Source organism: Microbacterium faecale (assembly GCF_014640975.1).
Lineage (GTDB): Bacteria > Actinomycetota > Actinomycetes > Actinomycetales > Microbacteriaceae > Microbacterium > Microbacterium faecale.
In genome coordinates this window covers 1,900,204-2,127,594 of the sequence record NZ_BMHO01000001.1, presented here as the reverse complement: position 1 = coordinate 2,127,594, position 227,391 = coordinate 1,900,204, and the positions used below count along the sequence as shown (strand labels likewise).

Below are 227,391 nucleotides of genomic sequence, written 5' to 3'. Positions count from 1 at the left end.
ACATCGAGGTCTTCATCGTGCCGCGTCGAGGGAGAGTGAAGCTCGACGAACTCGAGAAACTGCGCTCGGACATCGTCGCGCTCGACTGGCGGGCACAGGATGTCGTTGTCACCCCCGTCGCGGATCTGCCCGACGAGGCTCGCGGAGATGACGCCTGACTGCCCTACCCACGCGCGACCGCCGATACAACCCCCTCGACCACATCGGGCGCGCGATTTACGGTGAACTTCCCGACGAAAGGAGCGTGACATGTCCGACACGGTTCTCTCCGCGACGGAGGAATTCGTTCGCCTGCAGCTGCAGCACGCGCTGACGATGGAGGACGACTCTCTTGCCTCGCTCGAACGGCTTGAGCAGGCCTCACGTTCGCCCGAGGTCGGGGAGCTGTTTCGCCACCACCAGGAGGAGACGAAACAGCAGATCGAGAATCTCCATCGTGTGTTCGGTGAACTCGGGTTGCCGATGCTGGCGTCCCCGTCGCCGGCGACGAAGGGCATCGTGCAACAGGCCGAGACGCTCCTGGCACAGGCGGGGCCGACGCGGCAAGACGAAGCCGCGCTGACCGCGGCGCTCGGCAGCGAACATTACGAGGTCGCGGTCTACACCGCGTTGCTCGCCTCTCTCACCGATGGGGAACCAGAGGTCGCGTACCTCCTGCACAGCAATCTCGATCAAGAGCACCACACAAGCAACGAGCTTGCGGTGTGCCTCCGGAAGCGGGCGCACTGAGACGTGTGCACCACGCGAGCCGTATTCGCGGGCGGACGACGGGAAGTTGTCGCCCGAATCGGCGCATGAAAGCAGAGATGACATGACGGACCCGAAGAAGACGCGCGGAAGACCGCTCCTGATGACGCCCGCGCCGTCGATGGCCATCTGCTCCTCCCTCGACGATCTCGCTCGACTGTTGAACGCGCTCGGCCCGCTCTACGTGCGCTACAGCCGGGGCCCCGATGTCGACGCAAGTGAACAGAGTAAGGACGGCGAGAGCGGACTGCCCCTTCCCGGCCTGTCTGTGAACCCGCTTTCGCCAGAGCGCTGGTGGACCCGCCCACTGCAGCACTGGCTCGCGCGCCAACTCATGCAGTACCGGCACCTGGAGGCCAGAGACAGCGGCGAGTTCGCCTGGGTCCTGGCCGGCGACGAGGTGGCGCGTGGTCCCGATTGCGAGCCGCTGTTGGCCGGCGTCGTCCCAATCGCCGATGTGACCGAGCAACTTCTGAACGAGGCTGATCAGGTGTACGCGGCCGTTTTCGACCGCGGTGCCCTTCCCGCTTCTGGCAAGGGAGACGCCGAAAGCTGACGACCCGATGCCGCGTCGCGATCCGTGTCAGGGACGTCTCGCCGGGCTCACCGTTATCGACTTGTGACCGTCGGAGAATACTGACAGGGTGAAGCTGTGCCGCGAAGCTCGCGGCACGCGGAGCCCCCGGCACCGCCACAACTGACGGTGGAGCGTACACATGGGCAAATTCATCTACGACGGATCGACGAAGGTCGATATCGAAGACCGCGCGCTCGCGCACGTACAGGTCGTCATCGGGACAAAGCTGAGACGAGGCGAGGCCTTCTACTTCACGTGGCGTGAGGAGGCCAGCGTGGGGGACGGACGCACGAGCGTCTGGCTCCACGAGTCGATTCCTCTCGTCTATCGTTTCTCAGGGAGTCGGCGCCCCGAACTGAACCCCGCGTGGCTCGACGCACTGGCTTATACGGCAAACTCGTCTTTGGGGCTCCACGTCGTGCCGGAGCCCGCAGAAGGATCGACGCCGCCCGCCGGCGCGATGTCGGAATAAGAGCGCCGATCGTCGGCACCGCACGGAACGAGAGGATCCCGTCATGGGCCAGCTGATCTATGGAAGTCCCGGGCGAGCAATCGAGATCGACGACGACGCGCTCGCGCACCTCAAGCTCGTCGCGACGACGAAGCTCCGGCGCGGCGAGAGCTTCACGTTCTCGTGGGTCAATCCCGCCGGGGAGGGCCCGGGCCGGAGCACGATCTGGCTGCATCCCGCGATTCCGCTCACCTTCGAATTCGACGACGCGCAGCCCGCCGAGCTCAGCACTCGGTGGCTGGAGGAGCTGGCGCAGTCGTCGCATTCGACGGGTGGGATCCGCATGGACTTGTCACAGCCCGTGCCCCGCGAGTAGCGCCTTCAGGCGCGCCCGTCAGAGGTGCTTTCCGCCGGTGACGCCGAGAACGATCCCCGAGACGTAAGACGCATCCTCGGACGCAAGATAGACGTACGCGCCCGCGAGTTCGGCGGGTTGCCCCGCGCGACCGAGCGGCGTGTCTTGCCCGAACTTCGGGAGTTTGTCGGGCCAGCCGGTCGCCGGGATGAGGGGCGTCCAGATCGGCCCGGGAGCAACGCCGTTGACACGGATCCCGTTCGCGCCCTGCTGCTCGGCGAGGGCCTGAACGAAGGCGACGAGTGCCGCCTTCGTCATCGCGTAGTCGAGGAGACCTGGCGACGGCGAGAATCCCTGGATCGACGTGGTGACGATGACGGAACTGCCAGCGGGCAGGAGCGGGAGCGCCTCCCGCGTCATCCAGAACGGCGCATAGAGATTCGTGCGCATCACTCGGTCGAACTCGTCGGTGGGGATGTCCGCGTCGTCATCGCGTTGCTTCTGATACGCCGCATTCAGGACGAGAAGGTCGAGCCCGCCGAGCTGTTCACGGGCGTCGATAACGGCGCTCCGAGCAACCTTCTCGTCGCTGACGTCGCCGGGGAGCAGCACGCAGCGTCGCCCAGCCGCCTCGACCTGGCTGGCCGTGATCTCGGCATCATCCTGCTCTTCCGGCAGATAGCCGATCGCCACATCGGCACCTTCGCGGGCGAACGCGATCGCCACCGCTCGTCCGATACCCGAGTCGCCGCCGGTGACGAGGGCACGCCGATCGGTGAGGCGTCCAGCGCCGCGATAGGAGTCCTCGCCGTGGTCGGGCGTAGGCGTCGTCTCCTCGATTCGGCCGGGCTGCGTGCCGTCGTCTTCCGGAAACGCCTCGGGGCGGTACTTGGTCCTGGGATCGGAGAGATGTGCGCTCATGCGGGCAGGCTACGGTCGATCCGGGGTGGTGGGAGGGGCCTTGACATCCGGACGCCTTCCATGCCCGTGAGACGCTGCCGCGGGATCCGGCGGCGAAGGGCTCCTCGTCGCTTGACGCCCTCGGACGGCGTCGTCATACTGGTGCGCCACGTCGCAGACGGTGCGACGTTGATGGAAGGAAGACGATGTCAGCTGAGATCCACACCTGGTGGCCGCGACTGTCGGTCGAGGCGAAGCACGCGCTCCGCGAGCATCCCGGCGCGGTGATTCCCGCCGAGGTCCGCGTCGAGATCGGGGAGATCACCGGCGGCACGGTGGAGGAGGGCGCGCGCCTGAGTGACGATGAGGTGCAGTTCATCGAGACGCAGCGGGAACAGGTCGACTGATACGCGGCGACCTCGCGAAACGACTCGTGGCTCGGTGCCGCGCGTGATCGCGGCCGCCGACAGCGCCGCGCGGGCTAGCAGGGCCCGGCGCGCGCCGCCACCCCCTTCCGCAGCCCGCCGGGAGAGGAGCACGGTAGGCGGATGAACACCGGACACGGACCTCGACGCGACCCGACGAAGGTCACGAACCAGCCCGCGCTCCGGAGGTCGTCAGGAACGATCTGGCTGGTGATGGTCGGGCTGCTTCTGATCGCAGGCGTGGCGATGCTCGCGCTGATCATCGCGCGCGGCGGCGCGGCCGTGCCGGTCGCGATCGTGAGCGCCGCTCTGGTGCTCGGGCTCTACGCCGTGCTCGTGATCGCGCGGTTCACGGTGGCTGGCCGCATGACGCGCCTGCGAGTCATGGCGGGAGCGATGCTCGGCATGGCACTCGTCGCGGTCGTCGGTACGATCGCGAGCGCCTGGATCACGTGGCAGAGCTCGCGCTGAGGGCCCAGGGCGCGGGTGGTCAGGCGCCCGTCGCGAACGGCCATCCGGTGTAGGCCTCCGCGAGGTAGGTACGGCCCGCCTCCGACTCGACGACGGTGCGCAGCTCGCCGACCTGGCGGCGGCGGTCGAAATCGCTCGCGCCCGGTGCAATGTGCAGCATGCTCGTCATCCACCACGAGAAGTGCTGTGCTTTCCAGATACGGCGCATCGCGAGCTCGGCATAGGCGTCGATCGGACCCTCATCACGGCGCACGAGGAGCGACTCGAGTGCCGAGGAAAGGAGCACGACGTCGGCGATCGCGAGGTTCATGCCCTTTGCCCCGGTCGGTGGCACGGTGTGCGCGGCGTCGCCGACGAGGGCGGCCCGGCCGTGACGCAGCTCGCGGGCGACGAAGCTGCGGAAGCGCAGGACGTCGCGCTGGAAGATCCGCCCCTCGTTCAGGGTCGTTCCCGGTACGCGCGCCTGAAGCGTGTCCCAGATCTCCGCCTCGCTCATCTCGTTCGGGTCGGCGTCGGGATCGCACTGGAAGTACATGCGCTGAACTTCAGGCGAGCGCTGGCTGATGAGTGCGAAGCCGTTGTCCGAGTTGCTGTAGATCAGCTCCTCCGAGCTCGGCGGAGCCTCGCACAGGATCCCGAACCAGGCGAACGGGTACTCGCGGAAGTAGCCCTCGGACGACCGCCCGGCGACCTGGTGGCGCACGACGGAGTGTGAGCCGTCGGCGCCGACGACGAAATCGGCCTCGATGATGAGCTCGCCGCCGTCGCGGTCCGCGGCGATGACGCGCGGCCGGTTCGAGTCGATGTCGTCGACGCGGCTCGCCGTCACCTCGAAGCGCAGATCCTGTCCCCGAGAGAGGCGCAGCGCGAGAAGGTCCGTGAGTACCTCATGCTGCGGGTAGAGCCATACGCCGCGGCCGGTGAGCCCCGCGAAGTCGATGCGATGGCGTTCGCCGTCGAATCCGAGCTCGATGCCGTCGTGCCGGTCGCCGACCGAGTGCACGCGTGAGTCGGGGTCGATTCGCGCGAGCAGGTCGACCGTCCCCTGCTCGAGGATCCCTGCGCGGATCGTCGTCTCGATCTGGGCGCGGGAGCGGGAGTCGAGCACGATCGAGTCGATGCCCGCCTCGGCGAGGAGGTGCGAGAGGACGAGGCCGGCGGGGCCCGCGCCGACGATGGCGACCTGGGTGCGGAGCGAGGTGGTCATGTCGTCTCCTTCGACGTGGCGTTGATGGGTGAGGGCGATGTCGCCCTGAAGGAAAGTGTGCACCGGGAGGTTACGACGGGGCGAGCGAATCCCGTTCAACGGGATTGAACGAGGTCCGCCTCGACGGCGGTCGCGGCACGCACGAGCGCGTCGACGGCACGACCGGGATCGGTGCCACGGGGCAAGACGGCCGACAGGGCGGCGACGACCTCGCCCCGATCGCGTATCGGGGCGGCGACTCCCGTGGACACGCTCTCGACTGTGCCGGGGGCGACGACGTAGCCGTCACGGCGGATCCGAGCGAGCAGGCGCCGCAGCCCGTCGGGATCGGTGGGCGTCTCCGCGGACACCGGACTCAGCGGCGAGGACAGCACTCGTTCGCGTACGAGGGGATCCGCGTGGGCGAGGAGCACGAGGCCTGACGATGACGCGTGCAGCGGCAGCCGCCCGGCGACGCGGGTGATGTTCGCGCCGGCCGCGGGATGAGACAGCCGCTCCAGGAAGAGCGCTTCACCCTGCTCGAGGACCGCGAGTTGGGTGTGCTCGCGAATGACCGTCTGGACGCGCTCCATGTGGGGGAGCGCGGCCTGACGCAGTCGCAGGGCCGTGGACCCGCGCAGCGCCAACTCCCACAGCCGCATGCCGAGCCGGATCCGGCGCCCGTCATCGCGCTCAAGGAGTCCCTCCCGAACGAGCTCATCGACGATGCGGTGCGTCGTGCTGGTCGGGAGCCCCGCACGGCGCGCGATATCGGTCATCGATTGAACGGTGCGCTCCGAGCTGAATGTGTCGAGAACGCGGACGAGGCGGGTCGTCATCGAGTCGCCCGACCGAGAGTTCGCCATGCCGTCAGCTTCCCATGGCGCGGCCGCCGCGCTACAATCGTTGGGCCCCCAACTAATGCGGCTCAGTCGCCGCAGACGATCGAAGGAGATCCGATGCAGTTCTACCGCGATGGCTATCAGTCGGGCGACCCGGACATCCGCCCCGTTGCTCGCGAGACGCTCGAACGCGAGGCGAGCGCGCGACCCGGCGAGCTCCCCGACACGGTTGATGTGCTCATCGTCGGTACGGGGCCTGCGGGGACGGTGCTCGCCGCGCAGCTCGCCCAGTTCCCCGAGATTCACACGCGGATCGTCGAGCGGCGCGCGGAGCCACTGAAAGTCGGGCACGCCGATGGCGTGGCGTGCCGCACGGTTGAGATGTTTCAGGCGTTCGACCTCGCGCAGCCACTCATCCGCGAGGCGTACTGGGTGAACGAGGTGCGATTCTGGGGTCCATCGGAGTCCGATCGCAGCAGGATCACGCGAACCGGGTGGGTCGAGGACACCCCGGAGGGCCTCAGTGAGTTCCCTCACGTGATCGTGAACCAGGCGCGCATGCAGCAGTTCCTTCTTGAGCACGCGGCAAACTCGCCGAGCCGACTCGAGGCGGATTACGGCATCGCGTTCGTCGACTACGAGATCGTCGGCGGCGAGTACCCCGTGCAGGTCACGCTGCGGCGCACCGCCGGGACGAACGAGGGTGAGGAGCTCACTGTCCGCGCGAAGTACGTCGCCGGGTGCGACGGCGCGCGCAGTGCGGTCAGAGACGCGCTCGGCATCGAACTGAAGGGCGACGCGGCGAATCACGCGTGGGGCGTGATGGATGTTCTCGCGACGACCGACTTCCCCGACTGGCGCACGAAGAACGTGGTCCAATCGGCAGGGAAGGGCAGCCTGCTGATGATCCCTCGCGAGGGCGGCAACATGGTGCGCTGCTACGTGGATCTCGGCGAGGTGACGGAGCGCGACGGCGCGATCCGCAAGAAGACCGCCGCGGAGATCGCCGAGGTGGCGGGCGCGATCCTCCACCCGTTCTCCATCGACATCAAGGAAGTCGCCTGGTCGAGCGTCTACGAGGTCGGGCAGCGTCTCGCCGATCGCTTCGACGATCTGGAAGACGACGCTCCAGCGGACGCCGTGCCGCGAGTGTTCGTCGCGGGCGATGCCTGCCACACGCACAGCGCGAAGGCCGGCCAGGGCATGAACGTCTCGATGCAGGATGCCTTCAACCTGGGATGGAAGCTCGCCGCGGTCCTCCGCGGACAGTCCGACGGCACGCTGCTGCGGACCTACTCCGAGGAACGCCGTGCGATCGCCGCGGACCTGATTGCGTTCGACCGATTCTGGTCGGCGTTCATCGCGCAGCCGGCGCTGGATCCAGATCACCCCGAGCGCGGCGGCGTGTCTCCGGAGGACATGCGTGCCGAGTTCGCGCGGCAGGGACGCTATACGGCGGGCTTCGGCACGGTGTACGAGCCGTCACGGCTCACGGGCAGATCCACGCACCAGCACCTGGCGACGGGCTTTGAGATCGGAACGCGCTTCCACTCCGCACCCGTGCGGCGGATCGCGGACGGCCGGCGGATGGAGATCGGGCATACGCACCGAGCCGACGGCCGTTGGCGTCTCTACGCGTTCGGCGACGCCGGGGGAGGGCGATTGAACGAGTTCGCGACCTGGCTGACCGAGGCGGCAGACGCTCCTGTGGGGGCCTTCACCCCTGCTGGCGACGACCTCGACAGCGTGTTCGACGTCCATGGCATCGTCCGTGGATCCCATCACGACATCGACGTGACCGCGCTGCCGTCGATCCTCCTGCCCACGTCGGGGCCGCTCGGTCTGCAGGACTGGGAGAAGGCGTGGGCGACCGACCCGGTCGACGACATCTTCGCGCGGCGTGGCATCGCCTCCGCCGGTGCGCTCGTCGTCGTGCGTCCGGATCAGTATGTCGCCCACGTGCTGCCCCTGGACGCCCGGGAGGAGCTCACTGACTTCTTCTCGGGCGTGTTCCGAGAAGCGTGATCGGCAGCGGGACGGGGATCGACATGGACGCCAGCAGCCTGCCTGAGCCGCAGCGACACATCGGCAATCTCATCCGGCGTGCGCAGCAGCTGCACGTGATGACCTGGGCGCGCATCGTGTCGAGCGAGATCACGAGTGCGCAGTACAGCGTGCTCGTCGTGCTCGACCGGCGCGGGGAGGCGAGTCAGCGTGAGCTGTGCGACGAGGTCGATCTCGATCGCTCCACGGTTGCGGGCCTGGTGCGCCGCCTGGAGCGGGATGGCCTCATCGTCCGCCACCGCGCGGACGGCGACGCGCGGCGGAACGTCGTCACGCTGACACCGGCCGGCGCGACGGAGCGCCAGCGGCTCGCGCCGCATGTCGCCCAGGTGCAGCGTGAGTTGACGGCCGGGCTGGGGGAGGACGAGGCGCAGATGCTCTTTCGGGGACTGTGGCGGATGCTGCAGCGTACCTGACCGCGCTGACAGGGCGGATCGCCGTCAGCGAGCGTCGACCCGCGCGAACTGCTCGAGCGTCTCGATGACGCTTCCGACGTGCGCCGCCATGGCCGACCGTGACGCTTCGACGTCGCCCGCGCAGACCGCGTCGATGATCGCGAGGTGCTCCGGCAGGGACGTGCTCGGACGCCCCGGCACGAGAAACAGGCGGAACTGATGCCGCACCATCTGGCCGTGGAGCTGCGACAACATCCGCTCGGCCGCACCGTGTTGCGCGATCTCACGTAGCAAGCTGTGGAGCGTAACGTTCAGGTCGGAGTACCCCATGAGCTCGTTACCCTCGACGGCCGCGCGCATGTCCCGACCGATGCCGCGGAGGGTCTCGACCTGCTCGGGCGTCGCCCGCTGGGCAGCCCGCGCCGCGACCAGCGCCTCGATCGACTGGCGGATCTCGGTGATCTCGATGGCCTCCTGGACCGTGATCTCTCGTACGCGCGCCCCACGGTTCGGCTGCAGCTCGACCAGGCCTTCGGCCTCGAGCTGGATCAGCGCGTTGCGCAAGGCGAAGCGACTCGCCCCATACTGCTTCGCCAGGTCGGCCTCGATCAGGCGCTGGCGCGGCGCATAGTCGCCACGCAGAATGTCGTCGCGCAGCCGGCGGCGGATGTCGTTGTTCTCTGCCACGGGAGCCCTCCCACGCGCGGGCGCATGACGCCCGGTGCGCACATGTCATTGGTCACCAAGATTGTTGACAATCTAGCGGGCGGGACCGTAGATTGGCCAGTGCGCGGCCGAGATTCGCCGTCATTCACCCCGTCACCAGGTCAGAGAGGACCTTCCATGGCCGTTGAAGAGAACTTCGACCTCGCCCACCTCGGGGCGATCGAGCTCTACACTCCGCGATTCGAAGAGAGTCTCCATTTCTTCCGTGACATCTGCGCGATGAGAGAAGTCGAGCGGATCGGCGACTCGGCTTATCTCCGCTGCTGGGACGAGTACCAGCGATACTCGCTGAAGCTCACGGCCTCTGACACGAACGGGGTCGGACGCACCCTCCTGCGCACGACCTCCGAAGACGCGCTGTCGCGACGTGTCGCGGCCATCGAGCGGACGGGGCTCGGCCACGGGTGGCGCGATCCCGAGGTCGGTGTCGGGCGCTCCTACGAGTTCGAGGATCCCGACGGCCACCTGATGGCCCTCTACTACGACACCGAGCACTACGTGCCGGACGACACGGACCGCCCGGCGCTGAAGAACCAGGCATCGGCGTTCCCGGGCAGCGGCATCAATGCGCGCCGAATCGACCACATCAACTATCTCGCTTCTGACGTGACGGCGGCGGGTGAGTTCTGGAGCGACGTGATGATGTCGCGCGAGTCGGAGCGCGTGCGACTCGACGAGGGCGGTTACGCGGCGCGGTGGTTCCGATTCCACCAGAAGTCATACGACGTGGTCTACTCCGGCGACTGGACGGGGGAGCGCGGCCGCTTCCACCACTTCGCGTTCTCGCCGGACTCTCGCGAAGACATCCTGCGCGCCGCCGACATCTGCCTCGAGAACGACATCTTCATCGAGTACGGACCGTACAAGCACGCGATCAACCAGACGTTCTTCCTCTACGTGTGGGAGCCGGGCGGCAACCGGATCGAATTCGCGAACGCGCAGGCACGACTGTTGCTCGACCCCGACTGGCCGGTCGTGGAATGGTCCGAGGCCGAGCGTGCAAAGGGCCAGGCCTGGGGCATGAAGACCGTACCGACGTTCCATACCCACGGCACGCCGTACGTCGAGAACCAGGAAGAGATCGACCGCGCCGCGATGGAGGGGCGTCACTGACGACCCCGATCCGTCTTACGCAGGACGGAAGGCGTGACGTCGCTTCGCCGGTTCGGCGTCGACGGCGGCCAACGCGGCGAGGATCCGGCGCGCTGCGGCCGGATCCTTCGCCGTCGTCGTCACGGCACCGGAGAAGGTCGTCTCGATCGCGCAGTCGCCCGGGAGAACCCCGAGGATCTGCACCCCCGGTTCGCCGACGAGCTCGCTGAGCTGCTGGAACCCGAGATCCGCCTCGCCCGCGGCAACGAGGCGCGCGACCGGAATCCCCGGGGGAGCCTGTCGCAGGCGATCTCCCAGTTCGTCTGCGAGACCCCACTGCTCGACCATGCGCACGAGTGCACTCCCGCTGGGGCCCGTGGAGTAGCCGACGGACGCCGCCGACCGCAGCGCATCGCGCACGCCCTGCGCATCGGAGAATGCCGCGCCAGCGGGTCGCACGGCCGGCTCGTCGGATCCGGACGGCACTGCGACCGCCACCTCAGAGCGCACCAGCGGCGTGATCGTCTCGGCATCGATCGCGCCGCTGGCCGAGAGACGCGTCAGAGCCGCCGACGAGAGAAAGACCAGGTCGACGGCCTCACCGCCGGAGACGCGCTGCTCGGCGTCGACGCCGCCGGTCGCGGTCAGCTCGACCGCGTGATCCGCGAGCAGCTCCTCGAGCAGATGGCGCGTCGCCATCGAGGTCAGAGCTTTCATCGTGCGCCTCCGTGGATCGGCGCGGCGACCGGCCAGGCCCCTTCCGCGCGTGCGAATTCCGGTTTCGTCATGACGACGCCTCCTCCGGCCAGTACAGCCGGCGCGGATTGTCGACGAGGAGCCGTTGCCGCAACGTCGCGGTGGGGGCGATCTGCGGGATGAGATCGACCAGCGCGCCGTCGTCCGGCATGTGGGAGATCAGGTTCGGGTGCGGCCAGTCCGTTCCCCACAGCACGCGGTCACTGAACGCCTCGACCACGCGCCGCGCGAACGGGATCACGTCGGCGTACGGCGCGCTCTCGCCATCGCGTGCGGGCGGGCCGGTGATGGTGAGGCGTTCGGGGCAGGACACCTTCGTCCAGACGTGCGGATTGTCGCTCAGAAAGCGCAAGAACGCCGAGAACTCCTCGCCGTCCGGATCTTTCGACACGTCGGGCCGGCCCATGTGATCGATGATGACCGGCACGTCGAGGCCTGCGAGGTAACCGGTCAGCGCCGGCAGGTCTCGAGCTTCGAGGTAGACGACGATATGCCAGCCGAGCGGTCGGATCCTCCGGATGATGCGGTCGACGTCCTCGGTGCGTGCCGGGGATCCGAGCCGCGAGAGGAAGGTGAAGCGCACGCCGCGCACGCCCGCCGCGTGCAGTGCCGCGAGTTCGGCGTCCGTGACATCGGACCGCACGGTCGCGACGCCGCGCGCCCGTCCACCGCTGCGGCCGAGGGCGTCCACGAGCGCACGATTGTCGGCGCCGTGGCATGTTGCCTGCACGATGACGTTCCGTTCGAAACCGAGGTGGTCACGGAGCGCGAAGAGTTCGTCCGCTGATGCGTCGCACGGGGTGTACGTGCGTTCCGGCGCGAAGGGGAACGCCTCGCCGGGCCCGAACACGTGACTGTGCGCATCGACCGCACCCGCGGGCGGGCGGTACGAGGGGCTGGACGGCGACGCGAGCCAGTCGAGCCACCCCGGCGTCTTTTCGTACCCGCCGGACGTGTCGCCGTGCGCCACTGTCATTCCTCCACGTACTCGAGGCCGGCCTTCTCGAGTGGCTCGCGCATCCCGTACAGATCGAGCCCGAGCACGCCGTCGCGGAACTGCTGACGCTTCGATGCTTCGTTCGCCTCACGGTCACGGGCCGCATCCGCGACGGCGCCGACGATCGCGCGCGGCACGACGACCACGCCATCGACGTCCGCGACGACGACGTCGCCCGGCGTCACGAGCGCGTTCGCCGCGACGACGGGGATGTTCACGGATCCGAGCGTCGCCTTGACGGTGCCCTTCGAGTTGATCGCGCGAGAGAACGTGGGGAAGTCCATCTGCTCCAGGTCGGCGACGTCGCGTACGCCGCCGTCGATCACGAGGCCGGCGCAGCCGCGCGCCTGGAGCGAGGTCGCGAGCAGATCACCGAAGAACCCGTCCTCGCTCTCGGTGGTGCAGGCCGCGACGAGCACATCGCCCGACTGCACCTGTTCGGCGGCGACGTGCATCATCCAGTTGTCGCCCGGCTGGAGGAGGACCGTCACGGCCGGACCGCAGAGCGCCGCCCCCGAGTACGCCGGACGGATGTAGGGGCGCATGAGGCCCACCCGGCCCATCGCCTCGTGGATGGTCGCGACACCGAATTGCGACAGCCGTTCGACGTCGTCGGGATGGGGTCGTGAGATGTTCGTGCGGACGATGCCGAGGTCGTTGAGGCGCATGGATCGTTCCTTTCAGAGGCCGCGAGCGGCGAGAGCACGGTCGAGGCGGGGCGCGATGCGGCGGGCGTTCGTTTCGAAGACCTGCCGGCGCTCCTCGGCGGTGAGGTTCGGGGTGGCATCGATGTAGCGCTTCGTGTCATCGAAGGAGTGACCGGTGCGCGGGTCGATGTCGCGGACGGCGCCGATCATCTCGCTGGCGAAGAGGACGTTGCTGACGGGGACCACGTCGGTCAGCAGGTCGATCCCCGGCTGGTGGTAGACGCACGTGTCGAAGAACACGTTGTCGAGCAGGTGCTCTTCGAGGTCGGGACGGCCGAGCGCCATCGCGAGGCCGCGGAAGCGCCCCCAGTGGTACGGCACGGCGCCGCCGCCGTGCGGGATGATGATCTTCAGCTCGGGGAAGTCGCGGAAGAGGTCGCCCTTGATGAGCTGCATGAACGCCGTCGTGTCGGCGCCCAGGTAGTGATCGCCCGTGGTGTGCATGACGTCTGGGAGACAGGTGGTGCTCACGTGCACCATCGCGGGGATCTCATACTCGACGAGCTTTTCGTAGATCGGGTACCACGAGCGGTCCGTGATCGGCGGGGCGCTCCACCGGCCGCCGGAGGGATCCGGGTTGAGGTTCACGCTCACGGCGCCGAGTTCCTCGACGGCGCGGGTGAGCTCGTCGACTGTGGTGCGCGGATCCTCGCCCGGCGACTGCGGCAGCATCGCCCCCATGAGGAAACGGTCGGGGAACAGGCCGCTCACGCGCGCGACGAGGTCATTGCAGATCCGCGCCCACGTGCGGCTGACCTCGAGGTCGCCGATGTGGTGCGCCATGAACGAGGCGCGCGGGCTGAAGACGGTGACGTCGCTGCCGCGCTCGTTCATCAATCGCAGCTGGTTCGCTTCGATGGACTCGCGGATCTCGTCGTCGCTGATCGCCAACGCGGCGGGGTCCGGCGCGGCGGCCTCCCCGCGCGTGAAGGCGATCTGCTGGTCGCGCCAGGCGCCGAGCGGGGGCGGTGCGGTGGTGTAGTGGCCGTGAATGTCGATGATCAACGCGTGTCGTCCTTGTCACTGGGTTCGCCCTGCGGGCGTCGTCGGTCTTCGGTGATCCGAGCCTAGGACGCCTCGCCAGTGTGGTCCAATAGATGTGCAAGGCGTTGATCATAGAAGGAATCGATAGATGGCGCTCCCGGATCTCAACCAGCTTCGGACGTTCGTCGTGCTGTACGAACTGCGCAGCGTCACCGCGGCGGCCGACCGACTGCACGTCACTCAGCCGACCGTCAGCTACACCCTGCGGCGCCTGCGCGAACGATTCGGCGATGAGCTCTTTCGGCGTGAGGGGCACGACATGGTGCCCACTGCGAAGGCGACGGCGCTGTTCGGTCCGCTCCACGAGGCGCTCGCGCAGATCGACGCCACCGTGAGTGCGCCCGAGGCGTTCGAGCCCGCGGACTTCAGTGGCGAACTCACGCTCGGACTGACCTCGGTGGGGGAGCAGACGTTTCTGCCGCCGATCGTGGCGCAGCTCGCGCGCGAGGCGGCACACCCTCACCTGCACGTCCAGCGACTCGATGCGGACGAAGTCGAGGACGCGCTCGTGCGCGGATCGATTGACCTCGCGATGGCGGTGGCGATGATCGGCAGCCCCCGACTGTGGCGCACCCATGTGCGCGCCGTCGAGTACGTCGCGCTCACCTCGGATCGGCACCCGTTGCCCGCGGTCGCTCCGGACATGTTCGACGGACGGCGGTTCGTGCGCGTGTCGGCACGCGGCGGGCACGTCTTCCCGCTCCAGGCACTGACCGAGCACGGGCTGATGTCGCAGGTATCGCTGACAGTCGAGGAGTACTCGACCGTGCCGGCGGTGCTCCAGGCGACGGATCTCGTCGTCCTCGTGCCGCGTCACGTGGCGGAGGTGTTCGCGGGCTGGTTTACGGGGCTGCGCATCTCCGACGTGCCGTGGCCGGCACAGAGCACACCGGTCTCTCTCTACACGCGGCGTGAGGCGAACTTGTCACCCGCACAGCGCTGGTTCCGATCCGTCGTGCGCGACGCTGTCAGCTGACGCCAACGACGGCCCTCTCGAGGCTCAGCGCTTCGAGCCCTCGAGCGTCCCTTCGACCTCGACGAGCGAGGCGCCCTCGTCGTCGGACGCCTCGTACACGAGGCACTGGATCTTGTCGTCGCCCTGCTCCCACGAGGTTTCGGTGGGGGAGTAGTAGCTGTACCAGAGCGCCGCGGACTCGTTGAAGGGAACGCCGACGAAGGTCTCGAACTCCTCTGCGCACGTCGCCTGCGCGTCGGCTTCGATGTCGGCCTTGCCCGGCCAGCTGGCGCCGAGGTCGAGCGCATAGTCGTGGTAGACCTCATAGTCGTGGAGGTCTGCACAGGGCACGATCTCGACGTCATAGATCTCGCCGTCCGAAGCCTCCGGCTCGTTCAGGCAGTCGCCCACCGCGAGGTCGAAGACGCTCGCGGTATCGCCGTCCGTGCCGCTGCCGCCGCGGCCACCGTTACCCGATCCGTCGAGCATCGAGGAGATCGCCCCGCACCCGGTTGCGAGCGCGGCCAGGAGAAGCGCGGATCCGGAAGCGAGCGCGAGACGCGTGCGGAACGAGGTGCGAGACATGACGGCCATCCTGTGCTGAGTGGGTGCGTGTGCACCCCAGGCTACGCGGTGACGGCGAATGGAGCGGTCAGGCGTCGACGTCGTCGACCCCGGGTAGCCAGCTGTGGCCGGGCACTCCCCACCGACGCTTCTTGGCGATCTTGTGGGCGATCTTCGCGTGCTCGGGTGCGAGACGATCGACATAGATCACGCCGTCGAGGTGGTCGAACTCGTGCTGCAGGATCCGCGCTCGCCAGCCATCCACGTCGATGCGCACGGCCGCCCCATCGAGAGTCGTGCCCGTGACGACCGCGCGCTCGGACCGTCGCAGGGGGAAGCGTTCGCCGGGAAACGACAGGCAGCCCTCGGACTCGTCGTCCTCGTCCGGGGCGCCGGGGACGAGCGGGACCATCCAGAGCTCGGGGTTGAGGATCTCTCCGCGCCACGGCCGACCGTCGTCGTCCTCGTAGGCATAGGTGAAGACGCGCAACGCGACGCCGACCTGCGGCGCCGCGAGACCGACGCCCGGCGCGGCGTCCATCGTGTCGTACATGTCGGCGACGAGAGATCGGATCTCATCGGTGACGCTGCCGACGGGCGCGGCGGGTGCGTGCAGGGCGGGGTCTCCCCAGATACGGATCGGCAATACGGCCATCCTCAAAGGCTACTGAGGATGTCTGGGTGTCGGCGGCGACGCCGGGGCGCTCGCCCACTAGTCTCGAGTGTGTGACGTGGGGAGAGGGCTTAGTCGTCGGCGCAGAGATCACGCCGGACGACTTCGTCGGGCTGTTCGATAACCCGGGGCTCTTGCTCGGCATACCGCTCGCGATTGCGGGCGCGGTCTTCATGTCGCTGGGCGCGCAGTATCAGAGCCGCGGCGTTCGCAAAGTCGAACGACTGGCCGGCTCGACCGGGCGGGGCGGCCTCAAGGGCACCCACCTCGCGAGCCTGCTGCGGCGGCCGTCGTGGGTCGCGGGAACACTGCTCCTTGCGGCCGCGATCTTCTGTCAACTCTCTGCCCTCGCGATCGCGCCGCTCATCGTCGTGCAACCGCTCGGCGCGATCTCGCTCGTGATCACGACACTCCTGAACGCACAGATCACCGGCCACACGCCGACGAAGGCCTCGCTGTCGGCCATCGGTCTCTGTGTGGGTGGGATCTTCCTCTTCGTCGTGTTCGCAGCTCTCTACGCGGTCGAACGCCCGCTGGAGCCGACGCGACTCCTCGTCCTCCTCGCGATCCTCCTGGTCGTGCTGATCTTCGTCGGCGCGGCATGGCTCGTCTTCCGCAAGCGCGCGGGCGCCCTGTTCTACATCACGGCGGCGGGCGTGCTCTACGGTTTCGTCGCGACCCTCGCGAAGGTCGTGATCAAGCGCTTCCAGGCGGGCGACGTCGATCTCGTGACCATCGCGTGCCTGATCGCGCTCATTGCGGCTGGTGTCGCAGGCGCGTACTTCGTTCAGACGGCCTACTCGTCCGGCCCGCCCGACCTCGTGATCGCGGGGCTGACGGTCATCGACCCGATCGTCGCCGTTGTGATCGGCGCGTGGCTGCTCGGAGAGGCGGCGCTGACGCCGATCTGGACGATGATCATCTGGACGCTCGCGGGATCGGCGGCAGCCATCGGGGTCGTCGTGCTGGCACGACGCCATCCGCAGGTCGTGAGCGAGAGCCAGGAGCTTCCGATCCGCCGCGGCAGCACGAAACCCGAGGACGCCGACGACGAACGGTAGGCTCGATATTCGCGGGGCCGTAGCCAAGATGGTCAAGGCAGCGAGCTCATAACTCGACGATCCGTGGGTTCAAGTCCCACCGGCCCCACCACACGAATCACACGGATGTTGTTTTTCGCGGCCGCATGGGTGAGAATGTGAGCACAGACGAATACAGAGATCGCCGATGACGATCGCCGTTCAGGTACGGAGGGGAAGCCGCACCTGACGAAACGGAGAGATCATGGCGACACCACGTGCGCGCGGAGTGGTCTTCATCCACTCGGCGCCAAAGGCGTTATGCCCGCACCTCGAGTGGGCGGTCGGCCGCTCGATCGGGCGCGCCGTCAACTTCCGCTGGCACGATCAGCCCGCACTCACGGGCGCGCGCCGTGCCGAATTCGTCTGGGATGCCCCGGCGGGCACGGGCGCGGCCATCGCGACCGCCATCCGCGGCTGGGAGCATCTGCGCTTCGAGGTGACGGAGGAACCGACCGCGCGTTCGCTCGGCGGACGCTGGATGCACACGCCGGATCTGGGCGTGCACTACTCGCAGATGGACGCCGCCGGCAGCATCGCTGTTCCGGAGGAGCGGATCCGGGCGGCGATGGAGAACCTCGACCCGCTCGAGATGCGTCGCGAGCTGGACATCGCGCTCGGCACGGCATGGGATGACGAGCTTGAGGTCTTCCGTACCGCGGGCGACGACGCACCGGTCGTCTGGTTGCACAAGGTCGGTTGACCTCCGCGCCGCCCGCAGTGTGCGGCAGCGTGCCTCGACCGCGCGAATCATGCGACGGTCACGCAAAACCAACGTGGGCCCAGGAGAGTACTCCGGGGCCCACGTTCATGTGTCCATCAGCTGTCGTACGTGGCGAATGCCGCGACGGCGTTGTGTCCGCCGAACCCGAATGAGTTGCTGATCGCGAGGTGAGGACCGTCGCCGAGCGGCTGCGTCTCACGTGAAGCACGGAAGCCGATCTCCGGGTCCTGCTCGAAGAGGTTGATGGTCGGAGGGGCAATGCGGTCCTGGATCGCCTTGACGGCGAAGACGGACTCAATCGCGCCGGTACCACCCAGCAGGTGACCGGTCGACGACTTCGTCGCACTTGCGGGGATCTCGCGGACGCGATCTCCGAAGACCGTCTCGAGGGCGGCGAACTCGGCAGGATCGCCGACGGGCGTCGACGTCGCGTGGGCGTTGATGTGCGTCACCTCGTCGGGGGAGCGCCCCGCGGCGTCGAGCGCGGCGCGAACGGCGCGCGCGGCGCCCTGCCCGGTCGGATCATTCGCCGTGATGTGGTGGGAGTCAGCCGTGACGCCCGTGCCGGCGAGCTCCGCGTAGATCCGGGCTCCACGCGCGAGCGCGTGCTCCTCGGTCTCGAGCACGAGCACTGCGGCACCCTCGCCCATGACGAACCCGTCACGATCCGCGTCCCAGGGGCGCGAAGCCGTCTCGGGCTCGTCGTTGCGACGCGAGAGAGCCTGCATCGAGGCGAAGGACGCGACCGTGATGGGATGGATCGCCGACTCGGCGCCGCCCGCGATGACGACGTCGGCGTCGCCCGACATGAGGTGCTCGTAGGCGCTGTCGAGCGATTCGACGCTCGATGCACACGCCGAGGCGACGGTGCGGGCGAACGCGCGCGCACCGAAGTGAAGTGAGAGGAAGCCGGCGGCCGAGTTGGGCATCAGCATCGGCACCGTCATCGGCATCACGCGGCGCGGGCCCTTCTCGCGCAGGGTGTCCCAGGCGTTGAGCAGCGTCCACACACCACCGATGCCGGTCGCGAAGTCGACGCCGAGACGCTCCGGGTCGACCTCGGGCTCGCCGGCGTCGAGCCAGGCTTCCATGGCGGCGACGAGGCCGAACTGCGTGGAGATGTCGAGGCGCTTCGTGGTCGGGCGGTCGAGCACGGTGTCCGGCCGGACGGTCGCCTCGGCCGCGATCGACACGGGGAGGTTGTACTCCTCGACCCAGTCATGCTCGAGCCGGCGGGTGCCAGAGACACCGGCGTTGAGGTTCTTCCAGTTCTCGGCGACCGTGCCGCCGAGGGCGGACGTGGCGCCGAGACCGGTGACGACGATTCGCTTGGTCATGCGGGGTTTCCTTGCTCCGGGGGTGGGAACGACCGGGGCGTCGCAGGAGAGGCCTGCGACGCCCCGGACACGCTCAGGAGTTCGACGTGATGAAGTCGACGGCATCCTTGACGGTCTTGAGGTTCTTGACCTCGTCGTCAGGGATCGTGACGCCGAACTTCTCTTCGGCGTTGACGACGATCGTCATCATCGAGATCGAGTCGATGTCGAGGTCGTCCGTGAAGGACTTCTCGAGGGCGACCTCGCCGGCGTCGATTCCGGTCTCGTCCGTGATGAGTTCCGCCAGGCCAGCGAGGACCTCGTCGTTGTTCAGTGCCATGGATTCTCTCCTTGATCGTGGTTCGTAGAAGGGGTGGATCGGGAAACCGTCACTCAGTCTATGGGTGACGGCGTGTTTCTCACGGGAGGACGACGACCTGTGCGGCATAAACGAGACCGGCGCCGAAGCCGATCTGCAGCGACAGGCCGCCGGACAGTTCTGGGCGCTCTTCGAGCAGTCGGTGCGTCGCCAGCGGGATGGACGCGGCAGAGGTGTTGCCGGTCGTTTCGATGTCCCGCGCGATCGCGACCGATTCCGGCAGTCCGAGCTGCTTGGCGAACTCGTCGATGATGCGCCCGTTGGCCTGGTGCGGAACGAAGGCGGCGAGGTCGGCGACGTCAACGCCCGCCTCGTCGAGCGCCTTCTTCGCGACCTTCACCATGTCCCAGACGGCCCAGCGAAACACGCTGGGACCCTCCTGGCGCAGGGTCGGCCACTCCGACGCGCCGTCGCGGAACTCCGTGAGGGTGTGGTTCATGCCGACGAGGCTCGCCTTCGACCCATCGGAGCCCCACTGTGACACCGAGACGCCGGGCGTATCGCTGGGGCCGAGGACAGCGGCCCCAGCGCCGTCGCCGAGCAGGAACGAGATCGAGCGATCGGTGGGATCCACGATGTCGCTGAGCTTCTCGGCGCCGATCACGACCGCGTACTTCGCCGCACCGGCGCGGATCAGCGCGTCGGCCTGCGCGATGCCGTAGCAGTACCCGGCGCACGCAGCATTCTGGTCGTAGGCTGCCGCGGGCGTCGCCCCGATGGCATCCGCGACGATGGCGGCGACCGATGGCGACTGGCGCGGGTTGCTGATCGTCGCGACGATCACGAGACCGATCTCGGCCGGGTCGATGCCCGCCTTCGCAACGGCTTCGCGCGCGGCGTCTGTCGCCATCTCGATCGCGGTCGTGCCGTGGTTCGCGCGTGTCCGCGTGACGATGCCCGTGCGCTGGCGGATCCATTCGTCACTCGAGTCAATCGGTCCGACGAGGTCGTCATTCGGCACAGCGTTCTCGCCGCGGGACGCGCCCATCGCGAGGATTCGCGTGTACGCGTGAACGGGAGCTTGTTTGAGGGCGGCAGTCATGTCTTCTCTTTCCGAGCCGTCGGTCAGTCGCGTGTCGCCGCGAGCTGGTCGCGTGCGGTCGCGAGGTCGTCGGGCGTCTTGAGGGCGACGGCGGGGACGCCGCGCAGGCCGCGCTTCGCGAGGCCGGTGAGCGCGCCCGCGGGCGTGAACTCGACAAGCGCCGCGATGCCACGCTCGGCGAAGTCCGTCATGCAGAGGTCCCAGCGCACAGGGTTCTGCACCTGGTGGACGATGAGTTCGAGGGCGCGCTGGCCGCTCGAGACGACGGATCCGTCGCTGTTCGTCCAGAGAGGAAGCTGCGGATCCGACACGGACGAGATCGCGTCGACGGCGGTCTGCAGAGAGGCTGCGGCGGGGGCCATGTACGGCGTGTGGAATGCACCGGCGACCTGCAGGGCGATCACGCGGGCGCCGCGCGGCGCGTTTTCGGCGAGTGCTGCGAGCCCGGCGGAGGCACCGGCGGCGACGATCTGGCCGCCGCCGTTGTGGTTTGCGGGGGAGAGGCCCGCAGCCTCGATCGCGTCGAGCACGTCTGGTTCGCGCCCACCGATGACGGCAGACATTCCCGTCTGCTCGAGCGCCGCGGCGTCGGCCATGGCGCGCCCGCGAGCTCCGACCAGCCGCATCCCGTCGATGTCGCTGATCACGCCGGCGGCGACGAGCGCGGCGATCTCGCCCACCGAGTGGCCGGCGACACCGGCGAACGATGCGCGTTCGGTGGGGGAGAGCGCATGCCATGCCACGAGGCTGGCGGCGACGATCAGCGGCTGCGCGACGGCCGTGTCGCGGATGCGGTCGGCGTCCCACTCGGTGCCTGCGGCGACGAGATCAAGCTCGGCTGCCTCGGCGTATCGTTCGAGGCGCGCGGCGGCGCCGTCGAGTTCAAGCCAGGGAGCGAGGAAGCCGGGGGTCTGAGAGCCCTGTCCGGGGAATGCGGCGACAATCACCCGATCCATTCTTCCCGCCCGGGCCACGCGTCGGCTGGCGACACCCTTACAAGAATCACTCCGGACATTGTGTGAAGGTCACGAACGGGCGCGGCGCGCGGCCTGCCGCTTCTTGACGAAGTCGGAGGATCCGATGGACCCGAGTATGAGAGCGGTCTGCAAGATGAGCGCTTCTCGCGGACCCGTCGCGTCCCACCCGATCACGTCGCTCACTCGCTTGAGGCGATAGCGCACGGTGTTGGGGTGCACGAACAGCTCCCGAGCCGTCGCCTCGAGGGAACGACCGTTGTCGAGGTAGCTCCACAGCGTCGTCACGAGGTCGGTCGAGTGCCCCTCGAGCGGACGATAGATGCGCTCGATGAGGGTGTGCTTGGCGACCGTGTCACCCGCCAACGCCCGCTCGGGGAGGAGGTCGTCGGCTTCCACCGGGCGCGGCGCGCTGCGCCACGAGGCAGCGACGGCGAAGCCCGCGAGGGCCGCGCGGGCGCTGCGGCTCGCGTCGACCAGCGCGTCCATCGTCGGCCCGAGCACCAGGTGCCCCGTTCCGAAGAACGGCTCGAGCGCCCCCGCGATGTCGAGGAACGACATCTGCTCGTCATCCGAGGGCTTGTCCTGTCCCGGGTCCTCGGCGCGGCCGAGCACGAGCACGAGTCGGGATCCCTGCACTCCGATAAGCACGTCGACGCCGAGCTTTCGTGCGCGGCGCCGCACCTGGTCCACGTCGAACGACGGCGGGGTGGTGCCCACGAGCACGCTCACCTGTCCGTGCCCGTGCCAGCCGAGGGCGGCGATGCGGCTCGGCAGTTCCTCGTCGGTCTCACCGGTGAGGATCGTGTCGACCACGAGGGCCTCGAGGCGGGCATCCCACAGGCCGCGAGACTCGGCCGCGCGGGCATACACGTCGGCCGCCGTGAAGGCGACTTCACGCGAGTAGAGGAGGATCGCCTCGCGCAGATGGTCACCTCGGCCGGCGATCTTCTCCTCGGTGACATCGACGGTGACGCGCACGAGCTGCAGGGTCTGCTGCAGGCTCACGCTGCGCAGCAGTTCCCGGGGCGCGGCGGCGAAGATGTCGGCGGCGATCGTGGGAGCCTCGGACGGATCCTCGTACCACTCGATGAACGAGGTGATGCCGGCCTGCGCGACGAGCCCGACGGCGGACCGACGACCGGGAGGCATCTCCGCATACCAGGGAAGCGAATCCTCAAGGCGGCGCAACGTCGCGGTCGAGATATCTCCCGCGATCCGTCGCAACCAGGCGAGAGTCTCCTGCTTGTCCATCGTGGCGCGTGTGCTGTCGGTCATATCAGGTCCTGACGAGACGATCGGGTGGGGCCGCGGCCCCACCCCGGTGATCGTCGATCGATCAGGCGTCGCCTCCTCCATTGCCGGAGGTGCCCGCCGCGACGTCGTGCAGGCGGTACTTCTCGACAGCCTCGCCGACGACGGAGCGATCGATTTTGCCCTGCTCGGCGAGCTGCTGCAGCGCGCGGACCGCCATCGAGGGACCATCGATCTTGAAGAACCGGCGGGCGGCTTGGCGGGTGTCGCTGAAGCCGAAGCCGTCGGCGCCGAGCGTCGCGTAGGGTCCCGGGATCCACGGGCGGATCTGGTCCTGGACCGCGTGCATGTAATCGCTCGTCGCGATGAACGGCTGGCCTTCCGCGTGCTGGAGCTTCTCCGCGAGGTAGGAGCGCCGGGGCTCCTCGTTCGGACGCAGGAAGTTGTGCTCGTCGGACGCGAGGCCGTCGCGGCGCAGCTCGTTCCAGCTCGTCACCGACCACACATCCGAGACGACGCCCCAGTCGTCCTTGAGCAGCGTCTGTGCCTCGAGGGCCCAGGGGACCCCGACACCCGACGCGAGCAGCTGCACGCGGTGGCCATCGCCCGAGCCTGCGCTGACGCGGTGGATTCCGCGGACGATGCCCTCGACGTCAACATCCTCGGGCTCTGCCGGCTGCTTGAACGGCTCGTTGTAGACCGTCATGTAGTACATGACGTCGGGATCGGGGTGCGATCCGCCGTACATGCGCTCGATGCCGGCCTGGACGATGTGCGCGACCTCATACCCGTACGCCGGGTCGTACGAGACGACAGCGGGGTTGGTCGACGCGAGGAGCGGCGAGTGGCCGTCCATGTGCTGCGTTCCCTCGCCCGTCAACGTGGTGCGACCAGCCGTGGCGCCGATGACGAAACCGCGTGCCATCTGGTCGCCCGCGGCCCAGAAGGCGTCGCCGGTGCGCTGGAAGCCGAACATCGAGTAGAAGATGTAGACCGGGATCAGCGTCTCACCGTGCGTCGAGTACGACGTTCCCGTCGCCGTGAGCGCTGCCGTGGCCCCCGCCTCGTTGATGCCGACGTGCATGATCTGACCCTCGGTGCTCTCCTTGTAGGCGAGCAGCAGGTCGCGGTCGACCGAGAGGTAGTTCTGTCCGGCGGGGTTGTAGATCTTCGCGGACGGGAAGTACGAGTCCATCCCGAAGGTGCGCGCCTCATCCGGGATGATCGGCACGATGCGGTTGCCGAAGCCCTTCACACGCATCAGGTCCTTGAGCATCCGCACGAACGCCATCGTCGTGGCGACCTCTTGGTTGCCCGACCCCTTCTTCGGGAGCGCGTAGTCCTTGTCCTTCGGCAGTTCGAGCGGGACGTTGGTGACGCGGCGCTCGGGGAGGAATCCACCGAGCTCATGGCGCCGATCGCGCATGTACTGGATCGTCTCGTCGTTCTCGCCCGGGTGGTAGTACGGCGGACGGTACGGGTCGTCCTCGAGCTGCTTGTCCGTGACGGGGATCTGCATCGTGTCGCGGAAGAGCTTGAGGTCGTCGAGCGTCATCTTCTTCATCTGGTGCGTCGCGTTGCGCCCCTCGAAGTGCGGGCCGAGACCGTATCCCTTGATGGTCTTGGCGAGGATGACGGTCGGCTGTCCCTTGTGCTCCATGGCCGACTTGTATGCCGCGTAGACCTTGCGGTAGTCGTGACCACCGCGCTGCAGCGCCCAGACCTGGTCGTCGGTGTAGTCCTCGACGAGCTTGAGGGCGCGCGGGTCGCGGCCGAAGAAGTGCTCGCGCACGAAGGCGCCGTCCTCCGCCTTGAAGGTCTGATAGTCGCCGTCGGGCGTCGTGTTCATGATGTTCAGCAGGGCGCCCTCGGTGTCGCGAGCGAGGAGCTCGTCCCACCCGCGGCCCCAGACGACCTTGATGACGTTCCAGCCGGCGCCGCGGAAGAAACTCTCGAGCTCCTGCATGATCTTGCCGTTGCCACGTACCGGACCGTCGAGTCGCTGCAGGTTGCAGTTGATCACGAACGTCAGGTTGTCGAGGCCCTCGTTCGCGGCGACCTGGAGCTGACCGCGCGACTCGACCTCGTCCATCTCGCCGTCGCCGAGGTAGGCCCACACGTGCGAGTCGGCGACGGGCTTGATGCCGCGCGCCTCGAGGTACTTGTTCGTCATCGCCTGATAGATGGCGTTGATCGGGCCGAGCCCCATCGACACGGTGGGGAACTGCCAGAAGTCCTGCATCATGCGCGGGTGCGGATACGAGGGCAGGCCGTGCGGAGCCGCCGACTTCTCCTGACGGAAGCCGTCGAGCTGCGTCTCGGTCAGGCGACCCTCAAGGAACGAACGCGCGTACATACCGGGGGAGGCGTGTCCCTGGTAGAAGATCTGGTCGCCGCCGACCTTGTCGTCGAGGCCGCGGAAGAAGTGGTTGTGGCCCACCTCGTAGAGCGCGGCGGCCGACGCGTAGGACGAGATGTGGCCGCCGACGCCGATGCCGGGACGCTGCGCGCGGTGCACGGTGATCGCGGCGTTCCACCGGATCCACCGGCGGTAGCGGCGCTCGAGGTCCTCGTCGCCCGGGAAGTCGGGCTCGTCCTCGGCGGAGATGGTGTTGACGTAGTCCGTGGTCGGAACCATCGGCACGTTCAGGTGGTGCTCCTTCGATCGCGAGAGGAGGCTCAGCATGATCTCGCGACCGCGCTGCGATCCCTTCGCATCGACGAGCTGGTCGAGAGACTCCTGCCATTCGGCGGTCTCATCGGGGTCGCTGTCGACGGCACCCTGCGAGTACGGATCCTGATCGTGAACTGCCACGAGGTGACCTTTCGTCGTGCGGGCAGATCGTGCCCGGTAATGCGGATCTGGGTGCGGGGGCGGCGAGCGGTGGTCGCGCTCCGGCACACGTATGCCCCCAGCCTATCGATAGTGACAGGTGCCCCGCGCCATCGTCCGACGACGGATCCGCGTAGACTTGCCGCACGGGTCTTTAGCTCAGCTGGTAGAGCACCTGGTTTACACCCAGGTTGTCGTCGGTTCGATCCCGGCAGGACCCACGTGAAAGCGACCCCGTCTGACCAACTGCTCGTGCTCGACCTCGTCGCTCTGGATCGCGCGCTCGAGCGCGCGGAAGCGGCACGTTCCCATCCTCCGCAGGCCGCACGCGTGAAGGAGCTCGTCGCGCTGCGCAACGAGCAGGGTCGAGCGCTCGTCGAGAAGACCAACCTGCGCGACGACGTGCGTGTCGAACTGAAGCGCGTCGAGAGCGATATCGAGGTGGCGAGGGCGCGACAGCAGCGCGACCGCGATCGTCTCGGCACAACGGCGATCGCTCGCGACGCGCGCGCACTCGAGACCGAGATCGCGTCGCTCGCCGCACGGATCGACAAGCTCGAGACGCGGGAGCTCGAGCTCATGGAGGACCTCCAGGTCGCCGAGGCGGATCTCGCTGACCAGCAGCGTCAGCTCGAGGAGACGACCGACGAGGGGCGTCGTCTCAGCGCGGAGGGCAAGACCGCGGTCGAATCGGCGGCGACGGAGGTCGCGAGCCTGTCGAGCGATCGCGCCGAGATCACGGCGAAGATCCCCGAGGCTCTGCTGACGGACTACCAGCGGATCGCGAAGCGCACAGCGGGAGCGGGCCTCCTTCACCGCGGCACCTGCGGCGGCTGCACGATGACGCTCTCCCCGAACGACCTCGCGCAGATCGCGCGCACAGCCGACGACGAGATCGTGCACTGCCCCGAGTGCTCCTGCATCCTCGTCCGCACCGCGGAATCCGGACTCTGACGCGCCCCGTACACTGGACCACAGCGAATGGGTCGGCCGGGCGGTCGCGTCGCGCGTGAGCGCGCCGAGGAACGTCCGGGCTCCACAGGGCAGGGCGGTGGGTAACACCCACCCGGAGAAATCCGCGAGAAAGTGCAACAGAAAGCAGACCGCCGGCCGCAAGGCCGGTAAGGGTGAAACGGTGGTGTAAGAGACCACCAGGGGCCGCGGCGACGCGGCTCGCTGGGTAAACCTCGCCCGGAGCAAGACCAACAGGGGATGACAAGGCGGCCCGCCGAGTCCCCGGGTAGGTTGCTGGAGCGGCACGGCAACGTGTCGCCGAGATAGATGGCCGTCCAGGGGTGGCGACACCCCAGACAGAACCCGGCGTACAGGCCGGCCCATTCGCGCCGCAGGACGCGCCTCGCTGCGTTGTCGTCGGTCAGCGCACGCCCGGTGCGCTTCCCTCCTGCCGCCTGGCGAGGCACGCCCTGCACGAGAATGGCTTCGCTGCGTTGTCGCCGGTCAGCGCGCGCCCGGCGCAGCCCAGCGCCGCCGGTCAGGTCAGGACGAGGCTGGCGGCGCCGATGATGCCCGAGTTGTTGCGGTGCACGGCCGTTACGATCGGCGCGCGCGTCTCGATGCCCGGCAAGAACTTCTCGGGGTTCTTCGATACGCCGCCGCCGACGACGATCAGGTCCGGAGAGAAGAGGAACTCGACGTGTGCGAAGAACTTCTGCAGGCGCGCGCTCCACTCATCCCACGGGATGTCGCCGCGTTCGCGAGCGGAGGCCGAGGCGTATCGCTCGATGCTCTCGCCGTCCCACTGCAGGTGGCCGAGCTCGGTGTTGGGCACGAGCACGCCGTTGTAGAGGAACGCCGAGCCGATGCCGGTTCCGAGCGTCGTCATGATCGTCAGGCCCGCCTGGTCTCTGGCGGCGCCGAACTTCGCCTCCGCGAGGCCCGCGGCATCGGCGTCGTTCACGAAGTGAATGTCGCGTCCGAGCGCCTTGCCGAAGAGGTCGTCGGCGTCGAGCCCGATCCACTCGACCGACACGTTCGCGGCCGACAGCGTGATGCCGTCCTTCACGATCGCCGGGAAGCACACCCCGATCGGCAGGTCGCGCGCGTCGTCGCCGAGCAGTTCGACGAGTTGCCGTGCCGTCTCGAGGACGTCGCGCGGCAGGGCGCCCTCGGGTGTCGGGATCCGGACGCGGTCGCCGACCAACGCCCCCTCAGCAAGATCGACGACCCCGGCCTTCATGCCGGTGCCGCCGATATCAATCCCAATGGCGCGCGCAGGTGCATTCGTCATGCGCACCAGTTTACGGGGAGTTACGCACTCCTCTTGTCACGCGCGTCCTTGGTCGGGTCGTCGCCCTCACCACGTCGCTCGCGGATGTACTCGAGACGCTCGGACAGAAGCTGCTCGAGCTCCTCCTCGGAGCGTCGCTCCAGAAGCATGTCCCAGTGCGTACGTGCCGCCTTCTCACCGGAGCGGTCGACCTCCGCGGCGCCCTTCGGCGTCTGCAGGATGGCCTCTCCGCCGCAGGTACGGCACTCCCAGGAAGCGGGGGCCTCAGCGTCGGCGGCGAATGTCAACACGGTCTCTCGGCCGCACAAGCTGCAGAGGTAGGTGTGGTCTTCGCGCTCCATGAACACGACGCCCTCTTCGCTCTGCAGGCTCTGGGCTCCGAGTCTGATTCCGCGCAGGCTGCGATCTGCCATGTTCGTGTCCTCTCTTCGTCTCTAGGTCTAACGAACGGCGCTGGGCGGATCATCCGAAACGGCGCGAAGCGCCTCGCCTTCCCAGCAGATGCTCAGTCCATCGAGCGATCGAACGACACCTCCTTCCGCGAAACGTAGCGTGCCCGTCGAGTGGGGTCAACGGGGGAGGTGCGGCCGGTCAGTCGCCGCGCACGTCGAGCGCGAGGTCGGCCCGATCGGTGACGATACCGTCGACGCCGAGATCAATGAGGCGGCGCATGTCATCCGGGTCGTTGACGGTCCACACGTGGACCTCCGCGCCCGCGGCATGTACGGCGTCGATGAAGCGGGGGGTGAGCACGCGGATCCGCCCGTGATTCTCGGGGACCTGGACGGCGTCGATGCCGCGCAGCGCGCGCCGGATCACGGCGGCCGGCGCCGGTCCGCGCGTGAGGGCGACGAGCATGCTGATCGTCGCGCGGCCGGGGGAGGTCGCGGGAGCTCCACCCGCGTTGCGCGCAGACCGCAGAGCGGCGCGACGTCGCGGGTCGGAGAAGCTCGTGAGGAGAACGCGGTGCGCTTCGGGGCCCACGATCCGCCCGGCCCGTTCGGCGGCCTCGTCCACCTTCACGTCGATGTTGAAGCGCGCGTCGGGGAAGGCATCGAGCGCCTGCTCGAGGGTCGCGAGGCCGCCGCGCGACGCCATCACCGTCTCCAGCTGCGCGAGCGACATCTCGGCGACGGCGCGCGGATCCCCGGCGACTCGCGAGAGGTCGTCGTCGTGACAGAGGACGACGACGTCGTCGGCGGTGATGCGGCAGTCGGACTCGATGTAGGCCGCGCCGGCGGCGTCGGCGGCCGCGAAAGCGGCGATCGTGTTCTCGGCGATACCGTCACGATGCATCTCGTCGGTGACGAGCCCGCGGTGGGCGAGGATCCGGGGGTGGGCGGTGCGTGCGAAGTACGGGTGGGGTGCGTTCGCCATGGTCCGGAACGTATCACCGGCTCCCCGCATGAACGCTCGGCTTCGCCGCGGGACCGGCGCGTTATAGGCTCGAACGGCCCCTTCCGCACGACCACAGGAGTACCACGTGTCGACCCCGATTCCCGCCGGATCCCTCGAAGGCAAGACCGCGCTCGTGACCGGTTCCTCCCGCGGTGTCGGCGCCGACACTGCGCGCTTCCTCGCTGCGGCCGGCGCGAACGTCGTGATCAACTACCGCAGCAAGGCGCCGCGCGCGGAGAAGCTCGCGGCCCAGCTTCACGAGGAGTTCGGCACAAGCACGCTCGTGGTGGGTGCCGACCTCACGGACGGCGACTCGGTGGACTCGATGATGGGCGCCGTCAAGGACGTGTTCGGCGGAATCGACTTGCTTTTTCTCAACGCCTCGGGCGGCATGGAGCAGAACATGGGCGAGGACTACGCGATGCGTCTCAATCGCGACGCACAGGTCTCGACGCTCGAGAAGGCGATTCCGCTGATGCCCGCCGGCTCGCGCGTCGTGTTCGTCACGAGCCACCAGGCTCACTTCATCCGCACGACGCCGACGATGCCCGAGTACGAGCCGGTTGCGTTGTCGAAGCGCGCGGGCGAAGACGCACTGCGCGAGCGGATCCCGTCGCTCGCCGATCAGGACATCGAGTTCGTCGTCGTCTCGGCCGACATGATCGAGGGCACGATCACCGCGACACTGCTGAACCGTCTGAACCCGGGAGCGATCGACCAGCGCCGCGAGGAGGCCGGCTCGCTGCTGAACGTCGCCGAGTTCGCTGCCGAGATCGTCAAGGCCGCGGTGGAGGAGGTCCCGCCGCACAACGAGCGCATCTGCGGCGACGTGTCGAGCTTCGCACCGATCGAGTGAGCTTCGGCTGACACGGCGCTCATCTGCGGCGACGTGTCAGGGTCCACTGCGACCGACTGACGCCGTTCAGGACCCCTCGGGAGCACCGCGCCCGGACAATCCCTCCACAGGGTGATGCGCACGACACCGGAGAGTGGCACGATCACGACATGCCTCGTTCCGCCGTTCCCTCGCGCACCGGTTCCGCACCCGCGGGTGCCAATCGGAGCCGACGCTCGCGGGTACGTTCGTGGCTCACGGAGCACCCGACGACGGCCTGGTACGTGGGCAGCTCGATCGTAGCCGTCGTGCTGTACGCAGTCGCGGCACCGGTGCAGGCGGTCGCTTATGGCCTTCCTCTGATCGGCGCGCTCCTCCTCCCCGCCCTGCAGTCGGCGGCACTCGTCGCCCTGGCGCGGTTTCCCTGGCCGTCGATCATCGTGTTCGCCGCTGCGGGAGCCGTGACGGCGCTGCTCATTCCGGCACTGTGGCTGCCGTGGCCATGGCACGTGACCGGCATGATCGCGTTCGTCGTGCTCGTCGTCGGAGCGTGGGCGATCCACGGCTGGAAGCAGGGGCTCGCGGCCTACCTGGTGCCGGCGATTGCGATCTCCGTGCCAGCGGTTTCCGAAATATCCTCGCGGTCGCTCGCGACCTGGATCGTCGCGGTGTCGCTCGGCGCGATCGCGGCTGGTGTCGGTGCGTTGCTGTCCGACCGCATTCGGATCGCCGGGCAGCTGACGCGGGAACGCGCGGTCACCGAGGCTGAGACGGAGCGGAGGCTCGTCGCCGAGGAGCGTCAACGTATCGCTCGAGAGCTCCACGACGTCGTGGCGCATGGCCTATCCCTCATCCAGGTCCAGGCGACCTCCGCGCCCTACCGCGTGCCGGACCTCGGCGACCGCGCGACGGAGGAGTTCGCCGATATCGCGCGGGCCGCGCGCACATCGCTGCAGGAGATGCGTAGTCTGCTCAGCGCCCTTCGCGGTGATGACGAATCGGCGGAACGCGCCCCCCAGCCCACTCTCGCGGACATCACGCGAATCGTCGCCGAGACCGAACGGGCCGGAGCGCGGATCCGGCTCGACATGCCCGAGCCACCACCCGCGCCGACGACGGTCGCGATCGCCGCGTTCCGCATCGTGCAGGAGGCGATCAGCAACGCCGTGCGGCACGCACCGGGCGCCGCGATCCAGGTCTCTGTCGGTGCGATCGACGGCGCGCTGCTGGTCGAAATCCAGAACGATGCGGCGACCAGGGATCCGTCGTCACGCGCGGGAGAGACCGGGCACGGCCTCGTCGGGATGCGCGAACGTGCCAGCCTTCTGGGAGGATCCTTTCAGGCCGGTCCGACTCCGGCTGGCGGCTTCCGCGTCTCGGCGAGCCTCCCGCTTTCCGCAACGACCCCCGAACAGGAGCCCCGCCGATGACCGCGGACAGCATCACCGTCATGATCGCCGACGACCAGGCCATGGTCCGCGCGGGATTCGCGGCGCTGCTGGACGCCCAGGGCGACATCCGCGTGATCGGTCAGGCCGAGAACGGCAGCGAGGCGGTCCGCCTCGCCCGCGAATTGCGCCCCGACGTCGTCCTCATGGACGTGCGAATGCCGGAGCTCGACGGCATCGGCGCTACGCAGCAGATCCTGCAGCCAGAGCGGCCCCTTCCGCACGTCCCGCGCGTGCTCATGCTCACGACCTTCGACATCGACGAATACGTCCACGAGGCGCTCCAGGCTGGCGCGAGCGGGTTCCTCCTCAAGGACGCGCTGCCCGACGAGCTGGCGCACGCTGTCCGTGTCATCGCCGCGGGGGAGGCGCTCCTCGCCCCGAGCGTCACGCGTCGTCTCATCGAGCGCTTCGCGACGTCTCGAGACGACTCACCCTCGCGCGCGGCGCTGCACCTGAACGCGCTCACGGAGCGCGAACGCGAGGTGCTGACGGAGGTGGGGCGCGGTCTGTCCAACTCCGAGATCGCCGCCGAGCTGTTCATCGGCGAGCAGACGGTGAAGACGCACGTCAGCAGGCTGCTGCAGAAACTGCCGGCGCGCGACCGCGTACAACTCGTGATCACGGCGTACGACGCGGGCCTCGTTGCTCCGGCCTGACGCGCATCGCAGTATCACCCCGCCGTAGGGGGTCGAATCACCCCGGCGGGGGACGCCAAGGGATGAACCGTCGACATATCTTTTCGGTGTTCGCTCACCGGAAGGACCACCATGACCGCCCCCGCACCCGCTCGCGACACCAGCATCGACCTGCTGCGCGCCGTCTGCACGATCGTCGTCGTCGCCCTCCATGCGACGATGGCGGGCGTCGTCGTCTCCGGCGGCGAGGTCGCCCTGGTCAACGCGCTCGAGCAGCCCTGGTTCTGGCCGGCCTCGTGGCTCGTCCAGATCATGCCGCTGTTCTTCATCGCCGGGGGAGTGACCGGTGCCGTCGCGTTCCGTCGCTGGCGTAGCACCGGTGGGACCGCGGCCGGATTCGCGGCGAGTCGCGTCCGCCGTCTCCTGCCGCCCGGCATCGTCGCCGTCGCGGTTACCGCGCTCGGTCTCGCTTCCCTGCGCGCGCTCGGTGTGCCGTCGGAGCTCCTGGTCGAGGCGGGGTTCCGTATCTCGCAGCCCCTGTGGTTCCTCGGTGTTTTCCTGCTGGTGCAGACTCTTGTGCCTGCCCTTCTCGCCGCGCACGAGCGGCGCCCGGGGCTGACGATCATCGCACTCTCGGCCGGGGTGCTCGCAGTCGACATCACCCGTCTCAGCACCGGCATCGAGGCGGTCGGATACGCGAACCTCGCGCTCGTGTGGCTCGTGATCCAGCAGCTCGGATTCTTCCTCGCCGACGGCCGGTTCGCACGGGCAACGGCTCGCGCACGCGTCACCGTGGCGGGCGCCGCACTCATGACAACCGGAATCCTGGCGGCCGTCGGCGTGTTCTCTCCCGACATGTACGTCAACCTCAACCCGCCGACGATCGCGCTCGTTCTGCTCGGTGTCGCGCAGGTGAGCCTGTTCTCCCTCGCGCAGCCGGCGCTGCGGCGGATCGCCTCGCACGGCGCACCGGCCGCCGTGACCGAGGCGGTGGGGCGTCGGGCCATGGGCATCTACCTCTGGCACATGCCCGCGATCGTGCTTCTTGCGGGCGGTCTCGTCGCGTTCGCCCTCGTCGCGGACGTTGATCTGATTCCGCTGTATGACCCCGCGTGGTGGGCCACGAGGCCAGCCTGGTTCGTCGCCGTCGGCGCGCTCGCGCTCGTCCTCTGCGCTCTCGCGCCTCGCCTCGGGGTCGGCGCCTCCGGATCCGTCACCGCTGTTCGCGCGGCCATCGGATCCGCCCTTGCGGTAGCGAGCATCGCGGTGCTGTTCGTTCTGGGTCTCGACGTCGGATCCGCTGTCATCTCGGTTGCGCTCGGCCTCGGAGCGCTCCGCATCATCCGCGCGCCCGCCCGCGAGCGGGGGAAAACCCCCGCGCAGCCCGTTGGCCACCCGGATCCCGCCCTCGCCGCGTAATCGGAAGGATTGTTCTTGTGGATGTCATCTTGGACGCAGCCCTGGCGCTTGCAGCGTCCCCATGGATCTATGCGATCGTGTTCGCGTTCGCGACGCTCGACGGCGTGTTTCCCCCGGTTCCCAGCGAAACCGTCATCGTGGGCGCCGCCGCACTCAGCGCCTCGACCGGCAGCCCCGACTGGATCCTGATCGCCTTCGCCGCGGCGGCCGGTGCCTTCACCGGCGACAACCTCACCTACCTCGTCGGGCGCGCCGCAGGTCGCCGCCAGTTCCGATGGATGCGCGGGCGCCGTGCGCAGGCCGCTCTCGCATCGGCGGCACGAGGCTTCGAACGCGGTGGTGCCTCCGCGATCTTCGTCGCGCGATACATTCCCGTCGGCCGTGTCGCGGTGAACCTCACGGCGGGTGCGGTGGGCTACCCCCGACGTCGATTCATCATGCTGTCGCTCGCGGCGGGCATCGCGTGGTCGCTCTACTCGGTCGTGGTGGGAGCCTTCGCCGGCCGCCTGTTCGGGGACAACCCGATTCTTGGGATGATCGTGGGTGTCGTCCTCGCAATCGCCATTGGTATCGCGGTCGATCGCGTCCTCAGCGTGCTGCGTCGTCGGCGCCAGCGCGCGACCTCAGGTCCCGAGCGCGAGGGCAGCGACGAACAGTACCGGGACACAGCCGACAGTCGTGAGGAAGACAGCGTCGCGACTGAGTAAGTAGCCAATTCCGTAACGCTGGGCGACGTTGAAGACGTTCTGGGCCGTGGGGAGTGCGGCGAGCACGACGACGACCAGCAGCGCATGCGGATCCAGGTCGAACAGGAACCGACCGAGGAAGTATGCCGCTAACGGCATGCCCGCGAGCTTGAGGGCCGTCGCGAAGAGCGCGTCCCGCCGGTGTCCGCGAACTGTGAGCACCCGCTGGCCATGCAGCGACATGCCGAAGCTGATGAGGATGATCGGCACAGCGGCGTTCGCCACGAGCGCGAGAGGCTCGTAGATCAACGGCGGGACCGTGAGACCCGACAGCGCCACGGCGAGCCCCAGCAGGGATCCGATGATCATCGGGTTGCGGAAGACGCGTGCGATCGCCTTCCATCCGCGCGAGGATCCGTTGGAGAGCGTATCGAGGACCGCGAGCGTGAGGGGCATGAAGACGATCTGCTGCATCAGGATGATCGGGGCGGAGTACGCCGCATTGCCGAGCAGGTAGGTGGAGATAGGGATGCCGACGTTGTTGCCATTGACCTGACCGGCCGAGAGCATGCCCACGGTCGTGTCGCCCCAACTCCGGCGCCAGACGAACTTCGCGATGAGCCCGTAGACCACCATCACCGCGAATGCCGCCGCGGCCGATGCGGGCAGGAGTGACGAGAAGAGCATCTCCACGTCGGCGTCGCTCAGCACGACGAACATGAGGAATGGATTGAGGACGAAGAACGACAACCGACCGAGGATCGCGCTGCCGTTCTCGCCCAGCAGGTCGATCCGCCCGATGACGTAGCCCGTGATGATCGCGACGGCGACGACGGCGAAGCCGGTGAGGACGTCGATCACGGGGCGCTCGCGCAATCCGTGGTCGACATGGGTTCAATCTATCGTCCGCGCGTGCCACGATCGTTTCCATGACCGACACGCAGCTGCACCCCGCCGACGCACACGACATGATCCGCGTGCGGGGTGCGCGAGAGAACAACCTCAAGGGAGTGGACCTCGATCTGCCGAAGCGGCGGCTGACGGTGTTCACGGGGGTGTCGGGATCCGGGAAGAGCTCGCTCGCGTTCGGCACGATCGCGAGCGAGTCGCAGCGGATGATCAACGAGACGTACAGTGCGTTCGCGCAGGGTTTCCTCCCGCAGCTGGCGCGCCCCGAGGTGGATGGCCTGGAGGGCCTGACGACCGCGATCCTCGTGGATCAGGAGCGACTGGGAGCGAATATCCGCTCGACGGTGGGCACGGCGAGCGATGCGAACGCTCTGCTGCGCATGCTCTTCAGCCGTACGGGCGACCCGCAGATCGGTCCGCCGAACGCGTTCTCGTTCAACACCCCGAGCGTGAAGGCATCGGGCGCGATCCTCGTTGAACGGGCCGGAAACACGAAGCGTCAACGCGCCGAGTTCAACGTCCTCGGCGGGATGTGCCCGGGGTGCGACGGAACGGGCAGGGTGAGTGACCTCGATCTCACCCAGCTCTACGACGCCACGCTGTCGATCAACGACGGCGCCATCCTCGTGCCCGGCTACAAGGTCGGCGGATGGAGTGTGCGCTTCTACGCCGAATCGGGCTTCTTCGACGCGGACAAGCCCGTGGGCGAATTCACACGACAGGAACTCGACGACTTCCTGCATCGCGACGCGACGAAGGTGAAGATCGGCGGAACGAACATGACCTACCGCGGACTCGTGCCGCAGGTGCAGCAGTCGATGCTGACGAAGGATCGCGAGCAGCTGCAGCCGCACATCCGCGCCTTCGTCGACCGCGCCGTCGCGTTCCAACCGTGCCCCGCGTGCGGCGGCACCCGGCTCGCGGAGCCGGCCCGCTCATCTCGCATCGACGGCACGAACATTGCCGACTGCTGCGCGATGCAGATCAGCGACCTGCTCACCTGGGTCCGGTCCCTCGACGAGCCAGGGGCGGCAACGCTCCTCGAGGCCCTCGACGAGCTGCTCGCCTCGTTCGTCGACATCGGTCTGGGATACCTGTCGCTCGATCGCGCGGCGAGCACCCTGTCGGGCGGTGAGGCGCAACGGCTGAAGATGATCAAGCACCTCGGTTCACCGCTGACGGACGTGACGTACATCTTCGACGAGCCGACGGCTGGCCTGCATCCGCACGACATCGAGCGCATGAATGCGTTGTTACGACAGCTGCGTGACAAGGGCAACACCGTGCTCGTCGTAGAGCACAAACCCGAGACGATCCGGATCGCGGACCACGTTGTCGACATCGGACCGGGCGCGGGCGCGGACGGCGGCACGGTCTGCTTCGAGGGCACTGTGGACGAATTGCGCTCGTCCGACACGGTCACCGGGCGGCACTTGGACGATCGAGCGCGCCTGAAGCCGGAGGTGCGGACGCCGAGCGGCACCATCGAGGTGCGCGGCGCGAGCGCGAACAACCTCCGCGACGTGGACGTCGACCTCCCGGCGGGCGTGCTTGTCGCGCTGACCGGGGTCGCGGGATCCGGGAAGAGCTCGCTCATCGCCGATCAGGTGGCAGAACGGGACGGCGTCGTCTTCGTCGACCAGACCGCCATCAAGGGATCCTCGCGCAGCAACCCCGCGACGTATACGGGGTTGCTGGAGCCGGTCCGAAAGGCGTTCGCGAAGGCGAACGACGTGAAACCGGCCCTGTTCAGCGCGAACAGCGAGGGCGCCTGCCCGACGTGCAAGGGAAACGGCACGATCACGACGGAGTTCGGCTTCATGCAGGGCGTCACGACGATGTGCGAGGACTGCGGTGGGCGGCGCTTCATGGCCGAGGTGCTCGAATACACGCTCGGCGGCAAGTCGATCGCCGACGTGTTCGACCTGTCGGCGGTGGGGGCGATGGAGTTCTTCGCCGACGGCGAGGCCAAGGTGCCGGCGGCCGCGAAGATCCTCCGCCGTCTCGTCGACGTGGGGCTGGGGTACATCACGCTCGGACAGTCGCTGAACACGCTCTCGGGTGGCGAACGCCAACGGCTGAAGCTCGCCGTGCAGATGGCCGACGGCGCGGAGGTGTACGTGCTGGACGAGCCGACAACGGGCCTGCACCTTGCCGACGTCGAACACCTGCTCGCGATGCTGGATCGTCTCGTCGATCAGGGCTCGTCGGTCATCGTGATCGAGCACCACCAGGCGGTCATGGCGCACGCCGACTGGATCGTCGACATGGGTCCGGGCGCGGGAAACGACGGCGGGAGGGTCGTGTTCGAGGGCACGCCCGCTGACCTCGTCGCGTCGCGTTCCACTGTCACCGGCGAGCACCTCGCGGAATATGTGGCCTGAGGAGCTCGACGCGAGCGGAGCGCCCGACTGTCGCTACTTCGCGCGCTTCTTCAGCCCGTCACGTCCGCCGAACGCGTCACGAGGCACCAAGACGAGCGCGAGGGCGGCGACGACTGCCGTCCCACCGCAGACCGCCCAGACCGTCATGTACCCCGAGAACGAGCCCGCCGTCCCCGTCGTGACGCCCGCGGCGAGGGCGATGCCGAACGTGCACGAGGCGATCGCGCCGCCGACGGTCTTGACCGAGTTGGTGAGCCCGGTCGCGACGCCGGTCTGCGACGGGGGAGCGGCGGCCGCGGCGACGGCGGGCAGCGCGCCGACGAGCGCACCGGATCCGAGCCCCGCGATGAGCATGTTCGTGAGGAGCTGCGCGTAAGTATCGTGCAGCGGGAGGAAGAGGAGGTAGCCAGCGCCGACGAGCGACGTCGCGATGATCAGCGCGAGCCGCGGCGTCGTCCAGCGCGCGACCCAGGAGTAGCTGAGCGCGCCGATGATCATCGCGATGAGATACAGGCCGATGATGAGCGAGGTCGCGAAGCCCGTCGTGCCGAGTCCGTAGCCAGCGACCGCGGGATCGGTCCGTGCGAAAGTCGACAGCGGTGCCTGCGCGCCGAGCACGCTGACGCCGAACAGTCCGGCGGTCAGGAAGACGGGGCCCAGCGAGCGGTCGCGGAACATGCGTACGTCGATGAGCGGATCCGGATGGCGCAGCTCCCACAGCACGAACGGGATCAGCAGAAGGACTCCGACGATGGTCACGGCCCAGGCGACGCCGTCGGATGGGCCGCCGACCCGCAGGAGGCTCAGGCCGCCGGTGAACGCGACGAGGGCAAGGGAGACGAGGACGAGTCCCGTCGTGTCGAGCCGCCCGCCGGAGATTTCCGGCGTCTCGGAGACGCCGAACAGAATCACGAAGAAGCACGCACCGACAGCGATGCCGGGGATGAGGAGCACCAGCCACAGGTCGACGGAGTCGATGAGTGCGCCGCCGGCAAGGGCGCCGGTGATCGCGCCGGCCTCGAGCGCCGCGACCAGGACGCCGGCGGCCTTCACGGTCAGCCCTGGCGGGGCGCCCTGCGCCCGGCCGCGGGAAGCGATCAGGGCGACCTCGAGTGGCAGCCAGACGACGTAGGCGCCCTGCACGGACCAACACACGAGGAACAGCCAGAACGTGTCCGCGAAGGGGAGCGCGAGGGATGATGCGGCGACGATCGCCGTGGAGATGAGCAGCATCCGACGGTGTCCGACCATGTCGCCGAGCTTCGCGAACGCGGGAACGACAAGAGCCGACAACATGAGCTGCGTGCCCTCGAACCAGTTGACGTCGGCGTCGTGAATCGCGAGGTGTCGCGCGATGTCGGTGAGCATCGGGGTGTAGTACCCCTGGAGGATGCCGCTCGTGAACTCGATTGCCGCGAGGAAGCCGATCACGGTCCACAGCGATACCCGCGGACCGCCGGCGGATCCGGTGCTCACCGCAGGCCCCGGATCAACGCGACATGGAACTCGCGCCCGCTCTCGAGTGAGGAGATCGAGACGCGTTCGTCGACGCCGTGGATCGAGGCGCGCTGTGCGGCGCTCATCTCGAGCGGTGCGAAGCGGTAGACGTGATCGCTGACGCGGTGGAAATGCCGGGCATCGCTCGCCTGCATCATGATGTAGGGCGCCGGGAGGGCGTCGGGATACGCATATGCGACGGCGTCACGGATGGCGTCGAATGCGTCGCCGTCAGCGGGCGAGAGCGGAGTGGGATCCGCACCTTCGACGACGGTCACCGATACCCGCCGGTCGCGGATACGGCGACGCACGCGCCGCGCCGCCGACGCCACCGTGTCACCAGCTATCAACCTCAGGTTCAAGGTTAGGCTTGCTGACGAGGGAATCACGTTGGCGGCGGACCCGCCCGCCTGCATGGTCGCGGCGATCGTGGTGCGCACGAGAGCGGCGGGCTCGCCCCCGATGAGCGCGAAGACGACACCGGTGAGCGCGCGACTGCGCGAGAGGACGCGCAGAAGGATCCGCGCGGCGCCGCTGCTGCTGCGGTCGACGAAGACGCCCAGCATCCGGGTGATCGCCGGGGGAGTGCGCGGCCGAAAGGTCGAGGGGGCCAGTCGCGTGGTCGCGCGTGCGAGCAGGTCGATCGCGTTCTTGCCGCGCGGTGCGGAGGCGTGCCCGGCGTCACTCGTCGCGTCGAGCCGCAGCGACAGGATCCCTTTCTCACCGACGCCGATCATGGCGGCGCGCCCGGACACGAAGGGGAGGGGCGCCTCGACGACGGCACCGCCCTCGTCGATCACGAGCCACGGCCGGATGCCCCGGTTCGCGAGCGTCGTGGCGATCTGCTGCGCGGCGTCACCGAACGTCTCTTCGTTGCCGCCGAACGAGAGGTACACATCGCGGGCGGGAACGAACTCGTTTTCGAGCAGGGCCTCGACCGCTTCGAGGATCACGATGAGGGGGCCTTTGTCGTCGAGGGCGCCGCGTCCGTGAACGTAGCCATCGACGATCTCGCCGCCGAACGGATCCGTCGACCAGTCGTCGGCGTCGACCGGGACCACGTCGTAGTGGGCCATAAGGACGACCGGCTCGGAATCGGTGCGCCCACGCCAGCGGAATAGGAGGCCGAAGTCCGTGATCCGCTCGCGCTCGAGGTGCGCGTGCACCCGTGGATACAGCTCCTCGAGGAGCGCAACGAACTCGTCGAAGGGCGCCATTCCGCGCGCGTCGAGCTCGGCGCTGACGGTCGGGAGGCGAATCATCCGCGCGAGGCGTGCGGCGATGTCGGGGATATCGCTCATGAACCCGACAGTAGCTGCCCGCGGCCAGCCTGCATCGACTCGATGAGCGTGGCCGCGCCATGTCGGCGCGCTCTCGAGTGCGTTCCGGCTCCCATTCGGGCCCAGAAGGGCGCCGCGACGGTCGCGAACGATCGGCGCGGGCGACCTCAGTACGGTAGACGAGTGACGACCTGGCACGACGGCATCCTCGACGCACGCAAGGCAGCGCGCCTCGAGGAGTGGCTCGGGGATCCCGTACTGATCGAGGACCTGTCGTGGGGGCTCGTCGACACCGCAGTTTTGCACGTGCGAGCCTCTCGCGCAGACGTGATCGTCAAGGCCGCGGGCGCAGGTAACACGCACATCGGCCGGGAGATCCGCGCGCACCGCGGCTACACGGCTCCGCTCGTCGCCCAGGCGCGCACGTCGCGAATGCTGCACGCGGACGCCGATCTCAACCTCATCGCACTCGAGTACCAATCTGGTATATTGGTTCAGGGGAGCGGGAATGACCTTGCGCCAGACGTGCACCGCCAGGCGGGTGAGACTCTGCGAATCCTTCACGACTCCACAAGGGCCATCGTCGATGACGACTACATGGCGCGCGCGATTTCGAAGGCCGTCGCATGGCTGGATGGCGAGCACCGCATCGAGCCGGCCGTCGAGCACGAGACTCGTCGGGTTCTTCGGACCGCCGCGCCGAAGCCCGTTGCCTCGGTGCCAACGCACGGCGACTGGCATACGCGGAATTGGCTGATCGACGAGGGCTTCGTGAAGGCGATCGACTTCGGGCGATTCGCCCTGCGCCCCGCAGCGACGGACCTGTGTCGGCTCGCCGTCAAGGAATGGCGTGCGGCGCCCGCGCTGGAGAATGCGTTCCTGGACGGCTACGGTGACGACCCACGCGATCCCACACTGTGGCGCGTCGACCTGCTCTGCGAAGCGATCGGCACGGCCGCTTGGGCGTACCACGTGCAGGATGACGCGTTCGAAGCGCAGGGACACCGGCAGCTCGCGGACGCTCTCTCGCTGTTCTGAGCCGAGAATGTGCTATTGCCGATAATGCACATTATGTCAGCTCGTACCACGACTCTCGTCTCCCCTGGAACAGGGCCCGTCCCGCAGGCACCGCGAATCCTCGATCTATTACTCGTTGGGGATGACGATCCAGAGCAGAACGTAGGCCCACAGCGACAATCCCGCGAACAGGACGGCGAGCACGGCCAAGACTCGCACCAGCGTCGTGCTCCAGCCGAAGCGGTTCGCAACCGCACGGCACACGCCAGCGATGACGCGGCCATTGCGTGGGCGTACGAGTGGGTCCATGCCGCCATCGTCGCGCCGGGCGGGCGGTGGCGCAAGCCCCTCATCTCGGCGCCTTCATCGCCAACGGGAAGCGCCCTCTCTCCGATCGTCAGCGCCACATGCCGTCCGGTGAGCCGCGACGACACGGGCTCAGATACAGCCGCTGCCCCACGACGAGGCGTCGTTCCCACCCGATAACGTCTACGCATGAACAACCGGACAATGGCAATGACACAGCGCACGAGCGGATTCGCGCTCGCGCTGCTCGTATCGCTGGGATTGTGCGGGTGCACTGCCGCTACCGACAGCAGCCCCTCACCGGAGCCGACCGGCGGATCCATTGGGCTTGCGGTCTCAGAGACATGCGACGAGGGATCCGAGTCGCAGTGCATTCCGGTGGGAAATGAGCACGTCATGGAGCCCTCCGTCTTCGAGGATGCCGCCGTAGAGAATGCGGTGGCGAGCGACACCACCGAGCAGAGCTCCATCGACGTCACCTTCACGGATGAGGGCGCCGACGTCCTCCATAACCTGACGACGCAGGCAAGCGACGCCGACGCCGAGTCGCGACTTCTCATCAAGGTCGACGACGAGATCCTCGCGGCCGTCGCGGTACACGAACCGCTCAGCGGCGACCACGTCGGCTTGGGGCTCTCTCCCGAAGACGACCCCGACGCCATCATCGAGCTGATCCGGGGAAGCTAGGTGGCGTGCAACCTGCCGCCGTTGCGAGGGTGGCCGCCCACTAATCCTCTCCCCCGTGCTCGGCGCAAGCGACACGCCTCCGCGAAAACTCCAGATCACGGGTGAGGTTCTCTTGTGCGCAGTTCACTCCCGTGCCAGGTTGAACACGTGGCTGAAGAACCGACACGAAAGATCGACGGCAGCGCGGGCGATGCGGACTACGGGGTGATCGGGACGACCTACAGCGACTATCGCCGACCAGATCCGCGGATCGCACAGGTCGTCTGGGACGCACTCGGCGACGCGCGAACGGTGCTGAACGTGGGAGCGGGCGCAGGGAGCTACGAACCGACCGGACGCGACGTGACGGCCGTCGAGCCTTCGGCCAGCATGCGTGCGCAGCGCCCCGAGTCACTGAGCGTCGCGATCGACGTCGTCGCCGAATCACTCCCCTTCCCGGACAAGACGTTCGACGCGGCGATGACGACGTTTTCCGTGCACCAGTGGGGCGAGCTCGACGCGGGTCTCGCGGAGATGAGGCGGGTGACGCGGGGACCCATCGTGATTCTCACGTGTGATCCGGAGCTGCTCGATCGGTTCTGGCTCAGGGAGTACGCACCGGACGTCATCTCGACGGAGGGACGTCGGTACCCGGCGATGTCGCGCCTCGCTGCGGGACTGGGCGGCGAGGTCTCCGTGGATCCGGTGCCGATTCCCTTCGACTGCACCGATGGATTCAACGAGGCGTACTACGGGCGCCCCGAAGAGTTGCTCGTTGCAGGAGCGCGCGCCGCGTGTTCCGCGTGGAGTTTCGTGGATCCGGAACAGGCGGAGACGTACACGGCGCGGCTGGCGGCCGCGATCGGATCCGGCGAGTGGGATGCGAAGTACGGCCCGCTTCGCGAGCAGCCGACTTTCGAGGGGTCACTCGTGCTCGTTCGCACGATGCCCGCGGCATAGGGGCACCGAGCACGCGGATCCGCGTGTGACAGCGGGCGCCGCCGTTCAGGACGCTTCCGCTCACCGTGCGGACGGCGGCACCCCCAGCGCGCGCTTCGCCTGCAACCGAACGCGCTCAACCGGATCCTCGAGCAATTTGGCCACGCGACCATGCGGGTCGTCGAGGTCCTAGCGCGTGACGACCTTCAACGCCATCTCACGCACACGCCACGCATCGTCGGTCAACGCGTCGATCACGATCTCGGGGTGCGCGGGCGGCCCGATGTGCAGCAGACCGCGCGCACCCCAGACGCGCGACCAGTGGTCGGGCCAGCCGATATGGCCCTTGAGCCAGGCGATATCACGGTGCGTGCATCTCCTGCGGCACCACGCGCCTCTTGCCCGGACTCATCGACGGCGAACCAGCATGCGTGGACTGCGCCGACATCCCAAAAGACTTCCGCTGCACTCGCTGCGGCCGCGAGGACGAACCGGTACGACGAGGGCTCTGCGCGCACTGCTGCCTCACCGACGATCTCAGCGGGCTCCTCGCCGGGGACGATGGCGACATCTCCCCCATCGTCCGACCACTCTTCGACGCTCTCTCAACGCAGACTCTCGCTCGAAGCGCCACGATATGGCTCACCGTCAATCCCGCTGCGAAGCAGCTCCTGCGTGACCTCGCGACCGGAGCTGCGCCGCTCACGCATGACACGTTCACGACGCACCCCTCCCCCGAAAAAGTCTTGTTCCTCCGCCAGCTCTGCATCGAACACGGACTCCTCGAACGTGTGAACTTCGACATCGAACGATTCCAAGCCTGGGTCGATCAAATGACCGCGGCTGAGCCCGCAAGCGAGGCGCGACTGATTCGACAGTTCGCCCGCTGGGTGCATCTACAACGAATGCACGCCCTCGACGCCGCAGGAAAAATGCGCAAAGGGACGTTCCTATCGGCCAAACAGAGCACGTCCACCGCGATCGGATTCCTCCGTCATCTGCGTGAACGCGGACACACGCCGTCGGAATGCGTGCAAGCAGATGTAGACGATTGGCTGACTGGAGGTCCCACCACGCGAAGTCTCGCCCGTACATTCGTGCGCTGGGGCGTCAAGAACGGTCACATCGCATCGGTCGAGTTCCCGTACCGCGTAGCGAAGACGCAGCCGATCATCACGCAGCAGCAGCGCGTGCAGCATCTTCGAACGCTCCTCAACACGCACGTCGAGTCCGAAACGGCCGAGCAAGTTGCAGGCATGCTCTTTCTCCTCTACGCGCAGCCGCTCACTCGAATCGCGCGCATGCGTCTCTCGCAAGTTGCTGATGCTGGTGACCGTCTGACGGTTGCTATCACCGCCGATGAACTCGTCGTGCCCACGCCATTCGACGAGATCGTACGAGCCCATCTGAGAGATCTGCCGAACACGAACACCTCGGCGCATCGCAACAGTCAGTGGTTGTTCCCTGGGGCCAGGCCGGGTGGACCTATGCACCAGTCGACGATGATGAACAAGCTCCGAGATCGCGGAATCGACCTGCGCGGTGCGCGTAACGCCGCCCTACGGACACTCGTTCTCGAGATGCCAGCACCGATCGTCGCCGACAGCCTCGGCTATAGCTACAACGTCACAGACCGACACCGCGCGGCCGCCGGTGCGATCCACACCGACTATGTCGGCCGTCGGGCGACGTCTCGGAAGTAGCCTCGCTTCTAGCCGCGACTCGGCGTAAAGTATCCCTCTTATGCCAAACGCGAATCGGGCCCGTCCCTACGTTGTCACCGTCCATCCCGACGGGCGGTGGTGGCACATCAGAGTTCCAGAACTCAACACCGTCTCGCAGGCGCTGACGCTGCAAGAAGTGCCGAGTCAAGCTCGCGATCTCATCAGCGTCTGGCTCGATACCCGCCCGGACACGGTGCGTTTCATCGTGAAGCGAAGGAGTGGCCTACGTCCGGGATGGGCTGCATCGTGAACCAACGCCGAACTCATGCGCGGAGTGCACGCGACGGCCCAGCCGAAAACGATCGTTTCCGGCTGTCTAGCTCCCGAAGCCGGGATTCGGTTTCCAGAAACGTGCGCCGCAACGAGCTTTCGGCAGGCGTATTCGGCGAGAGCCGGGGGATTCGACCCTCGGCGTTAGCGACCTGTCGTCTCATCGAGGGCGTCGGTCAGGTCGCTGAGCTGGGTGAGCTCGAGTAGTGGTTTCGCGGTGCCTGGACGCATGCGAGCAATCGAATGCCGTGGTCATCATCCCGGTCGCCAGTGACGCGGACGAGCCCGTATGGATTGGCGGTGCCAACGACGACGAGACGACGGCGGATATCGTCACGTGGCTCAGTGACGACACGAACCCTGTACGTCGGCCGGCGCTCGTCGACATCCGGAAGTTCTCGCCGACCCGACTAAACCGGCACGAGCTGGAAGAAGAGGTCGAGCGGGGGCGGTGACGCGTCGCATGCAGGCCGACACAGCCGGCGCGAGTACATGCGCACGAGGAATCGAACTGCTTGCGCTTCACCGGTCCGGGCACTTTCGAATCTGCCGCAACTCAGCGAACGAGGCGGGCGATCGCCTGAGACGCTTCCTGCACCTTCTCTTCGGCGATGTCGCTGCCGGCGCGAGCTGCATCTGCCACACAGTGACGCAGGTGGTCTTCGAGGAGCCCGACGGCAACGCTCCGCAAGGCGCTGGTCAGTGCGGAGATCTGAGTGAGGATGCCAATGCAGTACTTCTCGTCCTCGACCATGCGGTGGATGCCGCGTGATTGTCCTTCGATGCGCTTGAGGCGAGCAAGGTAGCGGGCTTTGTCCGTGATGTACCCGTGCTCTGCGTGGTTGCAGGATGTTGTAGGGACGGTGGTATCAGTCATCTGGATCTCCGGCGGTTGTGGTCAGCGGTTCAGGATGACGCGGGTCGTGGTGTCGGGGCGGAGGTCGAGTCGGCGCAGCAGTTGTGCGTTGAGGGCGACGACGATGGTGGATAGTGACATGAGGATCGCTCCGACCGACATCGGGAGCACGAATCCGATGGGGGCGAGGACGCCGGCGGCGAGGGGGACGGAGATGATGTTGTATCCGGCAGCCCACCAGAGATTCTGCTTCATCTTCCGGTACGAAGCCCGTGACAGTTCGATCACGGAGAGTACCGAGCGGGGGTCGTCGCTTGCGAGGATGACACCAGCCGACGCGATCGCGACATCTGTGCCCGCACCGATCGCCAGCCCAACGTCGGCCTGCGCGAGGGCAGGGGCGTCGTTGACCCCGTCGCCGACCATTGCGACCTTACGGCCCTCGTTCTGGAGTTGTTGGACCTTGGCGGCCTTGTCCTCCGGGCGTACTCCGGCGAAGACGCGGTCGATGCCGAGGTCTTGGGCGACAGCCCGAGCCACGGCATCCGCATCGCCGGTGATCATCACGACCTGCACGCCGAGCGCGTGGAGAGCGTCGACGGCTTCCCGGGACTCCGAACGCACCTCGTCGGCGAGCTTCAGGGCTCCGACGACGCGGCCGTCCTGGATGACATGGAGGATGATCGCGCCATCCGCACGCCACTGATCGGCGACCGGAAGCTCATCGGCGTTCTCCTCGGTGAGCAGGTGCGGTCCACCGACTCGGATGATCTTCCCCTCAACGGTCGCCGTAACGCCCACGGCAGGTGACGAGGTGAAGTCGACACTTCGGGGGACGGTGAGCTTCCTGTCGGCGGCCGCGCGGACGATGGCCTTCGCGAGCGGGTGCTCGCTGTCGGCCTCTGCGGCGGCCGCCAGCGCGAGCACCCGGTCAGGGTCGGCGCCATCGGCAACGGAGACCTCGGAGACGACGGGCTCGCCCTTGGTGAGGGTGCCGGTCTTGTCGAACAGCACTGTATCGACGGTTCGCATGCTCTCGAGCGCGAGCCGGTCCTTGACGAGAACGCCGCCCCGGGCGGCGCGTTCGGTGGCGATGGAGACGACCAGCGGGATGGCCAGGCCCAGCGCGTGCGGGCAGGCGATGACGAGCACCGTGATCGTGCGGATGACAGCAGCGTCGGGGAGACCGATGAGCGTCCAGACGATCGCGGTTATCGCCGCAGCACCCAGGGCGAACCAGAACAGCCATCCGGCGGCGGTGTCCGCGAGGCGCTGTGCGCGGGACGAGGAGCTTTGCGCTTGGGTGACGAGACGTTGGATGCCGGCGAGGGTCGTGTCGTCGCCGGTCGCGGTGATCTCGACGCGAAGCCCGGAATCGGTGGCAACGGTGCCGGCTGTGACGTGGTCGCCGCTGCCGCGTTCCACGGTGCGGGACTCGCCCGTGACCATGGACTCGTCCATCGAGGCCCGTCCGTCGACGATGCGCCCGTCGGCGGGGACGCTGCCACCCGGCCGTACGATGACGACGTCGCCGACGACGAGATCGGTCGGTGAGACCGTGACAACCTGGTCATTCTCGACGCGCTCTGCCTCATCCGGGAGAAGAGCGGCGAGTGAGTCCAGGGCGGAAGTCGTCTGGGCGAGGGAGCGCATCTCGATCCAGTGCCCGAGAAGCATGATGACGATGAGGAGGGCGAGCTCCCACCAGAAGTCCAGTTCGTGGTGCAGGATGCCTAGGGTTGCACCCCAGGATGCAATGAACGCGACGGTGATGGCCAGGCCGATGAGCAGCATCATGCCGGGCTGGCGCGAGCGGAGCTCGCCGACCGCTCCGACGAGGAACGGCTTTCCGCCCCAGATGTACATGACGGTGCCCAGTACAGGCGATATCCACGACAGTCCGCCGAAATCGGGGATCGTGTAGCCGAGGATCGTGGCGAACATGCCAGACAGTGCGACCGTGGGGACGGCGAGGACGAGCATGATCCAGAACAGGCGACGGAACTGCCCGACGTGGTCGCCATGGCCTGCATGACCGCCGTGTCCAGCGTGGGTGTTGTGACCGGAGGGCGCGTTGTCGCTTCCGTGGTCTCTATGACTGTGCGCGGCCGCGTCTGACTGCGGTGCATGCGCCATTGCTTGATGTCCCGCGTGCGCATCGTGGTCAGTTTCGGTCGTCACTGCGGGGGCCGACGCCGCGTGGTCGTGGTGGGCGTGGGTGTGCTCCGCGCCGTCGTTACGCGAATGGCTCATGGGCCTATCCTCCTCGGAATTGAGAACCGTGGGGCTGACTTGTGTGGCGTGCCCCGCACCGTGAAACAGTGTCAGGCAGCAGCGGTGGCGTACTTAGCCGGGTCGGCGTCGAACGCGGGCCCGCATCCGGCGCAGCAGAAGTAGTACCGGGTGCCGTCGTAATCGCGGTACAAGCCGGCAGCTTCTGCATCCGCCTTGATGACGGTGCTGCCTACCATCACAGGACATTCGGCGAGATCCTCCGCGGGCGGGGTGAGGAGATCCTTGCGTCCTTCGGCGTCGACGGAACCGTGGCTGTTGCGGCTGCAGCAGGATCCAGTGGAGTCTGACATGTTTTGTTCCTCTTTCTCTCAAACACCGGAGTGCGGCGTCGGTGTGCCTAACGATATACCCCCTGGGGGTATTCCGCACTAGGATGTACATGGCGGCGCTGAAGGATCAGGGCGGGCGGCCGCATAGATCGTGGTGTTAGCATCCTGGACGGAATGGAGGAGGCCGAGCATGCACGTCGCAGTTCGTGGCGCACGTCCGCAGTTGTCGTTGCGCGCGTTGTTGATGCTCGGCGGGGCCACGCTGATGGTTATCGTCGGCTTGCTGGCGATGCACACCTTCACCTCCGAACCTGCGGGACACGGATCCGTCGGACTCACCCACTCCGCAGCTGGGGAGGAGCACGCCACCGCAGCGGCGTCAACCGTCGCGAGCGAGTCCACCGCATGTGAGGGTGCGTGTCATGTGAGCACCGGACATGGTCAGGGTCACAACGAGATGCTGACTGCGTGCGTGCTGGCGTTGCTTGCCGGTCTGCTTCTCCTCCTCCCTCCGATATTGATTCAGCGTCACGGGCTGCCCCTTCACCGTGCTGTAAGCCTGGTGAGGTGGGAAGCGATCGGGATCCTTCCCCGGGCACCCTCGCTGACGTTCCTTTCGATAAGTCGCACCTGAGTAGTCGCCGCCGACCCTGATGGGTCGGATTCCTGGCGCCGTCTGGCGCCATCATTTGCGAACCCTCACACGACGTATCGAAGGAACAACCATGAATAAGAAGATTCCCGTTGCTGTCAGTACGGGTGTACTGACCCTTGCGCTGGTTCTCACCGGCTGCGCTGACAACAGCACGGCACCGTCCAGCGAATCCACCTCCCCGTCTCAGTCGTCGTCGACTTCGGCAGCGAACGAGGCTGACGAGATGTTCGTCACGATGATGATCCCTCATCACGAGCAGGCGATCGAGATGGCCGACATGCTGCTCGCTAAAGACGGTGCCGACGCACGCGTGGTGGAACTTGCCGAGCAGATCAAGGCGGCGCAGGGCCCCGAGATCGACAAGATGCTTGGATGGCTCGAAGACTGGGGTGTGGAGTACGACCCCGACTCCATGGGAGGCATGGATCACGGTTCGATGGGCGGTGACGACAGCATGATGTCCGAAGAGGACATGACCATGTTGGAGAGCGCGGATGCTGTCGAGGCGAACAGCCTGTTCCTGGAGCAGATGATCGTGCACCACGAAGGCGCCGTCGACATGGCGCAGACGGCGCTTGATGATGCGCAGAACCCGGACGTCCTCGAGCTCGCGCAACAGGTGATCGACGACCAGACGGCGGAGATCGCCACGATGCAGGAACTCCTCGGCCAGCTGTAGGAATCCTCCGGGCGAGCCGGTATCCGATCGTCCCGCCCGGACCTGTCATCCGTGCTGCCCCATTGCGGCAGCAGTCAGACGTCGACGTGCTCTTGCTGCGCGTCGTGAAGCCAGGCCCGCTTGAGGCCACTAACGGAAACCATCATGAAACGCTCACTCCTTCTCGCAACCGTCACCGTGACCGTCCTGGCGGCTGTCGCCACCGGATGCACCGCGACACCGCTCGGCAACCCGGACTCAGCTCCCCGCATCGACCACATCCACGGCATCGCTGAAGATCCCCGGGGCGATGATCTGCTGGTGGCCACGCACAACGGAATCTTCACTCTCACACCCGATGGGGATATCTCCGGCCCGATCGGCGGTCACGCCTTCGACGCCATGGGATTCACGGTCTCGGGAGACGCGCTGTTCGCCTCCGGGCATCCCGGCGAAAAGACCCCGGCCGAACTCGGATCGCCCAACCTCGGCATCATCCGCAGCGACGACTACGGGGACACTTGGTCGCCTATTGCTCTCAACGGAACCACCGACTTCCACATCCTCACCGCGGCCCCGGACGGCACCCTCTACGGCATCCCCTCTAGCCAAGTGAACCTGCTCACCAGCACAGACGAGGGAAACAACTGGACGGAGCGTGCATCCCTCAGCGCCGCTGATCTCGCGGTCACCGAATCCGGTTTGTACGCTGCAGCCGAAGAAGGCGTTCTTTTCAGCAGCGACGGCGGTAACACATTCACTCCAGTCGACGGAACACCTGTGCTCTACGCGCTGGAGGCTCGCACCGATGGCACTCTTCTCGGCGCCGGCACCGATGGCGTCCTGTGGACAGAGGATGAAAATGGAACCTGGCATCAGCTCGAATCGCTCCAAGGCGCCGTTCAAGCCCTCACTGTCATCGACGACCGCGTCATCCTCGTCGATGACCGGGGCATCGTTGAAGTCTCACCGGACAGCACCACTGTGCTGAGTCCCGCCCAATAACGCGGGCGCAAAGACCCGTGCCCAAGGATTCTCATGAAAGCGCCCAAGAACCCCTTTCGGAACCTCGTGTTATTCGTCATCGTGGCGACGATCGCCGTTGCCCTCCTCGCCGCTGCTAGTTTTCTCGCCATTGGAGCGATCTTCTGATGACCCCCACCGGCTCCAGATCCCCCTTCGACCCGCTGCACCATCTGACGGCCGTGCACTCGTCCTCACCCGGCGCGCCTTCGCCTCGCAGCCCCGCGGAGCGGACGCATCGAAGGCTCGTGCGTCTTGGATATATGCTCTTGATCTGCGGTCCAGCCCTCGCGCTCGCGCATCTGATCAGTGATGCCCAATCGACCGACGTCGCTTGGTGGACGTACACGATCGCCAGCTTTGACATCGCCGTAATCATGGTCATTGCCGCCCTGGCTCTGATCCTTCGAACTCCACCCAATCACGCTGCAGAAACGGAATAGTCGTCACCGCACAGTAATCGCTGCGACGATGATCTGCCGCTGAACTACCATGCCCTCCCGGGGTATTCAACGGGGTCCTCGGGAGCGAGGTGCGGTCGTAGTTTAAGACTCCACAATGACGAGAGGAGCCACTATGACTGTCGCGGCGGAAATGCTCCGCACCTACCCGAAGAACCTTGGCCCGGCTGACCGGAAGGCGCTGGTGGAGTGTATCGAGGCGTGCGTTGAGTGCGCGCAATCATGCACCGCATGCGCCGACGCGTGCCTGAGCGAGGAAATGGTTGCCGAGCTGACGAAGTGCATCCGCACGAACCTGGACTGCGCCGACCTCTGCGAAACCACCGGACGCATCCTGTCCAGGCACACCGGGTACGACGCCAACCTCACCCGCGCAACCCTCGAAGCGTGCCGCACGGCATGCGCGAGCTGCGCCGACGAGTGCGAGAAGCACACGATGCACGAACACTGCACGGTGTGTGCTGCGGCCTGCCGGCGATGCGAAGGTGCCTGCGCCGCGCTCCTCGCAACCCTCTGAATAGCCACCTCGACGGCGTCGTGCAGTTCTTCGCTACCCGCATCAATCCAGTGATGACCGTTGACCAGGCCGAAGCAGACTAGCGAGCGCTCTTACCCACACGTCGTCATCAATCGCGCTACCGCGCAACGAACCGAGACGACAGGTGAGGAATATGTCGAAGGACGCGCACGAAACAAATGAACGACAAGCAGGGGCGAAAAAGCACGGATCGCTGACGATGTACTTGCGATTCGCGGCGATGATTCTCACCGGCATGGTCGTGATGTATTGGACGATGTTCGCTGGAGTGTGGGAATGGGGGCACATACGCTTCAGCGAAAGCCGCGTCTTCATGGCGCTCACTATGGGCGGCGCCATGGGGCTGGTCATGCTGGCCTGGATGCTCAACATGTACAAGCACAGGAAAGCGAACATTGCGGTCATCATCGTCAGCGTTCTCCTCCTCGGAGGAGGCATCGCCCTCGACCGCAGCCAGATCACCGTCGACGACACCGCGTACATGCGCGCAATGATTCCGCATCACTCGCTCGCGATCACCCGATCCGAGCGAGCACAGCTGCAGGATGTCCGCGTCTGCGAACTTGCGGTTGAAATCAGTGAAGCGCAGCGCCGGGAGATCCTCGAAATGGACTGGCTCATCGCCGACATCGAAAGCAACGGACTCGCGCTGACGGCCGAGGACGCGCAAGACCGACCCGTTCCAGACTTCGAACGGGTCGCCGACCGCCAGTGCTCGGACGACGGATGACGATTGCTAGCGATAATCGGTCGATCATGGCTTGTGCTCCGAGAGCCTGCCGAAAACGATCGTTTTCGGTGGTAGCCCGGGCACGACATCAACAGCGAAGTCGAGGATGATTGAGTCGTGGACATTGAGCTGCTTTATATCGCCGGTTGCCCCAGCTGGGTTGAGGCTGGCCGTCGTGCTTCTGAGGCGCTACGAGAAACAGGCCACGACGAATCGGAGGTTCACTACCGACTCATCCGGACGGAGGAGGACGCGGGCGCAGCCTCGTTCGCGGGCTCCCCCACGATCACCCTGGATGGCAACGATCTCTTTCCGGGGTCGGGGCGAAGCAATGACCTCGCCTGCCGTATTTACAGCACCCCTGCTGGGCTGGCCGGGATGCCAACCCCCACCACAGCAGAACGGATCTCACTCGGTGCTCTCATCCCCGGTGCGGATCATGAAAACTGCTCCGGTGATCGCTGCGGCGAAGATTACGATGTCGGCGATGTTGCCGATGAACCAGTTTCCGTAGGCGAGGAAGTCTACGACGTGGCCCCGGGCGAATCCGGGGTCGCGGAAAAGGCGGTCGCCTGCGTGTGAGGCGGCAGCGCCGCCGAGCGCGCCGATGACGATCGCCCATCCCACGCGTTGCACTCGGAACGCGAACACGATCGCTGTGACCGTGGCGGCGACAGCGAGCAGCGCGAACACCCAGGTGAAGCCTTCCCCGAAGGAGAATGCCGCTCCGGGGTTATAGGCGAGCTGCAAACCCAGCATGTCACCGATCAGCGGGATGCGCTCGCGCTCGGTGAGGGTCGCTTCGGCCCACACCTTGGTTCCCTGATCGATCAGCACGACGACCACGGCGATCAAGAGCGCTCCACCAGTGAGCTGCCGCCGCCGGGTCGACGATAGTTTGCGCGCAGCGGGCGGATGAGCCTCTGCCTGGGAGGAGGTCATGCGAGCACCTCGATCAGACGGACGATGACCCCAGATTCGATCAGGATGAACAGGCCCAGGCCGATGAACACGGCCGGTACGAGCCAGTGCTCGACGCGCTCCAGCCCCTCGGTAACAGCCTTGTTGGTGCCGATCAGCCGGCCGGCCGCGCACCAGACTGCGACGAGGATCAGGAACACGACGATCATGATCGCGACGTCGCTGGGGGCACTGGTGCGGAAGATCGGCGTGTAGAGGGAGATGTTGTCGGCCCCGTTGGCGATCGTGATCCCTGCGACGCCCCATAGTCCGACCGCAGTGATCTTGGAGTCGTCATCATCGTCATCGCCGTTACGGCGCAGGCCGCGAATGAGCGTCCAGATCCCGATGCCGAGCGGGATCAGACCCAGGAAACCGACCCATTCGTCCGGAACGATGGTGAGACCGAGAGCGGCGATCACGCTGATCACGACGAGGGTGATGAACCCGAGATACTGGCCCGCGACGATCTGCCACGGCCGGGGCTTCCCTCGACTGGAAGCGAGGAACAGCACGGTGAGCACGACAATGTCGTCGATGTTGGTTGCCGAGAACAGGCCGATCGCTGAACCGATGGTGGCGAGCATCAGCTTTCCAGTCGTGGCGTGCGGGTGCGTGCGGCACGCAGGCCGTTGAGGATCACGATGACCTCCGCGACCTCATGGACCAGGACGACAGCGGCTAGCCCCAGGACCCCGAAGAGCGCGAGCGGGAGCAGTGCGGTGATGATCAGCAGCGACAGGATGATGTTCTGGTTGATGATCTGTCGACCGCGCCGGGCGTGATCGAACGCTCGCGGGATCAGGCGGAGATCATGCCCGGTGAAGGCCACGTCGGCGGACTCGATCGCTGCGTCGGATCCGGTCGCTCCCATCGCGATGCCGATGTCCGCGGACGCGAGGGCCGGGGCGTCGTTGATGCCGTCGCCGATCATCGCGACCGGTCCCGCCTTCGACAGTTCCCCGATCGCGGTCGCTTTGTCTTCAGGGCGCAGCTCTGCTCGCACGTCGCTGATCCCGGCCTGCGCCGCCAGCGCGCGAGCGGTCCGGGCGTTGTCGCCGGTGAGCATCGTCACCCCGACGCCCTGGCCGGTGAGTGTCCGGACGACCTCGGGGACTTCCGGGCGCAGTTCGTCACGGACGCCGATCGCGGCGACGGGGGTTCCGTTGCGGTGCACGATGACGACGGTCATGCCCTGCTCTTCCAACTCCGCGACCCGCTCCGCGAGGTCGCCGGCGTCCAGCCAGCGGGGACTACCGACGGTGATTCTCGATCCGTCGACGGTGCCGACAATGCCGTGCCCGGCCTGCTCGGTCACATCTGCAGCTGCGGGAGTCCCCGGCGCCGCGGCAGTGATCGCTGAGGCGAGAGGATGCGTGCTGTGCTGCTCCAACGCGGCCGCCCAGGCCAGAGCCTGAGCCTCGGTCACCCCGTTCGCAGTGAGCACGGCGGTCACGGCGGGCTCGTTGCGGGTGAGGGTGCCGGTCTTGTCGACGGCAACGTATCGGACCGTGCCGAATCGCTCGAAAACGGCGCCGGACTTGATGATCACACCGAACTTGCTCGCCGCACCGATCGCCGCGACGACCGTCAGCGGCACCGAGATCGCCAGCGCACACGGAGAAGCGGCGACCAGCACGACGAGCGCGCGAGTGATCCACACCTCCGGGTCGCCCAGCAGCGACCCGATGATCGCGACGAGCGCAGCGAGGATCAGAACGCCGGGCACCAGTGGGCGGGCGATCCTGTCCGCCAGACGAGCACGCTCGCCCTTCTCGGTCTGCGCTTTCTCGACCAGCTCCACGATCGTCGTGAGCGAGTTGTCGGTGCCCGCAGCGGTCGCCTCGACCTCCAGGGCGCCGGCGCTGTTGATCGCACCGGCCGACACCGCGTCGCCGGGCTCGACCTCGACCGGGATCGACTCCCCGGTGATCGCGGAAGTGTCCAGGCTGGAGCGGCCAGAGCGCACGACCCCGTCAGTCGCGATCCGCTCACCCGGGCGGACCACCATGACCTGGCCGACCGTCAACTCGCTCGCCGGCACCTGCGCGGAGACGCCGCCCTGCAGCACTGTCGCTGTCTCCGGCACGAGCTTCAGCAGTGCCCTCAGTCCGCCGCGGGCGCGGTCCATCGCCTTGTCCTCAAGCGCCTCCGCGATCGAGTACAAGAACGCCAGAGCTGCAGCCTCCTCCACGTACCCGAGGATGACGGCACCGATCGCGCTGATCGTCATCAGCAGCCCGATGCCGAGCTTGCCCTTGAACAGTTTCCGGAGCGCGCCGGGCGTGAACGTCGACGCGCCCAGAAGCAGTCCGACCCAGAACAGCACCAGTGCCGGGATCTCGAGCCCGGACCACTCGAAGATCAGACCGGCCAGGAACGCAACGCCGGAGAACACCGGCACCATGACCCCGCGGTCTCTCCACCAGGGCCGCTCGGCCTCTTCGATCTCTTCGCCCACCGTCGCGGCAGGCTCGTGCTCGCAGCCGCACGCCGCGCTCACGCGTCAGCCCCCGCCCCACAGCAGCCAGCCACCGTGCACGCAGAGTCCACGCACGGCGCATGCTCATCGACCGCCAGAGTCACGTCCACGAGCGCGACGAGCGCAGCCGCAAGATGCGGGTCGGCGATCTCGTAACGAGTCTGGCGACCCTCCGGCTCGGCAACGACGATCCCGCAGTCTCGCAGGCAGGTGAGATGATTCGACACGTTCGACCGTGTCAGCTCCAGCTCACGAGAGAGCACAGCCGGGTAGCTCGGTCCACCGAGCAGAGACATTAGGATTCGGGAACGCGTGGGATCGGCCATGGCCCGGCCGAGCCGGTTCATGACATCGAGGCGTGAGGCAATAGTCAGCACACACTGAACTATACAGTGATTGATGACCTATCGGAACGGCTTCACCCCAGGCCACATCTCTGGGGCGTGGGTGTAAGTACATCCGGCCCACCCCCACCGAATACGCCTACCGAAACCCGTTTACGGCGCACATTTCTGGCATTCGATCTGGTGTGCCTTCACTCGCCGCGCCGCAAACGATCGTTTCTGGCGACCAGGCCGACGAGGGCCATCAAGCGCGCGACACGCCGAAGCGTGACCCGCCGAAACCCTCCGCCGAAACCTAACCGCACCGAAACGCGTGTGGTACGTATTCGGCGGAGTGTCGGACGGGCGTTCTCGACAGCGAATACGCCGGTCACGATTACGCCGGGTCACCAGTAGAGGTTGGCATGCTATGACTTGATGCGCTCTCCCGCCCTGATTTGCGCGTGCCCTCCGATAACGGCCGCTTCCGGCGTCATCACCGTTGAGCGCCCATATATGAACATCGGTAACGTGCGCCGGGACGATGAATCGCCAGAGGCTTAAGGGCGTTGCTATGAGGTGGCTTCACCAGAGCGAGCCGCCCACTCTGCGATCGCGTCGTCAAGTATGGAGATCGTAAAATTCGACTCGCTCAGCGGCCGCCGCCAGACGAACTGCAGCATCTCGTCACTGGCCGTTGCGTGCTCGTTGACAACCTTCGCGAAGTAGACCGCACCTAGTTCGCTGCGGTTCGGGTCCGTTAGAGTGAAACGTGCGTAGCCGAGGAGATCGAGAGTGTCGATTCGGATGCCAGTTTCTTCTTCGAGCTCTCGTCGTGCCGCTTCGACGAACGACTCCCCGCGCTCAACAATGCCACCGGGAAGCTCATATTCGCGTCGCCAGGTGTTCAGGCCGAACAACACGTCTCCTGTCGCGCCGTCAACGAGCACGACGAGCGCAAGCGGGCAGCGAGTGTGCGCGGCGGCAGCATTGAGTTCTTCGGGGCTCGCCGTTTCAAGCGAGACGAGGTGATTGCCGCGGCGGTCGGTCGCGATCATTGAGCTCATCTCGCAAGGCTACTTAACCCGCCGGACGATGCGGTCGACACAGCAACGCGACGATCTGGCTGACGATCATTAGGGACACGAAACAGTTGCTCCGCGATTTCGCGACCGGTGCACGGGCGATCTCTCACAACGCGTTCATCACCCATTCATCGCGCGCGAAGGTCGCATTCCTGCATTAGTTGTTCATGGAGCATGGCGTGCTCGACAAGGTAACCCTCGACGTCGAACGATTCGAGGTTTGGGTCACCGACAAAGTCACTCCCCTCTCCCCCGCCGACGCGCTGTTGATCCAGCAACTCGCGAAATGCGTGCACCTCGCACGCATGCGCGCGCTCGACGAAGCCGGGGCGAGTCAACGCCTGGCAGATCACAGCCTCACCGACGCCTACGGGATTGCCGATGTCCATATCCAGTGATGGCGCGAGACGTACTCCGGAGTGATCCCTGACCGCTTCATGGGCGCCGATACGCTGGAGGCAAGGCGACGCATGTGGGAAACAATTCTCAGCCGAGATCCGCTCCCCGGCGCCCTCGGGAGTCTCGTCCTCGAACGTGATCGAGCCGCGGTCGCCCGGCAGGTCGACGGTCTCGCTTTCGCGGCCCCATCCGACCCCGATGCCACGAAGGGTCTCACACCAGCACGCGACCTGAATCTGTGATCGATCTACCTCCTCGCGCACGAGCACGACAGAGGCATCGGAGCAGCCTCCTGGACGCCGCCCTGGAAGATCATCCAGTGCAGCTCTGGATCCTCAGCGGCAACGATCGTGCTCGCGCGTTCTACGAACGCCATGGATTCCGGGCGGATGGCGTCGAGTTCGTCGACCCCGCGTCCGATGGAATCGTGGAAGTCAGGATGGTGCTCTCGGCGGCGCTCAAGAGCGAAGAAGCGGGTAACGGGATTACCCATCAGAAGCTGACATGGTCTCGTTAGATGCGAGTAAGCCGCTGCAGAATACGCCCTCTGAACAGTAGAAACGGCGAATTGTGCGCCGTCCTAGACTTTCGAGATGAACTTCCCTGCGGATAGTCACGTTCATAGCGAGTGGTCGTGGGACACGGGTGGCCCCGAATCAGCTGCCCGAGGGCGAATGCGCGCGACCTGTGAACACGCGGTCCGTATCGGGCTGCCTGCGGTTACTTTCACCGAACACCTCGACTTCCCTGGCACATGGCGATCAAGCTCAGATGATCTCATGCCACACCAACGCAGATTTCTCTCCGCTGATGGCGCGGTTGAGCATCCACTACTCAATGCCGAAGGCTATCTCGACAGCATCGACCGCTTCCGGCGGGCGTTCCCTGATCTTGTGATTCGATCGGGAGTTGAGCTAGGTCAGCCCCACCTTTTTGAGGAGGCTGCCGGGGATCTCATCGACCTGTCGGCGCTCGATCTTGTGCTGGGCTCGCTTCACACCCTGGACATGGGTGGCGGCCTGCGCGCCGAGCCCGTGACCCTCTACGCCGAGCATCCGGCAGCGGAGGTTATGTGGGCGTATCTAGAGGAAGTGCCGCGCATGGTCGAGGGCTCCGACAGCTTCGCCGTGTTCACGCACATCGACTATGCGGCGCGCACATGGCCGACGTGGGATCTCGGCCCGTTCGATCCCCGAGCGTTCGAGGAAGGATTTCGTCGGGCGATGCGGTCGATCGCAGAGAGGGGACGCGCGCTCGAGATGAACACCGGCCGTCTGTGGTCGTGGGTGCCCCAGTGGTGGGCCGAGGAAGGTGGCCGCGCTGTGACCTTTGGAAGCGACGCTCACACACCGGATGCGGTGGCCCGTAATTTCCCGGAAGCCGTCGCCATGCTCGAACACTACGGATTCCGAGCTGGCGCAAACACCTGGGACTACTGGGTTCGTTGACCGAGCAGATAGTGAAGGAACCGATAACCCGGTCAACCATCAGAAGCCGACATGTTCTCGTTGAATGCACTCTCCCGCCCTGATCTGCGCGAGGAACCACCGGCCCCTCAGCGCCGCGTGCGACCCGCAGGTGTTGCTACACTCACCCCGCAGTTGGCGGGACTCGGCAGACGATCTCGCCATGGAGGATAGAGATCCAGCCGTCCTCGTCGGCTGCCCACTCCTTCCACGCGTCGCTAATCTCCTGAAGTTCGGCTTGCGCGGCAAAGCCTGAGTCGATGAGCTGCCGCGCGATCGCGGAGTTCAGGATGCGGTCGGCCCACATGCTTCCCCACCAGGCGCGCTCAGTCGGGTTGGCGTAGCACCAGGTGCTCGACGTGGCGGTGGCGTCGTTGAGGCCAGCTGCGTGCGCCCAGGAGAGCAGCCGGCGCCCGGCATCCGGCTCGCCTCCGTTGGCGCGTGCTGCCGTGCGGTACAAGCTCAGCCACTTGTCCAGGGCGGGAAGTTGCGGCCACCAGCAGAAACCGGCGTGGTCGCTGTCACGCACGGCGACGATGCCGCCCGGCTTCGTGACACGCGCCATCTCCCGCATAGCCCGCACCGGGTCGGCGACGTGCTGCAGCACCTGATGTGCATGCGTGACATCGAATGTGTCGTCATCAAACGGGAGTGCATGAGTGTCGGCGGTTCGGAAGTCGATGTTCGTGCTTCCGCGTTCGGCTGCAGTCGCGCGGGTGAGCGTCAGCTCCTCCTCGCCGATCTCGGTCGCAGTGACCTCGAGAACGAGCTCGGCAAGGTCGGCCGTAATTGTGCCAGGTCCGGCACCTACGTCGAGAAGCCGGTCGGCAGGCTTCAGCAGCCGAAGAAGGTACGCGGCTGAGTTCTGCGCGGTGCGCGAGCGGTGCGAGCGCAGAACCGATTCGTGATGACCGTGGGTATATGACGTCATGGGATGACCTTCCTCGCGAGGGATGCTTCCGCCTACCCTCCCGACTCCGACCAGCAGGGCGGAAGGCCGTACTCTTCATAGGAGTCCCGGACCCACCCGAGCGGGGCAGGAAGGAACCGCAACGTGCCCAACGAACTTGGCGACTTCCTCCGCGCTCGTCGAGCGGCAGTGCCGCCCCAGCCGTCGACGAACGGCGCCGCCGGCAGGCGCCGGATAACGGGCCTGCGGCGCGAAGAGGTTGCGGCGTCAGCAGGGATCAGCGTCGACTACTACACCCGTCTCGAGCAGGGGCGCGAGAGGCACCCCAGCGATGCAGTGATCAACGCGCTGGCGGGCGTCCTGGACCTTACCGACGATGGGAAGTCCCATCTCTTTCGGTTGCGCGGGACGCCTGCCAACTCGTCGCGCGACGCGCGCGCGAGCAGCAGCGCTCTTGCCGAGCGGATGAGCGCGCTGGTTCAGGCTGTGGCGCCGAATCCCGCGTACGTTCTGGACCGATTCAGCAACATGATTGCCGCGAATCACGAAGGACTCGCGTTGTACGACGGCTTCGCTGACCTCGCGCCTGAGCAGCGCAACACATGCCGCTACCTGATGACAGACCCGCGTGCTTCTCAGATCTTCGTCGAGTGGGAAGAGCTCGCACGCGGCGCCGTCGCCCACCTCCGTGCGGCCAACGCAGACGATCTCCACGACCCTCAGCTGCAGACGCTCGTTGCGGATCTCAGCGCGCAGAGCCCGCTGTTCACGGAGTGGTGGGCCGAGCACATCGTCCAGCAGCGCCGTGCGTCGATCAAGCACATTCGCACCGCGACGGGCGAGGTGATTGCCCGACGCTACGAAGTGCTCCACATTCCCGACGAAGAACTGCGCATGACACTATGGCTACCGCAGGCCTAGAACCCCCGCAATCAAGTGCCGTGAAGGTCGACCCGAAACTCAACTCGCAACAGTTTGGCGTCGTCAGGCATAGCGGGGTAATGGCCACGCAAGCCAGCGGCATGGCCGGGATCCAAGGCGGTGAGCGTCGTCGCCTCCACAGCCGTGATCGCCCCGTCGACATGCGCGAACTGCGGATGGCCCTCAAAGACGAACGTCGCCTGACCAACAGCAAGCCACTCTTCGTCCCACCTGATGGTTGACGTCTTCTCCCCCGACATCACTTCGTCGTGGTACCTGCGATTGAAGCGCACGATTTGTCCATCAGGCGCGTCCGGATAGAAGTACGTGTCCGGAAGCAGCTTGCGGATCGGCCGCATCACCGGGTCGTTCTCGGTTGGCACCGCGACCAGGATGTCCGGGTGCTGATCGAGGAGCACCTGCCGGCAGCGTCCGCACGGCGAGATCAGTCCGCGGCCTCGGTCGCCGGCTGCGGCAATCGTCAGGAGTTGCTTCGCTCCTGACGTCGCCGCGACACCAAGTACGACGAGCTCCGCGCACGGCCCACCTGTGAAGTGATAGACATTCACCGCTTCATGGACGCGCCCATCGATATCCATGACAGCCGCAGCGACGGTGTGATTGTCGTTGTCGCCCAACCTCCGTGCAAGCGCTTCGGCTGCGTCGATGACCCTTTGATCGTCTTCGAGAGGCTCCACAGCGCGCAACGATATCAGGCACGTTTGACGCAAGCCCATCTGCGAACCCGCGCGGATCGACGGGACCAGGATCCATCGTCGGCAATCACGCGTGAGTCGTCCGTGTATCGTCTCACCATGGATCTCCCGGCACTTCGGGTGCGCCTCGCCGAACTGCACGACGCCCACGGGATCGCCGACGTTCACATCGGGTCATGGCGCGAGACCTATCCAGGTGTCATCCCGGATACCTTCATGGATGACGATGCACTGATCGCGAGGCGTCGCATGTGGGAGTCGATTCTCGGCCTCGATCCGCTTCCGGGCGCGATCGCGGTCGCTGAGCGCGGTAATCAGGTGGTCGGATTCGCTTTCGCCGGACCAGCCGATCACCCCGACGCTATCAAGGGATTCGCCCCCGCCCGCAGCCTTCACCTGTACTCGATCTACCTTCTCGCGCAGGAACACGAGATGGGCATCGGGAGCGCCCTCCTGGATGCCGTCGTGGAAGACCGACCGGCGCAGCTCTGGGTCCTCAGCGGCAACGATCGTGCTCGTGCGTTCTACGAACGCCATGGATTCCGGGCGGATGGCGTCGAGTTCGTCGACCCCGCCCTCGCCGGGATCGTAGAAGTCAGGATGGTGCGCTAGCCGGCGCGCAAGAGCGAAGAAATGGGCAACGGGATTACCCATCAGAAACCAGAAGAACCGCTCACGGGCGATCACGTCACCGTGGGGCTCACACCGGAAGATAACCCCGACGAACTCATCGAGCTGATTCAAGAAGACTAGGTTGTTGACGGCCTGGGATCGCCAGGGAACTGCTCTCCCGCCGGCGGTGCCGGCTCGCCCTCTCCCCCGCGGACGGACTCGCATCATGACTGCACCCGGGCGTCAGCTCAGGAGTCGACGTCGGTACCCTTCGGCGACGGCCGAGGCTCGGTCGCGGACCCCGAGCTTGTCGTAGATGTGCTGCAGGTGGGTCTTGATGCTGGCTTCGCCGATGAACAACGCTGCGGCTGCTGCTCGGTTCGACGCTCCGTTCGCGACCAGTTGCAGGACCTGCTTCTCGCGATCAGTCAGGGCGGCGGTTTCAGCTCGCTGCACCTGGCGCACAATGTGTTGCGTCACCGAGGGCGCAAGTGCGGACTCTCCCCGTGCGGCGGCGCGAACCGCCTGCGCGAGTTCTTCCGGGAGGGCGTCCTTGAGCAGGTATCCGGTAGCCCCGGCCTCGATCGCCGGAAGCACATCGGATTCGTTGTCGAAGGTGGTGAGGATCAGCACACGGGCGCTCGGAAATTGCTCCCGGAGCGCGGCGGTCGCGGTGACGCCATCCATTGCGGGCATTCGGAGGTCCATCAGGACGACATCCGCGGACAGCGCCTTCGCCCGTTCGATGCCCTCGGCGCCGTCTCCGGCTTCCCCGACGACCGCGATGTCGTCGACGCCGGCGAACGTGTCTCGAAGCCCACCTCGGACGATCGGATGATCGTCGACGATCACGAGCCTGATCATCGGCCTGCCTCCTCGTTCTGGTCGACGATCGCCGGCACGCGCACGCTCACCGACGTCCCCTCCCCCGGGCTGCTCTGCAGCTCGACGTGGCCACCGATGCCGCGGATCCGCTGTTGCATGCTCGTGAGTCCGAAACCCGCGCCCGCAGCCACTGCATATCCGCGTCCATCATCCCGGACGTCGAGGAGGACTTCCGAGCCGGTGTATGACAGCGTTACGCCGACCCGGGACGCGTCAGCGTGCTTTGCGACGTTGGTCAGAGACTCTTGAGCGACGCGAAACAGCGCGACCTCGATCGCGGGACTCAGCGGCTCGCGCCTGCCGGTCACCTCGACCTGCGCGGCGATCTGTTCGTCGGTCGACCACCGCTCGGTGAGGGTGCGGATCGCGTCCGGCAGGTGTGCGCTGCCGAGTTCCTGGGGCGCGAGGGCCTGAACCGACCGTCGGGCCTCGGTCAGGCCATTGCGCGCGAGGTGCAGTGCCTGCGTGATGTGTTGATCGGGTACCCGCGCGGATCCTGTCGGACGCTGCGCCGCCTGGAGCTGAGTGATGATCCCCGCGAACCCCTGCGCCAGAGTGTCGTGAATCTCCCGGGCGAGGCGCTCACGCTCGTCCTGCACCCCGGACTCGCGAGCCTGCGCGACCAGCTGCGCATGCAGGACGGCGTTCTCGTGCAGCGCCTGTTCCAATCGAGTGATGAGCTCCTCTCGCTTGCGCTCGGCGATCTCGTGTCGACGCGATATCGGAATCCCGATGCCAATCGCGGCGGTCTGCACGATGACGATCACGACGAACATCACGAGCGTCTCGGGTGTCGGATCCGGCAGGAAGATCGTCATGCCGTTGAGCGCAACCGAGGTCGCGAAGACCGCGGCCAGCCCCAGCGGCCACGGCGACAGAAGATAGGCGTGGAAGAATCCCGCGATCGTGAGGATCACGAATACTTCGGAGTACGCCATGAGGGCGATACTCAGCCCGAGCAATCCCAGAAAGTAGACCGCCGAAAGGGCCGGACGCATGTTGCGGCGGGTGATCGGCAGCGTGCTCCCCGCGAGTATCCACGCCGCGGCGGCGGCGAGGAGCCCGAGGATGGAAGCGCCCTCGGGCCAGAACTCCGCTCCGGATGCCGGGAGCGCCCACGCGAAGTAGACCACGCCCGAGATCGCCAGGAGCAGCCACGGCATGCATAGCTGCAGCAGATCCCACGAACTCAGTCGTTCGGTCTCCTGCGTGCTCATCCGGCATCGATTCCCGTCGTCGGAGGTCAGGCTACGCCCATCGGAAGAGCTTCGCGGCGATCGCGCTCGTGATCACCGCGATGCCGGCCATTATCGCGGTCTGGATCCAGAAGGGCTGCCCGACGCTGGTCAGTTCCCCCGCTGCGGGAGACCAGGCTTCGATGAAGGCCTGAAGCCCCGGAGGAACGAAGTCCCCCACCTTCTGCAGTGCCTCCGGCATCGTGTACCGCGGCAAGAACGCGCCCCCGAAGAACATCAGCGCGATGAACAGGAGCGTGCCTGTCGTGGTGGCGGCGCTGCTTGTGCGCACGATCGCGGCGACGATCATGCTGATGCCGAGCACAGCGGCGTAGCCGACGATGAAGGCGACCGCGAAGGACAGCGGCCTCTGCGGCGGAGGGATGTCGAGAACCGCCCATGCGACGGTAATCATCAGCGCGGCGCCCACGAGCACGGAGGCGAAGGACACGATCATTTGTGCGAGCAGGATCCTCCGCGGGTGCACCGGGGTGGTCGACAGTCGGCGAAGGATCCCGCGCTCGCGATACGTCGCGATCACGTTCGGAGTGTGCTGCACCGCGATCATCACGATCCCGAACACCAGCGCGGTCGGAGCCCACGCGTCGATGGCGCGGAGGCCACCGAGTTCCGGTGGTGACTCCCTGAGTGCTGGGATCGTGCTGAGGGCGAGCAGCAGACCGGTAGGAAACAGCACGCCGAAGAACACCGTCACGGGGTCGCGAAGCAGAAGCTTTGTCTCGATCTTGAGCATTGTCATCAGAGCACGCATGGGTCAGCCCTCCTGTCGATCGGGGTCAGCGGATTCTGGTGCCTGGCCGGTGAAAGCGACGAACGCGTCATCGAGGCTCGCCTGGTCGACGCGGAGGTCCTCCGCCACGACATCAGCACGGGCGAGCGCTCCGGCCACGCTGCTCAGGAGTTGTCCACTCCCGGTGACCACCCAGCTGCCCTCGGCGATCTCAACGTCGGATACCTCTGGGAGGCCGGCGAGGAGGCTTCGGTCGAATGGTCGCCTCACGCGGAATCGCACCTGTTGTGCCGCGCGGGTCCGCGCGATCAGGCCTGTCGGAGTGTCGACAGCGGCGACGCGCCCGCCGGCGATGACGGCGATCCGGTCGCTCAGGCGCTCCGCTTCGTCCATGAAGTGCGTGACCAGCACGATCGTCACGCCCTTCTCTCGTACGCGCTCGATCAGGCTCCACGTCTCACGCCGGGCCTGCGGATCCAGCCCGGTTGTCAGTTCGTCGAGGATCGCGACCTGAGGGTTCCCGACGAGGGCGCACGCTATCGAAAGTCGCTGCTTCTGCCCTCCAGAAAGGGCCTTGTACCGGGTGTGGCGTTTGTCGCCCAAGCCCAGACGATCCACCAGCTCGCGCCGATCCGCGGGATGCCGGTAGAAGGAGCTGTAGAGTTCGAGCGCCTCGTCGACGGTGATGGCGTCCGGGAAGCTGCTCTCCTGGAGCTGCACCCCGAGCCGCTCCCGTACCTGGGAGCGCTGGGTGGCGGGATCCAGTCCCAGCACGCGGATCGTGCCGGAGTCGGGTGTTCGCAGCCCCGCGATGCTTTCGACGGTGCTCGTCTTCCCTGCCCCGTTCGGGCCAATGATCCCGAAGATCTCGCCCTCCTCGACGGTGAACGAGACGTCGTCGATGGCGGTGCGCTGCCCGTAGCGTTTGTGGAGGTTGCGTACTTCTAGTGCGGTCATGCTGCGACGCTACGGAGCGGTGAGGGGCCAGCGCGTCGCCCATTGGGCTCGATCCCCGGGTGATTTTGACATCCACCGTTCGGTGGATGGCGAGAACCGATCTGCGGGGCGCCGCAGGCACTCCGGGGCATCCGTGCGGTCGTCGTCCGGGTCACGTCGTCTGCCGCCCACGGCGGCTCGCGAAGCACCGGCCGTGTTCCGCCGTTGGCTCGATCATCCTGTCGGGAACGTTGTGCGCGGCCGCGGCCCCAGCGATGGCTTCCGCTCACCGTGCGGACGGCGGCACCCCCAGCGCGCGCTTCGCCTGCAACCGAACGCGCTCAACCGGATCCTCGAGCAATTTGGCCACGCGACCATGCGGGTCGTCGAGGTCGTAGCGCGTGACGACCTTCAACGCCATCTCACGCACACGCCACGCATCGTCGGTCAACGCGTCGATCACGATCTCGGGGTGCGCGGGCGGCCCGATGTGCATCAGTCCGCGCGCACCCCAGACGCGCGACCAGTGGTCGGGCCACCCGATATGACCCTTAAGCCAGGCGATATCGGGGTATCGCGAGTCGTCATCCGGCGCGTCGCCGCGAACCAGGGCCTCGCACCACTCGACTACGAGCTCGCGGCCGAAGATCTCGACGGCCCCACGAACGTTCTCTTCCGGCGTGAGCCGACGGTCAGGCACGGGGTACATGGGATGGACGGTATCCGGTATCGAGGCCGCGCGACAGGACAGGGAGGAATGTACGCGTCAGGCGTCCGGCACAGGTCGCAGCCCTGTCCCGCACCACCTCCTCTCCCCCGTCGCGCGCCTAACCTTGACCTATGGCGTATCGACGGACGGACTCGACATCGTTCGACCTGCGCCGGCTGCTCCCCCGCTGGGCCGCGCGTGCCGTCGGGCTCCCGGGATCGCACGCCTTCACCGAGATCGATGACGGCCGACTCGCGCCGATTGCGCGCGCCACTGAAAACGCTCTCGGGTACGCCCCGTTTCCTGAGCAACTGATGGCGGCGACCGCGCTTCTCGCCGGACGGGCGGTGGAGATGGATACCGGCGAGGGCAAGACGCTCGCCGGGGCCATGGCCGCGATCGCCTTGGCGCGCGACGGGCGCCGCGTGCACGTGTTGTCTGTCAACGACTATCTCGCGCGTCGCGATGCCGAGTGGATGGGAACGATGTTCGATGCGCTCGGTGTGAGTGTCGCCTGGATCGGGCAAGGCTCGACGCCAGACGAACGCCGCGCCGCCTACCGCGCCGATGTCGTCTACGCGCCGTTCTCCGAGGTCGGATACGACGTCCTGCGCGACCGGCAGGCCGAAGACGAGGACAGTCGAACCGCGCCGCAGTTCGATGTCGGGATCGTCGACGAGGCGGACGCCGTCATGATCGACGACGCGATGACGCCACTCGTGCTCGCGGGATCCGACGAGGCCGCGGCGACCGACTTCGCGCAGGCCACCGCGCTCGTGGCGAATCTCGTGAGCGGATCCGATTACGAGGTGGACGAAGACAGCGCGAATGTCACGCTCACGGGCGTCGGCATCGACGCGGTCGAGAAGGCGGCACGGATCGAGGGCCTCTTCGACGAGCCGAACACCTCGTTCCTGACGCGCATCAACCTCGCTCTCCACGCGCGCGTGCTCGTCCTTCGCGACGTTGACTATCTCGTCACGGACGAGGGGATCCGCCTCATCAACACCGCACGCGGGCGGATCGCCCACCGGCAGCGGTGGCCCGACGGGCTGCACGCGGCAGTCGAGGCGAAGGAGGGCCTGCCGATCACGCCACCTGGCCTGGTGCTGGACCAGATCACGGTGCAGGATCTGCTGAAGAGCTACGAGACGCTGTCCGGGATGAGCGGGACGATCCTTCCCGTGGCCGATGAGCTTCAGGAGTTCTACGAGCTCGAATCAGGTCGCGTCGAACGGCACGTGAAGAATGCGCGATACGACCATCCGCTCCGCGCCTTCGCAACGCATGACGAGAAGATCGCCGCCGTCGTGGCCGAGATCGAGCGGCGCGCGGGGCGTGGGCAGCCCGTCCTCGTGGGCACGCAGAGCGTCGCCGCATCGGAAGAACTTGCCTCGGCGTTGCCAGGATCCCTTGCGCCGCGCGTCCTCAATGCGCGCCATGACGCCGATGAGGCCGCGATCATCGCGCGTGCGGGAGAGGTCGGCGCCGTGACGATCTCGACGCAGATGTCCGGCCGAGGCACCGACATTCGCCTCGGCGGCCGGGACGAGCGAGACCGAGAGCGGGTCGTCGCGGCCGGCGGACTCGCCGTCATCGCGACCGACCTGTATCCGTCGGCGCGCCTCGATCTTCAGCTGCGCGGGCGCGCAGGCCGCCAGGGCGACCCCGGCGAGACGCTCACGTTCGCGTCACTCGAGGACGAGCTCGTCCGCGCCAACCGCACGGACACCTCGGCGCGCGTCGTCGCCGCCGGATCCGTCGACGAACGCACGCGCCTGCGCATCGTGCGTGAGGCGCAGAGCATCGCCGAATCGGTGCGGCTGGACCGCCACAAGTCGGCGTGGCAGTACACACGAGCGATCACCCGGCAACGCGACAAGGTGCTGCGCGTGCGCGATGGCGCGATGCGCGAGGAGGACCCACGGCGTCGCACCGTCACGCTCTTTACGCTCGACGAGCACTGGCAGCGCCACCTCGAGGCGATGAGCGAGCTTCGCGACGGGATCCACCTCCGCCGGCTCGCCGGGCAGAACCCCGTCGACGAGTTTCATCGGACGGCGCTGCGCGAGTTCGACGGCTTCTTCGACGCGGTCGATGCAGACGTCGCGGATCGCCTCGAGCGTGCGGATAGCGGCGAGGACCTTGGCCTCCGGCGGCCGTCGGCGACCTGGACCTACATGCTGCGGGACGATCCATTTGGGGACCGGATGGGACGCGCCGCCGCGGCGCTGCGTCGCTGGATCCGGCGCGAGGCGGACGAGCGGTGACGATGGCTTCGCGCCTGCGAACCCGAGCGGACGCACTCCGAGCGGTGACGATGGCTTCGCGCCCGCGAACCCGAGCGGACGCACTCCGAGCTGTGACTATGACATCTCCCCCGCGAACCCGAGCGGAAGCACGCCGAGAAGACGGTGTCCCTCCGGAATGACGCCGGAGGTCGTCTCCTCCGCGCGATCATCGTCGAGGCCAGCGATCAGCACCGTGCCGAGGCCCTGATTCGCTGCGGTCAGGTACGCGTTCTGCGCAGCGTGGCCGGTCTCGATCCAGACGAAACGCTCCCCGTGCTCCGCGGGCTGGTCAGGGAAGCGCCGCCGTGCGGCAACGAGGTCGGCCGACAGCAGGATGAGGCCGGGGCACGTCGCAACCCACGGCGCGTCCAGGGTCGCGCCGGCGATCCAGTGCCGCACATCCGCGTCGCTGACCATCTGAAGGGCGTGACTCTCCGCGACGTACAGATACACACCCGTCGCGAGGCCGTCGACGTCTCCCGCGACAAGCGTGAGGTGCACCGGATCCGTGGCGCGCGCCGAGGGGATCAGTCGCCTCCCCGAGACCGACCCGCCGGTCGCGAACAGGACGGCCGAGATGCTCGTCAGGTCGAGCGGATCCGCGGAGAAGGTCTTCGTCGACCGTCGCGCACGAAGAACGCGGGCGACATCATCATCGCGGGACGGTTCCGGGAGCCGTGTGAAGTCTGCCATCGGTCCATGATGCCGCGTTGCCAGCGACCGTGCACCGTGCCCACAATCGTGCACACGACCGGCGCGCCCACGCTGACCTCGGGCGCTCAGATCGCGAGGCGCATCTCGTTCTCGAGGCCATATGGCGGGAGCTGGTACTCCACCGTGCGCCCCGTGTCGACGAATCCGCGGCGCGCGTAGAACGCGATCGCGCGGGGGTTGGCGGTGTGCACGTGCAGCGTTAAGGCGTCTCCGTGCGCGGCGGCCCATTCGACGATCCCGTCGAGCAGCGCGTCGGCGACGCCTTCGTGGTGGCCCCTCGAAGCCGGATCCACGAAGACACCGACGAGCATCGCTCCATCCCGTGCGTCGACGTATCCGCGCATGACTCCGAGCCAGGTCCCCACCTCATCGACCGCGGCGAGCCCGATATTCGTGCCCTCGGTGTTCCGCGCCGCACGCGCCCTCCACTCGTCATCCTCCAGCACGCGGGCGTGCGCGAGCGTCTCACCGAACGCGATCGGCGTATCGGCGAGCATGCGCAACCGGATCTCGCGAAATTCTCGTCAGTCGGCGGTTTCGATGCGGCGCACGGTGAACGTCATATCGACACGCTAGTGGACGCGCGACAGGACGATTCCAGCTGAGGTCAGCTCGGCCTCAGTGCTCCGGGATCCGCATGGCGTACGTGACGGATCCCGCGTCCGTTGGCAGGCGCGCGAACCCGAGGCGTTCGTAGAACGCGGCCGCGCCGGTGTTGAGCGGATCCACGCCGAGATGTAACCCGGGCACGCCACGGTGCGACAGTGCACCGAGGAGCATTTCGATGAGGCGGCGTCCGAGACCGGCCCCTTGCGCTTCCGGCAGGAGGTCGATGTGCAGGTGCGCGGGGTACTCACCGGCGTGGGCGATGCGTCCGGGCCCGCGCTTGTCGCCGGACGGCACCAACTCGGACTGCCGCGCGCCGGTCCTTTCGTACCGGCCCGCGTGCGTCGGCCACCATTCGTCGCGGAACCAGCGTTCGAACGCGTCGGTGTCGTCCGTGGCGACGATGTATCCGATCACGCGGCGGTCGTCGGCCTCGACGACCCACGCCAGCTCCGGGTGCCGTGCCACATACGGCAGTACGAAGAGATCACCCCAGAGGCGGTCGTCGGCAAGGATCCCCGTGGCGTCCGCCCCCGCATCGGCGGTGCGGACGCAGATCTCCGCGAGGGCGGGTTCGTCGCCGGGCTGGAATGGGCGAATGCGTGTCATCCGGTTTCTCCGGGAGCGGGGATCGGTTCCCGTGCGCGAGGTCGTGCGCGCGACCAGGAGCCGAACGCGGCGGCGACGAGCAATCCGATCGCGACGCCCGTCAGGGCGCCGCCGATGACGTCGCTCAACCAGTGCACGCTGAGCACGGTTCGCGAGAGCGCCATGACCGCGGCCCAGATCGCGCCGAGGATCAGCCCGAGGACGCGCGGCAGGATCAGCCACAGGACGACCGCAATCGTTGCGGCGTTGGCCGCGTGGCCCGAGGGGAAGGATCCGAAGTCGGAGTCGACGAGCATGCCGTCCGGGCGTTCCCGTGCAACAAGATTCTTCACGACCTGCACCGTCGTCGTGCTCAGCAGCAGCATCACGACCACGACGATCGCGGTGCGCCAGCCGCGGACGATCAGGGCGGCCACGGCGAGGAGGATCGGGCAGAGCCAGACGGCGACCCATCCCCCGCCCACGTAACTCAGCACGCGCGCGACGGTGACGGCTCCGTCCGGACGGGCCCCCTCCATCGTCTCCTGCCACCACGCGTCAATCGGAGTCGTCACGGCGGGGGTGGGCGCGACGAGGAGTGCGAGGACGACGACCGCGAGTGCACACGCGGCCCCGGTGGCCAGTGCGCGGTGCCGATTCATCCGTCCATTGTGACGGTCGGCGGAGCGATGCGCGCCACAGCGCGACCGAGCGGCGTGCGCAGTTCAGCGAGCCGCGGGACCCAGGGCGCGGCGATCGTCGCGCCGGCGACGTGAGCATCAAGTTCGTCGAGAGTCGACCACGCGGTGTCGACGACCTCGCTGGGGTCGGGGTCGAGAATCGTGTCTCGTTCGACGCGGACGACGTAGAGGTCGAACAGGGCGGAGGCCTCGACGAAGCGGCCGACGAGGACGAGATCGGCGGTCGGGACGGTGATGCCGGTCTCTTCGGCGAGCTCTCGGATCGCGGCTTCTTCGCTGGCTTCTCCCGCGAGAGCGCTCCCCGCCGGAATCTCCCAGTCCAGCGCGTGAGTCTTCGAGGCGGCGCGCTGCGTCAGGAGCATACGGCCATCGGGGCTCACCGCGGCGACGCTCGCGACGATGTGGAAGAGCCCGGGTGGCAACGGCGTCCCCCGCCGATGATGCTCACCCGTCGGGCGCCCATCTCGGTCGCACAGATCCCAGATCTCGTCGGTCACGACAACACGGTACCGGGCGGCCTGCCGCGCGCAGTACCCGGCTCCCGCGTGATGCGCTTGACTGGAGCCATGCCCACCGACGACGACGTTCGCGACGCCTATGCGCGGCGCGCGGGCGAGTACGCGGACCTGCTCGGGTCAGTCGATGCGATGTCGCCCGTCGATCGCGATCGAATCGCCGCCTGGGGCGCGTCGGTGCGCGGCCCCGTGCTGGACGTCGGATGCGGGCCCGGGCACTGGACGGCGTTCCTACATGACGCCGGCGTCGATGTGCGGGGCATCGACCCGGTACCGCGCTTCATCACCCACGCGCGCACGGCCTTCCCCGGCATCGATGTCTCTCTCGGATCCGTGCTCGATATCGAGGCCGACGACGCATCGCACGGCGGCGTGCTCGCCTGGTATTCCCTGATCCACCTCGAACCGCCGCGGCTCATGCCCGCCCTGCGGGAGATCGCGCGCGTGCTGCGGCCGCGCGGGACCGTTCTCATCGGGTTCTTCGAAGGATCCGAGCTCGCGTCGTTCGACCACGCTGTCGTGAGGGCGTTCTTCTGGCCGGTTGAGCGTCTGCGCGAGGCCATCGGATCCGCGGGGCTCGAGGTCGTCGACGTCGAGACGCGACAGGACGCCGGTGCGCGACCGCACGCCTCGATTATCGCGCGTCGGGTGTGATCCAACGGGTCGCGGTCACGCCCTGGCAGACTGATCGCGTGCCGTCGACACATGACATCGCGACCTTCTCGGACGACGAGCCGCCCGAGGGGGAATCTCCCTGGGTCGTCGCGCCAGTCGTCGAGCCAATAGAGATCGTCGAACCGGATCCGTCGTGGCCGGACGCGTTCGAAACGATCGCCTCTCGCGTGCGCTCGGCGCTCGGAGCGCGGGCACTGCTCGTGGAGCACGTGGGCTCGACCTCGGTACCGGGACTGCCAGCGAAGCCAGTCATCGACGTGGACCTCATCGTCGCGTCGTCACACGTTGAGGCGGCCTGGGCGCCCGCGCTCGAGTCCGTGGGGTTCGTGCTCACGGTGCGCGAACCGTGGTGGCACGAGCATCGGATGATGAAGCTCGCCGCGCCACGGGCTCATCTGCACGTCTTCTCCCCCGATGCGCCCGAGCCGTGGAAGCATCGCATCTTCCGCGACCACCTCACGCGCGACGCCGATGACCGCGCACGGTATGCGCGAGTGAAGCGCGAGGCTGCATCGCACGCCACCCACGGGGCCGAGACGATGATGGAGTACAACGCCCGGAAACAGGCGGTCATTCGCGAGATCTACGAGCGAGCGTTCCGCGCGGCGGGAGTCGCGCCATGAGGTCCCTCGCGCGGGCCTCCAGGCGGTACTGCTCGACCGTGACGGCGCGGCGTCGCGAGATGATCTGTGCGTGACCGCGTCTCTCGACGACCTCACGTTCGCGGCGTAAGGACGCGATCGACCCACTCCCCGAGGATCCGGTAGGCGGTCTCGCGCGCGGCGCGCTGCGAGAGGAACACATCGTGAAGCGCGCCATCGATGCGGCAGATGGTCACCACGGGGCCGAGATTCAAAGCGGCGCGCGCGATGTCGTCGACGACGAGAACGGAGTCGACCTCGGTGAGCGACTCGGACCATCGGATCGGGGCTTCCCAGCGCGCCGAAAGCAGCACGCAGATGGGCGCATCGATCGCGAGACCCTTTGCAACGAGGGCATGGCCGTCGAGCACGGCATCGAGCCAGCCGGCGTACACCGTCATCGCACGTTCGGGGCGCCAGTCGAGGTTCACCTCGACGGGATCGGCGGGGTCGGCCACCTCGTCTTGCGCGCGCGTGTAGAAGCCGAGATCGACTTGCGGCGCGCGATCCATCGGGCGATGCCGCGCCTGCAGGTCGACGAGCGGGGCGATCGCGGTGCGCCGACGCCCGTTGAGGTGGAACTCCAGCCACGGGCTGTTCAGAATAATGGCGCTCGCGACGCGGGGGTGGCGCGACGCCCACAGGCTCAGCGTGAGACCACCGGTCGAATGGCCGAAGAGAACGAGGCGCCGGTCTGTGCGCGGCGCGGACGGATCCCAGCCCATCGCGGCGAGGGCAGCCGCGATGTCCTCATCGTAGGTGTCGAGCGTCGTCACGAACCCCGGGGTCTGTCCGTCGCGCAGACTTCGGCCGTATTTGCGAAGGTCGAGGGCGTAAAAGCGGGCGCCTCGCGACGTGAAGGTGCGGGCGAGTCGTTTCTGGAAAAAGTAGTCCGACCAGCCATGCACATAGAGGACATCGACGTCCTCGAACGGATCGGGACGAGGTTCCGCTCCTGCGCCGAAAATCTCCCGCGCGCGATCCGCGAGGCGTCGCCACCAGGGCGCCGCACGCGTATTGTCGCTCGGTGCCGACCCTTCGGGCGTGCCGCGCTCCGTCGACGGCACGGCGCGCACGAGTGTCGCGACGACGACACCCTCGTCATCGGATCCGAGAGGGAGCGTCAGTTGCTCGAACTCGTCGCCCAAGACGTCGGGGACCCAGTCTGCCGAGGCTTCCATAGCGTCAGACTACGTGCGGCGTGCCCGGCTGGCGATCGTCGCACAAGGGTGAACGTGCGGAATCCGCGACGAGTGTGCGGGAGCGCGGCGACGCAGGTGCGAGAGGGCTCCGACGAGCGCGCGGGGCGGAAACACCCGCAGGACTTCGGGGCGCGGCCATCGGAACATCAGCTGCGTCCGTTCTCGCCATCCCAGTCGAATTGCCACAACGGCGGGGGCGAGCTCACTTCCGCGAGTCGGTCGGCGCGCTGTTCATCAGCGAGAGACCTTTCCTCGGCGCGACGTTCGTCGGCACGCTGACGCTCACGCCGTCGTTCGCGATGCGCGCGCCGTGCGTTCTCGCCACCACTGAGCCGCTCACTGCGCCCAGACTCGCGCGCGACCGTGTCGCGGAAGAACGCACAACTTCGCGGCTCATCACGATAGGTGTATCCCAGCGGGCTGAACCACTCGATCAGCCCGCCGCCGAGCTGCACGGGCGTCCAACCGGAGACGTGCTTGACGGTGTGGTGCGACTCGCAGAGCACGCTGAGGTTCTCGACCGCGGTCGGCCCGCCACGGGCATAGTCGTGCGAATGGTCGATGTCGCTGCGTCGCGCGGTCGTCGTGCACCCGGGAAACCGGCACGTCATATCTCGTGCGCGCAGCATGCGTCTTTGTTCCGAAGACGGTCTGTAACGATCGACCGCGACGACCTCGCCGCTTTCCGGTCGGATGAACAGGCGGTCCCAACCCGGTGCCTCGGCCGCGACCGCACGCGCCGTTTGGGGAGAGATCAGCGCTCCGTCGTCAACCCAGCTCGCGCCCGAGTCCGGATCGAGCAGCTGTTCGACAGGAATCGTGACCTGCACGTTCGCGGCCACGTTGCGCAGGGCCTCCGTCGTGTCGGATGCGTGGAGCTCATGCCCTGTCGGTGCGGCCGTCAGCACGAGGTCGCAGAGAATGTCGGCGCGCAGCTGGTCGAACGTACGAACGTCGCTCGCTCCGACATCGGCGCGCGCGAGGCCGTCAGCGAGGCCGGTCAGCTGCGTGACGGACCCCACGGAACCTCGGGTTGCCGTCGGCCCTTCGGCCTGTGCTGCATTGCCCGACGGTGAGAAATCGCCCGATAGTGAGGACCGACGGGACTCGCCGGGCGTTCCCGAGGGGCTTTCATACCCGGGGCCCGCCACCATCTCCTCCGGCGTGCGCCCGTGCTCGCGGATGAATGCGCTTCGCGCACGACGCCGATCCATCTTCACCCGCCTCGCCATCGTCGTCAGGCGGTCATACAGTGTGCGCACCTCGAATGTCGGGGCGACGACGTTGAGCTCACTCATGCCGTCGTCGAGCTCGGTGAGCGAGACTCGGCGGTCGCGCCGTGCAACCTCGTGCCGCTCGCGCGGCGATGACGTCTGGAGGTCGACCGCCTGTTTGCGCGTGATGCGGCGCAGCTCCCCTGGCGTGCGTGTCTCGGCGAACGGCACCGCGCATGCGTCGAGGGACGCGCGAGCGCCCGGCTCGAGGTTGCGCCCCGCGTCAGCGATGACGCGGGCGTGAGACAGCGAAACACACCCCTGCTCGAGGGAGCGGAGCGTCTGGGGATAGTCCTGCGTGATTCGCTCGGCGTCTTCCATCTGCGCCCGCGCCGTCTGTGGGTGCACGCGCGTCGCGGCGGCGACCTCGGCCGCCATCGCCCGGCGTGTGTACTCGGGGCCGTCGGATGTCGGCGCCTCGCGCCCTGCCTCATGCGCGATGTCAGCGAGCTCCGTCATCGCACGCAGGATCTCTGCCTCGATGCGAGCGATCTCGGTTCGTCCGCGGACGATCCGATCGACGAGACGGCGCGCCGCGTCGAGCTGTTCGGGACTGAACCCCGCCACCTCGTCCGCGTGCGTCTTCTGTGCCATGTGCTCACGCTACGGCGGACCTCTGACAAACGAAGGACGCCAACAGCCCCACCGCATACGATCGTCACGTGACCAGCGCACTCGCCCGATCGTTCGAGAACGGCGCCGACGCCTACGAGGCGTTTCGCCCGCCGTATCCTCCCGCGCTCTTCGACGACATCGCTCGCATCGCCGGCCACCCCTGGAGCGCGCGGATCCTCGATGTCGGCGCGGGCACCGGCCGCGCGACGGTCGAGCTCGCCCGACGCGGCGCGCGCGTGGATGCCGTCGAACCGTCGAACGACATGATCGCCGTGCTCACGCGTCGCCTCCAGCACGAGGGCGTCGCCTCCCGCGTCACCGTGCGGAAGGCGACGTTCGAGGACGTGGCTCCGAACGGGACCTACGAATCCGTCGTCGCCGCGCAGTCGTTCCACTGGACCGACCCCGAAACGCGATGGAGCCGCCTTGCCTCGCTGCTCGGATCCGATGGACACGCCTTCCTCTTCTGGAACGCGTGGAGCCTCGACCCGGCCCATCACGACCTCGACGCGGTGACCGCCGTGTACGGAGAGAAAGCGCCCGACCTGCCGCCGGATCTCCCGCGCGATCTCGTCTCCCGCATGTGGGCCGACGGAGAGATCGACGCGCATCCCGACGTGCACCTCGCGGACCGCCGCTCGTATGCCTGGGATCACGAGATGTCGGCCGCCGGCTATCTGCGGCTTCTCGGCACGATTTCAAGCTATGCGATCACCGATCAGAGCGTGCGCGACGAGCTGTTCTCGGCGTTGGCCCCGACGCTCGGCGACACGGTGCGGCTGAACGGGACAACGTTGCTCCTCGTCGTCGGCGCGACGTGAGCCGGATCTGCACATCCGTCTGAGCCATGATGGAAGCGTGACCTCCACTCCCCCGATCGGCCTCCTGCTCGACGTCGACGGCCCGATTTCCAGCACCCGCACTCGCACCCTGCGTCTCGACCGTCTCGCCGACGACCTCGTCGCCTTCGCCGCGGCGGGGTGTCCGGTCGTGTTGAACACGGGACGCTCCGCCGAATTCCTCGCCGATCAGATCATGCCGCGCCTCGTGCGCGCGGGCCTCGCCCCGACGGATCCGCTGTGGGGCGTCGGCGAGAAAGGCGGAACCTGGTTCTCACTCGAAGATCGGGGCGGATCCGCGTACGTCGGCGCCGTGCACGAAGATCACGACCTGTCGCCGAGCGAGGGGCTCGTCGCGGCGAGCCAGGCGATCGCGGAGGAGTTCTCGGACGTCGTCTTCTTCGACGACACGAAACGCACCATGATCTCCTTCGAGCAGCACGTCGAAGTCGCCAGTGATGCCTTTCTCGCGCGTCGTCCTGACCTCATCGCCGCCATAGAACGCCGCGTCTCAGAGTGCGGCGAGGAGAAGCGGATGTCGATCTACCCGACATTCATCGCCGTCGACATCGAGCACGTGGACAGCGGCAAGGCCCTCGGAGCGCAGCGCGCGCTGGAGCTGCTCGCGGAACGCCTGGACCCTCCGCGACGGTGGTTCACGGCGGGAGACTCCGGGCAGGACTACGACATGGCCGAGCACTTGCATGCGGCCGGTTACGAGGTCACCCACCTCGATGTCCGGCTCGACGGCGAGGTACCGGACGTCCCGTATGCGGTGATCCGCGAGCGTCCGGCGCTCGACGACGGCGTCGCCGAGGACGATCTCACCGCGCGCCACATTGCGAGGCTCCGCGCCGAGCTCGGGATCTGACGCACCGCGTTGGCGCCCACTGGGGCGTTTATTGGCGCCCTACGTGGCATACGCGAGTGCATCGGTGCCCTTTCCACGTCCTCGAACGGCGCAACCGCACTCGCCAACCGCGCGCCCGGCGAAGGGCGGCAACGCACGCACCGACGCCGACGCTGACGTCAGTTCTTGCTGTCGCGCCAGTCGAGCCAGCGCTGGATCGCGTCCAGGTCGACGTCGTCGCCCGAGACGCCCAGCGTGAACAGGCGCACGCCGGCGTCGTAGAGCGCGTCGGCCTCTTCCACGCCCTTCCCGCGGAGCTCGTTCGAGATCACCAGACGTGACGCGTCGTTGCCGTCGGTGTCTGCCCACCGCGAGATCACGTCGAGCTTGTGCGGCAGTGTGTCCGGCCCCGCGAAGCTGTGCCAGATGTCGGCGTGCCGCGCCACGAGCCGCAGTGTCTTCTTCTCGCCCGCTCCTCCGATCATGACCGGTATCCGGCGCGTCGGAGCGGGGTTCAGCACCTCCCAGCGAGCCTCGATCCGCGGCAATGCGTCGGCGAGGGCGTCGAGACGAGATCCGGCCGTGCCGAACTCGTACCCGTACTCGTCGAAATCGCGCTCAAACCACCCCGAGCCCGTCGCGAAGAGGAAGCGCCCCTCGCCGTCCCGGGCCGAGATGTGATCGATCGTGCGCGCCATGTCCGCCTGGAGGTCGGCGTTCCGGTAGGCGTTGCAGTTCACGAGCGTGCCGAGCTCGATCCGCTCGGTCTGCTCAGCCCACGCGGCAAGCACCGTCCACGCCTCGAAGTGCGTCCCGTCGGGGTCTCCCGTGAGCGGGACGAAGTGGTCCCAGTTGAAGAGGATGTCGACCCCCATGTCCTCGCATCGCTGCGCGGCGTCGCGCATCGCGGAGTAGGACGAATGGTGCTGGGGCTGGATCTGCACGCCGAGGCGCACCGGTGTGTCGAGGAGAGGCATGTCGCCATCGTAAAGCCGTCTCGCCACCATGAATACGGTGACCTCCGCCTCTTCTGTGCCGAGAGGTCGTCGGAGGGCCAGGTCCGCGCGGTTGCAGCCGTCGTCCTGCGCCGGTCGCCTGCGAGAATGAGACGGTGACCTTGCGCCCGCATCTCTTCAACCTCGGCCGGATTGGGGCGGGCCTCGTCGTGGCCGATGCGATCGCCGACCTCGAACGGGCGATCGCGACCGGGAGTGCCGTCGTCACCGCGCCTCCCGGCACAGGGAAGACCACCTTCGTCCCCCCGCTCGTCGCCAACGTCCTCGGCGGCACCGGAAGCGGGCGCGTCGTCGTCACGCAGCCCCGCCGTGTCGCGGTTCGTGCGGCGGCACGGCGAATCGCGCAGCTGGCCGGCTCCACGCTCGGCGGACCCGTCGGCTTCACCGTCCGCGGCGAACGCACTGTCTCGGCCGCTACCCGGATCGAGATCGTCACGCCCGGCGTCCTGTTGCGGCGACTCCTCGCGGATCCCGCACTCGACGGCGTCGATGCCGTCATCGTCGACGAGGTGCACGAGCGATCGCTCGACGGCGACCTCCTGTTGGGGATCCTCGCCGAGGTGCGCGCCCTGCGCGACGACTTCAGCCTCGTTGCGATGTCCGCGACGCTCGATGCTGACGCCTTCGCCGAGCTCCTCGGCGCCGCGGTCGTCCAGGTCCCCTCTGCCCTCCACCCTCTCCGCATCGACTACGCCCCGCCCGCTGGATCACGGCTGGATGCGCGCGGCGTCACGCGCGCGTTCCTCGATCACGTCGCGCGCGTCGCGGTGGAGGCTCAGGCCGCCGATCGCTGCGATGCGCTGGTCTTCGTCCCGTCCGCACGCGACGTCGACAGGGTCGTCTCTCGGATCCGCGATCTCACGTCAGCCGTGGATCCGCTGCCCCTGCACGGCCAGCTGCCCGCGCGCGAGCAGGACCGTGCGACGTCGGGGCGCGAGCCCGGATCCGGGTTGCCGCGCTTCGTCGTGAGCACGTCGCTTGCCGAGAGCTCGCTCACGGTTCCCGGGGTGCGGCTGGTGATCGACGCGGGCCTCTCGCGTGAGGTGCGGAGAGACCAGGCTCGCGACATGTCTGGGCTCGTCACCGTCAGCGCGTCACGAGCGAGCGCGGAGCAACGTGCCGGTCGCGCCGCCCGACAGGGTCCGGGACGTGTCGTGCGAACGTACGGCGAAGCGGAGTTCGCGGCATTCCGACCCGACGTCGGACCCGAGATCCAATCTGCCGACCTCACCGACGCGGCGCTGCTGCTCGCCGGGTGGGGTACGCCGGAAGCGCGCGGCCTGAGCATGCTCACTCCCCCGCCCGAGGCGTCGATGCGGCAGGCGACCGCCACGCTCGAGTCGCTGGGGCTCATCACGAACGACGGACGCATCACGCCGCTCGGGGCTCGCATCGCCCGGATGCCGATCACGGCGCGGGAGGGACGCGCGCTGCTCGCCGCCGTGGGAGCGGTGCACGCTCCCACCTCGGCGTCCGAAGACGAGAACGAGCCCGGATCCGCACGCGCGATCGACACCCGGTCCGCAGCAGAGATCGTCGCAGCGATGTCGAGCGGCGTCCGCGAGCCCGGCGGCGACCTCGCCGCCCTCGTCCGAGCGCTCCGACGCGGCGAGCCCGGGTCGGGTCGCTGGCGCATCGAGGCGAAGCGCCTCGCGCGACTGGCCGATGGGCATGGATCCGTCCCGACGCGCGAGCGCGCCGGTCCCTCGGCCGAAGGAGCGGATTCGGCAATCAACAAAGCGCCATCATCGACCGCGGAAGTCCAGGAGGGCGATGGCGCAGTTCCTCGTGGCCCTGCGCCAACCGATGATCTCTCACACGCGGCAGGAGTTGTCGCGGCCCTCGCACGGCCCGCCTGGATCGCGCGACGTGCGAGCGACGGATCTCGTGCCTACGTATTCGCGAGCGGGACGCGTGCCGCGCTCCCCGAGGGATCGTCGCTCGCAGGATCCGAGTGGATCGCCGCCTGCGAAGTGCATCGCGCCGAGGGACGGGCGGCCGACGCGACCGGCGCGGTGATCCGTCTCGCCGCGGCCATGCACGAACAGGATGCGCTACGCATCGGCGGCGTACGCGCGCTCCGGCACACGACGGTCACCGAACGACGGGTCCGCGTACGCGAGGAGCGCCGCGTCGGCGCGATCGTACTGTCCTCGACACCGGCCCGTCCTCAGCCCGACGAATGCGCCGGCGCCTTCGAGGAGCACCTGCGGGCGAACGGTCTGCGCGACCTCGCGTGGCCGGAAGCGGCGACCTCGCTTCGGCGACGTCTCGCGCTCCTTCATCGCACGCTCGGGGATCCGTGGCCCGATGTGTCAGACGGCGCCCTCGTCGCCCGGCTCGACGAGTGGCTGAGCGCCGACCTGCGGCAACCGTCACTCCACAACATCGACCTCGTCACGGCGCTGAAGCGGATCCTGCCCTGGCCAGACGCGGCGCGACTGGGCGCCCTCGCTCCCGAACACCTCGCAGTGCCGTCAGGCTCGAGCGTGCGCATCGAGTATCCCGAGGATCCCGATGCCCGCCCTGTCGTCGCCGTGAAGCTGCAGGAGGTGTTCGGGCTCGCCGAAACACCACGACTTGCGGACGGCCGCATTCCCGTGCAGTTCCACCTGCTCTCCCCGGCGCGGCGACCGCTTGCCGTCACGGACGACCTGGCGTCCTTCTGGAACGGCCCGTATCAGGACGTCCGCAAAGACATGCGAGGCCGCTACCCCAAGCACCCGTGGCCCGAGGATCCGTGGACCGCGCCCGCCACCGCGCGCACGAACCGCGCGCTGCGAGGTTAGACTCAGGCCACCTCAGCCCGTGAGGATCGAGAACGCGACCGGGATCTGCTCGCCGTCGGAGCTCATCATGACTGAGATGCTCGCGACGTCCGCCATCCCGTCGGCGGTCGACGACAGGTCGACGAAGTCGCCCGTGCACTCGACCTCCTCCGAGGCGCCGGTCGGGCCGTCCGCCTCGGCGTCCGTCGTGATCTCCCACGCGATTGTCGCGCGATGCCCGTCCCCGAGGCATGCCGCACGGATCACCGCGATGTCGGTCGGCTCCTCCGTCCAGTCGAAGGACGCGCCGTTCGGCTCCGCACCCACCTGAGCCCCCGTGCCGAAGTCTGTGTCGGACATCGGCGGACGCTCGGAGATCGACGCGAACCAGTCATCCGATTCGTCTTGGGTCGGCTCGCTCGCGCATCCTGCGAGGATGACGGCGGCGACGGCCAGGACCGGGAACGCAAGGGATCTCGACATCGCGTCAGCGTATCGCTGTCCAGTGCGACACCCGGTCAGCGCGCGCCGCCGAGCCATCGGCGGCGCCACCCGCGCCTCGGGACCGCGCTGGGTCGCTGTTCCTCGGTGACCCGCTCGCGTCGCGCCGCGCGCCGATCCCGCCACGCCCGAAGGTCGTCGTCGACGTCGTGTAGCGGCGTCACCACGGGCGGTCCGCCCTCCAACTGCATCCGCGCCCGCTTGACGCGGCGGTTGAACTCCTCGAGGTGGGCTCGCACGTCCTCTTCGCGCGAGAACTCATCGAGCGTGGCCTCCATTGCACGGTGTTCGTTTCGCAATTGGATCGCCGGCGGTGCCAGACCCGTGAGATTCTCGCGCTCGATCTTCCGCCGAATCCACCAGTCAGGGTCATGTCCCCCGTCAAGCCCGTCGATCGGCTTGCCCGCGCCCGGCAGGTTGTCGAACTCACCGCGGCGCATCGCCAGCTGAATCGACGCTTCGACCGCCGAGATCCGCTCTTCGCGCGTCGTCCACTGCGGCGGTCCGGTGTGCTGCTCTTCGGACTCTCCGTCTCGTTCCGCGCGGTATCGCGCAGCGTCTGCACGCGGATCCGACATGCCGTCAGCATACGCCGCGCCGCCCTGGCCCGGTAGGCGGTCAGGAGGTGAGGATCACGAGGTCCGAGGTGGCACGTGTCATCGCGACGTAGCGATCGACCGCACCCGTGACGCCGTCGCCGAAGGAGTCGGGGTCCACGAGCACGACGAGGTCGAACTCGAGCCCCTTCGCCTCCGGCGGCGTCAGCGCCGTGACGCGCGGAAGCGGCGGCACGTCGGCGGATCCGATCACGCACGCCACGCCTTCGTCGTGCTCGCCGAGCCATCGCTCGAGGATGCCTGCGAGATCTCCCGCCCGCGCGTGGAGGACGGGGCGGCCCGTCTCGCGCACCGACGTCGGCACGTTCGCGTCCGGGAGAGCCGCACGGATGACCGGCGCCGCCTCCGCCATGATCTCCGCGGGCGTGCGGTAGTTGATCGTCAGCTCCGCGAGCGTCGACCGGGCGATCCCCAGCGAGGTCAGTCGCTCCTGCCACGTCTCAGTGAATCCGTGGCGTGCCTGCGCGCGATCCCCCACGACCGTGAAGCTCTTCGACGGGCACCGCCGGATCAGCATGCGCCATTCCGCGGGCGACAGCTCCTGCGCCTCATCCACGATCACGTGTGCGAACGGGCCGGCGAGGGCGTCGGTGGGGAGGGTAGGCAACGCGCCCGGGTCAATCAGGCGCTCCTGCATGTCCGAGGCGTCGAGCATCAGCGACGTGCCCTCTCCGTCCTCGTCCGCATCGTGCAGGTACTCCACGACGGTTTCGATCCGCTCGCGTTCCGCGGTGAGGGCGCGCGCGTGTGCGAGGCGGCGCTCTGTGGCCGCCGGATCGCCGATGAGGTCGCGCGCTGCGTCCAGCAACGGAAGATCGGCGAGCGTCCAGGCCGTGCCGTCCGTGCGGCGGATCCGCTCGGCGTCGTCATCCGGCAGCCACGCGGCGTGACCCGCGATGAGTGACGGCGAGGTCCACAGCGCGGCGACCAGCCCGGCCGGCGACAGCATCGGCCAGACGGCGTCGAACATCTCGCGCAGGCCCGTGTGATGCTCGAGCTCTCGCCGAGCAAGGTGCGGCGGCATCTCGGTCACCTTCGCTGTGACCAGATCGAGCAGCTCGTTCCACACCGTCTCCCGTGCCTCATTATGGGGCGTCCCGTCGTCGGCCGCCTCGAAAGCTTCGGCCCATTCGTCCGGTTCGATATCGATGTCTGCCCACGATGTCGCCACGACCGTCGGCTCGTCGGGAACGCGTTCGTACTCGCGCACGATTGCGGCGATCGTCTGCTCCCACTCGGTCCGTCCCTTGATCGCCGCCACCCGCGGATCCGGTTCGGCCGACGCATCCGCTCCCTCGGCGACGAGGCGGCGCAGCGTGGCGATTCGCACGCTGTCCTCGCCGAGGCTCGGCAGCACGTCGTCGACGTACGAGAGGTAACGGTCATTCGGTCCGAGGAACAGCACGCCTCCGCCCGTCCGCGACACGCGCGCGTCAGCGTACAGCAGGTAGGCCGCGCGGTGGAGCGCCGCCACGGTCTTGCCCGTGCCCGGCCCGCCGTCGACCACGAGCGCGTCGCGGGAGGCCGCGCGGATGATGCGGTCCTGATCGGCCTGGATGGTTCCGAGTACGTCACGCATTCGGGGCGAGCGGGATCCGCCGAGGCTCCGGATGAACGCGGAGTGCTCGTCGAGCGCGCGCGAATCGGTCGGCAGCTGCGGGTCGAACACCTCGTCCCAGAAGTCGACGACGTGCCCGAGCTGCCAGAGGAAGCGTCGCCGCATCGCGAGCCCCGTCGGATCCTCGTGTGTGGCCCCGAAGAACGGCTCGGCGGCCGGCGCGCGCCAGTCCACGAGCAGACGCTTCCCCTCGGGAGAGACGAGTCCGGTGCGACCGATGTAGAGCTCCTCGCCGCCGTCCGCCGGCACGATCTTGCCGAGACACAGGTCTCGGGTGAAGCGACGCAGGACGGTTTGACGCGACACCAGACGATGCACGGCGATATCGCGGTCCATGGCGTCCTGGCCCGCGCCTCCGTCCGCACGACGCACGTCGGAGAGACGTCGCTCGACGTCCGCGCGCGCCGCCTCGAGCGCGCGGTCGATCTCACGCAGGCGCGCATCATCGGTCGAATCGAGCGTCGGCGCGGGCGACGACGAACGGTTCTGCGTGCGGCGGGAGGCAGATGCGGGATCAGTCACGTTGCTCCATTCTGCGGCATTCTGTGACGGCAGGCGCCGAGAGGGTGGCGCGCCCGCGGTGACCTGCGGCCGGGAATGCGACAGGATGGGCCCATGATGAGCCACGATCCGCGCACGGGACGTCGCGCCGAAGAAGCGCTCGATGAGTTCCAGCTTGCCGAAGACAACCCGCACTTCCGCGTCGACATCGAGCGCATCCGCTTCTCGCCGTACTTCTCGCGTCTGTCGGCCGTCACGCAGGTGATCGCGCAGACGGGCGCGGGCCTCGCCGTGCACAACCGGCTCACGCATTCCGTGAAGGTGTCGGCCGTCGCGCGCGCCATCGCCATGCACCTTCACCGCGACGAGGGCGCCATGGGCGAGGTCGTCGCCGACCTCGGCGGCTGCCATCCGGTCGTCGTCCAGGCGGCGTCGGCGGCGCACGACGTCGGACACCCGCCGTTCGGTCATCTCGGAGAGCAGACGCTCGACCGACTGGCGCGCGGACGCTTCCAGCTGACCGAGGGCTTCGAGGGAAACGCGCAGACGTACCGGATCCTGGCACGTCTCGACGAACACAACACGCCCGGCGTCGGACTGAACCTCACGCGCGCCGTCCGTGCGGCGGTGCTGAAGTACCCGTGGCTGCGCGGCGACGGCGGAACGCGCCGCGGGGCCGCGAGCGGCAAGTACTCGATGTACGCCGTAGACCTGCATGACGCCGAGGATGCGCTCGGCGCATATCCCGCGATCGACAGCGGACAGCAGACGCTCGAGTGCTCGGTGATGGACATCGCCGACGACATCGCCTATTCGCTCCACGATCTCGACGACTTCTATCGCGCGGGGCTCCTCAATCAAGCCACGATCGCTGGCGAGTTCCACGCGTGGCGCCGTGAGGTCGCGAATCTGCGCACTCTCGACTCTGCCGCGCTCGCGGCGCAGCCGAGGGTGCCCGGCCACGCGCTCGAGCTGCTCTGGCGACGCCTCGCCGACCGCGATCCGTGGATCGCCGATGCCGACGCGTTCGACGCGGCGGTTGCGCGCGTGAACGACGAGGTCATCGAGGGCCTGCTCACCGTGCCGTTCGACGGGTCCCTCGCCGCCGACCGCTCGCTCGCGCGCTTCACGACCGAATGGATCCACCACCTGCAGTCGTCGATCGAGGTGCACCGCGACCCCGCGCACCGCTCGGGCCACGTCAGCCTCGATCGCACGGCCTGGCACGAGGTTGCCGTGCTGAAGTTCCTGCACGAGCGATTCATCCTCGACCGGCCCGATCTCGCCGTGTACCAGCGTGGGCAGGCGAGCGTGCTCGAACGCCTGGTCGACGGGCTGACGGCCTGGCTGGACGACCCGTACGACGTCAGAAGGGCGCCGCGACGCCTGCTCGACCTCGTCGACCTGGCGACCGAGGACTACTTCCAAGCTCGCAAAGCGCGGCCCGATCTCCTGACGACGCAGAACGACGCCGAGCTGCAGCGCTGGTCGGTCGGCCGCGGGATCATCGACTACGTCTCGTCGCTCACCGATGCCCAGGCGATACAGCTCGACGCGCTTCTCCGTGGTCAGACCGAGCGTCTGTGGGAGGCCGGACAGGGGCTCTGAACGACGCGATTGCCTCGGGTGAGCGCACGTCTTCTGCTGCTCACGTTGCGACGGCCCCCCATTCGGGGCATAGACTTGCCCGCGGACTTGGTCTGCGGCGAATCGCGCGCGCGGGCGCTTCGACGATGAGCACCGTTGGCTTCACAAGAGCTGATCACACCCCGGGTGGCCTCGTCTCCGTCGATTGACTTAATGGTCTGCCGCGCCATCTGCGCGCAGAAAGGATCTCTATGCTCGGTTCCACCCTTCAGACCACGCTCGATACTGTCCTCGCCCGGAATCCCGGCGAGCCCGAGTTCCACCAGGCCGTCCACGAAGTGTTCGATTCGCTCGCCGTGGTGCAGGAGCGGCACCCCGAGTACAACGACATGGCGATCCTGACGCGTCTGTGCGAGCCCGAACGGCAGATCATCTTCCGCGTGTCCTGGGTGGACGACGAGGGCAACGTCCAGGTCAACCGCGGTTTCCGCGTGCAGTTCAACTCCGCGCTCGGACCGTACAAGGGCGGCCTGCGATTCCGCGAGTCGGTCAACCTCGGCATCGTGAAGTTCCTCGGCTTCGAGCAGATCTTCAAGAACTCCCTCACCGGGCTGCCGATCGGCGGCGGCAAGGGCGGCAGTGACTTCGACCCGGCAGGCAAGTCCGACGGCGAGGTCATGCGCTTCTGCCAGTCGTTCATGACCGAGCTGCACCGCCACATCGGTGAGCACACCGACGTCCCCGCGGGTGACATCGGTGTGGGAGCGCGCGAGATCGGCTACCTGTTCGGTCAGTACAAGCGCCTCACGAACCGCTACGAGGCAGGAGTGCTCACCGGTAAGGGACTCGACTGGGGTGGATCGCTCGTGCGCAAGGAGGCGACCGGGTACGGCGCCACGATCTTCGCGCAGGAGATGCTGGCGGCGCGCGGTGAGAGCCTCGACGGGCGCACGGCGATCGTGTCGGGATCCGGGAACGTCGCCCTCTACGCGATCGAGAAGGTCCACCAGCTCGGCGGCACGGCGATCACCGCGTCCGACTCGAGCGGATACGTCGTGGACGAGGATGGCATCGACCTCGGACTGCTGAAGCAGATCAAGGAGGTCGAACGGGGGCGCATCAGCGAGTACGTCGACCGCCGCGGCGGCCGTGCGCACTACGTCGCCGGCGGTTCGGTCTGGGAGGTTCCGGGCGACGTCGCCATCCCGTCCGCGACGCAGAATGAGCTGCACGAGAACGACGCCATCGCGCTCGTGAAGAACGGCGTGCGTGCCGTCTCGGAGGGCGCGAACATGCCCTGCACGCCGAAGGCCGTCGATATCTTCCAGGACGCGGGCATCGCCTTCGGGCCGGGCAAGGCGGCGAACGCCGGAGGCGTCGCCACCAGTGCGCTCGAGATGCAGCAGAACGCGTCGCGTGACGCGTGGTCGTTCGCCTACACCGAGGAGCGGCTGACCGACATCATGCGCGGCATTCACCAGAATGCGCTCGAGACCGCGGAAGAATTCGGTCGGCCCGGCAACTACGTCATCGGCGCGAACGTGGCGGGCTTCCGCAAGGTCGCCGACGCGATGATGGCCTTCGGCGTCATCTGATCGATTCGACTCAGGGATGCGGCCGGTGGGACATCCCACCGGCCGCACCCTTTTCGGGCGTCGTCCGCATCAACGAACGCGCGCGGTCGTCGTCACTCCTCGACGCGAATGAGATGGAACAGCGGGATCCCGTCGACACCATCTACGGTGGTCGTGCCGCTCATCGACAGCCACACGCGACTCTCGCCTCGGTACTCTCCCGCCCAGTCGGTGAGTTCCTCCGTTGCGCCCTCTCTGTCGACCGGCCCCTGAAAGAACTCGCAGTGTGTCGGGATGCCGCGATCGACCATGACGACTTCGGCGGCGTACTCGAGTGAAGATCCGTCCGTCGGCGAGAGGGTCGTCAGGATCATGCACAACCCTTCTGCCTCCTCCGCCTCTGCCATGAGCGGGGCGGGCATCAGTGCATCCACGATGATGTCCTGACCCTCGTGTCGCTCGGGATCGTTCAGGATCGCGGTCAGCTGCGTGGCGCCGACGGGGACGAAGTCGGACTCCTTGGCGTTCGCACGCGCGTCTTCCAGCCACTCCGACTTCTCGAAGATCGCCGCCTCGGCAGCAAGCTCTTCTGCGCGCTGAGCTGCTGCCTCCTCGACCGCGCGCTGATAGAGCGCGTCGGCCCGATTCTCCTCGATGAGGACCAGGGCGAAGAACCCGCTCATCACCAGGGCGATGACGCCGCTCAACGCGACCCCGGTGATGGCAACACCCTTGGGAGCCTTTTTCCGGAGCGCGACGATCGCCGCGATGACGCCACCCGTCGCGATCACGACACCGGCGACCACGAGCACGACGCGGAACTCGTGGAGGATGGGCATCAATGCGACGACCGGTCCCAGGATGCCGGCGACAATCGCGGCGACTCCCCACCAGAGCGGACTGCGACTCTGTCGAGACGTTGCTGGCGGCGGTGATGCCGGCTCGAGAGGAGCATGTGACGTCACTCCACGACCCCCATGAGCGTAAAGAGCGGGAGCTCGTCCTGGTCCTGCATCGGGACCGTTCCCGTCGGCGCGAGCCACACACGTGTCCTCTCGCCGAAGTTCTCAAGGAAGCCACCGATATCCCCTGTGTCAGCCCCTGCCTCGAACGGCCCGTCGATGAACTCGCAGTGCTCCGCGGTGCCGCGATCGACGATGCCGATGCGTGGCATGCGCTCGAGTTCCGAACCGTCCGCCGGAGCGATCGTCGCCTCGGTCAGGCACAGCCCTTCCGCCGCCATCGAATCCGAGGTGAGAGGAAGGATCTGAGACACGTCGACGACGATTCCCTGTTCCGCGTATGCGTCGGGCGCGGCGAGGATCTCTTCCAACGTCGCGGCGTCGACCGCGGCGAAGTCGGACTTAACGGCCTCCGCGCGCGCGTCTGAGAGCCATTCCGATTGCTCGAAGATCGCAGTCTCCTCGGCCTGCTCCTGCGCAAGGCGGCTTTGCTGTTCTTCCGCGTTGCGCTGGACCATCGCCTCGATCTGATACTCGGCGATCACACTCAAGACGAGGAACGCGGTCGTGATCACGGCCACGACCGCGCTCAGGATGAGACCCGTGAGAGCGACGCCCTTGGGCGCCCTCTTCCGCAGCGCGATGATCGCCGCGACGACCCCGGCGATCGCCACCACGATGCCTCCGATCACGAAGGCCATGCGGAGCTCGAACGGAGCAGGCAGAAACGCGATGGTCAGTCCAGCGACGCCAGCAACGATCGCGATGATCCCCAACCAGAGCGCCCCGCGGCTCCCCCGCGGCGCGGCAGGCGGCGAGGGCGCCGATGCCGCCGGTGGCCCCGAATGCGTGGTCACCGGGTGCTGCGTACTGCCGCGCGTGGCGTCGCCCATATCGCTCTTCTCCCCCTGGTCGGCGCCCTCTGGCATCCGTCAACGAAACTGAGCATAGCAAGGTCACAGGCCGCCGCGCTTCGGCGGCGTAATTGGTCGTTCCCGGATCCGAAATCAGCGGTCGTGCGCGGGCGCTGCGCCGATGATCTCGTCGAGTGCCGCCCGCGTCGTCACGCGCTGCGCGATCTCGTCGTCGATCCGGTCGCGTTCCGCGATCAGTCGCTCGGTGAGCTTGCTCGTCTGCGATTCGGGCTGTGCCATGCACGGCAGCACATCCGCGATCGCCGTGGTGCCGAGCCCGGCTGTCAGCAGCTGGCGTACGAGGGCGACACGCTCCACCGCTGATTCGTCGTAATGACGCTGGCCGCTCGCACTGCGGCCCGCCTCGATCAACCCACAGTCCTCGTAGTACCGCAGCGAACGCACGCTCGCTCCGGTGCGTCTGGACAGCTCGCCGATTCGCATCACTTGCCCCTCACATTGATGTCAGGTCTTACCGTAGTCGACATGACACAGAACTCGCATGCCACTCCCCCGCAGTCCCCGGTAAAGCAGCTCCGTCTCGTCGTGGAGGCAGCCGACTTCGACGCGGCCCTCGCTTTCTATCGGGACGCTCTCGGGCTCCCGGAACGCGCCGCGTTCGAAGGTGAGGGCGACGCGCGCGTCGCGATCCTCGATGCGGGCGCCGCGACGCTTGAGATCTCAAACCCGGCGCAAGTGCGCATGATCGACGAGGTCGAAGCGGATGGCCGACCGAGCGCGCACATCCGCATCGCCTTCGAGGTCGACGACGGCGCGGGCAGAACCGAACGCCTGGTGCAGGCCGGTGCCGAGCTCATCGCCGCGCCGCGTGAGACCCCGTGGAGGTCGCTGAACTCGCGAATGCACGCGCCCGCGGATCTCGAGGTGACGCTGTTCGAGGAGCTCGAGGATCCTGAAACCCGACACACGCGCCCGGGGTTCACCGCACCGACCACGTGAGCTGCCGCGACGATCGCGCGTCGAGGTCGTATCGCGACGACCGGCCGAGCTGACCGTCGCGCAGGAGCCCGCCTTCGCGGAGAATGCGTCAACGCTGAGGGCTCCGTAGGATCGGTGGGTGGAGGATTTCGAGACGGTCATCAGGAGCGCCCGTCGCAAGAAGCGGCGCGAGGGGGTTCTGCTGACTCTCCTCGGAGTGGTCTTCGCCGCCGTCGGCGTCTTCCTTCTCCTCGTCGTCGAGAATCCTTGGATGGGTGCCGTGAGCGTCTGCTTCGGCCTGATGGGGATCCTGACAGGCATCGTCGAGATGAGGGCGCGTCCCTCTCTCCTGACAGACATCATGTTGACTGTCGCCTGCTTCTTCTTCGCCGCGACGGGTGCGGTAATGATCCTCTCGGGCCTCCTCGCCCCGGGTGCCTGGGGATGGCGCGGCGGCGGCGCGGGAATCATCGGCGGAGGGCTCTGCCTCGCGTTCTTCGGGCCAGGGACCGTCATCCTCGTGATCGTGACCATCCGCAGGCACCGAGCGCGCCGGGGGCGTTAGCGGGCGGAGTGCCCGGCCGGCGGCGCCCGACAGCCTGGGCGCCGTCGACGAAGCGACAGGTGAAGCGTGCCCGTCAGCGCCAGCCCAGGGCGGGTGCGACGTGCGTCAGGATCGACTCCATGAGGTGGGCGTTGTAGTCCACGCCCAGCTGGTTCGGTACCGTGATCAGCAGGGTGTCCGCCCCGGCGATCGCCTCATCGTGACGGAGCTGCTCGATCAGGACGTCGGGCTCATCCGTGTAGGACCGGCCGAAGATCGCGCGCGTCGACTCGTCGATCATGCCGACCTGGTCCTCATGATCTCCCCCGCCGAGGAAGTATCGTCGGTCCTCGTCGCTGGTGATCGCGATGATCGAGCGCGACACGGAGGTACGCGGTTCGAATCCCCAGCGCTCCGTGTCCCACGCGTCCGTGAACGCGCGCAGCTGCTTCGCCTGCTGCACGTGGAACGGTTCGCCCGTCTCGTCGTTCTTGAGCGTCGAACTCATGAGGTTCATGCCGTGTTCAGCCGCCCAGATCGCTGTCTGGTCGGACCCGGCGCCCCACCAGATGCGCTGTCGGAGACCCTCGCTGTGCGGCTCGAGGCGCAATCGCCCCGGCGGGTTCGGGAACATCGGCCGCGGGTTCGGCTCGGCGAACCCCTCCCCTTCGAGCAACTGCAGCAGCAACTCCGTCTTACCTCGCGCCGCCGCAGCCCCCGTCGGATCATCCTCACTCGAGGAATATCCGAAGTACTTCCAACCGTCGACGACCTGCTCGGGTGATCCGCGCGAGATCCCGAGCTGCAGGCGTCCATCGGCGATGAGATCGGCCGCACCGGCATCCTCGACCATGTACATCGGGTTCTCGTAACGCATATCGATCACGCCCGTGCCGAGCTCGATGCGTGACGTCTTTGCTCCCGCCGCGGCGAGCAGCGGGAACGGCGAGGCCAACTGACGGGCGAAGTGGTGCACGCGGAAGTAGGCGCCGTCGACGCCGAGATCCTCGGCGGCCTGCGCGAGGTCGATCGACTGGTGCAGCACGTCGCTCGCCGAGCGCGTGGCCGACTGCGGATGCGGTGTCCAGTGCCCGAATGAGAGGAACCCGATCTTCTTCATGCATCCATTCTCGCGCATGAATCAGCTTCCGGTATCGCCCGTAGACTGATTTCGTGACGAGTGTGCGCTTTGTGGCCATCGGAGACAGCTTCACCGAGGGCGTCGGCGACGAACGCCCAGACGGCAGCCCTCGTGGGTGGGCCGACCTCACAGCCGAAGGCTGGGCGACCGCCCTCGAGGAGCCGATTCAGTACGCGAACCTCGCGATCCGGGGCCGCCTCGCCTGGCCCGTCGTCGACGAGCAGCTCGAAGACGCTCTCGCCCTGCGCCCGACGCACCTGTCGTTCAACGGCGGAGGCAACGATATGCTGCGCCCCGGCACGAAGACCGAACGGATCGTCGACGCCTTCGTCACCGTCGCGCGCCGCTGCCAGGAGGAGGGGGTCACCCCGATCCTCCTGGCTGGAGCGGATCCGTCAGACGGCCTGCCGCTCTCCCGCGTCATCCGCCGTCGCGGCGACGCGCTGACCGCCGCTGTCACGCAGCGGATGCGCCGCACCGACGGCATCGTCTGGGCCGTCAACTGGACCGACGAGCGCCTCCGCGACCCGGCGTTCTGGTCGCCGGATCGCCTGCATATGAATGCGCGCGGCCACCATCGCGTCGCGGCGCGCGTCCTCGATGCGCTCGGGCTGCCGGTGCCCGCCGACTGGTGGGAGCTCGGCGATCCGCACGAACCGCACCTGACGAATCGTGAGTACTACCGCGCCCACGTCACGCCCTGGGTGCGCCGGCGCCTCACGCGGCGTTCATCCGGCGACGGGCGACTGCCGAAGTTCGGCGCGTGGACGACGATCGATCCGGCCGCCTGATCTCGCGCGCGCGGAACGACGGATCCGGTCGACGACGGGCGACGCGTCGAGCGTCTGACCTGGCGCGGAACGACGGAGCGCTCGGCGGCACACGCGGTCAGACCTCCGGCAACGCGCGGCCCTTCAGATCGCTGAGCCCCCATGCACTCGCGGCGGCGATCGCGAAGCAGATCGCGAAGACCGTGAAGACGAGTCCCGCACCGCCGAGTCCGAGCGCCCACGGCGTGAACAGCGGTGCAGCGATCGACGCCACCCGGCCCACCGCCGCCGCGGCTCCCGCGCCGGTCGCGCGCACGGCCGTCGGGTAGATCTCCGGGCTCACCGCGTACAGCGCGCCCCAGGCTCCCAGGTTGAAGAACGACAGCAGGCATCCATAGAGCAGGATCTGCCAGACCTCGCCCGCCGTCCCGAACAGCATCGCCGACGCCGCCGAGCCGACGAGGAACACCGAGAGCGTCGCGCGACGGCCCCATACCTCGATCAGCCACGCCGCCACGGCGTATCCGGGCAGCTGCGCGAGCGTGATGATGAGGGTGTAGCCGAACGAGTGCACCAGGTCGAAACCCTGGGCGACGAGGATCGACGGGATCCAGATGAAGGCACCGTAATAGCTGAAGTTCACGAACGCCCACACCGACCACAGCGCGAAGGTGCGCGGTGCGAGGCCACCGCGGAACAGATCGGCAAGCGTGCCGCGTCGCATGGCCGGGCGCGGCGCGGGCGGCTCCTCGGGAACAGGCTCGGGGCGCGCGTCGGGCGTCTCGAAGCGACGGACCACCGCGTCCGCCTCCGCGAGGCGGCCGTTCGCCTCAAGCCAACGGACCGACTCCGGCAGGCCCCACCGAATCACGAGCGCGTACACCGCGGGGATCGCGCCGATCGCGAATGCCCAGCGCCAGCCGTTCTCGAGCGGAACGACGAAATAGCCGATCACGGCCGATGCTGTCCAGCCGACGGCCCAGAAAGCCTCGAGGATCACGACAAGGCGACCACGAATGCGCTTCGGCGCGAACTCGCTCACGTACGTCGAGGCAACGGGCAGCTCGCTGCCGAGGCCCAACCCGACGATGAAGCGGAGCAGGAGCAGGGCGCCCACTCCCCCGACGAGCGCACTCGCGCCCGTCGCTACGCCGTAGACCAACAGCGTCAGCGCGAACACCTGGCGTCGACCGAGCTTGTCGGCCAGGAGGCCACCGACGCTCGCCCCGACAGCCATACCGATGAAGCCGACCGAAGCGATCCAACCCGTCGTCGTGCCGTCAAGATTCCACTCGGTCGCCAGCGCGGCGATGATGAACGAGATCAGGCCGACGTCCATCGCGTCCAGCGCCCACCCCACACCGGATCCGCCGAGGATCCGGGTGTGCTCGCGCGAGTACCGGGCGCGGTCGAGGCGTTGAGACGGGGTCAGCGCGTGTGCGCGCTCGTTGAGATCAGTCACTGCGCCAGATTAATGTCATTATGACCTTTAGCGCAATTCCGCCCTCAGCCGAGCAGAGCCTCTCGCAGGGTGTCGAGGCCGACTCCGCCGAGATCCAGGGCGCGCCGATGGAAGGCGCGCATGGAGAATGCGTCCCCTTCGCGCTCGGCCACGGCAGTCCGCAGATCCTCCCAGATGCGCTGCCCGACCTTGTAGGAGGGAGCCTGTCCCGGCCACCCCAGGTACCGATTCACCTCGAACACGATGAACTCGTCGGCCATGTTCACGTTGCGGCGCATCGCGTCGAGCGCTGATGCCGCATCCCACGCCCCACCGCCGTCCGGACGCCGCTTGCCGAGGTGCACGCCGATGTCCACCACGACACGCGCGGCGCGCAGACGCTGCCCGTCGAGCATGCCCAGGCGTGGCGCCGGGTCGTCGAGGTAGCCCAACTCGGCCATCAGCCGCTCCGCGTAGAGGGCCCAGCCTTCGGCGTGCCCCGAGCTGCCAGCGAGCAGCCGTCGCCAGCTGTTGAGCTGGTCGCGGTTATAGACGGCCTGCCCGATCTGCAGGTGATGTCCCGGCACGCCCTCGTGGTACACGGTCGTCAGCTCGCGCCACGTGTCGAACGTCTCCACGCCCTGCGGGATCGACCACCACATGCGTCCGGGACGGGAGAAGTCCTCGCTCGGCGCTGTGTAGTAGATCTCTCCCGAGGTCGTCGGCGCGATCATGCATTCGATGCGACGCACGGGATCCGGGATGTCGAAGTGGGTCGCGCCGAGGTCGGCGATCGCCGCGTCGGCCGTCTCCTGCATCCATGCACGAAGCGACTCGGCTCCCTCGAGTCGGTGCGCGGGGTCGTTCTCCAGCGCCGCGACCGCTTCCTCGACGGTCGCGCCCGGCAGAATCTCGCGCGCGGTGCGCTCCTGCTCCTCGCGAACCCGCGCGAGCTCTTCGAGCCCCCACTCGTACGTCTCGTCGAGGTCGACCGTGGCGCCGAGAAACGCCCGCGAGTGCAGGGCGTAGATGTCGCGCCCGACGGCATCTTCTGGCGCGGCTGCCGGCGCCAGCGTGCCCGCGAGGAACTCGCCGAGTCGGCCATAGGATTCGCGGGCCATCGTCGCCCCGCGCTCGAGGTCACGACGCAGGCTGTCCGGCAGAGAATGACCGCCGGCGATCAGCCGGTCGAAGAAGCCGTCGCTCCGGGCGCAGTCGCGCACCTGCGCGATGACTTCGCGCACTTGGCGCACGGCAGGAACGACGCCCTCCGCGATGCCGCACTGCAGCGTCCGGACGTATCCGTCGACCGCGTCGGGCACGGCGCCGAGCCGCGCGGCGATCGTCCCCCAGTCGTCGGCGCTGTCGGTCGGCATGAGGTCGAAGACCTGCCGGATCTCCTGCGACGGGCTGTCCAGCACGTTGAGGTCCCGAAGGTGCCATCTCGCGGCGTGCAGCTCCTGCACCAGGGCGAGATCTCGCGCGAGATCGCTCTTCGTGACACGGTCCACGTCGTCTTGCGGTTCGGCCCGCTCCAGGCGGGCGAGCACCTCGCTCGCCGCCGTCGCGATGGCATCGTGACCGTCTGGACTGTGGTCGCCGAAGCCCCCGTCTCCCTCATTTCGGCCGATGTACGTGCCGATCTCGGGACGCAGGCGAACCGCCTCGTCAGTCCATGCCTCAGCGATCGCGTCGATCGGGGTCGTCTGTCGCGTCTGCTGTTCCATGCCGCCCAGGCTATCGGCCGCCTCCAGATCAGTGTGCGGCTTCGTTCCACGTCGATCCGCGACCGACCTGCACCGAGAGCGGCACCGTCAACTCCGCCGCGTCGGCCATCTGGCGGCGCACGATCTGCTCGACCTCGTTCCATTCGCCGGGCGCGACTTCGACCATGACCTCGTCGTGGATCTGCAGCAGCAGCCGGGACGACATGTCGCGCAGGTCATCGTGGATCCGGAACAGCGCGATCTTCATGATGTCGGCCGCGCTGCCCTGGATGGGGGCGTTGAGCGCCGCGCGTTCGGCGTTCTCGCGCAGCACGCGGTTCGGACTCGTGAGGTCGGGGAACGGTCGGCGGCGCCCGAAAATCGTCTCGGTGAATCCGTCCTCGCGCGCCTTCTCCACCGATGCGCGCAGGTAGTCGCGCACGGCGCCGAACCGCTCGAAGTAGCCGAGCATGAGCTGCTTGGCTTCCTTCTGCTCGATGCCGAGCTGTTTCGCCAGTCCGAACGCACTCAATCCGTACACGAGCCCGTACGACATCGCCTTGACCTTGCTGCGCATCTCGCTCGTCACATCGTCCGGCTCGACGCCGAACACCTGTGCGCCGACGTAACGGTGCAGGTCCTCGCCCGCGTTGAACGCGGCGATGAGTCCGGGATCCGCCGACAGGTGCGCCATGATGCGCATCTCGATCTGGGAGTAGTCGGCCGTCAGCAGGCACTCGTATCCCTCGCCGACCTCGAAGGCCGCGCGGATGCGATGCGACTCCTCGCTGCGGACCGGAATGTTCTGCAGGTTGGGATCCGTGCTCGACAGGCGACCCGTCTGGCTACCGGTCTGCAGGTAGGTCGTGTGGACGCGCCCGTCTTCGGCGATCGCCTCGTCAAGACCGACGATGATCTGCGTCAGCTTCGTCGCCTCCCGGTGCGCGAGCAGCTGGCCGAGGAAGGGATGCCCCGTCTTGACCTGCAGGTCGGCGAGGGCATTGGCATCGGTCGTGTACCCGGTCTTCGTCTTGCGCGTCTTGGGCAGTTCGAGTTCCTCGAAGAGCACCTGCTGCAACTGCTTCGGCGATCCGAGATTCACCTCGCGGCCGATCTCGGCATATGCCTCCTCGGCAATGCGTGCGGCCCGCTCGCGCAGTTCGTCGGCGAACGTCTCGAGCTTCTCGCTCGAAACGGCGACACCGGCGAGCTCCATGTCCGCGAGAGCCGCCAGCGTCGGCATCTCGATATCGTCGAGTACCGCCCGCGCGCGATCCGGAAGCGTCTCATACACGGCATCGGCCGCGCGCAGCGTGAACCACGCCAACTCGCCCGCCGAGGCGCCCTCCGTCTCCGGCACGAGCTGGTTCGGATCGGCCTGCGGCAGCGTCTCTCCGAGGTACCGGTCGACGAGGTGGGCCAGCGTCTTGTCCGGGAACGACGGCCGCGCGATCCATCCGGCGATCAGCGCGTCGGCCACGACCCCCCGCACCTCGAGGCCTGTGCGGCCGAGCGCCTTGAGCTGCACCTTCGCGTCGCACATCGATTTCGGCGCGTCCGACGCGAACCAGGTCGCGGACGCGTCGCGCACCTCGTCACTCCACGCCGCTTCGACGGCCGCGGATGCCGTCGCCGCGCCCACGCGGACAGGCACGCCGTCGGCCATGTCGACCGTGATCCCCACGGTGCCCTCCGTCGACGCGAGCCACGCCGCGAAATCGCCGGCGGCGAGCACTGCCACCTCCGGCGTCTCGGCGCGAGGTTCCACGGCTTCCTCGGTTCCGGATCCCAGCTGATCGAGCACGCGCTTGAGCAGTGTGCGGAACTCGAGCTTCGAGAAGACGTCGCGCACGGCCGCGTCATCCGCGGAGTCGACCGCGAGCTGCGGCAGCTCGACGGGCACGTCGATGTCGTCGAGGAGGCGGTTGAGGCGCCGGTTGCGGCGTACGTCGTCGATGTGGTCACGCAGGTTCTGACCGACGACGCCCTTGATGTCCTCCGCCGCGGCGATCACCGCGTCCAGCGTGCCGAACTGCGTCAGCCACTTGACGGCCGTCTTCTCCCCGACCTTCGGCACGCCGGGCAGGTTGTCGGCCTTCTCGCCGACGAGCGCGGCGATGTCCGGGTACTGGTGCGGCGGCACACCGTAGCGCTCGACAACCGCGGCGGGGTCGTATCGTTTCAGCTTCGACACGCCCTGAACCGACGGATACAGCAGGGTGACCTCGTCGGTGACGAGCTGGATCGCATCACGGTCGCCCGAGCAGACGAGCACGCGATAGTTCGCGTCAGTGCCGCGGCGCGCGAGCGTCGCGAGGATGTCATCGGCCTCGAATCCGTCCTTCTCGAGCACCGTGATGTTCATCGCCTCGAGCGCCTGCTTCAACAGCGGGATCTGTCCCTTGAACTCCGGCGGTGTGACGTCGCGCCCATCCTTGTACTCGGGGTACTCCTCCTTGCGGAAGGTCTGGTCCGACACGTCGAAGGCGACGGCCACGTGGGTGGGCGCCTCGTTCTTCAACAGGTTGAGGAACATCGACAAGAACCCGTGGATGCCGTTGGTGTGCTGACCCTCGGAATTCTGGAACGAGTCGACCGGAAGCGCGAAGAACGCGCGGAACGCGAGAGAATGGCCATCGACGATGAGCAGAGTGGGCTTCGTGGGATCCGTCACCCCTCCAGGGTATGCCGGGACGCCCGACATTCGAACGTCCGCGCCGGAAGGATAGAACGATGACCGACGTAGTCGATGGCATGCAGTGGCTCCGCGAGCGCGGATTGGGCGTGCTCGCGGATCGCATGGGGATCGAGTTCTCTGAGATCTCCCCGGAGCGCGCGGTCGCGACAATGCCGGTCGAGGGCAACACTCAGCCCGTCGGCCTCCTCCACGGCGGCGCGTACGTGGTCCTCGGCGAGTCGCTGGGATCCATGGCGGCCAACCTGCATGCCGGCCCCGGCCGCCTCGCCGTCGGAGTGGACATTAACGCGACGCACACGTCTTCCGCGACCGCCGGAACCGTCACGGGCACGTGCACCGCGATCCACCTCGGGCGCACGATGACGGTCCACGAGATCGTGGTCACGAACGATCAGGGGCGCCGCTGCTCGACGGTCCGCATCACGAACCTGATCAAGGACCTGCCGTAACGACCGAAAGAACATGGTTTACGCGAGCGCACAAGGTATTTCCTGTGCTTTCGCGTCAACCATGTTCTTTCGGTGCGACGAGGGGCGCTCAGTCCTTCTTTGGGGAGAGCTGCTCGATGATCGCCTTGGCGACGTCCTGCATGGTGAGACGACGGTCCATCGACGCCTTCTGAATCCAGCGGAACGCCTCCGGCTCGCTGAGGCCCATCTTCTCGTTCAGGAGGCCCTTGGCCCGGTCGACGAGCTTGCGCGTCTCGAAGCGCTCGACCATGTCCTGAACCTCGGCCTCGAGCGTGATGATCTGCTCGTGACGCGCCAGGGCGATCTCGATCGCGGGCAGGAGGTCGTTCGGCGTGAACGGCTTGACAACGTACGCCAGGGCACCCGCCTCCGTCGCGCGCTCGACGAGCTCCTTCTGGCTGAAGGCCGTGAGCAGGACGACGGGCGCGATGTTGTCGCGGCTCAGCTGCTCGGCTGCGGTGATCCCGTCCAGCTGCGGCATCTTCACGTCCATGACGACGAGGTCAGGCCGCAACTCGGTTGCCAGTTGCACCGCCGTCTCGCCATCCCCCGCCTCGCCGACGACCTCGAAGCCGTTGTCGCGCAGGATCTCGACGATGTCCATGCGGATCAGCGACTCGTCCTCGGCCACCACGACTCTGCGTGGCGCGGACTCCGCGTTCTCGTTCTGCTCTTCGCTCACGTCACCCATCCTATGACCCGAAACCTGATGATCTGTGCCGGTGGTGGGAATCGAACCCACACGCCCTTGCGGACAACGCATTTTGAGTGCGTCGCGTCTACCGTTCCGCCACACCGGCCAGAGTGACGATCCTAGCGGACCGTCACCCGCTTCCTTCTCCTCGACTCAGGCCTGGTAGGCCGGCGCCGCGCCGTGCACGGCATCGCCCACGCGGTGCACGCGCAGGTCGTTCGTGGAGCCGGCGATTCCGGGAGGGGATCCCGAGATGACGATGACCTTGTCGCCGACCTTCGCGAGGTCGTTCGCAAGCAGGTAATCATCGACCTGCAGGAACATTCGGTCGGTGTGGTCGACGAGTTCGACGAGCGCCGAGCGCACGCCCCACGTCAACTGCATCCGGCGACGCGTCTCCTCGTCGATCGTGAAGCCGATCATCGGGCGCGCGGGGCGCAGGCGGGACATGCGGCGCGCCGAGTCACCCGTCTGCGTGAAGATGCACAGATACTTCGCGTCGACGAAGTCGGCAACCTCGACAGCCGCCACCGTCAGCGCGCCGCCCTGCGTGCGCGGCGTCGAGGTGAGGGCCTCGATGCGGTCGAAGCCGTGCTCCTCGGTCGACTCGACGATCCGTGCCATCGTGCGCACCGTCACGGCCGGGTATGCCCCGACGCTCGTCTCGCCGGAGAGCATGACCGCGTCGGCGCCGTCGAGCACCGCGTTGGCCACGTCGCTCGTCTCGGCGCGGGTCGGCACCGGATTCTGGATCATCGACTCGAGCATCTGCGTCGCCACGATGACGGGCTTCGCGAGGCGCCGCGCGATGCTGATCGCGTTCTTCTGCACGATCGGCACGGCCTCGAGCGGCAGCTCGACGCCGAGGTCGCCGCGGGCGACCATGATCCCGTCGAACGCCTCGATGATCTCCTCGAGGACCTCGACGGCCTGCGGCTTCTCGATCTTCGCGATGATCGGGACGCGTCGTCCCTCCTCCGCCATGATCACGTGAGCGCGCTGGACGTCCTTCGCGCTGCGAACGAACGACAGCGCGATGATGTCGGCGCCCTTCCCGAGCGCCCAGCGCAGGTCGTTCTCGTCCTTCTCGCTCAGCGCGGGAACGTTGACCGCGACACCGGGCAGGTTAATGCCCTTGTTGTTACTGACGGCGCCGCCGACGACGACCTCTGTCGTGACGGTCGTGCCGTCGGTCTCCACGACGCGGACGCGCACCTTGCCGTCGTCGATGAGGAGGTAGTCACCCGGCGCGACGTCGCCCGCGAGACCCTTGTAGGTCGTCCCGACGAGCTCCTTCGTACCCTCGACGTCGTCCGTCGTGATCTTGAAGATGTCACCTTCAGCCAGGTCGTGGGGGCCGTCAGCGAAGGTGCCGAGACGGATCTTCGGTCCCTGCAGGTCTGCGAGCACGGCGACGGGCTTGCCCGCGTCCGAAGCCGCGCTCCGCACGTTCTCGAAGTTCTTGTCGTGAACGGAGTAGTCGCCATGGCTGAGATTGAAACGCGCGACATCCAGTCCCGCGTCGATCAGCTCCCTGACGGACTCCTTGGTCGAGGTCGCCGGCCCGAGGGTCGCGACGATCTTGGCTCGTCTCACTGAATCGCCTTCCGCACTCACTGGGCATGCCTGCCCGGGGGTATGTCTGGGACGCCCGGGCCTGGCCACGGCACCGCACGTGCGCGTGGTTCGGATGTCGGTCCGAACGCTCTCCTCACACTACGCGCTTTGTCCCTCCGCCCGCGACGCGCCGTGTCGCGCGCGGTGAACCGTCACCTGTTCGTGACGGTTCACCGCGGCGGCATCAGAGGGAGATTCCCCTGTCGGTCGGTTGCACGGGCGCCGGAAGCGCCGTCTCCCCCATCAGATACTCGTCGACCCGGGCGGCGGCGGCTCGCCCCTCGGCGATTGCCCAGACGATGAGCGACTGTCCGCGCCCGGCGTCGCCCGCGACGAACACGCCGGGCGTCTCCGTGGCGTAGTCGTCGCCGCGCGAAACCGCTCCGTCGTCCGTGAACGACGCCTCGAGCTGCGCCTCGATCGTGTCGCGTTCCGGGCCGGTGAAACCCATCGCGATCAGCACGAGATCCGCCGGCAGCTCCTCGTCAGTCCCCGGCTTCGGAACGCGTCGGCCGTCGACATACGCGGTCTCCGCCACGCGCAGGGCGCGCACCTCTCCCGCGTCGTTCGCGAGGAACTCGAGCGTGGAGGCGAGGAAGCGGCGTTCACCGCCCTCCTCGTGTGACGTCGACACCTCGAACACGCGGGGATCCATCGGCCACGGCTCGTCGGCCGAGCGTGTGTCGCCCGGGCGGCGACCGATGGCGAGGTTCGTCACGCTGAGCGCGCCCTGGCGGTGCGCGGTGCCGATGCAGTCCGCGCCGGTGTCGCCGCCGCCGATGACGATGACGTGACGACCCGCGGCGCTGATCTGGTGCGGCACCGCGTCGCCGGCCTGCACGCGGTTCGACTCGACGAGGTACTCCATCGCGACGTGCACCCCGTGCAGGTCTCGGCCGGGAATCGGCAACTCGCGTGGCACCGTCGCGCCCGTCGCGATCACCACCGCGTCGTACCGGCGGCGCAGCTCGTCCCAGCCGATGTCGTCGCCGATCGATACGCCGGCGCGGAAGCGCGTCCCCTCGTCGCGCATCTGCGCGAGCCGGCGATCCAGGTGGTGCTTGGCCATCTTGAAGTCCGGGATCCCGTACCGCAGCAGCCCGCCGATGCGGTCGTCGCGCTCGTAGACGGCGACGGTGTGTCCCGCCCTCGTGAGCTGCTGAGCGGCGGCGAGCCCGGCTGGACCGGAGCCGACCACCGCGACCGTCTTACCGGTGAGCCGCTCGGGCGGCTTCGGCTCCACCCAGCCGTTCGCCACAGCGTCGTCGATGATCGACACCTCCACCTGCTTGATGGTCACCGCAGGCTGATTGATGCCGAGGACGCAGGCGCTCTCGCACGGCGCGGGACACAGCCTCCCGGTGAACTCCGGGAAGTTGTTCGTCGCGTGCAGACGGTCGATCGCCGCACGGCCGTCGCCACGCCACGTGAGGTCGTTCCACTCGGGAATGAGGTTGCCCAGGGGGCATCCCTGATGGCAGAACGGCACGCCGCAGTCCATGCAGCGACCCGCCTGCCGCCGGAGCACCGCGCTGTCGCCCTTGTCCTGGACCTCGTGGAAGTCGAGGATCCGGACCGGCACAGGCCGCTTCGGCGGCAGTTCGCGCTCGGTCGTCGTCAGAAAGCCTGTGGGATCAGCCACGGGTCACCTCCAGAATCCTGTTCCAGACGACGTCGCCGTCGGGGTCCAGCCCTTCATCAGCCGCCTGCTGGCGCGTGCGCATGACGGCGGCATAGTCGCGCGGGAGCACCCGCACGAACTGCTCCGCCGCCGCGAAGTCGTCGGCCAGCAGTTGCTTGGCGCGCTCCGAACCGGTCTCCGCGAGGTGTCGCTCGAGCATGTCTCGCAGGATCTCGCGATCGGCCGAGTCGAGTGCGGAAAGCGTCAGCTCGCCCGAGGCGACCGCCTGCGCGTTGACGCGGGAGGCATCGAGCCCGTGCACGTAGGCGGTGCCGCCCGACATCCCCGCCCCGAGGTTCCTTCCCGTCTCACCCAGGATCACCGCCATGCCCCCGGTCATGTACTCCAGGGCGTGGTCCCCCACACCCTCCACGACGGCGGTCGCGCCCGAGTTACGCACGAGGAACCGCTCGCCGACGACGCCGCGAATGAACAGCGAGCCCTGCGTCGCCCCGTAGCCGATCACGTTGCCCGCGATCACGTTGCGTTCGGCGGTGAACGACGCCGCTTCGGGGGGACGCACGACGATCACGCCGCCGGAGAGCCCCTTGCCGACGTAGTCGTTCGCATCGCCCGTCAACCGGAGGGTGATACCGCCCGGCAGGAATGCCCCGAGCGACTGCCCAGCGGATCCCGTGAGCTCCACCGTGATCGATCCCGGCGGCAGGCCGTGCTCGCCGCGTGCCTTGGTCACCTCGTGTCCGAGCATCGTGCCCACCGCGCGGTCGGTGTTGCGCACCTCGCGAGCGAGCGCCACGGTGCCGCCGTCGGCGATCACCGAGCGCGCGTGGTCGATGAGGTCGACGTCGAAGTGCGCGTCGAGGTCGTGCTCCTGCTCGCGGAGGCGACGTCGCGGCTCGTCGGCCGCGAAGTTCGGTCCCGTCAGGATGGGCGAGAGGTCGAGACCGTCCGCCTTCCAGTGCGCGATCGCCGGATTCATGTCGAGCAGCTCGACGCGGCCGACAGCTTCCTCGAGTGACCGGAACCCCAGCGCCGCGAGGTGTTCGCGCACCTCCTGCGCGATGAACTCCATGAAGGTCACCACGTGCTCGGCCTGTCCGCGGAAGCGTTCGCGCAGCACCGGGTTCTGCGTCGCCACACCGACCGGGCACGTGTCGAGGTGGCACACGCGCATCATGATGCATCCCTCGACCACGAGCGCGGCCGTGGCGAAGCCGAATTCCTCGGCGCCCAGCAGCGCGGCGATGACGACGTCCCTGCCGGTCTTGAGCTGACCGTCGGCCTGCACGACGACGCGATCGCGCAGGCCATTGAGCATGAGGGTCTGCTGCGTTTCGGCGAGTCCGAGCTCCCACGGCGTGCCCGCGTGCTTCAGAGAGTTCAATGGGCTCGCGCCGGTCCCGCCATCGTGTCCCGAGACGAGGATGACATCGCTCAGCGCCTTCGCGACGCCCGCCGCGACCGCGCCGATCCCCGACTGGCTCACGAGCTTCGTGTGCACGCGCGCCGCCGGGTTCGCCCGCTTCAGGTCGAAGATCAGCTGCTTCAGGTCCTCGATCGAGTAGATGTCGTGGTGCGGCGGCGGCGAGATGAGACCGACCCCCGGCGTCGAGTGCCGCGTGCGCGCGACCCACGGGTAGACCTTCCCCGGGGGCAGCTGTCCGCCCTCGCCCGGCTTGGCCCCCTGGGCGAGCTTGATCTGCAGATCGTCGGCGTGCGTGAGGTACATGCTCGTGACGCCGAAGCGCCCCGAGGCGACCTGCTTGATCGCACTGCGGCGTTCCGGGTCCAGCAGCCGCTCGACGTCCTCTCCCCCTTCACCGGTGTTGGATTTCGCACCGAGCCGGTTCATCGCGATCGCGAGCGTCTCGTGCGCTTCGCGGGAGATGGACCCGTAGCTCATCGCGCCTGTCGAGAAGCGCTTCACGATCGAGGAGACGGGTTCGACGTCGTCGATCGGGATCGGCGTGCGGGCGCCTGTGCGGAACGCGAACAGGCCGCGCAGCGTCTTGAGCTCGGCCGCCTGGTCGTCGATCCGTCGCGTGTACTCGCGGAAGACGTCGTACCGGCGGCTGCGCGTGGCGTGCTGCAGGCGGAAGACCGTCTCCGGAGTGAACAGATGCGCGGCTCCGTCGCGGCGCCACTGGTATTCGCCTCCGGTCCAGAGGCGCTCGTGGGCGCGCGGCGCACGATCGGTCGGGAACGCGAACGCGTGCCTGGCCGCCGTCTCCGCCGCGATCACATCGAGGCCCACGCCGGCGATCTTCGATTCCGTGCCCGTGAAATACGCCTCGATGAGGTCATCCCCCAGGCCCACGGCTTCGAACACCTGCGCGCCCGCGTAGGACGCGACGGTCGAGATGCCGATCTTCGACATGATCTTCAGCACGCCCTTGCCGAGCGCGGCGATGAGGTTGCGCACCGCGTCCGCGGGCTCCACGCCCGTCACCACGCCACTGCGGACCAGCTCCTCCGCGGACTCCATGGCGAGGTACGGGTTGACGCAGCTCGCGCCGTAGCCGAGCAAGGTCGCCACGTGATGGACCTCGCGCACGTCCCCCGCTTCGACCACGAGCCCCGCCATCATGCGCGTCTCCTGGCGGATCAGGTGGTGGTGCACCGCCGACACGGCCAGCAGCGACGGGATCGGGGCGAGCGACTGATCCGAGTCACGGTCGCTGATGATGAGGAACTCCGCGCCGTCGGCGATCGCGCGGTCGGCCTCGCGGCACATCTGCGCGAGCCGCTTCTCCATGGCCGTCACACCGCCCGACACGCGATACAGCGCCGAGATCGTCACGGCATGACGCCCGGGAACCGCATCGTCGATGTGCTGGATCTTCGCGAGCTCATCGTTGTCGATGACCGGAAAGTCCAGGCCGATGCGACGTGCGTGCTCCGGCCCCCACGTCAGCAGATTGTTCTCTCCGCCGAGCGTCATCCGCAGGCTCGTGACGACCTCTTCTCGGATCGCATCGAGCGGGGGGTTCGTCACCTGTGCGAACTGCTGCACGAAGTAGTCGAACAGCAGCCGGGGGCGGCCATTCAGCACGGCGATCGGCGTGTCGGATCCCATGGCGCCGAGAGGCTCCGCGCCCGTGGCGGCCATCGGACCGACGAGGATCTTCAGCTCCTCCTCGGTGTAGCCGAAGGTCCGCTGGCGACGTCGCACCGAGACGGCGGGGTGCACGAGGTGCTCACGCTCGGGAAGGTCGGTGAGTCGCACGGTGCCTTCGTCGAGCCACGCGCGCCACGGGGCGCTCGTGGCGACCTGCTTCTTCACCTCCTCGTCGGAGATGATGCGGCCCTCGGCCGTGTCGACGACGAACATCGCCCCGGGCTGCAGGCGGCCGCGGCGCGCGATGCGCTCGTCCGGAAGATCGAGGATCCCGGTTTCCGATCCGGCCACCACGAGGCCGTCCGTGGTCACGGTCCACCGGCCGGGCCGCAGGCCGTTCCGGTCGAGGGTCGCCACGACCTGCGTGCCGTCTGTCGCGAGGATGGCCGCCGGCCCGTCCCACGGCTCCATCTGTCCCGCGTTGTATTCGTAGAAGGCGCGCACGTCGGGGTCCATGCCCGTCTTCTTCTCGTACGCCTCGGGGACCATCATCATCATCACGTGCGGCAGGCTGCGGCCCGTGAGCTCGAGCAGTTCGAGCACCTCGTCGAACGAAGCGGAGTCGCTCTCACCCTCGCTGCAGATCGGCAGGAGCGGTTCGATGTCGCCCAACAGATCGCTCGCAAGCTGAGACTGCCGCGCCCGCATCCAGTTGCGGTTGCCGCTGACCGTGTTGATCTCGCCGTTGTGCGCCATCATCCGCAAGGGCTGAGCGAGTGGCCACGAGGGGAAGGTGTTTGTGGAGTATCGGGAGTGCACGATCGCGAGCTTCGACGCGAAACGCTCGTCGCGGAGGTCGTCGTAGAAGGGCTCCAGCTGGAGCGTGGTCACCATGCCCTTGTACCCGATTGTGCGGGCAGACATCGTCACGAAGTATGCGCCGGCCTCGTGCTGACAGCGCTTGCGCAGACGATAGGCGCGGCGGTCGAGCTCGACGCCGCGGAGCGGTGCGAGATGGCCGGCCTGCGCACTCGCCACGAAGAGCTGCTCGATCTCCGGGCGCGCCGTCCGCGCGATGCGTCCGAGCTGATCCGGATCCACCGGAACGGGGCGCCATCCCAGCACGTGCAGGCCCTCGGTTGCCGCGATGCGCTCGATCCGGCGCTTCTGCTTCTCACGCGCGAGCCGGTCCGTGGGGAGGAAGGCCATCCCCGCCGCGTACTCGCCCGCGGCGGGCAAGTCGAATGGCAGGACGCGGCGGAAGAACGCGTCAGGCATCTGCAGCAGGATCCCCGCGCCGTCGCCCGTGCCCGTGTCAGAGCCCACAGCGCCCCGGTGTTCGAGGTTACGCAGAGCCTCGAGCGCCAGGGCGACGACATCGTGCCCGGCTTCGCCGCGGAGCGTAGCGACCATAGCCAGGCCGCACGCGTCCTTCTCGAAACGCGGGCTGTACATGCCTTGCTGCGGCGGGTAGGCGCCGCTGGCGCCGAACGGGGGCTGAAAGTACATGGGTACCGTCCTTCAGACAGATGACACGGATGATGCAGATCGGGCGACGGCCCGCCACGGGCTGTCGCAGAATCTGCTTCCGTGCTCCGTCCGCCAGGACGAGCGCCGGGTCAGACCGTCACGGGGTGCGTTCAGGCGACAGCTCCACGATCTCGTCGTCGTCGGCGGGGTCGCTGACGTCGACGAAATCGTCGTCCGAGCCTAGATCCGTCACGTTACGACGATGTTTCGTGTTGCGGTAGACCGACGGCTCGGTTCCCTTGTGTCGCCGCAGCACCACCAGCAGCACGACGCCGAGCAACACCGCGGCAATCGCGGCCCACACGTTCGTGCGCAGTCCGAAGAACACTTCACTCGGGTCGATGCGAATCGACTCCCAGACGACGCGGCCCGATCCGTACCAGATGAGGTAGACCGCGAGCAGGCGTCCCCACTGCATCGAGGCGCGGCGCCCCAGCCACAGCAGAACGATCGCCCCGAGCGTGTTCCAGATGACCTCATAGAGGAACGTCGGGTGGAACAGCGTGTTCTCCGGCAGACCTGCGGGAATCGCGGGGTTGCCCGCGTCGATCTCGAGCCCCCAGGGGAGGTCTGTCGGCAACCCGAACAGCTCCTGATTGAACCAGTTGCCGAATCTGCCGAGCGCCTGAGCGAGAAGGAGGCCCGGCGCGAGGGCATCGGCGAAGGCGGAGAACCGCACGCCGGTCCAGCGACAGCCCAGCCAGGCACCGAGGGCGCCACCGAGCAGCGCGCCGAAGATCGCGATGCCGCCGTCCCAGATGTTCCAGATCGCATCCTGCTCGAACGGGTTCCACCATTCCCGGCCGCCCGCGAAATAGAAGCCCCAGTGCGTGAGCACGTGATAGGCGCGAGCGCCGATCATGGCGAGCACGACCGCCGGGAGAGCGATATCGATGACGACCCACGGCTCGGCTCCGCGCCGCGTGAGGCGGCGGTTCGTCATGATCGCCGCGACGACGATGCCGACGAGGATGAACAGCGCGTAGAAGCGGATCGAGAACGGGCCGAACGTCATCCCGAACATCGTCCACTCGCTGCCGAAGGTGAACTCGGAGAGAGGAGGACTCGGGATGCTCGCGGACAGCGGCGGGAGTGACAGCATGATGGAAGTAGCCTAAGGGATCCGGTGGTATGGAGCGTGGAAGTGCCCAGCGTGGCAGCAGCGGCGCGGATCGTCAGCGGCGAGAGCCCGCAACGAGTTCGCGGACCTTCGCACCGAGCGCGTCGACGCCGCCCGAGCCGAGGGTCTTCACGAGAGCCGTACCGACGATCGCTCCGTCGGCATACTCCGCGATGTTGGTCACGTGTGCGGGAGTCGTGACGCCGATCCCGACGCACGCCCGCTCGGCGCCCGCGATACGCAGGCGCTCGACAAGCGACCGCGCGGCAGCGTCGAGCGACGCCCGCTCCCCCGTGATACCCATTGTCGACACCGTGTAAACGAAGCCCGTCGACGCCTCGGAGATCATCCGCAGACGCTCGTCCGACGACGTCGGCGCGGCAAGGAACACGCGGTCGAGATCGTGGCGCTTCGAGGCCGCGATCCATTCATCGGCCGCCTCGGGCGTGATGTCGGGCGTGATCAGCCCGGCTCCCCCTGCTGCGGCGATCTCGCGCGCGTACGTGTCGATGCCGCGCTGCAGAACGAGGTTCCAGTAGGTCATCACCAGCACCGGCACGTCGGTGCGGCGCGTGATCTCCCGGATCACGTCGAACAGGTCGGACGTGGTGAATCCCGCCTCGAGGACGCGGTTGGTCGCCTCCTGGATGACGGGGCCGTCCATGACCGGATCGCTGTACGGCGGCCCGAGCTCGATGACGTCCGCGCCGTTCTCCGCGAGGGCGAGCGCCGCCGCGATCGAGGCATCCGGATCAGGGAAGCCCGCGGGCAGGTAGCCGACGAACGCGGCCCGGCCGTCATCCCGTGCCCGGTCGATCGCGTGCTCCACGGCGGTCGTCACGATGCTTCTCCGTCGTCGTAGAGGCCGAAGTAGGTGGCGGCCGTGTCCATGTCCTTGTCGCCGCGCCCAGACAGGCACACGACGATCGTCGCGTCCGGTCCGAGCTCGCGGCCGATCCGCATCGCCCCGGCGAGGGCGTGCGCCGACTCGATCGCCGGGATGATCCCCTCGGTCTCGCTGAGGAGCTTCAGTGCCTGCATCGCCTCGTCGTCGGTCGCGGGAATGTAGTCGGCCCGCCCCGTCTCCGCGAGCCACGCGTGCTCGGGACCGACGCCCGGATAGTCGAGGCCGGCCGAGATCGAGTGCGACTCGAGCGTCTGCCCGTCGTCGTCCATCAGCACAAAGGTTCGGGCGCCGTGCAGCACGCCAGGGCGGCCGCGCTCGATCGACGCCGCCTGGCGGTCGGTTTCCACGCCGTCGCCCGCGGCCTCGACGCCGATCAGGCGCACGTCGTCGTCGAGGAACGCGTCGAACATGCCGATCGCGTTGGATCCGCCTCCGACGCACGCCACGACGGCGTCCGGCAGGGATCCGGTCCTCGCGATCGTCTGCTCGCGCGCCTCCTCGGAGATCACCTTCTGGAAGTCGCGCACGAGTGCGGGGAACGGGTGCGGGCCGGCAGCCGTACCGAAGATGTAATTGGTCGTCGCGACGGACGCGACCCAATCGCGCAGCGCCTCGTTGATCGCGTCCTTGAGCGTGCGTGCCCCGGTGGTGACCGCGACGACCTCGGCGCCGAGCAGGCGCATGCGTGCGACGTTGAGCGCCTGGCGCTGGGTGTCGACCTCGCCCATGTAGATCGTGCACTCCAGGCCGAACAGCGCGGCAGCCGTCGCTGTCGCGACACCGTGTTGGCCGGCGCCGGTCTCTGCAATGACGCGCGTCTTCCCGAGGCGCTTGGTCAAAAGCGCCTGCCCGAGCACGTTGTTGATCTTGTGACTGCCCGTGTGATTCAGATCCTCGCGCTTGAGGAGGATCCTCGCGCCACCGGCGTGCTCGGCGAATCGCTCCACCTCGGTGAGCGCGGACGGACGTCCCGCGTACTCCTCGAGAAGGCGGGCCAGCTCGGCACGGAACGACCGGTCTCCCATCGCCTCCTCGTGCGCCGCGGTGAGTTCGTCGAGGGCCGCGATGAGCGACTCGGGCATGAACCGCCCGCCGAAGTCACCGAAGAACGGGCCAGGCTGATCGCGCAGAGACATCAGAGTCCTTCCGTCGCCGAGATGAAGCTGCGAAGGCTCGCGACGGGATCGCCCGTGACGAGCGCCTCGCCGATGAGCACGACATCCGCGCCGCCCCGGCGGTAGTGGACGACGTCGTCCGGAGAGTGCACAGCAGACTCGGCCACACGGACCGTGCCGTCCGGGATCTGCGGCGCAAGACGTTCGAACAGATTCGCATCCAGACTGAAGTCCGTCAGGTCGCGCGCGTTGATGCCGATGATCGGGGCGCCGAGGTCGCTCGCGATCGCCACCTCGTCCGACGAGTGGGCTTCGACGAGCGGGGTCATTCCCATCTCGGTGATGAGGCCGAACAGCTCCGCAAGGGCGCGGCGTTCCAGTCCCGCGACGATGAGGAGCACCATGTCGGCTCCCGCCGCCCGCGCCTCGGCCACCTGGTACGGGGTGGCGATGAAGTCCTTGCGCAGCACCGGCACGCCCACGCGGCGCTTGACGTCGACGAGATCGTCGAGGGATCCCTTGAACCGGCGTCCCTCGGTGAGCACGCTGATGGCGCTCGCGCCGCCGGTCTCATAGAGCGACGCCTGGTGGGCGGGATCCGGAATCGTGGCGAGGTCGCCACGCGAGGGGCTCGCGCGCTTCACCTCCGCGATGACGTGCACGAGTTCGGCTCGAGCGAGCAGGCGCGCTGCGTCGAGTGCGGGCGGACGCTCCTCGGCGTCACGCTCCACCGCGGCGAGCGGGCGAACGGCCAGGCGCTGTTCTGCGTCCTCCACCGCCCCGGACGTCAGGTCGGCGAGGAGCGACATCAGTGGCCCTTCGGCTGGTACTTCGGCCCGTTGACGCCGAACCCGGCCTTGGCGAGGATGAATCCCGCGATCGGGCCCACGATGAACACGACACCGCCGACAATGAGCAGCCACGTCAGGGCCAGGAACAGTCCGACCGTCGCGATCGAGATGCCGACGAGCATCAGGAGCACGTTCGTCCAGGCAGCGGGCGAGTGTCCGTGGCCGGGATCGCCGATGGGATTCGTCATAGAGGCACTCCTCGTCACAAGCAGGGGATAATTCGAGTCTACGGGATCCGCGGCGTCAGCCTGACAGGCCGCGACGCTCACCGTCGGCGGAGGTCGGGTCGCCGCCACGCGAGAGGTCGTCCCACGAATCGACCGCGTCGAGCGGCCCGGAACGCGCGCCGCTGTGCGTGCCCGCGGCCGCGTCGTATCGATGACTGCGTCGGCGCCAGGCGTGTCCGGTGACCGCTCCGACGATGCCGGACACGAGGACGATGAGCCCCGAGACCGCCGCGATCCACGGCCAGACAGTGGTCTCCACTCCGGAGACGAGGTCGGCGACGGCGTCGTGACCGGCGATCCCGGTGTGGTCGGTGACGACCGATTCGACGGTGGCCACGCCGGGCGCGACGGCGACCGGCGTGCAGATCCAGACGAGGGCGGCCCCCAGGATCGCGGCGAGCAACGACAGCACGAGCCGAGCGACGCTGCCGGTCAGGGCGAGCGCGAAGCTCAGCGCGAGCGTCGCGAGCGCGAGCGGCTGCAGGAGCGCGAGGACGTCGGATCCGGCCGCGTCGAGCGCGACGCCCGCCACGTCGGTGCGTGCCCAGACCTGCGTCGACGCGATGAGCGCCGTGGCGCCGCCCACGAGGATCGACACGACGACCGTCGGCCTGCCGCGCCGCGCCGCCCAGCTGGCGCGCTCGTCGGTCACTGCGGATCCGCCTCGTCGGGTGCCGCGAGCAGGATCCTCTCGTCTCCGTCGAAGCACGTGCGGGTCCCGGTGTGGCATGCGGCCCCGACCTGATCGACCTGCAGCAGGATGACGTCGCCGTCGCAGTCGATACGCGCGCCGCGCACATGCTGGACGTGCCCGGACGTGTCGCCCTTGCGCCAATACTCCTCACGGCTGCGCGACCAATAGGTGGCGCGGCGTTCGGTCAGCGTGCGGCGCAGGGCCTCGTGGTTCATCCACGCGAGCATCAGCACCTCACCGGAGGCGTGATCCTGCACGACCGCGGGTGCGAGTCCGCCCGCGCCGAAGCGCACGCGCGAGATCCGCAAGGCGAGATCGAGATCGGTCGGCGCACTCATCGGATCAGGATCCCCTCCTCGCGCATGGCGGACTTGACCTGCGCGATCGTGATCTGGCCGGTGTGGAACACGGTCGCCGCGAGCACGGCGTCCGCGCCGGCGTGGATGGCCGGGGCGAAATGCCCGACGTCGCCCGCGCCGCCCGAGGCGATGACGGGAACCGTTGCAACGGCGCGGATCCGCTCGATCAGCTCGAGATCGAAGCCCTTCTTCGTCCCATCGGCGTCGATCGAGTTGACGAGCAGCTCGCCGGCGCCGCGGGAGACGGCCTCCTCGGCCCACGCGATCGCATCGAGGTCGGTCTCGCGGCGCCCACCGTGCGTCGTGACGACGAAGCCGCTCGGCGTCCGATCCGAACGCTTGATGTCGAGCGAGAGCACAAGGCACTGCGCGCCGAACCGGTCGGCGATCTCGTCGAGAAGGGCCGGTCGGCCGATCGCGGCGGAGTTCACCCCCACCTTGTCGGCTCCGACGTCCTGCAGCCGCGCGACGTCGTCGACCGAACGGATCCCGCCGCCGACGGTCAGCGGGATGAAGACCTGTTCCGCGGTCGATCGAACGACGTCGTAGACCGTGTCGCGCTCCTCGACGGACGCGGTCACATCGAGGAAGGTCAGCTCATCTGCGCCCTGGGCGTAGTACTCCTTGGCGAGGTCGACGGGATCGCCCATTTCGCGCAGGTCGGCGAAGTTCACGCCCTTGACGACACGCCCGTCCGACACGTCGAGGCACGGAATGACACGGGTGGCGACGCCGAGGGCGGCCGCGGTGTCAGGACTGGTGGCGTTCATCGGATCACAGCCTCGCGTTATCGATCGCGGTGACGAGCAGCGCGCGGGCACCCAGCGCGTACAGGTCGTCCATGATCCGGTTGACGTCGCCGCGCGGCAGCATCACGCGCACGGCCACCCACCCCTCGCGCTGTAGCGGCGAGATCGTCGGCGACTGCATGCCCGTCGCGATCTCCGTCGCCGCGTCCACGAGGTCGGCGGGCAGGTCGTAGTCGAGCATGACATAGCGCCGCGCGACCAGGACGCCGCGGACACGTCGCAGCAGCCGCTCGACGCCGGCCGCGTCGTTCGGGCCCTGGATGAGCACGGCCTCGGACTCGAGCATCACGGGCCCGAAGGTCTCCAGTCCGGCCTGCTTGAGCGTGGTGCCGGTCTCGACGACGTCGGCGATGGCGTCGGCGACGCCGAGCTGCACGGCCGATTCGACCGCGCCGTTGAGCGGCACGACGTCAACCGACACCCCGTAACTGCTGAGCGAGGTCTCGACCAGGCCGGGATAGCTCGTCGCGACGCGCTTGCCGTGGAGCTGCTCGAGGGTCTCGAACCGTCCGACGGGAGCGGCGAAGCGGAACGTCGAGCGCCCGAAGCCGAGGGCCTCGATCTCGCGCGCGTCCGGCAGACACACGTCCCGGAGCAGGTCGCGTCCCGTCAGCCCGACATCGAGGGCACCGCGCGCCACGTACGTCGCGATATCGCGCGGGCGGAGATAGAAGAACTCGACGCCGTTGCGGTCGTCGATGAGGTGGAGTGTCTTGGGGTCCCTGCGCGTGCCGTAGCCAGCGTCAGCCAGCAACTGGGCGGCAGTCTCGGAGAGGGATCCCTTGTTGGGAATGGCGATACGCAGCACGGGTGGTCTTCCGATCGATCAGGTATGAGGAGTGAGTCGGCTGATCTAGAGATGTCGGTACACATCGGCGAGCGAGATGCCCTTGGCGAGCATCATCACCTGCAGGTGATACAGCAACTGCGAGATCTCCTCGGCCGCGGCCTCGTCCGTCTCGTACTCGGCCGCCATCCACACCTCGGCGGCCTCTTCGACGATCTTCTTCCCGATGGTGTGCACTCCGGCATCGAGCTCGGCGACCGTCCCGGATCCCGCGGGGCGGGTGGCGGCCTTCTGGCTGAGCTCGGCGAAGAGATCCTCGAACGATTTCACGGGTCCAGGCTATCGGGTCCGACCGGGTGCTGAGGCGCCGGGCCTCCCAGCCGGGGTCGCGCGATCAGCGTCGCGCACGATCCGATCGATCAGTGCACGTGGCGCGCGGCGAGAGCGCGCAGCTCGCCGATGCGCTGATCGATGTCGTCGGCGCCGAAGACCGCGGATCCGGCAACGAAGGTGTCGGCGCCGGATTCGGCGGCCTGCTCGATCGTCTCGAGCGAGATCCCGCCGTCGACCTGCAGCCACACGTCGACGCCCCGACGTCGCGCCTCGGCCTTCAACTCCCGCAGTTTCGGCATGGTGTCGGCCCGGAAGCTCTGGCCCCCGAACCCGGGCTCGACCGTCATCACGAGCACCTGGTCGAACTCGGCGAGGTGCTCGAAGAGCGGTTCGGCGGGCGTGTCCGGTTTGATCGCGACACCGACGCGCGAGCCGATCTGCCGGATCCGCCGTGCGAGACCGACGACGTCGTCGCTCGCCTCGGCGTGGAACGTGACCGATGCGGCTCCGATCTCGGCGTACCCGGGGGCCCAACGGCCGGCGTCGGCGATCATCAAATGTACGTCGAGCGGGAGCGGGCTCGTCGCTTGGATGCGCTCGACCATCTGGGGCCCGAAGGTCAGGTTCGGCACGAAGTGGTTGTCCATGACGTCGACGTGCACGTAGTCCGCGGACGCGATGCGCTCGAGGTCGCGCTGCATGTTCACGAAGTCGGCAGACAGAATACTCGGGTTGATGCGCGGCGCGTCGATGGGGGTCACGCCTCCATTATCCCCACGGGGACGTGGGCGGCTCACCGCGGCGCAGCGGCGATAATGTCATCGCGAGGATCACGAGGCGAAGGGCAGGACGGGTGGGCGAGTTCCCCTGGCAGAAGCGCGACGACGGTCGCTGGGCGCAGCGCATGCCGTGGCATCGCGACGAGCCGGGCGCGTCCGCGGAGCCCAGCGATCCCGCGGAGTCCAGCGAGTCCGCGGTACGCGCAGCAGACGCGGCGAACCCGCTCCGTGCGCGCACCGGCGAGGCACACGACGACGCGCCGCGACCGGACGCCGTGACGGAGGTGGATCCGGCGCCGACGGCCGAGCCGGCGACCAACGGCGAGCCGGTTGCGGCGGTCCTCCCGCCCTACGCGCGGACCCCCGTCCCCGCCGCGAAGAGCGAGTCGCGCCCGACGGCCTCGCCTGGTGCGGCACCGCCTGCTCCCCCGCCGGCTCGCCGCGCGCGACGCACATCGTCGATCATCGGAATGGTGGTCGTCGCGAGCATGCTCACCGGCGCCGTCGTCCTGGGAATCATCCTCGGATCCGACGACTCCGGTGCGTCGCCGGATCCCGGCGCGGGTGACGCGGAGGTCGAAGAGGCCGTCGCCGCAACAGTAGAGGGCTATTTCGCCGCGATTGCCGGCGCCGACGCCGACCGTGCGCTCGCGCACACCGACCTCGATCCCGAGGCCGGTCACGCGAGATTCGACTTCTCGCTGATGACCGATGAGACGCTCGCCAGGTCTCAGGAGCAGTGGCCCATCCGCGACGTCGAGATCGGTCGCATCAAGTTCGACGCCGAGTACGACTGGCGCGCCGTCGTCGAGGTCACCTACCTGCTCGGCGACGAACGAGTCGACGCGGAATACGAGGCGCACGAGGCCTACGACGGCGAGTACGACTGGCTCGTCGAGTTCGACGTCCGGCCGGTCCTCGCCTCCGGCTCGCAGTTCGCCGGCGTCGATCTCCGCCTCGACGACCAGACGCTGCCCGTCGACGCATACGTGCTCCTCTTTCCGGGTCGCTACGAGGTTGCGATGGACGCGGCGCCTCATCTCGGCTTCCTTCCCTCCCCCGGGCTCGAACCCGGGGCCGAGGGCCCGGCATTCCTGACCGCGCCCATCGACCACGAGTTCGTCCTCAGCACCACGGTGTCGGAACGGGGTGCGCGTCTCTTCGAGGAGGCCGTTCGGGCATCGCTCGATGAGTGCCTCGCGTCGACGGCGCTGACCGCAGACTGCACGGATCCCGCCTACGGCTCGTTCGCCAGCGGCGATCTCGTCGACGGCAGCGTGACGCGCACGATCGCCGAGGATCGCCAGCCCGACTTCACGCCGCGGACCGACGCGCACGACGTCTTAGCGCTCCGCGGACGGGGCAGCACAAGCATCGATATCTCGGGCACATGCGCGGACGGCGGGTCCTGCACCGGCTGGGAGCTGACGGGCACGCCCATCGTGCACTTCGACGGTGATGCGACGCGCGTCACCTGGGACTGACGTGCCTCACAACTGCTCGCGACGGAGCCAATGATGAGCCATGCCCTGGCGTGCGCTCAGGCGCGACGGCGCAGCAGCGCCAGGAACATCGCGTCGGTGCCGTGTCGGTGCGGCCACAGCTGAGCCACCGGCGGCCCGTCCTCCCGCGTGCCGAGCTCGAGCGGACCCCGCGACACCGCCTGGAGCGCCGCGGCGGCATCGATGAACTCGACATCGGAACGCGCCGCAGCGACGTCGGTCACGACACCGACCGTCTCCGCGAGGTGCGGAGAGCAGGTCACGTACGCGACGACGCCGCCGGGGGCGAGCGCGTCGATCGCCGAGGTGAGAAGACCGCGTTGCGTCTCGACGAGCGGCGCGACGTCGGCCGGCGTCTTGCGCCAACGTGCCTCAGGCCGCCGACGCAGGGCGCCGAGCCCCGTGCACGGCGCGTCGACAAGGATCCGGTCGTACCGGCCGGGCTGCTCGGCCGCGAGCTCGCGTCCGTCCCTCTCGAGCACCGGCACCTCGTCGGGCAGCGCCTCGAGCGCGTGCCGCACGAGGCCGGCGCGGGCAGGCGAGATCTCGTTCGCCTCGAGCGTCGCTCCGACCGTGACCGCGTCGGCCGCCAGGACGGCGGTCTTCCCGCCGGGGCCGGCGCAGAGGTCGAGCCACCGCTCCCCGACGCGTGTCGGCTCGAGCCGCGCGAGGGCAAGAGCGACCAGCTGAGAGCCCTCGTCCTGCACGCGAACGGCGCCGCCCGACCCCCGGACAAGGCGTTCGGGATCGCCGGACGGCGCGCGGAAGCCGATCGGCGAGAAGCGCGTGCGGGACGCAGCCGGCTCCGCCAGGCCCGGCAGCGCGGCCATCGTGACCGCCGGTGCGGCATTGTCCGCCTCGAGGAGCGCGTCGAGGTCGTCCGGACGACCATCCGCCGCAAGAGCGCGCCGCAGCGCGCGAACGACCCACACCGGGTGCGAACTCGTCGCCCCGATCGCCTCGTCGTCGCTGCGCGCCGCCTGGGAGATGCGCGCGCTCCAGTCGCCCGGCGTCTCGCGAGCGATGCGCCGCAGCACCGCGTTTGCGAAGCCGCCGGCTCCCCGTCCTGACGCGCGCGTCGCGAGAGTCACCGACTCGTTCACCGCGGCGTGGGAGGCGACGCGCGTAGACAGCAGCTGGTGCGCACCCAGGCGCAGCGCGTCGAGCACGCCCCCGTCGATGTCCGCCGGGTCGCGGTCGGCGGCGAGGCGGATGATCGCGTCATACGTGCCGCGCCGGCGCAGGGTGCCGTACGTCAACTCGGTGGCGAGAGCCGCGTCAGCGCCACCCAGCCCCGCCCGCTCGATCTCGACGGGCAACAGCAGGTTCGCGTAGGCATCATCGACGTCGACAGCGCGGATCACCCGGTACGCAACCTCGCGCACGGGCTGCACAGTCGCCCTCGCGTCCGCATCGCGCCGGCGCCGCGGGACCGGTGCCTGTCGTCGAGTCCGATTCACGATCCGAACACCGCCGGATCGCGCAGGCCACGATGCCAGTCGGCCGCCGACATCGCGCCCTTCCCGGCCGGCTGGAGGCGGTTGATGAGAATCGGCTCCGTCGCCGTCCCCACGAGGATCCCCCCGTCCGTCGGGGCGACGTGTCCGGGATCGAGCGCGCCCGCGTCGGTCGCGTGCGCCGCATGCACCTTCATGCGCGCACCATCCCACGTCGTGTGCGCCCCCGGCTCCGGGGTGACGCCGCGGAACCGCGCGAGCACCTCCGACGCGGGCCGCGAGAAGTCGAGCATTCCGTCGGCGAGCGTGAGCTTCGGCGCGAAGCTCGGCGAACCGGACTGCGGCGTCGCCTCGGCCGTTCCTGCCGCAATCTCGGCGACCGTCGAGGCGAGCACCCGCGCACCGCGATCCGAAAGCGCCGTCAGGACGTCGCCGGCCGTCTCGCGCTCGGACGGCGTGTACCGTTCCTCGGCGAACACGTCGCCGGCGTCGAGCTCGGCGGTGAGCTGGAAGACCGATGCACCGAGCGTCTCATCTCCCGCGATCAGCGCGTGCTGCACGGGGGCGGCGCCACGCCACGACGGGAGGAGAGAGAAGTGGAGGTTGATCCAACCGAAGCGGGGCGCGCTCAGCAGCGGCTCACGGACGAGGCCGCCGTAGGCGACGATGACGCCGAGTTCCGGGTCGAGCTCCGCGATCCGCCGGGTGGCCTCATCGTCAAGGCGATGCGCTCGGATCACCGGCAGGCCCGCGTCTTCCGCGGCCGTGGCGACGGGCGACGGGGTGAGCACGCGTTTGCGACCGCGGGGTGCATCCGGCCGAGTCACGACACCGACCACGTTGGCATCGGCAGCGAGCAGAGCACGGAGGGACGGCACCGCCGCATCGGGCGTTCCGGCGAACACGATGCGCGGAGAGGACGGGGAAAGCGGCATTGGGGGGAAGTGCCTTTCGGATCACAGGTCGGGGTCGGCGACGTCGAGGCGCACTGCGAGTGTAGGGGGACTCGACCGCTGGCGGGGAGACGCTCCCTTCCCCCGCGGTTTTCGTGACCGAGACGTGACGGCAGCAGACACGACCGCTGCGCGCAGCGCCTTCGCGACGGACGCGCCCCGAGCGTACTCGAATCGCACGAGCGCACGCACGCGTCGGCGCCCGTCGGTTTCCTCTGCCGGCACGGGACCGAGCACGGCGTCCGTCCCCAGCTCGGGCACGCCATCGGCGAGCTGAGCCAGAGCGTCGGTGACCTCCTTCTCGTCGCCGGCGATGCTCGCCACGCGCACGGCGGGCGGCATCGCGACCGGCGCGCGCTCATCGAGTTCACGGTCGGCGTACGCGCTCTGCGTCCACGTCGCGAGTGCGCGGGCGACCGGGCCGGTGACCCCGACCAGGTGGACGACCGCTTCGGGCGCAGCGAGGGCCGCCGCGTTCGACCACCAGCGAAGACAGAACTCGCCGATACGCAGATCCGGCGCCTGCAGCATGCGGTCGCCGTCCAGCAGCAGCACCGCGCGATACCCGCCCTCGGCGACCGGCTCGGCACCGCGCGTCGCGACGACGAGCGCCGGCTCAGCTCCGACGCGCTCGACCGGGTGGGCGCCGTCAGCGACGATGATGCGCACGCCGGGGAAGGCACGCCCCAGCTCGTCCGCGGTCCGCTCGGATCCACTGGAGGCGAGACGCACGTGCGTCGCCTCGCAGGAGGAGCACTGCCATGCGTGCGCCGAACGGCCACACCACCGACACACGGGCGTCGCACCGCGGGCCGGAGCATGGAGCGGCCCGCCGCACACGCACCGCGCGGGCGATCGGCACTCCGCGCAGACGAGCGCCGGGGCGTATCCGGGACGCGCGACCTGCACGAGGACGGGTCCGACGTCCAGTGCCTCGCGCGCCGACCGAAACGCCGCCGACGGGATCCGCCCCGTGCGGGGAGCGTCCTGCGGTGCGGCGAGGACCACGCGCGGCGAGTGCCGCCTGGCGGACGGCGTCTCGGCGACGAACCCGATGCGGACGAGCCGCTGCACGTCGGACGACCGGGTGTGTCCGCACAGCACGAGCGCGCCCCCGTGGAGGCTCTGACGCACGAGCGCCGCGTCTCGCGCATGCGCGTACGGGGCGAGCGGCTCCTCGAAGAGCGGATCCCCGTCGTCCCACACCGCGAGCATGCCGAGGCGCGCGACCGGTGCGTAGACCGCCGAGCGGTTGCCGATCACGATGCAGGGGGCGTCGTCGAGCGTCCGCAGATAGTGCGCGTACCGTGCGGGGTTCGACTGATCGGCGTCGAGGCGCACGAGCGGCGCCTCGGGCGCCGCATCGCGCACCGCGGCCTCGAGCAGCGCCAGGTCCCGGTGGTTCGGAACGGCGATGACGGCCGACGCTCCGCCCGCAACCGTCTCGATCGCGGCGGCGGCGAGGAGGGCCGACCAGCGCGGCTGAGCCCCGTCGACACCGGGTGGGGCATCGAGTGCGACGCGCCCACCCTCTCGGATCGCCTCGACGAGCCCGCCGAAGACGCCGAGCATGTCGGTCGCCGCGGCGTGGATCGATGCGTCGGGACGCCACTGCTCGGGCGCGTCGGCCGCGAGCCACGTGCGCTCGGCGCGCACCATGCGGCGCGGTATCACGAGCCGCAGCACGTCAATCGCGGAACCCGCCTGGCGATCTGCCACGGCGCGCGCGAGCCGGTGTAGACGTGGCGGCATCACGGGAGCCGCCGATACGACCGTCTCGATGTCCGCGAGCACGCGCTCTTCGTCGGTCTCGACGTCCGTGTCCACGACGTACCCCTGCAGCACCCGACCCGCCGTGCGGAGCGGCACCGTCACGCGCACGCCCTGGCGCACGTCGTCTGCGAGCTCGTCCGGGATGCGGTAGTCGAAGAGCCGGTCGAGCTGCGGGAGCGGAGAATCCACGAGGATTCGCGCGATCGCGCGCGGTCCCTTCGGGGTCAGGTGCGCAGGATTCTCCATGCCGGCTGGGTCTACAGCCCTGCGGCTGCTCGCAGCTCGTCGACCCGGTCGGTGCGCTCCCAGGTGAAGTCGGGAAGCTCGCGGCCGAAGTGACCGTACGCCGCCGTCTGCGCGTAGATCGGGCGCAGCAGGTCGAGGTCGCGGATGATTCGCGACGGACGCAGATCGAAGACCGTGTCGATCGCCTGCGCGATCGTCTCGTCGCTGACGTGCCCCGTGCCGAACGTCTCCACGTAGAGCCCAACAGGCCGCGCTGTGCCGATCGCGTACGCGACCTGCACCTCGAGGCGGTCCGCGAGTCCCGCGGCAACGGCGTTCTTCGCGACCCAGCGCGTGGCGTAGGCCGCCGAGCGGTCGACCTTCGACGGATCCTTGCCGCTGAAGGCGCCGCCGCCGTGGCGCGCCGCTCCGCCGTAAGTGTCGATGATCACCTTGCGCCCGGTCAGTCCCGCGTCGGCCTTCGGTCCGCCGAGTTCGAAGCTGCCCGACGGGTTGATGCGCATTTCCGCATTCGACGCGTCGAGCCCCGTCTCATCGAGCACCGGGCGGATCACGAGCCGCTCCACGCTCTCGGCGAGGTCGGACTGCGAGATCTCCGGGCCGTGCTGAGTGGACAGCACGACCGTCTCGATCGTTCGGGGGACGGTTCCCTCGTAGCCGACCGTCACCTGCGTCTTGCCATCCGGCCGCAGGAACGCGAGTTCACCGGAGCGGCGCACCTTTGTCAGTCGCTCCGCGATGCGGTGCGCCGTCCAGATCGCCATCGGCATGTAGGACGGCGTCTCGTTGGTGGCGTAGCCGAACATGATGCCCTGATCGCCGGCACCCTGCAGGTCGTCGGGATCGGCGTCGTCGCCGGCGCGATGCTCCGCGCTCGTCGTCACGCCGGCGCCGATCTCGTTCGACTGCTCCCCCACCGAAACCGTCACGCCGCACGAGTCGGCGTCGAAGCCCATGTCGGATGAGGTATATCCGATATTCCGAATCACGTCGCGCACGATCGTGGAGATATCCGCGTAGCCGTCGGTCCGGATCTCTCCGGCAACATGGACGAGGCCCGTGGTCACGAGCGTCTCGACGGCGACGCGCGCATCCGGATCCTGCGCGAGCAGCGCGTCGAGCACGCTGTCCGAGATCTGGTCGCAGATCTTATCCGGGTGGCCTTCCGTCACCGATTCGGAGGTGAACAGTCGCAGGCTCATCGAGCGGGCGTCACTCTCCCGCCGCGCGCATGCGCAGCTTGTCCTGGTGGATCTCCCGCAGCGCGATCGACAGCGGCTTGTCCTCGACGGCCGAGTCGACGAGCGGACCGACGTTGTCGAAGAGCGAGCCCTCCTGCAGGTCGGTGTAGTAGTCGTTGATCTGACGAGCCCGCTTGGAGCTGTAGATCACGAGCTGGTACTTCGAGTCGACGCGGTCGAGAAGCTCGTCGATGGGCGGGTCGATGATGCCCTTGTTTTCCGTAGCCATACGTATCTCCTTGTGATTTGGGCGCGCGAGTCTGCTCAGCGCGCGGACGCCTGCATCAAGTCTACGACCTGGGCGGCCGCCTCGGCGACGTCGTCGTTCACGATGCGGTAATCGAACTCCCCCTGGGAGGCGAGCTCGACGCGCGCCGTGCGCAGTCGCCGCGCGCGTTCGTCCGCATCCTCGGTGCCGCGGCCGACGAGCCGGTCGCCGAGTTCGTCCCAGCTGGGCGGAAGCAGGAACACGAGGGTGGCACGCGGTTCGGCCTGTCGCACCTGGAAGGCGCCCTGCATGTCGATCTCGAGCAGCACCGGGCGCCCCTCGGCGATCGCGCGGTCGATGGGTCCGCGCGGGGTGCCGTAGCGGTGCACGCCGTGCACCGTCGCCCATTCGAGGAGCTCGCCATCCGCGATCAGCCGATCGAACTCGGCGTCGTCGGTGAAGAAGTAGTGCTGGCCGTCCACCTCACCCGGACGGGGGGCGCGGGTCGTCGCCGACACCGACAGCATCACGTCGGGGTGGTGTTCGCGGATGTGCGCCGCGACAGTGCCCTTGCCGACTGCCGTCGGGCCCGCGAGCACGACGAGGCTGCTGCGCCCGGGACGCGGTCGCGGCTCCGGGAAGCGCGCATCGAGCCAGGAGCACAGCGCGGCGCGCTGACGCGCCCCGAGGCCGCCCAGGCGCTTGACCGGCGAGATGCGCATCTCAGCGAGCAGTCGGTCGCGCTTGCCTTCCCCGATCGCGGGCAGGGCGGTGAGGAACTCCGTCACGCGAAGCGTCCCCGCCGCCGACGTGGCGTCCGCGGCGGCACGCCGCATCGCCTCCTGCGGCGTGATGACCCGTGTCGCGAGATCGCGCTTGAGGCTCGCGCGCGCACGGCGCGCGGCCACGGCGAGCCGTGACGCGGCGGCGCGGTCGACGTCGGGAGGGCGGGGAGAGTCAGTCATGAGGGGTCCTGCTTCCGGGGGTCGACCCCCGCTCAGCGCGTGCAGCGGCCGCCGCACGCGCATGGTCTTCGATCTCGGAGACGATCCTGCCTGGTCCGGCCGAGAGAATGCTCCGGCTCTCCGAGACGATCACCGCGTCCGCCGCGGATCCGAAGATCTCGGCCAGGCGCGCGGGCGCCGCTCCCTGATGCCCGAAGCCGGGGGCGAGAAGTGGCGCGACGGGCGTCGGCGGCTTGATACCGGCCTCATTCCAATCGACCGTGGCGCCGACGACGAAGCCGGCGCTGCCCCAGTCGCCACGGCCGACGTTTGCGGCGTTGTGCTCCGACACCTCATCGATCACGCGCTGGGACACTGTGCGCCCCTGCGCGTCCGTCGAGCGCTGCAGTCCGGCCGCCTCGGGGTTGCTCGTCGTGGCGAGCACGAAGACGCCCTTGCCGTGTGCGTAGGCCGTCGTGATCGCGCCGGACAGGGCGCCGACGCCGAGGTACGGACTGACGGTGACCGCGTCCGCCTCGAGCGGAGATCCCGGCGCAAGCCAGGCCTCCGCGTAGGCGTCCATCGTCGATCCGATGTCGCCGCGCTTCGCGTCAGCGATCGTGACGAGCCCGGCCTCACGCGCCGCGCGCAGAACGTCTTCAAGCGCTGCGAGTCCCTCGGATCCGAACCGCTCGAAGAACGACACCTGCGGCTTCACGATGGCCGCACGGGACGCCGCGGCGTCGACGACGGCCAGGCCGAACGACCTAGCACCTGCCGCGTCGACGTCGAGGCCCCAGGCGCGCAGCAGTTCGGCGTGCGGATCGATCCCGACGCACAACGGACCGAGCCGGTCCATGCCGGCCCGAATCCGCTCACCGAACGGCTGCGTCACGCCACCCGCTCCGCCGCAAACTCCTGCAGGCTCTTGACGTCGAAGCCATCGCCCATCGAGTCCATCGCGCTGACCGCGGCGCCGAGCGTCGCGATCGTGGTGAAGAGCGCCTTGTCGGCGCCGACCGCCGCGGCGCGGATCTCGTATCCGTCCGCGCGCGCCGACATTCCGCTCGGCGTATTCACGACGATGTCGACCTCGCCACGGGCGATCAGGTCCACCACGTTGTCGCGGTCGCTGCCCTGGGTCTCCGAGAATTTCTCGACGATCTCGACATCGATTCCGTTGCGCGCAAGGATCTCCGCGGTGCCCTCCGTGGCCAGCAGCCGGAACCCGAGCTGTCTCAGCCGGTGCGCCGGCAGGATCACATCGCGCTTGTCGCTGTCGGCGACCGAGATGAACACGGTGCCCGACAGCGGGATACCGCCGTAGGCGGCCGCCTGGCTCTTCGCAAAGGCGGTCGGGAAGTCACGGTCGATGCCCATGACCTCGCCCGTCGAACGCATCTCCGGCCCGAGCACGGAGTCGACGATCTTGCCGTCGACGGTGCGGAACCGCTTGAACGGCAGGACCGCCTCCTTGACCGAAACCGGTGCGTCCAGCGGCACGCGAGAGCCGTCTGCCTGCGGAAGCAGGCCCTCCTCACGCAGCTGCGCGATCGTGTCGCCCGCCATCACGCGGCTGGCCGCCTTTGCCAGCTGGATCCCGAGCGCCTTCGACACGAACGGCACGGTCCGGCTGGCGCGCGGGTTCGCCTCGATGACGTACAGCACGCCCGCGCTGATGGCGTACTGGACGTTCAGCAGGCCGCGCACGCCGACGCCCTGCGCGATCGCGCGGGTCGCCTCGACCACGCGCTCCACCTCGCTGCGCCCGAGCGACATCGGCGGCAGGGTGCACGACGAGTCGCCGGAGTGGATCCCGGCCTCCTCGAGGTGTTCCATGATCCCGCCGATGTAAAGATCATCGCCGTCGTAGAGGGCGTCGACGTCGATCTCGACCGCGTCATCGAGGAAGCGGTCGACGAGCAGCGGCGCACCGGTGCCGATGATGGCGCTCTCGGCGATCCGGTCGAAGTAGTCGTGCAGGCTCGGGGTGTCGTAGACGATCTCCATGCCACGACCGCCGAGCACGAACGACGGACGAACGAGCACCGGGTAGCCGATGTCCTCGGCGATGGCCACCGCCTCTTGTTCACTCGTGGCCGTGCCGTTGCGCGGCGCCGCGAGGCCGCCGCGCTCAAGGATCTCGCCGAACAGCTTGCGGTCCTCAGCGAGGTCGATCGCCGCCGGGCTCGTGCCGAGCACGGTGTAGCCGGCGTCCTGGATCCCGTGCGCCAGGCCGAGCGGCGTCTGGCCACCGAGCTGGCAGACGACGCCGACGATCTCGCCCGACGCCGCCTCGGCGTGAAGGACCTCGAGGACGTCCTCGAGGGTCAGCGGCTCGAAGTACAGCCGGTCGGACGTGTCGTAGTCGGTCGACACCGTCTCGGGGTTGCAGTTGATCATGACAGTCTCGTAGCCGGCGTCGCTCAGCGCGAACGAGGCGTGCACGCAGGAGTAGTCGAACTCCACGCCCTGCCCGATCCGGTTCGGCCCGGAGCCGATGATCACGACCTTGCGTCGGTCGGACGGCGTCACCTCGGTCTCCGCATCGTACGACGAGTAGTGGTACGGCGTGAGGGCCGGGAACTCCCCCGCGCACGTGTCGACCGTCTTGTAGACCGGGCGCAGCCCGAGGCCGTGACGGATCCGCCGCACCTCGTCCTCGGCGAGCCCACGCAGCTGCCCGATCTGGGCATCCGAGAAGCCGTGGTCCTTGGCGAGGCGCATGACGTGACTGTCGAGCTCTCCTGCTCCCGCGATCGCGTCGGCGACCTCGTTGATGAGCACGATCTGGTCGACGAACCACGGATCGATCTTCGTCGCGTCGAACACCTGCTCAGCCGTCGCGCCGAGGCGCAGCGCCTGCTGCACGTCGACGATCCTGCCGTCGGTGGGCACGACCATCGAGGCGAGCAGCTCGTCGACCGTGCGGGTCTCCTCGCCCCAGTGGAAGCTGGATCCACGCTTCTCGATCGAGCGCAGCGCCTTCTGCAGTGCCGTGGCGTAGTTGCGGCCGATCGCCATCGCCTCGCCGACCGACTTCATGGTCGTCGTCAGCGTCGGGTCGGCGGCCGGGAACTTCTCGAACGCGAAGCGGGGCACCTTCACCACGACGTAGTCGAGGGTCGGCTCGAACGATGCCGGGGTCACCTTGGTGATGTCGTTGGGAACCTCGTCCAGGCGGTAGCCCAGCGCGAGCTTGGCCGCGAGCTTGGCGATCGGGAACCCCGTCGCCTTCGACGCCAGCGCCGACGAGCGCGACACGCGCGGGTTCATCTCGATGACGATGACGCGCCCGGTCGACGGCTCCACCGCGAACTGGATGTTACAGCCGCCCGTGTCGACGCCGACGGCGCGGATGATGTCGATGCTGATGTCGCGCAGGTGCTGGTATTCGCGGTCGGTGAGCGTGAGGGCCGGTGCGACCGTGATCGAATCGCCCGTGTGCACGCCGACGGGGTCCACGTTCTCGATCGAGCAGACGACGACCGTGTTGTCGGCCGTGTCGCGCATGAGCTCGAGCTCGTATTCCTTCCACCCGAGGATCGATTCCTCGAGCAGGACCTCGGTCGTCGTGGACTCGATGAGACCCTGGCCGGCCATGCGGCGCAACTCGGTCTCGTTGTAGGCGAAGCCGGATCCGAGCCCGCCCATCGTGAACGACGGGCGGACGACGAGCGGGTAACCGAGCTCATCGGCCGCGTCGAGCACCTCGTCCATGGTGTGCGCGATGCGGCTCCTGGCCACCTCGGCACCTGAGGCGACAACGAGCTCCTTGAATACCTGGCGGTCCTCGCCACGGCGGATCGCCTCGACGTTCGCGCCGATGAGCTCGACGTCGTACTTCACCAGGATCCCCCGGTGGTGGAGCTCCATCGCGGCGTTGAGCGCCGTCTGGCCGCCGAGCGTCGGAAGGATCGCGTCGGGGTTCTCCTTCGCGATGATCGTCTCGAGCACCTCGGGGGTTATCGGCTCGATGTAGGTCGCGTCGGCGAAGTCGGGATCCGTCATGATCGTCGCCGGGTTCGAGTTCACGAGGATGACGCGCACGCCCTCCTCGCGGAGCACGCGGCACGCCTGGGTGCCGGAGTAGTCGAACTCGCAGGCCTGGCCGATGACGATCGGCCCGGATCCGATGACGAGAACGGAGGAGATGTCGTCGCGCTTAGGCATGTGCGCCCTTCTTGCTGAGGCGGTCGAGGACGAGATCGCGGAAGCGATCGAAGAGGTAGTTGGCGTCGTTCGGACCGCCGGCGGCCTCGGGATGGTACTGCACCGAGAACGCGGGGATGTCGAGGGCACGGAGTCCCTCGACGACCTCGTCGTTGAGGCCGATGTGGCTCACCTCGACGCGTCCGAAGCCCGCCGGGCTGTCGAAGGTTCCCTCGCGCGGCGCGTCCACGGCGAAGCCGTGGTTGTGCGAGGTGATCTCGACGCGGCCTGTCGATCGGTCGAGCACGGGCTGGTTGACCCCGCGATGACCGAACGGGAGCTTGTACGTGTCAAGGCCCAGCGCTCGACCGAACAGCTGGTTGCCGAAGCAGATGCCGAAGAACGGCAGCCCGTCGCGCAGCGCCCGCTGCAACAGCTCGACGTGGGTGTCGGAGGCGGCGGGGTCGCCGGGGCCGTTCGAGAAGAACAGCGCGACCGGGTCCGTCGCCTGCACGTCCTCATAGGACGACGACTGCGGGAGCACGTGGACGTCGAACCCGCGTCGCGCGAGGTTGTCGACCGTCGCCTGTTTGATGCCGAGATCGAGCACCGCGAGGTTCCCGATCCGCTCCCCGACAGCCGGCGTGATGTAGGCCGTGTCCACCGAGACCTCGCGGGAGAGGTTGCGCCCGGCCATCTTGGCGGATCCGCGCACGGCGGCGAGCTGCTCGTCGGCGTGCTGGCTCGCCGCGTCGCCGGAGAAGATCGCTCCGCGCATGGAGCCCTCGGACCGGATGCGGCGGGTGATCGCCCGGGTGTCGAGGCCGGCGATCGCCACGATGCCGTCGCGCTCGAGCGCGTCGTCGAGCGTGCCGTCCGCGCGCCAGCTCGAGGCCATCCGCGAGGGGTCGCGGACGATGTACCCCTCGGCCCAGATGCGGCGCGATTCCGGGTCGTCGTGGTTCACACCGGTGTTGCCGATGTGCGGCGCGGTCTGCAGCACGATCTGGCCGACATAGGACGGATCCGTGAGCGTCTCCTGGTAGCCGCTCATACCCGTCGTGAAGACGACCTCGCCGATCGTCGTGCCGCGGGCGCCGTACGCGTAGCCCTCGTGACGCGAGCCGTCCTCGAGGACCAGGACGGCCGGGTCCCGGTCGAGGAGCGGTGAGCGGGAACGGGTGGGGGTCATGATGTCGCTCCTGTGGTGGTCGATGCGGAGATGTCGTCGATGGCCGCCACGAACGCGGCAGGGTCGTCGTCCGTGAGCCGGATATAGGTGTCGAGCGTGCGAGAGCCAGCGGTCCACGCGACGAGCACGAGTCCGTCCGTCTCGACCACGCGGTCGATCGTCCACGTCGCGCGACCGGCCCCGACGAGCGCGCGCGCGGGGATGAACACGGCCGGCTCTCCCGCGAGAGCGAGGCCGAGGCCGCTTGTCGTCACGGTGACGTCGGCGCGCGCCCGGAACGCGAGAGGGCGGGCGACGATGCGGTCGAGCGGGTCGTCGTGCACGGTGGTCGCTACGTACAGCGCCGATGCGGAGAACGTCGTCTCGCCGACGGCGTCGCCGAGTGGCACGGCCACGCTCCGGTCGCGTCGCGACCTACGGACCCAGCCCCACGCCATGAGACCGAGCGCGATGACGGCGACCGCGATCATCACGGCGACGGCGCCTGCGGGGCTCATTCGGCCACCTCGAGGTCGACCAGCGCGCCGTCGGCGAGCGTGGGGCGGCCTCGGTGGATCGTCCAGCGAACGCTGCCCGGGAGCACGCGACCGGTAAACGGCGAGTTCCTGCTGCGCCCCCGCAGATCGGCGGTCGAGAACTCGGCCTTCGGCGCGGGGTCGTACAGCGTGATCTCCGCCGGCTGTCCCGCGGCGATCGGCGTGCCGTGGCCCGCGAGGGAACCGATGCGCGCCGGCGTCCGCGACATCACGCGCGCGACGTCGGACCAGTCGAGCTGGCCCGAGGACACCATCGTCTCGTGCACGACGCGCAGGGCGCTCTCGAGCCCCACCATCCCGTGTGCGGCCGCCGCCCACTCGGTCGACTTCGTCTCGTGCGTGTGCGGGGCGTGGTCGGTCGCGACGATATCGATCGTGCCGTCGGCGAGGCCCGCGCGCACGGCGAGGACGTCCTCTTCGCGGCGCAGCGGCGGGTTGACCTTGAACGTCGCGTCGTACCCGCGCACAAGCTCCTCGGTCAGGAGCAGGTGATGCGGCGTCACCTCGGCGGTCACGTCGACGCCGCGCTTCTTGGCCCATCGGATGATGTCGACGGACCCGGCGGTCGAGAGGTGACACACGTGCAGGCGAGAGCCGACATGCTCGGCGAGGAGCACGTCGCGCGCGATGATCGACTCCTCGGCGACCGCGGGCCAGCCCGCGAGCCCGAGCTCGGCCGAGACGGCGCCCTCGTTCATCTGCGCGCCCTCGGTGAGCCGCGGATCCTCCGCATGCTGCGCGATGACGCCGCCGAACGACTTCACGTACTCGAGCGCGCGGCGCATGATGAGCGGGTCCGCGACGCACGTGCCGTCGTCGCTGAAGACACGCACGCCGGCGCGCGAGGCGGCCATGGCGCCGAGTTCTGCGAGCCGCTCGCCCTGCCGGCCGACCGTCACGGCGCCAATGGGCTGCACCGTCGCGTAACCGGCGGCCTGGCCGAGCGCGAACTCCTGCTCGACGACGCCGGCGGTGTCGGCGACCGGGTTCGTGTTCGGCATCGCGAAGACCGCGCCGAAGCCGCCGGCCGCTGCCGCGCGCGTGCCCGTCAGCACTGTCTCGCTCGCCTCGAAGCCGGGCTCACGGAGGTGCACGTGCATGTCGACGAGCGCCGGGAGGGCGATGAGACCGTCCGCGTCGATGACGCGTGCGCCCGCGCGCTCGATCCCCGCGCCGACCTCGACGATGACGTCGCCCTCGATGAGGATGTCGGCGCGCTGGTCGCCTTCGATTGCGGCCCCGCGGATCAAGAGCACGTCGCTCATCGGTTCTCCTTCGTGTCGGGGCCGGAGAGCTCTCCAGCTAGCAGCAGATACAGCACAGCCATCCGCACCGAGACGCCGTTCGCGACCTGCTCGAGAATCGTCGCGCGCGGCGAATCGGCCGCTTCGGCGCAGATCTCGAGACCGCGATTCATCGGCCCGGGGTGCATCACGATCGTATCGCCCGAGAGCCGCGCGAACCTGACGGGATCGAGGCCCCACTGCCGGGCGTACTCGCGCTCGTTCGGAAAGAACGATCCGGTCATGCGCTCCGACTGGATGCGGAGCATCATGATCGCGTCCGGCGAGGCGTCGACGGCTTCGTCGAGGTCGTAGATGATGCGGGCGGGCCAGCGCGAGACGTCCTGCGGGACGAGCGTCGGCGGCGCGACGAGCGTGATGTCGGCGCCGAGCGCGTCAAGCAGCCACACGTTCGAACGCGCGACGCGGGAGTGCAGGACGTCGCCGACAATCGCGACGCGGTAGCCGTCGAGATCGCGTCCCCGCCCCGCGTCGCCGTGTCGACGGCGGCGCATCGTGAACGCGTCGAGGAGCGCCTGCGTCGGATGCTCGTGCGTGCCGTCGCCGGCGTTGACGACGCCCGCGTCGATCCAGCCGCTCGTGGCGAGCGTCCGCGGCGCGCCGGACGCACCGTGGCGCACCACGACCGCGTCGGCGGCCATGGCCTGGAGCGTCTGCGCCGTGTCCTGCAGGCTCTCGCCCTTCGAGACGCTCGAGCCCTTCGCGGAGAAGTTGATGACGTCGGCGGACAGCCGCTTCGCTGCGGCCTCAAACGAGATCCGGGTGCGCGTCGAATCCTCGAAGAAGAGGTTGACGACGGTCTTGCCGCGCAGCGTCGGCAGCTTCTTGACGTCGCGCGACTGCGTGGCGGCCATGTCCTCCGCGACGTCGAGGATCCGGATCGCGGCGTCACGGCTCAGCGTGCGCGTGTCGAGGAGGTGCCGCATCAGCGGATCCCGCCGTTCGTGCCTCGCCGCAGCTTCATCGGTCCGCCCCTTCGATCGTGACCTCGTCGACGCCGTCGATCTCGGTGAGTGCGACGTTCACGCGCTCGGAGCGCGCCGATGGCAGGTTCTTGCCGACGAAGTCGGGCCGGATCGGCAGCTCGCGATGCCCGCGGTCGACGAGGATCGCGAGACGTACGGTCGCAGGTCGACCGATGTCGCCGAGGGCGTCGAGCGCGGCGCGGATCGAGCGGCCGGAGTAGAGCACGTCGTCCACGAGGACCACGGTCGCGCGATCGATGCCGCCGCTCGGGATCGAGGTCGGTCGGGGCGCACGCGTCGGGTGCTGAGCCAGATCGTCGCGGTACATGGTCACGTCGAGCTGACCAGTCGGCACCCGCTGGCCAGCGAAGCGCTCGATGAGCGCCGCCAGCCGGTCGGCGAGGGGAACGCCGCGGGTGGGGATGCCGAGAAGGACGAGGCCGTCCGGACCCCGATTCGATTCGAGGATCTCGTGGGCGATGCGCGTCAGAGCGCGCGCCATATCGGCTTCATGAAGCACAGTTCTCGTGCTCATCTGCCGCTCCCTTCTCCGCCTCACGGGACGGTGTTAAAGGTGCAGGGCTGCGCGAATCAGTCTACGTCAACTCGCGCGCGCGATGCGCGCCAGCACGCCGTTCACGAACGCACCGGATCCGTCCGTCGAGAGATCCTTCACGAGTTCGACTGCCTCATCGATCGCGACGGCGACGTCGATCTCGTCGTTGTAGACCAACTCCCACGTCGACAGTCGCAGCACGGCGCGGTCGACGGCCGGCATCCTCTCGATGCGCCAGTCGCGGCTGTGCGTCGTCAGCAGCTCATCGATCTCGTCGAGGTGGTCGATGACGCCGTCGACGATCTCGCGCGCGTAGAGCCACGACGCGGCGCGCTCGGGCTCGTTGGCGGCGCGAACGGCCTCCGCGTCCAGCGCGACCGAGATCGCGTCGCCGCGGATGTCGGCCGAGAAGAGGATGTTCAGCGCGCGGCGGCGCGCCTTGGTGCGTGCGCTCACCGTCAGTCGTTCACGCGGCCGAGGTAGTCGCCCGTGCGGGTGTCGACCTTCACCTTCGTGCCCTCGTTAAGGAACAGCGGCACCTGGATCTCGGCGCCCGTGCTGACCGTTGCGGCCTTCGTGCCGGCGTTCGACCGGTCGCCCTGCAGGCCGGGCTCGGTGTAGGTGATCTCCACCACGACCGACGGCGGCATCTCGAGGTAGAGCGGCTGCCCATCGTGCATGCCGATCTGCACCTGCATATTCTCGAGGAGGAAGCGCGCCGCATCGCCCACGACGGCGTCGGTGACGTTGATCTGGTCGTAGTCCTCGACGTCCATGAAGACGAAGCTGTCGCCGTCGTTGTAGAGGTACTGGAAATCCCGACGGTCGACGTTCTGGATGTCGACCTTCGCACCGGCGTTGAACGTCCTGTCGACGGTCTTGCCCGACACGACGTTCTTGAGCTTGGTGCGCACGAACGCACCGCCCTTGCCCGGCTTGACGTGCTGGAACTCCACAACGTTCCAGAGCTGTCCGTCGATCGAAAGAACGACGCCGTTGCGGATGTCTGCGGTCGATGCCATGGGTATGAGGTTCCGTTTCCGTCGTGTGCCAAGCCGTGCGGGCCGAAGGCCCGACGGGTGATTCTACCGTGATCCGGTGCGCACGATCCCGCCGGTGCTCTCCTCGGCGATCTCCTGGTACGCCGCGAACAACAGTGACTGGTCGGGCGCCTGCATCACGGCGGGCTTGCCGAACTCGTCCAGCACGATGAAGCGCAGCTGGCCGGCCCGCGTCTTCTTGTCGCGCTGCATCGACGCGAGCAGCTGGTTCCACGCTCCCGCTCGGTACGTCGTGGGCAGGCCGAGGTCGGTGAGGATCCGGCGATGCCGATCGACCGCGTCGTCACTCAGTCGCCCCGCGAGGCGCGAGAGTTCCGCAGCGAACATCATGCCGATCGAAATGGCCGCCCCGTGGCGCCACTGGTAACGCTCAGCGTGCTCGATCGCGTGACCGAGGGTGTGGCCGTAGTTCAGGATCTCCCGGAGCCCCGACTCGCGGAAGTCGGCGCCCGTCACATCGGCCTTCATGCGGATCGCGAGCTCGATGCAGCGGCGGAACTGCTCCGACGACGGGTCGAGCGCGGTCTCGCGGTCGGCCTCGACGAGGTCGAGGATCTCGGGGTACCGGATGAAGCCGGCCTTCAAGACCTCGGCGAATCCGGCGGTCAGCTCGTTGACCGGAAGCGGCTCCAGCAGCTCCAGGTCGCAGATCACCGCGCGCGGCGCCCAGAACGCACCGACGAGGTTCTTACCCTCGGTTGTGTTGATGCCCGTCTTGCCGCCAACAGCCGCGTCGACCATGCCGAGCACGGTGGTCGGCACCTGCACGACCGCCACGCCGCGCAGCCACGTCGCGGCCGTGAAGCCGGCGAGGTCGGTCGCCGCTCCCCCGCCGAAGCCCACGATCGCGTCCGTGCGGGTGAAGTCCGCCTGTCCGAGGATTCCCCAGAGGAACGACGCCACTTCGATGCGCTTGGCGCCCTCCGCGTCGGGGATCTCGGCGAGCAGGACCTCGAGGTCGCCGTCGGCGAGGAGTTCTTCGCGGATGTCCGCGACGATGCGGCCGAGCGTCGGCTGATGGACGATCAGCACCTTCTTCGCCTCCGGAGGGAGCGAATCACGCAGTTGGTGTCGCAGTCCCGTGCCGACGAGCACGTCGTAGCCGGGCTCTCCTTCGACGCGGATCACGGTCTTCTCGCTCATGCGGTGTCCCTTCTGTCGATGGCGATGCCGAGTCGATCAGCCGCCCACTCCGCGGCGGAGTCGACGACGAGGCGCAGCGGACCACTCGAGGTATCGAAAGTCACGTCCGCGAGCGCCTCATAGATCGGTCGGCGTTCGGCGGCGATCCGGCTCCACTCCGCGATGGGGTCGGCGGCGTTGAGCAGCGGGCGCTTGGCGCCTCGGATGCGCGACCGAATGGTGCGTTCGGAGACCGTGAGGAGCACCACGTGGTGATGCGCGAGCGCCTCGCGAGTCTCGTCGGTGACGACCGCTCCCCCGCCGAGCGCGACGATGCCGCCTCGGGTGAGGGCGTCGACGACCGCATCACGTTCGACGCGACGGAAGGCCGCCTCGCCATGCTCAGAGAAGAAGTCGGCGATGGGACCGTGCTCGGCGACGACCATCGCGTCGGTGTCGGCGAAGGGCACGTCGAGACGTTTCGCGACCCGCCGCGCGATGCTCGTCTTCCCTGATCCCATCGGACCGATGAAGGCGACCGAGGCGCGGCCGTCACTCATCGCTCATCGACCGGCCCGTCGTCCGAAGCGTCTCGGGGATCGCGTCGAGGTACGCGGTGAGGTTGCGGCGCGTCTCGTCGACCGAGTCGCCTCCGAATTTCTCGAGGATGGCGCTGGCCAGCGTGATCGCGACCATGGCCTCCGCGACGACACCGGACGCCGGAACCGCGCACACATCCGAGCGCTGGTGGTGCGCACTGGCGGTCTCGCCCGTCGCGACGTCGATCGTGTCGAGCGCGCGCGGGACGGTCGCGATCGGCTTCATGCCGGCACGCACGCGCAGCGTCGTGCCCGTCGACATACCGCCCTCGGTGCCGCCGGCGCGATCGGAGCCACGCGAGATCCCGTCCGCCGACGCGTAGAGCTCGTCGTGCGCAGCGGAACCGCGCCGCCGCGTCGTCTCGAAGCCGTCGCCGATCTCGACGCCCTTGATGGCCTGGATACTCATGAGCGCCTGCGCAAGCCGGCCGTCGAGGCGACGGTCCCAGTGCACGTGCGAGCCCAGCCCCGGCGGCAGGCCCACGGCAATGACCTCCACGATGCCGCCGAGCGTGTCGCCCGACTTCCTGGCGTCGTCGATCTCGGCGACCATGCGCTCGCTCGTAGCCGAGTGGAAGCAGCGCAGCGGATCCGCATCGAGGCGCTCGACGTCGTCGGGCGTGGGAAGAGGTGCGTCGTCAGGAACCGCGACGGGGCCGATTGACAGCGTGTGCGCGACGAGCCGGATCCCGAGTTCGGAGAGGAAGGAGCGGGCGACCGCTCCGAGCGCGACGCGCGCCGCCGTCTCGCGCGCGCTGGCGCGCTCGAGGATCGGTCGAGATTCCGTGAAGCCGTACTTCTGCATGCCGACGAGGTCGGCGTGACCAGGACGAGGGCGCGTCAGCGGCGCTCCCCGACCGCGCGACATCGCGCTGAGCTCGGTCGGCTCGGCACTCATCACCTCGGTCCATTTCGGCCATTCGGTGTTGCCGACGCGAATCGCGACGGGGCTGCCCATGCTGAGGCCGTGGCGCACGCCGCCGGAGAGCGTGAGCTCGTCCTGCTCGAACTTCATCCGCGAGCCGCGGCCATAGCCGAGCTTTCGGCGCTGCAGGTCGGCCTGAATGTCGTCGATCGAGACGGGGACTCCCGCGGGGAGTCCCTCCATGATGGCGATGAGTTCGGGGCCGTGCGATTCGCCGGCGGTGAGCACGCGGAGCATGGCTCCTAGCCTAGAGCGTCTCGCATCGCACTCACGACGCGGGGCTCATCGGGCAGCGGTTCGTCCACGTTCCCGGTGAGGAAGATCCGCACTTGGAGGACGGCCTGGTGCAGGAGCATGCCCAGGCCGCGGTGGGCGGGCGCCGGCCATGCGGAAGCGAGGGCGCTCGGCCACGGGCTGTATGCAACGTCGAAGAGCACCCCTCCGTTCGCGGCGAGCCGGTCGGTGACGTCCGGCGCGAGCTCGGCGCCGCCGGGCAGCGTCGCGATCGTCAGGTCGACAGGACGGGCGACGGCGTCGAAGGAGACGCCGCGTGCGGACAGGCCCAGTCCGGTGCCCACGTCCGCCGCGGCGGCGGCTTGCTCGGGACGGCGTGCGGCGACCTCGACCTGGGCGACTCCGAGTTCCGCGAGGGCGGCCACGGCCGAGATGGTCGTCGCTCCCGCGCCAACGATCCGGACGGTCCGCGACGCCGCGAGATCGAGCTCGTCGAGCGCGCGGACGATGCCGCCGACGTCGGTGTTGTAGGCGCGCAGTCCCTCCTCAGTCGGGAGCAGCGTGTTCGCCGCTCCGGTCACCGCCGCGCGCTGATCCCGCCATGGTGCCGCATCGTGCGCGCGCTGCTTGAGCGGATACGTCACGGCGAGGCCGCGCACACTGGCGTCGGCCAGGGCGCGGTCGAAGCGACCGAGGGGCACCTCGCGGCGCGTGAAGAGCCAGTCGAGGCCGAGCGTTCGGTAGGCCGCGGCGTGCAGCACCGGAGAGCGACTGTGACCGATCGGATCGCCCCAGACCTCGAGGCGGTGGGTGGTCACCCGCAGCCCGTCTCGTCCGGGTTGTCGGCGCACCACTGCTGCAACTCGGCGACGTACTCCTCGTGCTCGGCGAGTGTCGACGCGAACCGCGTCTCTCCCGACGAGAGGTTCACGGTCACGAAGTACAGCCAGTTGCCGTCAGTGGGATTGACGGCGGCGTCGATCGCGAGTGCTCCCGGGTTCGAGATGGGTCCAACGGGGAGGCCCGTGTGGGCGTAGGTGTTCCACGCGTTGTCGTCCTCCAGCGCCTCGGCTGAACTGAAGACATCGCCGTCGTGCATCTCGCCGTAGCCGTACTGCGCCGTCGAGTCCATCTGCAGGCGCATGTCGTCGTCGAGACGGTTCTGGATCACCCGAGACACACGATAGAAGTCCTCCTCCGCCCGTGCCTCGCGTTCGAGGATCGATGCGATCGTGAGCACGCGCTGCATCCGGTCCTCGGGCACGCCGGCGTCTTCGAGCGTGCTGCGGGTGCGGTCGACCAGGTCCTGGATCACCGTGGTGACTTCCGTGCCGGGCGTGTACTCGTAGGTTCCCGGGAAAAGCCACCCTTCGAGGGAGTCCGCGTCGACGCCGTAGTCGGACGGATCCTCGAGTGCCGCGACGACCTCGCCCTCGGGGACCTCGAGTGCCGTCGCGATGACGGGCGCGATCTGGTCGTTCGCGTATCCCTCCGGGAACGCGACGCCCGGAAGCCGGGCCTCCGGGTCCTCGAGCCGCTCGAGCGCGGCGGATGCGGTCATCATCCGCTGCAGTTCGTACATGCCGGGGCGGAACTCGGGGTTCTGCTGCGCGTCGACGAGCATGTCGTAGAAGACCGACTCGGTGCGCGTGACGTCAGCCTCATAGAGCGCCTGCGAGACCTCCCAGCCCGTGTCGCCCTGCTGGATCATGATGACGGCCTCGCCGGTGGCTTGTCCGGACTCGTAGTCGGTCGGCTCCGAGTTCCAGCCGAGGAGCTCGCCGATGGGCCCGCCATACGTCTTCGCGGCCCACATCCCGCCGAGTACCAGCGCGACGATGAGCGCGACGATGATCACGATGATCGCGATCGCACCGCCGCGCCGCTTCTTCGGGCGCGCGGCCGTCCCCTCCGCCGGCGTCAGGAGACTCTCGAGCGTGGAACCGCTGGCGGCCGCCGCGGCGTAGCTGTGCACGGAGTCATTCGACGGTCCCGCGTCGCCCCCGGGCGCCGGGGCGCCAGCTGACGACGGCGGGGCGAACTGCGCGGCGGATCCGCTCGCTTCCCGTGCGGGCGTCGCCGCGGTCGGCACGGTGCGCGGGTGCGTCGACTCGGCCGGAGCGGGCTTCTGGTCGCGCACGGCGGGGCGAGGTGCAGGCTCAGGCTCAGGCTCAGGCTCAGGCTCAGGCTCAGGCTCAGGCTCAGGCTCAGGCTCAGGCTCAGGCTCAGGTGAGCGCGGCGGTTCTTGTACCGACACCGCCGCTGCGTCGCCGTCATCGGGCGCTGGCGCGCCGTCGTTCCGCTCGCGTTCGCGCTGCTGCCGCAGCTCGCGCCTCGTCAGCGGCCTGGCTTCAGGGGAATCGGGCTCGGTCATGACGGACCTATTACTCCTCGTCCAGAACCGTGCCGGGCGCACGGCCAGTGGTCTTCTCAGTGTCGACGGCGTGTTGGAGGAACACCACCGCCGCAATCTGATCGACGATACCGCGAGACTTCTTCTGAGAGCGACCCGACTGTCTGAGCGCGGTGTGCGCGCTCACCGTGCTGAGGCGCTCATCCACCAGGCGTATCGGCGTCTCGGGAAGCGCTGCAGCCAGCTCCGTCGCGAATCGACGCGCGTCGTCAGTCGACGGCGTGTCCTCGCCACGCATGTTGAGCGGAAGGCCGACCACGAGCTCGATCGGCTCGTACTCGGCGACGAGGTCACCGATGCGGGCCACGGATCCGCTCGCGCGCGCCACGGTCTCGACCGGCACGGCGAGCATGCCGTCCGGGTCGCACCGCGCGACACCGATACGAGCGCGCCCGACATCGATCGCGAGACGCACTCCGCGTCGGAACTCCCCCATCGCCTAAAGCGCCGCGACCGCGTCCTGAAGCGCGCTGAGCGCGGCGGGAATCGCGGACGAGTCCTGTCCACCGCCCTGCGCGAGGTCCGGCTTGCCGCCTCCCCCGCCGCCGAGCGCGCCGGTGGCGAGCTTGACGAGGGCGCCCGCCTGCGCACCGCTCTCGCGCGCGCGCTCGGTGGTGCCGATCACGACGACCGGGCGGTCGTTCGCGACGCCGATGAGGGCGACGACCGCTGCCTCGCCCGCGAGGCGCTCGCGCGCCTGCGTGACCAGCGTGCGCACGTCGTCCGCGGACCCGACGTCACCGAGCGCCTCGGCGACGAGCGTGATGCGACCGGCCGGCGCCGCGGCGGCGACCAGCTCCGGCACGCGCTGCTGCAGTTTCTGGGCCTCGAAGGCCTGGATCCGCTTCTCGGCGCGCTTGAGGTTCGCCGACAGCTCGGCGACGCGGCCGGCGAGCTTGTCCTTCGGTGTCTTGAGGGCGCTGGTGAGCTCCTGGACGATCCGACGCTCGGAGGCGAGCTCACGGAACGCGTCGGCGCCGACGAGCGCCTCGACGCGGCGGTTCGCCGCGCCCACCGACGATTCACCGGTGAGCGACACGAGGCCGATCTCGGCGGAGGTCGCCACGTGGGTTCCGCCGCACAGCTCACGCGACCAGGGCCCGCCGATGTCCACGACGCGAACGGTGTCGCCGTACTTCTCGCCGAACAGGGCCATCGCTCCCGCAGCCTTCGCTTCGTCGAGGGACATCGTGCGCGTGGCGACCCCGAGGTTGTCGCCGATCGCGCGGTTCGTGATCTCCTCGATCTCCGACTTGGTCGCGTCGGACAGTGCCTGCCCCCACGAGAAGTCGAAGCGCAGGTATCCGGCCCGGTTCAGGGATCCGGCCTGCCGTGCGCCGGAACCGAGCGTGTCGCGGAGCGCGGCGTGCACGAGGTGCGTCGCCGAGTGCGCGGCCTGAGCGCGACGCCGGTTCGCCTCGTCGACCACGGTCGTCGCGGCATCGCCGATGCCGACCTCGCCCGTGTGCACGGTGACGGTGTGACTGATGAGTCCGGCCACGGGCCGCTGCACGTCGATCACGTCGAGCTCGAATCCGCTGCCGATGATCGTGCCCTTGTCGGCGACCTGGCCGCCCGACTCCGCGTAGAGCGTCGTCTCGGGGAGGATCACCTCGGCGACCTGTCCGGCGACCGCGCGGTCGACCGGCGCTCCGTCGACGAGGATCCCGACGACGCGGCTCGCGGCCGTCAGCTCGTCGTAGCCGAGGAACGCGGTCTCGCCGAGCGCGCGGAACTCCCGGTAGACGCTGACGTCGGCGATCGAGCTCTTGCGGGAGCGCGCATCTTCCTTCGCCCGCTCGCGCTGACGGCGCATGAGGTCGTCGAAGGCGTCGCGATCGACCCCGAGTCCGGCCTCGCCCGCGATCTCGAGTGTGAGGTCGATCGGGAAGCCGTAGGTGTCGTGGAGCAGGAACGCCTGGTCGCCGCCGAGCGAGGAGCTTCCCGTGTCCTTGGCCTTCTCGAGCGCGGTGTCGAGGATCGTCGTGCCGGCGCTCAGCTTGCGCAGGAAGGAATCCTCCTCGGCGTACGCGTAGGTGGAGATGCGCTCCCAGTCGGTCTCGAGCTCCGGGTAGTTCTCCTTCATCGCGTCCCGCGAGACGGTGAACAGCTCGGGGAAGGTGGCCTCTTCGACGCCGAGAAGGCGCATGGAGCGCACGGCACGGCGCATGAGGCGCCGCAGCACGTAGCCGCGTCCCTCGTTCGCCGGGGTCACGCCGTCGCTCAGCAGCATCATGGAGCTGCGTACGTGGTCGGCGATGATCCGGAAGCGCACGTCGTCGCCGGCGTCGGCGCCGTAGCGACGACCGCTCAGCTCACTCGCGCGATCGAGCACGGGGCGCACCTGGTCGATCTCGTACATGTTCTGCACGCCCTGCTTGAGGAAGGCGACGCGCTCGAGCCCCATGCCCGTGTCGATGTTCTTCTGCGGCAGGTCGCCGACGACGCGGAAGTCGGTCTGACTCCTCACGTCGGCGAGCATCTCCTGCATGAACACGAGGTTCCACAGCTCCATGAACCGGGTGTCATCGACTGCGGGGCCGCCGCCCGGACCGTGGGCCGGTCCGCGGTCGAAGAAGATCTCGGAGTCGGGGCCGCCGGGACCGGGCTGGCCGGTGTGCCAGTAGTTGTCCTCGCGCCCCATTCGCTGGATGCGCTCGGCGGGCAGACCGATGACGCGGCGCCAGATGTCGGCCGCCTCATCGTCGGTCTCGTAGACGGTGACCCAGAGGTCCTTCTCATCGAAGCCGAGGCCTCCGTCGGCCTCGCTGGAGGTGAGGAGCTCCCACGCGTACGTGATCGCGCCTTCCTTGAAGTAGTCGCCGAAGGACCAATTCCCCATCATCTGGAAGAACGTGCCGTGGCGGGCGGTCTTGCCGACCTCTTCGATGTCGTTCGTCCGGATGCACTTCTGCAGGTCAGCGGCCCTCGAGTACGGGGCCGGAACGACGCCGGTCAGGTAGGGAATGAACGGCACCATGCCCGCGACCGTGAACATCAGCGACGGGTCGTCACTGACGAGCGACGCCGAGGGAACGATTGTGTGATCCTTCGAGCGGAAGTGATCGAGGTACCGGGTAGCGATCTCCGCGGTCTTCATATCAGGGAATGCGTCCTTGTCAGAGCCTGTGGCGGTCAGTCGTTGGTCTCGCGGGCGACTTCGGCCCGGTACGCGTCGGCAAGCGCATCCGTGAACCCGTTGATGCGCGAGTCGATCGACGCGAGCAGCTCGTTGCCGCGAGGATCCTTGGTCATGAAGTGCGCGGCCACGAACCCGCCCACGATGCCGAGCAGGAACCACAGGAGCTTCTTCATACGTGCATCCTATCCGCCGTGCCCGCTCTCGCGCTGACGGTCCGGCGAGCGTACACGAGGCGGATGAAGGTGCGGGCGGGCGCGATCGGTACGACGGACACGCAACGGGCCAGGACAGCGGCACGACCGCGGCGAGCGAAAGCGATGATCGACTCCTCGATCACGGCGGTGTTCTCCTCGCTGATGCGCTGCATTCGCCGGGGCGCGACGATATAAGGTGGCATGCCAGCGCGTTCCCTGACCTCAAAGTGAATCCCGGCTCGAATCTTTCTTCGAATGTCAGTGGTCCCTCGTAGCGTTGACATATGGACGCCGAACGCATCACGCGAAAGCTCGAGGGATTGGATCCCCGGCAGCGTGAGCGCGCGCGGGTCCTCGTCGACGAAGTCGTGGAGTGCGATCGCGAGATCGCCCGCGCGGAAGGAAAGAAGGCTCTCGTGCTGGCGGAGCTGGCAGAGATCGCGCATGCGGAAGGCGAGCGATCGCCCGCCCCGAACGGTATCGAGGATGCACGCAGGGCGATGGCCTCCGAGATCGCCGCGGCGACGCACACCCACCCCGCCGCGGCGAAGCACGTCATGGAAGAGGCCGAGGGTTTCGTCTCCGACTATCCACGCATGCGCGAAGCCCTCTGCGACGGGCGGATCAGCGCACGACATGCCCGCGCCGTGGCCGACGCGGGCGGGGTGCTCGACCACGACGCACGCGCCTCGCTCGATGACGCGGCGGTTCCGTTCGCGGAGACGAGCACTCCCGGCGACCTGAAGCGGATCGTGAAGCAGCAGGTCGCGCAGCTCGACGCCGTTTCGCTGCACGAACGCCATGAGCGCGAACGAGCCAAGCGGTTCGTGACGCTGACCGAACGCGACGACGGCATGAGTGACCTGCTCTTCTACATGCCGACCTTCGAAGCGCGCGCGATCTACGACCGCGCGACGCAGCTGGCGAAGGTCGTGAAGACTGACAGACGCAGGGCTCGACGCGAGGCCCAAGGCGCGCGCGGCATCGGCGAGGTGAGCGCCGCAAGCGAAAGTGCCGCCCGGGACCGTGGCGACGACGTCAGAACCAGAAGCGTTCGCGCCGACAGCAACAGCGGCGCCCGGGACTATGCCGACGCAGGCGGGGCCAAGGTCGACCGCGCCGACAACGAACGTTCCATCCGCGCGCATACCGACGCGGCGCGAGCCACGGCTGATCACGCCAACGGCGAAAATGCCGACCCGGACCGTGACGAGGCAGGCGGGGCGAGAAGTGGTCGCGCCGACGGCGACGATGCGCGCGAAGCCGTCGCTCAGACGTCAGGGCGCGCGCAGTCAGCAGACGCCGCATCCGGCCCCTCGCTTCTCAACGCCGACTCCGCGGTGACGGCCACCGATCTCCGGACGACGGACCAACTCCGAGTCGACATCCTCACCGATCTGATCCTGACGTCCTCCCCCACAGCCCACGAGCTGCACGCAAGCGGATCCGGGTCCGCGCTCGCCGAGGTGAGCGCAACCGTGCAGGTCACCGTCCCGGTCGAGCAGATCATCGACCCAAGCGACGGCATCAGCTGGATCGACGAGGGCGGGCTCATCTCGCCGAACACAGCCCGGGGCATCGCCGGGCGCGCCGCGGGCTGGGAACGACTCTTCTACCGACCTGAGACGGGCGTCATTGAACACGTCGATCATTACCGACCATCCTCAGGACAAAGACGGGCGCTGATCGGGCGCGACGTCACCTGCCGGTTCCCCGGATGCACCACGCCCGCACGCCGTAGCGACGTCGACCACACGCGCGACTATGCCCGAGGCGGGTCAACGACGCTCACCAACCTCGCACACCTCTGCGAGAGCCATCACGTGATGAAACACCAGTCCGGGTGGTCTGTGACCCAACGTGCACATGGCGTCATGGAATGGACGAGTCCGACCGGACGCACATACGAAGACGAACCAGTGAGTCGCGTGTTCTTCCGGCAAACGGCCGGCTCTGACGACGAAGATGACCCGCCCTGGGCAACGCGAAGGGCGACGTAGACGCGAGGATCAGCTCTCTCAGAATGAGCCCATGACCGATTTCGGCGCGTGACCGTGATGTAGGTGCAGGCAGGACGTCGCTACTTCGCGACTGTCGCGAAGAGCCGGCCGTGCGGACGCGGTGCCTGACTCGTCGACGTTGTGGCGTCGACGCTCCTGGCTCCGCGCCGCAGCAGCGCCGACCCCACCACTGGTCGGGCGCCGCCGGCGCACGAGCAGGTCACCGTTTCAGGCCGCGCCAGAGTGCCGCCCACTGTTCGGCCGTCAGGTCCCGCGGCAACCCGCGCGCGGCGACGCCCGCGTCAGCGAGCACGCGCCTCGCACACGCTCGGTCGACGCCCATCGCGTTCTGAAGGATGCGATCGAAGGAACCGCCGCGCCCCGTGAACGCCGATCTCACGAATCGTGAGTACGGCGAGCGGTCTTTCATCGGAATGAGGCTTCGGTCTCGCCGACGGATGTGAAGGACGCCGCCGTCCACACTCGGTCGCGGCGCGAACGCCCACGACGGAACACGGTCGTGCAGGGTGAACGAAAACCACGGCGCGGTCTGCGCCGTCATCATCGTGCGTCCGCCGACCCCGGCGCGCTTGCGAGCCACCTCCCACTGGGTCAGCAGAAAGGCGTGATCCCAGCCGTTCGTCGCGAGGATACGGCGAAGGATCGGCGTCGTGAGATGAAACGGCACGTTGCCGACCAACACCGGATGCCGCAGCGGGTAACGCAGCGCGTCGGCGTGCTGAACCTCGACACGAGGCAGGTCACTGCGGAGCCGCCGCACGCGGTGCTCATCGATGTCGATCGCCGTGATCCTGCGATCGAGCGCGGCGAGCGATCGCGTGAGCGCTCCGTCGCCCGCGCCGATCTCCAGGATCGCGCCTTCCGTACGTGCGACGAGCCGGGTGATGCGTGTAATGGTCGGTGCGTGGACAAGAAAGTTCTGGCCGAGTTCGTGTCGGCCGCCGAAAACTGATCGCGGCATGAGCGCGCTCCAAGATGCAAGATGCGGAGCGCCTCAGAAAGGACGAAGAGGACAGTCAGACGTCGGATCGCCGTTCCGAGGCACAGGGTCTCTCGGATGGACGACGCGCGAAGCGTGGGGTGCGAGCGCGCCGTCAGGCGCTGCGGTCGCGGAAAACCAGCGCGCGCGTCATCGCGCTCATGCAGATCAAACTACCCATGGCATTCATCGTAGCGGACAACCCCGAACGCCCTGGGCAGGTGCGCTCCTCCGAACCGTCATCTCTCGGCGCACCCATGAGCAGGCCGACGACCGACGTCGACATCGACATCGCACCCTAGTCGAGCACCGCGATCCCGAAGTCGGCCACGACCTTGCGCAGCTCCGCGAGGTAGCGTTGCGCCTGCTCCGTGAGCGGCACCGCGGAATGGCCGATCCAGCCGATCTCGATCGATTCGTCGACGTCGAGCGGGATTGCGACGATCTCCGGATCGAGGTCGTCGCTGATGACGCCCGTCGAGATGGTGTATCCGTCCAGCCCGATCATGAGATTGAAAATGGTCGCACGGTCCGAGACACGGATCTCCTGCTTGCTCGACAACGTCGAGAGGACCTCCTCAGCGAAGTGAAACGAGTTGTTCGCCCCCTGGTCGAACGTGAGCCGCGGCAGGTCCGCGAGGTCATCGAGGGTGACGCGGTCTCGAGCGGCAAGCGGATTCGTGCGCGATACGAAGATGTGCGGTGCGGCGAGAAAGAGCGGAGTGAACGCGAGCCCGGAGTCCCGGAGCAGCTTGTCGATCACGTTCCGGTTGAAATCGTTGCGGTAGAGGACGCCGAGTTCGCTGCGAAACAGTCGGACGTCTTCGATGATCTCCCACGTGCGGGTCTCTCGCAGCGAGAACTCGTACTCGGCCGCCGCATTGCTCCTCACCATGCGGACGAATGCCTCAACCACGAATGAGTAGTGCTGCGCCGACACTCCGAGCAGGCGCCGCGACGGCGGCCGGCCGAGGTAGCGCTGCTCGAGGAGGTCGACCTGTTCGACGATCTGCCGGGCATAGCCAAGGAACTCCGTGCCATCGGCGGTCAGCGTCACCCCGCGAGCCGAGCGCACGAGAAGGGTGCGGCCGACCCGAGCCTCCAGGTCCTTCATCGCCGCGGACATGGTCGGCTGGGAGACATAGAGGAGGTCGGCGGCCGCACTGATCGACCCTTCCGCAACGACCTCGATGAAGTAGTGGAGCCGCTGGAGCGTGATCCCGCCCGATGCCTGTGACATAGCTTGAGGCTATACCCACTCATAGTCATCTCGAATTTCTCGATACCCGGGGACTGCGTGCACGATAGGGCGACCGACTTCCGCATGGCCGATCCCGGCCGATCAACCCCGGATTGACCGCTCATGGCGAACGAGTTCACATTCAGCATCACCACCACGCGCTTCGACGAGGACTACGTGCCGTCGCGTAGTTCGCGCGCCACCACGAACTTCTCGAATCTGGCGAGAGGCGACGACCGGAAGCAGAATCTCCGCAACGCCCTGACGATGATCGACCGTCGGTTCAACGACCTCGCGCACTGGGACAACCCGGACAGGGAGCGGTACGCCGTCGAACTCGAGATCATCTCCGTCGAATTGCAGTTCACGGCGAGCGGGGAGGGCAAGGAGTTCCCGCTGCTTGAGATTCTGGACGTGCAGATCCTCGACACGCGAACCGGGCAACGCCACCGCGGCATCGTCGGGAACAACTTCTCGTCCTATGTCCGCGATTTCGACTTCAGCGTGCTGTTGCCGACGGTCAACGAGACCACGACGACGTTCACCGTGCCCGACGACTTCGGCGAACTGCATGGCAAGCTCTTCAGGTGCTTCCTTGAATCCGCCGCGTATCAGGAGCACTTCCCGGCGCCGCCCGTGATCTGTATCAGCGTCTCCACGAGCAAGACGTATCACCGCACCGAGAACCATCACCCGGTCCTCGGCGTCGAGTATCGCCAGGAGAAGTCCTCGCTGACGGACGCGTACTTCCACAGAATGGGATTGCGGGCGCGATACTTCATGCCGCCCGGCAGTTCTGCGCCGCTGGCGTTCTATTTCCGCGGCGACCTGCTGAACGACTATCCCAATCTGCAGCTCATCGGCACGATCAGCACGATGGAGACGTTTCAGAAGATCTATCGCCCCGAGATCTACAACACGAACTCCGCCGCCGGCAGCGTCTATCGACCAAGCCTAGACCAGCCCGACTATTCGCGAACTCAAATCGCCTACGACCGCGACGAGCGCGCTCATCTCGCGATCACCCAGGGGAAATACACGGAGGAGCATCTCGTGAAGCCGCACCGCAGAGTTCTGGAACAGTGGGCCGCCAACTACCCTGCGCCCGTCGGCTGACCGGCAAGGGATCACCGATCATGCAGAAGATCCTGCCCACCTCGATCGTCGGCAGCCTGCCGAAACCGTCATGGCTCGCGCAGCCGGAAACCCTCTGGTCTCCGTGGAAACTGCGGAACGGCGAGTTGGCCGAAGGACAACAGGATGCGCTGCGCATCGCAGTCCAGGAGCAACGCGGCAGCGGCATCGACATCGTCAGCGACGGAGAGCAGACCCGCCAGCACTTCGTCACCACGTTCATCGAGCATCTCGGCGGAGTCGATTTCGAGCAGCGCGAGACCATTCGGATCCGCGATCGTTACAACGCGAATGTGCCGACCGTCGTGGGTGAGGTGAGCCGTGAGAAGCCCGTGTTCGTCGAGGATGCGAGGTTCCTGCGTCAGCAGACCGATGGGCCGATCAAGTGGGCTCTTCCCGGGCCGATGACGATGGTCGACACGCTCTACGACCGCCACTATAGGAGCCGCGAGAAGCTGGCGTGGGAGTTCGCGACGATCCTCAATCAGGAGGCGAGGGAACTCGAGGCCGTCGGCGTCGATATCATCCAGTTCGACGAGCCGGCATTCAACGTCTTCTTCGATGAGCTCCAGGACTGGGGCGTCGCGATGCTGGAGCGAGCAGCGGAAGGACTGCGCGCGGAAACCGCCGTGCACATCTGCTACGGCTACGGGATCAAGGCGAACACCGAGTGGAAGGCGACACTCGGACCGGAGTGGAGGCAGTACGAAGAGTCACTGCCGTTCTTGCAGCGGTCCACCCTCGACATCGTGTCGCTGGAATGCCACCGTTCCCGCGTGCCTCTGGACCTGATCGAGCTCGTCCGCGGCAAGAAGGTCATGCTCGGGGCCATCGACGTGGCAAGCGAAGCCATCGAGACTCCGGAAGAGGTCGCCGACACCCTCCGAAACGCGCTCGCGTTCGTCGATGCGGACAAGCTCCTCCCGAGCACGAACTGCGGGATGGCTCCGTTGCCCCGTCACGTTGCGCGCGGGAAGATGAGCGCGCTGAGCGCGGGGGCCGACATCGTTCGCAAGCAACTCGCTGCCGCGTCGTGACGCCACCGGGCAGAACCGGCCACCCGAACAGCAAAGCAGAAGGCGCCCCGAGCCGAAGCTCGGGGCGCCTTCTGCTGAAAAGGGTGCTTAGCGCGCCGCGTAGTACTCGACGACCAGCTGGACCTCACAGGTGATGGGAACCTCGGCGCGCTTCGGGCGCGAGACGAGCTTCGCCTGCAGCTTGTCGAGAGAAACCTCGAGGTAACCGGGGACCGCGGGAAGAACCTCGGCGTGACCACCGGCGGCCGCGACCTGGAAGGGCTCGAGACCCTCGCTCTTGGCCTTGACCTCGATCGTCTGACCCGGCTTCACACGGAACGACGGGCGGTCGACGAGCTTGCCGTCGACGAGGATGTGACGGTGGACGACGAACTGGCGCGCCTGCGACGTCGTGCGGGCGAAGCCCGAACGGAGCACGAGCGCGTCGAGACGCATCTCAAGCAGCTCGACGAGGATCTCACCCGTCAGGCCCTCGGTGCGGTTCGCCTCGTTGAACAGGGTGCGCAGCTGCTTCTCGCGGATGCCGTACTGCTCGCGCAGACGCTGCTTCTCACGCAGACGGACGGCGTAGTCGCTGTCGGCCTTGCGCTTGGTGCGTCCGTGCTGGCCGGGGCCGTACGGACGGTTTTCCATGTAGCGCTGAGCCTTCGGCGTCAGCGCGATGCCGAGCGCGCGGGACAGGCGGACCTTGCGACGGTCCTGTGCCTTCGTAACCATGTCGGTTCCTTTCACGTGCCGCAGATGCGGCTTCACGGGCGTACATACCGCCTTCTTCCCTCACGCGGGCGTACGCCGCACTACCCGCGGGAATAACGAAGGGGATGTGCTCGGACTTCGAGCCGATCAAGTCTAACAGAGCGCGCCGGCGCTAATCACCGATGATCCGGCGAATCTTCTCGAGCCGTTCGGAGAGCTCACGCTCCGCCCCGTGCGTGGTCGGTGCGTAATAACGCCGACCCCGGAGCTCGTCCGGCAGATACTGCTGTGGCGACACACCGCGCGCGTCGTCGTGGGGGTACCGGTATCCCTTCCCATGGCCGAGGCGCTTCGCTCCCGCGTAGTGCGCGTCACGCAGGTGCAGTGGAACCGGGCCCATGCGTCCTGCCCGCACATCCCCGAGTGCCGCGTCGATCGCGCTGATGACCGCATTGGACTTCGGAGCCGTCGCGAGGTAGATCGTCGCCTCCGCCAACGGGATCCGCGCCTCCGGCATGCCGACGAGCTGCACCGTATCGGCCGCCGCGACCGCGATCTGCAGCGCGCGCGGATCCGCCATGCCGATGTCCTCTGCCGCGTGGACCATGAGCCGACGCGCGATGAAGCGCGCGTCCTCCCCCGCCTCGATCATGCGCGCCAGGTAATGCACGGCCGCGTCCGGATCCGATCCACGGATGGACTTGATGAACGCGCTGATGACGTCGTAGTGCTCGTCGCCCTGCCGGTCGTAACGCAGCAGTGCGCGGTCCACCGCCTGAGCGACACCGTCCGGAGTGACCGTGGGCACGGATCCCTCGTCGGCCTCACTTGCGGCGACGCCGGCGGCGGCTTCGAGCGCCGTGAGCGCGCGGCGGGCATCGCCCGACGACAGGCTCACGATCGCGTCGCGTGCCTCGTCTTCCAGGACGACCGCGCCGTCGAGTCCGCGCGCGTCGGAAACCGCACGGTCGATGAGGCCCGCGAGGTCAACGTCGGTGAGCGGCTTGAGCGTGAGCAGGAGCGACCGCGACAGGAGCGGTGAGATCACCGAGAACGACGGGTTCTCGGTCGTCGCCGCGATGAGGATCACCCAGCCATTCTCAACACCCGGCAACAGCGCGTCCTGCTGCGCCTTCGTGAACCGGTGGATCTCATCGAGGAAGAGGATCGTCGACTCGCCATACAGATCGCGCTGGTCGAGCGCCTGCTGCATCGCCTCTCGCACGTCCTTGACGCCGGCCGTGATCGCCGACAGTTCGACGAAGCGGCGTCCCGAGGACCGCGCGATCGCCTGCGCGAGCGTCGTCTTGCCGGTGCCGGGCGGGCCCCACAGGATCACCGAGACGGTTCCCGGCTTCGAGCCGTCAGGATCCGCGAGAGCGACGATCGGCGAGCCCGCGCCGAGCAGGTGGGACTGCCCCGCGACCTCGTCGAGCGAGACCGGGCGCATCCGCACGGCGAGGGGCGTCTGCCCCGCGAAGAGCGCACCGGAGGAGTTCACCCCTCCCACGTTACCGTCACGGTCCCGACGCGCGGCCCGCCAATGACTTAGGCTGGACCCGTCCTATTCCCCTTTACGCGGATACCGCGCCAAGGAGCCTCCTGTGTCGACCTCCGACAACACCGCCGTCCCCGACAACACCACCGGATTCGACGCGACTGCCGCGTCCGAACAGCCCCCTGCGACTGAGCAGCCGGCGACGACCGAGCAGACCACCGCGTCCGACAAGACCGTCGGAACGGAGGACGTTGCCGCACCTGGCGCATCCGCTGGATCCGACCAGACGGCTACGCCCGACGAGACGGTCGCGTCTGACGAGACCGCAGCCGGCGACGAGACCGCAGCAGCTGCCGAGGCCGAGAAGCCAGCGGAGACCGGCGAGGCTGCACCGGCTGACAAGCCAGCGGAGACCGGCGAGGCTGCACCGGCTGACAAGCCAGCGGAGACCGGCGAGGCTGCACCGGCCGACGAGCGTGCGGAGACCGACACGGCTGCCGAGGCCGACAAGCCTGCGGAGACCGACACGGGCGCCGCGACGGATGCGTCCCCGGCAGCGAGCGAAGCCGCGGGGACCGACGCGCCCGACAAGGCCCCCAGCCCGACACCGACGCCCTCCCCGACACCGAAGCCGGGCCCCGTCCCGAGCCCCGCCGCGCTCGCGAAGCGCCCGAAGCCGCCCGCGCCCGCCGGAGCTCCCGACGTCCCCGCCGTCGTTCCGCCGACCTTCCCTGCGATTCCCGGTGCCAGCGAATGGGGCCGCGTCGACGAGAAGGGCGTCGTCTCCGTACGCGAGGGCGACGACTGGCGCGTGGTCGGCGAGTATCCGGACGGCACGCACGACGAGGCCCTGCAGTACTACGTGCGCAAGTTCGATGAGCTCGCGTTCAAGGTGAACGCGATCGAGCAGCGCCACCAGGCCGGCGGTGCGTCAGCCTCTGCCCTGCGCAGCCAGGCAGGCCAGCTCAAGAAGGACATCGTCGGCGCCCCCGCCGTCGGTGACCTCGCCGCGCTAGAGGCCCGCCTCACGACCATGATCGACGAGCTCGCCGAGGCGGCCACGCAGGAGGCCGCCGCCCAGCGCGAGGTCGTCGACGCGGCCATCGCCGAGCGCACGACCATCGTCGAGAAGGTCGAACAGCTCGCCGCACGGGATCCGCAGAACGTGCAGTGGAAGCAGGCGACGACCGAGCTGAACGACCTCTTCACGGCCTGGCAAGACCACCAGAAGACCGGCCCACGTCTGCCGAAGTCGACGGCCCAGGCCCTTTGGAAGCGTTTCCGCGACTCGCGCTCGAAGATCGAGCGCGCGCGTCGTGCCTTCTTCGCCGAACTCGACGAGGTGCACAAGGCCGCGAAGGCGGAGAAGACGCAGATCGTCGAACGCGCCGAGGCGCTTGCCTCGCGCGGCGAGGACGGCATCCCCACCTACCGCGCCCTGCTCGACGACTGGAAGCGCGCCGGCCGCGCCGGCCGCAAGGCGGACGACGCCCTCTGGGCGCGCTTCAAGGCCGCCGGCGACGTGCTCTACGGCGCCCGCGCCGATCGCAATGCCGAGGAAGAGGCCGAGTCGAAGCCCCGCATCGAGGCTCGCGAGGCGCTGCTCGAGGAGGCCGCGAAGGTCGCCGATATCGCCGACCTCAAGCGCGCGCGCCAGGTGCTCACCGAGATTCAGCGTCGCTGGGAGGACGTCGGACGCGTCTTCCCGCGCGACGTCGAGCGCGGCCTCGACGGCCGGATGCGCAAGATCGAGCTCGCCCTGAAGGATCGCGAAGACGTCGACTGGAAGCGCAACAACCCTGAGACGAAGGCCCGCGCGAACGACATGGAAGCGCAGCTGCGGGAGGCGCTCGAGGGTTACGAGAAGGATCTCGAGCGCGCCAAGGCATCCGGCGACGAGAGGGCGATCAAGCAGGCGCAGGAGGCAATCGACGCCCGCACCGCGTGGCTGCGGGCGATCGGCGGCTGACGCCCCGACGCGGAGTTATCCACACCCCTGTCGCGTCGCCCCGTGCGCGCGGGAGGATCGGAGCATGTTCCCGTACGCGCTCGGCGCGCAAGCGCCGCTCAGTCACGCCGAGCTGACCGCGGCGGTGCTCGACGGCGACCTCGTGCCGATCTCGCGCCGGGCCTATAGCCCGACCGCGATGCCGCCGAGCGTCATCGTCCGCGCCGCCGCGGCCGCGGTCATCGTGCCGAACGCCCACGCGGCCGTCCGGACGACAGCGGCATGGATTCACGGCGCGCTCGCTGAAGAACCCGATCCGCACCACGTGCAGCGCATCGCCGGCGAACCCGCGTCGCGGCTCCTGCGGGCCGGCCTCGCCGTGCACCTGTGGCCGCTGCCGGCAGAGGATCTCACTGTGATGGGCGGCGTGAGGGTGACGACGCTGGAACGCACCTGCTACGACGTCGCGCGGGAGACGCTCCTTGGCGACGAGGGAGCATCGTCTCGGGCGTTCGCCTGGTTTCGCGCCCAGGACGACCTCCGCGACGCCTTCCTCACGTGGCTGACCGCCGGCCGCCGACTCTCCTACACGCGCCGCATCGCGGCGATCCTTCAGGAAGACGTGACGCGGTAGACGTCGTAGACGCCCTCGATCCGTCGCACGGCGTTCAGCACGCGATCAAGGTGCACGGTGTCGCCCATCTCGAAGACGTAGCGGCTGATCGCCAGCTGATTCTTCGTCGTCTGCACCGACGCCGAGAGGATGTTCACGTGATGTTCCGTGAGGATCCGCGTGATGTCGCTCAGCAGGCCGCCCCGGTCGAGCGCCTCCACCTGGATGTGCACGAGGAAGACGGCCTTCGTCTCCGGCGCCCATTCGACGTCGATCATTCGCTCCGGGTCGCGCTGCAACGCCTCGACGTTTGCGCAGTCCGCGCGGTGCACGCTCACGCCGCTGCCGCGCGTCACGAATCCGACGATCTCGTCACCGGGCACGGGCGTGCAGCACTTCGCGATCTTCACGAGGATGTCGGGGGCGCCGCGTACGAGCACGCCCGAGTCGCCGGACCGCGGCCGCTCCCGTGCGCCCGTCGGCAGCTCGACGATGCCCGTCGCCGGCTCGGACTCGCTGAGCGCGCCCTGTACCTTCTCGAGCACCGACTGCGACGACACGTGACCCTCGCCGATCGCCGCGTAGAGCGCGGAGATGTCGTGGTAGTGCATTCCCGCCGCGACCTCCGGCAGGGTTTCCTTCAGACGGGCGAACGAGACGTTGTGACGCCGCATCGCCCGTGCGATCGACTCCTTGCCCTGTTCGATCGCCTCCTCGCGGCGCTCCTTGGTGAACCAGCCGCGGATCTTGTTGCGCGCACGGGTGCTCTTGACGAACGTGAGCCAGTCCTGGCTCGGACCCGCGTCGGGGTTCTTCGAGGTGAAGACCTCCACCACGTCGCCCGACTGCAGCTCGCTCTCCAGCGGCACGAGGCGCCCATTCACCTTCGCGCCCATCGTGCGATACCCGACCTCGGTGTGCACGGTGAAGGCGAAGTCGACCGGCGTCGCTCCCGCTGGCAGGCCGATCACCCGACCCTTCGGCGTGAAGACGTAGACCTCCTTCGCGCCGATCTCGAAACGCAGCGAATCGAGGAACTCCCCTGGATCCTTGGTCTCGGCCTGCCAGTCGCTGATGCGCGCGATCCAGGCCATGTCCTGGTCGCTTGCGCGCGCATCCGCGCGGCCGCCGGTCTGCTGCATCCGCTCCTTGTACATCCAGTGCGCCGCGACGCCGTATTCGGCCTGTTGGTGCATCTCGATCGTGCGGATCTGCAGCTCGACCGTGCGGCCTCCGGGACCGATCACCGTCGTGTGGAGCGAGCGGTAGAGGTTGAACTTGGGCGTCGCGATGTAGTCCTTGAAACGCCCCGGCAGCGGCGTCCAGCGCGCGTGGAGCGCGCCGAGCACCGCGTAGCAGTCGCGTACGCTCGGCACGATGACGCGGATGCCGATGAGGTCGTAGATGTCGTCGAACTCGCGTCCGCGCACGACCATCTTCTGATAGACGGAGTAGAGCTGCTTCGGACGTCCGGAGACGGATCCGCGAATGCGCAGGTCGCCGAGGTCGCGGGTGACCTCGCCGATCACCTTCTGCATGTACTCCTCGCGCTGCGGCGTGCGCTGCTTGATGAGGCTGTCGATCTCGTTGTAGATCTTCGGGTACAGCACCGCGAAGGAGAGATCCTCCAGCTCGCTCTTGATCGCCGCGATCCCGAGTCGATGTGCGAGCGGCGCATAGATCTCGAGCGTCTCTGTAGCCTTCTTCTTCGCCTTCTCTGGCGGAACGAAGCCCCACGTGCGCGCGTTGTGCAGGCGGTCCGCGAGCTTGATGACGAGGACGCGCACGTCCTTCGACATCGCGACGATCATCTTGCGGACCGTCTCGGCCTGCGCGCTCTCGCCGTACTTCACCTTGTCGAGCTTCGTGACCCCGTCGACGAGCAGCGCGACCTCATCGCCGAACTCGTCCGTCAGCTCGTCGAGCGCGTACCCCGTATCCTCCACGGTGTCGTGCAGGAGCGCCGCGGCGATCGCGCGCGGCGCGAGCCCGAGCTCGGCAAGGATCTGGGCGACGGCGAGCGGGTGCGTGATGTACGGCTCACCGCTGCGGCGCTTCTGATCGCGGTGCTTCTCCTCCGCGACGCGGTACGCCTTGTCGATGAGCGAGACGTCGACGCGCGGATGATTCTGCCGAACGGTGTCGATCAGCTTGCGCACCGAGGCGTTCGGCTTCGCGCGCGTGAAGATGCGCGGAACGAGCCATCTCAGGCTCGGCCCCGACGACGTCGACACCGTCTCAGCCAACGTACCTCCCGCGAATGGAACGCGCCTCAGTCCTCATGCACCAATACTAGGCATCGTCCCCTGCGGCCTTCCTCCGCGCCGCGAGGATCCGCTTGTCGCGCTGTGCGATTTTCGGCTCCTTCTCGCGAATCAGTGAGTACAGCGGCGCCGCAACAAAGATCGTCGAGTACGTGGCCACGATGATGCCGACGAAGATCGACAGCGAGATGTCGCTCAGCGTCTCCGCGCCGAAGCCGAACACACCGATGAAGAGGATCGCGGCGACCGGGAGCGCCGCGACGACCGAGGTGTTGATCGATCGCACGAGTGTCTGGTTCACACCGAGGTTGACGGCCTCGCCGAACGTGAGGCTGCCCTCCTCGTCTTCGGTGTTCTCTCGGATCTTGTCGAACACCACGGTTGTGTCGTACAGGGAGTACGCGAGGATCGTCAGGAAGCCGATCACGGCCGAGGGCGACAGTTGGAAGCCCGCCGCGGAATACACACCGACCGTCACGATCAACACGTCGACGAGGCCGACGATCGCCGCGACGGACATCTTCCACGTGCGGAAGTAGATCGCCAGGATCAGGAAGGTCAGCGCCAAGAAGATCGCGAGACCCCACAGCGACTGCTTCGTCACGTCCGCACCCCACGTGGGCCCGACGAACGAGTCGGTGACCTCGTCGGCCGGCACGTCATACGCCTCTGCGAGCGCGGCAGCCAGTGCGCGCGACTCCTCGTTCGTCAGCGTGGAGGTCTGTACCTGGACGTCGCGCTCGCCGATCACGGTGACGGTGGACTCGGCCTCAGGGACGACGTCCTCGACGGTGTTCGTCGCGATCTCCTGGTCGGTCGTCGACGGATTCGAGATCGTGAACTTCGCGCCGCCCGTGAACTCGATCGACAGCGTGAACCCACCGCGCACGACAGGCGCGAGGATCGACAGCGCCACCAGCGCGATCGCGATGATGAACCACAGCTTGCGCCGTGCCACAAAGGGAATCGATGTCTTCCCGGTATAGAGGTCGTTACCGAGTTGGTTCATGGTGCGCATCAGGCGTCGCCCTCTCGGCTCGTGTTCGTCGTATCGTCTGCGCGCTCCGCCGCGCGCTTCCGCTCGGCGATCGTCTGGCGTCGTTCCGCCTCGCGCCGGGAGCGCTGGTTGCGTCCCGCCACCGCGACCGGCTCGCGGAACCGTGTGCGCTTCTCATAGACCGCTCCGAGCTCCGACGGATCCAGTCCGGACAGCGGGTGACCGCCGCCAAAGAAGCGCGTCCGTACGAGGAGCTGCATCACCGGGTGCGTGAAGACCACGAAGATCAAGATGTCGATGAGGGTCGTGAGACCGAGCGTAAAGGCGAATCCCTTCACCGTCGCATCGGCGAGGACGTACAGCACGACCGCGGCGAGGATGTTGATCGACTTCGCGCTGAAGATCGTGCGCTTGGCTCGCGACCAGCCGTCCTCGACCGCGGCGGTCGTCGTCTTACCGTCACGGAGCTCATCACGGATGCGCTCGAAATACACGATGAACGAGTCGGCCGTGAACCCGATCGTGACGATCAGGCCCGCGACGCCGGCGAGCGACAGCCGATAGTCGAGACGCCACGAAAGCAGACACAGCATGATGAAGGTCAGCACGGCCATCACCGCGAGCGAAGCGATGATCACGAAGCCGAGCGCACGGTAGCTCACGAGGAGCACCCACAGCGCGACGAGCACAAGACCGATGAGGCCCGCCGTCAGACCGACCATGAGCTGCTGCGAGCCGAGCGTCGCGGAGATCGTGTCACTCGTCACGACCTGGAAGCTCATCGGCAGCGCGCCGAAGCGGAGCTGGTCGGCGAGGACCTTCGACGATTCCTCGTCGATGCCGGGGCCCGAGATCTGCGGATTGCCGTTGGTGATCACGCCGTCCATGCCCGGCGCCGAGATGACGTTGCCGTCGAGCACGAACGCGAACTGGTTCTGGGCGCCCGTCAGGTTGTACAGGCGCTGGCTGACCTCGGCGAAGACGTCCGATCCCTCGTTGTCGAAGTCGATCGTGACCATCCACTGGCCGTTCTGCTGGTTGATGCCCGCCTGCGCGTCATCGATCGCCGACCCGTCGAGCTCGACCGGACCGAGGATGTACTTGGCGACGCCGTCTTCATCACAGGTGATCAGCGGCTCATCGTGCGGCGCGTGTGAGGGATCGTTCGACTCCGCGGTGCAGTCGTAGGCCATCATCTCGGCCATCAGGGCTTCCGTCACCCAGGCGAGATCACTGCCGCTCGTCGGCTCGGTCGTCGGCTCCGCGTTGAGCGTCGGGTCCGGCGTCGGATAGGGCGTCTGTTCGCCGTCCTCGCCCACGAAGCTCGTCGCCGAGTCGGCGGCGTACAGCACCGGACGCAGCTGCATCTGCGCACTCGCCTGGATCCGGTCGCGCGTCTCCTGGTCGGCGTTTCCGGGAATCGCCACGACGATGTTGTCCGACCCCTGGGTCGTGATCTGCGACTCCGAGACGCCCGCCGCGTCGACGCGCTGGCGAATAATCTCGACGGCCTGCTGCATCTGCTCGGCAGTCGGCGTCTCACCGGCCGTGTCAGCCTCGAGCGTGATCTGCGTGCCGCCCTGCAGGTCGAGCGCCAGCTCGGGAACCCACGTTCCCTCCTTCATCACGTGGACGCCGGCGGCGTTCGCTCCGAAGAGGATGAGCGTGAGGCCGAGCAGGCCGATCAGAGCGCGCCATGCACGGCGCGTAGGGGAAGAAGTCGCCACGACGGGGTCGCCTTACGTCAATTTGCTGTGTCTGGTTTCAATGCGATTCGCTCGCGAGCGATCAGCTCCGGGTCTGGTCGTCGCCGTCGTCATCATTCGGTGATGCCGCGTCGTCGTCCGCGTCGTCCGCGACGACCGCGCCATCCTGCTGATCGAGGACGACGTCCGGGTCCGTGCCCTCGGAGCCCGCGTCTTCGGAGACGACGTCCTCGTCGTGCTCGTCGTCGTAGTCCTCCTCATCGACGTTGTCCGCGTCGTCGTCCGCCTGCTCTGCGTTCAGCGTCTCCTGGTCGATCGACACCGTCTGCGCGTGCACCTCCACCTCGACACCCGGTGCGATCGCGACGATCGCCCGCTTCGTGAGGTCGTCGGCATCGAAGGCGACGAGCGTGCCGTAGAGACCGGCACGTGTCATCACCGGAGTACCGGGCATGAGCGACTGCTGGCGCTCCTGCTCCTCCGCCTGCATCTTCTTGCGACGCCGAGACGAGCTCCAGAACATAAAGATGAGAAGAGCACCGGCGAGGACGAGAAGGAGGATATCCGGGGACATAGAAAAGTAGGGCCTTTCGCGGTTCGGGACAGGTGGGGATCGCGCACGACGCCCGCGCACCGGGTATCCCGGCACATCCCGACGATTATAGGGCATCCGGCAATGCCGGATCAGCGAGGCGCGCGGGGGCGACCGGCGCTCAGACGAGTCCCGTCTCGGCGGGCAGTCCGAGGTGTTCGTAGGCGGTGGGCGTCGCGACCCGTCCACGGGGCGTGCGGCCCATGAAGCCGATCCGCACGAGGTACGGCTCCACCACGCTCTCGACCGTGTCCGGTTCCTCGCCGACGGCGACGGCAAGGGTCGACAGCCCGACCGGACCGCCACGGAAACGGCGCACCAGCGCGTCGAGCACGGCCCTGTCCAACCGGTCGAGGCCGATCTCGTCGACGTCATAGAGCTCGAGGGCCGCACGCACCCCCGCAAGCGTCACCTCGTGGTCGCCATGGACGACCGACCAGTCGCGTACGCGCCGGAGCAGTCGGTTCGCGATCCGCGGTGTGCCTCGCGAGCGCCGGGCGATCTCGGATCCCTGCGCCGCATCGAGCCCGATTCCGAGTACCCCGGCAGAGCGCTTCACGACGAGCTCGAGCTCCTGAGACTCGTAGAACTCCAGGTGCGCAGTGAATCCGAACCGGTCGCGGAGCGGATTCGGCAGCAGACCGGATCGCGTCGTCGCGCCGACGAGCGTGAACGGCGCGAGATCCAGCGGGATGCTCGTTGCACCCGCTCCCTTGCCGACCATGATGTCGATGCGAAAATCCTCCATCGCGAGGTACAGCATCTCCTCCGCCGACCGGGCCATGCGGTGGATCTCGTCGATGAACAGCACCTCCCCCGGCGTGAGGCTCGACAGCAGCGCCGCGAGGTCTCCTGCATGCTGGATCGCGGGGCCGTTCGACATACGCAGCGGCCGGCCGGACTCGTGGGCGACGATCATCGCGAGGGTCGTCTTGCCGAGTCCGGGCGGGCCCGCCATCAGGATGTGATCCGCCGGGCGGTCCTGCATCCGTGCGGCGTCGAGCAGCAGCTGCAGCTGACCACGCACCTTGTGCTGACCGACGAACTCCTGCAGACTCTGCGGCCGCAGCGCACCCTCGACCGCGAGTTCCGTGTCGTCTTGCGGCTCGGGCGAAACGATGCCGTCAGACACGCGGCGCTTCCTTCTTCGCCGGTCCGAGCGCCGCGAGCGTCAGGCGCAGCAGCGCCTGCATCGAGGCGAGATCGGCCTCACTCGCGGTCTCGGCGACACGCTCGACGGCATCGGCAGCCACGCGCTCCGGCCATCCGAGCCCGGCGACCGCCGCGATCACCTGGCTCGCAACCGACGACGGAGCTTCTCCGGATGCGGACGCGGGGGCGGTCGGGGCGGCGAGGCGCCCGTGGAGCTGCACGACGATGAGCTTGGCGGTCTTCGGACCGATGCCAGAGACCTTCCGGAACGGCTTGTCGTCCTCGGCATCGACGGCCTGCGCGATCTGGTCGATCGTGAGGTTCGACAAGATGCCGAGCGCCGACTTCGGACCGACTCCGCTCACGCCGAGCAGGACGCCGAACACCTCGAGCTCGTCGCGGTCCGCGAAGCCCACGAGCGAGAGCGCGTCGTCGCGGACGATCAGATGGGTGTGGAGGCGAATCTGCTCCCCCTCGCGCGCCGTGCGGGCCACGTCGGGCGGGACGGCGACGGAGAAGCCGACCCCCGAGACCTCGACGATGACGCTCTCTGCTGCGGCCTGAAGCACCGTTCCGTGAAGCGACGAGATCATCGCCCCAGCTTATCCGCGCGGTCGTACGTATGTTCGAGCGACACGCGAACGACGCTCCGCGTCAGCCCACGCCTTCTGGGCCGGCGTCTGCGCACCACTCGGCGCCGCCGCGCCCGGTCCCCCGCGCCACGCCTGGCAGAGCGCGATCGCGAGAGCGTCGGCCGCGTCGGCGGGCCTCGGCAGCTCCGCCAGGCGGAGGACGCGCGCGACCATGTGCTGCACCTGCGCCTTGTCCGCGGACCCGTATCCCGTGATCGCGGCCTTCACCTCGCTCGGAGTATGCGTCGCCGTGGCGATTCCGCGCTCCGCCGCGAGCATCAGTGCGACGCCGCTCGCCTGGGCGGTGCCCATGACCGATGCGACGTTGTGCTGCGCGAAGACGCGCTCCACGGCGACGGCGTCGGGCTGATACTCGTCCAGCACCGCACGAATGCCGCGCGCGATCGTCGCCAAACGAACTCCGGGATCCGCGTCCGCCGGGGATCCGACGACATCGACGTGCACGAGCGTCGCCGTGCGGTTGGCGGCGACATCAACGACACCGACGCCACACCGGGTGAGGCCGGGATCGATGCCGAGCACACGTGTCATGACTCCCACGCTAATCGTCCTGTGGGCCCGGTGTGGGACCCGCAGGGCGATTGGCGCACGCGTGAGGCTCTCCGCCCGGAGCGACCGAGAGCGTGTCTCATAAACGGAGCCGTCGCGAGGAGCGCGCTCAGGGCCTGCGCAGCAGGCGAACGACCCTGAGACGCGCGCTATTCGTCGTCGGCTTCGAGCTCGGCCTGCACCTCGGCGGTCAGGTCGAGATTCGTGAACACGTTCTGCACGTCGTCGAGATCCTCGAGCGCGTCGATCAGCTTGAACAGCTTCCGCGCCGCGTCCGCGTCAAGTGGGACCTTCACGTTCGGAACGAATTCCGCATCGGCCGACTCGTAGTCGATGTCGTTCGCCTGCAGGGCCTGACGCACGGCCACCATGTCGCTCGCGTCCGTGATGATCTCGTACCCGTCGGGGTGCGGCTCGATCTCCTCAGCGCCGGCCTCGAGGGCCACCATCATCACGTCGTCCTCGGTCGACCCCTCAGCCGACGCCACGATGACGCCCTTGCGTTCGAAGTTGAACGAGACGCTGCCGGGGTCGGCCATGTTGCCGCCGTTGCGGGTGACCGCGGTGCGCACGTCGGCCGCCGCGCGGTTCTTGTTGTCCGTCAGGCACTCGATGAGCATCGCCGTGCCGCCGTGGCCGTAGGCCTCGTACATGATCGTCGTGTATTCCACGGCGTCGCCGCCGATACCCGCGCCGCGCTTGATCGCACGATCGATGTTGTCGTTCGGGACCGAGGTCTTCTTGGCCTTCTGCACCGCGTCGTACAGCGTGGGGTTGCCCTGGAGATCGGGCCCGCCCATGCGCGCCGCGACCTCGATGTTCTTCGTCAGCTTTGCGAACGCCTTGGCGCGCTTCGCGTCGATCGCTGCCTTCTTATGCTTGGTGGTCGCCCACTTGGAATGCCCGGCCATACGCCTCCTCGCTTGTCGGATCCATTTTAGGGGCAGGCGGGCGCCAGCTCGATGTCGTGACGCGGCCGCGCCCCTCAGGAGATGTAAATCGGTGTGCCGGCGGGAAGCTCCGCCAGCCGGGTAATCGCGGCCTCGTCCACGCGGAGACAGCCGTTCGAGATCGAGCCCGAGCGCACGTCGTGATAGTGGAATGCCGTGACCGCGACGTCCTGGCCATCGAAACCGGCGAGCGTCTGCGACTGCTCGGAGAGGTAGACGATCGGATGGCCGCGGGCATAGTCGAGCGACGTGACCTCGGTGAGCATGACGAATGAGCGTCCGGTCGGGGTCGGCGTCGCCGCGGCCCCCCACGCGAACTCCGTCGCGATCGTCTCGCGCTCGGCTTCGGATCCCGTGCCGTCGACGACCTCGATCGTCTGCGCCGACAGATCGACTTCGACGCTCATCTCGTTCTCGTCGATCTCGACGTCCGCGGTACGCAGCCATCCCGTCAGCTGGCTCGCATCCCCCTGGCCGGGCAGCGCCTGACGCCCCACCAGCAGTACGCGGATCCACGCGTCGTGCTGCTCGATCACGGGAACGACCGTGCCGCCGTACCGCTCCTCCTGTGGGAGCCACGCGACGGGTTCTGCATCCTCGGGATCCGCGAACACGGGGGCACCGTCGGCGGACGCAGGCGCCGCGGACAGTCCAAGCGTCTTCTCATCCTGCGCATCGTCGACGGGGAGGTCGGGGTGCATCCCGAACACGTTCGCGATGGGATAGCCATCCGCCTCGAACTGCCCCGCATTCGCGGCCGGCCCCTCCGGCGTCGGCGTCGGCGTCGCGGCCTCGGAAGCGGTCGGCGTCGGATCCGGCTCGGGTTCGTCGCCGTCATCGCCCCCCTGCGACAGCACCACCATCACGGTGATGGCCGCCGCGACGATCACGACGGCACTCAGTCCCAGGATCCATGCCACGCGCTTATCCACGTTCCTATAGTGGCATGATCGAATCCATGCAGATCCTCTCCATCCAATCCGCCGTCGCATACGGACACGCCGGCAACTCCGCGGCCGTCTTCCCCATGCAGCGCATCGGCGTCGAGGTCCTGCCGGTGTACACCGTGAACTTCTCGAACCACACGGGATACGGCGCGTGGCGTGGGCCCGTCATGGATCCGTCTGACGTCGCCGACGTGATCACGGGCGTCGAGGAGCGCGGCGGTTTCGACGAGCTCGACGCCGTCTTGAGCGGGTACCAGGGCTCCGAGGGCATCGCCGATGTCATCATCGACGCCGTTGCGCGTGTGAAGGCACGCCGTCCTGAGTCGCTATACGCGTGCGATCCCGTCATGGGCAACGCGAAGTCGGGATGCTTCGTCGCCCCCGCCATCCCCGACCTGCTCCGCGACAAGGTCGTTCCGGTCGCGGACATCATCACGCCGAACCAGTTCGAGCTCGGCTACCTCACCGGCACCTCGCCCGACACGATCACCTCGACGCTCGCGTCGGCGGACGCCGCGCGCGCGATGGGCCCGGCCACGATCCTCGTCACGAGCGTCGAGCGCCCGGACCGCCCCGACAACACCATCGAGATGATGGCGGTCAACGACCACGGCGCGTGGATCGTGCAGACGCCGTATCTGCCGCTGAAAGCGAACGGATCCGGTGACGTCACCGCCGCGCTGTTCACGAGCCATTACGCACGCACGCGTGACGCCGCCGACGCACTCGCGCGGACCGCGTCCTCGGTCTACGGGCTGCTCGAGATCACGCACGCCGCGGGTTCGAAGGAGCTGCACCTCGTCGAGGCGCAGGAGCACTTCGCACACCCGCGGATGGAGTTCGAGGCGCTCCGCGTGCGCTGACTCGCTCGGGCGTCCTCGGCGCTCACGTCGCGGCGAGAAAGCGCTCGTGGAAGCGAGTGTCCCCCGTTTGCTCCGGGTGGAATGCGGTCGCGAGCAGCGCGCCCTGCTCGACCGCGACGACCCGGCCGTCGTCGAGCGCCGCGAGCGGCGTCGCACGGCCGGGATCCTCGACGACGGGCGCGCGGATGAAGACCGCATGAACGGGCGGCTCGCCGAGCACGGCGACCGATAGCTCGGTCTCAAACGACTGATTCTGACGACCGAACGCATTGCGCCGGACGGTCACATCGAGCCCTCCGAACGTCTGTTGATCGCGGATCCCGCCGACGATCCGATCAGCGAGCAGAATCATGCCGGCGCACGTGGCAAAGACCGGCAGACCGTCACGGATCCGCGCCACCAGCGCGTCACGCACGCCGAACTCGCGGGCGAGTCGGTCGATCGTCGTCGACTCGCCGCCGGGCAGCACGAGGCCGTCGATGCAGACGAGATCCTCCGGTCGACGTACCCGTGTCGTGCGCGCTCCGAGCAGTCCGAGGATGCGTTCGTGCTCCCCGACGTCCCCCTGCAGCGCGAGGACGCCGATCGTCCGGCGACGGGCGCTGCGGATCAGCTCGCTACCAGCCACGCTCGGAGAGGCGGTGCGGCGCGGGGATGTCGGCCACGTTGATACCGACCATCGCCTCGCCGAGCCCGCGCGACGCCTCGGCCACGACGGCGGGGTCATCCGCGAACGTCGTCGCCCTCACGATCGCCTTCGCACGCGCCGCCGGATCCCCCGACCGGAAGATGCCGCTGCCGACGAACACGCCGTCGGCGCCGAGCTGCATCATCATCGCGGCGTCCGACGGGGTCGCGACGCCGCCGGCCGTGAAGAGGACGACCGGGAGCTTGCCGGTCCGCGCGACCTCGGCCACGAGCTCGTACGGGGCGCGCAGCTCCTTCGCGGCCACGTAGAGTTCGTCCTCGGTCCGACCCGCCAGAGCGCGGATCTCGCCGGTGATCTGGCGGATGTGGCGCGTCGCCTCCGAGACATCGCCCGTGCCTGCCTCTCCCTTGGACCGGATCATGCCGGCCCCCTCGGAGATCCGCCGCAGCGCCTCGCCGAGGTCGGTCGCGCCGCACACGAACGGTGTCGTGAACGCCCACTTGTCGATGTGGTGCACGAAGTCGGCCGGCGAGAGGACCTCGGACTCGTCGATGTAGTCGACGCCGAGCTGCTGCAGCACCTGCGCCTCGACGAAATGGCCGATCCGAGCCTTCGCCATGACGGGAATCGAGACCGCCTCGATGATGTCGTCGATGAGGTCGGGCTCGCTCATGCGCGCGACGCCGCCCTGCGCGCGGATGTCGGCCGGCACGCGCTCGAGCGCCATCACCGCGACGGCGCCCGCGTCCTCCGCGATGCGCGCCTGTTCGGCCGTGACGACGTCCATGATGACGCCGCCGACGAGCATCTCCGCCAGCCCGCGCTTGACGCGCGCGGTTCCCGTGGTCTCCGTCATGGTGCTCCCTCGAACTCGGTTCCGTTTGGTCTATGCCAAAGTCTACGAGCCTGCGCGTGAGACAATCGACGCCGATGTCACATTCCGACACGCCTTCGGGTATCTCCGGCGCCACGGCCGCCGACATCGCCGCAAGTGCGCGGTCCGCGATCGAGCGCGGCGAGTTGCGCCCCGGCGACGCGCTCCCGTCCGTGCGCGCCCTCGCCGAGGACCTCGGGGTGAATCGCAACACCGTCGTGGCCGCGTACCGCCGTCTCGCCGGAGCAGGGCTCGCGGTGGGGCGCGGGCGGGCGGGAACGCGCGTGGCGTCGCTCGACAGCGTCGCGCGCGAGGGCTACGCCGACGTCGCCGGCGCGGTCGATGCCGCCGCGGGGAACCCGCATCCCGCTCTCATCCCCGATCCGACGACGGTTCTCGCAGGCGTGGTGGGCCGCCCTGTGCTCTACGGTGCGCCGGTCGTCGATCCGGGGCTCGAGCAGTGGGCGGCCGAACGACTCGCCGCCGACCTCGACGTGCCCGCTGACCGCATGCGGATCACCGTCACGAGCGGTGCCGCCGACGCGCTCGACCGGCTTTTCACCGGACTGCTCGCGCCCGGCGACGCCGTGGCCGTCGAGGATCCCGGCTTCCTCACTGGCATCCACACGCTGCGCGTGGGCGGCTATCGCGGGATCCCCGTACCGGTCGACGACGAGGGGATGACCCGAGACGGTCTCGAGCGCGCGATCGCGGCCGGGGCGCGCGCGATCGTCTGCACCCCGCGGGCGCAGAATCCGACGGGAGCGTCGCTCTCCGCGCGCCGCGCCTCGGCGCTCCGCGAGCTCCTCGCCGACCTCCCGGACATCGCGGTGATCGAGGACGACCACTTCTCGCTGCTGTCACGCGCGCCGTATCGTTCCATCATTCCCGCCGGGCATCGCCGGTGGGCCCTGATCCGATCCGTCTCGAAGTTCCTCGGCCCCGACATGAGCATCGCGCTGGTCGGCTCCGACCCCCACACCGCCGAGCGACTCGGGATCCGCCTGCGGCCCGGCACCGCTTGGGTGAGCCACCTGTTGCAGCGCCTCGCGCTCGCGCTGCTGACCGACGGCGAGGTGCGCGCGCGAATCGATGCGGCGGCCGATCACTATGTGGCGCGCAACGCGGCGTTCTGCCGTGCATTGGCGACGCACGGGATCCGCGTCGTGCCGAGCGACGGCCTCAACGTCTGGGTGCCGGTGACGAACGCGGGGCGTGACGTCGCCACGCGCCTCCGTGCGCGAGGGTGGCTCGTGCGGCCCGGCGACGAGTTCCGCGTCGCATCGGCGGCGGAGCCGTCACATCACCTGCGCGTGACGGCGCACCACCTCGCGGATGATGCCATGGCGCGCCTCGCCTCGGCGATCGCCGAATCCGACGCGTAGCGGGAAGAGTGCGTCAGGCGGGCCAGGCGTCGGCAAGCGCCTGGCGAACATCGCCGAGCAGCTGCGGCAGCGCCTTCGTGCGCCCGATGATCGGCAGGAAGTTCGCGTCGGATCGCCACCGCGGCACGATGTGCTGGTGCAGGTGCTCCTCGACGCCGGCACCGGCCACCTCGCCCTGGTTCATGCCGATGTTGAAGCCGTGGCAGCCCGATGTCGTGCGCATGACGCGCATCGCGGTCTGCGTGATCCGGGAGATCTCGTCGATCTCCTCCGGGCTCGCCTCGTCGTACACGCCGACGTGGCGGTACGGGCAGATGAGCATGTGGCCCGCGTTGTACGGGAACAGGTTCATCAAGGCGTACGCGTGCGTTCCGCGATACACGATGAGGCCATCGGCGTCTGACTTCTCCGGCGCCGCGCAGAATGGGCATCCGCTGCCGCGATTCACCTCGGCACCCGCGGCGATGTACGCCATGCGGTGCGGCGTCCACAGGCGCTGGAACCCGTCGCGGACCCCGCCGAGCTCGTCTGCCGACTCCAGTTCGCCGAACTCCTCGCGCGGATCCGTCACGCGCTCTCCGTCTCGACGTCGGCGTCGCTCAGCACGAGCCGCTTCTCGTCGATCAGACCGGAGACAAGGTCCACGGCCTCGGCGATCGGTACGCCGTTGAGCTGTGAACCGTCGCGGAAGCGGAACGAGACGGTGCCGGCCGAGCGGTCCTGCTCCCCCGCGATCATGAGGAGCGGCACCTTCTGCGTCGTGTGCGTCCGGATCTTCTTCGGCATGCGGTCGGCCGAGTGATCGACCTCGACACGCACCCCCGCGGCTCGGAAGCGCGCGGCGGCGTCGTCGACGTAGTCGGCGTACTCTTCGGCGACCGGCACGCCCATGATCTGCACCGGGGCGAGCCACAGCGGGAAGTCGCCCGCGTAGTGCTCAAGCAGGATCGCGAAGAAGCGCTCGATCGAGCCGAAGAGGGCGCGATGGATCATGATCGGCCGCTGCCGGGAGCCGTCCGCCGCCGTGTACTCGAGTTCGAACCGCTCCGGCAGGTTCGGATCCACCTGCACGGTCGACAGCTGCCACACGCGGCCGAGGGCGTCGCGCGTCTTGAGGTCGATCTTGGGCCCGTAGAATGCGGCCTCGCCCGGAACCTCCGTGAGCTTCAGCCCGCTCGCGACGGCGACGTTGCGCAGCGCGTTCGTCGAGTACTCCCAGAACTCATCGGATCCGATCCACTTCGACTTCTCGTCGTCGCGCATCGACAGCTCGAGTTCGAACTGGTCGAGGCCGAAGTCGCGCAGCATCGCGATGATGAACTCGAGGACCTTCGTGACCTCGCCCTCGAGCTGCTCGTGGGTGACGAACAGGTGAGAGTCATCCTGGGTGAATCCGCGCACGCGCGTGAGACCGTGCAGCGCCCCGGACAGCTCGTTGCGATACACGGTGCCGTTCTCGGCGTACCGGAGCGGCAGGTCGCGATAACTGCGCGCACGCTCTTTGTAGATCATGATGTGCATCGGGCAGTTCATGGGCTTCAGGTAGTAGTCCGCGCCCTGTTTGGTGATCTCGCCGTTCTCGTCGCGCTCCTCGTCCATGCGGATGGGCGGCCAGATGCCCTCTGCGTACGTCTCGAGGTGCCCCGACGTGTGGAACAGATCGCTCTTGCTGATGTGGGGCGTGTACACGTAGGTATATCCGTTGTCGATGTGGGCGCGACGGGCGTGCTGCTCCATCTCGCCGCGCACGATGCCGCCCTTCGGGTGCCAGACCGACAACCCGGATCCGATCTCGTCAGGGAACGAGAACAGGTCGAGTTCGCGGCCCAGCTTGCGGTGATCGCGCTTCGCGGCCTCGGCCAGGCGGTCCTTGTACGCGACCAACTCGTCCTTGGTCGGCCACGCGGTGCCGTAGATGCGCTGCAGCTGCGGGTTCTTCTCGCTCCCCCGCCAGTACGCGCCCGCGACACGGAGGATGTCCCAGCCGCTGCCGACCATGCGCGTCGTCGGCACGTGCGGCCCCCGACAGAGGTCCCCCCACCGGGTCTCGCCGGACTTCGGGTCGACGTTGTCGTAGATCGTCAGCTCGCCGGCGCCGACCTCGACGCTCGCTCCCTCGGCGGCTTCCTTCTTGCCGCCCTTGAGCTCGATGAGTTCGAGCTTGAACGGCTCACCGGCGAGTTCAGTGCGCGCCTCGTCGTCGCTGACGGCGCGGCGCACGAAGCGCTGCCCCTCCTTGACGATGCGCTGCATCTCCTTCTTGATCGCCTTGAGGTCTTCCGGCGTGAACGGGTCCGCGACCTGGAAGTCGTAGTAGAAGCCGTCGGTGATGAACGGGCCGATGCCGAGCTTCGCACCGGGGTTCAAGCGCTGCACCGCCTGCGCGAGGACGTGCGCGGTCGAGTGCCGGAGGATGTCCAGTCCGTCCGCGCTGTCGATAGTGACCGGTTCGGCCTGATGCGCGTCCGTGACCTCGACGGCGAGGTCGGTCAGCGTGCCGTCGACGCGCATCGCGACGACGTGCTTTTCGGGGAACAGATCGAATCCGGTAGTCACCCGTCCATCCTATTGCCGTGCGGCGCGAGGTCCGATCAGACAGTGGACAGCGTGGATCCGAACGGGCGCGGCACCGAGCTGCTGTTCATTGCCCGTGCGGGCGAGAGCGAAGCGCGAGCATCCGACCGCTCGCGCCGTGAGAGGCAGCGCCCGGCGGACACAATGAGAAAACCCCCGGCCGGGCCGAGGGTTCTGTGTGCGCGATACTGGGATCGAACCAGTGACCTCTTCCGTGTCAGGGAAGCGCGCTACCGCTGCGCTAATCGCGCCTATGAAGGCTTGTTCAGTTGTATCCGAGGTGGCGACGGGATTCGAACCCGTGTAAACGGCTTTGCAGGCCGGTGCCTAGCCTCTCGGCCACGCCACCATAGGGCGAATCGAACCCACGTGCCAGGATCACGTGGACCCTTCGCACTCGAGCGGATGACGAGACTCGAACTCGCGACCCTCACCTTGGCAAGGTGATGCGCTACCAACTGCGCTACATCCGCGTCGTGACTCCAGCGATCTCCCGCCGGGCACTTGCACTACATTAGCTCACATCTCGGAGCGCACAAAACCAGATGACGCAGCCGGGCGTGTCCGACCCCGCGGCGCTCCCGACACCCCCGACCGTCGCCCGCGTTACGGATCACGCACCGCCGTCCTGTACTATTAACCGTTGTGCCGCTACGGCGCAGACAACTCCACACGGGCGATTGGCGCAGTTGGTTAGCGCGCTTCCTTCACACGGAAGAGGTCATGGGTTCGAGTCCCGTATCGCCCACCACAGTCTTGCTCCGAGACGGCTACGACGCGACGCGCTTCGTCGCGTACGTGAGGTAGCCGGAGCCGGTGCCGGGCGTCACGATCTGATCGAGCGCCTCGAGGTCGTCGCCCGTCGGCTCCCAGTGCACCGACACCGCGTTCGCCGCGATCTGCTCCGGCCTCGTCGCGCCCGCGATGATCGTGTCGACCGTGGGCTGCGCGCGCAGACCACCGAGCGCGACGTCCAGCATCGACACGCCCCGTTCGCCCGCGAAGGTGCGGAACGCCTCGATCACGTCCCACTTCGCCCCGTCGAAGCGCGCCGTCTCCTTCGCCAGGCGGGTCCCCTCCGGCGCGCCCTCGTCCTGCACGTACTTGCCGGTCAGCAACCCGTAGGCGAGCGGGAAGTACGGCAGCAGGCTCATCCCGTAGTGCTCCAGCGCCGGCGCGAGCTCCGCCTCGGCGCTGCGGTTGTAGAGCGAATATTCGTTCTGTGCCGTGATGAACCGCTCGGCGCCCACCGCATCGGCGACCGCCGCGGCGTCCGCGACCTCCCAGGAGGCGAAGTTCGAGCACCCGATGTAGCGCACCTTCCCCGCACGGACCAGGTCCGTGAGCGCTTCAAGCGTCTCGTCAATCGGCGTGATCCGGTCCGGTGTATGGAGCTGATACAGGTCGATCCAGTCGGTCCCGAGGCGCGAGAGGCTGCCCTCGACCGCACGGGCGATGTAGCCGCGGCTCGCGCGGTTCTCGCGCGCTCCCGGATACGTGTCTCCCATGTCCATGCCGAACTTCGTCGCGACGACGACCTCGTCACGGCGTCCGCGCAGCGCCGCGCCGAGCATCGTCTCTGAGTCGCCCTGCCCGTACGTGTCTGCCGTGTCGAAGAAGGTCACGCCGTGCTCGAACGCCGCGTCGACCACGGCGGTTGTCTGGTCCTGGTCGATTCGTCGACCGAACGCGTTGCAGCCGATGCCGAGCGCCGACACGACCAGGCCGCTGCTTCCGAGAGATGCATAGTCCATGCCGACACGCTAACGGACCGCGGAGCGACCCGCGTTTCCCAGGATCCACCCAGGGGCCGGTAGCATTCGAAAGATGTCCCCTCGTATTCACACCCTCTCGCGCCGCGGCGGCGTCGCCGCGTTCGGCGCCGTTGCCCTGCTCGCCCTCGCCGCCTGCTCGTCCTCCCCCGAGGAGAACGGGTCCGGCGGTGGCGACGACACCGCCGGCTCCGACACCTACTCGATCGGCGCCCTGCAGTTCGTCCAGCATCCCGCGCTCGACGCCGCGACGGAGGGCTTCAAGTCGGCCCTCGCCGACGCCGGACTCGATATCGAGTACGACGACCAGAACGCCCAGGGCGAGGTGCCCAACACGAACACGATCGCCTCGACGTTCGCTGGCGCCGATCTCGATCTCGTCTTCACGGTGGCGACCCCGGCCGCCCAGGCCGCCGCGCAGGCCATTGTCGACACGCCCGTGCTGTTCACGGCCGTGACCGACGCCGAAGCCGCTGGCCTCGTCGACTCGAACGACGCCCCCGGCGGGAACGTCACGGGCACGAGCGATCTCAACCCCGTCGCGGATCAGATCGCGCTGCTCGCGGAGATCGCGCCCGACGCCGAGACCATCGGGATCGTCTACAGCTCCGGCGAGGTCAACTCCGAGGTACAGGTCGAGCTCGCCAAGGAGGCGGCCGAGGAACTCGGACTCACTATCGAAGAGGCGACCGTCGCGAACTCGGCCGAGGTGCAGCAGGCGACGCAGTCGCTCGGCGACGTCGACGCGATCTACGTCCCGACCGACAACACCGTCGTCTCCGGCATCGCCGCGCTCATCCAGGTCGCCGAGCAGAACCAGATCCCCGTCATCTCGGGCGACTCCGGTCCGGTCGAGGGCGGCGCGATCGCGACACTCGGAATCGACTACTCCAAGCTCGGGTATCAGACCGGCGAGATGGCCGCCGCCATCCTGCAGGACGGTGCCGACCCCGCCACGATGGCCGTCGAGGTGTCGAACGACATCGAGCTGATCATCAACCCCGCGGCTGCCGAGCGCATGGGCGTCGAGCTGCCCGCGTCGGTCACCGACCGCGCCGACACCGTCATCGAATAAGCACCCATGATCGGAGCGGTCGAGCTCGGGCTCATCTACGGCGTGATGGCGCTCGGCGTCTATCTCACCTTCCGTGTGCTGAACTTCCCCGATCTGACGGTCGACGGAAGCTTCACCATGGGGGCGGCCGTCTCAGCCGCGATGATCACATCCGGCCAGAACCCCGTCGTCGCGACGCTCGCGGCGACGGGGGCCGGCCTCATCGCCGGTCTGATCACTGGCCTCCTCCACACCAAGGGGCGCATCGACGGCCTGCTCGCGGGAATCCTCACCATGATCGCGCTGTGGTCGGTCAACCTTCGGATCATGGACGGCGCGAACCTCTCGCTGTTGCGCGAGACCACGGTGATGACGCCGCTGCGTGAGGCCGGCTGGCTCGGATCCACCTGGTTCGCCGCGATCGTGCTGTTCGCCGGCGTCATGCTCCTGAAGCTTCTCGTCGACTGGTTCCTGTCGACCGATCTCGGTCTGGCAATCCAGGCGACCGGCAACAACAAGCAGATGATCGGCAGCCTTGGCGCCGATACCGATCGCACGACGATGCTGACGCTCGCGCTCTCGAACGGGCTCGTGGCCCTCTGTGGCGCGCTCGTCGCCCAATATCAGGGCTTCGCGGACATCAGCATGGGCATCGGCCTGATCCTCGTGGGTCTGGCCTCCGTGATCCTCGGACAGGCGGTCATCGGCCAGCGCTTCATCTTCCTGGCGAGTCTCGCAGCCGTCATCGGCGCGGTCATCTACCGCCTGATCATCTTCGTCGCGCTCAAGGGCCTCGATCCCAACGACATGAAGCTCGTGACGGCGGCCCTCGTCGTCGTCGCGCTGCTCCTGCCACGGTGGGGATTCCTGAAACGCGTGCCCTCGTGGCGCGATCTGCGTGGCGGGCGTCGATCGGCGTCCGCAGCCGAACAACCCGTGGAGACGAAGGGAGCCTGACGATGCTCACGATCGACGGCGTCAGCAAGACGTTCTTCCCCGGCTCCGTGAACGAACGACGCGCGCTCAGCGGCGTTGACCTGCGCCTCGAGGAAGGCGACTTCGTCACGGTGATCGGATCCAACGGCGCCGGCAAGTCGACGCTGCTCAACGCGGTCGCCGGCAGGCTTCCCGTCGACGCGGGCCGCGTCGAGATCGACGGCACGCGCGTGAACCGCCTGAAGGAGCACCGGAGGGCCAAGTACGTCGGACGGGTCTTCCAGGATCCGATGGCTGGCACCGCCCCGGACCTCACGATCGAGCAGAATCTGTCGCTCGCCCTGCTGCGCGGCCGCCGTCGCGGCCTGCTGCCGGGGGTCACGAAGGCTCGACGCGCGCGCTTCGTCGAAGAGCTCGCGACGCTCGAGCTCGGGCTGGAGAACCGTTTGAAGGCGAAGGTCGGCCTGCTGTCGGGCGGGCAACGCCAGGCGCTGTCGTTGCTGATGGCCGGGTTCACCCACCCCCGGATCCTGCTCCTCGACGAGCACACGGCGGCACTCGACCCGCAGCGCGCGAAGCTCGTCACGACGCTGACGGGGCGCATCGTCGAACAGGGCGGCCTGACGACGCTGATGGTCACGCACAACATGCAGCAGGCGCTCGACCTCGGCAATCGCCTCGTGATGATGCATGAGGGACGCATCGTGTTCTCGGCCGACGCTGAGACGAAGCGCACGCTCACGGTCGAGTCGTTGATGGCCGAGTTCGGCAAGGTCCGCGGCGCGACGTTCGACGATCGCGCCGTGCTCGGCTGAGCAGGCGCGATCGTCGGGGCGCAGAGGTCGGTCAGTTCTCGACCAGTGCGTATCCTTCTTCGCCGTGGATCGATACGTCGACGCCGGCGATCTCGTCCTCGCTGCGCACGCGGAAGCCGATCGTCTTCTCGATTGCGAAGCCGAGCGCGAGGGCGACGACGAACGAGTAGACGAACGTCGCGACCGCACCCGCCACCTGCAAGATGAGCTGCTCGAACCCGCCGCCGGTGAACAGGCCCGTGTCGATCGCGACGAAGCCCAGTGCGACCGTTCCGATGAACCCGCCGACGAGGTGCACGCCCACGACGTCGAGCGAGTCATCGTAGCCAAGCTTCCACTTCAACTCGATCGCGAGAGCGCAGATCGCGCCGGTGACCACACCGAGGACGATGGCCCATACTGGCTCGAGGTGCGCACACGCGGGCGTGATCGCCACGAGGCCGGCGACGGCGCCGGACGTGGCACCGACCGACGTCGCCTTGCCGTCCTTGAGCTTCTCGACGATGATCCATCCGAGCACCGCGGCCGCCGGGCACACGAGCGTGTTGATCACGATCAGTCCCGTCTGCAGGTTGCCCTCGGCGCCTAGGGGCGCGGCGGTCGCGCCCGCGTTGAAGCCGAACCAGCCGAACCACAGCAGCGAGGCGCCGAGCATGACGAGCGGCACGTTGTGCGGTTTCTGGATGCCCTTCTCGAAGCCGACGCGCTTACCCAACACGATCGCGAGTGCGAGCGCCGCGGCACCCGCGTTGATGTGCACCGCGGTGCCGCCGGCCCAGTCGATGACCTCGACGCCGGCTCCGGGGAACATGATCGAGCCGAGATTCTCGATCCAGCCGCCGCCCCAGACCCACGCGGCGACGGGGAAGTACACGAGCGTCGCCCAGATCGCGACGAACACCATCCATCCGCCGAACTTGGCGCGGTCGGCGATCGCGCCCGAGATGAGCGCGACGGTGATGATCGCGAAGGTCGCGCCGAAGGCCACGCCGATCGTGTTCTCGCCGGTCGGGTCGTCGCCGATCGTCGCGGCCAAGCCGAAGTCGGCGAAGGGATTGCCGGCGAAGTGCGTCGGTGCGTCGACCGAGCTCATGCTGTAGCCGTACAGCACCCACAGCACCGCAATGAGCCCGAGCGCGCCGAAGCTGAGCATCATCATGCTCACGACGCTCTTCGCCTTGACGAGGCCGCCGTAGAAGAACGCGACGCCGGGCGTCATGACGAGTACGAGGGCGGTCGCCATGATGACCCAGGCGAGATTTCCGCTGTCCATGGTGGTTCCTAACGGATCGAGTGAAGCGGGGACCTGCTCATGGTCGCCGCGTCTCGTTACCCGCGAGGTGCGTGCACTGTTACCGCCGTATTAAGCCTCGTCGCCGATGTGAACGGCGTGTTTCGCGCACCGGCGTGCGCGCTCGCCTCACGCGTGCGTCGACGCGATGAGGAGCGAGATCGCGCGCAGGTACTTCTTGCGGTAGCCGCCGCGGAGCATCTCCTCCGAGAACACCGCGTCCAGCGGGATCCCCGTCGCGCGCACCGGGATCTGCGCGTCATACACGCGGTCGACGAACGCAACGAATCGCAGGGCCTGCGACTGGTCGGTCAGCTGGCGCACGTCGCGCAGCCCGACCGCCGCGACGCCATCGACGAGGCGAATGTATCGCGAAGGGTGCACGTCGGCGAGGTGGTCGACGAGCTCGTCGAAGCCGTCATCCGAGATCGGCGCCCCCACGGAGCCGAGCGCGCTCTCGTACGCGTCCTCCTCCAGCACGACCGCACCGCCGTCGAGCGACCGCTGTCGGAAGTCGACGCCGTCGATCCGGATCGTCTCGAAGCTCGCCGACATCGACTGGATCTCGCGCAGGAAGTCCTGGGCCGCGAAGCGCCCCTCGCCGAGTGCGTTCGGGGGCGTGTTGCTCGTTGCCGCGAGGCGCGTGCCCGTCTTGACGAGTTCGCCGAGGAGGCGCGTCATCACCATCGTGTCGCCCGGATCATCGAGCTCGAACTCGTCAATGCAGAGCAGCGCGGATCCCGTGAGCAGCTGGACGGTGTTCTGGTAGCCGAGCGCGCCGACGAGAGACGTGAACTCGATGAAGGACCCGAAGTACTTCCGCTGCGCGGGCATCGCGTGATAGATGGCCGCGAGCAGGTGGGTCTTGCCGACGCCGAAGCCGCCGTCCAGGTATACGCCGGGCTTCATCTCCGGCTCCGCCGAGCGCTTGCGGCGGCCGAAGGAGAACAGACCGCCTCGTGCGACGGACTGCGTGCCCCCCGTCGCGAACCGCTGCAGGTGCTCCTTCGCCTCCTGCTGCGACGGATAGGCCGCATCGGCTCGGTAGGTCTCGAACGTCGCCGACCCGAACTGCGGAGGCGGCACCAGGCTCGCCAGCATCTCGTCGCCGGTGAGGCGCGGGTGGCGGTCGCTGAGCCGGACGATCGTGGCCGTGTCGAGGGAAGTCATCGCCTCTCAGACTACTTGGCCGAGACCGCGCTCCCTGAGCCAGCCCTGCAGGTAGTCGCGCCACCTCTGCTCGTCGTAGTTCCAGAGTTTCGTGTGGCGAGCCTCGGTGTAGGTGATGAGCGTGACGAGATCCGGGCGCGCGTCCGCGAGGCCGTGCGACGCCCCCGACGGAACGAAGCCGTCGTCGTCGCTGTGCAGGACCAGCATCGGATGCGTCAGCTCGCCGGCACGCCGCACGATGTCGAGATCGTTGAGCGAGATCCCCTCGCCTGCCCGAACGACGCGTGACCACGAGGGCATGCTCAGCTGTCGCAGGGCGATCTGCGTGACGGGAGGCGGAACACGCAGCCCTCGCGCATGGAAATCGAGCACGCTGCGCCAGTCGACGACGGGCGAATCGAGGATCACGCTGTCGATGCGGTCGGCGTAGGCCGTGCGCAGCACGGTCTGCAGCACGATCGCCCCACCCATCGACCACCCCATCAGCACGATGCGCCGCGCGCCGCGATCGATCGCGAAGGCAATCGCCGCCTCGACATCGGCCCACTCGGTCGCGCCGAGGCCATACCGGCCCGACATCGACCGCGGGGCGTCGCCGTCGTTGCGGTATGACACCGCGAGGCTCGTCACGCCGGCGTCACGGAAGACCGGCACCGCGCGCAGCACCTCGGAGCGCGTGGTTCCGCGACCGTGCACGGCGATGACCCATGTCGACCGCTCGCCGCCCTCCTTGGCCGGGAACAACCACGCGGGGCACCCGCCGACGGGCGTCCGAATGCTGACCGCGTCATATGGGATGTGCAGCTCGGACGGGTGGGAGAAGTACCAGCCGCTGAACGTGGCCGCGCGCCCGATGCGCGTGCCGGCACCCACGTGCGACAGCAGCTTGCGGGTGACGGTCGTCTCCGTCGACGACAGCACGGATCCGAGCTTCAGATACCCCCGAGAACCGTTGATGAACAGCCCGTAGCGGCCTGGCAGCACCGTGTCGGGCGTGCGCGACAACGTGATGGTCTGCGCGGCGCGATCGATCGCGACGATCTCCGTATCCGCGATCCGCCGCGTCAGGGGCGTGACGGCCTTGCGCGCGACGGCGAACGCCGCTGCCGTGCCGCCCACGACGATCCCGGCGCCGATCCCCGCGGCGAGGCCCGCCAGGCCGAGGAAGCGTGCTCCCTCCCGCGCGGCGCGCCTGGGTTCTGTCACCACGTTCTCAGCCTAGTCTGACCGCGTGAGTGACAAGGGCCGTTCCCCCGCCGTCTTCGACGCCGCGGCAGCCGGGCTGCGTGAAGCGCGGTTCCGCGACGACCTCACCGTCACCGAGATCCCCGCCCCCGGCGGCCTCGCGCCGCACGCGATCGCGTTCTCCGCCGACGTGCGTCCCGACGCCCACGGCGAGTCGGCGCATGGCACCGGACGCTTCGTCCTGCTGCACGACGCGGACGAACCCGACGCCTGGCAGGGCGCGTGGCGCATCGTCTCGTTCGCCGGTGCGCCGCTCGAGCCGGAGATCGGCACAGATCCGTTGCTCGCCGACGTCGCCTGGTCGTGGCTGACCGACGCACTGGCGGATCGCGGCGCCGAGTACCGCGCCGCATCCGGCACGGCGACGAAGATGCTCTCCCGTGGATTCGGATCGCTCGCCCCGCAGGGTGACGGCGCGCAGATCGAGCTGCGCGCGTCATGGTCGCCTGCCGCGCCGACGCCGTCGCACATCGAGGCCTGGGCGGAGCTCGTGTGCATGCTCGCCGGTCTCCCGCCAGGGTCCGAGGACATCGCCGTTCTGCGGCCCGGCGCCCGCTGACCGTGACGGCACGAGAAGCCCACACAGACCCGATCTCCGAGAGGACCGCTGCCATCCGATACCGCGTCACGGACACCCACGAAGGATTCGCGGCGGCCTGTCGCGCGCTCGCGGACGCCTCGGGTCCGGTCGCGGTGGATGTCGAGCGGGCGTCGGGCTTCCGCTACTCCGCCCGCGCCTACCTCGTACAGGTGTTCCGGCGTGACGCCGGGGTCTTCCTCTTCGATCCACCCGCGATCGGAGACGTCTCGGCGCTGCAGGACGCGATCGGCCACGAGGAGTGGGTCTTCCATGCCGCGAGCCAGGATCTCCCCTCGCTCGCCGAGCTCGGCCTCATTCCGCCGCGCATCTTCGATACCGAGCTGTCCGCGCGTCTGCTCGGCTGGCCCGGCGTCGGCCTGGCTGCTGTTGTCGAGCGCACGCTCGGCATCGAGCTCAAGAAGGAGCACTCCGCCGCCGACTGGTCGACGCGTCCGCTGCCCGACACCTGGCTCGAGTACGCGGCACTCGATGTCGAGCACCTCCTCGAGGTTCGAGACGCCATCGCCGCCGAACTCGACGAAACTGGCAAGCGAGAGTGGGCCGACGAGGAATTCGCCGACGTGCTCACCCGGAAGCCGAAACCCGCCCCGGCGGAGCCGTGGCGACGCCTCACGGGACTCCACAAGATCCGCGGACGGCGCGGCCTCTCGATCGCGAAATCGTTCTGGACAGCGCGGGACGCTCTCGCGCGCGAGTCCGACACCGCCCCGGGCCGCCTCGTTCCCGACCGTTCGCTCGTCGCGGCCGTGCTCGCGGATCCGCAGTCGAAAAGCGATCTCGCGGCCATGAAGTCGTTCACGGGGCGCGCGAGCCGCACGGAACTGGATCGCTGGTGGGAGGCGATCGTCGCCGGTCGCACGGCGTCAGAGCTCCCCGCCGAGCGCGTCCGGAGCGACTCCCTCCCTCCCCCGCGTTCGTGGGCGGGAAGGCGCCCCGATGCGGACCGTCGCCTCAAGGCCGCCAAGCCCGCTGTCGAGGCCCATGCGGAGTTCCTCTCGATCCCGACGGAGAACCTTCTGACGCCCGAGCATCTCCGCCGCGTCAGCTGGGAGCCGCCGTCATCCGTCACGGAGGACGCGGTCGCGGAAGCGCTCGCATCCCACGGTGCGCGCGACTGGCAGGTCCGCCAGACGGCCGCGATCATCGCCGCAGCATTTGTGCAGGCGGCGCAATCTGCAGACGCCGAGGCCGACGCCGGTTCGTAGGATCAGCCCAACCGAATCGCCTCAGCGATGTGCACACCCCATAGGCTGGCCGCGAACCCCCAATCTCAGGAGGCATAGTGGCCCAGCTGACGGATGTGCATTTCGTCGACGGCGTACGGACCCCCTTCGGTCGCGCCAGCGACAAGGGCATGTACGCGAACACCCGCGCGGACGACCTCATCGTCAAGGCGCTGATCGGCCTGATGGAGCGCAACGGCAACGTCCCGGCCGATCGGATCGACGATGTCGCGATCGCTGCGACCTCGCAGACGGGCGACCAGGGACTCACCCTCGGGCGCACCGCGGCGATCCTCGCGGGACTGCCCCAGACCGTTCCGGGACTCGCGATCGAGCGCATGTGCGCGGGCGCGATGACGGCCGTGACGACGATGGGAGCCTCGGTCGGCGTCGGCATGTATGACCTCGCCATCGCGGGCGGCGTCGAGCACATGGGGCGCCACCCGATCGGATCCAACGTCGACCCGAACCCGCGCTTCGTCGCGGAGCGGCTCGTCGACCCGGAGGCGCTCAACATGGGGGTCACCGCGGAACGGCTTCACGACCGCTTCCCGCATCTGACGAAGGAGCGCGCCGACCGGTTCGGCATGCTCAGCCAGCAGAAGGTGCAGGCCGCATATGAGGCCGGGCATGTCCAGCCGGATCTCGTACCCGTCGCGATCGCCGGCGCGGACGGCGCCTACGGCCTCGCAACGGAGGATGAGGGTCGCCGACCCGAGACGACCATGGCGGATCTCGCCGGTCTCAAGACCCCTTTCCGCCCGCACGGTCGGGTGACCGCCGGTACGTCCTCGCCGCTGACCGACGGTGCAACGGTGAGCATGCTCGCGGGCTCAGACGCGGTGAAGGAGTTCGGCCTCGAGCCGAAGATGCGAATGGTCTCGTTCGCGTACAGCGGCGTCCAGCCGGAGGTCATGGGCATCGGCCCGATCCCCTCGACCGAGAAGGCGTTGGCGAAGGCCGGGCTGTCGATCGACGACATCGGCCTCTTCGAGCTCAACGAGGCGTTCGCCGTGCAGGTGTTGAGCTTCCTCGACCACTTCGGCATCGAGGACGACGACCCGCGCGTGAACCCGTGGGGCGGCGCCATCGCCGTCGGCCACCCCCTCGCGGCGAGCGGCGTCCGCCTCATGATCCAGCTCGCGGCGCAGTTCGCAGAGCGTCCTGACGTGCGATACGGCCTCACCGCCATGTGCGTCGGCCTCGGCCAGGGCGGCAGCGTCATCTGGGAGAACCCGCACTACACGGGCAAGAAGGCGAAGAGGAAGTGACGGAAGAGATGACCGATTACCGCACGATCGACTTCAGCGACCTCGAGGCCGCCTCGGCGGACGAAGTCGTCACCCATTCGCTCGTCAGCGACGTCACACTGCCGAGCGGCCGCACGCTCGCTCTCATCACGCTGCACAACGGCCGTGATCACAAGCGTCCGAACACGATCGGTCCGCTCACGCTCCGCGAGCTGAACGAGACGCTCGACCGTCTCGCCGCACGCGCGGCCAAGGGCGAGATCGACGCCGTCGCCGTGACCGGCAAGCCGTACATCTTCGCGGCCGGCGCCGACCTGTCGAACATCTCGGCGCTCTCGACGCGTGACTTCGCGCTCAAGATCGCACAGCGCGGACACCAGGTTCTCGGCAGACTCGCCGACCTCGGCGTGCCGTCGTTCTCCTTCGTCAATGGTCTCGCACTCGGCGGCGGGCTCGAGATCGCGCTGAACTCCACGTACCGGACGATCGATTCCTCCGCCGCGGCCATCGCGCTGCCCGAGGTCTTCCTCGGCATCGTCCCCGGCTGGGGCGGCGCGTACCTGTTGCCGAACCTGATCGGCATCGAGAACGCACTCGAGGTGATCATCTCGAATCCGCTGAAGCAGAACCGCACACTTAAGCCACAGCAGGCGTTCGATCTCGGCATCTTCGACGCGATCTTCAGCCCGGCGTCGTTCCTCGAGGATTCGCTCGCCTGGGCCGACCGGGTGCTGACCGGCGAGGAGAAGGTCGAGCGGTCGAACACGCCGGGACGCATCGAGCGCGCCACGAAGTGGCCAGCGGCGATCAAGATCGCGCGCGGCATGCTCGACAACCGCATCGGACCCATGCCGCTGTCGCCCTACCGTGCTCTCGACCTCCTCGAGCAGGCCGCCAAGGGAACGAAGGAGGCCGGGTTCGCGCGCGAGGACGAGGCGCTCGCCGATCTCATCTCGAGCGACGAGTTCGCCGCGTCGATGTACGCGTTCGACCTCGTACAGAAGCGCGCGAAGCGCCCGGTCGGTGCACCGGATAAGGATCTCGCGCGTCCCGTCACGAAGGTCGGTGTCATCGGAGCCGGGCTCATGGCGACGCAGTTCGCGCTGCTGTTCGTCCGCCGTCTCCAGGTGCCGGTGGTGATCACCGACGTCTCGGCCGAACGCGTCGAGAAGGGCGTCGCCTCGATCCACTCTGAGATCGGCAAGCTCGAGGACAAGGGCCGGATCGACACCGACACGGCGAACCGCCTGCGCTCACTCGTGACGGGCACCACCGACAAGGCTGACTTCGCCGCGTGCGACTTCGTGATCGAGGCGGTGTTCGAGGAGACGTCGGTCAAGCAGGACGTGTTCCGCGAGATCGAGCAGTTCGTTGCGGAGGATGCCATCCTCGCGACGAACACGTCGTCGCTCTCGGTCGAGGAGATCGGGTCCGTTCTCGCCCACCCGGAGCGTCTCGTCGGCTTCCATTTCTTCAACCCCGTCGCGGTGATGCCGCTCGTCGAGGTCGTGCGCACGCCGCAGGCGTCGGACGAGGCCGTCTCCACGGCGTACGTCATCGCGAGGAAGCTGCGCAAGAACGCCATCGGTTCGGCAGACGCCCCCGGCTTCATCGTGAACCGCCTCCTCGCGAAGGTCATGGGCGAGGCGGCACGCGCGATCGACGAGGGCACGGCACTCACCGAAGTCGAGCAGGCGTTCGTCCCGCTCGGCCTGCCGATGGGCCCGTTCGAACTGATCGACCTGGTCGGCTGGAAGGTCGCGGCCCACGTGCAGGACACGATGTCGTCGCACTTCCCCGACCGCTTCTACTCCTCGCCGAACCTCCACGCGCTCGCGGAGATCGACGAGCCGCTGGAGCGCGACAGGAAGAAGCGGATCACGGGCTGGTCGAAGAAGGCGAAGAAGGCGATCACGGGGGGCTCCTCCCCCGCGAGCCGCGAGGAGATCCTGCGGCGCGTCGAGGACGAGCTCGCTCGAGAGATCCGGGTCATGCTCGACGAAGGGGTCGTCCCCGAGGTCGAGGACATCGACCTCGCGCTGATCCTCGGTGCGGGCTGGCCCTTCATCGACGGCGGCGCCACGGCCTACCTCGACCGGGTAGGCGCCTCCGAGCGCGCAGCCGGCGGCGACTTCCACACCCCGCAGATCCGCGGCGTCGAGTAACCACACACGCACACACGGTGCCCGCTTCCGCCCGGCCGACACGGTCCGGTGAAGCGGGCACCGTCGCGTCCGCGGGAAGTAGGGGCCAGGAGCGAGCGGGCGCTTTGTCGTCGCGGCCATCAACGCTCGGCCCGATTGGGGACCGCGCTCATTCGCTCGATCTCTGACCCATTCGCCTCTGGCACCTCCAGGTCGACACGCCCAGCAGCGAAGCGGGTGCCTTGCCGCCCCCGCTGGCAACGGGCCTGGCGGTGAGGATCCGCTCGGCGGATCCGAGAGGACTGCGGGTGCGGCAAGGCACGCGCGTAGCGGCAAGGACTGCGGGTGCGGCAAGGTACGCGCGCAGCGGCGAGACATTTGGTAGCCGCACTACCGTGACGGCGTCACCGTGACGGCGTCAGCGCGACTGCTTCACACGCTCGGCCGCGCGGGCTTCCTGTCGCGCGACGGGAATACGCGTGCCGAGAACCTGCGAGACGACATCCTGCGCGATCTTCGCGGGGGTGAGACCGGCGTCGCGGAGAATCTGGTCACGTGAGGCGTGGTCGATGAACTCATCGGCGAGACCCAGCTCGTCGACGGCGGTGTCGACGCCGGCCTCGCGCAGGACCTGCCGCACGCGGGTGCCGATTCCGCCGACGCGGATGCCGTCCTCGAGGGTGATCACGAGTCGATGACGGCGCGCGAGGTCGACGATGGAGGGCGCGACCGGCACGACCCAGCGCGGGTCGATCACGGTCGCGCCGATGCCCTGCGCCCGGAGGCGGTCGGCGACGTCGAGGGCGGTCCGCGCGAACGGCCCGATGCCCACGAGGAGCACGTCCTCGTCCCCGTCGCGTGCGAGAACGTCGACGCCGTCCTCGGTGCGTTCGATGGCCTCGATCGGCTCGCCGACCTCGCCCTTCGGGAAGCGCACGATGGTGGGGGCGTCCTCGACCGCGACGGCCTCGCCGAGTTCCTCGCGGAGGCGCACGGCGTCACGGGGGGCGGCGATGCGCACGTGCGGGACGATGTGCAGCAGTGCGAGATCCCACATTCCGTGGTGGCTCGGGCCGTCGGGTCCGGTCACGCCGGATCGGTCGAGCACGAACGTGACGCCGGCGCGGTGCAGGGCGACGTCCATCAGCACCTGGTCGAAGGCACGGTTGACGAAGGTGGAGTAGAGCGCGACGACCGGGTGCAGGCCGCCGTAGGCGAGGCCCGCGGCCGACGCAACGGCGTGCTGTTCGGCGATGCCGACGTCGTAGACGCGCTCGGGGAACCGCTCGGCGAACGGCGCGAGGCCCGTGGGTCGCAGCATCGCCGCGGTCATCGCGATGACGTCCTCGCGGCGCTCTCCGATCTGCACGAGCTCGTCGGCGAACACGTCGGTCCAGCCTTCGCCGGACGACGCAAGCGGAGTGCCCGTCGCCGGGTCGATGCGACCGACGGAGTGAAACTGGTCGGCCTCGTCCTCGCGGGCCGGGTCGTATCCACGGCCCTTCTCGGTGATCACGTGCACGATCACGGGCGCGCTGTGGGCCTTCGCCAGTTCGAGCGTCTCCAACAGCGTGGGGAGATCGTGACCGTCGACGGGGCCGAGATACTTGATGTCGAGCTGGGCGTACAGCGCGGAGTTGTTCGTGAAGCGGGAGAGGAAGCCGTGCGTCCCGCCGCGCACGCCGCGGTAGAAGGCGCGCCCCACGCGCCCGAGGCGGCGAGCGAGCTTGTTCGACTTCTCCCCCAGGTCGCGGTACGCGGCCGTCGTGCGCACCCGGTTGAGGTAGCGCGCCATGCCGCCGATCGTCGGCGCGTAGCTGCGTCCGTTGTCGTTGACGATGATCACGAGGTTGCGATCGTTGTCGTCGGTGATGTTGTTGAGCGCCTCCCACGTCATGCCGCCTGTGAGCGCACCGTCGCCGACGACCGCCACGACATGGCGATCCGCGCGACCGGTGCGAGCGAAGGCGCGAGAGATGCCGTCTGCCCAGCTGAGTGAGCTCGACGCGTGCGAGGACTCGACGACGTCGTGGGCGCTCTCGGACCGCTGCGGGTAGCCGGCGAGGCCGCCGCGCGAGCGGAGTCCGTCGAAGTCCTGGCGTCCCGTCAGGAGCTTGTGAACGTACGACTGGTGCCCCGTGTCCCAGACAATCGGGTCCTGGGGCGAGTCGAAGACGCGATGCAGGGCGATCGTCAGTTCGACGACACCGAGGTTCGGGCCCAGGTGTCCGCCGGACTGCGAGACGTTCTCGACGAGGAACTCGCGCACTTCGCCGGCGAGCTGTGAGAGCTGTCGCGGCGAGAGCCGGTCGAGATCCCGTGGGGACGAGATCGAGTCAAGCAGAACCATGGATCCGAGGTTACGCCCTCTCCCCGAGAAGATGCCGCGGCTCGGCGCAATCCGGCTGAGACCGGCAGGGTCGCGCGTGCGTCGCTCGCAAGGCCGAGGAGGGAGGCGTGCTCAGCACGGTGACCGACGAGAACGCCGCGAGGGGCGCGCTCGGGGCCTTGAGCGACCACGGCCCCGATCACGAGTGTGATCGGGGCCGTGGTCGCATCCGGCTCAGATGAGGCTGCGCAGCACGTACTGGAGGATGCCGCCGTTGCGGTAGTAGTCGGCTTCACCCGGCGTGTCGATGCGGACGACCGCGTCGAACTCGACGGCCTGCTTGCCCTCGGGCGAGTGCGAGGTCGGCTTCGCCGTGACGCGCACCGTCCTGGGGGTCTCGCCGTCGTTGAGCTTCGTCAGCCCCTCGATCGAGAACTCCTCCGTGCCGTCCAGGCCGAGCGAGTCAGCGGACTCGCCTGCCGGGAACTCCAGCGGAACGACGCCCATGCCGATGAGGTTCGAACGGTGGATCCGCTCGAAGCTTTCGGTGATGACCGCGCCCACGCCGAGCAGGCTCGTGCCCTTGGCCGCCCAGTCGCGCGACGATCCGGAGCCGTACTCCTTGCCGCCGAGCACCACGAGGGGTGTGCCCTGCTCCTGGTAGTTCTGCGAGGCGTCGTAGATGAACGCCTGCGGCGCATCCGCCTGCGTGAAGTCGCGCGTGTAGCCGCCCTCGACGTCGTCGAGGAGCTGGTTCCGCAGGCGGATGTTCGCGAACGTGCCGCGAATCATCACCTCGTGGTTGCCACGGCGCGAACCGTAAGAGTTGAAGTTCTTCCGGTCGATGCCGTGCGACTTGAGGTACTGGCCCGCGGGGGTGTCCGCCTTGATCGCGCCGGCCGGCGAGATGTGGTCGGTCGTGACCGAGTCGCCGAGCTTCGCGAGCACGCGCGCACCCGAGATGTCCTGCACCGGCTCCGGGTCGCGGCCCATTCCGTCGAAGTACGGGGGCTTGCGCACGTACGTCGACTCGTCGTCCCACTCGAACACCGAGCCCTCGGGCGTCGGCAGGTTGCGCCAGCGGTCATCACCGTCGAACACCGTCTTGTACTGCGTGATGAACTGCTCACGCGAGATCGAGGCGTCCACGATCTCCTGGACCTCCTCCGGCGACGGCCAGATGTCCTTGAGGAACACGTCGTTGCCGTCGGCGTCGGCGCCGAGCGGGTCAGCATCGAAGTCGAAGTGCATCGTCCCAGCGAGGGCGTACGCGACCACGAGGGGCGGCGACGCGAGGTAGTTCATCTTCACTTCCGGGCTGATCCGGCCCTCGAAGTTGCGGTTTCCGGAGAGGACGGCGGCGACCGCGAGGTCGTTGGCGTGGATCGCCTCCGAGACCTCGTCGATCATCGGGCCGGAGTTGCCGATGCAGACCGTGCAGCCGTAGCCGACCGTGTAGAAGCCGAGGCCCTCGAGGTCCGCGTCGAGACCGGACTTCTCGTAGTAGTCGGTGACGACCTTCGAGCCCGGTGCCAGCGTCGACTTCACCCACGGCTTGCGCTCGAGGCCCTTCGCGCGCGCCTTGCGCGCCAGCAGCCCAGCGGCGACCATGACGGACGGGTTCGACGTGTTCGTGCACGAGGTGATCGCGGCCAGCGTCACAGCGCCGTTGTCGAGGATGTAGCTCTCGCCGTCAGGCGTTGTGACGGAAACCGGGGTGGAAACGCCGTTCACGCCGCTCGAGATGTGCACGGGGCGGGTGTCGTGGTCCTCGTCGCCCGGCGTGGAGCCGGGGTCCGACGCGGGGAACGAGTGCTTCGACTCGAGGTCGACGATGTCGTCGGTCGTCTGGGCCGATGCGTAGTGGACGACGTCCTTCTCGAACTGCTGCTTCGCCGCGGACAGCTCGATGCGGTCCTGCGGACGCTTCGGACCGGCGATGGACGGCACGACCGTCGACAGGTCGAGCTCCATGTACTCGCTGTAGACCGGCTCGATCGACGGGTCGTGCCAGAGGTGCTGCTCCTTCGCGTACGTCTCGACGAGCTGCACCGCGGCCTCGTCACGGCCGGTCAGGCGCAGGTAGTCGAGCGTGACGTCGTCGACCGGGAACATCGCGGCCGTCGAGCCGAACTCGGGGCTCATGTTGCCGATCGTGGCACGGTTCGCGAGCGGCACCGAGCCGACGCCCTCGCCGTAGAACTCGACGAACTTTCCGACGACGCCGTGCTGGCGCAGCATGTCGGTGATCGTGAGCACGACGTCCGTCGCGGTGACGGCCGCGGGGATGTCTCCCGTGAGCTTGAAGCCGACGACGCGCGGGATGAGCATCGAGACGGGCTGGCCGAGCATCGCGGCCTCGGCCTCGATGCCGCCGACGCCCCACCCGAGCACGCCGAGGCCGTTGACCATCGTGGTGTGCGAGTCGGTGCCGACACAGGTGTCGGGGTACGCGCGCAGCGTGCCGTCGACCGTGCGGTCGTAGACGACCTTCGCCAGGTGCTCGATGTTCACCTGGTGCACGATGCCGGTGCCGGGAGGGACTACCTTGAAGTCGTTGAAGGCGGTCTGCCCCCAGCGCAGGAACTGGTAGCGCTCGCCGTTGCGCTCGTACTCGATCTCGACGTTGCGCTCGAGTGCGTCGGCGCGGCCGAACAGGTCAGCGATGACCGAGTGGTCGATCACGAGCTCTGCCGGCGAGAGCGGGTTGATCTTGTCGGGGTCACCACCCAGCTCGGTGACGGCCTCGCGCATCGTCGCGAGGTCGACGATGCAGGGCACACCAGTGAAGTCCTGCATGACCACGCGCGCGGGCGTGAACTGGATCTCGTTACTGGGATCCGCTGTCGCGTCCCACTGACCGAGGGATGTGATCGACTCGCTCGTGACGTTCGCTCCGTCTTCCGTGCGGAGCTGGTTCTCGAGCAGCACCTTGAGGCTGTACGGGAGCTTCTCGTACCCCTCGACGGCGTCGATTCGATAGATCTCATAGTCGGTGCCACCGACCGACATGGTGCTCTTGGCACCGAAGCTGTTCACCGTGGACACGGGCGTCTCCTTCTGGTCGACCGCAGCTGTGCGCTCCCATCTTCCCTCCCCCTGGCTTCTGAGGCTAGGAAGGGCGTCCTAATGGCGCACAATTTATCTTGATATCAAGATAAATACTACACGGTCAGCTCTCGCGGCGTGCGTAAAGCGCGCGCACGGCGAGCCATGTCACCGCGACGAGCGGCGCGAACAGCGGGATCCCCATCACGAGCTTCACCGTGCCGATCACCTGGATGTCGACTTCCGCCAGCCAGAGCGGGAACTGCACGGCGAGACGCGCGAAGAACAGGGCGGCCCACATCACCGCGAGCCAGAAGAAGACGCGACGCTTGTGCCGGTCCTGCCGCCAGCGGATGCCGTCGTCCATCAGGAACCCCGCGGCCAGACCGATGATCGACCAGCCCACGAATGCCGAGATCAGAAAGGCGGAGCCGTAGGCGACGTTCGTGATGAACCCCGGGATGAAGTTGTCCTCCGCTCGCCCGGTGAGGAGCACGAGCGCTCCCGCGACGGCGACCGCGAGGAGCCCGCCGAGTGCCGCTGACGGAGCCTGTCGCTGTGCGAGACGCACCAGCGTGAACGCGCCGGCAGCGGCCACCGACAGGATCACGGCGATCAGCAGCTGATCGGGCCACAGCGTGACGGCGGCGAGGAAGACGACGAGCGGCAGCACCGATTCGACGATGCCGCGCACGCCGCCGATCGCCTTCCACACGACCTTCCCCGTGGTGGCGTGGTCCGACGGGTCGATACCGGCTCGGCGCGCCGCCTGCCCGAAGGCCTCTCCGAGAACCGCCGATGCGCGCGGGTGATCCGGGTCGGGAGGCGTCAGCGGCGTCTCGTCGCGCTCGTCGTCGCGCCCGTCGCCCGCCATCAGGATCCCGGGGTCTGCGGCATCGAAAGGGGGATCAGATCGCGTGGGGGCATGGGCGCATCGCCGCGCACGACCACGATCGAACGGAAAAGCTCTTCGATGTCAGCGGCCGCCTCGGGCGAACTCGTCCCCTTGCCGCCGATGACGCCGCGCAGGAACCACCGGGGGCCATCGATGCCGACGAACCGAGCGATTCGCTTCCCCGTGCCGGATTCGCCATTGACCGGCACCTCTGCCAGCAGCTCCGGGCCGAGAGGGCCGTCGCGCTCGTCGACGCGGCCGCCCTGATCGGAAACCTGGGCACGGATCTGCTCGCGCGTTTCGTGCCAGAGTCCCGTCGAGCGCGGCGCCGCGAAGGGCTGCACCTGCAGCGTGGACTCGCGATAGTCGAGCGCGACCGCGACGATCCGCTGCGAGCTCTCCTCGACCTCGAGGCGCAGATTCATGCCCTCGCGCGGCATCACTTTGATTCCGCCGATATCGATGTACGGCCGGACGGGATTCGCCTCGCTCGCGTCGAACGGGCCGCGTTCTGCACGGTCAGCCGGTGCTGACTTCTCGGTCGAGGGCTGCGCCGCCTCGTCGTGGGAATCTGTCATCGATCTCGCCTCTGGTTCCTTCTTCGCTTCAGTTCGTCGTCGCGCCGGCGTAGCCGGAGGATCCGAACCCGCCCTCGCCGCGCACGCTCTCGTCCAGGTCGTCGACTGGCAGGAAACGCGCCTGCGCGACGGGCGAGACAATCAGCTGCGCGATGCGGTCGCCCGCCTCGATCTCGTACGCTTCCGCGCGATCGGTGTTGAGGAGGACGACCTTGATCTCCCCACGGTAGCCCGCATCGATCGTGCCGGGAGAGTTGACGATGGTGATGCCGTGTTTGACGGCCAGCCCGGACCGCGGCACAACGAACGCCGCATGGCCCTCGGGCAACGCGATTCGCACCCCGGTGGGGACAAGCGCGCGCTCCCCCGCTTCGAGCCGCACCGAGACGGTCGAGACGAGGTCGGCTCCGGCATCGCCGGGGTGCGCGTAGACCGGCACGTGGGATGCGACAATGGGGACGTCCACGGTTTCACTCACGCATCGAGGGTAATGCACCAGTCCACTGCTTCGTCCGAGACTCGGCCTCGCGATCTGGCCGTCTATCGCGAACGGCTCACGCCGTCGCTCAAGATCCTCGCGGCCGCAGCGATCGTCGCGCCCATGGTGGCACTCGTCGCCGTCCCCATCGACCAGACGGTGTCGCTGTCGATCGGTCTCGCGGTCGCCATCCTTCTCATCGCGGTGATGATCGCCGTGGCGCCGGTCGTCGAGATCTCCGGACGCGAACTGCGCGCCGGGCGCGCCCATATCGATGTCGCGCATCTCGGAGAGGCGGTCGGCCATCTGGGCGACGAAGGACGCCGCGCGCGAGGCGTAGCGTTGGATCCGCGCGGGTGGTACATGATCCGCGGCGGCATCGAGGGCGTCGTCGTCGTGGAGAACACGGATCCGGACGATCCCGTCACGTCGTGGACGATCTCGACGCGCACGCCCGACCGCGTGATCGCCGCGCTGCGGCGCGCTCAGCGCGCCGCAGCGGAGCAGGACGCCCGTTAGGAGCAGTCGAGGCAGATCGCGCCGGCGTCACCGACGTGGTCGATCTGCGAACGGTGCTTCACCAGGAAGCACTCCATACAGGTGAACTCGTCCTGCTGCGGGGGAAGAACGACGACGTCGAGTTCGACGTTCGACAGGTCGTTTCCGCCGAGGACGATGCTCGGATTGTCGGCGTCGTCGTTCTCGACCGCCGTGTTCTGGTTCGACCGCGCCGCCTTGAGGGCTTCGATCGACTCGCTGCCCTCGTCTTCGTTCTTGTTGCGCGGTGCATCGTAGTCAGTTGCCATCGCCAGGAGTCACTTCTCTCGGGTGGGTGTGGATGGATTGGATGCCCCGGTCGCCGTCGCTTGGGTCGCTTCGTCATGGATCATCGTCTGCGTGATCGACATCTGATGTCGACATACCGCAGTGCGCGGGGCGGCGACAGTCTGCACGACGGAGCCGGGAATCGCAAATGCACGTACTCGCTTCGGCGCGTCGCAGACCATCTCATTCCGAGCAAACGTGCGGCGCGCCTGCGTTATTCCCCGTTTCAGAGCGCGCGCGTGACACCATGTGTGCGATGCGCCCAGTGCGCACACGGCGGAGAGGAGCAGGATGGAACAGCTGACCATCGTGGGTACGGAGGGACAGCGCCTCGTCCTCGCCACCGAGCAGGGACAGCGCTTCACTCTCGAGATCGACGACATGCTCAACCAGGAGGTGCGCAAGGCGCGCGTCGTGGTCGAGCCGCGTCCGCAGCAGGTCGGACCGAGCCCGCGGGAGATCCAGGCCCATTTCCGAGCCGGACTCACCGCCGAAGAGGTCGCCGAGCTGCTCTCGTACGAGATCGAAAAGGTGCGTCTCTTCGAGGGCCCCGTCCTCGCCGAGCGCGAGCACATCGTGGATCGCGCGCTCGCGATGCCCGTTCTGACGGGTATCGGCGTCGATCAGGATGAGAATCCGACATTCGGGAATGCGATCCGGCAGAAGCTCGCCGACGTGTCGGCGACGCAGGAGAGCTGGACGAGCTGGAAGACCGATGACGGGTGGGTCGTGAAGCTCACCTTTGAGGCCTCCGGTATCGAGCGCGACGCTCGCTGGAGTTTCGACCCGCGTCGCAGTGCGCTTGCCCCGGCGAACGACGACGCCGCGCAGCTCTCGCGCCAGGGCCGGATGGCGAGCGATACGCTCATCCCCCGTCTGCGTGCACTCGACGTGGCACAGGACGAGAAGGACGCCTCGTCGTTCGACGACCACACGTTCCACGAAGAGGACCCCGCCCCCGCACCCGAACCCGAGCGCCCGACTGAAACGGCCGACCTGCTCGAGGCATTGCGCCGCAAGCGCGGCCAGCGCGAGACGCCCCCGTCGGCTGCCGAGGACTCGGACGAGGAGCCCGAGGACCGCCCGCACCGTCCGCTCGCGATGTTCTCCTCGATCGATCCGAACCTCGAGGAGACGCCGCCGCCCGCTGAGGAGACCCCCGCGCGGGAGGAGCAGCCCGAGGAACCTCCCCGTGCCACATCCGCGGACGATGACGCGCCGCGCGCCGACTCCTCGCGACGCCGCGGGCGCCCATCGATGCCCTCATGGGACGAGATCGTCTTCGGCGCACGCGGCGACGACTGATCCGGCCGGTCGCGCCCGTCAGTCGGCGTACGCGCCGAAGCGGATGAGGGGCACCGTCATCTCCTCGGGGGTCACGGATCCGTGCTGCCCGATCATCTTCTGCGGATCCTTGTTGCGCAGTCGATCGTCGTAGAACGCGACGGCACCACGCGCGGCGACGAGCACGTCCCCGATCCGCCCCCGCACGTGCGGGGCGACAGATGCCCCGAATAGCCCGTCCGCGATCGCCTCGTCGCGCGTCGACACATCCGCGTACGCGCCGGATTCCTCGCGCCACCGCGCCGCGAGGTCATCGATGTCGACTCCGCTGTCGGCATAGACGTGGACGAGACGCGGTTCGCCGCCGAGGTGCCGCACACCGGCCAGACGCGAATCGCCCGCGCGCAGCAGCACATGACGACTTCGCGGGACATCGACCATGCCGTGATCCGCTGTCACGAGGGCGCCGACGTCGTGCGGCAGCGAGAGGACCGGGCGGATCGCGCTGTCGATCGCCTCGAGCGTCCTTCGCCACGCGTCAGAGTCGACTCCGTGGCGATGTCCCGCCTTGTCCAGCTCGGGAATGTAGCAGTACACGAACGCCCCGGGGTGCTGCGATGCGAGTGCGCAGGCCACCTGCACGCGTCCCGCGAGGTCGTCTTCCGCGACGAACTCGGCGCCACGCTGCAGCGCCTGGGTGAACCCCGTCGCGCGGTACTCGGAATGACCCACGGAATAACTGCGGATCCCTTCGGCGCGCTCGAACACCGTCGACGCGCGCTGCCAGGTCGCGGGTTCGAGGCCGTCCTTCTCGTAGCCGTTGAGCTGGTTCGTCAGCCGGTCACGATCCGGATCGAGCACGCGGTACCCCACGAGGCCGTGTTCCCCGGGCCAGACGCCCGTCAGGAACGATCCGAGCGCCGCGGCGGTGGTCGAGGGAAACACCGTCTGCGCCACCTGCCGGCGCCCCATGGCGCGTGCCAGGTGACGGGCGTGCGCCGCGTGGGCGCGCAGCTGGATCGCGCCGAGGCCATCGACGACGATCGCGACAGCCGATTCCGCCGGCGCAAGCCAGTCACCTCGCGCCCCCAGCGACCGGACCATCTCGGTCGCCACTCCGGCGAGATTCCGGGCCTTGGCAGGGCGCGCGGGTAAGATTTTCGGCATCCGGGCCAGTCTGGCACACCCGTTTTCTCGCCCGGCTCACCACGTTCCACCAGAGAGGGCTGCATGGCGCGCAAGCAGGAATCTGCCGCACCGACGAACGAGCGGATCGAGGACATCGCGCTCGAGACCGAGATGCAGGGCTCCTATCTCGAGTACGCGTACTCCGTCATCTACTCGCGAGCGCTCCCCGACGCGCGCGACGGCCTCAAGCCGGTGCAGCGACGCATTCTCTACCAGATGGCCGAGATGGGCCTGCGGCCCGATCGCGGCCATGTCAAGAGCGCACGCGTCGTCGGCGACGTGATGGGCAAGCTCCACCCGCACGGCGATACCGCGATCTACGACGCGCTCGTGCGCCTCTCGCAGGACTTCGCGATGCGCCTGCCGCTCGTCGACGGCCACGGCAACTTCGGATCCCTCGACGACGGCCCGGCGGCGTCGCGCTACACGGAGGCGCGCCTCGACCGCGCCGCGATGCGCATGACGGAGAACCTCAACGAGGATGTCGTCGACTTCGTGCCGAACTACGACGGCCAGTACACACAGCCCGAGGTGCTGCCCGCCGCCTATCCCAACCTCCTCGTCAACGGTGCGACGGGCATCGCAGTCGGCATGGCGACGAATATGGCACCGCACAACCTCAATGAGGTCGTCAGCGCCGCGACCCACCTGCTCGAGAACCCCGACGCCACGACCGAAGAGCTCATGCAGTTCGTTCCTGGTCCTGACTTCCCCACGGGCGGCGTGATCATGGGGCTCGACGGCATCCGCGACGCGTATGAGACCGGTCGCGGATCCGTCAAGGTCCGTGCGAAGACGCGCATCGAGCAGATCGGTCCGCGCCGCACCGGCATCGTCGTCACGGAGCTGCCGTACATGGTGGGTCCGGAACGCGTCATCGAGAAGCTCAAGGACGCCGTGCAGGCGAAGAAGCTGCAGGGCATCAGCGACGTCAACGACCTCTCCGATCGCAAGCACGGACTGCGCCTCGTCATCGGCATCAAGACGGGCTTCGACGCGGAGGCCGTCCTCGAGCGCCTCTACCGCCTGACGCCGCTCGAGGACTCGTTCGGCTTCAACAACGTGGCCCTCGTCGACGGGCAGCCGTCCACGCTCGGTCTGCGCGAGATGCTCGTGGTGTACGTCAATCATCGGATCGAGGTCGTCACCCGTCGGACGGTGCACCGCCTCGCCAAGCGCCGCGATCGCCTCCACCTCGTCGAGGGCCTGCTCGTCGCGATCCTCGACATCGATGAGGTCATCGAGGTCATCCGGTCGTCTGAGACCAGCGACGAGGCGCGCACGCGCCTGTGCCAGGTGTTCGACCTCGACGAGGTGCAGGCCGAGTACATCCTCGAGCTGCGCCTGCGTCGGCTGACGAAGTTCTCACGGATCGAGCTCGAGACCGAGCGCGACGACCTGCGCGCGGAGATCGCGGCGCTCGAGGAGCTGCTCGGATCCGACGCGCTCATCCGCCAGCGCGTGGCGACGGAGCTCGAGGAGGTCGCGGATGAGCTCGGAACCCCCCGCCGCACGGTGCTCATGAATGCCAAGCCGCAGCCGAAGCGATCGGCCAAGGCGACCGAGCAGGATCTGCAGATCGCCGACGCGCCGACGCTCGTCGCGCTGTCGACCACGGGGCGGGCCGTACGCGTGGATACGCCGGGAGGCGAGGAGATCGCTCCGCCCGCGCGTCGCAGCAAGCACGACGCGATCCTGTCGACGGCGCGCGGCACGATCCGCGGCGAGATCGGCGCCCTCACCTCCGCCGGGCGGATGGTGCGCTTCTCCCCCATCGACCTGCCGTCGGTCCCGCCCACGTCGATCTCGCTCGGTGCTGGTCAGCGCCTCCGCGATTACGTCGGACTCACCGAGAAGGGCGAAGAGATCGTCGGCCTCGTCGAGCTCACATCTGACGCTCCGGTGGCGATCGGCACCGCGCAGGGCACCGTCAAGCGGGTCGTACCGTCCGGCGTCGCGATTCGCCCGAGCGTCGACGTCATCGCGCTCAAGCCCGGCGACCGTGTCGTCGGCGTCGCGACTGCGGCCGACGAGGCCGACCTCGTGTTCGTCACGACCGATGCGCGTCTGCTGCGCTTCCCCGCCTCGGCCGTACGTCCCCAGGGCGCCGCGGCGGCAGGCATGGCGGGCGTCAAACTCAGCGCGAACGCGTCCGTGCTGTTCTTCGGTGCGGTCAATGGTGACGGCAACGTCGTGGTGACCGTCTCCGCGGCGGAGGGCACCCTCGCGGGCACCGACGCCGGCCGCGCGAAGACCAGCGACTTCGGTGAGTATCCGGCGAAGGGCCGCGGTACCGGAGGCGTCCGCGCACACGCGTTCCTGAAGGGCGAAGACCGGCTGCAGGTCGCCTGGGCGGGTCCGGATCCTGCCTACGCCCTCGACGCCAAGGGAGCCGTGCGCAAGCTGCCGATGACACTCGCGAAACGCGACGGATCCGGTCAGCCCCTCGAGGCGCCGGTCACCACGATCGGCCGCACGCTGTAGAGAAGACGCAACCGCCGAACAGCGCGTTCTCCGCTCGAGGCGCCGGAGCCGCGTGTTCGCCTGCGAAGGGCGCATGCGTTCGCGGATCCGGTAGCGTCGCGGTTATGAAGGTCGTGATCGCCGGAGGAACGGGCGCGCTCGGGCGCGCACTCGCCATGGACCTCCTGCACGCCGGGCACGAGGTCGTCGTCCTCACACGCCGTCCCGGACACCACCGCATCACCGGCACGACCGAGGTCGGCTGGGATCCGCGCGACGTCGGTGCGTGGGCGCATGCGCTGGAGACGGACGGCGAGCTCGCGGTCGTGAACCTTGCCGGGAAGCTCGTGGACTGCCGCCCGACCGAGGAGAACATTCGCGCGCTCCGCGAGTCCCGGGTCATCGCAACCGAGGCGCTCGTCGAGGCGGCCGGGCGCCTTACGCGTCCGGTCGACCGCTGGCTGCAGGCGTCGACGACGGCGATCTACGGCGACTCAGGCGAGCAGCACATCACCGAGGAGACGCCGGATCCCATCTCGGGCCTCCCCCAGATGACGGGCGTCGTCTTGCCGTGGGAGGCGGCGGCACGGGGAGCGAACGCGACGCATCGCGTCACGATCCGCACGTCGATCGTGCTCGATCGCGGAACGCCGGCTCTGAACCGCCTGCTGCTGCCCGCGAAGCTCGGCTTCGGCGGTCCGATCGCAAGCGGGCGTCAGTGGTTCAGCTGGATCCACATCGACGACTGGCTGCGCGTCGCCCGCGCGGCCCTGGGCCTGGATTCCGACGTGACCCTCCCGGACGCGCCCGTCATCGCCGCGACGCCGAACCCGGTGCGCAACGAGGAGCTGATGCGCCGCCTGCGCGAGGCGATTGGCGTGCCGTTCGGGCTCCCGACACCCGAGTTCGTGCTGCGTCTCGCGTCGATCGGCCTCCGGACGGATCCGCTCCTCGCCCTCACCGGCCGACACACGACTTCGTCGGTGCTCGCCGAGCGGGGCTTCGCCTTCCGCTACCCGACGCTGGAATCTGCGCTAGCCGACCTTCTGCGCTGATCCTTCTCTGACGCGTCATTCTCCAGAGGTCAGAGGGCGCCCACGAGAGCCGCGATGCCGGCCAGGATCGAGATCAGCGCGATCACCATGGCCAGCGCGAACAGGACCGCGTGCACGGTGTAGAACGTCGTGACCTTGCCGTTCTCATCGCGCGCCCGCGGGTCGTTCACCACACGTCGGAAGAAGTTGGGCCACGTCAGGAGATTGAACGCGGCGTTGACGAACAGGAGTACCGAAAGCGGGATCACGAGCACAAGTCTATGGGGCGGAGCCACGCGCCCATCCCACGGACCGGCCGCGCGCGCCTACGCGTCGATCGCTTCCTTGTCGAGCTGCGCCGCGCCCTGGACGATGAATTCACGGCGCGGGGCGACCTCGTTGCCCATGAGCATCTCGAAGACGTGACCGGCGGCCTCCGCGTCTTCCATCCGCACGCGGCGCAGGAGGCGGCCGTCGCGCGACATGGTGGTGTCCGCGAGCTGATCCGCGTCCATCTCGCCGAGGCCCTTGTAGCGCTGGATCGGCTCTCGCCACTTCTTGTTCTGTTTGCGCAGCTTGGCAAGCAGTGCCGTCAACTCGCGGTCGCTGTACGTGTAGATCGTCTCATTGGGCTTCGAGCCGGGGTGCTGCACGATGACCTGGTGCAGCGGCGGAACGGCGGCGTACACCCGCCCTGCTTCGATGAGCGGCCGCATGTAGCGGTAGAACAGCGTCAGCAGCAGCGTGCGAATGTGCGCGCCGTCAACGTCGGCGTCGCTCATCATGATGACCTTGCCGTAGCGCGCCGCGTCGATGTCGAACGAGCGCCCCGACCCGGCGCCGACCACCTGGATCAGCGCTGCGCACTCGGCGTTCGACAGCATGTCGCCGATCGAGGCCTTCTGCGTGTTGAGGATCTTGCCGCGAATCGGGAACAGCGCCTGATACTCGCTGTCGCGCGCCTTGCGGGCGGTGCCGAGGGCGGAATCGCCCTCGACGATGAACAGCTCGGAGTTCGACATGTCGTTCGACCGGCAGTCGATGAGCTTCGCGGGCAGCGACGATGACTCGAGCGCGTTCTTGCGACGCTGCGTCTCCTTGTGGGCGCGCGCCGAGACGCGCGCCTTCATCTCACTGACGACCTTGTCGAGCAGCATCGAGACCTGGTTCTTGTCGTCGCGCTTCGTCGACGTGAAACGCGCCTTCATCCCTTCGCGGACGACCTTGGCAACGATGCTGCGCACGGCGGGCGTGCCCAGCACCTCCTTCGTCTGTCCCTCGAACTGCGGCTCCGGGATGCTGACGTTGAGCACGGCCGTGAGCCCCGCGAGGACGTCGTCTTTCTCGAGCTTGTCGCTGCCGACCTTCAGTCGTCGCGCGTTCTTCTCGACCTCGGCGCGGAGCTGCTTCGTCAGCTCCTGTTCGAAGCCCTGCTGGTGCGTACCCCCCTTGGGTGTCGCGATGATGTTCACGAACGATCGCATGTGCGTGTCGTAGCCCGTTCCCCAGCGCAGGGCGATGTCGACGCGGCACTCGCGCTCGACCTCGGTCGACATCATGGATCCGTCCGGCTGCAGCGTCGGCACCCGCTCGGTGAAGTTTCCCGTGCCGTCGAGGCGCCACGTGTCGGTGACGGGCGCGTCCGTCGACAGGAATTCGACGAACTCCCCGAGGCCGCCCTCGTATCGGTAGGAAGTCTCGCGCACCCCACCATCGGGGTCTGCGTCGGGACGCTCGTCGCGGATGACGATCTCCAGCCCCGGCACGAGGAACGCCGTCTGGCGCGCTCGCGTCACGAGCTCGTCGTACTGGAACGCCGCGTCCTTCGTGAAGATCTGCCCGTCCGCCCAATAGCGCACGCGCGTGCCGCTGACGCCCTTCTTGGCCTTGCCGGCGACGCGCAGCTCGCTCCTGTTCCGGAACGGAGCGAAGGGGGCGTCAGGACGCGGTTCGCCCGCGTCCGTGAACTCGCCGGGTTCGCCGCGGTGGAAGCTCATCGCGTACGTCTTGCCGCCGCGGTCGACCTCGACGTCGAGACGCTCGCTGAGCGCGTTGACGACCGACGCGCCCACGCCGTGCAGACCGCCCGAGGCCGCGTACGAGCCACCGCCGAACTTTCCACCGGCGTGCAGTTTCGTGAAGACGACCTCGACGCCGGTCAGCCCCGTGCGCGGTTCGACGTCAACGGGGATGCCGCGACCGCTGTCCTGCACCTCGACGCTGCCGTCCTCGCGGAGGACCACGACGATTCGGTCGCCGTTGCCCGCGACAGCCTCGTCGACCGCGTTGTCGATGATCTCCCACAGGCAGTGCATGAGCCCCGGCGATCCGTTCGACCCGATGTACATTCCCGGCCGCTTACGGACGGCCTCCAGTCCTTCGAGGACCTGGAGATGATGGGCGGAATACTCGGCTGTCACAAGATTCGATCTTATCTTCGAACGCTCCGAGCGCCCCGGGGACACACCCGGGTCGCGCCGACTGAGGCCGGGCGCGTACGCCCAGCGCGAAACACGCGCCTTGCAGGGAATCCCTGACGGTGTCCCGTGGTTGTATGGAGTAACGCCTCACCTGAGACGAACCGAGAAGGAGGCAACCCGATGACTGCAACTACGACAGCCGAAGCTTCTGTCTCCCACCGCCTGACCGCCCTTGACCGGTGCGATGCCTGCGGAGCGCAGGCCTACATCGCAGCCGAAGTCGGCGGCAGCGAGTTGCTGTACTGCGCACACCACGGACGAAAGTTCGAGGAGAAGCTGCGCGAAGTGGCCACGAACTGGCACGACGAGACCGCCAAGCTTCAGGACTGACGCACACCCCGTCACCTCGACAAGGGCGTCTCCCCGCTCGGGGAGGCGCCCTTGTCGTAGACGCGCGGCACCAGCGGCGAGACGCGCAGCAACGGTTCCTCCCCCACCGTTCCGGTCGCCTCACCCAGATCAGTGGGTGTCGGCTCCCCGGCGTCGCCGGGGCCGAACATGATGACCTCGTCGCCGATCGCTGCGCCATCCCAGAGTTCGACGAGTGACGAGAACGGATCCACCCGAACGAGCTGGCGCACTCCGCCGGGCGTCGCGACGCTGATCCGGCCGCCGGCGGACGACGGGTACCCGTCCACCGATCCGACGCCGACCGTGGCGACGTCGCCGAGCTCCGTCACCCGCGCCACGAGCGAAGAGATCGGTGCGACGCCGGGGATGTCGGGGCCGTGCTCGGATCGGATCCCGTAACAGAAGGCTCCGATCCGCACGAGGTCGTACCGGAACTCGGGGCGGTGCCACGCGGCCGCGCTCGCGGAGAGGTGCCGCACCTCGGCGTCGAGCCCCGCGCGCTCGGCCGCGGTGACCGCATCGTCGAAGGCCGACCGAGAGGCGTCGTCCTCCGCGTCGCTCGCCTCGGCGATGTGCGTCCAGATACCGACCACGCGGATCCGGCCCGCGCGCTCGAGCGCTGCAGCACGGGCGCAGAACGCGTTCCACGCTTCCGGTCGGACGCCGTTGCGGTGGAGTCCGGTGTCGATCTTGAGGTGCACGCGGGCGCACGTCGCGGTCGTCTCGGTCGCGCGCGCGATGCGATCGAGGTAGTCGGCGTCGCCGACGCCGACCTCAAGTCCTGAGCGGAGGGCGGCCTCGGCTTCCGCCTCCGCCAGCGTCATCCAGCACAGCACGCGCGCGCGATCGCCCGCCGTGCGCTTCGCGCGGACCGCGCTCGGCAGGTCGATGCCGCCGAACCAGACCGCACCCGCGTCGAGGGCCGCCGTGACGATCGGCTCGACGCCCTGGGCGTACGCATCGTCCTTGATGACGACGAGGAGTTCGGCGGGAGCCATCCGGGCGCGCACGGCCCGCACGTTGCGTCGCAACCGGTCGAGATCGACGCGCAGCTCGGCGGAGATCACGGGGTCTCTTCCCGCTCGGCTCCGAGGCCCACGATCGCGACGAGCTCGAGCATGGTCCATCCGCTCGCCTCTGCCCATCGCGCGAGCGACTGCGGCGCCGCGCTGCCGAAGTACACGGCCTCGTCCCCCGGGCTCACGGGCGCGTTCCCGACGTCGACGACGCAGACGTCCATCGCGACGCGGCCGATGATCGGGCGCTCGGATCCGGCGATCACCACGGACGCGCGCGAACCGATCGCGCGGGCGACGCCCTGCGCGTACCCACCGGCGACAAGAGCGACGCGCGTGGCCTTCTCGGCTCGATGCAGGTACCCGTACGAAACGCCGTCACCGGCGAGGAGCGGCTTCGTCTGCAGCACCGGAGCGGCGAACGTCATCGCCGGGACACCCTCGCCGTCGATGCCGAAGACAGCCTCGAGTGACAGCGCGCGGCCCGTCACGGCGTCGAGCCCGTGGGGCGGTTCGCCCGCGTCGACGATCGCCGTCGTCACGCCGGCCTCGCGCGCCGCGGCGGCGACGATGGCGGCACCGTGCCCGCACGCGTCGCGACGCAGATCCACGGCGGAGCTCGGCTCGCTCTGCCGTGCGCGAGCGATGTTATCCGCGAGCGCCGATCGCGACACGCGCACGCGCGGGCGGCTGTTCGCCAGTTTGGACGGGGTCATCCCACCTAGACTATGACCCGGCCGCTTCGCGGACGCTCAACCCGTGCGCGCGCCCGACCGCCTGACGCCGACCCGGAGGATCCATGCCCGCGAACGGCCTCGCCCTCGGACCGAAACTTCGCTACCTCGCCGAGCGCGCCCGACGCATCGACATCGGCGCCGTCATCGACCGCGCCAAGGAGGTGCGTGACGAGCACGGCAAGGCGGTGCCCGCTGTCGTCGTCGACATGCTGTGGCAGGCGGCCCGCAAGGACGTCGCCTTCCAGGACTACGTCGACTTCGACTTCGCGTCGCTCACGGCCGCCGAGCGCGCCACCTTCATGACGCATCCCGTGTCCATGCAGCTCGCGCAGGCATACTCGCGCCCCGCCGGTCGTCGCATCTTCGAAGATAAGATCGCCTTCAACCGTCAGTTCGACCGTTTCCTGAAGCGGGCCTGGCTCGTCGTCGAGGACGGCAACGCCGAGGAGGTCCGCGCCTTCGTCGAACAGCACGGCGCCGTCATCGCGAAGGTGCCGGTCAGCCACATGGGCCTCGGCGTCCGACGGTACCGCGCAGAGGAAATCGATGACTGGTCGGCTTTCCACGCGCGGCTGATCGCGGGCGACGAGATCCTGCTCGAAGAGGTCATCGCGCAGCACGACGACATCGCTGCCGTCTGCCCCGGCACCGTCAACACCACGCGCATTACGGCGTTCTTCGACGGAACCGACGTCCATATGCTCGCGATCGCCCAGAAGTTCGGCCGCGGCGAGGTCAGCGACCAGATGTCGTACGGCGGCTTCTATACGATGCTCGACCCCGATACGGGTCACGCGATGAGCGCCGGATACGACTCTCACGCGAACGTCCACGAGGCACATCCCGATACCGGCTACCGGATCGCGGACTTCCAGCTGCCCCGTTTCGCCGAGGCCATCGCCCTGGTCGACGAGGCGGCTCGCGTCAACCCCGACGTGCAGTACGCCGGATGGGACGTCGTCGTCACGAACGACGGCCCCGTGCTCGTCGAGGGGAACTGGGGCGCGGGCGTCTACGAGAACAAGCCGAGCGTGTCGGGGATCCGCACGGGCCACAAGGCGCGCTACCGCGCCGCCATCGGATTCTGACGCGCGAGAAGCCCGGGAACGCCCGCGACGAACGGCAAGCGGCCCGCGACAAGCGCAGCAACGTTCGCGCTCACGACGCCCGATGCACTCCGGCCACGAGGCGGAGCGGGTGGTCTCGCGGCGCCGCTGGCATCGGGCCTGGCGGTGGGCCCACGCCGCGCGTTCGGGGTCCCCGTGCGCCGCGTAGCGGTGCACGGGCGCGCAGCGGGGAGGATCCGCTTCTGCGGATCCGGGGGACTGCGGCGCCGCGAGACCATCCGCGCAACGCACCGCAGCGCACCGAAGCGCGCAGGAAAAATGAGCTAGGCCCGCCGGATGATCCCCATCGGCGTGGACTGATGTCCCTGCCCGAGGGGGTTATCGCTGAGGATCCGCGCGAGCAGACGCTCGGCGCCCTTGTCGAGGGTGGTCCCGAGAATGTTCCCGCCGAGATCGTTGATGTCGACGACGGCGACGTCGCAGCCGACGATCCGCTTGACGTCGCGCGCGACACCGTGCGGATCCTCAGGGCCGAGGACGACAGCCTCGTTGTACGGCGGGATGGTGCCCGGCGTGGGACCGTCGATCGCGCGAGCCTTCTCACCGGCGATCCGGTAGAAGTCGCCGCGGCGACCGAACACCTTCGTGACGGCCGAGACGGCGGCAGCGAACAGGATCCGCGGGGCGCCGACCTCGCGCAGGGCGAACTCCATCGTCTCGGGAATGCCCAGTCCGATGCCGTACGCGGTCTTCGTCACGAAGCGCGAGAGGAAAGCGGCAAGGCGCCGGGGGCGGATCTCGCTCATCATGTAGGAGCGTCCCTGCATGATCGCTACGATCTTCTCGGTCACGAAGAGGATGTCGCCGCGCTGTGTGTGCCCCTCGGCATACTCGCGGATGACGTCGTCCAGCTGGTCCCCCGGCATGATGACGCGCGTGCGGATCGGGATCCGCAAGTACGTCTTATCGTCGACCGAGACCTCGAGGGACTTGCCCTCGTTCGCCTCGCCGCTCACTCGAGGTAGTCCCGCAGCGACTGCGACCGGCTCGGGTGGCGCAGCTTCGCCATCGTCTTGGACTCGATCTGGCGGATGCGCTCGCGTGTCACGCCGAACGTGTCGCCGATCTGGTCAAGCGTCTTCGGCTGTCCGTCACCGAGCCCGAAGCGCATGCGGATCACGCCCGCCTCTCGCTCGGACAGGGAGTCGAGCAGACCCTCGAGCTGCCGCTGCAGCATCGTGAAGCCGACAGCATCGGCCGGCACGACCGCCTCGGTGTCCTCGATGAGGTCGCCGAACTCGCTGTCGCCGTCCTCGCCGAGCGGGGTATGCAGCGAGATGGGCTCGCGGCCGTACTTCTGCACCTCGACGACCTTCTCGGGCGTCATGTCGAGCTCGCGGGCGAGTTCCTCAGGCGTGGGCTCGCGACCGAGGTCCTGCAGCATCTGGCGCTGCACGCGGGCGAGCTTGTTGATGACCTCGACCATGTGCACCGGGATACGGATGGTGCGGGCCTGGTCGGCCATCGCGCGGGTGATCGCCTGGCGGATCCACCACGTCGCGTAGGTCGAGAACTTGAAGCCCTTGGTGTAGTCGAACTTCTCGACGGCGCGGATCAGGCCGAGGTTGCCCTCCTGGATGAGGTCCAAGAACTGCATGCCGCGCCCCGTGTAGCGCTTCGCCAGCGAGACGACGAGGCGGAGGTTCGCGCCGAGGAGGTGGCTCTTCGCGCGCTTGCCGTCGCGGGACACCCACTGCATGTCGAGTCCGAGCTGCGTGGACTTCTCGGCCGCCGACATCTTCGACAGCTTCTCCTCCGCGAAGAGGCCCGCCTCGATGCGCATCGCCAGGTCGACCTCTTCGGCCGCGTTCAGCAGCGGCACCTTGCCGATCTGCTTCAGGTAGTCCTTGACAGGGTCGGCCGTCGCGCCCGTGATCTGCGTCGAGTAGACCGGCACGTCCTCCTCCTCGGAGGAGCTGATGACGATCGCGCCGGTGGGGAGCGGTTCCTTCTGCTCGGTCTTCGGCTTCGGCTGCTCTTCGACCTCGGGGGTCGACTCGGCGATGATCTCGTCGACGACGTCGGTCTTCCGCTTGCGCGCGGGCTTAGCCTTGTCGGCCGGCTCCTTCGCCGCCGTGCGCTTGGCTGCCGACGCAGTCGTCTTCTTCGCCGCAGCCGCGGTGGTCTTCTTCTCCGCGGACGCAGTCGTCTTCTTCGCGGCCGTTGTCTTCGCGGCCGTTGTCTTCGCCGCAGGCTTCTTCGCGGCCGGCTTCTTGGCCGCGGTCTTCTTGGCTGCTGTGGTCTTCTCGGCCGTCTCGGCCATCTTCTCGTCGGTCTTCGTGGTCTTCGTGGCAGGAGTCACGCTTCACCTTTCGCCGGATGTCGCCTGGCGCCAGCGCTCCGGGTGTGTTCGAACACGATTAAGGCCCTTGTCAAGTCCAACGCTCGAAAGCGTGGAGCCGACAACGGCGCGGGCCATCATTCTCTCATACAAATGCGGTGGCTCACGACCAGTCATCACCGCATCGGTGACAACGCCGCCGAGACCTCCCGTATTCCCTAGAACAGACCTTCGTCATCTCCGGGACGGTCGGCGAGGAAACGCTCGAGCTCGGCGGCGAGCTCGTCGGCACTCGGCAGGTCGCCCTCATCGAATCGCTGGTCGTCTGCCGCGCCCGTCTGACCGTCGGCCGCCATGTACGAGTCGAAGCGCTCCTCGAGCGCCTCGACCATGCGTGCGAGCTCGTCGTTGTTCGCGATCTGGTCTTCGACACGGCCGAGATATGCGCGATGTTCCTCGCGAACGCCATCGAGCGCAAAGACGAGGCCCGTTGCGGTCATGAGGCGGTCGAGCGCCGCGAGGGTCGCTCCAGGGAAGTCGGTCTCGGCGAGGTAGTGCGGCACGAGCATGACGAATCCCGCGACCGGGTATCCGTCCTCCGACATCCGGAACTCGATGAGATGCCCGAGCGTCGCCGGCGCCTGCGTGCGCGGCTTCCAGACGGAGTGCGCCTGGACGAGGTCGGCGCGCGATCCGCTCACCGTGGTCGTCATCTCGCGCGTATGCGGCACCGGCATCGCGATCGCGTGGACCCACGTCATGGTCGACACGTCGAACTCGTCGGCCAGCGCGAGGAGCACGTCGACGACACCCTCCCACCCGAAGTCCGGCTCGTATCCCGACAACAGCAGGAACGGCTGTCCGAGCGCATCGGCCACCAGCGACAGTTCGAGGCGCGGCGCCCGGAACTCCGACAGGTGATCCTGGTCGAATGTAATCACGGGGCGACGCGCCCGGTAGTCGAGCAGAGCGTCATTACGGAAAACGGCCACGGGCTGCGGGTCGAGATCGTCCCGCATGTAGTCGACGATGCTCGATACGGTGCCACCCGCATCGGTGAAGCCCGTCAGGAGCACGACCAGCGGAAGGCGCGGCGGCACGACGGGAGCGTTCGCCACCCGGTCGAAGATCTCCGGATTCCAAGCCATGCCCCCAGTCTAGAGACCCCCGCGCCCCCGCGGCTCCGGATGCGAACCTAGGATGGTTCGCATGCCCCTTCCGGATATTTCGATCACCCATGTCCCTTTCCCCGCCGAGGAAGCCGACGTGCTGGTCCTCGCCGTCCCGACGCTCGACGATGACGCGCTCGAGGGCTTCGACGGACTGCGCCCCGCGCTCGAGGCGATCGCCTTCACGGGCAAGAAGGGCTCCTTCGCGCGGGTCTACGCTCCTGAGTTCACCGCGGCGCCACTCGCCGTCGTGGGGCTCGGAGCTGACGCCGACGCGCACGTCATCCGCGACGAGGTCGGTGCCGCCGTCCGCCAGCTGACAGGCGTCGACACCCTCGCCGTTCACGTCGCCTCCGAGGTCGATGGCGCCTGGAGCGCCGCTGCCGAGGGCGCCGCGCTCGGCGGCTACCGATTCGACTCGCTCAAGAGCGGATCCGACGAAGGCCGTGCTGACGGACGCCGCGCGAGCAGCATCGTCGTCCACGCGCCGGAGTCGGCGTCCGAGGAGGACCTTGCGCCTGTGCGTGCGCACGCACGGGCAGTCGCCCTGGTGAAGGATCTCGTCTCGACGCCCGCCGATCGCCAGTCGCCGGAACAGCTCGCGGACGTCGCGACGAGCGCGGTCGCCGACCTGCCGGTGCAGACAACCGTATGGGACGAGAAGGCGCTCGCCGACGGCGGGTTCGGCGGAATCCTCGGCGTCGGTCGCGGGTCTGAGCGCCCGCCCCGCCTGGTGCGCCTCGACTACGCACCCGACGGTGCCGAGCGCCACATTGCGCTCGTCGGCAAGGGCATCACGTTCGACACGGGAGGACTCTCCCTCAAGCCCGCCGCCAGCATGGTCGGCATGCAGGAAGACATGACGGGCGCCGCCGAGGTGCTCGCCGTCGTCCGCGCCGCCGCCGAGCTCGAGCTTCCCGTGCGCGTCACGGCCTGGTTGTGCATCGCGGACAACATGCCCTCGGGTCGCGCGACACGACCGGGCGATGTGCTGACGATTGCCGACGGCACGACCGTCGAGGTCACCAATACCGACGCCGAAGGGCGGCTGGTCCTCGCCGATGGTCTCGTCGCCGCGAGCCGAGAGAGTCCGGATGTGATCGTGGACGTCGCGACGCTGACGGGTGCCGTCCTCGTCGCCCTCGGCACGCGCCACACCGGCGTGCTCGGCCACGGCGAGGCGCCCGATGCATTCCTCGCAGCCGCCGAGCGCACGGGCGAGCCTGCCTGGCGCCTGCCGCTCGCGGAGCACATGAAGCCCGAACTCGATTCGCGCGTCGCCGACATGCAGAACGCGAACGTCGGCAATCGCGCCGCCGGCACGATCTATGCAGGCCTGTTCCTGCAGCGTTTCATCGGGCGGGTCGACAACGACAAGAACGGTGAGCAGATCGACTGGGTCCACCTCGACATCGCCGGATCCGGAATGAGCACGACGAGCCCCTTCGGCTTCACCGACAAGGGACCGACCGGCGCCTCCACGCGCGCGCTCATCGAGTTCGTCGCCGCAGGCGGCACGGCGTAGGAACGCTGACGAGAGGGCGGCACCGCATGACCGACCACACCTTCGATCTCGTCGTGCTCGGCGGCGGCAGCGGCGGCTACGCGGCCGCGCTGCGCGCGGCTGAGCTCGGCAGCTCCGTTGCCATCATCGAGGCGGACCTCCTCGGCGGCACGTGCCTGCACCGCGGGTGCGTGCCGACGAAGGCTCTCCTGCATACCGCGGAGGTCGCCGAGACCGTCCGGCGCGCTGGCACGGTCGGCGTCGAGGCGACGCTCGGGGGTATCGACGCCGCCGCGGCACGCGCGTGGCGAACGAAGCTGATCGACGGCAAGCACCGCGGTCTGTCGTCGCTCGTGGCCGCACGTGGCATCACCGTGGTCACCGGGCGCGGCGTACTCGCCGACGCCGACGGTCGGCCTGCCGTGGCCGTCGGCGAGGATCGCTGGATCGGCACGGACGTCGTGCTCGCCACCGGCGCGGTGCCGCGCACCGTTCCCGGTGTCGAGTTCGGCGGCCGAATCCTCGACTCGACCGCCGCTCTCGCGCTCGATGAGACCCCCGGTCGCGTCGTCGTCCTCGGCGGCGGCGTCATCGGTGTCGAGTTCGCGAGCGCCTGGCGCACCCTCGGCGCCGAGGTCACGATCGTCGAGGCCCTGGACGGCCTCATCCAGAACGAGGATCCGTCCTCCTCGGCAGCGCTCGAGAAAGCCCTCCGTCGTCGCGGCATCGCTCTCGAACTCGGTGCACGCGTCGCGGGCGCGACGGAGAACGGCGAGGGCGTGACGGTCTCGATCGAGCGTGAAGAGGTCACGTCTCACATCGAGGCCGACTATCTCCTCGTCGCTGTCGGCCGCTCCCCTGCCACCGGCGAACTCGGTCTGGACACGCTCGGGATCGACACGCAGCGCGGCTTCGTCGCGACCGACGACACCCTGCGCACGACGGGCGCCCACGTGTGGGCCGTGGGCGACATCGTCGCGGGCCCGCAGCTTGCCCACCGCGGCTTCCGACACGGCGCGTTCGTCGCCGAGACGATCGCCGGACTGTCCCCCTCTCCGCTCGACGACGCCCTCTTCCCCCGGGTGACCTACTCGACCCCGGAGATCGCTTCGGTGGGACTGACCGAACCGCAGGCGATCGCGGCCCACGGCTCCGGCCGGGTGGTCGTGCAGGAGGTGCCGCTGTCGAGCAACGCCAAGACCGAGATCGTCTCTGCGGGAAGCACCGCGCGCTCAGGATTCGTCAAGGTTGTCGCCCTCGACGGTGGCCCGGTCATCGGTGTTCACCTCGTCGGCGAGCGCGTCGGCGAGCTCATCACGGAGGGGCAGCTCGCCGTCGCATGGGAGGCGCACCCGGCTGATATCGCGCCGCTCGTCCATGCCCACCCCTCCCAAAGCGAAGCGCTCGGCGAGGCATTCCTCGCCCTCGCTGGATCGCCCCTGCACACGATGTGATCGACGCTCGCGCGCGGATCACCGTATGACGCGTGAGGTCCACCCCGATCCATTAGGCTGAAAGAAGCACTTTCCCTTCCTGAAGGAGACTCGAATATGAGCACTTCCGTTGTCCTCCCCGCTCTCGGCGAGAGCGTCACCGAGGGAACGGTCACCCGCTGGCTGAAGCAGGTCGGCGACACCGTCGAGGTCGATGAACCGCTGCTCGAGGTCTCCACCGACAAGGTGGACACCGAGATCCCGTCGCCCGTCGCCGGTGTGCTCGAGAAGATCCTCGTTCAGGAGGATGAGACGGCCGAGGTCGGCGCGGAACTCGCGATGGTCGGCGACGGCGAAGGGTCGGGCGGCGACGCCTCCGACGACTCCGCTGCCGCAGACGACGCACCGCAGGCCGCCGAGCCCGAGCAGACCGAAGAGGCGCCCGCCGAGGCCGAGCAGGCCGAAGAGCAGCCCGCCGAGCAGGAGGCTGCGTCGAGCGACGCGCCGACTGACTCGGGCGACGCGACCGACGTGATCCTCCCCGAGCTCGGTGAGAGCGTCACGGAGGGCACGATCACGCGCTGGCTCAAGCAGGTTGGCGACACGGTCGACGTCGACGAGCCGCTCCTCGAGATCTCGACCGACAAGGTCGACACCGAGGTGCCCTCGCCCGTCGCTGGCACCGTGCTCGAGCACATGGCGGCCGAAGACGACACGGTCGAGGTCGGCGCAGTGCTCGCGCGCGTCGGCTCCGGATCCGCGGCTCCGGCCGAGAAGGAAGAGGCCCCGGAGCCCGAAAAGGCTGCCGAGCCCGAAAAGGCTCCGGAACCCGAGAAGGCCCCCGAGCCTGAAAAGGCCGCGGAGCCCGAGAAGGCGTCGGAGCCCGAGACGCCCGCAGAAGCGGAGAAGCCGGCACCGACGCCCGCTGCCGACGAGGACGCGGATGGGCGCGTGTACGTTACGCCCCTCGTGCGCAAGCTCGCCGCGCAGCACGGTGTCGACCTCACCTCGGTCAAGGGCTCGGGAGTCGGCGGTCGTATCCGCAAGGACGACGTGCTGGCCGCGGCTTCCTCCTCCGGTTCCGCCGGGCAGACGCAGACCGCGTCGGCACCGGCCACGAAGCTCGAGACGTCGCCCCTGCGCGGCACGACCGAGCCCATGTCGCGCCTGCGGAAGGTCATCGCCAGCCGTGCGGTCGAGTCGCTCAACACGACGGCTCAGCTGACGACCGTCGTCGAGGTCGACGTCACGAAGCTCGCGCAGTTCCGCGACGAGAAGAAGGCCGAGTTCCTCGAGAAGACGGGCAACAAGCTCTCCTTCCTGCCGTTCTTCTCGCTCGCCGCTGTCGAGGCGCTCAAGGCGTACCCGGTGATCAACTCGACGATGGAAGACGACAAGATCGTCTACCCCGACGCCGAGAACCTCTCGATCGCGGTCGACACCGACAAGGGCCTGTACACGCCCGTGCTGCGCGACGCCTCGTCGAAGAACCTCGCCGAGATCGCCGCGGGTATCGCGGATCTCGCCGCACGCACGCGCGACAGCAAGTTGAAGCCGGATGACCTGTCGGGCGGAACGTTCACCATCACCAACACGGGATCGCGCGGCGCGCTCTTCGACACCCCGCTGGTCTTCCTGCCGCAGTCGGCGATCCTCGGAACCGGCATCGTGTTCAAGCGTCCCGGTATCGCGAAGGTCGACGGCGCGGACGCGATCGCGGTGCGCTCGTACGTGTACCTCGCGCTCTCGTACGACCACCGCACGATCGACGGTGCCGACGCGGCGCGTTACCTCGGAGCGGTCAAGAACCGCCTCGAGGAGGCGAACTTCGCCGCTGATCTCGGCATCTGACACCTCCGCACGACGGCGGTCGCGACTCCGGTCGCGACCGCCGTCGTCGTGTCGGCGCGCCTCACGCGCTCCCCTGTCGATACAGATCCCGCACGCGCCACGTGCCGTCGACACGTTCGATCACGAGCAGCTGCGGAGCGCGTGCTGCAGCGCGCACCGCCAAGAGCGCAACCGCTCCGTAATCGTCGACGAGCTCGATGTCTGATGCCGGATCGGCGGCGGCGCCCGACAGTCCGGCGGTGCCGGCGAGCAAGGCGCGGGCCGCGCGCACGGGGTCGTCCGCGACGAGCGCGGCGTGGTGTCGCTCGTTCTCGAGCTCGACACGGGCCGCGTCCACGGTCTGATCGGTCTTGTCGGCCTCGTGAGGCCCGGCCGCCTTCCCGGCGTCCGGAGTCGGGGCGGTGGTCCGCGCAGCACGTGCGTCAGCGTCGGGTTGCTCCTGCGCTCGGCCCGCGTCATCGCTCGGCCACAGCACACCGACGGCGATCACGATCATCGCGGCCGCCCCCGCGACCAGCGCCACGCGGCCGCGATTCCGTTCCCGGCCGCCGTCGGCAGACGAACGGGCGGCCTCCCGCCGACGTTTGCGACGGCGACCCACGAGGCGGGCGAGGGATCCCATCGAATCCGCCACGATCCCCGCGACGCGCGCGTCGAGCAGGTTCTCCAGCACCGCACGCACGCGCTGTGTCGGCCCCGATGGGTCCGGGTCCTCCGGCCGGATGACGCGCGGTTCCTGCCCGGCGCGGCCCCTCGCCCGTGACGGCTCGAGGTCCACGGGCTGCGGGGCGGCTGCATCGAAGAGCGTCTGTTCGAAGCGTTCGATCGCTCGCTCGACGCCTTCCGGCCGTTCGAGGGCGACGAGGATGTCGTCGCACACCCGCGAGACGACACGATCGTCGCACGCGGCGACGATCTGCCGGACGAGATCGCGCGACGCCTCCCCAATGGGGGCGACACCGCGGGCGTCGCCGCCGAAAACGAAGACGGGGCGCCGATCGCGCGTCATCCACCAGCCGCCCGAAGCATCGTCGGCCAGTCCGCGCTGCGACGCCTCGACGACACCACGGAGGATCGATACGACAAGCGTCACGACCTCGCCCCGATGCCAGCCGGTCCCGCCCTCCTCCCGGACGCCACACGCGTGCGCACAGGTCTCCGCGAGGTCCGCGAGCACGACGTCGTGACCGTCGTCGCGCCGAAGCACGTCGGTCGGTCCCGCGAGATGCTCGGCCCCCGCGCAGCTCCACCCGGGCCAGCCGGCCGCGTCGACGGCGTCCACCAGCAGAAGTGTCTCGCCTCCGATCGTCGCCCGTGTCGCCGGAAGAGGGACCTCGGGTGGCGCGATGCGGCGAATGCGTCGCAGGTCTCCGAGAAGCGCGTCTTGGGCCTCATCCGTCGCGGCAAGCACTGTCATGCGTCCCAGCCTGGACGGATCCCGGTCGCTTCGCTCGAGCGTCCCGACCCCCGCTGTGGACGGATCCAGAAGGTTGCCCCCTGTGGGCGCGGCACGACGCCGCCGGAAGCACCCTGCGGGGCCGGTAAACTGTCTGCCATGGCCTCACGCACGCCCGCCGCCGAGAAGCGCCCGGGAATCTTCAGCACGATCAAAAGCCTGATCGGGTTCACCCGCAAGCCCTACCCGTGGGTCGTGTGGGTCCTGCCCCTGATCCTCGTCGCCGGCATCGGCATCGCGATCGGTCTCGCCGCCGTCCTGCAGCAGAGCTGGTGGGCGTACATCTTCTGGGGCCTCACGGGTCTCATGGCGGGCATGATCTTCGCGATGCTGTTGCTCAACCGGCTCGCGACGAAGGCGATGTACGCGCAGATCGACGGTCAGATGGGGGCGGCGGGCCACGTCGTGTCGAACCTTCTCGGCCGGAAGTGGCGCGGCGGCGACGAGCCCGTCTCCTTCAACCCCAAGTCGAAGGACGGCGTCTATCGCGCCGTCGGGCGGGGCGGCGTGGTGCTCGTCGGCGAAGGATCGCGCAAGCGCCTCGAGAAGCTCATCAAGAAGGAGCGCACGACCGCGCGTCGCATCACCCACGACGCCGTGCCGGTGAACGTGTTCTACGTGGGACGTGAGGAAGACAGCGTGCCGATCGATCGACTCGCCAAGACGATCAAGCGTCTGCCGAAGGTCGTCGACCGACGCGGCATGGCCCAGCTGATCGCGCGCACCGACTCGATCTCCCAGGGCGCGATGTCCTCGCTCCCCATCCCGAAGGGCGTCGACCCGATGAAAGTCCGCGCCCCCAAGCCCCGCTGACGCCCGCGGGCGAGGTCAGCGCCGGACGAGGATCGTGCCGGCGAGCACGTCGTGAAGCCCGCGGTGGTCCTCATCCCAGATCGCGACCGGGATCACCAGCGCCGTGAGCAGGGCCCGCAGGAGCGGTCGCCACACACCGGCCCAACCGCCGCCCTGGCGAATCACGCGCATTCCCCACAGACGGTGTCCGGGGCTCCCCGCCATCGTGAGGATGAACACGGCCTGGATCACGAAGAAGATCGCCAGCGTCGACCACCAGGCGTAGTCGAAGAATGCCGCGGACAGCAGCACGACAGCGATCCAGTCCGTCGCGAGCGCGCCGACGCGGCGCGAGAGCGGCGCGATGCTGCCTGGTCCACTGCGCGGCAGCCCGATCGACTTACCGGGATAGTCGTGTTCGCGTGAATCGGGGGTCACTCCTCCACCCTATTGAGGCGCCGGTGTGCCGCGTCTGGGAGAACACCAGCGATGCCGGTTTGTCCCGTCGATCGCGTGCGCCGTAACATCGGGGAAACATCCGAGACACTCCGGAGCAACGGCCCCGGAGTAGTTTCGACGGGTCAGCCCGCCTCGGGTCCGCCCGACAATTCCCATAACTGGAGCTTTCATGTTCACTGACTCTTCCGAAGTGCTCGCATTCATCAAGGAGGAGGACGTCAAGTTCCTGGACATCCGGTTCACCGACCTCCCCGGCGTCCAGCAACATTTCAACATCCCCGCGTCGACGGTCGACGAGGACTTCTTCGCGGTCGGCCAGATGTTCGACGGATCCTCGATCCGCGGCTTTGCGTCAATCGACGAGTCAGACATGCAGCTGATCCCCGACGTCACAACGGCGTACGTCGACCCGTTCCGTACGCACAAGACGCTCGTGATGATCTTCGATATCTACAACCCGCGTAACGGCGAGATCTATGCGAAGGATCCGCGCCAGGTCGCCAAGAAGGCCGAGAAGTACCTCGAGTCGACGGGCATCGCCGACACCGCGTTCTTCGCACCCGAAGCCGAGTTCTACATCTTCGACGACGTGCGCTACGAGGTCAGCGGCGGCAAGAGCTTCTACCAGGTCGACTCCATCGAGGCCTCGTGGAACAGCGCCCGCGAGGAGGAAGGCGGCAACCTCGGCAATAAGACGCAGCCGAAGGGCGGATATTTCCCGGTGCCGCCCGTGGACAAGCAGGCCGACCTGCGTGACGACATCTCATTGAACCTCATCGAGGTGGGCCTTGATCTGGAGCGTGCCCACCACGAGGTCGGCGCCCCCGGCCAGGCCGAGATCAACTACAAGTTCGACACGATGGTGCACGCCGCCGACGACGTCCTGAAGTTCAAGTACATCGTGAAGAACACCGCTGACAAGTGGGGCAAGACCGCCACCTTCATGCCCAAGCCCGTCTTCGGCGACAACGGCTCCGGCATGCACACCCACCAGTCGCTGTGGCTCGATGGCAAGCCCCTCTTCTTCGACGAACAGGGCTACGCGCAGCTGTCCGACGTCGCGCGCTGGTACATCGGCGGTCTCCTCGCCCACGCGCCCGCCGTCCTCGCCTTCACCAACCCGACGATCAACTCGTACCACCGGCTCGTGAAGGGCTACGAGGCGCCGATCAACCTCGTCTACTCGGCCGGCAACCGCTCGGCGGCCGTCCGGATCCCGCTCACGGGCGCCAACCCGAAGGCGAAGCGTCTCGAGTTCCGCGCACCCGACGCGTCGTCGAACCCGTACCTCGCCTTCGCCGCGCAGCTCATGGCGGGAATCGATGGCATCAAGAACCGCATCGAGCCGCTGGCGCCGATCGACAAGGACCTCTACGAGCTGCCGCCGGAAGAAGCGAAGGGCATCCCGCAGCTGCCCACCACGCTCCCCGAGGCCCTCGAGGCGCTGCGGCAGGATCACGCCTTCCTTCTCGAAGGCGGCGTTTTCTCCGAAGAGCTGATCGAGACCTGGATCAACTACAAGGTCGAGAATGAGATCCTCCCGCTCGCTCAGCGCCCGCACCCCTACGAATTCGAGCTCTACTACGGGGTGTAGCGAGAACTAGCGGGTTTATGGGCCAGTGGCGGCCTCCGCCGACCGCACGGCGCATCGGTGTCAACCCCTTCACTTCCGAGCCGGTCCGGGCTTGACTAGAGCATGAGCCACACGGGGCCGTCGAGCGTCATGCATCACGGTTCCGATCCGCAGGAGAAGGAGGACGAGATGGAGAAGAAGACGCCCAACGCCACGGGATCCACCACGCAGGCGGGCATCCCGGCCGTCAGTGACCGCAACTCACTCACCGTCGGCAATGATGGTCCGGTCGTGCTGCACGATCATCACCTGATCGAGACCATGCAGCACTTCAACCGGATGAACGTCCCAGAGCGCCGTCCACATGCGAAGGGCGCGGGCGCCTTCGGCACGTTCGAGGTCACCGAGGACGTCTCGCGGTACACCAAGGCCGACTTCCTTCAGCCGGGGAAGAAGACCGAGATGCTGGCGCGGTTCTCCACCGTGGCGGGAGAGCTGGGCTCGCCTGACACGTGGCGCGATGTGCGGGGCTTCGCGCTGAAGTTCTACACCGAAGAGGGCAACTTCGACATGGTGGGCAACAACACCCCGGTCTTCTTCGTGCGCGATCCGATGAAGTTCGCCCACTTCATCCGCTCCCAGAAACGCCTGCCCGACAGCGGACTGCGCGACGGCACCATGCAGTGGGACTTCTGGACCAACAACCCCGAGTCCGCCCACCAGGTCACCTACCTGATGGGTGAGCGAGGACTGCCGAAGACCTGGCGGCACATGAACGGATACAGCTCGCACACCTACTCGCTGGTCAATGCCGCCGGCGAGCGGTTCTGGGTGAAGTGGCACTTCCAGACGAACCAGGGCATGGAGCACCTCACGAACGAGGAGGCCGAGCAGATGGCCGGGGCCAACGCCGACTTCCATCGGCAGGACCTCTTCGAGGCCATCGGACGGGGCGAGCATCCGTCCTGGGATCTGTACTTCCAGATCATGCCGTACGACGAGGCCAAGGAGTACCGGTTCAACCCGTTCGACCTGACGAAGGTGTGGTCGAAGAAGGACTACCCGCGCATCAGGGTCGGCACGATGACCCTGAACCGCAACCCGGAGAACTTCTTCGCCCAGATCGAGCAGGCGAGCTTCTCGCCGGCGAACATGGTCCCCGGCACGGGGAACTCGCCGGACAAGATGCTTCTGGGGCGCACGTTCTCGTACCAGGATGCCCAGCGCTATCGCGTCGGCACCAACTTCCAGCAACTGCCGGTCAACCGCCCCATCAACGAGGTGCACACCTACAACTTCGAGGGCAACATGTGGTACGACCACACCGGTGCGCGCTCCGTGTACGCCCCGAACTCATTCGGCGACTCGTGGTCGGACGAGGAGGGCCCGGTGGAGAACGGGTGGGAAGCCGACGGCGAACTTACACGGCACGCATACAACCTGCACGCCGACGACGACGACTTCGGCCAGCCCGGCACCCTGGTGCGCGAGGTATTCGACGATGCCCAGCGCGACGAGTTCGTGAAGACCGTCGCCGGTGCACTCGACGGCGTCGCCGAGCCCGTGCTGTCCAACGCGTTCCAGTACTGGAAGAACGTCGACCCGGTCATCGGGCAGCGCATCGAGGATGCGGTGAAGGCCGCCCCCGGTGATACGGCCGTGCCCGGCATGGGCATCGACGCAGACGACTGAGGACTGACGGCCGCGCCTCCTCAACCGAGGCGGCGCGGCCGCGTCATCTCCGTCACGAGAACGCGCGGGCGACCGCCGCGTTGACGATCTCGCCGCCGCGAACATTGAGGCCCGCCGCCAGAGCGGAGTCCGCGTCGGCCGCCGCATCCCAGCCGCGGTCGGCGACACGCTGGACGTACGGGAGCGTCGCATTGGTGAGCGCATGCGTCGACGTGGCAGGCACCGCGCCCGGCATATTCGTCACGCAGTAGTAAATGCACTCGTGGCGGGTGAAGGTCGGGGCGTCGTGCGTCGTCGGACGCGACCCCTCGAAACAGCCGCCCTGATCGATCGCAATATCGACGAGCACGGATCCGGGCCGCATCGCACGCACCATGTCATCCGTGACGAGCTTCGGCGCCGCAGCTCCCGGAATGAGGACGGACCCGATGACGAGATCCGCGTCCGCCACGGCATCCGCCACGGCGAAGCGCGTGGAGTGACGCGTCACGAGCCCGTTGCCGAACCGCGCCTCCAGCTCTCCGAGACGGTCGATGTCCACGTCGAGCACCGTCACGCGGGCGCCGAGCCCGAGTGCGTTCGCCACGGCATTCTCCCCCGCGACGCCGCCGCCGATCACGACGACGTTCCCGCGCGGAACGCCGGGGACCCCGCCGAGCAGTGATCCGCGACCGCCCTGAGCGCGCATGAGGTGGTAGGCGCCCACGGCCACCGACAGCCGCCCGGCGACCGTCGACATGGGCGTGAGCAGGGGAAGCGATCCGTCCGCCCCACGTACCGTCTCGTACGCGACGGCCGTCGTCCCGGCGCGCATGAGCGCCTCCGTCAAGGGGCGGTCCGCGGCGAGGTGCAGGTAGGTGAAGAGCGTGAGGTCGTCTCGCAGATACGCGTACTCGGAGGCCTCGGGCTCCTTGACCTTCAGGACGAGGTCCCCCGCGCGCCATGTCTCCTCCGCGCCCGTGAGGATCGTCGCCCCGGCAGCGGCGTACTCGTCGTCCGCGATCCGTGAGCCCTCTCCTGCGCCGGCCTGCACGAACACCTCGTGCCCGCGCTGCACGAGCGCGTCCACGCCCGCGGGGATCGCGGCGACCCGGTTCTCGCTGTTCTTGATCTCGGCCGGCACGGCGATGCGCATGACGGGCTCCTCTCCCTCAGTGCTCGAGCAAGGTGTCGTAGGTCCGCAGGCGTCCGCACATGCCGTAACGACGGTCACCGAAGCGCGGGGTCGTCTGCCGAACGAGCGCGTCGGCGACGGCGATCGCCGCCGCGCGGAACGTCATCACGGCGTCACGGCCGACGTCCACGTGCGAGCGCGAGGTGCTGCCACGGGACGTCGAACCGGTCATACTACAGATCGTAGAACACGTCCTCATAGGTGCGACGGGCCCGTCGTCCGGCGCGCAGCCATTGCTCTTCTACAAGCTGGCCGGATCCCGCCGGGCGGTCCAGGATGCGCCCGATGCCGTCGAGCGACCGATAGTCGGTCGGCAGCAGGTCGCTCGTCCTGCCCGTCAGCAGCGTGTTCGCGGAGCGCAGGCGCGTCGCAAGACGCCAGGCGGCGCCGAGACGGCGTCCGGCCGAGCGTTCGAGCAGGTCGGCGTCGAAGGCGGCCTGCAGCGCATGCAACGTCCGAGGCGTCCGCAGCTCCGGCACGCGATGCGCGTGCTTCATCTGGATCAATTGGACGAGCCATTCCACATCGGCGAGTCCCCCGGGTCCGAGCTTCAGGTGGCGCGCGGGATCCACGCTGCCGGGGATCCGCTCGGCTTCCACGCGTGCCTTGATCCGCTTGATCTCGCGCACGTCGGCTTCCTTCGCATCCGACGGATAGCGCACCTCATCGACGAGAGCCATGAAATCCGCGAGCAGGGGCTCGTCGCCCGCCACCGGCCGCGCGCGGAGCAGCGCCTGCGCCTCCCACGACACGGACCACTTCTCGTAGTAGTTCGCGTATGCATCGAGCGTGCGCACCACGGGGCCCTTGCGCCCTTCGGGTCGCAGCTCGGCGTCGAGCTCGAGCGGCACCAACGCGTCCTCCGAAGCCTCGCGCAGCCCCGAGACGATCTTCCGCGCGAGCGGCTCCGCGACGTGCGGTTCGACCTCGCCCGCGCGGTAGACGAAGAGCACGTCCGCGTCGGATCCGAAGCCGATCTCGGCACCGCCGTAGCGCCCCATCCCGATCACGGCGAACTCGACAGAGGCGTAGGAGGTTCCGAGCACGTCGCGGCAGACCGCGGTGAGCAACGCCGAGATCGTCACGTCCGTGATCGTCGTGAGCGCCGTGGTGACGTCCTTGATCGTGAGCGCGCCGGTCATCGATCCGATCGCCGTGCGCAGCAGTTCTCGGCGACGCATCGCGCGGATCCCCTTTGCCGCATCGGCGACCTTCGCGCGCCGTCGCACGATCGCGCGCGCCTCGTGATCGAGCACCTCGAAGGCTCGCGGGCGCAGCTGCTCGCCGCTGTCGAGCCACGCGACCGACTCCGGGATCCACTCCATGAGGTCCCCGACATAGCGCGACCCGCTCAGCAGCATCGTGAGAGATTCCGCCGCGCCCGCCGAGTCGCGGAGCATCCGGAGGAACCAGGGGCTGTCGCCGAGGCGCTCGCTGATGCGCCGGTAGGCGACGAGACCGCCGTCAGGGTCGACCCCCTCGGCGAACCACCGCAGCATCACCGGCATGAGCGTGCGCTGCACGGTCGTCTTGCGGCTCACGCCCTTCGTGAGCGCGCCGATGTGTGCGAGGGCACTGCGCGGATCCTGGAATCCGATGGCCGCGAGCCGGTCGTGCGCCTCGGCTCCCGTTAGGGCGCGCGCGTCGTACTCGGTGGCCGCGACAGCGGACAGCAGCGGGCGGTAGAACAGCCGCACGTGGATGTCGCGCACCTCGTGCTTCACGCGCGCCCACGTGGCCATCACGTCCTTGGCGGTACCGCCGGCGAACGCGCCGTCCACCTCGAACAGCCCCGTCGCGCGCGCGAGCACGCGCCTTCCTTCGTCATCGGCCGGCATCAGATGCGTGCGCCGCAGCTGCTGCAGCTGCAGGCGGTGCTCCAGCAACCGCAGGATCCGATAATCGGTCGAGAAAGATGCCGCGTCGTCGCGCCCGATATAGCCGCCGTCGACAAGGCTGTCGATCGCCGCGAGTGTGCCCCGCTCCCGGACGCCCGCATCGCCACGCCCGTGCACGAGCTGCAGCAGCTGCACGGTGAACTCGACGTCGCGCAGTCCGCCGGGGCCGAGCTTCAGCTGCCGATCGATCTCGTCCTTCGGGATGTTGTCGCTCACGCGCTTGCGCATGCCCTGCACGGAGCCGACGAACCCCTCGCGTTCCGAACTCGACCAGACGAAGGGGCGGATCGCGTCGACGTACGCCGCGCCGAGCTCGCGATCGCCCGCGAGAGCACGCGCCTTCAGCAGCGCCTGGAACTCCCACAGGTCGGCCCAGCGCTCGTAATACGCCACATGCGAGGCAAGCGTGCGCACGAGGGCCCCCTGCCTCCCCTCGGGACGCAGGTTCGCGTCGACCTCCCACAGCGGCGGCTCGGTGTCGTATTCGCCGATCCCCTGCATCGTCCGCTTCGCCAAGCGCGTCGCGACCTCGATCATGCGGGCCTCGTCGAGGTCCTCACCGCCGTCGGCGACGAAGATCACGTCGACATCGGAGACATAGTTGAGCTCCCGGGCGCCGGCCTTACCCATCCCGATGATCGCCAGACGCGTGGCGTCGACCTCCTCCGGGGTCGCCTGCCCCTCCGCGACGAGGGTCATTCTGGCGGCGGCGAGTGCGGCGTCGAGCGCGGCCGCAGCCGCATCAGACAGTGCCGCGGACACGGCGGCGACGACCTCGACGGGATCTGCGGCCGACAGGTCGACGGCTGCGATGCGCAGGAGCAGGCGGCGGTACTCGGCGCGCAGGGCGTTCGTTGGATCGTCGCCGGAGCCGGCGACGGCGTCGAGCATTCGCGCCGACATCTCCTCGGCGGTCGGCAGCCGCCCGGTGAATCCTGTCACCTCCGCGAGCGCATCGGGACGACGCAGCAGGAAATCGGCCAGCCCCGCCGACGCCCCGACGATACGCCAGAGCAGTCGGGCGGCACGGTCGTCGTCGATGACGCGACGCGCGGCCTGTGCGTCGCGACGCGCGATCGCGAGAATCGCGAGGACCGCGGCATCCGGATCCGCGCTGCGGGCGCCGCCGCGGATGAGGTCCTCGCGCGCGGCACCGGTCAGCTCGACCAGCTCGTCGAGCGCGCGGGTCGCCTCCGTGAGATCCACGAACCCCGCTCGCGAGAGGCGCGACCGCGTCGCCGGACGACCGGATCCCGTCATCGCGCGCTCACACCACGTCGAGCGTCGTGAGCAGTTCGAGTGACGTGACCTGCGAACGGTACTGCTCGAACTCACGCCGCTTGTTCGCGAGGACATAGCGGAAGACCTGTTCGCCGAGGGTCTCGGCGACGAGCTCGCTGTCCTCCATCTGGCCGATCGCGTAGTCGAGGCTCATCGGCAGCGACTCGTAGCCGAGCGCGCGCCGCTCCCCCGCGCTGAGGGCCCAGACGTTGTCCTCGGCCTCCGCGGGGAGCTCGTACTCTTCCTCGATGCCCTTCAGCCCGGCCGCGACGAACAGCGCATACGCGAGGTAGGGGTTCGCGGCCGAGTCGATGCCGCGATGCTCGATCCGCGCCGACTGCCCCTTCCCGGGCTTATACATCGGAACCCGCACGAGCGCGGAACGGTTGCTGTGTCCCCAGGTGATGTAGCTCGGGGCCTCGTCGCCGCCCCAGAGGCGCTTGTACGAGTTCACGAACTGGTTCAAGACGAGCGAGATCTCACCCGCGTGCTTCAGGAGTCCTGCGATGAAGCGCCGCCCCGTGGTGGACAGCTGATGAGGCGCCGACGGGTCGTAGAAGGCGTTCGAGTCGCCCTCGAAAAGCGACATGTGGGTGTGCATGCCGCTTCCGGGCTCAGTCGCGATCGGCTTCGGCATGAACGTGGCGTGCACGCCCTGTTCAATGGCGACTTCCTTCACGACCGTGCGGAAGGTCATGATGTTGTCGGCCATCGTCAGGCCGTCGGCGTAGCGAAGGTCGATCTCGTTCTGGCCCGGCCCCGCCTCGTGGTGGCTGTACTCGACCGAGATGCCGAGCTCCTCGAGCATGCGGACGGCGCGGCGGCGGAAGTCATGCGCCGTACCGCCCGGCACGTTGTCGAAGTATCCCGCCTGGTCGACCGGGGTGGGGACCTGATCACGCGGGCCCGGCTTGAAGAGATAGAACTCGATCTCCGGGTGCGTGTAGAACGTGAATCCCGCGTCGGCAGCCTTCGAGAGCGTGCGCTTCAGAACGTTGCGCGGATCCGCGACCGCCGGTTCCCCGTCAGGGGTGACGAGATCGCAGAACATCCGCGCCGTCGGGTCGACGTCGCCGCGCCACGGCAGCAACTGGAAGGTCGACGGGTCGGGGCGCGCGAGCAAGTCGCTCTCCTGCACGCGGGTGAGTCCTTCGATCGCGGATCCGTCGAAACCGATGCCCTCGGTGAAGGCGCCTTCGACCTCGGCGGGGGCGATCGCGACGGATTTGAGAGTCCCCACGACATCCGTGAACCACAGACGCACGAACTTGACGCCGCGTTCCTCGATCGTGCGAAGCACGAAATCCTGCTGCTTGTCCATGAGACCGAGCCTAATTCACTGATCCCACTCGTCTTCGCGCTTCTCGTCCTCCTCCCACGCCTTCGTGCGCTGCTCCATGATCTCGGGAGCGCGCGCGGCTTCCTCGGCCGTGTCGAACGGGCCGGCCCGGTCGACTGCCGGTGAGAGGCGCCCGTACTCGACCTCGCCAGTCTTGAGGTTGTACCAATAGTGCTCAGCCATGAGCCCAGGCTACTCGGCGGGGCGCAACCGCCTCATCCGGTCGACGAGCGCTCCCATGATGGCGACCGCGAGAAGCGGCATCCACAGGAGGAAGCCACGGATCCACGACCCCGCGACCACGGCGGGCGTCGCACCTTCGCGCAGCTCGATATCCGCGACGAGCGCGCCGGCCTCCGCCACGCCGATCTGCTCGATCGTCGTGCCATCGGCGCGGATCAGCTGGCTCGTGCCGACGGTGGAGACGTTGACGACGCTGCGGCCGGTCTCGATCGCCCGCATCCGCGCGAAGGCGAGTTGCTGCAGGTTCTCGTCGGTGCCGCGGAAGTCGGCGTTGTTCGTCTGGAACATCAGCGCTTGCGCTCCGCCGTCGATCGTCTCGTCGATGTGGTCGTCGAAGATCACGTCGAAGCAGATCGCCAGGCCCACCGTCGCCTCGCCGATCGCCATCGTCGGTGCATCGGTCCCCGGCGTGTATTCCCGCCCGATCATCTGGATCAGCGACGGCACGATCGCCTCGTAGAACTCGCGCTGCGGCACGTACTCGCCGAACGGCACGGGGTACCGCTTGTCGTGCGACTGTTCGACGCCGTCGCGCCACAGCATCGATCGGTTGTAGACGGCGTCGCCGTCAGCGACCGCCGCATTCAGCAGGATCGGGGCGTCGAAGGCGTCAGCGGCGGCGGTGAGCACACGAGCGGCGTTCGCGTCGGTGGCCGGGTCCAGACCGACCCCGCCCTCCGGCCACACCACGACGTCGGCGTCCTCGCCGATTGCCGGTGCCGAGGCGGCGAGCTGCGCGTCGAGAACGTCGTAGCGACCGTGCTCATCGATGTAGGCAGTGGGCCCATTGCCCTGCACGGCGACGACCCGCAAGGATCCGACGACCTCGGTCGGGAAGGCGGGCACGGCCACGAGGATGGCGAGCAGCGCGACAGGCGCGCTCAGAGACCACCAGGAGCGACCGCGAGCCATGGTCGACCAGCGCACCGCTTCGATCGCCAGGGCCACGATCGCGACCATGAGAAAGGTCAGTCCCGTCACCCCCACCCACGACGACACCGTCGCGAGAGGACTCTCGGACGGGCTCATGCCGATCCGACCCCACGGGAAGCCGCCGTACGGCCACGACCCCATGATGAGCTCCCGCGCGGTCCAGACCCCCGCGACGAGGAGCGCGGTCGCGGCGACGCGGACTCCGGGACGCCCAATGAGGGAGTGACTCCACCGGTAGGCCAGCGTCAGGACGACGGCGCCGAGAGCGGTGAAGAACGTCTGGATGCCGGCGAGGGCCGCCCACGGCACCCAGCTGAGTGGGTGATCGCCGAGAAAGCTCGCCGCCCAGTCGATGTGCGGAAAGTAGAAGGCCGCGCCGAAAGCCGCGCCGACGCCGAACGCCGCCCAGGACCGGCGGCCGATCAGGGAGACGAGGGCGAGCGCGACGGCCACGAACGCCAACGGCCAGACGCCGAACGATGGGAACGACGCGTCAAGCGAGATGCCGCCGAGCGCGGAGGCGACGAACGCCGCCCACAACGGGAGCGGCGCACGGGTCGGGGCGGGGGCGGTCACCCGTCCTCGCCGGGGAGCTCCTCGAACAATCCGGCAGGCGGCGTGATCACGACGCGACCTCCGGTGATGTCGACCTCCGGAACGATCTCGGAGACGAACGGGACCATCACTTCGGTCTCGCCGACCGTGACGATCAGCAGGTCCTGCGCCGGCATGTGGTCGACGCGCGCGACGCGCCCGACGATCGCGTCGTCGCGGACGACGTCGAGCCCGATCAGCTGGTGGTCGTACCAGGCATCGGGCTCGTCGTTCGGCCCGAGGTCGTCCTGGTCCACCCACAGGATCGCCTTGATGAGCGTCTCCGCTTGTGTGCGGTCCTCCACGCCTTCGAGAAATACGACAGGGCTTGCGTTCATCCAGCGGAACGCGCGCACCGTGATCGTCTTGCGGTGCCATTCGGATGTCTCCGGCACCTGCAGCGTGAACGACGCACCCGGCGTGAAACGCGCCTCGGGGTCGTCGGTGTACAGCTCGAGCTTCAGGGCGCCCTTGAGCCCGTGCGCCTTGAGCACACGGCCGACGCGAAGCTGGTTCTTGGGACTGGCCGCCATCAGTCGTCGGCCACGTCGACGCGCACGCGCCGATCGTCGGCAAGCGCCGACACGAGCGTGCGCAACGCCTTCGCCGTGCGGCCGCCGCGCCCGATCACGCGTCCACGATCGGCCTCGGCAACGTGAATCTCGAGCACGTCACCACGACCGGTCGAAACCTCGTCGATCCGGACCTCGTCCTCAGCATCCACGATGCCCTTCACGAGGTGTTCGAGCGCAGCGGCCAACACGATCGGAATTACTCCGACTTCTCGGCGTCGGCCTCGGGCGCCTCGTCAGCGGGCGCCTCGGCGGGAGCCTCAGCGGGCTCCTCGGCCTTCTTCTCGACCTTGGGCTTGACGACCGACTTCTTGGCGGTGTCGGCCTCGTAGGTCTTCTTCTCATCGGCGACCTTGAGCGTGCTCTTGGCATCCTTGTCGCCCGTGAACTTGCCCCAGTCGCCCGTGATCTTCAGGAGCGTGCGGACCTGGTCCGACGGCTGAGCGCCGACGGACAGCCAGTACTGCGCGCGCTCGGACTCGACCTCGATGAGCGAGGGCTCCTCGGTCGGGTGGTACTTGCCGATCTCCTCGATGACGCGTCCATCGCGCTTGGTGCGCGAGTCAGCGACGACGATGCGGTAGTACGGCGCACGGATCTTGCCCATGCGCTTCAGACGGATCTTGACGGCCACGATTCTCCTGTGGTTTCGGTGAAGTGAACGAACTGGTCGTCGGACGCGTGGGGTCATGCACGCCGACAGAAGCTCAAAAGGTCGGATCCGGGCGCTGGATAGAGGGTCGAGCGCGCGTTCCAACGTCCCATTCTGCCAGATGCACGGACCATTCGCGAACACGCCGCGCGACACGAGACTTGCGCTCGACGTAAAATGAGGGAAGCCTTACCTATCGTGGCCTCACCCGGTCGCCGCATACACATCACGTTGCCTTCGAAAGGTCCTCATGT

At 68.2% G+C, this 227,391-nt stretch carries 216 protein-coding genes, 7 tRNA genes and 1 other RNA gene (2 of these 224 cut by a window edge); 80 read left to right on the top strand and 144 right to left on the bottom strand.

Annotated features, from left to right (window positions below):
* From IEW87_RS10065 to IEW87_RS10045, 5 genes are all read left to right on the top strand, one after another.
* A protein-coding gene (locus tag IEW87_RS10065) for a cation diffusion facilitator family transporter (RefSeq protein ID WP_188712091.1) crosses the window boundary here: on the top strand, positions 1–158 show its 3' portion. The gene continues 814 nt to the left of window position 1, outside the view; the window shows 158 of its 972 coding nt (coding positions 815–972); the start codon falls outside the window, past its left edge; its stop codon occupies positions 156–158.
* Between the two features lie 91 nt (positions 159–249).
* A complete protein-coding gene (locus IEW87_RS10060; protein ID WP_188712090.1) occupies positions 250–729 on the top strand; it encodes a YciE/YciF ferroxidase family protein in 480 nt (159 codons plus the stop codon).
* 82 nt (positions 730–811) lie between these two features.
* Complete coding sequence (locus tag IEW87_RS10055; RefSeq protein WP_229731082.1) at positions 812–1,303, top strand: DUF6098 family protein; 492 nt, start codon at positions 812–814, stop codon at positions 1,301–1,303.
* 160 nt (positions 1,304–1,463) lie between these two features.
* Positions 1,464–1,796 carry a DUF7882 family protein gene (locus IEW87_RS10050; protein WP_188712089.1) on the top strand — a complete coding sequence of 111 codons (333 nt, stop codon included), beginning with the start codon at positions 1,464–1,466 and terminating at the stop codon, positions 1,794–1,796.
* A gap of 43 nt (positions 1,797–1,839) precedes the next feature.
* On the top strand, positions 1,840–2,151 hold the full coding sequence (locus IEW87_RS10045) for a DUF7882 family protein (protein WP_188712088.1): 312 nt from the start codon (positions 1,840–1,842) through the stop codon (positions 2,149–2,151).
* Positions 2,152–2,169: 18 nt separating this feature from the next.
* Here IEW87_RS10045 and IEW87_RS10040 read toward each other — a convergent pair whose 3' ends face one another.
* A complete protein-coding gene (locus IEW87_RS10040; RefSeq protein WP_188712087.1) occupies positions 2,170–3,051 on the bottom strand; it encodes an SDR family oxidoreductase in 882 nt (293 codons plus the stop codon).
* Between the two features lie 185 nt (positions 3,052–3,236).
* Between IEW87_RS10040 and IEW87_RS10035 the strand changes: the two genes are divergently transcribed.
* Both IEW87_RS10035 and IEW87_RS10030 read left to right on the top strand, forming a co-directional pair.
* Positions 3,237–3,437, top strand: a complete 201-nt coding sequence (locus IEW87_RS10035) for a hypothetical protein (RefSeq protein WP_188712086.1) — start codon at positions 3,237–3,239, stop codon at positions 3,435–3,437.
* Positions 3,438–3,578: 141 nt separating this feature from the next.
* Positions 3,579–3,926 carry a hypothetical protein gene (locus IEW87_RS10030; protein WP_188712085.1) on the top strand — a complete coding sequence of 116 codons (348 nt, stop codon included), beginning with the start codon at positions 3,579–3,581 and terminating at the stop codon, positions 3,924–3,926.
* Positions 3,927–3,945: 19 nt separating this feature from the next.
* On the opposite strand, the gene IEW87_RS10025 is transcribed toward IEW87_RS10030, so the two are convergent.
* Together IEW87_RS10025 and IEW87_RS10020 are read right to left on the bottom strand one after the other, a co-directional pair.
* Positions 3,946–5,133: a 4-hydroxybenzoate 3-monooxygenase gene (locus IEW87_RS10025; RefSeq protein WP_188712084.1), complete on the bottom strand. Its 1,188-nt coding sequence runs from the start codon at positions 5,131–5,133 to the stop codon at positions 3,946–3,948.
* 95 nt (positions 5,134–5,228) lie between these two features.
* Entirely contained in the window at positions 5,229–5,978 is a 750-nt protein-coding gene (locus tag IEW87_RS10020; RefSeq protein ID WP_188712083.1) for an IclR family transcriptional regulator, read from the bottom strand.
* Positions 5,979–6,071: 93 nt separating this feature from the next.
* Between IEW87_RS10020 and IEW87_RS10015 the strand changes: the two genes are divergently transcribed.
* Together IEW87_RS10015 and IEW87_RS10010 are read left to right on the top strand one after the other, a co-directional pair.
* Positions 6,072–7,979, top strand: coding sequence for an FAD-dependent monooxygenase (locus tag IEW87_RS10015; protein ID WP_188712082.1), 1,908 nt, complete (start codon positions 6,072–6,074; stop codon positions 7,977–7,979).
* A gap of 23 nt (positions 7,980–8,002) precedes the next feature.
* Positions 8,003–8,434 carry a MarR family winged helix-turn-helix transcriptional regulator gene (locus IEW87_RS10010; RefSeq protein ID WP_188712081.1) on the top strand — a complete coding sequence of 144 codons (432 nt, stop codon included), beginning with the start codon at positions 8,003–8,005 and terminating at the stop codon, positions 8,432–8,434.
* Positions 8,435–8,458: 24 nt separating this feature from the next.
* Here IEW87_RS10010 and IEW87_RS10005 read toward each other — a convergent pair whose 3' ends face one another.
* Positions 8,459–9,100, bottom strand: coding sequence for a GntR family transcriptional regulator (locus IEW87_RS10005; protein ID WP_188712080.1), 642 nt, complete (start codon positions 9,098–9,100; stop codon positions 8,459–8,461).
* 156 nt (positions 9,101–9,256) lie between these two features.
* Here IEW87_RS10005 and IEW87_RS10000 point away from each other — a divergent pair, with 156 nt between their 5' ends.
* The gene (locus IEW87_RS10000) at positions 9,257–10,252 is read left to right on the top strand and encodes a VOC family protein (protein WP_188712079.1); all 996 of its coding nucleotides are present in this window, start codon (positions 9,257–9,259) and stop codon (positions 10,250–10,252) included.
* Between the two features lie 15 nt (positions 10,253–10,267).
* Here the strand turns inward: IEW87_RS10000 and IEW87_RS09995 are convergent, their stop codons facing one another.
* The 4 genes from IEW87_RS09995 to IEW87_RS09980 all read right to left on the bottom strand — a co-directional run bounded on the left by IEW87_RS09995 (position 10,268) and on the right by IEW87_RS09980 (position 13,696).
* The gene (locus tag IEW87_RS09995; protein ID WP_188712078.1) at positions 10,268–10,948 is read right to left on the bottom strand and encodes a substrate-binding domain-containing protein; all 681 of its coding nucleotides are present in this window, start codon (positions 10,946–10,948) and stop codon (positions 10,268–10,270) included.
* Between the two features lie 67 nt (positions 10,949–11,015).
* A complete protein-coding gene (locus IEW87_RS09990) occupies positions 11,016–11,963 on the bottom strand; it encodes an amidohydrolase family protein (protein ID WP_188712077.1) in 948 nt (315 codons plus the stop codon).
* Positions 11,960–12,652 (bottom strand): 4-carboxy-4-hydroxy-2-oxoadipate aldolase/oxaloacetate decarboxylase, encoded by a 693-nt coding sequence (gene ligK / locus IEW87_RS09985; protein ID WP_188712076.1) that lies wholly within the window; start codon positions 12,650–12,652, stop codon positions 11,960–11,962. Before ligK ends, IEW87_RS09990 begins: the two co-directional genes overlap by 4 nt.
* A 12-nt stretch (positions 12,653–12,664) precedes the next feature.
* Entirely contained in the window at positions 12,665–13,696 is a 1,032-nt protein-coding gene (locus tag IEW87_RS09980) for an amidohydrolase family protein (protein ID WP_188712075.1), read from the bottom strand.
* Positions 13,697–13,823: 127 nt separating this feature from the next.
* Here IEW87_RS09980 and IEW87_RS09975 point away from each other — a divergent pair, with 127 nt between their 5' ends.
* Positions 13,824–14,711, top strand: coding sequence for a LysR family transcriptional regulator (locus IEW87_RS09975; protein WP_188712074.1), 888 nt, complete (start codon positions 13,824–13,826; stop codon positions 14,709–14,711).
* A gap of 24 nt (positions 14,712–14,735) precedes the next feature.
* On the opposite strand, the gene IEW87_RS09970 is transcribed toward IEW87_RS09975, so the two are convergent.
* Together IEW87_RS09970 and def are read right to left on the bottom strand one after the other, a co-directional pair.
* Entirely contained in the window at positions 14,736–15,275 is a 540-nt protein-coding gene (locus IEW87_RS09970; RefSeq protein WP_188712073.1) for a septum formation family protein, read from the bottom strand.
* 67 nt (positions 15,276–15,342) lie between these two features.
* Positions 15,343–15,909 (bottom strand): peptide deformylase, encoded by a 567-nt coding sequence (gene def / locus IEW87_RS09965; RefSeq protein ID WP_188712072.1) that lies wholly within the window; start codon positions 15,907–15,909, stop codon positions 15,343–15,345.
* Between the two features lie 71 nt (positions 15,910–15,980).
* On the opposite strand from def, the gene IEW87_RS09960 reads away from it, so the two are divergent.
* The 3 genes from IEW87_RS09960 (at position 15,981) to IEW87_RS09950 (ending at position 17,709) form a co-directional block, all read left to right on the top strand.
* The gene (locus tag IEW87_RS09960; protein WP_229731081.1) at positions 15,981–16,988 is read left to right on the top strand and encodes a DMT family transporter; all 1,008 of its coding nucleotides are present in this window, start codon (positions 15,981–15,983) and stop codon (positions 16,986–16,988) included.
* Between the two features lie 13 nt (positions 16,989–17,001).
* Positions 17,002–17,079 (top strand) — tRNA-Ile (locus IEW87_RS09955).
* Between the two features lie 132 nt (positions 17,080–17,211).
* Positions 17,212–17,709, top strand: a complete 498-nt coding sequence (locus tag IEW87_RS09950; RefSeq protein WP_188712071.1) for a DUF3145 family protein — start codon at positions 17,212–17,214, stop codon at positions 17,707–17,709.
* 116 nt (positions 17,710–17,825) lie between these two features.
* On the opposite strand, the gene IEW87_RS09945 is transcribed toward IEW87_RS09950, so the two are convergent.
* The 6 genes from IEW87_RS09945 to aceE form a co-directional block, all read right to left on the bottom strand.
* Positions 17,826–19,067 (bottom strand): beta-ketoacyl-[acyl-carrier-protein] synthase family protein, encoded by a 1,242-nt coding sequence (locus IEW87_RS09945; RefSeq protein ID WP_188712070.1) that lies wholly within the window; start codon positions 19,065–19,067, stop codon positions 17,826–17,828.
* A 73-nt stretch (positions 19,068–19,140) separates the two neighbouring features.
* Entirely contained in the window at positions 19,141–19,386 is a 246-nt protein-coding gene (locus IEW87_RS09940; protein ID WP_188712069.1) for an acyl carrier protein, read from the bottom strand.
* 79 nt (positions 19,387–19,465) lie between these two features.
* Complete coding sequence (locus IEW87_RS09935) at positions 19,466–20,467, bottom strand: beta-ketoacyl-ACP synthase III (protein WP_188712068.1); 1,002 nt, start codon at positions 20,465–20,467, stop codon at positions 19,466–19,468.
* Positions 20,468–20,490: 23 nt separating this feature from the next.
* Entirely contained in the window at positions 20,491–21,414 is a 924-nt protein-coding gene (locus IEW87_RS09930; RefSeq protein WP_229731080.1) for an ACP S-malonyltransferase, read from the bottom strand.
* Between the two features lie 78 nt (positions 21,415–21,492).
* Positions 21,493–22,719 (bottom strand): PucR family transcriptional regulator, encoded by a 1,227-nt coding sequence (locus IEW87_RS09925; protein WP_229731079.1) that lies wholly within the window; start codon positions 22,717–22,719, stop codon positions 21,493–21,495.
* Between the two features lie 61 nt (positions 22,720–22,780).
* A complete protein-coding gene (aceE, locus tag IEW87_RS09920; protein ID WP_188712066.1) occupies positions 22,781–25,510 on the bottom strand; it encodes a pyruvate dehydrogenase (acetyl-transferring), homodimeric type in 2,730 nt (909 codons plus the stop codon).
* A gap of 166 nt (positions 25,511–25,676) precedes the next feature.
* Here aceE and IEW87_RS09915 point away from each other — a divergent pair.
* The 3 genes from IEW87_RS09915 (at position 25,677) to rnpB (ending at position 26,869) form a co-directional block, all read left to right on the top strand.
* Positions 25,677–25,749, top strand: a tRNA-Val gene (locus tag IEW87_RS09915).
* Between the two features lies 1 nt (position 25,750).
* Positions 25,751–26,482 carry a zinc ribbon domain-containing protein gene (locus tag IEW87_RS09910; RefSeq protein ID WP_188712065.1) on the top strand — a complete coding sequence of 244 codons (732 nt, stop codon included), beginning with the start codon at positions 25,751–25,753 and terminating at the stop codon, positions 26,480–26,482.
* Positions 26,483–26,510: 28 nt separating this feature from the next.
* Positions 26,511–26,869, top strand: an RNA gene (rnpB, locus tag IEW87_RS09905) — RNase P RNA component class A.
* A 151-nt stretch (positions 26,870–27,020) separates the two neighbouring features.
* Here the strand turns inward: rnpB and ppgK are convergent.
* The 3 genes from ppgK to IEW87_RS09890 form a co-directional block, all read right to left on the bottom strand.
* The gene (gene ppgK / locus IEW87_RS09900; protein WP_188712064.1) at positions 27,021–27,776 is read right to left on the bottom strand and encodes a polyphosphate--glucose phosphotransferase; all 756 of its coding nucleotides are present in this window, start codon (positions 27,774–27,776) and stop codon (positions 27,021–27,023) included.
* A 20-nt stretch (positions 27,777–27,796) separates the two neighbouring features.
* A complete protein-coding gene (locus tag IEW87_RS09895; protein ID WP_188712063.1) occupies positions 27,797–28,189 on the bottom strand; it encodes an RNA polymerase-binding protein RbpA in 393 nt (130 codons plus the stop codon).
* A gap of 178 nt (positions 28,190–28,367) precedes the next feature.
* Positions 28,368–29,153 carry a glycerophosphodiester phosphodiesterase family protein gene (locus IEW87_RS09890; protein ID WP_188712062.1) on the bottom strand — a complete coding sequence of 262 codons (786 nt, stop codon included), beginning with the start codon at positions 29,151–29,153 and terminating at the stop codon, positions 28,368–28,370.
* A gap of 106 nt (positions 29,154–29,259) precedes the next feature.
* Between IEW87_RS09890 and IEW87_RS09885 the strand changes: the two genes are divergently transcribed.
* The 5 genes from IEW87_RS09885 (at position 29,260) to IEW87_RS09865 (ending at position 34,221) form a co-directional block, all read left to right on the top strand.
* Complete coding sequence (locus IEW87_RS09885) at positions 29,260–30,030, top strand: SDR family oxidoreductase (protein ID WP_188712061.1); 771 nt, start codon at positions 29,260–29,262, stop codon at positions 30,028–30,030.
* A gap of 149 nt (positions 30,031–30,179) precedes the next feature.
* Positions 30,180–31,439: a sensor histidine kinase gene (locus IEW87_RS09880; RefSeq protein ID WP_188712060.1), complete on the top strand. Its 1,260-nt coding sequence runs from the start codon at positions 30,180–30,182 to the stop codon at positions 31,437–31,439.
* Entirely contained in the window at positions 31,436–32,116 is a 681-nt protein-coding gene (locus tag IEW87_RS09875; protein ID WP_188712059.1) for a response regulator, read from the top strand. The genes IEW87_RS09880 and IEW87_RS09875 overlap by 4 nt, the downstream gene beginning before the upstream one ends.
* 111 nt (positions 32,117–32,227) lie before the next feature.
* The gene (locus IEW87_RS09870) at positions 32,228–33,514 is read left to right on the top strand and encodes an acyltransferase family protein (protein WP_188712058.1); all 1,287 of its coding nucleotides are present in this window, start codon (positions 32,228–32,230) and stop codon (positions 33,512–33,514) included.
* 29 nt (positions 33,515–33,543) lie between these two features.
* Positions 33,544–34,221: a DedA family protein gene (locus IEW87_RS09865; protein ID WP_229731077.1), complete on the top strand. Its 678-nt coding sequence runs from the start codon at positions 33,544–33,546 to the stop codon at positions 34,219–34,221.
* Here IEW87_RS09865 and IEW87_RS09860 read toward each other — a convergent pair.
* A complete protein-coding gene (locus IEW87_RS09860; RefSeq protein ID WP_188712056.1) occupies positions 34,138–35,061 on the bottom strand; it encodes an AEC family transporter in 924 nt (307 codons plus the stop codon). The genes IEW87_RS09865 and IEW87_RS09860 overlap by 84 nt on opposite strands.
* 68 nt (positions 35,062–35,129) lie before the next feature.
* On the opposite strand from IEW87_RS09860, the gene IEW87_RS09855 reads away from it, so the two are divergent.
* Complete coding sequence (locus tag IEW87_RS09855) at positions 35,130–37,493, top strand: ATP-binding cassette domain-containing protein (RefSeq protein WP_188712055.1); 2,364 nt, start codon at positions 35,130–35,132, stop codon at positions 37,491–37,493.
* Between the two features lie 33 nt (positions 37,494–37,526).
* On the opposite strand, the gene IEW87_RS09850 is transcribed toward IEW87_RS09855, so the two are convergent.
* Positions 37,527–38,969 (bottom strand): MFS transporter, encoded by a 1,443-nt coding sequence (locus tag IEW87_RS09850; RefSeq protein WP_229731076.1) that lies wholly within the window; start codon positions 38,967–38,969, stop codon positions 37,527–37,529.
* Positions 38,966–40,291: a M20/M25/M40 family metallo-hydrolase gene (locus IEW87_RS09845; RefSeq protein WP_188712054.1), complete on the bottom strand. Its 1,326-nt coding sequence runs from the start codon at positions 40,289–40,291 to the stop codon at positions 38,966–38,968. The genes IEW87_RS09850 and IEW87_RS09845 overlap by 4 nt, the downstream gene beginning before the upstream one ends.
* A 162-nt stretch (positions 40,292–40,453) precedes the next feature.
* On the opposite strand from IEW87_RS09845, the gene IEW87_RS09840 reads away from it, so the two are divergent.
* Complete coding sequence (locus IEW87_RS09840; RefSeq protein WP_229731075.1) at positions 40,454–41,308, top strand: phosphotransferase family protein; 855 nt, start codon at positions 40,454–40,456, stop codon at positions 41,306–41,308.
* A 108-nt stretch (positions 41,309–41,416) separates the two neighbouring features.
* On the opposite strand, the gene IEW87_RS09835 is transcribed toward IEW87_RS09840, so the two are convergent.
* Positions 41,417–41,596 (bottom strand): PspC domain-containing protein, encoded by a 180-nt coding sequence (locus IEW87_RS09835; protein WP_188712052.1) that lies wholly within the window; start codon positions 41,594–41,596, stop codon positions 41,417–41,419.
* 186 nt (positions 41,597–41,782) lie between these two features.
* Between IEW87_RS09835 and IEW87_RS09830 the strand changes: the two genes are divergently transcribed.
* The 4 genes from IEW87_RS09830 to IEW87_RS09815 all read left to right on the top strand — a co-directional run bounded on the left by IEW87_RS09830 (position 41,783) and on the right by IEW87_RS09815 (position 45,647).
* A complete protein-coding gene (locus IEW87_RS09830; protein ID WP_188712051.1) occupies positions 41,783–42,280 on the top strand; it encodes a hypothetical protein in 498 nt (165 codons plus the stop codon).
* 147 nt (positions 42,281–42,427) lie between these two features.
* Entirely contained in the window at positions 42,428–43,219 is a 792-nt protein-coding gene (locus IEW87_RS09825; protein WP_188712050.1) for a class I SAM-dependent methyltransferase, read from the top strand.
* A 410-nt stretch (positions 43,220–43,629) separates the two neighbouring features.
* A complete protein-coding gene (locus tag IEW87_RS09820) occupies positions 43,630–44,901 on the top strand; it encodes a site-specific integrase (protein WP_188712049.1) in 1,272 nt (423 codons plus the stop codon).
* Positions 44,902–45,440: 539 nt separating this feature from the next.
* Complete coding sequence (locus IEW87_RS09815) at positions 45,441–45,647, top strand: hypothetical protein (RefSeq protein ID WP_188712048.1); 207 nt, start codon at positions 45,441–45,443, stop codon at positions 45,645–45,647.
* Positions 45,648–45,748: 101 nt separating this feature from the next.
* Here the strand turns inward: IEW87_RS09815 and IEW87_RS09810 are convergent, their stop codons facing one another.
* From IEW87_RS09810 to IEW87_RS09800, 3 genes are all read right to left on the bottom strand, one after another.
* Positions 45,749–46,069, bottom strand: coding sequence for a metal-sensitive transcriptional regulator (locus tag IEW87_RS09810; RefSeq protein WP_188712047.1), 321 nt, complete (start codon positions 46,067–46,069; stop codon positions 45,749–45,751).
* 21 nt (positions 46,070–46,090) lie between these two features.
* Entirely contained in the window at positions 46,091–48,301 is a 2,211-nt protein-coding gene (locus tag IEW87_RS09805; protein ID WP_229731073.1) for a heavy metal translocating P-type ATPase, read from the bottom strand.
* A gap of 71 nt (positions 48,302–48,372) precedes the next feature.
* Positions 48,373–48,633, bottom strand: coding sequence for a YHS domain-containing protein (locus tag IEW87_RS09800; protein ID WP_029153945.1), 261 nt, complete (start codon positions 48,631–48,633; stop codon positions 48,373–48,375).
* Between the two features lie 169 nt (positions 48,634–48,802).
* On the opposite strand from IEW87_RS09800, the gene IEW87_RS09795 reads away from it, so the two are divergent.
* From IEW87_RS09795 to IEW87_RS09775, 5 genes are all read left to right on the top strand, one after another.
* The gene (locus tag IEW87_RS09795; RefSeq protein WP_188712046.1) at positions 48,803–49,246 is read left to right on the top strand and encodes a DUF6153 family protein; all 444 of its coding nucleotides are present in this window, start codon (positions 48,803–48,805) and stop codon (positions 49,244–49,246) included.
* Positions 49,247–49,337: 91 nt separating this feature from the next.
* Positions 49,338–49,946, top strand: a complete 609-nt coding sequence (locus IEW87_RS09790; RefSeq protein WP_036275909.1) for a DUF305 domain-containing protein — start codon at positions 49,338–49,340, stop codon at positions 49,944–49,946.
* Between the two features lie 144 nt (positions 49,947–50,090).
* The gene (locus IEW87_RS09785) at positions 50,091–50,930 is read left to right on the top strand and encodes a F510_1955 family glycosylhydrolase (protein WP_188712045.1); all 840 of its coding nucleotides are present in this window, start codon (positions 50,091–50,093) and stop codon (positions 50,928–50,930) included.
* Positions 50,931–51,524: 594 nt separating this feature from the next.
* Positions 51,525–51,926 (top strand): four-helix bundle copper-binding protein, encoded by a 402-nt coding sequence (locus tag IEW87_RS09780; protein WP_188712044.1) that lies wholly within the window; start codon positions 51,525–51,527, stop codon positions 51,924–51,926.
* A gap of 154 nt (positions 51,927–52,080) precedes the next feature.
* Positions 52,081–52,677 carry a DUF305 domain-containing protein gene (locus IEW87_RS09775; protein WP_188712043.1) on the top strand — a complete coding sequence of 199 codons (597 nt, stop codon included), beginning with the start codon at positions 52,081–52,083 and terminating at the stop codon, positions 52,675–52,677.
* A gap of 408 nt (positions 52,678–53,085) precedes the next feature.
* Here the strand turns inward: IEW87_RS09775 and IEW87_RS09770 are convergent, their stop codons facing one another.
* The 5 genes from IEW87_RS09770 to IEW87_RS09750 all read right to left on the bottom strand — a co-directional run bounded on the left by IEW87_RS09770 (position 53,086) and on the right by IEW87_RS09750 (position 57,500).
* On the bottom strand, positions 53,086–53,619 hold the full coding sequence (locus tag IEW87_RS09770) for a signal peptidase II (protein WP_229731072.1): 534 nt from the start codon (positions 53,617–53,619) through the stop codon (positions 53,086–53,088).
* A complete protein-coding gene (locus tag IEW87_RS09765; RefSeq protein WP_188712042.1) occupies positions 53,616–54,224 on the bottom strand; it encodes a cadmium resistance transporter in 609 nt (202 codons plus the stop codon). The genes IEW87_RS09770 and IEW87_RS09765 overlap by 4 nt, the downstream gene beginning before the upstream one ends.
* A complete protein-coding gene (locus IEW87_RS09760; protein WP_188712041.1) occupies positions 54,224–56,140 on the bottom strand; it encodes a heavy metal translocating P-type ATPase in 1,917 nt (638 codons plus the stop codon). Before IEW87_RS09760 ends, IEW87_RS09765 begins: the two co-directional genes overlap by 1 nt.
* Complete coding sequence (cmtR, locus tag IEW87_RS09755; protein WP_188712040.1) at positions 56,137–56,496, bottom strand: Cd(II)/Pb(II)-sensing metalloregulatory transcriptional regulator CmtR; 360 nt, start codon at positions 56,494–56,496, stop codon at positions 56,137–56,139. Before cmtR ends, IEW87_RS09760 begins: the two co-directional genes overlap by 4 nt.
* A gap of 518 nt (positions 56,497–57,014) precedes the next feature.
* A complete protein-coding gene (locus IEW87_RS09750) occupies positions 57,015–57,500 on the bottom strand; it encodes an NUDIX domain-containing protein (protein ID WP_188712039.1) in 486 nt (161 codons plus the stop codon).
* Between the two features lie 206 nt (positions 57,501–57,706).
* On the opposite strand from IEW87_RS09750, the gene IEW87_RS09745 reads away from it, so the two are divergent.
* The 3 genes from IEW87_RS09745 to IEW87_RS09735 all read left to right on the top strand — a co-directional run bounded on the left by IEW87_RS09745 (position 57,707) and on the right by IEW87_RS09735 (position 59,374).
* Positions 57,707–57,925: a hypothetical protein gene (locus IEW87_RS09745; protein WP_188712038.1), complete on the top strand. Its 219-nt coding sequence runs from the start codon at positions 57,707–57,709 to the stop codon at positions 57,923–57,925.
* A 320-nt stretch (positions 57,926–58,245) separates the two neighbouring features.
* Positions 58,246–58,443: a GNAT family N-acetyltransferase gene (locus IEW87_RS09740; RefSeq protein WP_188712037.1), complete on the top strand. Its 198-nt coding sequence runs from the start codon at positions 58,246–58,248 to the stop codon at positions 58,441–58,443.
* A 76-nt stretch (positions 58,444–58,519) separates the two neighbouring features.
* Entirely contained in the window at positions 58,520–59,374 is an 855-nt protein-coding gene (locus IEW87_RS09735) for a PHP domain-containing protein (RefSeq protein WP_188712036.1), read from the top strand.
* A gap of 142 nt (positions 59,375–59,516) precedes the next feature.
* Here IEW87_RS09735 and IEW87_RS09730 read toward each other — a convergent pair whose 3' ends face one another.
* Entirely contained in the window at positions 59,517–60,323 is an 807-nt protein-coding gene (locus tag IEW87_RS09730; RefSeq protein ID WP_188712035.1) for a class I SAM-dependent methyltransferase, read from the bottom strand.
* A gap of 123 nt (positions 60,324–60,446) precedes the next feature.
* On the opposite strand from IEW87_RS09730, the gene IEW87_RS09725 reads away from it, so the two are divergent.
* Positions 60,447–61,223 (top strand): helix-turn-helix transcriptional regulator, encoded by a 777-nt coding sequence (locus IEW87_RS09725; protein ID WP_188712034.1) that lies wholly within the window; start codon positions 60,447–60,449, stop codon positions 61,221–61,223.
* 11 nt (positions 61,224–61,234) lie between these two features.
* On the opposite strand, the gene IEW87_RS09720 is transcribed toward IEW87_RS09725, so the two are convergent.
* The gene (locus IEW87_RS09720; RefSeq protein ID WP_229731071.1) at positions 61,235–62,089 is read right to left on the bottom strand and encodes a hypothetical protein; all 855 of its coding nucleotides are present in this window, start codon (positions 62,087–62,089) and stop codon (positions 61,235–61,237) included.
* Between IEW87_RS09720 and IEW87_RS09715 the strand changes: the two genes are divergently transcribed.
* Positions 62,039–62,551, top strand: coding sequence for a GNAT family N-acetyltransferase (locus tag IEW87_RS09715; protein WP_188712032.1), 513 nt, complete (start codon positions 62,039–62,041; stop codon positions 62,549–62,551). The genes IEW87_RS09720 and IEW87_RS09715 overlap by 51 nt on opposite strands.
* Before the next feature lie 243 nt (positions 62,552–62,794).
* Here the strand turns inward: IEW87_RS09715 and IEW87_RS09710 are convergent, their stop codons facing one another.
* From IEW87_RS09710 to IEW87_RS09690, 5 genes are all read right to left on the bottom strand, one after another.
* Positions 62,795–63,415: a response regulator gene (locus tag IEW87_RS09710; protein WP_188712031.1), complete on the bottom strand. Its 621-nt coding sequence runs from the start codon at positions 63,413–63,415 to the stop codon at positions 62,795–62,797.
* The gene (locus IEW87_RS09705; RefSeq protein ID WP_188712030.1) at positions 63,412–64,653 is read right to left on the bottom strand and encodes a sensor histidine kinase; all 1,242 of its coding nucleotides are present in this window, start codon (positions 64,651–64,653) and stop codon (positions 63,412–63,414) included. Before IEW87_RS09705 ends, IEW87_RS09710 begins: the two co-directional genes overlap by 4 nt.
* A 31-nt stretch (positions 64,654–64,684) precedes the next feature.
* Entirely contained in the window at positions 64,685–65,443 is a 759-nt protein-coding gene (locus tag IEW87_RS09700; protein WP_229731070.1) for an ABC transporter permease, read from the bottom strand.
* Positions 65,444–65,446: 3 nt separating this feature from the next.
* A complete protein-coding gene (locus tag IEW87_RS09695; RefSeq protein WP_188712029.1) occupies positions 65,447–66,379 on the bottom strand; it encodes an ABC transporter ATP-binding protein in 933 nt (310 codons plus the stop codon).
* Between the two features lie 265 nt (positions 66,380–66,644).
* The gene (locus IEW87_RS09690; protein ID WP_188712028.1) at positions 66,645–67,067 is read right to left on the bottom strand and encodes a HEAT repeat domain-containing protein; all 423 of its coding nucleotides are present in this window, start codon (positions 67,065–67,067) and stop codon (positions 66,645–66,647) included.
* Between the two features lie 131 nt (positions 67,068–67,198).
* On the opposite strand from IEW87_RS09690, the gene IEW87_RS09685 reads away from it, so the two are divergent.
* Positions 67,199–69,337, top strand: a complete 2,139-nt coding sequence (locus IEW87_RS09685; protein WP_188712027.1) for a preprotein translocase subunit SecA — start codon at positions 67,199–67,201, stop codon at positions 69,335–69,337.
* Between the two features lie 96 nt (positions 69,338–69,433).
* Here IEW87_RS09685 and IEW87_RS09680 read toward each other — a convergent pair whose 3' ends face one another.
* From IEW87_RS09680 to IEW87_RS09660, 5 genes are all read right to left on the bottom strand, one after another.
* Positions 69,434–70,051: a SagB/ThcOx family dehydrogenase gene (locus tag IEW87_RS09680; RefSeq protein ID WP_188712026.1), complete on the bottom strand. Its 618-nt coding sequence runs from the start codon at positions 70,049–70,051 to the stop codon at positions 69,434–69,436.
* Between the two features lie 86 nt (positions 70,052–70,137).
* The gene (locus tag IEW87_RS09675; RefSeq protein WP_188712025.1) at positions 70,138–70,569 is read right to left on the bottom strand and encodes a GNAT family N-acetyltransferase; all 432 of its coding nucleotides are present in this window, start codon (positions 70,567–70,569) and stop codon (positions 70,138–70,140) included.
* Between the two features lie 121 nt (positions 70,570–70,690).
* A complete protein-coding gene (locus IEW87_RS09670) occupies positions 70,691–71,287 on the bottom strand; it encodes a GNAT family N-acetyltransferase (RefSeq protein WP_188712024.1) in 597 nt (198 codons plus the stop codon).
* The gene (locus IEW87_RS09665) at positions 71,284–71,928 is read right to left on the bottom strand and encodes a phosphatase PAP2 family protein (protein ID WP_188712023.1); all 645 of its coding nucleotides are present in this window, start codon (positions 71,926–71,928) and stop codon (positions 71,284–71,286) included. The genes IEW87_RS09670 and IEW87_RS09665 overlap by 4 nt, the downstream gene beginning before the upstream one ends.
* The gene (locus tag IEW87_RS09660) at positions 71,925–72,464 is read right to left on the bottom strand and encodes an NUDIX hydrolase (RefSeq protein WP_188712022.1); all 540 of its coding nucleotides are present in this window, start codon (positions 72,462–72,464) and stop codon (positions 71,925–71,927) included. Before IEW87_RS09660 ends, IEW87_RS09665 begins: the two co-directional genes overlap by 4 nt.
* A 69-nt stretch (positions 72,465–72,533) precedes the next feature.
* On the opposite strand from IEW87_RS09660, the gene IEW87_RS09655 reads away from it, so the two are divergent.
* Positions 72,534–73,136 carry a class I SAM-dependent methyltransferase gene (locus IEW87_RS09655; protein ID WP_188712021.1) on the top strand — a complete coding sequence of 201 codons (603 nt, stop codon included), beginning with the start codon at positions 72,534–72,536 and terminating at the stop codon, positions 73,134–73,136.
* 38 nt (positions 73,137–73,174) lie between these two features.
* Positions 73,175–73,780, top strand: a complete 606-nt coding sequence (locus tag IEW87_RS09650; RefSeq protein WP_188712020.1) for a GrpB family protein — start codon at positions 73,175–73,177, stop codon at positions 73,778–73,780.
* 92 nt (positions 73,781–73,872) lie between these two features.
* Here IEW87_RS09650 and IEW87_RS09645 read toward each other — a convergent pair whose 3' ends face one another.
* Together IEW87_RS09645 and IEW87_RS09640 are read right to left on the bottom strand one after the other, a co-directional pair.
* On the bottom strand, positions 73,873–74,979 hold the full coding sequence (locus IEW87_RS09645) for an alpha/beta hydrolase (RefSeq protein WP_188712019.1): 1,107 nt from the start codon (positions 74,977–74,979) through the stop codon (positions 73,873–73,875).
* 167 nt (positions 74,980–75,146) lie between these two features.
* Entirely contained in the window at positions 75,147–76,868 is a 1,722-nt protein-coding gene (locus tag IEW87_RS09640) for an HNH endonuclease signature motif containing protein (protein ID WP_188712018.1), read from the bottom strand.
* 68 nt (positions 76,869–76,936) lie between these two features.
* Between IEW87_RS09640 and IEW87_RS09635 the strand changes: the two genes are divergently transcribed.
* Complete coding sequence (locus tag IEW87_RS09635) at positions 76,937–77,710, top strand: class I SAM-dependent methyltransferase (protein WP_188712017.1); 774 nt, start codon at positions 76,937–76,939, stop codon at positions 77,708–77,710.
* 37 nt (positions 77,711–77,747) lie between these two features.
* Positions 77,748–78,599, top strand: a complete 852-nt coding sequence (locus IEW87_RS09630) for a hypothetical protein (RefSeq protein WP_188712016.1) — start codon at positions 77,748–77,750, stop codon at positions 78,597–78,599.
* 158 nt (positions 78,600–78,757) lie between these two features.
* Here the strand turns inward: IEW87_RS09630 and IEW87_RS09625 are convergent, their stop codons facing one another.
* Positions 78,758–79,555, bottom strand: coding sequence for an LLM class F420-dependent oxidoreductase (locus tag IEW87_RS09625; RefSeq protein WP_188712015.1), 798 nt, complete (start codon positions 79,553–79,555; stop codon positions 78,758–78,760).
* Between the two features lie 140 nt (positions 79,556–79,695).
* Here IEW87_RS09625 and IEW87_RS09620 point away from each other — a divergent pair, with 140 nt between their 5' ends.
* Entirely contained in the window at positions 79,696–82,383 is a 2,688-nt protein-coding gene (locus tag IEW87_RS09620) for an ATP-dependent RNA helicase (protein WP_188712738.1), read from the top strand.
* Positions 82,384–82,395: 12 nt separating this feature from the next.
* Here the strand turns inward: IEW87_RS09620 and IEW87_RS09615 are convergent, their stop codons facing one another.
* Genes IEW87_RS09615 through helR form a run of 3 tightly spaced genes read right to left on the bottom strand, consistent with a single transcriptional unit; the run spans position 82,396 to position 85,620 of the window.
* Positions 82,396–82,845, bottom strand: a complete 450-nt coding sequence (locus tag IEW87_RS09615; protein WP_188712014.1) for a hypothetical protein — start codon at positions 82,843–82,845, stop codon at positions 82,396–82,398.
* A 35-nt stretch (positions 82,846–82,880) separates the two neighbouring features.
* Positions 82,881–83,441: a DnaJ family domain-containing protein gene (locus IEW87_RS09610; RefSeq protein ID WP_188712013.1), complete on the bottom strand. Its 561-nt coding sequence runs from the start codon at positions 83,439–83,441 to the stop codon at positions 82,881–82,883.
* Positions 83,442–83,481: 40 nt separating this feature from the next.
* Positions 83,482–85,620: an RNA polymerase recycling motor ATPase HelR gene (gene helR, locus IEW87_RS09605; protein ID WP_188712811.1), complete on the bottom strand. Its 2,139-nt coding sequence runs from the start codon at positions 85,618–85,620 to the stop codon at positions 83,482–83,484.
* A 93-nt stretch (positions 85,621–85,713) separates the two neighbouring features.
* Between helR and IEW87_RS09600 the strand changes: the two genes are divergently transcribed.
* Both IEW87_RS09600 and gdhA read left to right on the top strand, forming a co-directional pair.
* Positions 85,714–87,207 carry a deoxyguanosinetriphosphate triphosphohydrolase family protein gene (locus tag IEW87_RS09600; RefSeq protein ID WP_229731069.1) on the top strand — a complete coding sequence of 498 codons (1,494 nt, stop codon included), beginning with the start codon at positions 85,714–85,716 and terminating at the stop codon, positions 87,205–87,207.
* A gap of 230 nt (positions 87,208–87,437) precedes the next feature.
* Positions 87,438–88,781: an NADP-specific glutamate dehydrogenase gene (gene gdhA, locus IEW87_RS09595; RefSeq protein WP_188712011.1), complete on the top strand. Its 1,344-nt coding sequence runs from the start codon at positions 87,438–87,440 to the stop codon at positions 88,779–88,781.
* A 92-nt stretch (positions 88,782–88,873) separates the two neighbouring features.
* On the opposite strand, the gene IEW87_RS09590 is transcribed toward gdhA, so the two are convergent.
* The 3 genes from IEW87_RS09590 to IEW87_RS09580 form a co-directional block, all read right to left on the bottom strand.
* On the bottom strand, positions 88,874–89,599 hold the full coding sequence (locus IEW87_RS09590; RefSeq protein ID WP_188712010.1) for a hypothetical protein: 726 nt from the start codon (positions 89,597–89,599) through the stop codon (positions 88,874–88,876).
* 122 nt (positions 89,600–89,721) lie between these two features.
* Complete coding sequence (locus IEW87_RS09585) at positions 89,722–90,615, bottom strand: hypothetical protein (RefSeq protein ID WP_188712009.1); 894 nt, start codon at positions 90,613–90,615, stop codon at positions 89,722–89,724.
* Between the two features lie 114 nt (positions 90,616–90,729).
* Positions 90,730–91,080 carry a MerR family transcriptional regulator gene (locus IEW87_RS09580; RefSeq protein WP_188712008.1) on the bottom strand — a complete coding sequence of 117 codons (351 nt, stop codon included), beginning with the start codon at positions 91,078–91,080 and terminating at the stop codon, positions 90,730–90,732.
* 42 nt (positions 91,081–91,122) lie between these two features.
* Between IEW87_RS09580 and IEW87_RS09575 the strand changes: the two genes are divergently transcribed.
* Positions 91,123–91,596, top strand: a complete 474-nt coding sequence (locus IEW87_RS09575; protein ID WP_188712007.1) for a VOC family protein — start codon at positions 91,123–91,125, stop codon at positions 91,594–91,596.
* A 118-nt stretch (positions 91,597–91,714) separates the two neighbouring features.
* A complete protein-coding gene (locus tag IEW87_RS09570) occupies positions 91,715–92,140 on the top strand; it encodes a hypothetical protein (RefSeq protein ID WP_188712006.1) in 426 nt (141 codons plus the stop codon).
* A 73-nt stretch (positions 92,141–92,213) separates the two neighbouring features.
* On the opposite strand, the gene IEW87_RS09565 is transcribed toward IEW87_RS09570, so the two are convergent.
* Positions 92,214–93,239, bottom strand: a complete 1,026-nt coding sequence (locus IEW87_RS09565) for an LLM class flavin-dependent oxidoreductase (protein ID WP_188712005.1) — start codon at positions 93,237–93,239, stop codon at positions 92,214–92,216.
* Between the two features lie 53 nt (positions 93,240–93,292).
* Between IEW87_RS09565 and IEW87_RS09560 the strand changes: the two genes are divergently transcribed.
* Positions 93,293–94,051, top strand: a complete 759-nt coding sequence (locus tag IEW87_RS09560; protein WP_188712004.1) for an SGNH/GDSL hydrolase family protein — start codon at positions 93,293–93,295, stop codon at positions 94,049–94,051.
* 97 nt (positions 94,052–94,148) lie between these two features.
* On the opposite strand, the gene IEW87_RS09555 is transcribed toward IEW87_RS09560, so the two are convergent.
* From IEW87_RS09555 to polA, 3 genes are read right to left on the bottom strand one after another with little or no spacing between them, the layout of a single operon-like run.
* Positions 94,149–95,492: an MFS transporter gene (locus IEW87_RS09555; protein ID WP_229731068.1), complete on the bottom strand. Its 1,344-nt coding sequence runs from the start codon at positions 95,490–95,492 to the stop codon at positions 94,149–94,151.
* Positions 95,493–95,536: 44 nt separating this feature from the next.
* Positions 95,537–97,198 (bottom strand): DUF885 domain-containing protein, encoded by a 1,662-nt coding sequence (locus IEW87_RS09550; protein WP_188712003.1) that lies wholly within the window; start codon positions 97,196–97,198, stop codon positions 95,537–95,539.
* Between the two features lie 28 nt (positions 97,199–97,226).
* Positions 97,227–99,851: a DNA polymerase I gene (gene polA / locus IEW87_RS09545; protein ID WP_188712002.1), complete on the bottom strand. Its 2,625-nt coding sequence runs from the start codon at positions 99,849–99,851 to the stop codon at positions 97,227–97,229.
* A 59-nt stretch (positions 99,852–99,910) separates the two neighbouring features.
* Between polA and IEW87_RS09540 the strand changes: the two genes are divergently transcribed.
* Positions 99,911–100,324, top strand: a complete 414-nt coding sequence (locus IEW87_RS09540; protein WP_188712001.1) for a PaaI family thioesterase — start codon at positions 99,911–99,913, stop codon at positions 100,322–100,324.
* 88 nt (positions 100,325–100,412) lie between these two features.
* On the opposite strand, the gene IEW87_RS09535 is transcribed toward IEW87_RS09540, so the two are convergent.
* The 16 genes from IEW87_RS09535 to rpe all read right to left on the bottom strand — a co-directional run bounded on the left by IEW87_RS09535 (position 100,413) and on the right by rpe (position 116,840).
* Positions 100,413–101,036: an ANTAR domain-containing response regulator gene (locus tag IEW87_RS09535; protein ID WP_188712000.1), complete on the bottom strand. Its 624-nt coding sequence runs from the start codon at positions 101,034–101,036 to the stop codon at positions 100,413–100,415.
* A 26-nt stretch (positions 101,037–101,062) separates the two neighbouring features.
* Positions 101,063–101,145 (bottom strand) — tRNA-Leu (locus IEW87_RS09530).
* Between the two features lie 47 nt (positions 101,146–101,192).
* Positions 101,193–102,635, bottom strand: a complete 1,443-nt coding sequence (pyk, locus tag IEW87_RS09525; protein ID WP_188711999.1) for a pyruvate kinase — start codon at positions 102,633–102,635, stop codon at positions 101,193–101,195.
* A 205-nt stretch (positions 102,636–102,840) separates the two neighbouring features.
* Complete coding sequence (locus IEW87_RS09520; protein WP_188711998.1) at positions 102,841–104,298, bottom strand: glutamate synthase subunit beta; 1,458 nt, start codon at positions 104,296–104,298, stop codon at positions 102,841–102,843.
* The gene (gltB, locus tag IEW87_RS09515; RefSeq protein WP_229731065.1) at positions 104,291–108,865 is read right to left on the bottom strand and encodes a glutamate synthase large subunit; all 4,575 of its coding nucleotides are present in this window, start codon (positions 108,863–108,865) and stop codon (positions 104,291–104,293) included. Before gltB ends, IEW87_RS09520 begins: the two co-directional genes overlap by 8 nt.
* A gap of 118 nt (positions 108,866–108,983) precedes the next feature.
* Positions 108,984–109,988: a prolipoprotein diacylglyceryl transferase gene (lgt, locus tag IEW87_RS09510; protein WP_188711997.1), complete on the bottom strand. Its 1,005-nt coding sequence runs from the start codon at positions 109,986–109,988 to the stop codon at positions 108,984–108,986.
* 73 nt (positions 109,989–110,061) lie between these two features.
* Positions 110,062–110,847, bottom strand: a complete 786-nt coding sequence (gene trpA / locus IEW87_RS09505; RefSeq protein WP_188711996.1) for a tryptophan synthase subunit alpha — start codon at positions 110,845–110,847, stop codon at positions 110,062–110,064.
* Positions 110,844–112,049, bottom strand: a complete 1,206-nt coding sequence (gene trpB, locus IEW87_RS09500; protein WP_188711995.1) for a tryptophan synthase subunit beta — start codon at positions 112,047–112,049, stop codon at positions 110,844–110,846. Before trpB ends, trpA begins: the two co-directional genes overlap by 4 nt.
* Complete coding sequence (gene trpC / locus IEW87_RS09495) at positions 112,049–112,837, bottom strand: indole-3-glycerol phosphate synthase TrpC (RefSeq protein WP_188711994.1); 789 nt, start codon at positions 112,835–112,837, stop codon at positions 112,049–112,051. The genes trpB and trpC overlap by 1 nt, the downstream gene beginning before the upstream one ends.
* Complete coding sequence (locus tag IEW87_RS09490) at positions 112,837–113,067, bottom strand: HGxxPAAW family protein (protein ID WP_188711993.1); 231 nt, start codon at positions 113,065–113,067, stop codon at positions 112,837–112,839. Before IEW87_RS09490 ends, trpC begins: the two co-directional genes overlap by 1 nt.
* A gap of 55 nt (positions 113,068–113,122) precedes the next feature.
* Complete coding sequence (locus IEW87_RS09485; protein ID WP_188711992.1) at positions 113,123–113,758, bottom strand: Trp biosynthesis-associated membrane protein; 636 nt, start codon at positions 113,756–113,758, stop codon at positions 113,123–113,125.
* The gene (gene hisI, locus IEW87_RS09480) at positions 113,755–114,138 is read right to left on the bottom strand and encodes a phosphoribosyl-AMP cyclohydrolase (RefSeq protein ID WP_188711991.1); all 384 of its coding nucleotides are present in this window, start codon (positions 114,136–114,138) and stop codon (positions 113,755–113,757) included. The genes IEW87_RS09485 and hisI overlap by 4 nt, the downstream gene beginning before the upstream one ends.
* Entirely contained in the window at positions 114,135–114,929 is a 795-nt protein-coding gene (gene hisF, locus IEW87_RS09475; protein WP_188711990.1) for an imidazole glycerol phosphate synthase subunit HisF, read from the bottom strand. Before hisF ends, hisI begins: the two co-directional genes overlap by 4 nt.
* 4 nt (positions 114,930–114,933) lie before the next feature.
* A complete protein-coding gene (hisG, locus tag IEW87_RS09470; RefSeq protein WP_188711989.1) occupies positions 114,934–115,776 on the bottom strand; it encodes an ATP phosphoribosyltransferase in 843 nt (280 codons plus the stop codon).
* A 45-nt stretch (positions 115,777–115,821) separates the two neighbouring features.
* Positions 115,822–116,085 (bottom strand): phosphoribosyl-ATP diphosphatase, encoded by a 264-nt coding sequence (locus IEW87_RS09465; protein WP_188711988.1) that lies wholly within the window; start codon positions 116,083–116,085, stop codon positions 115,822–115,824.
* A gap of 89 nt (positions 116,086–116,174) precedes the next feature.
* Positions 116,175–116,840, bottom strand: a complete 666-nt coding sequence (gene rpe / locus IEW87_RS09460; protein ID WP_188712735.1) for a ribulose-phosphate 3-epimerase — start codon at positions 116,838–116,840, stop codon at positions 116,175–116,177.
* A gap of 101 nt (positions 116,841–116,941) precedes the next feature.
* Here rpe and IEW87_RS09455 point away from each other — a divergent pair, with 101 nt between their 5' ends.
* Positions 116,942–118,351, top strand: coding sequence for a hypothetical protein (locus tag IEW87_RS09455; RefSeq protein ID WP_188711987.1), 1,410 nt, complete (start codon positions 116,942–116,944; stop codon positions 118,349–118,351).
* Positions 118,352–118,407: 56 nt separating this feature from the next.
* On the opposite strand, the gene IEW87_RS09450 is transcribed toward IEW87_RS09455, so the two are convergent.
* The 23 genes from IEW87_RS09450 to IEW87_RS09340 form a co-directional block, all read right to left on the bottom strand.
* The gene (locus IEW87_RS09450; RefSeq protein WP_188711986.1) at positions 118,408–119,763 is read right to left on the bottom strand and encodes an RsmB/NOP family class I SAM-dependent RNA methyltransferase; all 1,356 of its coding nucleotides are present in this window, start codon (positions 119,761–119,763) and stop codon (positions 118,408–118,410) included.
* 62 nt (positions 119,764–119,825) lie between these two features.
* Positions 119,826–120,761, bottom strand: a complete 936-nt coding sequence (fmt, locus tag IEW87_RS09445; protein ID WP_188711985.1) for a methionyl-tRNA formyltransferase — start codon at positions 120,759–120,761, stop codon at positions 119,826–119,828.
* A gap of 21 nt (positions 120,762–120,782) precedes the next feature.
* Positions 120,783–122,798, bottom strand: coding sequence for a primosomal protein N' family DNA-binding protein (locus tag IEW87_RS09440; RefSeq protein ID WP_188711984.1), 2,016 nt, complete (start codon positions 122,796–122,798; stop codon positions 120,783–120,785).
* An 11-nt stretch (positions 122,799–122,809) separates the two neighbouring features.
* Positions 122,810–124,000: a methionine adenosyltransferase gene (gene metK, locus IEW87_RS09435; protein WP_188711983.1), complete on the bottom strand. Its 1,191-nt coding sequence runs from the start codon at positions 123,998–124,000 to the stop codon at positions 122,810–122,812.
* Between the two features lie 10 nt (positions 124,001–124,010).
* On the bottom strand, positions 124,011–124,268 hold the full coding sequence (gene rpoZ, locus IEW87_RS09430) for a DNA-directed RNA polymerase subunit omega (RefSeq protein ID WP_188711982.1): 258 nt from the start codon (positions 124,266–124,268) through the stop codon (positions 124,011–124,013).
* 35 nt (positions 124,269–124,303) lie between these two features.
* Positions 124,304–125,212 carry a guanylate kinase gene (gene gmk / locus IEW87_RS09425; protein WP_188711981.1) on the bottom strand — a complete coding sequence of 303 codons (909 nt, stop codon included), beginning with the start codon at positions 125,210–125,212 and terminating at the stop codon, positions 124,304–124,306.
* On the bottom strand, positions 125,205–126,086 hold the full coding sequence (gene pyrF, locus IEW87_RS09420; RefSeq protein ID WP_188711980.1) for an orotidine-5'-phosphate decarboxylase: 882 nt from the start codon (positions 126,084–126,086) through the stop codon (positions 125,205–125,207). The genes gmk and pyrF overlap by 8 nt, the downstream gene beginning before the upstream one ends.
* On the bottom strand, positions 126,083–129,364 hold the full coding sequence (gene carB / locus IEW87_RS09415; RefSeq protein ID WP_188711979.1) for a carbamoyl-phosphate synthase large subunit: 3,282 nt from the start codon (positions 129,362–129,364) through the stop codon (positions 126,083–126,085). Before carB ends, pyrF begins: the two co-directional genes overlap by 4 nt.
* Positions 129,357–130,535 (bottom strand): glutamine-hydrolyzing carbamoyl-phosphate synthase small subunit, encoded by a 1,179-nt coding sequence (gene carA / locus IEW87_RS09410; RefSeq protein ID WP_188711978.1) that lies wholly within the window; start codon positions 130,533–130,535, stop codon positions 129,357–129,359. Before carA ends, carB begins: the two co-directional genes overlap by 8 nt.
* Positions 130,532–131,032, bottom strand: coding sequence for a PH-like domain-containing protein (locus IEW87_RS09405; protein ID WP_188711977.1), 501 nt, complete (start codon positions 131,030–131,032; stop codon positions 130,532–130,534). Before IEW87_RS09405 ends, carA begins: the two co-directional genes overlap by 4 nt.
* Positions 131,029–132,336 carry a dihydroorotase gene (locus IEW87_RS09400; protein WP_188711976.1) on the bottom strand — a complete coding sequence of 436 codons (1,308 nt, stop codon included), beginning with the start codon at positions 132,334–132,336 and terminating at the stop codon, positions 131,029–131,031. The genes IEW87_RS09405 and IEW87_RS09400 overlap by 4 nt, the downstream gene beginning before the upstream one ends.
* Complete coding sequence (locus IEW87_RS09395; RefSeq protein WP_188711975.1) at positions 132,333–133,301, bottom strand: aspartate carbamoyltransferase catalytic subunit; 969 nt, start codon at positions 133,299–133,301, stop codon at positions 132,333–132,335. Before IEW87_RS09395 ends, IEW87_RS09400 begins: the two co-directional genes overlap by 4 nt.
* A gap of 34 nt (positions 133,302–133,335) precedes the next feature.
* On the bottom strand, positions 133,336–133,875 hold the full coding sequence (pyrR, locus tag IEW87_RS09390) for a bifunctional pyr operon transcriptional regulator/uracil phosphoribosyltransferase PyrR (protein ID WP_188711974.1): 540 nt from the start codon (positions 133,873–133,875) through the stop codon (positions 133,336–133,338).
* A 66-nt stretch (positions 133,876–133,941) separates the two neighbouring features.
* Positions 133,942–134,352: a transcription antitermination factor NusB gene (gene nusB / locus IEW87_RS09385; RefSeq protein WP_188711973.1), complete on the bottom strand. Its 411-nt coding sequence runs from the start codon at positions 134,350–134,352 to the stop codon at positions 133,942–133,944.
* Between the two features lie 2 nt (positions 134,353–134,354).
* Positions 134,355–134,918 (bottom strand): elongation factor P, encoded by a 564-nt coding sequence (gene efp / locus IEW87_RS09380; protein ID WP_188711972.1) that lies wholly within the window; start codon positions 134,916–134,918, stop codon positions 134,355–134,357.
* Positions 134,919–134,981: 63 nt separating this feature from the next.
* Entirely contained in the window at positions 134,982–136,100 is a 1,119-nt protein-coding gene (gene aroB / locus IEW87_RS09375) for a 3-dehydroquinate synthase (RefSeq protein WP_188711971.1), read from the bottom strand.
* A complete protein-coding gene (locus IEW87_RS09370; protein WP_188711970.1) occupies positions 136,097–136,639 on the bottom strand; it encodes a shikimate kinase in 543 nt (180 codons plus the stop codon). The genes aroB and IEW87_RS09370 overlap by 4 nt, the downstream gene beginning before the upstream one ends.
* Positions 136,632–137,840, bottom strand: a complete 1,209-nt coding sequence (aroC, locus tag IEW87_RS09365) for a chorismate synthase (protein WP_188711969.1) — start codon at positions 137,838–137,840, stop codon at positions 136,632–136,634. Before aroC ends, IEW87_RS09370 begins: the two co-directional genes overlap by 8 nt.
* Positions 137,841–137,845: 5 nt before the next feature.
* The gene (locus IEW87_RS09360) at positions 137,846–138,655 is read right to left on the bottom strand and encodes a shikimate dehydrogenase family protein (protein ID WP_229731062.1); all 810 of its coding nucleotides are present in this window, start codon (positions 138,653–138,655) and stop codon (positions 137,846–137,848) included.
* Positions 138,652–140,211 (bottom strand): endolytic transglycosylase MltG, encoded by a 1,560-nt coding sequence (mltG, locus tag IEW87_RS09355; RefSeq protein ID WP_188711968.1) that lies wholly within the window; start codon positions 140,209–140,211, stop codon positions 138,652–138,654. Before mltG ends, IEW87_RS09360 begins: the two co-directional genes overlap by 4 nt.
* A gap of 10 nt (positions 140,212–140,221) precedes the next feature.
* Positions 140,222–140,686 carry a Holliday junction resolvase RuvX gene (gene ruvX / locus IEW87_RS09350; protein WP_188711967.1) on the bottom strand — a complete coding sequence of 155 codons (465 nt, stop codon included), beginning with the start codon at positions 140,684–140,686 and terminating at the stop codon, positions 140,222–140,224.
* A 3-nt stretch (positions 140,687–140,689) separates the two neighbouring features.
* Positions 140,690–143,350: an alanine--tRNA ligase gene (gene alaS / locus IEW87_RS09345; protein ID WP_188711966.1), complete on the bottom strand. Its 2,661-nt coding sequence runs from the start codon at positions 143,348–143,350 to the stop codon at positions 140,690–140,692.
* 35 nt (positions 143,351–143,385) lie between these two features.
* Positions 143,386–143,565 (bottom strand): hypothetical protein, encoded by a 180-nt coding sequence (locus tag IEW87_RS09340; RefSeq protein WP_188711965.1) that lies wholly within the window; start codon positions 143,563–143,565, stop codon positions 143,386–143,388.
* A 305-nt stretch (positions 143,566–143,870) separates the two neighbouring features.
* Here IEW87_RS09340 and IEW87_RS09335 point away from each other — a divergent pair, with 305 nt between their 5' ends.
* Positions 143,871–145,586 carry an HNH endonuclease signature motif containing protein gene (locus IEW87_RS09335; RefSeq protein WP_188711964.1) on the top strand — a complete coding sequence of 572 codons (1,716 nt, stop codon included), beginning with the start codon at positions 143,871–143,873 and terminating at the stop codon, positions 145,584–145,586.
* Positions 145,587–145,806: 220 nt separating this feature from the next.
* Here IEW87_RS09335 and erm read toward each other — a convergent pair whose 3' ends face one another.
* Complete coding sequence (gene erm / locus IEW87_RS09330) at positions 145,807–146,568, bottom strand: 23S ribosomal RNA methyltransferase Erm (protein WP_188711963.1); 762 nt, start codon at positions 146,566–146,568, stop codon at positions 145,807–145,809.
* A gap of 197 nt (positions 146,569–146,765) precedes the next feature.
* Between erm and IEW87_RS15145 the strand changes: the two genes are divergently transcribed.
* Positions 146,766–146,888 (top strand): hypothetical protein, encoded by a 123-nt coding sequence (locus IEW87_RS15145; RefSeq protein ID WP_268234596.1) that lies wholly within the window; start codon positions 146,766–146,768, stop codon positions 146,886–146,888.
* Here IEW87_RS15145 and IEW87_RS09325 read toward each other — a convergent pair.
* Positions 146,885–147,826 carry a LysR family transcriptional regulator gene (locus IEW87_RS09325; RefSeq protein WP_188711962.1) on the bottom strand — a complete coding sequence of 314 codons (942 nt, stop codon included), beginning with the start codon at positions 147,824–147,826 and terminating at the stop codon, positions 146,885–146,887. The genes IEW87_RS15145 and IEW87_RS09325 overlap by 4 nt on opposite strands.
* Positions 147,827–147,949: 123 nt before the next feature.
* Between IEW87_RS09325 and IEW87_RS09320 the strand changes: the two genes are divergently transcribed.
* Both IEW87_RS09320 and IEW87_RS09315 read left to right on the top strand, forming a co-directional pair.
* Entirely contained in the window at positions 147,950–148,942 is a 993-nt protein-coding gene (locus IEW87_RS09320) for a putative oxygenase MesX (RefSeq protein WP_188711961.1), read from the top strand.
* A 20-nt stretch (positions 148,943–148,962) separates the two neighbouring features.
* Positions 148,963–149,997 carry a methionine synthase gene (locus tag IEW87_RS09315; RefSeq protein WP_188711960.1) on the top strand — a complete coding sequence of 345 codons (1,035 nt, stop codon included), beginning with the start codon at positions 148,963–148,965 and terminating at the stop codon, positions 149,995–149,997.
* An 87-nt stretch (positions 149,998–150,084) separates the two neighbouring features.
* Here IEW87_RS09315 and rpsD read toward each other — a convergent pair whose 3' ends face one another.
* Positions 150,085–150,714, bottom strand: coding sequence for a 30S ribosomal protein S4 (gene rpsD, locus IEW87_RS09310; RefSeq protein ID WP_188711959.1), 630 nt, complete (start codon positions 150,712–150,714; stop codon positions 150,085–150,087).
* Positions 150,715–150,865: 151 nt separating this feature from the next.
* Positions 150,866–152,143 carry a replication-associated recombination protein A gene (locus tag IEW87_RS09305; RefSeq protein WP_188712733.1) on the bottom strand — a complete coding sequence of 426 codons (1,278 nt, stop codon included), beginning with the start codon at positions 152,141–152,143 and terminating at the stop codon, positions 150,866–150,868.
* Between the two features lie 154 nt (positions 152,144–152,297).
* Here IEW87_RS09305 and IEW87_RS09300 point away from each other — a divergent pair, with 154 nt between their 5' ends.
* Both IEW87_RS09300 and IEW87_RS09295 read left to right on the top strand, forming a co-directional pair.
* Entirely contained in the window at positions 152,298–154,160 is a 1,863-nt protein-coding gene (locus tag IEW87_RS09300) for a DUF349 domain-containing protein (RefSeq protein ID WP_188711958.1), read from the top strand.
* Between the two features lie 64 nt (positions 154,161–154,224).
* The gene (locus IEW87_RS09295) at positions 154,225–154,773 is read left to right on the top strand and encodes a type IV toxin-antitoxin system AbiEi family antitoxin (RefSeq protein ID WP_188711957.1); all 549 of its coding nucleotides are present in this window, start codon (positions 154,225–154,227) and stop codon (positions 154,771–154,773) included.
* Here the strand turns inward: IEW87_RS09295 and IEW87_RS09290 are convergent.
* From IEW87_RS09290 to IEW87_RS09250, 9 genes are all read right to left on the bottom strand, one after another.
* Positions 154,752–156,998: a RelA/SpoT family protein gene (locus tag IEW87_RS09290; RefSeq protein ID WP_188711956.1), complete on the bottom strand. Its 2,247-nt coding sequence runs from the start codon at positions 156,996–156,998 to the stop codon at positions 154,752–154,754. The genes IEW87_RS09295 and IEW87_RS09290 overlap by 22 nt on opposite strands.
* A gap of 46 nt (positions 156,999–157,044) precedes the next feature.
* Positions 157,045–158,034, bottom strand: coding sequence for a protein translocase subunit SecF (gene secF / locus IEW87_RS09285; protein ID WP_188711955.1), 990 nt, complete (start codon positions 158,032–158,034; stop codon positions 157,045–157,047).
* The gene (gene secD, locus IEW87_RS09280) at positions 158,034–159,740 is read right to left on the bottom strand and encodes a protein translocase subunit SecD (protein ID WP_188711954.1); all 1,707 of its coding nucleotides are present in this window, start codon (positions 159,738–159,740) and stop codon (positions 158,034–158,036) included. Before secD ends, secF begins: the two co-directional genes overlap by 1 nt.
* Before the next feature lie 61 nt (positions 159,741–159,801).
* The gene (locus IEW87_RS09275) at positions 159,802–160,293 is read right to left on the bottom strand and encodes a preprotein translocase subunit YajC (RefSeq protein ID WP_188711953.1); all 492 of its coding nucleotides are present in this window, start codon (positions 160,291–160,293) and stop codon (positions 159,802–159,804) included.
* A 139-nt stretch (positions 160,294–160,432) separates the two neighbouring features.
* Complete coding sequence (ruvB, locus tag IEW87_RS09270; RefSeq protein WP_188711952.1) at positions 160,433–161,443, bottom strand: Holliday junction branch migration DNA helicase RuvB; 1,011 nt, start codon at positions 161,441–161,443, stop codon at positions 160,433–160,435.
* The gene (ruvA, locus tag IEW87_RS09265; RefSeq protein WP_188711951.1) at positions 161,436–162,056 is read right to left on the bottom strand and encodes a Holliday junction branch migration protein RuvA; all 621 of its coding nucleotides are present in this window, start codon (positions 162,054–162,056) and stop codon (positions 161,436–161,438) included. The genes ruvB and ruvA overlap by 8 nt, the downstream gene beginning before the upstream one ends.
* A gap of 9 nt (positions 162,057–162,065) precedes the next feature.
* Complete coding sequence (gene ruvC / locus IEW87_RS09260; RefSeq protein WP_188711950.1) at positions 162,066–162,647, bottom strand: crossover junction endodeoxyribonuclease RuvC; 582 nt, start codon at positions 162,645–162,647, stop codon at positions 162,066–162,068.
* A gap of 167 nt (positions 162,648–162,814) precedes the next feature.
* Positions 162,815–163,576, bottom strand: coding sequence for a YebC/PmpR family DNA-binding transcriptional regulator (locus IEW87_RS09255; protein ID WP_188711949.1), 762 nt, complete (start codon positions 163,574–163,576; stop codon positions 162,815–162,817).
* A 74-nt stretch (positions 163,577–163,650) separates the two neighbouring features.
* Entirely contained in the window at positions 163,651–164,547 is an 897-nt protein-coding gene (locus tag IEW87_RS09250) for a L,D-transpeptidase (RefSeq protein WP_188711948.1), read from the bottom strand.
* Positions 164,548–164,573: 26 nt separating this feature from the next.
* On the opposite strand from IEW87_RS09250, the gene pdxY reads away from it, so the two are divergent.
* Positions 164,574–165,425: a pyridoxal kinase PdxY gene (pdxY, locus tag IEW87_RS09245; RefSeq protein WP_188711947.1), complete on the top strand. Its 852-nt coding sequence runs from the start codon at positions 164,574–164,576 to the stop codon at positions 165,423–165,425.
* A gap of 22 nt (positions 165,426–165,447) precedes the next feature.
* Here pdxY and pdxT read toward each other — a convergent pair whose 3' ends face one another.
* A complete protein-coding gene (gene pdxT, locus IEW87_RS09240; protein WP_229731060.1) occupies positions 165,448–166,053 on the bottom strand; it encodes a pyridoxal 5'-phosphate synthase glutaminase subunit PdxT in 606 nt (201 codons plus the stop codon).
* Positions 166,043–166,930, bottom strand: a complete 888-nt coding sequence (pdxS, locus tag IEW87_RS09235; RefSeq protein ID WP_188711945.1) for a pyridoxal 5'-phosphate synthase lyase subunit PdxS — start codon at positions 166,928–166,930, stop codon at positions 166,043–166,045. Before pdxS ends, pdxT begins: the two co-directional genes overlap by 11 nt.
* 74 nt (positions 166,931–167,004) lie before the next feature.
* Here pdxS and IEW87_RS09230 point away from each other — a divergent pair, with 74 nt between their 5' ends.
* Positions 167,005–168,333, top strand: coding sequence for an aminotransferase class I/II-fold pyridoxal phosphate-dependent enzyme (locus IEW87_RS09230; protein ID WP_188711944.1), 1,329 nt, complete (start codon positions 167,005–167,007; stop codon positions 168,331–168,333).
* Positions 168,334–168,346: 13 nt separating this feature from the next.
* Here IEW87_RS09230 and IEW87_RS09225 read toward each other — a convergent pair whose 3' ends face one another.
* From IEW87_RS09225 to IEW87_RS09205, 5 genes are all read right to left on the bottom strand, one after another.
* Complete coding sequence (locus IEW87_RS09225) at positions 168,347–168,904, bottom strand: HIT family protein (protein WP_229731058.1); 558 nt, start codon at positions 168,902–168,904, stop codon at positions 168,347–168,349.
* Positions 168,901–170,844 carry a threonine--tRNA ligase gene (gene thrS / locus IEW87_RS09220; protein ID WP_229731190.1) on the bottom strand — a complete coding sequence of 648 codons (1,944 nt, stop codon included), beginning with the start codon at positions 170,842–170,844 and terminating at the stop codon, positions 168,901–168,903. The genes IEW87_RS09225 and thrS overlap by 4 nt, the downstream gene beginning before the upstream one ends.
* A gap of 242 nt (positions 170,845–171,086) precedes the next feature.
* A tRNA-Val gene (locus tag IEW87_RS09215) sits at positions 171,087–171,158 on the bottom strand.
* A gap of 27 nt (positions 171,159–171,185) precedes the next feature.
* Positions 171,186–171,256: transfer RNA gene (locus IEW87_RS09210), tRNA-Cys, on the bottom strand.
* A 51-nt stretch (positions 171,257–171,307) separates the two neighbouring features.
* A tRNA-Gly gene (locus IEW87_RS09205) sits at positions 171,308–171,380 on the bottom strand.
* Between the two features lie 201 nt (positions 171,381–171,581).
* Between IEW87_RS09205 and IEW87_RS09200 the strand changes: the two genes are divergently transcribed.
* Positions 171,582–171,658 (top strand) — tRNA-Val (locus IEW87_RS09200).
* A 19-nt stretch (positions 171,659–171,677) separates the two neighbouring features.
* Here the strand turns inward: IEW87_RS09200 and IEW87_RS09195 are convergent.
* Positions 171,678–172,661 carry an aldo/keto reductase gene (locus tag IEW87_RS09195; protein WP_188711942.1) on the bottom strand — a complete coding sequence of 328 codons (984 nt, stop codon included), beginning with the start codon at positions 172,659–172,661 and terminating at the stop codon, positions 171,678–171,680.
* A gap of 73 nt (positions 172,662–172,734) precedes the next feature.
* Between IEW87_RS09195 and IEW87_RS09190 the strand changes: the two genes are divergently transcribed.
* Genes IEW87_RS09190 through IEW87_RS09180 form a run of 3 tightly spaced genes read left to right on the top strand, consistent with a single transcriptional unit; the run spans position 172,735 to position 175,484 of the window.
* A complete protein-coding gene (locus tag IEW87_RS09190) occupies positions 172,735–173,754 on the top strand; it encodes an ABC transporter substrate-binding protein (RefSeq protein WP_188711941.1) in 1,020 nt (339 codons plus the stop codon).
* Between the two features lie 6 nt (positions 173,755–173,760).
* Entirely contained in the window at positions 173,761–174,690 is a 930-nt protein-coding gene (locus tag IEW87_RS09185; RefSeq protein WP_188711940.1) for an ABC transporter permease, read from the top strand.
* A 2-nt stretch (positions 174,691–174,692) separates the two neighbouring features.
* Entirely contained in the window at positions 174,693–175,484 is a 792-nt protein-coding gene (locus IEW87_RS09180) for an ABC transporter ATP-binding protein (protein WP_188711939.1), read from the top strand.
* 31 nt (positions 175,485–175,515) lie between these two features.
* On the opposite strand, the gene IEW87_RS09175 is transcribed toward IEW87_RS09180, so the two are convergent.
* The 3 genes from IEW87_RS09175 to IEW87_RS09165 all read right to left on the bottom strand — a co-directional run bounded on the left by IEW87_RS09175 (position 175,516) and on the right by IEW87_RS09165 (position 179,154).
* Positions 175,516–176,757, bottom strand: a complete 1,242-nt coding sequence (locus IEW87_RS09175) for an ammonium transporter (RefSeq protein ID WP_188711938.1) — start codon at positions 176,755–176,757, stop codon at positions 175,516–175,518.
* A 147-nt stretch (positions 176,758–176,904) separates the two neighbouring features.
* Entirely contained in the window at positions 176,905–177,945 is a 1,041-nt protein-coding gene (gene zapE / locus IEW87_RS09170) for a cell division protein ZapE (RefSeq protein ID WP_188711937.1), read from the bottom strand.
* 6 nt (positions 177,946–177,951) lie between these two features.
* The gene (locus IEW87_RS09165) at positions 177,952–179,154 is read right to left on the bottom strand and encodes an alpha/beta hydrolase family protein (protein ID WP_229731056.1); all 1,203 of its coding nucleotides are present in this window, start codon (positions 179,152–179,154) and stop codon (positions 177,952–177,954) included.
* 22 nt (positions 179,155–179,176) lie between these two features.
* Between IEW87_RS09165 and IEW87_RS09160 the strand changes: the two genes are divergently transcribed.
* From IEW87_RS09160 to IEW87_RS09145, 4 genes are all read left to right on the top strand, one after another.
* The gene (locus IEW87_RS09160) at positions 179,177–179,749 is read left to right on the top strand and encodes a DUF3000 domain-containing protein (protein ID WP_188711936.1); all 573 of its coding nucleotides are present in this window, start codon (positions 179,177–179,179) and stop codon (positions 179,747–179,749) included.
* A 2-nt stretch (positions 179,750–179,751) separates the two neighbouring features.
* Positions 179,752–180,996 (top strand): HRDC domain-containing protein, encoded by a 1,245-nt coding sequence (locus IEW87_RS09155; protein ID WP_373285106.1) that lies wholly within the window; start codon positions 179,752–179,754, stop codon positions 180,994–180,996.
* 77 nt (positions 180,997–181,073) lie between these two features.
* A complete protein-coding gene (locus tag IEW87_RS09150; protein ID WP_188711935.1) occupies positions 181,074–182,285 on the top strand; it encodes a thiolase family protein in 1,212 nt (403 codons plus the stop codon).
* Positions 182,286–182,293: 8 nt separating this feature from the next.
* Positions 182,294–184,429: a 3-hydroxyacyl-CoA dehydrogenase NAD-binding domain-containing protein gene (locus IEW87_RS09145; protein WP_188712729.1), complete on the top strand. Its 2,136-nt coding sequence runs from the start codon at positions 182,294–182,296 to the stop codon at positions 184,427–184,429.
* Positions 184,430–184,826: 397 nt separating this feature from the next.
* Here the strand turns inward: IEW87_RS09145 and dxs are convergent, their stop codons facing one another.
* The 5 genes from dxs to dut all read right to left on the bottom strand — a co-directional run bounded on the left by dxs (position 184,827) and on the right by dut (position 191,736).
* The gene (gene dxs, locus IEW87_RS09140; RefSeq protein WP_188711934.1) at positions 184,827–186,758 is read right to left on the bottom strand and encodes a 1-deoxy-D-xylulose-5-phosphate synthase; all 1,932 of its coding nucleotides are present in this window, start codon (positions 186,756–186,758) and stop codon (positions 184,827–184,829) included.
* Between the two features lie 213 nt (positions 186,759–186,971).
* Complete coding sequence (locus IEW87_RS09135) at positions 186,972–189,785, bottom strand: aconitate hydratase (RefSeq protein ID WP_188711933.1); 2,814 nt, start codon at positions 189,783–189,785, stop codon at positions 186,972–186,974.
* A gap of 124 nt (positions 189,786–189,909) precedes the next feature.
* Entirely contained in the window at positions 189,910–190,659 is a 750-nt protein-coding gene (locus IEW87_RS09130; RefSeq protein WP_188711932.1) for a DUF3159 domain-containing protein, read from the bottom strand.
* Positions 190,659–191,258, bottom strand: a complete 600-nt coding sequence (locus tag IEW87_RS09125) for a DUF3710 domain-containing protein (RefSeq protein ID WP_188711931.1) — start codon at positions 191,256–191,258, stop codon at positions 190,659–190,661. The genes IEW87_RS09130 and IEW87_RS09125 overlap by 1 nt, the downstream gene beginning before the upstream one ends.
* A gap of 28 nt (positions 191,259–191,286) precedes the next feature.
* Positions 191,287–191,736, bottom strand: a complete 450-nt coding sequence (gene dut, locus IEW87_RS09120) for a dUTP diphosphatase (protein ID WP_188711930.1) — start codon at positions 191,734–191,736, stop codon at positions 191,287–191,289.
* 12 nt (positions 191,737–191,748) lie between these two features.
* On the opposite strand from dut, the gene IEW87_RS09115 reads away from it, so the two are divergent.
* Complete coding sequence (locus IEW87_RS09115) at positions 191,749–192,255, top strand: DUF3093 domain-containing protein (protein ID WP_188711929.1); 507 nt, start codon at positions 191,749–191,751, stop codon at positions 192,253–192,255.
* Here IEW87_RS09115 and IEW87_RS09110 read toward each other — a convergent pair.
* Positions 192,252–192,542, bottom strand: coding sequence for a DUF4193 domain-containing protein (locus tag IEW87_RS09110; protein ID WP_188711928.1), 291 nt, complete (start codon positions 192,540–192,542; stop codon positions 192,252–192,254). The two genes, IEW87_RS09115 and IEW87_RS09110, sit on opposite strands and share 4 nt — an antisense overlap.
* 310 nt (positions 192,543–192,852) lie before the next feature.
* Here IEW87_RS09110 and sepH point away from each other — a divergent pair, with 310 nt between their 5' ends.
* Positions 192,853–193,866, top strand: coding sequence for a septation protein SepH (gene sepH, locus IEW87_RS09105; protein WP_188711927.1), 1,014 nt, complete (start codon positions 192,853–192,855; stop codon positions 193,864–193,866).
* Positions 193,867–193,884: 18 nt separating this feature from the next.
* Here the strand turns inward: sepH and IEW87_RS09100 are convergent, their stop codons facing one another.
* Positions 193,885–195,012: an alkaline phosphatase family protein gene (locus IEW87_RS09100; protein WP_188711926.1), complete on the bottom strand. Its 1,128-nt coding sequence runs from the start codon at positions 195,010–195,012 to the stop codon at positions 193,885–193,887.
* Positions 195,013–195,075: 63 nt separating this feature from the next.
* On the opposite strand from IEW87_RS09100, the gene IEW87_RS09095 reads away from it, so the two are divergent.
* Both IEW87_RS09095 and IEW87_RS09090 read left to right on the top strand, forming a co-directional pair.
* The gene (locus IEW87_RS09095; RefSeq protein WP_229731055.1) at positions 195,076–197,517 is read left to right on the top strand and encodes a DNA gyrase/topoisomerase IV subunit A; all 2,442 of its coding nucleotides are present in this window, start codon (positions 195,076–195,078) and stop codon (positions 197,515–197,517) included.
* 104 nt (positions 197,518–197,621) lie between these two features.
* Entirely contained in the window at positions 197,622–198,551 is a 930-nt protein-coding gene (locus IEW87_RS09090) for an epimerase (RefSeq protein ID WP_188711925.1), read from the top strand.
* A gap of 29 nt (positions 198,552–198,580) precedes the next feature.
* Here the strand turns inward: IEW87_RS09090 and IEW87_RS09085 are convergent, their stop codons facing one another.
* Positions 198,581–198,799, bottom strand: coding sequence for an SCO4848 family membrane protein (locus tag IEW87_RS09085; protein ID WP_188711924.1), 219 nt, complete (start codon positions 198,797–198,799; stop codon positions 198,581–198,583).
* Between the two features lie 57 nt (positions 198,800–198,856).
* Positions 198,857–200,950, bottom strand: coding sequence for a DNA gyrase/topoisomerase IV subunit B (locus IEW87_RS09080; protein ID WP_188711923.1), 2,094 nt, complete (start codon positions 200,948–200,950; stop codon positions 198,857–198,859).
* 180 nt (positions 200,951–201,130) lie between these two features.
* On the opposite strand from IEW87_RS09080, the gene IEW87_RS09075 reads away from it, so the two are divergent.
* Complete coding sequence (locus tag IEW87_RS09075) at positions 201,131–201,340, top strand: DUF7455 domain-containing protein (RefSeq protein WP_188711922.1); 210 nt, start codon at positions 201,131–201,133, stop codon at positions 201,338–201,340.
* An 11-nt stretch (positions 201,341–201,351) separates the two neighbouring features.
* Here the strand turns inward: IEW87_RS09075 and IEW87_RS09070 are convergent, their stop codons facing one another.
* Positions 201,352–202,428 carry an alanine racemase gene (locus IEW87_RS09070; protein WP_229731054.1) on the bottom strand — a complete coding sequence of 359 codons (1,077 nt, stop codon included), beginning with the start codon at positions 202,426–202,428 and terminating at the stop codon, positions 201,352–201,354.
* The gene (locus tag IEW87_RS09065; protein WP_188711921.1) at positions 202,425–203,093 is read right to left on the bottom strand and encodes an alanine racemase; all 669 of its coding nucleotides are present in this window, start codon (positions 203,091–203,093) and stop codon (positions 202,425–202,427) included. Before IEW87_RS09065 ends, IEW87_RS09070 begins: the two co-directional genes overlap by 4 nt.
* A gap of 83 nt (positions 203,094–203,176) precedes the next feature.
* On the opposite strand from IEW87_RS09065, the gene IEW87_RS09060 reads away from it, so the two are divergent.
* The gene (locus IEW87_RS09060; protein ID WP_188711920.1) at positions 203,177–204,202 is read left to right on the top strand and encodes a sugar-transfer associated ATP-grasp domain-containing protein; all 1,026 of its coding nucleotides are present in this window, start codon (positions 203,177–203,179) and stop codon (positions 204,200–204,202) included.
* Between the two features lie 302 nt (positions 204,203–204,504).
* On the opposite strand, the gene IEW87_RS09055 is transcribed toward IEW87_RS09060, so the two are convergent.
* The 3 genes from IEW87_RS09055 to IEW87_RS09045 form a co-directional block, all read right to left on the bottom strand.
* Positions 204,505–205,197: a coenzyme F420-0:L-glutamate ligase gene (locus IEW87_RS09055; protein WP_188711919.1), complete on the bottom strand. Its 693-nt coding sequence runs from the start codon at positions 205,195–205,197 to the stop codon at positions 204,505–204,507.
* Positions 205,194–206,543, bottom strand: coding sequence for an RNA polymerase sigma factor (locus IEW87_RS09050; RefSeq protein ID WP_188711918.1), 1,350 nt, complete (start codon positions 206,541–206,543; stop codon positions 205,194–205,196). The genes IEW87_RS09055 and IEW87_RS09050 overlap by 4 nt, the downstream gene beginning before the upstream one ends.
* Before the next feature lie 197 nt (positions 206,544–206,740).
* On the bottom strand, positions 206,741–207,670 hold the full coding sequence (locus tag IEW87_RS09045) for a proteasome assembly chaperone family protein (RefSeq protein WP_188711917.1): 930 nt from the start codon (positions 207,668–207,670) through the stop codon (positions 206,741–206,743).
* A gap of 61 nt (positions 207,671–207,731) precedes the next feature.
* Between IEW87_RS09045 and IEW87_RS09040 the strand changes: the two genes are divergently transcribed.
* From IEW87_RS09040 to sucB, 3 genes are all read left to right on the top strand, one after another.
* Positions 207,732–209,216, top strand: a complete 1,485-nt coding sequence (locus IEW87_RS09040; RefSeq protein ID WP_188711916.1) for a leucyl aminopeptidase — start codon at positions 207,732–207,734, stop codon at positions 209,214–209,216.
* A 26-nt stretch (positions 209,217–209,242) separates the two neighbouring features.
* Complete coding sequence (gene lpdA, locus IEW87_RS09035; RefSeq protein ID WP_188711915.1) at positions 209,243–210,649, top strand: dihydrolipoyl dehydrogenase; 1,407 nt, start codon at positions 209,243–209,245, stop codon at positions 210,647–210,649.
* 96 nt (positions 210,650–210,745) lie between these two features.
* Positions 210,746–212,479 carry a 2-oxoglutarate dehydrogenase, E2 component, dihydrolipoamide succinyltransferase gene (gene sucB / locus IEW87_RS09030; protein WP_188711914.1) on the top strand — a complete coding sequence of 578 codons (1,734 nt, stop codon included), beginning with the start codon at positions 210,746–210,748 and terminating at the stop codon, positions 212,477–212,479.
* Between the two features lie 61 nt (positions 212,480–212,540).
* Here sucB and IEW87_RS09025 read toward each other — a convergent pair whose 3' ends face one another.
* Positions 212,541–213,896 (bottom strand): hypothetical protein, encoded by a 1,356-nt coding sequence (locus IEW87_RS09025; protein ID WP_188711913.1) that lies wholly within the window; start codon positions 213,894–213,896, stop codon positions 212,541–212,543.
* A gap of 138 nt (positions 213,897–214,034) precedes the next feature.
* Here IEW87_RS09025 and IEW87_RS09020 point away from each other — a divergent pair, with 138 nt between their 5' ends.
* Positions 214,035–214,748 carry a DUF4191 family protein gene (locus tag IEW87_RS09020; RefSeq protein WP_188711912.1) on the top strand — a complete coding sequence of 238 codons (714 nt, stop codon included), beginning with the start codon at positions 214,035–214,037 and terminating at the stop codon, positions 214,746–214,748.
* Positions 214,749–214,763: 15 nt separating this feature from the next.
* On the opposite strand, the gene IEW87_RS09015 is transcribed toward IEW87_RS09020, so the two are convergent.
* On the bottom strand, positions 214,764–215,165 hold the full coding sequence (locus IEW87_RS09015; protein WP_188711911.1) for an RDD family protein: 402 nt from the start codon (positions 215,163–215,165) through the stop codon (positions 214,764–214,766).
* Positions 215,166–215,355: 190 nt separating this feature from the next.
* Between IEW87_RS09015 and glnA the strand changes: the two genes are divergently transcribed.
* Both glnA and IEW87_RS09005 read left to right on the top strand, forming a co-directional pair.
* Entirely contained in the window at positions 215,356–216,780 is a 1,425-nt protein-coding gene (glnA, locus tag IEW87_RS09010) for a type I glutamate--ammonia ligase (RefSeq protein ID WP_188711910.1), read from the top strand.
* Between the two features lie 168 nt (positions 216,781–216,948).
* Positions 216,949–218,451 carry a catalase gene (locus tag IEW87_RS09005; RefSeq protein ID WP_188711909.1) on the top strand — a complete coding sequence of 501 codons (1,503 nt, stop codon included), beginning with the start codon at positions 216,949–216,951 and terminating at the stop codon, positions 218,449–218,451.
* Between the two features lie 52 nt (positions 218,452–218,503).
* Here the strand turns inward: IEW87_RS09005 and ald are convergent, their stop codons facing one another.
* Genes ald through rpsP form a run of 9 tightly spaced genes read right to left on the bottom strand, consistent with a single transcriptional unit; the run spans position 218,504 to position 227,119 of the window.
* Positions 218,504–219,586: an alanine dehydrogenase gene (gene ald / locus IEW87_RS09000; protein ID WP_188711908.1), complete on the bottom strand. Its 1,083-nt coding sequence runs from the start codon at positions 219,584–219,586 to the stop codon at positions 218,504–218,506.
* A 16-nt stretch (positions 219,587–219,602) separates the two neighbouring features.
* Positions 219,603–219,797 (bottom strand): hypothetical protein, encoded by a 195-nt coding sequence (locus IEW87_RS08995; protein ID WP_188711907.1) that lies wholly within the window; start codon positions 219,795–219,797, stop codon positions 219,603–219,605.
* 1 nt (position 219,798) lies between these two features.
* Entirely contained in the window at positions 219,799–222,783 is a 2,985-nt protein-coding gene (locus IEW87_RS08990) for a bifunctional [glutamine synthetase] adenylyltransferase/[glutamine synthetase]-adenylyl-L-tyrosine phosphorylase (RefSeq protein WP_188711906.1), read from the bottom strand.
* A 7-nt stretch (positions 222,784–222,790) separates the two neighbouring features.
* Positions 222,791–224,125: a glutamine synthetase family protein gene (locus IEW87_RS08985; RefSeq protein WP_188711905.1), complete on the bottom strand. Its 1,335-nt coding sequence runs from the start codon at positions 224,123–224,125 to the stop codon at positions 222,791–222,793.
* Positions 224,126–224,140: 15 nt separating this feature from the next.
* On the bottom strand, positions 224,141–224,326 hold the full coding sequence (locus tag IEW87_RS08980; protein ID WP_188711904.1) for an SPOR domain-containing protein: 186 nt from the start codon (positions 224,324–224,326) through the stop codon (positions 224,141–224,143).
* 9 nt (positions 224,327–224,335) lie between these two features.
* Positions 224,336–225,895, bottom strand: a complete 1,560-nt coding sequence (gene lnt / locus IEW87_RS08975) for an apolipoprotein N-acyltransferase (protein ID WP_188711903.1) — start codon at positions 225,893–225,895, stop codon at positions 224,336–224,338.
* Positions 225,892–226,446, bottom strand: coding sequence for a ribosome maturation factor RimM (gene rimM, locus IEW87_RS08970; RefSeq protein ID WP_188711902.1), 555 nt, complete (start codon positions 226,444–226,446; stop codon positions 225,892–225,894). Before rimM ends, lnt begins: the two co-directional genes overlap by 4 nt.
* Positions 226,446–226,676 carry a KH domain-containing protein gene (locus IEW87_RS08965; protein ID WP_188711901.1) on the bottom strand — a complete coding sequence of 77 codons (231 nt, stop codon included), beginning with the start codon at positions 226,674–226,676 and terminating at the stop codon, positions 226,446–226,448. Before IEW87_RS08965 ends, rimM begins: the two co-directional genes overlap by 1 nt.
* Before the next feature lie 8 nt (positions 226,677–226,684).
* Positions 226,685–227,119, bottom strand: coding sequence for a 30S ribosomal protein S16 (rpsP, locus tag IEW87_RS08960; protein ID WP_188711900.1), 435 nt, complete (start codon positions 227,117–227,119; stop codon positions 226,685–226,687).
* 268 nt (positions 227,120–227,387) lie between these two features.
* Between rpsP and IEW87_RS08955 the strand changes: the two genes are divergently transcribed.
* Positions 227,388–227,391, top strand: the 5' portion of a protein-coding gene (locus tag IEW87_RS08955) for an iron-siderophore ABC transporter substrate-binding protein (RefSeq protein WP_188711899.1). 1,064 nt of this gene lie beyond the right edge of the window; only the first 4 of its 1,068 coding nucleotides appear in the window; it begins with the start codon at positions 227,388–227,390; the stop codon falls past the right edge of the window.

What these genes read in the sequence shown, in the direction of transcription:
- IEW87_RS10060 (WP_188712090.1), top strand. Translation starts at nt 250, where the DNA reads ATGTCCGACACGGTTCTCTCCGCGACGGAGGAATTCGTTCGCCTGCAG.
- IEW87_RS10055 (WP_229731082.1), top strand. Translation starts at nt 812, where the DNA reads ATGACGGACCCGAAGAAGACGCGCGGAAGACCGCTCCTGATGACGCCC.
- IEW87_RS10050 (WP_188712089.1), top strand. Translation starts at nt 1,464, where the DNA reads ATGGGCAAATTCATCTACGACGGATCGACGAAGGTCGATATCGAAGAC.
- IEW87_RS10045 (WP_188712088.1), top strand. Translation starts at nt 1,840, where the DNA reads ATGGGCCAGCTGATCTATGGAAGTCCCGGGCGAGCAATCGAGATCGAC.
- IEW87_RS10040 (WP_188712087.1), bottom strand. Translation starts at nt 3,051, where the DNA reads ATGAGCGCACATCTCTCCGATCCCAGGACCAAGTACCGCCCCGAGGCG.
- IEW87_RS10035 (WP_188712086.1), top strand. Translation starts at nt 3,237, where the DNA reads ATGTCAGCTGAGATCCACACCTGGTGGCCGCGACTGTCGGTCGAGGCG.
- IEW87_RS10030 (WP_188712085.1), top strand. Translation starts at nt 3,579, where the DNA reads ATGAACACCGGACACGGACCTCGACGCGACCCGACGAAGGTCACGAAC.
- IEW87_RS10025 (WP_188712084.1), bottom strand. Translation starts at nt 5,133, where the DNA reads ATGACCACCTCGCTCCGCACCCAGGTCGCCATCGTCGGCGCGGGCCCC.
- IEW87_RS10020 (WP_188712083.1), bottom strand. Translation starts at nt 5,978, where the DNA reads ATGGCGAACTCTCGGTCGGGCGACTCGATGACGACCCGCCTCGTCCGC.
- IEW87_RS10015 (WP_188712082.1), top strand. Translation starts at nt 6,072, where the DNA reads ATGCAGTTCTACCGCGATGGCTATCAGTCGGGCGACCCGGACATCCGC.
- IEW87_RS10010 (WP_188712081.1), top strand. Translation starts at nt 8,003, where the DNA reads ATGGACGCCAGCAGCCTGCCTGAGCCGCAGCGACACATCGGCAATCTC.
- IEW87_RS10000 (WP_188712079.1), top strand. Translation starts at nt 9,257, where the DNA reads ATGGCCGTTGAAGAGAACTTCGACCTCGCCCACCTCGGGGCGATCGAG.
- IEW87_RS09995 (WP_188712078.1), bottom strand. Translation starts at nt 10,948, where the DNA reads ATGAAAGCTCTGACCTCGATGGCGACGCGCCATCTGCTCGAGGAGCTG.
- IEW87_RS09990 (WP_188712077.1), bottom strand. Translation starts at nt 11,963, where the DNA reads ATGACAGTGGCGCACGGCGACACGTCCGGCGGGTACGAAAAGACGCCG.
- ligK (WP_188712076.1), bottom strand. Translation starts at nt 12,652, where the DNA reads ATGCGCCTCAACGACCTCGGCATCGTCCGCACGAACATCTCACGACCC.
- IEW87_RS09975 (WP_188712074.1), top strand. Translation starts at nt 13,824, where the DNA reads ATGGCGCTCCCGGATCTCAACCAGCTTCGGACGTTCGTCGTGCTGTAC.
- IEW87_RS09970 (WP_188712073.1), bottom strand. Translation starts at nt 15,275, where the DNA reads ATGTCTCGCACCTCGTTCCGCACGCGTCTCGCGCTCGCTTCCGGATCC.
- def (WP_188712072.1), bottom strand. Translation starts at nt 15,909, where the DNA reads ATGGCCGTATTGCCGATCCGTATCTGGGGAGACCCCGCCCTGCACGCA.
- IEW87_RS09950 (WP_188712071.1), top strand. Translation starts at nt 17,212, where the DNA reads ATGGCGACACCACGTGCGCGCGGAGTGGTCTTCATCCACTCGGCGCCA.
- IEW87_RS09945 (WP_188712070.1), bottom strand. Translation starts at nt 19,067, where the DNA reads ATGACCAAGCGAATCGTCGTCACCGGTCTCGGCGCCACGTCCGCCCTC.
- IEW87_RS09940 (WP_188712069.1), bottom strand. Translation starts at nt 19,386, where the DNA reads ATGGCACTGAACAACGACGAGGTCCTCGCTGGCCTGGCGGAACTCATC.
- IEW87_RS09935 (WP_188712068.1), bottom strand. Translation starts at nt 20,467, where the DNA reads ATGACTGCCGCCCTCAAACAAGCTCCCGTTCACGCGTACACGCGAATC.
- IEW87_RS09925 (WP_229731079.1), bottom strand. Translation starts at nt 22,719, where the DNA reads ATGACCGACAGCACACGCGCCACGATGGACAAGCAGGAGACTCTCGCC.
- ppgK (WP_188712064.1), bottom strand. Translation starts at nt 27,776, where the DNA reads ATGACGAATGCACCTGCGCGCGCCATTGGGATTGATATCGGCGGCACC.
- IEW87_RS09895 (WP_188712063.1), bottom strand. Translation starts at nt 28,189, where the DNA reads ATGGCAGATCGCAGCCTGCGCGGAATCAGACTCGGAGCCCAGAGCCTG.
- IEW87_RS09890 (WP_188712062.1), bottom strand. Translation starts at nt 29,153, where the DNA reads ATGGCGAACGCACCCCACCCGTACTTCGCACGCACCGCCCACCCCCGG.
- IEW87_RS09880 (WP_188712060.1), top strand. Translation starts at nt 30,180, where the DNA reads ATGCCTCGTTCCGCCGTTCCCTCGCGCACCGGTTCCGCACCCGCGGGT.
- IEW87_RS09875 (WP_188712059.1), top strand. Translation starts at nt 31,436, where the DNA reads ATGACCGCGGACAGCATCACCGTCATGATCGCCGACGACCAGGCCATG.
- IEW87_RS09870 (WP_188712058.1), top strand. Translation starts at nt 32,228, where the DNA reads ATGACCGCCCCCGCACCCGCTCGCGACACCAGCATCGACCTGCTGCGC.
- IEW87_RS09855 (WP_188712055.1), top strand. Translation starts at nt 35,130, where the DNA reads ATGACCGACACGCAGCTGCACCCCGCCGACGCACACGACATGATCCGC.
- IEW87_RS09845 (WP_188712054.1), bottom strand. Translation starts at nt 40,291, where the DNA reads ATGAGCGATATCCCCGACATCGCCGCACGCCTCGCGCGGATGATTCGC.
- IEW87_RS09835 (WP_188712052.1), bottom strand. Translation starts at nt 41,596, where the DNA reads ATGGACCCACTCGTACGCCCACGCAATGGCCGCGTCATCGCTGGCGTG.
- IEW87_RS09830 (WP_188712051.1), top strand. Translation starts at nt 41,783, where the DNA reads ATGAACAACCGGACAATGGCAATGACACAGCGCACGAGCGGATTCGCG.
- IEW87_RS09810 (WP_188712047.1), bottom strand. Translation starts at nt 46,069, where the DNA reads ATGACTGATACCACCGTCCCTACAACATCCTGCAACCACGCAGAGCAC.
- IEW87_RS09805 (WP_229731073.1), bottom strand. Translation starts at nt 48,301, where the DNA reads ATGAGCCATTCGCGTAACGACGGCGCGGAGCACACCCACGCCCACCAC.
- IEW87_RS09800 (WP_029153945.1), bottom strand. Translation starts at nt 48,633, where the DNA reads ATGTCAGACTCCACTGGATCCTGCTGCAGCCGCAACAGCCACGGTTCC.
- IEW87_RS09795 (WP_188712046.1), top strand. Translation starts at nt 48,803, where the DNA reads ATGCACGTCGCAGTTCGTGGCGCACGTCCGCAGTTGTCGTTGCGCGCG.
- IEW87_RS09790 (WP_036275909.1), top strand. Translation starts at nt 49,338, where the DNA reads ATGAATAAGAAGATTCCCGTTGCTGTCAGTACGGGTGTACTGACCCTT.
- IEW87_RS09785 (WP_188712045.1), top strand. Translation starts at nt 50,091, where the DNA reads ATGAAACGCTCACTCCTTCTCGCAACCGTCACCGTGACCGTCCTGGCG.
- IEW87_RS09780 (WP_188712044.1), top strand. Translation starts at nt 51,525, where the DNA reads ATGACTGTCGCGGCGGAAATGCTCCGCACCTACCCGAAGAACCTTGGC.
- IEW87_RS09775 (WP_188712043.1), top strand. Translation starts at nt 52,081, where the DNA reads ATGTCGAAGGACGCGCACGAAACAAATGAACGACAAGCAGGGGCGAAA.
- IEW87_RS09770 (WP_229731072.1), bottom strand. Translation starts at nt 53,619, where the DNA reads ATGACCTCCTCCCAGGCAGAGGCTCATCCGCCCGCTGCGCGCAAACTA.
- IEW87_RS09765 (WP_188712042.1), bottom strand. Translation starts at nt 54,224, where the DNA reads ATGCTCGCCACCATCGGTTCAGCGATCGGCCTGTTCTCGGCAACCAAC.
- IEW87_RS09750 (WP_188712039.1), bottom strand. Translation starts at nt 57,500, where the DNA reads ATGATCGCGACCGACCGCCGCGGCAATCACCTCGTCTCGCTTGAAACG.
- IEW87_RS09735 (WP_188712036.1), top strand. Translation starts at nt 58,520, where the DNA reads ATGAACTTCCCTGCGGATAGTCACGTTCATAGCGAGTGGTCGTGGGAC.
- IEW87_RS09730 (WP_188712035.1), bottom strand. Translation starts at nt 60,323, where the DNA reads ATGACGTCATATACCCACGGTCATCACGAATCGGTTCTGCGCTCGCAC.
- IEW87_RS09715 (WP_188712032.1), top strand. Translation starts at nt 62,039, where the DNA reads ATGGATCTCCCGGCACTTCGGGTGCGCCTCGCCGAACTGCACGACGCC.
- IEW87_RS09710 (WP_188712031.1), bottom strand. Translation starts at nt 63,415, where the DNA reads ATGATCAGGCTCGTGATCGTCGACGATCATCCGATCGTCCGAGGTGGG.
- IEW87_RS09705 (WP_188712030.1), bottom strand. Translation starts at nt 64,653, where the DNA reads ATGAGCACGCAGGAGACCGAACGACTGAGTTCGTGGGATCTGCTGCAG.
- IEW87_RS09700 (WP_229731070.1), bottom strand. Translation starts at nt 65,443, where the DNA reads ATGCGTGCTCTGATGACAATGCTCAAGATCGAGACAAAGCTTCTGCTT.
- IEW87_RS09695 (WP_188712029.1), bottom strand. Translation starts at nt 66,379, where the DNA reads ATGACCGCACTAGAAGTACGCAACCTCCACAAACGCTACGGGCAGCGC.
- IEW87_RS09690 (WP_188712028.1), bottom strand. Translation starts at nt 67,067, where the DNA reads ATGTACCCCGTGCCTGACCGTCGGCTCACGCCGGAAGAGAACGTTCGT.
- IEW87_RS09685 (WP_188712027.1), top strand. Translation starts at nt 67,199, where the DNA reads ATGGCGTATCGACGGACGGACTCGACATCGTTCGACCTGCGCCGGCTG.
- IEW87_RS09680 (WP_188712026.1), bottom strand. Translation starts at nt 70,051, where the DNA reads ATGGCAGACTTCACACGGCTCCCGGAACCGTCCCGCGATGATGATGTC.
- IEW87_RS09675 (WP_188712025.1), bottom strand. Translation starts at nt 70,569, where the DNA reads ATGCTCGCCGATACGCCGATCGCGTTCGGTGAGACGCTCGCGCACGCC.
- IEW87_RS09670 (WP_188712024.1), bottom strand. Translation starts at nt 71,287, where the DNA reads ATGACACGCATTCGCCCATTCCAGCCCGGCGACGAACCCGCCCTCGCG.
- IEW87_RS09665 (WP_188712023.1), bottom strand. Translation starts at nt 71,928, where the DNA reads ATGAATCGGCACCGCGCACTGGCCACCGGGGCCGCGTGTGCACTCGCG.
- IEW87_RS09655 (WP_188712021.1), top strand. Translation starts at nt 72,534, where the DNA reads ATGCCCACCGACGACGACGTTCGCGACGCCTATGCGCGGCGCGCGGGC.
- IEW87_RS09645 (WP_188712019.1), bottom strand. Translation starts at nt 74,979, where the DNA reads ATGGAAGCCTCGGCAGACTGGGTCCCCGACGTCTTGGGCGACGAGTTC.
- IEW87_RS09640 (WP_188712018.1), bottom strand. Translation starts at nt 76,868, where the DNA reads ATGGCACAGAAGACGCACGCGGACGAGGTGGCGGGGTTCAGTCCCGAA.
- IEW87_RS09625 (WP_188712015.1), bottom strand. Translation starts at nt 79,555, where the DNA reads ATGCCTCTCCTCGACACACCGGTGCGCCTCGGCGTGCAGATCCAGCCC.
- IEW87_RS09615 (WP_188712014.1), bottom strand. Translation starts at nt 82,845, where the DNA reads ATGTCGAGATCCCTTGCGTTCCCGGTCCTGGCCGTCGCCGCCGTCATC.
- IEW87_RS09610 (WP_188712013.1), bottom strand. Translation starts at nt 83,441, where the DNA reads ATGTCGGATCCGCGTGCAGACGCTGCGCGATACCGCGCGGAACGAGAC.
- IEW87_RS09600 (WP_229731069.1), top strand. Translation starts at nt 85,714, where the DNA reads ATGATGAGCCACGATCCGCGCACGGGACGTCGCGCCGAAGAAGCGCTC.
- gdhA (WP_188712011.1), top strand. Translation starts at nt 87,438, where the DNA reads ATGCTCGGTTCCACCCTTCAGACCACGCTCGATACTGTCCTCGCCCGG.
- IEW87_RS09590 (WP_188712010.1), bottom strand. Translation starts at nt 89,599, where the DNA reads ATGCCCATCCTCCACGAGTTCCGCGTCGTGCTCGTGGTCGCCGGTGTC.
- IEW87_RS09585 (WP_188712009.1), bottom strand. Translation starts at nt 90,615, where the DNA reads ATGGGCGACGCCACGCGCGGCAGTACGCAGCACCCGGTGACCACGCAT.
- IEW87_RS09580 (WP_188712008.1), bottom strand. Translation starts at nt 91,080, where the DNA reads ATGCGAATCGGCGAGCTGTCCAGACGCACCGGAGCGAGCGTGCGTTCG.
- IEW87_RS09575 (WP_188712007.1), top strand. Translation starts at nt 91,123, where the DNA reads ATGACACAGAACTCGCATGCCACTCCCCCGCAGTCCCCGGTAAAGCAG.
- IEW87_RS09565 (WP_188712005.1), bottom strand. Translation starts at nt 93,239, where the DNA reads ATGAAGAAGATCGGGTTCCTCTCATTCGGGCACTGGACACCGCATCCG.
- IEW87_RS09550 (WP_188712003.1), bottom strand. Translation starts at nt 97,198, where the DNA reads ATGGAACAGCAGACGCGACAGACGACCCCGATCGACGCGATCGCTGAG.
- IEW87_RS09540 (WP_188712001.1), top strand. Translation starts at nt 99,911, where the DNA reads ATGACCGACGTAGTCGATGGCATGCAGTGGCTCCGCGAGCGCGGATTG.
- IEW87_RS09535 (WP_188712000.1), bottom strand. Translation starts at nt 101,036, where the DNA reads ATGGGTGACGTGAGCGAAGAGCAGAACGAGAACGCGGAGTCCGCGCCA.
- gltB (WP_229731065.1), bottom strand. Translation starts at nt 108,865, where the DNA reads ATGTACTTTCAGCCCCCGTTCGGCGCCAGCGGCGCCTACCCGCCGCAG.
- lgt (WP_188711997.1), bottom strand. Translation starts at nt 109,988, where the DNA reads ATGCTGTCACTCCCGCCGCTGTCCGCGAGCATCCCGAGTCCTCCTCTC.
- trpB (WP_188711995.1), bottom strand. Translation starts at nt 112,049, where the DNA reads ATGTCTCTGCGCGATCAGCCTGGCCCGTTCTTCGGTGACTTCGGCGGG.
- trpC (WP_188711994.1), bottom strand. Translation starts at nt 112,837, where the DNA reads ATGTCGCTCCTCGCCGACCTGACGTCCGGGGCGGTGGAGGACGCAGAA.
- IEW87_RS09490 (WP_188711993.1), bottom strand. Translation starts at nt 113,067, where the DNA reads ATGACGAATCCCATCGGCGATCCCGGCCACGGACACTCGCCCGCTGCC.
- hisI (WP_188711991.1), bottom strand. Translation starts at nt 114,138, where the DNA reads ATGAGTGCGCCGACCGATCTCGATCTCGCCTTGCGGATCTCGCGCGTG.
- hisF (WP_188711990.1), bottom strand. Translation starts at nt 114,929, where the DNA reads ATGAACGCCACCAGTCCTGACACCGCGGCCGCCCTCGGCGTCGCCACC.
- fmt (WP_188711985.1), bottom strand. Translation starts at nt 120,761, where the DNA reads ATGCCGCTTTCCCCGTCCTCTCCGCGCATCGTGTTCGCCGGAACGCCC.
- IEW87_RS09440 (WP_188711984.1), bottom strand. Translation starts at nt 122,798, where the DNA reads ATGGAGAATCCTGCGCACCTGACCCCGAAGGGACCGCGCGCGATCGCG.
- metK (WP_188711983.1), bottom strand. Translation starts at nt 124,000, where the DNA reads ATGAGCCTGCGACTGTTCACCTCCGAATCGGTGACGGAAGGCCACCCG.
- rpoZ (WP_188711982.1), bottom strand. Translation starts at nt 124,268, where the DNA reads ATGGCTACGGAAAACAAGGGCATCATCGACCCGCCCATCGACGAGCTT.
- gmk (WP_188711981.1), bottom strand. Translation starts at nt 125,212, where the DNA reads ATGACTGACTCTCCCCGCCCTCCCGACGTCGACCGCGCCGCCGCGTCA.
- carB (WP_188711979.1), bottom strand. Translation starts at nt 129,364, where the DNA reads ATGCCTAAGCGCGACGACATCTCCTCCGTTCTCGTCATCGGATCCGGG.
- carA (WP_188711978.1), bottom strand. Translation starts at nt 130,535, where the DNA reads ATGACCCCCACCCGTTCCCGCTCACCGCTCCTCGACCGGGACCCGGCC.
- IEW87_RS09405 (WP_188711977.1), bottom strand. Translation starts at nt 131,032, where the DNA reads ATGAGCCCCGCAGGCGCCGTCGCCGTGATGATCGCGGTCGCCGTCATC.
- IEW87_RS09400 (WP_188711976.1), bottom strand. Translation starts at nt 132,336, where the DNA reads ATGAGCGACGTGCTCTTGATCCGCGGGGCCGCAATCGAAGGCGACCAG.
- IEW87_RS09395 (WP_188711975.1), bottom strand. Translation starts at nt 133,301, where the DNA reads ATGCGGCACCTCCTCGACACGCGCACGCTGAGCCGTGACGCCGCGATC.
- pyrR (WP_188711974.1), bottom strand. Translation starts at nt 133,875, where the DNA reads ATGAGCACGAGAACTGTGCTTCATGAAGCCGATATGGCGCGCGCTCTG.
- efp (WP_188711972.1), bottom strand. Translation starts at nt 134,918, where the DNA reads ATGGCATCGACCGCAGACATCCGCAACGGCGTCGTTCTTTCGATCGAC.
- aroB (WP_188711971.1), bottom strand. Translation starts at nt 136,100, where the DNA reads ATGAGCGAGAAGACCGTGATCCGCGTCGAAGGAGAGCCCGGCTACGAC.
- IEW87_RS09370 (WP_188711970.1), bottom strand. Translation starts at nt 136,639, where the DNA reads ATGAGTGACGGCCGCGCCTCGGTCGCCTTCATCGGTCCGATGGGATCA.
- aroC (WP_188711969.1), bottom strand. Translation starts at nt 137,840, where the DNA reads ATGCTCCGCGTGCTCACCGCCGGCGAATCGCACGGCCCCGAACTCATC.
- mltG (WP_188711968.1), bottom strand. Translation starts at nt 140,211, where the DNA reads ATGACCGAGCCCGATTCCCCTGAAGCCAGGCCGCTGACGAGGCGCGAG.
- ruvX (WP_188711967.1), bottom strand. Translation starts at nt 140,686, where the DNA reads ATGGGGGAGTTCCGACGCGGAGTGCGTCTCGCGATCGATGTCGGGCGC.
- alaS (WP_188711966.1), bottom strand. Translation starts at nt 143,350, where the DNA reads ATGAAGACCGCGGAGATCGCTACCCGGTACCTCGATCACTTCCGCTCG.
- IEW87_RS09340 (WP_188711965.1), bottom strand. Translation starts at nt 143,565, where the DNA reads ATGAAGAAGCTCCTGTGGTTCCTGCTCGGCATCGTGGGCGGGTTCGTG.
- IEW87_RS09335 (WP_188711964.1), top strand. Translation starts at nt 143,871, where the DNA reads ATGGACGCCGAACGCATCACGCGAAAGCTCGAGGGATTGGATCCCCGG.
- erm (WP_188711963.1), bottom strand. Translation starts at nt 146,568, where the DNA reads ATGCCGCGATCAGTTTTCGGCGGCCGACACGAACTCGGCCAGAACTTT.
- IEW87_RS15145 (WP_268234596.1), top strand. Translation starts at nt 146,766, where the DNA reads ATGGCATTCATCGTAGCGGACAACCCCGAACGCCCTGGGCAGGTGCGC.
- IEW87_RS09325 (WP_188711962.1), bottom strand. Translation starts at nt 147,826, where the DNA reads ATGTCACAGGCATCGGGCGGGATCACGCTCCAGCGGCTCCACTACTTC.
- IEW87_RS09320 (WP_188711961.1), top strand. Translation starts at nt 147,950, where the DNA reads ATGGCGAACGAGTTCACATTCAGCATCACCACCACGCGCTTCGACGAG.
- IEW87_RS09315 (WP_188711960.1), top strand. Translation starts at nt 148,963, where the DNA reads ATGCAGAAGATCCTGCCCACCTCGATCGTCGGCAGCCTGCCGAAACCG.
- rpsD (WP_188711959.1), bottom strand. Translation starts at nt 150,714, where the DNA reads ATGGTTACGAAGGCACAGGACCGTCGCAAGGTCCGCCTGTCCCGCGCG.
- IEW87_RS09305 (WP_188712733.1), bottom strand. Translation starts at nt 152,143, where the DNA reads ATGCGCCCGGTCTCGCTCGACGAGGTCGCGGGGCAGTCCCACCTGCTC.
- IEW87_RS09295 (WP_188711957.1), top strand. Translation starts at nt 154,225, where the DNA reads ATGTTCCCGTACGCGCTCGGCGCGCAAGCGCCGCTCAGTCACGCCGAG.
- secF (WP_188711955.1), bottom strand. Translation starts at nt 158,034, where the DNA reads ATGCGCACCATGAACCAACTCGGTAACGACCTCTATACCGGGAAGACA.
- IEW87_RS09275 (WP_188711953.1), bottom strand. Translation starts at nt 160,293, where the DNA reads ATGTCCCCGGATATCCTCCTTCTCGTCCTCGCCGGTGCTCTTCTCATC.
- ruvA (WP_188711951.1), bottom strand. Translation starts at nt 162,056, where the DNA reads ATGATCTCGTCGCTTCACGGAACGGTGCTTCAGGCCGCAGCAGAGAGC.
- ruvC (WP_188711950.1), bottom strand. Translation starts at nt 162,647, where the DNA reads ATGACACGTGTGCTCGGCATCGATCCCGGCCTCACCCGGTGTGGCGTC.
- IEW87_RS09255 (WP_188711949.1), bottom strand. Translation starts at nt 163,576, where the DNA reads ATGGCCGGGCATTCCAAGTGGGCGACCACCAAGCATAAGAAGGCAGCG.
- pdxY (WP_188711947.1), top strand. Translation starts at nt 164,574, where the DNA reads ATGCAGATCCTCTCCATCCAATCCGCCGTCGCATACGGACACGCCGGC.
- pdxS (WP_188711945.1), bottom strand. Translation starts at nt 166,930, where the DNA reads ATGACGGAGACCACGGGAACCGCGCGCGTCAAGCGCGGGCTGGCGGAG.
- IEW87_RS09230 (WP_188711944.1), top strand. Translation starts at nt 167,005, where the DNA reads ATGTCACATTCCGACACGCCTTCGGGTATCTCCGGCGCCACGGCCGCC.
- thrS (WP_229731190.1), bottom strand. Translation starts at nt 170,844, where the DNA reads ATGCGCGTCGACGGCACGCTGACCGACCTCGCCGTCGAGGTCACGGAC.
- IEW87_RS09195 (WP_188711942.1), bottom strand. Translation starts at nt 172,661, where the DNA reads ATGGACTATGCATCTCTCGGAAGCAGCGGCCTGGTCGTGTCGGCGCTC.
- IEW87_RS09190 (WP_188711941.1), top strand. Translation starts at nt 172,735, where the DNA reads ATGTCCCCTCGTATTCACACCCTCTCGCGCCGCGGCGGCGTCGCCGCG.
- IEW87_RS09185 (WP_188711940.1), top strand. Translation starts at nt 173,761, where the DNA reads ATGATCGGAGCGGTCGAGCTCGGGCTCATCTACGGCGTGATGGCGCTC.
- IEW87_RS09180 (WP_188711939.1), top strand. Translation starts at nt 174,693, where the DNA reads ATGCTCACGATCGACGGCGTCAGCAAGACGTTCTTCCCCGGCTCCGTG.
- IEW87_RS09175 (WP_188711938.1), bottom strand. Translation starts at nt 176,757, where the DNA reads ATGGACAGCGGAAATCTCGCCTGGGTCATCATGGCGACCGCCCTCGTA.
- zapE (WP_188711937.1), bottom strand. Translation starts at nt 177,945, where the DNA reads ATGACTTCCCTCGACACGGCCACGATCGTCCGGCTCAGCGACCGCCAC.
- IEW87_RS09145 (WP_188712729.1), top strand. Translation starts at nt 182,294, where the DNA reads ATGACCGATTACCGCACGATCGACTTCAGCGACCTCGAGGCCGCCTCG.
- dxs (WP_188711934.1), bottom strand. Translation starts at nt 186,758, where the DNA reads ATGGTTCTGCTTGACTCGATCTCGTCCCCACGGGATCTCGACCGGCTC.
- IEW87_RS09130 (WP_188711932.1), bottom strand. Translation starts at nt 190,659, where the DNA reads ATGGCGGGCGACGGGCGCGACGACGAGCGCGACGAGACGCCGCTGACG.
- IEW87_RS09125 (WP_188711931.1), bottom strand. Translation starts at nt 191,258, where the DNA reads ATGACAGATTCCCACGACGAGGCGGCGCAGCCCTCGACCGAGAAGTCA.
- IEW87_RS09115 (WP_188711929.1), top strand. Translation starts at nt 191,749, where the DNA reads ATGCACCAGTCCACTGCTTCGTCCGAGACTCGGCCTCGCGATCTGGCC.
- IEW87_RS09110 (WP_188711928.1), bottom strand. Translation starts at nt 192,542, where the DNA reads ATGGCAACTGACTACGATGCACCGCGCAACAAGAACGAAGACGAGGGC.
- sepH (WP_188711927.1), top strand. Translation starts at nt 192,853, where the DNA reads ATGGAACAGCTGACCATCGTGGGTACGGAGGGACAGCGCCTCGTCCTC.
- IEW87_RS09100 (WP_188711926.1), bottom strand. Translation starts at nt 195,012, where the DNA reads ATGCCGAAAATCTTACCCGCGCGCCCTGCCAAGGCCCGGAATCTCGCC.
- IEW87_RS09095 (WP_229731055.1), top strand. Translation starts at nt 195,076, where the DNA reads ATGGCGCGCAAGCAGGAATCTGCCGCACCGACGAACGAGCGGATCGAG.
- IEW87_RS09090 (WP_188711925.1), top strand. Translation starts at nt 197,622, where the DNA reads ATGAAGGTCGTGATCGCCGGAGGAACGGGCGCGCTCGGGCGCGCACTC.
- IEW87_RS09075 (WP_188711922.1), top strand. Translation starts at nt 201,131, where the DNA reads ATGACTGCAACTACGACAGCCGAAGCTTCTGTCTCCCACCGCCTGACC.
- IEW87_RS09065 (WP_188711921.1), bottom strand. Translation starts at nt 203,093, where the DNA reads ATGACCCCGTCCAAACTGGCGAACAGCCGCCCGCGCGTGCGCGTGTCG.
- IEW87_RS09060 (WP_188711920.1), top strand. Translation starts at nt 203,177, where the DNA reads ATGCCCGCGAACGGCCTCGCCCTCGGACCGAAACTTCGCTACCTCGCC.
- IEW87_RS09045 (WP_188711917.1), bottom strand. Translation starts at nt 207,670, where the DNA reads ATGGCTTGGAATCCGGAGATCTTCGACCGGGTGGCGAACGCTCCCGTC.
- IEW87_RS09040 (WP_188711916.1), top strand. Translation starts at nt 207,732, where the DNA reads ATGCCCCTTCCGGATATTTCGATCACCCATGTCCCTTTCCCCGCCGAG.
- lpdA (WP_188711915.1), top strand. Translation starts at nt 209,243, where the DNA reads ATGACCGACCACACCTTCGATCTCGTCGTGCTCGGCGGCGGCAGCGGC.
- sucB (WP_188711914.1), top strand. Translation starts at nt 210,746, where the DNA reads ATGAGCACTTCCGTTGTCCTCCCCGCTCTCGGCGAGAGCGTCACCGAG.
- IEW87_RS09025 (WP_188711913.1), bottom strand. Translation starts at nt 213,896, where the DNA reads ATGACAGTGCTTGCCGCGACGGATGAGGCCCAAGACGCGCTTCTCGGA.
- IEW87_RS09020 (WP_188711912.1), top strand. Translation starts at nt 214,035, where the DNA reads ATGGCCTCACGCACGCCCGCCGCCGAGAAGCGCCCGGGAATCTTCAGC.
- glnA (WP_188711910.1), top strand. Translation starts at nt 215,356, where the DNA reads ATGTTCACTGACTCTTCCGAAGTGCTCGCATTCATCAAGGAGGAGGAC.
- IEW87_RS09005 (WP_188711909.1), top strand. Translation starts at nt 216,949, where the DNA reads ATGGAGAAGAAGACGCCCAACGCCACGGGATCCACCACGCAGGCGGGC.
- ald (WP_188711908.1), bottom strand. Translation starts at nt 219,586, where the DNA reads ATGCGCATCGCCGTGCCGGCCGAGATCAAGAACAGCGAGAACCGGGTC.
- IEW87_RS08995 (WP_188711907.1), bottom strand. Translation starts at nt 219,797, where the DNA reads ATGACCGGTTCGACGTCCCGTGGCAGCACCTCGCGCTCGCACGTGGAC.
- IEW87_RS08990 (WP_188711906.1), bottom strand. Translation starts at nt 222,783, where the DNA reads ATGACGGGATCCGGTCGTCCGGCGACGCGGTCGCGCCTCTCGCGAGCG.
- IEW87_RS08985 (WP_188711905.1), bottom strand. Translation starts at nt 224,125, where the DNA reads ATGGACAAGCAGCAGGATTTCGTGCTTCGCACGATCGAGGAACGCGGC.
- IEW87_RS08980 (WP_188711904.1), bottom strand. Translation starts at nt 224,326, where the DNA reads ATGGCTGAGCACTATTGGTACAACCTCAAGACTGGCGAGGTCGAGTAC.
- rimM (WP_188711902.1), bottom strand. Translation starts at nt 226,446, where the DNA reads ATGGCGGCCAGTCCCAAGAACCAGCTTCGCGTCGGCCGTGTGCTCAAG.